The sequence below is a fragment of the Xanthomarina sp. GH4-25 genome, assembly GCF_045363175.1.
In the GTDB taxonomy this organism is placed as follows: domain Bacteria; phylum Bacteroidota; class Bacteroidia; order Flavobacteriales; family Flavobacteriaceae; genus Xanthomarina.
On the sequence record NZ_JBJFLO010000004.1, the window covers coordinates 1 to 230,686 of the forward strand.

Here is a 230,686-nt window from a genome sequence, read left to right on the forward strand (position 1 = left end):
ATGTAACCATTACCTTTTGTTGCATTCCTTACCATAATTTTTTCGCCACCACAGCTAATAATTATAATAAAAAGTAAGGGTAGAAATTTTTTTTTCATTGATTTGGTCAAATGTTTTACAACGGTAAGTGTAAAGTGAGTTGCGTTTTTAGTAATCTGATTTTGCATTTACTACTAAACTTTAAAACTGGTAGTTATGAGCATTTTCAGAAGATTTAAGCAATTCATTTTACACAATGTTGGTAGGCGTTTTTCTTTTTTTTATCCTAAGTTTCATTCAGGCAATCACGTAAGCGCAGACCTTTACTCGCTTTACACATGGAATATACTTCCAAAGGAGTTTTTTGATGATGTCGAAAACAGTAAATACATGAGCGATGTTACACAGTCAATATATGTTTTAGGGGAGGTATTCAAGAAAGTAGCTGATGAGAAAGGATATTTTGAGCGAAATGCTGACTTGTTTTCTGATTTGTTTCATGCTCCAAAATCGTCTGAAGCTTAACAACGTATTCAGCGTGTCCTGTGAGTACCATTTTACCGCCAATTGCGTCGTGTATTGCTTTCGTACGTTTTAAATATTCTTCGTGTTCATTTAGCAATTTCTTTAAGTCTGCTCTTTCATTTAGTTTAGCCTTTAACTCGTCTGATAATTCATACCCGTCTTCTTCTGACTGGTTATAATCTTTAAGTCGCCTGTCTAAGTCGGACTGAATTATAGAAATATCCTTATCACTCTTTATTTCACAAACCTTGTCACCCTTACTATAATAGAACTTAAACGAAATATCACTTTCAAAACTCTGCTTATTAGCGAGTTCTTTAATTATCAGTTTTACGTAGTCAAGTGAGTGGTCGAATCGTAAATCAGAGTCGTTTATTATTTCCATGTCTTATTTTTTAATGCCTACCAACAATTGGATAAAGACAATTGTCTATATCCATCTTATAACGCTAAGATAGTAAATCTTTAATTTCCATGAACGATCTATTTGCTACATGAGTATATATTTCTGTTGTTTTAGTAGAACTATGTCCAAGCAAAAGTTGAATATGTCTAATGTCAGTACCGTTTTCTAATAAATGAGTTGCAAAACTGTGTCTTAACATGTGTGGTGTCACTCTTTTAAAAATACCTGCTTTTTTTGCGGCTACAGAAATGATGTTTAAAACGCTGGTAACACTATATTTATCTCCTTTTTGACCTTCAAAAAGATATTTACGAGGTCTATATTCTTTATAATATTGTTGAAGGTCTTTTAAAATACTTGGGCTTAATACAGAGATTCGGTCTTTATTTCCTTTAGCATTCTTAATTTTTACAACCATTCTTTTACTGTCTATATCAGTAATATTCAGGTTCAATAACTCACTCCTTCGAAGTCCAGATGAATAGAGTAAACCTACAATACATCTGTGTTTAATGTTATTGGTGTTATTAATAATTTTTATAATCTCTTCTTTAGATAAAACTTCTGGCAATTGTTTTACTTTTCTTGGTCTTTCAATGGAATAAAACCTATTTGGCATTCCATGAACAATTTCGTAAAAGAATTTTATACTATTAACTGCTAAATTTACATAAGAATTCGATTTCCCTTCCTGTATGAGCTTTTGCAAATATTTTCTAACGTCTATTTCATTTAGAGTGATTGGTTCTTCGTCATAATAATAATTAATATAAGCCTCAAAACATGCCACGTAGTTACGAACTGTGTTTTCAGAATACCTTTTAAGTTCAAGCTTTAATAAGTATTCTTCAGGACAAGGTTTAAAACCTTTTTTTGGTTTTCTGTTTCTATAACGTTCCATATTAAGTTCAGGATTATCTGCATTTATTATTTTTTCGGAAAAGAAATAATTGCCATTTACCCAAGCAACGCCATAAAACGTTTTAAAAATTAAATCTAGATTGCTTTTATTATTTGAAACGTAGAACATTGCAAATTCCTTACTCCAAGAAACATTTGGTAAGGTGTCGACTAAAGCCTCTATAACCTTATTCGTATTATATTGAAGTCCAATACATTTTTTTTGGTCGATTAGTAAATGCTTTAAAGTGATACTTTTCTGTAGTTCCATGTTTTTTTTCTAAATTTAAATGAAACAAATGATTTAATCGTATCTTATTCGAATAGGATACGTATAAAATACGCTTAATTTTAAAGCTTATGAGACTTCAAAAAGAATGTTTGTATTGTAATAAGCAATTAGTAGGTAGAACCGATAAGAAATTTTGTGACCCACAATGTAAAAGTGGTTATCATTACCAGCAAGCAAAAGAACAACCAGAACGGTTTTATAATAAAGTTGACAATCAATTGAGGCTAAACCGTAAAATTTTAAAGGAATATAATAAAGGAGGTAAGGTAACAGTAAGAGCAGAAGTTCTAAAAGCCAAAGGATTTAACCCTAATTTTTTCACACATTATTGGAAAAACAATAAAAGTGATGTTTACTTGTTTGCATATGAGTATGGATTTCTCAAAAGAGAAGAGCATCATATAGAAAAATACATACTTATAAAATGGCAAGATTATATGGGAAATTAGTTATTTCCATTTATGTCTAGAAGTTTATTTTCTGACATACGCCAAATGTCTGGAGATATTTTTCTTAATGTTTCCAAAAACAAATCTGGATTATTATCCTGCAACAATCTAATTTCGTTTGTTAAGGTTTTTTTTAAGTCTTTATTAAACTTCTTAAGTGTTTTAGCTTTTCGGTTTTGTATTTGTTTTGGGGATAAATTTTCCTTTTATAAAATTGGAAAGACAAAGTTAGGAGATGTCTGAATATTTGAATAATAGCTTAATATTTCCTTTACTGGTTTAAGAATTTTAATACTATAACGTTTCTCGAATTGATTAACTGTGAAATCAACACCATCACTTTTAAAATCATCAATAATTGCCGAAGCCTTACTTTTAAATTTAACTAAAAGCACATTTCTTTGTATATAGTTATTATGATTTTTTTAAACTCAGACCTAAGGTCATTCCATTCATTATCTTGACAGGAAAATCCTAAAGAAATAATTTTCTTTCTTCTATCTTTTGTAACACGAAGAGCAATAGGAGATGAATTATCTCTTAATCGCTAAGCTCTCTTAATTATACTTACAGTTGCCATAAATTAATTTTGGGTCGAACATAGGTCGAACAAAAGAGCTTATTCCTTATTATAAAAATGTGTGGCATCTTTTAAAAGCATGTTTAAATCGATTCTCTCTTTATTAATGCGAGTAGCATCCCAACTTAAATATTTAGTACAATCTTTTATTATTGCTTCTTTAAATTTTGAAATACTTGAAATATTAAAATACAACCTCCCTGTACGTCTTACAAAAAAATCAGCCAAACTATTGACCATTTCATGGTGTATGCCATACCATAATTCAGATCTTATTAATCGTAGTTCCGCATTTTTATTTCTAAAATCAGGCATTTTTTTTAATATCACATCTGCTTGTTTGCCATAAGTTGATGTTAAATACCAAGAAAAATAAGCATCTTCAATGCCCACTTTCTTAAGCTTTTGCTGCAATTTTTTTTGATAAGATTTTATTTCTTTCGAGGAAACTATGGTTGGAGTTGTAAGTGCAATTTTTTCAGTGTAAGACTCTTTAAATTTAGATGCTTGCTTTGTTGTCATTGTTTTAATGACTGTATCAATAACACGATGCGCCATTTTTCTATAACCCGTTAATTTTCCCCCAGCAATAGAAATTAGCCCACTATTGGAAATAAATATTTCATCTTTTCTAGATAATTCGGAAGGATCTTTTTCATCTTCATGAATTAAAGGTCTCAATCCTGCCCAATTAGATTCTACATCAGCTTTTGTTAATTGTACTTTTGGAAAGGCTTCGTTTACAGCATCAATTAAATATGTTGCATCTGCTTTAGTAGCAACTACATGTTCTAAATCGCCAAAATAATCTGTGTCTGTCGTGCCAACATAGGTTACACGTCCTCTAGGTATTGCAAAAATCATACGACCATCAGATACATCGAAATAGATGGATTGCTTCAAAGGGAATTTTTCAAAAGGAAACACTAGATGAACCCCTTTTGTAAGATGCAAATGCTTGTTGTTTCTGGAAGCATCTTTTTCGCGTAACACATCTACCCAAGGACCAGTTGCTGAAACAAAATTCCTGGAACTTATGTTTATTATTTCATCTGAATTTAGATCGATACATGCGATACTTTTAATTCGTTTTTTGGTATTATAAACGAACGTTTGCATCTCACAATAATTTAGAATTGTTGCTCCAAATTCAGCTGCTTTTTTTAGAAGTTCTATAGTAAGACGTGCATCGTCTGTTCTGTATTCAGAATAATAACCACTACCAAGAATAGTCTTGGTGTCCAATAAAGGTTCTTTTTCTAAAGTCTCTCTTTTGTTTAGCATTTTCCTTCTATCGTCACCTTCAACACTTGCTAATAAATCGTATACTTTTAATCCTATAGAAGTCATCATTTTTCCATAAGTACCACCTTCTACAAGTGGTAAAAGCATTTTTTCTGGAATGACTAAATGTGGTGCTAGCTTATGTACTATGGCACGTTCTCTTCCAGATTCTTTGACCAAACCAATTTCCAATTGTTTTAAATAACGCAAGCCACCATGAATCAATTTGGTGGATTTATTGCTAGTTCCTGAAGCAAAATCATTCTTTTCAATTAAACAGGTTTTCATACCACGAGACGCTGCATCTAATGCAATACCTGCACCAGTTACACCACCTCCTATAATAACTAGGTCGAATTTTTGGGAAGTAAGTGTTTTAATCTGATCTGCTCTATTAAGTATAGAAAAAGGTTTAATCTTCATTAAATGGTTAAGTTTCATTAATTGTTTTGGTTCTTTTTATAGCATCTAACCAACCTGTATATTTTTCCGTTCTAGTTTTTACATCCATTTTTGGTGTAAATATTTGGTCCACTTCCCGAATAGATGCTATGTCTTGTTTTGTCCAGACACCAGCTTTTAATCCAGCAAGCATGGCGGCTCCTAAAGCAGTAATTTCTATCATTTTTGGTCTATCAACAGGTACATTTAAAAGGTCTGATTGAAATTGCATCAGGTAATTGTTAGCACTTGCTCCACCATCGACTTTTAAAGCGTTAAGAGGTTTTCCACTATCTTCTTCCATAGCCTTTATAACATCTTTGGTTTGGTACGCTAATGATTCTAGTGTGGCCTTAATAATTTCGTTTTTACCAATATCTAGCGTAATACCATAAATGGCGCCTTTAGCGTTTGCATCCCAGTAAGGAGCTCCAAGTCCAGAGAAAGCAGGAACTACATATAAATCTTTTAATGGTGGAATGCTATTGCAAATGTACTCGGTGTCTTTTGCTTCTTCAATTAACAACATTTTATCACGCAACCATTGTATGGACGCGCCACCTATAAAAATACTGCCTTCTAAAGCATAGTTTTTTGTTTGGTCTGGTAAGCTACAAGCTAGGGTTGTGATTAATCCATTTTTAGAGGATACATAATCTTTTCCATTATTTAAAAGTAAAAAACATCCTGTGCCATAAGTGTTTTTTGCTATGCCTTCTATAGATCCTCCTTGCCCAAATAAAGCAGCTTGCTGGTCTCCAGAAACACCACAAATGGGAATATTTGTATCTTGATATGCTACATATCCAAAATCGGAGGATGAGGTTTTTACTTCAGGCAACATCGATTTTGGAATATCTAAGGCTGTAAGTAAAGTATCGTCCCATTTCAAGTCTTTTATGTTGTACAACATAGTTCGAGACGCATTGGTATGATCTGTATAATGGTTTTTCCCATTAGTGAATTTATAAATCAACCAACTATCAATAGTTCCAAACAGAAGCTTTCCAGCGTCGGCTTTGTCTCTTGCATCTTTCACATGATCTAAAATCCACTTTAATTTGGTGCCAGAAAAATAGGCATCAATGACCAGTCCTGTATGCTCACGAACATAGGTGCCTAAGCCATCATTTTTTAAGGTCTTACAAATATCTTTGGTACGATTATCTAACCAAACAATAGCGTTGTAAACAGGCTCTCCTGTATCTTTATCCCAAACCACAGTTGTTTCTCTCTGATTTGTAATCCCAATAGCAGCAATATCTTTTGGGTGAATTCCAGTTTCATTTAGAACCTTTTTGAACGTTTCTTTTTGATCCAGATAGATTTGATTTGGGTCATGCTCTACCCAACCAGATTCTGGATAGTATTGTGTTAATTCTTTTTGAGAAATTCCCTGGATAACACCTTGCATATCAAAAATGATGGTCCTTGTGCTTGTGGTACCTTGATCGAAAGCAATGACATATTTTTTGTTCATATAGTTTCTTTTGAAAATACCTAGTAGTTTTGATTACTGAAAAGGTTAAAACATAAAGAACTGAAAATATTTTCAAAATAGTAAGTTTTCAAAGAAAACTATTTTTAAATCTATTCAATGTATTGTTCTGTGTTATGAGTGCTTATTATCAAAAAAGATTTGTAATTTGTCTCCGATTTAAACATTCAGATTATGGCTAAGAAAGCAGATCAAACAGCATCTTTTATGGTTCGATTTAACCAAATTATTTTTGAAGAAGATGGTGAGTCTAAGGTGCAATGGCGAGGAAAAGTATCGCATGTACAAGGAGGAGATGATAAAAGTTTTTCAGATTTTAAAGATGCCGTCGTTTTTATTCAAGAAAAACTGGGAGATTTAACCATGGAAGCTACTAAAGATAAATCGCCAGAAATACAAGATTCCCTACTTAGAAAGAGTTTTTCATTATGGAAAACAATGGCTAAAGAAGGTCCTAAAGTCATTATGGAAACCATTAAAGACCCTAGAAAACAAGTGGCAAATCTCCAAGATCAAATAAGTTATTTAGGAGAGGATTTAAAAGATAAAGTACAAATTGACCAATGGCGAAATGCATCTAGGTCGGATTTTAATACGATTAAAGAGTCCATTAGCTCTTTGGCAGATGAAATAAAAAAACTAAACGCTAAAGTAGATGCCATGAGTAAACCAGTTAAAGCAACAAAAACAACTCGTACTACTAAAAAGAAGTAAGCCCTAAATGAATCATCCAAAAGATAAACTGCAAGAATTAAAACAGTTTCAGGAAGAAGCGAGTATTCGTATTCAAACCTTGGGGCAGTTTCATTTGTGGCGAAACAATGAGAAAGTCGATTCAAAGCAATGGGGAAGAGATAAAACCATACAATTATTACAGTATTTAATTTCTAATAGGCAACGGCATGCACTTCATAAAGAAAAAATCATGGATCATCTTTGGGAAGAAGGTAACGATCGGGATTTTAAAGTTGCCATGCATGGTGTGAATAAAGTATTAGAACCTGAAAGACTATCAAGAACAGAACCTAGTTTTGTAATTAGACAAGGTGTGAGTTATCAGTTAGATTTGAACAAAGTTTGGATTGATGCTGAGGCTTTAGAACAATATATTATTATTGGAAATGAAGCTCTAGGAGAAGACCAAGCCATTTCTAAACAAGCTTATAAATCCGCTATTACTTTATATCAAGGTGTGTATTTGCCTAATCGTATTTTTGAAGATTGGTCGTCTGAAGAACGAGAAAAAATACAAGTCCTCATATTAGGAGCTTATGTTATTCTTGCAGAAATTCTACTTCAAGAAAACCCGTTAGAAAGTATCCGGCTAGCGCAATGTGCTATTGCTATTGATAACACTTGGGAAGACGCTTATAGGTTACAAATGCAAGCTTATATTATAAAAGGCAATAGGCCACAAGCCATAAAAGCCTATCAAAAATGTGCCGATGTTTTAGATCAAGAATATGGTATCGATCCACTTCCTGCTACTAAAAATCTACTTCAAGAGATTGAAAATATTTCATAATATTTAGCCTCAATTTTCAGCTTCAATTTATTTTGCAACTCATTTGTAACTGCTTGATTGTACGTTTGCACTATAAATTTAGAAACAACACTTGAACACAATTATATTATGGCAACAAAAACTAAAAAAACGCAAGCAACACTTATAGATACAACTGCAAAGAAAGTATTAGGATTAACAGTTAAAGCAAATGATCTAGCCTTAAACACAACCGAAAAGGTAGCCTTAAAATCTATTGAGTTAACTGAAAAAAGCTTAGGATTCTCTAATAAAGTTTTGAAAAAAGGTTTAAAAGCTTCAGCTAAAAATCAAGATATTGTATTTAATACTTTAGATACAGTAAAAGGAAAAGTAGTAAAATTTATTCCAAAATTTAAGTAATTTTTAAAAATTAAAGGGACTCGTACTCAAGTGCAACTCATTTGTAACTCACTGATTGTATGTTTGTACCAGAATTAAAATTATAATACAATAACAACAATATATTATGGCAACTAAAACAAAAAAAGCAACAAAAAAAGGTACGAAGCCAAGTGTTGCAAAAAAAGTAAATACAAGTTTAATCAATGCATCTATGGCTGCAATTAGTACAACTGTAGAAAATGGTGAGAAATGGCAAAAATTAGCATCTAAGTTAATTAAGAAATCTGAAAAAGTAAGAGAGCAACAAATCAATATGGTTTTTGATACAGCCGAAACTGTTAAAGGTCAGTTTGTAACAGGAACAGATAGAATGAAAGTTTTGGTAGGTTACGATGCTGAATTAGTTGAAAAAGCTAAAAACATGGCAATTAACAATCCTGTAAGCAAAAAAGTAGTTGGAATAGTAGAAGATATTACAGAAAAAGTATCTGAAAACCCAATGGTTCAAAAAGCCGAAAAGACTACAGAAGATATTAAAACTAAAGGAATCGCAAAATTTAATGAATTAAAAGCAGATGTATTAGAGCAAGCTTCAAAAATCATTCATAAAGGTGAAGCTATAATCGAAGATGCTAAAACTACGCCAAAAGCTAAGGTGGTAGTAAAAAAAGCCCCTAAAAAAACAGCAGTAAAGAAAACAGTAACAACAAAATCTAAAGCAACTAAAGTAGTAGCAAAGGCAGCGCCAAAAAAAGCTGTTGCTAAGAAAGCAACAACTTCTAAGGTTGCTAAAAAAGCGACTCCAAAAGCAAAAACTACTGTAGCAAAAAAAACAACAGCAGTAAAAGCAACTAAAGCCGCTAAAGCAACTGTAGCTCCTAAAGCAACTACAGCTAAAACTGAAACTGTAGCTAAAGTAGCTGAGGTAAAAGCTGATGTAGTAAAATAATTAGATTTAACGTATAATATAATTTAATATGGGTACAAAAAAAACAATGCTAGATTCGCCAAAGAAAATGGCAATTAAAGCTCTAGATAAAACAAAAAGCACATTAAAATCTGCAAATGGTTATGCGCTTCATACAACAGAAGAAGTTGTTACAGAAGGCATCGTAGTTGCAGAACAATGGCAAACAGTTGCTAACATTGCATTAAAAGATAGTTTAAAGCTAGCAGCAACACAACAAGAGATTGTTTTTGACACCTTAACAGGAATAAAAAAACATGTATTGCTAAGTAAAAAAAGGTTTACGAAGCTTATAGCGTAGTAAAAGTTTTTTGATTATTATTAAGTTGGTTAGTTGAACCAAGCTACATTGTAGCTTGGTTTTTTTATTTTGTACTTATTAAGTTTAAGCCAAAACGTTTTGTATTTTAGGACAAATATTTTGAAAGTGACAAAGAAAAAAAACATATCAGCTTCAGAAATTATAACGTTTTATATGGATTACGTGATAGAACATCATGGTAAACCAGAGTCTATTGAAGACTTTTCTCAACTTCACCATTTTGACGATTCCATATTTTACACACATTTTACGTCGTTTAAAGATTTAGAGAAAACAATTTTTAATGCTCTTTTTGAAAATTCGTTAGTCATCTTAAAACAAAGTCCAGAATATCCGAGTTTTGGCAAGAAGGATAAATTATTGAGTCTGTATTATACGTTTTTTGAAAACCTTTCGCTGAATCGAGAGTATATAGAAATGACTTTAAAAGGCTTTGAAAACCAACTAAAAGCACTTGCTGTTTTTTCAAAATTAAAGCGTAGTTTCTCTGCTTTTATTGATGAATTAGATTTAGACACTTTTAATTTAAATGTAGATAGTATTGAAACTATTCAAAAAAAAACCATTAAAGAATCTGCATGGATACAGCTTTTATTAACCATGAAATTTTGGCTAGATGATACTTCTGAAGCTTTTGAAAAAACAGATATTTTTATTGAAAAATCTTTAAATACAAGTTTCGAATTACTAGACACTAAGACCTTGCATAATATTATAGATCTGGCAAAGTTTTTATATAATGAGAAAGTGAAATAACAGTTATGAAAACACTAAAAAACATACCAATTTCTAAAATACAACGGGCTTCTAAACTTGTGCAAACAGGAGCAAAAGTTGGTGTGAATTATTTAAAATATTATGGCGATAAAATGGTGAATCCGGAAACAGATGCCAAAGGTAGATTGGACGAATCTAATGCCACAGATATTTACGATAGCTTAAAAGATTTAAAAGGCTCAGCTTTAAAATTAGCGCAAATGCTAAGCATGGAAAAAAATATTTTACCCCAAGCTTATGTAGAAAAATTTTCATTATCGCAATTTTCTGTACCACCATTATCTGCTCCATTGGTAATCAAGACATTTAAAAAATCTTTTGGTAAATTCCCAAATGAGATATTTGACACGTTTCATTCCGAAGCAAAAAATGCAGCTAGTATAGGGCAGGTACATCGTGCAAGTCTTAATGGAAAACAACTGGCAGTAAAAATTCAATACCCAGGTGTTGCCGACAGTATTTTATCAGATTTGGCCATGGTTAAACCCATTGCTATGAAAATGTTCAATATTAAAGGCGAACATTCTGATGTGTATTTTAAAGAGGTTGAAAGCAAGTTACTAGAAGAGACAAATTACATTCTTGAGATTGAACAAAGCCAAGAAGTTGTTGCGTCTTGTTCGCATATTCCTAATTTGTTATTTCCAACCTATTATGCAGATTTAAGTTCTGAACAAATTATAACTATGGATTGGATGGAGGGTATTCATCTTTCAGAATTTTCAAAAATAAATACAAATCAAGAGCTGGCAAATACTTTAGGACAAGTATTATGGGATTTTTATTTGTATCAAATCCATGTCCTTAAAAAAGTACATGCAGATCCGCATCCAGGAAATTTTTTAGTATCTGAACAAGGGCAATTAATTGCACTAGATTTTGGTTGCATGAAAATTATTCCTGAAGATTTTTACGAACCTTATTTCGAATTGTTTGATATAAATGTTTTAGATGATTCTAAATTGTTTCACCATAAATTATTAGAATTAGAAATCTTAAGGGAAGACGATACGAAAGAAGAAATCGCATTTTTTACTCATATGTTTCATGATGTTTTAAGTTTTTTTACACAACCTTTTCGTGAAGAAACATTCGATTTTTCAGATCCAGATTTTTTTGAAAAAATAGCAGCCATAGGCGAACGTTATTTTAAAAGTACTAGAACAAGTAACATGAATGCCAATCGAGGTTCTCGACATTTTATCTATATGAACAGAACGTTTTTTGGTTTATTTAATTTGATGTTCGATTTACAAGCTAAGAATATAAAAATAGAGAATTATAAACTCTTATAAATAGGTGTTTTAAACGAGATTGTTTCACAGTAAATTTAAAATACTATGCACGCATAGTATTTATAGAAATGTTGTATCTTGCGAAAGCTTGAAAAAGGAGACCTATGTTTTGAAAAAAATGATTATTTTTCAAAAGAAAGATGAAAAGCACCAAGTATTAAAAGAACAGATTAACACAATCAATTAATGGCAAAGAAAATAGATTTAAAGGATATTGTTCAGGATGCATTTGACGCTTCAATCCAACAGATTTCAGGCTACGATGCGGCCTTTTTATATGCAGAATCTCCTACGAGTCCTATGCATGTTGCTACTTTGAACATTGTAGAAGGCTCCTTGAAATTTGAAGACTTTAAAGAAATTATTGCATCAAAACTTCATTTAATTCCAAAATTTAGACAACGGTTACTTAGTGTGCCAATGAATTTGGATTACCCGTATTGGGTAGACGATCCAAATTTCGATTTAGACTTGCATTTAAATCGCATGAAATTACCAGATCCTTCAAACTGGAAAACATTAAGAGATTTAACGTCTACCTTATTTAGCTCGCCTTTAGATTTACGAAGACCTTTATGGTCGGTTCATTTTATAGAAGGCATAGACGAAATAGCACAAGTGCCAAAAGGCTCTGTTGCTATTGTTACTAAAGTCCATCATGTAATGATTGATGGAAGTTCTGGTGTTGGCCTCTTAGGAGTTTTATATGATAATGATGCAGACGGGAAACAAAAAAAGCGTTCTAAGCCAAAAGCGTTTAATCCAGAGCCATTACCAGATGAGTTAAGCTTATTACTGAAAAGTGGTTATGGTTTTTTAAAGAATCCCTTTAAAATTCCAAAGACAGTAAGTGAAACCGTTTATAGTTTTATAAAAAGTAAAGCTGCTAGCAAATTAAGTATTCAAAAAGAATTTAGTTCAACAAAATTTCCTGTACCAATAACTATTTTTAACGGATCAATATCTGCAAAAAGAACTTGGGGAACTGCTATTTTATCTTTCGACCGTATTAACTCACTTAGAAAAGTTGTTGGAGGAAGTATTAACGATATTATTCTTGTAATTTGTGCAGGAGCTATTCGTCGTTATTTAGCTGAAAAAGAAAAATTGCCTTTACATCCTTTGGTGGCAAATGTGCCCATTTCAATTAGAACAGAAAATAGTTCAGAATTGAATAATCAAATTGCTAATATGATGATTCAGTTAGCAACACATATCGAAGACCCTTTAGAACGATTAGAATATATCCAGGAACAAACCATGTTAGGGAAATCGAGACACAATACTTTGGGAGCAAAAACCTTAGCTAAAATGGCAGATGTTGTACCTTTTGGTTTAGCAAATTTAGCAGCTGGTTTATATAGTAAATACAACATTAAAGATTTGCACAGACCACCTTTTAATGTCACCATAACCAACGTACCAGGACCAAGAGGCTTATTGTATTTAAATGGTCATAAAGTGGTTTCTATTTTTGGTTTAACCCCTGTTGTAGATGGTTTCGGTCTAATAATTGCAGCTTTTAGTTATAATGGTCAAGTAAGTATAACCACAACATCAGATGCTAAAACAATGCCAGATGCAGATGTGTTTTCAAGATATATTAGAGAATCTGCAAACGAGTTAGAAGAGGTCATTAATAATCTTGGTAAAAGTAAAACGTCCAAGAAAGCAGTAACAAAAATTAAAAGTAAAAGCACACTCTTTTTTACAGCCTTAAAAAAATACTTAAAAGCCAATCAAAAAGACCTTAAAGGTTATAAAGGAATTTATCAAATTCAAGTAGGTTTAGGAGATACAACTGTTGGTTGGGAAATAGATTTAACAAAAGATACTGCAACAGTTAAGAAAAAGAAAAACTTAAATCCAAAACTATTGGTAGAAATTGAAGACGAAAATCTATATGCATTATATAAAGGCAAGTTGTTAATCGACGAATTAAAAATTCAAGGACGAATAAAAATAACAGGGACTGCAGCAAGTAAAACAAAATTCATAAAATTACTGACAGCATTTATAGAACGATAAAGAATGCACTATAAAACACACATATTAAAATCTACAGATGGCGAATCCATTTGTTATTATAAATGGGATGCTAACCCAAACAAACCTTTTAAAGGTTTAGTACAAATTGCACATGGATTAGGAGAGCACGCTGGCAGATACGATAATATGGCACACCTTTTACAAGCTGAAGGCTATTCGGTTTACGCCAACGACCATCGAGCTCATGGTAAAACAGCCGAAATAAAACAGTTATTTGGATATTATGATGGCAAAGAATATTTTGATGATTGTGTGGAAGATATGCATTTGTTGTCTGAACTGATGAAGTCTGAACATCCAAAATCAAAATTTATTTTGTTTGGACATAGTATGGGGTCTCTTTTTAGCCGAAAGTATGTCACTAAATATGGAAAAGAATTAGATGCATTAATCTTATCTGGAACAGCAAGTTTTATAAAAGGTTTAGGGAATATTGGTCTAGTTACAGCAACCACAGTTACGGCTTTTCGTGGAAGATCTCGAGGGAATGAATTTTTAAAATCTTTCTTTTTTGGCGAATTCAATAAAAAATTTAAACCCAATAGAACAAAATTCGATTGGATAAGTAGCGATGAAAAGCAAGTAGATCTTTATGCTGAAGACCCTTACCGAATCGAAGATTTTTCACTTGGAGTGTTTTTAGATATTATCAAGAATTCTAAAAAGTTGAACAAGCCCGAAGCCTTTGCTGCCACACCACAAGATTTACCAATCCTCATGTTTTCAGGAGATAAAGATCCAGTTGGTGAAATGGGTAAAGGTGTTAAACGTGTTGCAAAGCAATATGAAAATCAAGGGATGAATGATTTTACATTTAATTTATATGAAGGAGGAAGACACGAAATGTTAAACGAAACGAATGCTGAATCTGTTAAACAAGAGATTATAAGTTGGTTAAATGCACGTACAAAAGGTTAAAAAAACATGGAAGAAACTCAAATTTTATATCGAATTTTCTCGCGTTTAGCAGTTGCTTTAGGTGTTTTAAATGGCTTGACATTAAAAGAGGCTAAAAAACTGGTACGTCAACAAATAAAAGACCACCCATTTGAAAAAGAAATAAAAGTGCTTATAAATGCCGTTGATAAAGATGAACACGAAAACATAGAACAACTTTTAGATAAAACTATTTTAGTTTGCGAAGAATTAGGCTCGAATCGTAATTATATAACCTTAGAAACTATTTTAGAACAAATTGCAGCAACTATCTCTAACGGACACAATCAAGAGGAATATAAATACACTAATTCTATTGTTGAACGTTTTAAAAAGGAGATTACGCTTATTAATAAAAAAATTCCATTGCCACCATTGTTTAATATGTTTATGGAAACAAGATCATTATTAGAGTGGTCTTCTATTTATTGTTTTTATCCATTTATTCCAAAACGTATTAAAGGTAACGGAAAACCTGTATTGTTAATTCCGCCTTATTTAGGAGATGATTTCTCAACTTCATTTGTTAGAAAATACCTTCAATCCTTGGGGTTTACAACCTATAAATGGGAGCTTGGTTTTAATATGGTAAAAGCGCATTATATTCCAAGATTAGAAGAGAAATTACACGACATTTATCAACAACATCAAGAAAAAGTAAGTATCGTAGGTTGGAGTGGTGGAGGTATTTTTGCTAAAATAATTGCAAACAGACATCCAGATCAGGTGGAGCAAATTTTAACGATTGGCTCTCCTATTTGGGGAGTTATGGATATGAAAACACCTGTTTATGGTTTGCTAGAATTCTTTAGAGGAAAATCTTTAAAAGAACGTAACGAACGATTTTTAGCAGAACTAGAACCCATTCCAAATGTTCCAGTAACTTGTATTTACACTAAAACCGATGGTCTAGTACCATGGAAACACTGTGTTGAAGCTGCAACTTCTAGAAAGAACATAAAAAATATTGAAGTATTTGGAAGTCATTCAGGCATGGGAGCCAATGTAAGTGTCTTATTAGTCACAGCCAATATGTTGAGTGCCAATATACAAGGTAAAAAAATAAGAGATGTGGGTTCCAATATTGAACGTTTTTTGTATCCAAATTTTTGGAATAAAGCACGTAAAGCTTTCAAAACAAAAAAGCCAATTGTACAAGTTATAAAATAACAAACTATGGATCAGATTATTGATCATCATAAATTTCAGGAAGCTTTAAAGCAAATTGCTATTGAGCAAGATATGGATCTTGATCAAGTTAAAAAGCAAGGCGCTAATTGCATTAAGGAGCTGTATGCACAACAGCATCCTATGGCAAAATTAGTATCTGTAAAAAGTTTTGACTATATCTTGTCTAGAGCTTATAGCGATAAGATTGACGTAGACCCTAAAGGCATAAAAAAACTCATGAAACTCATGCAGAAAAACTCTGTAGCGTTTATCATGACACATAAAACTTATTTAGACACTTTAGTGCTTATTTCAACATTAGCACGATATGGAATGCCAATTCCATATTCATTTGGAGGCAGTAATTTGGCGTTTCCAGGATTAAAACAAATAGGAAATAATGCAGGACTTATTTTTATTCGTCGCAGTTTTAAAGACGATTTAATTTACAAAGCAGCTTTACGTCATTACATTTCTACCATCATAGATAAAGGCGATCACCTTACCTGGAATATTGAAGGGACACGTTCTAGAACCGGAAAAATTATCTACCCTAAAATGGGGATCTTAAAATATATTAAAGAAGGCGAATTACAAAGTGCTAGAGCAATAAAGTATGTGCCTGTTTCTATTGTTTACGATTTGATTCCGGATGTTAAGGAAATGACAGAAGAAGGGAAAGGACAAGAAAAAAAGTCTGAGAATGTTAAAGAAGCACTTAGCTACATTAGAAAATTAGGGAACGATTATGGTCGTGCTGCTATTCGTTTTGGAGAACCTGTTGCATTAGAAGAAGACCAGCAAGCAATTATTCCAGATATGGAAGAAGATAGTTATGCAGATAAAAACACATTACCACGTTTTGCTTTTGAGCTCATTCATAAAGCAAACGCCATTACGCCAGTAACCACAGTTTCATTGGTTTGCCATACATTACTTAATGATTTTGCCTTAACAAAAAAAGAGATTGAGTTTAAGGTAAATAAATTAATGACCTACATTGGTCAAAAACAAGAAGATGTACTTATAGATCGTGGTAATAAGATTGGTGTTACCATTCAAAAAGCCTTAAACTTATTGCAAGGAGCGCGAATAGTTCAAAAAAGTAGAGCAGGTCAACGTGCACAATACAGCTTAGTTTCAACAGAATATTTGCCAGCTACCTATTATGCTAATATGGCTTCAGGCCATTTATACCACCAGGCTTTTATTGAAATGGCTTTGGTAAAAATAAAAGACGATACCTCTGCTAATCGAATCACCAATTTTTGGGAGGAGATTATGAGGCTTCGTAATTTATTCAAATTCGAATTTTTCTACACCAATAAACCGAAGTTTAGTAGTGAAATTGAAGCAGAATTATTACGATTTGATGCTAATTGGAGAACTGTTTTAGCAGATCCAAAAGGAGATATTTCTGCCCTGTTAAAAAAACAAGATTTGTTTGTTTCTAGAGCCATACTATTATCTTATTTAGAAGCAGATAAAGTCGTTTGTCACACCCTAAATAGTTGGGATACAGATGATGATTTTTCAGACAAAAAATTCATTGAATTAGCTATGTTTAAAGGAAAAGAGCTGCATTGGCAATCTAAAATAACTCGTTTAGATAGTGTCTCTAAACCCTTTTTAATTAATGCCCTTCGTTTTGCTAAAAATGCAAATTTAGTTCCACTGGAAAAAAACTTAGATTATAATGGATTAGAGAACTGGAAAAATCAACTAGAGGATTTATCTGAGCGTTTATTCTATTTAAAACAAATTGAAATTGTTCAAGACAAAAAAAGTATTAAAGAACAATCAATAGAGCAAGTCGTTGTTCCAGATTCTGGCGTGGATGAAATTCATCAGGATGAAATTGTCGAAGAAGGACCACATATCACAGCCTTTTTTGATATGGACAGAACATTAATCAATGATTTTTCTGCAAAAAAATTCATGACAACACGCTTGTTTAGCGGAAAAACAACAGCAAAAGAATATCTTACACAATTTGCAACAGCTTTAATATTTGCAGCAGGAAATAGAGATTTTGAAGTGCTTACTAAAATAGCAGCACTCGGTGTAAAAGGTATTGCCGAATCGGCATTTTCTGAATTAGGAGAACAAGTTTTTGAAGATTTTTTAGAAGAAACCATCTATCCAGAATCTCGCGAATTAATTGAGAAACACTTAGCCAAAGGACATAAAGTGGTTATTATTTCAGCAGCCACCACCTATCAAATTGAACCTATTGCAAAAGCCTTAGGAATTAAAGATATTTATGCTACGGAAATGGAATTACGAAACGGCAAATTTACAGGTCGTGTTTCCGAAATGTGTTGGGGAGAAGGAAAAGCAAGAGCAGCAAGAAAATTTGCAAAGAAGAATCAGACAGATTTATCGAAAAGTTATTTTTATACGGACAGTATTGAAGATTTACCCCTACTTAAAATTGTAGGAAATCCAGTAGCTACAAATCCAGATCAGAGATTATCTCAAATGGCCTTCGAAAATAATTGGCCAATTTTAAGATTTGAAGAACCTGTAGGAAAACCGGTAGTTAATGGTTTTAGAACGGCATTGGCTGCTGCTAGTATATATCCTTCAGCAGTAAAAGGATTACTAAAAGGAGCTATGACGCTATCTAAACAAGAAGCTGCAAACACAACATTTTCTAGTATTGGAGATTTAGGATCTAAAATGGCAGGTTTAGAAATCGCTGTAAAAGGAAAACACAATTTAGAAGAAATAAGACCAGCCGTTTTTTGTTTTAATCACCAAAGTGCTGCAGACTTCTTTATTGTTATGAAATTAATTCGCCACGATTTTACAGGTATTGCAAAAAAAGAATTGGAACGAACGCCAGTTGGACCTATTTTTAAAGCTTTAGGAGCTATTTATGTCGATCGTGCCAATAAAGAGAAAGCCATTGAAGCGATGCAACCTGCAGTCGATGCTTTAAAGAGTGGTGTTTCTGTAGCCATTGCTCCTGAAGGTACAAGAAGTGGGAGTAAAGAACTGGGTTCCTTTAAGAAAGGAGCTTTTCATTTAGCCATGCAAGCGGGTGTACCTATAATTCCAATAGTAATAAAGAATGCCTATATGGCCATGCCAAAAGGAACAAATTTATTTAAACCAACTCATATTGAAGTGGTCGTTCTTGATCCTGTAGACACATCCCTTTGGAAACTAAAACACATTAATAAACATATTGAAGATGTTAGGAATTTATACTTAAACGAATTAGATAATTAATCTTTAAAACATCCTTAATCTTTTTTGATAATAAAGAACATGAACTGGATGTTACATATGACAAGTTAAAAACTCAAAAATTAAGCGCATGAAATTAAATGTAGGAATACTTGGTGGTGGATCTTGGGGAACAACTGTAGCCTCCTTGACTGCAAAAAACAATCATACAATTTTATGGGCTAGAAATGAAAAGACAGTTCAGGAAATAAACGAAGAACATACAAATTCTAAATATTTACCAGGGGCCAAATTAAATAGGAACTTAATAGCGTCAAGCTCAATTGAAGAAACAGTAAAGCACGCAGATGTGATTGTTATGGGAGTTCCTTCACAACACTTCCGAGATGTTTTAAAAGATGCAAAACCACACATTAGACCTTGGGTTCCCATTGTTAGTTTATCTAAAGGGTTGGAATTAGATACTAAAATGCGCATGACTCAGATAATTGCTCAAGAACTTCCTGGTCATCCAGCAGGTGTATTAACGGGACCAAACTTAGCAAAGGAAATCCACTCAGGTCAAGCTGCAGCTGCAGTTATTGCTATGGTAGATAAAACCATAGCCAAACAATTACAACAAGTATTTAGCACAGGTTTATTTAGAGTATATACTAATAATGATGTTATAGGTTGCGAGCTTGGAGGTGCATTAAAAAACATCATGGCCATTGCCACTGGCATGGGAGATGGAGCAAATGCTGGAGATAATACAAGAGCTGCATTAATAACTAGAGGTTTATCTGAATTAACCCGATTAGGAACAGCCATGGGAGGGAAAAGAAGAACCTTTTCTGGACTTGCAGGTATGGGTGATTTAGTAGCAACTTGTTCCAGCTCTAAAAGTAGAAATCACCATGTAGGATTTGAAATTGGACGAGGTAAAAGTTTGGAACAAATTATAAAAGAAATGAATGAAGTTGCTGAAGGTGTGAAAACCGCTAAAGTAGTCATGGAATTAGCTAAAGATTATAAGGTAGATATGCCAATATCTAGAGAAGTTTATAAAGTACTTTATGAGGGAAATACTGTAAATGATGCCTTTAGAGGTTTGCTTAAAATTGAAAGTGGCTCTGAAAAGGAACCAGGATAGATTTTAAATATTATAAATCTCCAGACAAAACATGATTTAAATTATTCTAGTAACTAAAGAAGAAATACTAAAACGGATTAATTTTCGTTTAAATATTACTTTTAATTTTTTATAAAAACAGATTAAAAATTAATATTAAACAACATAACTATTAATTTAGTGATATAAACGAATATATACACTGTTATAAATCAAAAAACATATATTTGATTAAAATTCAATGTAAGTAAATAATCCAAAATAAATGCATTTAATCGAAGAATTTTGCATTTCATGGATAATTTTTGTTGTTTTTATTTTGAATAGTCGCTTTTTTTTATACATTTACAACCAAATGAAGATACAAAATAAAAAAATGGTTGCCTCAATCTTATTTGTATTAATAAGTTTTGTATGTGTTGCCCAAAGCACACCTCCACCTCCAATGCCACCACCACCACCAGGACTACCTGTAGATGGAGGAATTGCAATAGGTCTGTTTGTAGGGATTTTTATAGGTGTAAAAAAATTATTAAAGCGTTAATTTAAACGCATCAATCGCGTTACATATTTGCCAATAACATCAAATTCTAAGTTTACTTTTGTGCCAATTTTAAAACTTTTAAAGTTTGTATGCTCATAAGTATAAGGAATAATAGCCACACTAAACATATCTTTTTTAGAATCAACTACAGTAAGGCTGACTCCATTTACAGTTATAGATCCTTTTTCAATAGTAATGTTGTTTAGATTAGAATCATATTGAAAAGTATATTTCCAACTACCTTCTTCGTTTTGAATATTTTTACAAATAGCTGTTTGGTCTACATGTCCTTGGACAATATGTCCATCCAATCTGTCTCCAAGTTTCATAGCACGCTCTAAATTCACAGAATCAGAAACCTTTAAGTCACTTAAATTTGTTTTGATTAGTGTTTCTTCAATGGCTGTTACAGTATATTGATTACCAGAAATATTAACGACAGTTAAACATACACCATTATGTGCTACGCTTTGATCTATTTTTAACTCATTTGTAAAATTACAAGCGATAGTTATGTGAAGATTATTGAGTTCTTTTTTTAAATCTTTTACTTCGCCAACACTTTCAATGATTCCTGTAAACATATATGTCGAATATTTGGTTAAATTTGCAGGTGTAAAATTACAAACAAAAGTTATCTTATTTAATGAAGAACGAAGAAAATATAATTGTAGGAATATCTATAGGAGACTTAAATGGTATTGGTGGAGAAGTGGTTTTAAAAACTTTCGAAGATGTAAGAATGTTAGAATTTTGTACACCTGTAATTTTTGCATCGGTTAAAACCATTAGCTTTTTAAACAAACATTTTGATTTTAAATTAAACTTTAATGGCATCAACAATTTCAATCAAATAATTCTAGGGAAGTTAAATGTATTCAATGTTTGGAACGACAAATTCAATATAGAATTTGGAAAAGAAGATCCTGTAATTGGCGAATATGCAATTAAATCTTTACAAGCAGCAACTAAAGCTTTAAAAGAAAACAAGATAGATGTATTGGTAACTGCTCCTATAAATAAGCATAACATACAATCTGAAGTATTTAAATTTCCAGGCCATACAGATTATTTAGCCCAAGAGCTTGAAGGAACAAGTTTAATGTTTATGGTGTCTGATGATTTAAGAGTAGGTCTATTAACAGATCATGTACCAGTCAAGGATATTTCGAGTCATATAACTAAAGAGTTAATTAAAGACAAATTAAACATCATTTACCAATCTCTTGAAAGAGATTTTAAAATAAGAAGACCCAAAGTCGCCGTTTTAGGAATTAATCCTCACACTGGAGACAATGGCGTTATTGGAAGTGAAGACGACGATATTTTAAGACCAACGTTAACTGAAATTAGAGATAAAGGTAGGTTAGTTTATGGCCCATATGCTGCAGATAGTTTTTTTGGTACTAAAAATTACAAGAATTTCGATGCTATTATTGCTTCATATCACGATCAAGGATTAATTCCATTTAAAACACTTGCCTTTGGAAAAGGAGTTAATTTTACAGCTGGATTAAACAAAATAAGAACCTCTCCAGACCATGGAACAGCCTTTGAAATTGCAGGAAAAGGCGAAGCAGATGAATGCTCATTTAAAGAGGCTGTTTTTACAGCCATACAGATATTCAAAAATAGAAATGAACATGAAAAACTGAACAAAAATCCCTTAAAAACCAGACCAAAAAAGATATAAACAAAAAATGTTTACAAGTTGTTTTATCTAAAGAATATTTTATTATATTTGCATGCTCAAATTAGATGTGATAATGAAGCTATTGAAAGAGTTTACAATTCCCTTTGTAGGATTAAAACTAGGAAAGCATCATTTTGAATATCAAATTGATAATGCGTTCTTTGAACATTTTGAGTATGAAGAATTTAACGATGCTTCTGTTAAGGTAGATTTAGTTTTAGAGAAAAAAACTACCTTACTTGAATTAGATTTTGATATTTCAGGAACCATTAACATCAATTGCGATGTAACAAATGAAGCTTACAATCAAGACATTTCAAACCAATTTAATTTAGTTGTTAATTTTGGTGAAGAATTTAATGATGAAGAAATTGATATATTAATTCTACCACATGGTGAATATGAATTAAATATTCAACAATATATTTATGAGTTAATTGTTCTTTCTGTACCAACCAAAAGGATTCATCCTGGCGTTGAAGATGGAACATTAGATTCAGACATACTTAAAAAATTAGAAGAATTAAGCCCAAAGCTTAAAGAAAACAAAGAAACTGAAGAGGAAACAGATCCTCGTTGGAATACATTAAAGAAACTATTAACGGATAAATAAACATAAAAAATGGCACATCCTAAAAGAAAAATCTCGAAACAAAGAAGAGATAAAAGAAGAACACATTATAAAGCAACAGCACCTCAAATTGCTACGTGTCCTACAACAGGAGAAGCACACTTATACCATAGAGCTCATTGGCACGAAGGTAAATTATACTATAGAGGACAAGTTCTTATAGATAACTCAGAAGTTGAAGAAAATTTAGCATAAGTATTATGCACGCATATAATAAAACGCTCACTTGTGAGCGTTTTTTTTGTTTTAAATTTTTATAGAAGTGAAAAACGACTTAATTTGCATTAAATTAGACCAAAATGAATTGCTTTTTATACATTTCATGATTATTTGATTCAATTCGCAATAATTTTGAGTCAAATTAACTTTAAATATTATGAGTAAAATCTCAGCAGCAATTACAGCTGTAGGTGGCTATGTTCCAGATTATGTATTAACTAATAAAATGTTAGAAGACATGGTTGATACAAATGATGAGTGGATAACTACAAGAACAGGAATTAAAGAAAGAAGAATTCTTAAAGAAGAAGGTCAAGGCACTTCTTATTTAGCCATTAAAGCGGCTCAAAACCTTATTGATAAAAGTGGTATCAACCCTAAAGATATTGAGTTAGTTATTGTTGCAACTGCAACTCCAGACATGAAAGCGGCATCTACATCAGCATATACAGCTACTAAAATTGGGGCAACTAATGCTTTTTCATTCGATTTAGAAGCTGCCTGTTCTAGTTTTTTATACGGCATGTCTGTAGCAGCTAGATATATCGAGTCTGGTAAATACAAGAAAGTTCTATTAATAGGAGCAGATAAAAACTCATCCATGATAAATTACGAAGATAGAGCAACCTGTATCATCTTTGGCGACGGTGGTGGTGCTGTGTTATTTGAACCTAACGAAGAAGACCTTGGTTTGCAGGATGAATTTTTAAGAAGCGATGGTTCGGGAAGAGAATTTTTACAAGCAACTTATGGTGGTTCTTCCTACCCTTCAACACCTGAGGCCATTAAAGACCATAAACATCAAGTTTTTCAAGATGGTAAAACAGTCTTTAAAAATGCTGTTTTTAACATGGCAGATGTGGCTGTAAAAATATTAGATAGAAATAACTTAACAACTAAAGATGTATCTTGGTTGGTTGCACATCAAGCTAACAAACGCATTATTGATGCAACGGCTAATAGAATAGAATTAGAGGAAGAAAAAGTGATGATGAATATTGAAAAATATGGTAATACCACATCAGCAACTCTTCCTTTATTATTAAACGATTACGAATCCCAACTAAAAAAAGGAGACAATTTAATTTTTGCTGCCTTTGGTGGTGGATTTACTTGGGGCTCTATTTATTTAAAATGGGCTTATAACTCCTAACTAACTACTAAATTAAATTTAATATCTAAAATTATGGATTTAAAGGACATTCAAAACTTAATTAAATTTGTTGCTAAATCTGGAGCAAGTGAAGTTAAATTAGAAACAGAAGATGTAAAAATCACTATCAAAACAGGAAGTGATGACAAACAAGAAACAACAACCTATGTACAGCAAATTCCTGTCGGCGCACCAGTAGCTCAAGCTCCAGCACCTGCAGCACAACCTACAGCTGAAGCTCCTCAAGCTGCACCTAGTGCAGATGAAGACTCTAAATACATAACAATAAAATCTCCTATTATTGGAACCTTATATCGTAAACCCTCACCAGACAAACCAGTTTTTGTTGAAGTAGGTCAAACAATTAAAGAAGGAGATGTTTTATGTATCATTGAAGCCATGAAACTATTTAATGAAATAGAATCTGAAGTTTCAGGAAAAGTCGTGAAAGTACTTGTAGACGATTCATCACCTGTAGAATTCGATCAGCCATTATTTTTAGTTGATCCATCATAATCTAAAGTTTAAAGTTTAAAATTTAAAGTTCAAAGTTTTTTTAACTAGAGAACTATAAACCAATAAACGAATAAACGAATAAACTCAATAGAATTATGTTTAAAAAAATATTAGTTGCCAATAGAGGCGAAATAGCACTGCGCGTTATTAGAACCTGTAAAGAAATGGGTATTAAAACAGTGGCAGTATATTCTACTGCAGATGCAGAAAGCTTGCCTGTTAAGTTTGCAGATGAAGCAGTATGTATTGGACCACCACCAAGTAACTTGTCGTATTTAAAAATGTCTAATGTTATTGCAGCTGCAGAAATTACTAATGCAGACGCCATACATCCTGGTTATGGATTCTTATCAGAAAATGCTAAATTTTCTAAAATTTGCGAAGAACATAAAATAAAATTCATTGGAGCATCAGCTGAAATGATTAATCGAATGGGAGACAAAGCTTCAGCAAAAGCGACTATGAAAGAAGCTGGAGTTCCTTGTGTTCCTGGAAGCGATGGTATTATTGAAAGTTTTGAAGAATGCGAAAAAATAGCTAAAGAAACTGGTTATCCTGTCATGCTTAAAGCAACTGCAGGAGGTGGTGGAAAAGGCATGAGAGCTGTTTGGAAGCCAGAAAAATTAAAAGAAGCTTGGGATTCTGCAAGACAAGAATCTAAAGCAGCCTTTGGAAACGACGATATGTACATGGAAAAACTCATTGAAGAGCCTAGACATATCGAAATACAAATTGTTGGAGACTCAAAAGGAAAAGCTTGTCACCTTTCTGAAAGAGATTGTTCTATTCAAAGAAGACATCAAAAACTAACAGAAGAAGTACCATCGCCATTTATGACAACAGCTTTGCGTAAAAAAATGGGAGATGCTGCCGTAAAAGCTGCAGAATATATAAAATACGAAGGTGCTGGAACCGTTGAATTTCTTGTAGATAAACACAGAAATTTCTACTTCATGGAAATGAATACACGTATTCAAGTAGAGCACCCAATAACCGAACAAGTTATCGATTTCGATTTAATTCGCGAACAAATTCTCGTAGCAGCAGGTGTACCAATTTCAGGTAAAAACTACACGCCAAATTTACATTCTATTGAATGTAGAATTAATGCTGAAGATCCTTTTAACGACTTTAGACCTTCTCCAGGAAAAATAACAACATTACACGCTCCTGGAGGTCATGGTATTCGTTTAGACACCCATGTGTATGCTGGATATGTTATTCCACCGCATTATGATTCCATGATAGCGAAGTTAATTACAACGGCTCAAACACGTGAGGAAGCTATTAATAAAATGAAACGTGCTTTGGATGAATTCGTAATTGAAGGTATTAAAACAACCATTCCATTTCATAGACAATTAATGGAACATCCAGATTATTTAGCAGGAAACTATACCACGAAATTTATGGAAGATTTTGTGATAGAAAAACCAACTGAAGATTAAAAATTTAAACTCCGAATTAATATTCGGAGTTTTTTTATAGTCGAAAAGACGCTTCAATTAAAGTAATAATTTGTGGTACTTCATCAATTTGAAACTGAAGCATAAAGTTATAAGTATCATCTTCATTTTTAGTAATTTCTAATTGCCCCTTAGTTACCTTATAATATCCTGTTTGTCCTCTACAGAAACACAATCTAGCAAACAATACTTTAACAGTGCTTAAATCATCATTAATTAGCTGTATTGATTGCATATTTTGAGGAAGCTCAACATATATTAGTTCACTATAATGTCCATCTTGTGTGTTTTCAATTTCATCTCTTTGATACTCGAACTTTATAACATGAGATATTCCTTCTTCTAAAACGGGGTAAAGTGCTCCAAAGTCATCCTGCTTTATTTGTAAAGATTTATTTTTAAGGACTTCAAAAGAACATTTTCCATCACTTGGACAGTCAGAATTAATTGTTTCTAATTGCGAGTTTAAATTTCTTTCTTTACTAGATTTACAAGAAGTTATAGCTAATAACAAAAACAATGTGTTAAATAAGTAGGCTTTTATCATGTTTTGATAAAGTAGTTAGTGAATTTTAATATTTTAATTTTGGTGTATTAGAATTATCAAATTACCTTTAAACTCTTAAAATAAAACTTTTTATTATGAAAAAAAAATACTTTAGAAATGTTTTCATGTTTTTAATAACCATGATGATTTCTATTTGTGCATTTGCACAAAAACAATCTTCAATTTGGAATGAAATAAGTTCAAATCAAATAGATTCAAAGAAGGTGCAGTTTTACAAGCAAATTCCTCAAAAATCTACATTATTTAATGTAAATGTAAATGAGTTGTCAAATATTCTTATCAATTCACCTAAAAGCGAATCTTACGACAAAACATCGAATGTAGTTGTACAACTTCCAAATGCCGATGGTGATTTTGAATCCTTCAGAATTAGTGAAATTTCAATTATGGAACCAAGCTTAGCTGTTCAATTTCCTGAAATTAAAACCTATGTTGGTGTAGGTATCGAAAATCCTGCTGCGATGCTTCGTTTAACGATAACGCCTCAAAAAGGATTGAGTGGTATGATTTTATCTGAAAAGAAAACCATTTTTATTGAACCATATTCTAATGATTTAAAAACATACATCACTTTTGTAAACTCAGAAGGGGATATTAATTATGATAACTTTCTTTGCGAAACTGAATCTGTACTAGAAAAAAGTGGTATTTCTGATGAGGAATACAGAGCTCTTAGAAATGCAGATGATGGCAAATTAAGAACGTATAGACTGGCTTTAGCTTGTACAGGCGAATATGCACAGTATCATGGAGGAACTGTTGGAAGTGTTATGGCAGCCATGACTACTACAATGAATCGTGTAAATGGTGTATATGTTCGTGACTTAGGTTTGACAATGACGATGGTAGATAATACATCTATTATATTTTTTAACGCTAGTACAGACCCTTATACAAATAATAATGGAGGAGCCATGTTGGGCCAAAATCAAACAACTTGCGATACAAATATTGGTTCTGCGAATTACGATATTGGACATGTATTTAGCACTGGTGGTGGTGGAGTAGCTTATTTAAACTCTCCATGTACTGGTATAAAAGCTGGAGGTGTTACTGGTTCGCCAGCACCTGTAGGTGATGCTTTCGATATTGATTATGTAGCACATGAAATGGGACATCAGTTTGGTGGAAACCATACTCAAAACAATAGCTGTAATAGATCGTCTGTATCTGTTGAGCCTGGAAGTGCTTCGACTATAATGGGTTATGCAGGTATTTGTGCTCCAAATGTGCAAAATAATAGTGATGATTATTTTCATGGTGAAAATATTAAAGAAATGTGGATAAACATTTCAGCAGGAGCTAGTAGTGCCTGTGGAACTGTTACTTCTAGTGGAAATACAGCACCAACAGCAGATGCAGGATTAGATTATTCTATACCTCCTTCAACTGCGTTTAAACTTACTGGAGTTGGAACAGATGCCGATGCAGGAAACGGATTAACGTATACGTGGGAACAAAACGATACAACGCCAGCACCAATGCCACCACAACCAACAAATACAGGTGGACCAACTTTTAGATCTTTAGATCCAAAACCTGTTCCTGTTAGATATTTTCCTGACTTTAATACCGTTTTAGCTGGTTCTTTAGCATCAACATGGGAAGTTATTCCTTCAGTTGCTAGAACTATGGGCTTTGTATTTACAGTAAGAGACAATGCACCAACTGCAGGTAACACTATGTCCGATGAGATGACTGTTACTGTAGAAAATGTAACTCCATTTACGGTTGCTACGCCACCAACATGGACATCAGGTGGTACAGAAACAGTAACTTGGGTTGCTGGACAAACGGCTAATGCAGCAATTAATTGCCAAACAGTAAATATATTATTCTCTTCAGATGGTGGTGCAAACTTTAGCACAACATTAGCCACTGGAGTACCTAATACTGGATCAGCATCTATTACAGTTCCAAGTATTGGATCTAATAACAATGCTCGAATCTTAGTAGAAGCTGCAGATAATATTTTTTACGCTATTTCAGATGTGTTTTCAGTATCTACTAATGGTGCAGATTTCAATATAAGTAATGCAACTGGAGGTCAATCGGCTTGTAATATAGATGGTGTAAGTTACGATTTTATATACGTAACATCTGGTGGTTTTTCTGAAACAGCAACATTCTCAGCTGCTGTTGTGCCTGCAATACCTAGTGCAGATTTCACTTTTACACCTTCAACCTTGGACTCAGATGGGACATTTATATTAGACGTTACTGGTCTTATTGGTGTAACACCTGGAGATTATACTATTACAGTTACTGCAACCACTCCATCGACTGTTAAAACAGCTACAGCTGCTCTTACCATTACTGATGGTTTATGTGCTTCTGCTGCAACTAATCCTGATGATGATAGAATTACCAGAGTTATATTTAATACGATTAATAATGTGACTTTAGCACCAAGTGCCGATGATCCTTATCAAGATTTTACAGCAATTTCTACAGATGTTGAAAGAAACTCAAGTCATGAACTTACAGTACATGTTAATACTAATGGTGATTTTCCGTATGTTATAAGTGCTTGGGTTGATTGGAATCAAAATTGCGTTTTTGAAGCGAACGAGAAATATAATTTAGGAACAGCATTAAATGTTATTGATGTAGCTACTACAGATTCTCCTTATACTATAATGGTACCTGTTGATGCAGTTTTAGGAACTACTACTATGAGAATCATTATGAAAAATGAACAATTAGCTAACATTGATAGTCTTGTACCTTGCGACACTGCTTTTTGGGGACAAGTAGAAGATTACTCTGTAAATGTTTTATCTGAATTAAGTATTGGAGAATTTGATGTAAACTCAATTAGTGTTTATCCAAACCCTTCACAAGGAGAACTTAATATTAAATTAAACAACACAGACGATATTAATATCTCTATGTTTGATATTAGAGGTAGACGTGTTTACAATCAATTTAGTAATAGCAAAACATTAGTAAGAACATTAGATGTTAGTTCTTTTGCTTCAGGAATGTATTTGTTAAATATTGAAAGAAACGGAAGTAAAGTGACTAAAAAAATTATTATTGATTAGTCCTTTTTCTAAATTTTATAAAAACTCCGAAAGCAATTTCGGAGTTTTTTTATGTTTTAAAAGTTCAAATAATTAGAGTATTTTCGTTTTATGAATTTATCCTATTGGGAAATAAAATCGTGGCTAACCAATATCGATTATACCATAGTTGGTAGCGGTATTGTAGGCCTAAATTGTGCTTTACAACTTAAACAACGTTTTCCAAAAGCTCATATTTTAATTTTAGAAAAAGGCATGTTACCACAAGGTGCAAGTACTAAAAATGCTGGTTTTGCTTGTTTTGGAAGTTTAAGTGAAATCTTAGAAGACTTAGAATGGCATTCAGAAGATGAGGTTCTAAATCTGGTAAAAAAACGCTTGGATGGTTTGTTACTTTTAAGACAAACTTTAACAGATCAAGTCATTTCCTATCAACAATTAGGAGGTTACGAGTTGTTTACAAAAGAAGACTCGAAACTTTTTGAAACTTGTTTATCGAAAAGAGATTCGGTTAATAAATTGATGAAGCCTCTTTTTAAAGAAGATGTTTTTCAGCTAAAAGCAAATACCTTCAACTTTAAAAACATTCAAGAAACCTATCTGTTTAATCCGTTTGAAGGACAAATAGACACCGGAAAAATGATGGAGTCTTTACTTCAAAAGGTACAATCAAAAGACATAAAAATATTGAATAACATTTTGGTTGAAAGTTATATTGATCAAGCAAATGGAGTTCAGGTAAAAACCAATCGTTTAGAGTTTAAAACCAAAAATATCATCTTTACAACCAATGGGTTTGCTTCGCAGCATATTCCTGAAAAGGTGAAGCCTGCAAGAGCACAAGTGCTTATTACTAAACCTATAAAAAACCTACATATTAAAGGCACATTTCATTTAGATAAAGGTTATTATTATTTTAGAAATATAGATGATCGCATTTTATTTGGAGGAGGCAGAAATCTCGATTTTAAAGGAGAAGAAACCACCCAATTTGCACAAACAGAACTCATTCAAAACAAACTTAGAGACCTATTAAAAACGACTGTACTACCAGAAACCTTTTTTGAAATAGATTATAGTTGGTCTGGTATAATGGGAGTTGGTTCAACCAAAAACCCTATTGTAAAACAATTGTCAAACCATGTGTATTGTGGTGTGAGACTAGGAGGCATGGGAGTAGCAATTGGGAGTTTAATTGGTAGAGACATCGTAGATTTAATCGAATAAGATGATTAAAAAATTCTTCAAATTTATTTTCAAATTCATCCTTTGGTTGTTTGTATTATCAATAGCTATGGTGTTTTTGTATAAATGGGTTCCTGTTCCAGTAACACCATTGATGATCATAAGAAGTGTCGAGAATTTTCAAAAGGATAAACCATTTGTATGGAATCATGATTGGGTTTCTATAGATCAAATTTCTAAAAATCTACAATTAGCAGTCATCTGTAGCGAGGATCAGAATTTCTTAAACCATAATGGATTTGATGTTAAGGCTATTGAAAAAGCCTATCAAGACAATAAAAAAGGAAAGAACATTAAAGGGGCAAGTACCATTAGCCAGCAAACAGCTAAAAATGTGTTTTTATGGCCACAGCGTAGTTGGTTTAGAAAAGGCTTGGAAGTGTATTTTACGTTTTTAATAGAGAGCATTTGGAGTAAGGAACGCATCATGGAAGTATATTTAAACAGTATAGAAATGGGTCCTGGTATCTATGGTGCCGAAGCTGCTGCCATATATTGGTATAAAAAACCAGCTTCAAAGCTATCGCAATATGAAGCTGCTTCCATTGCAGCTATTTTGCCAAGTCCATTAACGTACAAGGCCAAACCGGCAACCAATTATATAGAACGACGAAAGATTTGGATAGTTAAGCAAATGGGATATTTTGGACCTTTAGATTTTGGAAAATATGAGTAGTAAATCAGATATCAAACAAAATCTACACAATGCCTGTTTTCAGTTTATAGAAAACAGATTATTAACGATCCAAAAATCCATCAACGAAATTCAAGAATCTCTAACCTCTGAAACTAAAAGTAGTGCAGGAGACAAACATGAAACAGGACGTGCCATGTTGCAATTGGAGCGCGAAAAATCAGGAAATCAATTGGCCGAAATTATGAAAGTAAAAGAAGCCTTTTCAAAAATTGATATTTCAAAATCTTTATCAACAATCGGTTTGGGAAGTCTTGTTTTTACCAATCAGTCCAATTATTTTATTGCCATTAGTGCTGGAGAAATAACAGTAAACAAACAGCAGTTTTTTTGTGTTTCACCCAATACACCTATAGGAAAATTGGTGATAGGGAAACAAATTAACGATGTAGTAAAATTTAGAGAGCAAGAGTTTAAAATTAGTGCTATTTTTTAATTAACTTTTTTACAACAACCACATCATTAATATTTTGAATTTGAACAAGATACATTCCTGCTGCCAAGGATTCAACATTCAAAGATTGCGTGTTTTTTGCAGACAACACCTTTTGCCCAAGTTGATTAAAAACAGTAATAGATTTAATGGCATCTATTCCTTTGAACAAGATAATGTCTCGTGCTGGGTTTGGATATATGATAAAACGGTTTTCTTCAAATGTATTTACTGAAAGTGTTGAAGTGTTAGTTAGTAGCCATGATTCTGGCTCACTTGTAATAGCAGTTCTTCCTGTTAGTAATATATCAAACATACCATCATTATTATAATCGTATAGATCTACAGTACCATTTGAGAGACTGATTGGATTTCCATTTTGATTATTTAGGATAAACTCATCTCCAAAGAATTTAAAATCGTCAGAGCCAAAATAGATTTTTGTTACTACTGTATTATCTAAAAGTTTTCCTAATACTACAGCATCTATATAACCATCATTATTAAAATCTTCATATTCTGTTTCTCCATAATAGGTATTTGGTAATCCTGTATAAGCAGTATCATAAGATTGAAAATTGAGATTTCCCAGGTTCTTATAAAGCATTACTCCAGAATCATCAGTGTCGTTTGGTCCAGTAACTGAAATATCATTCAATCCATCGTTATCCAAATCAGTAATAGCTACATGAACACGACTTGGCGTATTTTCCAAAACAAAGGCTTGTGTAAACACGCCATTTCCTTCGTTTTCAAAAACCGCATCAACATCACCAATAACTACCAAATGTTTTCTTCCACTCGTATCAAAATAGCCTGATTTATAATATCCTCCATTTGCTTGGGGAATATTTGATGGAGGAGAAGCGGAAGAAAAAGTACCATCGCCATTATTTAATATCAAGCCTACATCTGGAGTTTGTCCAGTATATGGATAGCCACTAAACAAAAAATCTTCGTAACCATCGTCGTTTATATCAATAGCTGTAATGGTTGCGTTGGTATAGCCTACATCTAGACTTGAATAGACTTCAGAAAAATTGGCATTGCCATCCATAAGCGCACGAAATATTTTTAACTCTTGAAATAAGGTAACAAAGGCTATGTATACATAATTACCTTCATAAAAAAAAGCTGAACGAGGCGCTTCAGATTCTAAATAAAAATTATGTTTTACTATCCAATTCAAATTGTCATCTTGACCAAGTAGTCTAACAGCACCATTTGGTGCCCCACTAGATGTCTCTCCACCAATTAAAATCGCTTGCTCATTTGTTGAAGTATCAATAGTTATCCAATCTCCACAGCCATACATAGCTGGAGGTAAGTCAGTTGCAGAAAAGTTTATTTGTGAATTAGCAGTAAATGATAGCATTATAATTACGAAATGTAAAGCGGTTTTCATATTAGAATGATTTATAAGCTTTTATAGGGAGGAATAAACAATATAGAAAATTTCTAATGAAAATGAAAAGATTATAGTATCATTTAATTTAGAATAGAAAGATAAACCAGAGTATGGAAATTCAATATATGTGAACTTATAAAAAACACATTTTCACCATCCAAATCAGCCTCAATTAAATAATAATGTCCTTTAAAATAGCATTGTTTCACAATAACTTCTAAATCAGATTTTTCAACCACATGGAGTTGATGTGCATAAATAATCTTTTTATTTATCACATTAAATTCCCCAAAAAACGAAGCGATTAAAGGTGTTTCTGGATTCTTATATAAATGTTCAGGCGTATTGTTAGCTTCTATTTTATGGTTGTTTAAAACAAGCATTCTATCTGCATATGGCAATACATCTTCCTTATCGTGCGAAGCCACAATACAAGTAATGTTATTTGCTTTTAAATAATTGAACAAACTTCGTCTTAAACTCTGTTTTTTAAAATTGTCTATGTGACTAAAAGGTTCGTCCAACAATAAAATTTCTGGCTCATTGGCTAAAGCTCTTGCTAAAGCCACACGTTGTTTTTGTCCGCCACTTAAAAGTTTGACTTTAGTGTTGGCAAATGGAGTGAGTTCTACAATTTCCAAAAGTTCTTTTATTCGGGCTTGTTTTTCTTCTGGATAGAAATTAGACAGGTGTTTCCCTATGTTTTCGGCTACAGTAATAAAAGGCATTAAATCGAATTCCTGGGCTACGTATTTCATAAAGTCGTATCCAACAACTAAGTTGTGTTTTGGCCCAAGAATTTCGATGTCTTTCCAAAATATATGACCTTTGTTTGCGTCTAATTCTCCATAAATTAATTTTAACAAGGTGCTTTTTCCAGAACCACTTTCGCCAATAATAGATACATGTTCTCCAGATTCTACAGAAAAACTAATGTCTTGTAAAACAGGATTTTTTTGATATTTAAAAGAGATGTTTTTTACTTGTAGCATATAACAAAAATAACATAAAAAAGAGGTCGTCTAAAAATTACTTTCTAGACGACCTCTTTAAAAAATTAATTTGATTCTATAAATCAAATTTAATGCCTTGCGCTAAAGGCAACTCATCTGAATAGTTTATAGTATTTGTTTGTCTTCTCATGTATACTTTCCAAGCATCAGATCCAGACTCACGTCCTCCACCAGTTTCTTTTTCACCACCAAATGCACCGCCAATTTCAGCACCTGAAGTTCCTATATTTACGTTAGCAATACCACAATCAGATCCAGCATAAGATAAAAACTTCTCAGCTTCTTTAAGTTCATTTGTCATAATGGCTGAAGATAATCCTTGAGCAACACCATTTTGTTTATCAATCGCATTTTCTACCTCTCCAGAATATTTCATTAAATATAAAATTGGAGCAAAGGTTTCGTGTTGTACAATTTCGAAATGATTTTCAGCTTCTATAATTGCTGGTTTTACGTAGCATCCACTTTCATAACCTTCACCTTCTAAGACACCACCTTCTACTAGTACGTTTCCACCTTCAGCTTTTGCTTTTTCAATAGCAGCTAAATACGTGTTTACAGAATCCTTGTCGATTAATGGTCCAATATGATTTTTTTCATCTAACGGATTTCCAATTGTTAATTGTCCATAAGCACCAACAATAGCATCACGTACTTTATCGTAAACAGATTCATGAATAATTAATCGTCTAGTTGATGTACAACGTTGCCCACAAGTTCCTACAGCACCAAATACAGCACCAGGAACTACCACTTTTAAATCGGCAGTTGGTGTGATAATAATAGCATTGTTACCACCTAATTCCAATAACGATTTTCCAAAACGTTCAGCAACAGTTTTTCCAACAATGCGTCCCATTCTTGTAGATCCAGTTGCAGAAACTAAAGCAACTCTTGAATCGGTTGTTATCATTTCACCTACTTTGTAATCGCCATTGACGATACAAGAAATACCTTCTGGTAAGTTGTTTTCTTTTAAAATTTCAGCGATAATATTCTGACAAGCAATTGTACATAAAGGTGCTTTTTCAGAACCTTTCCAAACACACACATCGCCACAAATCCATGCTAAAGCTGTGTTCCAAGCCCAAACTGCTACTGGAAAGTTGAAAGCTGAAATAATACCAACAACACCTATTGGGTGCCATTGTTCTCTCATCACGTGTCCAGGTCGTTCAGAAGGGATGGTTTGCCCGTTTAACTGTCTTGATAATCCAACAGCAAAATCGCAGATGTCAATCATTTCTTGAACCTCTCCGTATCCTTCTTGTAAAGATTTCCCCATTTCATAAGACACTAATTTCCCTAATGGTTCTTTTAAGTCTCTTAATTTATTTCCAAACTGACGTACAATTTCACCACGTTGAGGTGCTGGCATATTTCTCCAAGTTAAGAATGCTGAAGTTGCAGCAGTCATCACTTTTTCATAGTCATCCTTTGTAGTTGTTTTAACTTTACCAATTAATTTCCCATCTACTGGAGAATAACTCTCTATAATGTCTCCATTTGAAAAGTTGTTTGAACCTGTAGAAGTTCCTTCATTTATATCTTTAACTCCAAGTTGTTTTAGAGCTTCTGTAATTCCGAAATCGGTAGCAATGGCTTCCATATTTACTTGTTTTTTTACTGATTATTAAATTTACATGCAAAGATAGCAATAAAAAGTCGTTTTAACTTGAGATGGCTTTTCTAAATAATGTAACTTTAAGCCTCTTATTTAATATATAAAATGATGAAAAAAGGAATCTATTTTTTGTGTGTATTCTTAGCAATTATTAGTTGTAAAAATGAAGATGAACTTAAAGCTTTATCCAATAGTAGACAGGTAGCAAAAGATACGTTGGCTATTTCAAAAGATAAAATTGCTATTAAAACTAATGAATTCGCCATTGTAATTCATGGTGGAGCAGGCACTATTTTAAGAGAAAATATGTCTGCCGAAGATGAAGCTGCATATAAATTAAAATTGGAAGAAGCCATACGTGTTGGTTATAATATTTTAAAAAATGGTGGATCTAGTTTAGATGCTGTTGAAAAAACAATAAATATCATGGAAGATTCGCCATTATTTAATGCTGGGAAAGGAGCTGTTTTTACCAATGCAGGAGCCAACGAATTGGATGCATCTATTATGGACGGAAAAACGTTAAATGCAGGAGCATCAGCAGGAACTAGAACCGTTAAAAATCCTATCAATTTAGCGAAAGCTGTCATGGATAATTCGCCACATGTGATGCTTTCTGGTAAAGGTGCAGAAACGTTTGCTAAAGAACAAGGATTAGAGATTGTAGATACGAGTTACTTTTATACTGAAAGCAGAATGAAATCTTTAGAACGTGTAAAAAATTATGAAAAAAAGAAGAAAGCAGATGCAAAAACAGCTTTTTATGATGCAACAATCAAAAACTCAAAATTTGGAACCGTTGGTTGTGCTGCTTTAGATAAAAACGGAAATTTAGCAGCAGGAACTTCAACTGGAGGAATGACTAACAAAAAATGGGGTCGTATTGGCGATGCACCAATTATTGGAGCAGGAACGTATGCAAACAATAATACATGTGCCGTTTCAAGTACGGGTTGGGGAGAGTTTTTTATTCGTGCTATGGTGGCTCATGATATTTCTGCTCTTATGGATTATAAAGGTTTGACGTTAAAAGAAGCGGCTCAAGAAGTCATTCAGAAAAAAGTGCCAGAACTTGGAGGAGATGGAGGTATTATTGCAGTCGATAAAAACGGGAATATGGTTATGGAGTTCAATACGTCTGGAATGTATCGAGCAACCATGAATGATAAAGGTGAACTTTATATTGGCATTTACAATGACTAAAATAACACCTTATTATGCTGTGATTTTCACCTCGATTCAAAATGAAAATACTGAAGGATATTCTGAAATGGCAGAAAAAATGGAAACATTAGCCAAGTCTCAAGATGGGTTTTTAGGAATAGAATCTGCCAGAGACCAAATAGGAATTACCGTAAGTTATTGGGAAAGCCTAGACGCAATAAAAAACTGGAAACAACATTCCGAACACCTTTTAGCACAACAAAAGGGAAGAACCCAATGGTATAATTGGTATCATGTAAGAATTTGTAAGGTAGAACGTGAATACGATTTTAAATCAACGTAATGAATAGCCTTTTGCAACCCACCATGGATGTATTTCAATCTCTAACCTACCAGCTTTAACCATTGGATCTAAATGGGCTAAACTATCAGCCATTTTTAATGTTGGTACGTTGTAAACTGTTATGCCACGAATATCTCCATCGTCTCCAAAAGGACCAATTAAATCGGCAAAACCTGCTTCGTACATACGCCCTAAGTGAGCCAGATGTGCTTCCTGTAATTCAGCTGCCTCTTCTTCGTTTTGATTTCTTATCGGACCACTTTTTAAAAATGCCATAAAGTATTGTTGCATTAAAACCGTGTCTTGTGTTTTTGTATCGACATAATCGAAAACCTGATAGCCTTTTGCAGTTAATTCTTCTTTTAGCTCTTTTGTTGTTTTCTCAACTTCTATGGGTATAATTTCTTCAACAATGGTGTCTGTTACTTTTTCAATAGGTTCCATTGGAATCGCCTTTTTGTCTTGCTTACATGCAATAAGAGCCATAAAACAGAAAAGGATTAAAATAAGATTTTTTGTAGTTTTCATTTTACCAAGATTTAAAGGGTTGTTTACTTAATTGTGAATTATAATATTTGATGTTTCCGGTTACTTCTTCACCTAGCCAGGTAGGTTTTGTAAATATTTCGGTAGGATGATTTAGTTCTATTTCTGCAATAATGAGCCCTTGGTTTTCACCAAAAAATTCATCGACTTCAATGATGTGATTTCCTGATTTTACCAGATGTCTAATTTTTTCAATCATGCCTTTTTCACATAATTCAAAAAGTGCTTCTGCATCAGTCTTTAAAATTTCTTTCTCCCATTCAAATCTCGATAAACCATCTTTAGAAGAAACCCCTTTTACAGTTAAAAAACCTAGTTCGTTTGTAAGTCTTACCCGGACGGTTCTCTCTTTTTCTGAATTTAAAAAACCTTGTTTGATGTGTATTTGTTTAAAAGCTTCAGTTTTAAAATCGTTATTTTTCACTAAAAACTTACGTTCTATTTCAATCATATTTCTTTTCTACTATTTTTTTAATCTCGTCTGATAGAATTCTACCAGATGGATGGGAGCTATTGGCTAGAATAACCATGCTTTTTACAATGGTAATTGGATGAATGGACTTGTACTTGGAAAACGAACCGAATAATAACGGATTAATAAGTTTCATTAAGTGCTTGGCTAAAGATTCTCCTAATCTTTTTTCGTTCCTGTCTCCTCCTATTAATGACGGTTGAAGTATATAGGTGTTTTTTATATGTTCTGCTAAAACAGCTTCTTCCATTTTGCCTTTGGTCCGATTATAAAACACCTTACTTTTTTTGTCTGCACCCAGAGCTGAAATAACAATAAATGTTTGAATGTTATTCTCCTTACAAAGCTGTGCAGCCATTACCGGAATGCCATAATCTATTTGAAGGTACTGTTCTTCGTTTGGAGTTTTAGACTTTGTCGTTCCAATACAGCAAAAAACCTCATCTGCAATAAAGGCATTTTTATACGATGACAAATCGAAAAGGTCTATTAAGTGTTCTTCAATTTTATCATGCTTTAAACCACAAGATGTTCTTGAAAAGAGCTTGATTTTTTGGTATCTGTTATCAATAAGAAGTTCTTCTAATAACAAACCTCCAGTTAATCCAGTAGCTCCTAAAATGATTGCTGTTTTACCCATTTTGATATGTCATTTTTGATAAAGATATTATAAATTTACATGATGTCAGACAATTTACCAATTCGAAAAATTATTCACGTGGATATGGATGCCTTTTATGCATCTGTAGAACAAATGGATCATCCGGAACTTAAAGGTAAACCCATTGCTGTTGGTGGTGGAGGAACAAGAGGTGTTGTAAGTGCTGCAAGTTATGAAGCTAGAAAATTTGGAGTAAGATCTGCTTTAAGTGGTGCACAGGCAAGACGAAACTGTCCTGAACTTATTTTTGTGAAACCACGTTTTGACAGATATCATGAAATCTCTAAACAGATTCGGAAAATATTTCACGAATATACAGATTTAGTCGAACCACTTTCTTTAGATGAAGCTTACCTAGATGTTACTGAAAACAAAAAAGGAAATCCAAGCGCCAGCATGCTTGCCAAAGAAATTAGAGAGCGCATTTTTAAGGAAGTAGGTTTGACGGCTTCGGCTGGAATTTCAATTAATAAATTTGTAGCTAAAGTAGCTAGCGACTACAACAAGCCCAACGGACAAAAAACAGTCAATCCTGAAGAAGTTGTTCCTTTTTTAGAAGCTTTAGATATTCGAAAGTTTTATGGAGTAGGGAAAGTGACTGCTGAAAAAATGTATCAGTTAGGTATCTTTACTGGAAAGGATTTAAAATCTAAAACCCTAGAATATTTAGACAGTAATTTTGGTAAATCTGGGAGGTTCTATTATTACATTGTTCGTGGCATTCATACCTCTGAAGTCAAGCCACAAAGAACCAGAAAATCGTTAGCAGCAGAGCGCACTTTCAGTGAAAATTTATCGAGTGAAATCTTCATGCTCGAAAAATTAGACCATATAGCTAAAGAAGTTTCAAAACGATTAATAAAAAGTAAAGTTTCTGGAAAAACAGTGACTTTAAAAATTAAGTATAGCGATTTCACACTTCAAACAAGAAGTAAGACTTTGCCTTATTTTATAAGTGATAAAGACATTATTCTTGAAACAGCAAAAAACCTGTTGTATCAAGAAAAACTTAACAACTCTGTGAGGCTTCTAGGAATCTCCATGTCTAATTTAAATACTGAAAAAAAAGCAACATCTAAAGTTCCAAAAAACCAAGAAGTCAGCGTGCAATTGCAGTTTGATTTTTAAACTAATTATTTAGCCTGCAACCAATTTTCCCTATTTGCTTTCTGTTTTTTGTCTAAAGGTGTTTTATCTGATTCAATTAAAGAAATGGTGTAAGACGTATCTGCTTGAAGTGTTAAAGAAGTGGTTTTGGTTTCTCCAAAACGTTCAAAAACTACCTCAACGCTGTCGTTTACTTTAAAGGATGTAAGAAGCTCGTTTAAATCTATATCTTCATTAATTTCAGTAGCACCAACTTTTATTAGTTTATCACCTTTTTGAAGTCCAGCATTATATGCTGTAGAACTATTTTTAGGATTGTTCATTAATTTCCCATGTCTTACATAAACGCCTAAAACTACTTTAGAAGGATCTGTACTCAAAACAACACCAACGGTTTTAAATAAATGCTTGAAATCTGGCATCTCACTTTTATATATATAGTTGTTAAAGAAATGGTTTCCAAAGTCTTTTCCAGCATACACATTTAAAGTTTCATTTAAGTTTCCAACCGTATAGTAGCTTTGGGTTTTTCCATAAGTCATCCAGACAAGTTTCATGTAGTCGTCCAGATTTAAGCCTTTTTCCCTTAAAGATAAATCTAAAGCCAAGCCTAACATACTTCCATAAGAATAATAAGAAATAAAGGTATTTTCTCTATTGGTTTCATCAACAGATTTGGCTGCATCAACAAAAGGAGCCTGGTAACTCATTTCAATCGGATTGAAATAATCACGACCTGGAGAATTCCACACATAATTAAAAGTTCCTGTCAAACCTGTAATGTATTTTGATTCTGAAATCACACCAGCACGACACAGCGTTAAATCGTCGTAATAGCTTGTAAAGCCTTCAGCAAACCACAGTTCACCACTCATGTTGGCCTCTTCAAAATTAAAAGGCTCTAAACTTTTCGGACGAATACGTTCTACATTCCAACAGTGAAAAAACTCATGAGAAACTGTTCCAATATTTTGATCAATACCACCTTTTGCCAAACTTCTCGTGCTCACCACATAGGTAGAATTTCTATGCTCCATACCATCGCCACTGGCATTTGGCATATAGCAAGCAAGAAAGGTATATTCGCCATAATCGTATTTTGGTAATTCACCAAAAACAGCTTTTTGTTGAAGCACGACTTTTTTAATGTTTTCAAAATAAGCATCTAAATCTGCTTCAGAAGCTGCATCGTCGTGAAGCACTAATCTAATTGTTTGACCATCTACTTGAAAAGAACGAGTTTTATAATTGGCAATTTCAGTTGGGCTATCCATAAAATACTGCAAGTTTTCAGCATAGTAGGTGTTGCCATCTAAGTGTTTTAATTGTGTCGCTACTTTCCAATTTAAATGGTCTTGAATATCAAATGTCACTTCCATTTCGTTTTCAGATAACTCAGGAACATACATAAACGTAGCTGGCATGTTTAAATGCGCATGCGTTTCGTCTACTTGGGCATAGGTACCATCGCCATGATTTGCAAACAAGGTATAACTTACTTGAATAGTTCCATCGTGACCAGAAACATTCCAAGCATACGGATTGGGACGCGTGGTTTTTAATACGTTCCCTTTACTATCGGTAACTTTTACGTTGTACACGTTTTTTGCAAATTCGTGTATGGCGTAACGTCCAGGAGACGACCGACTCATTCTAAATGTTACTTCATCAGATTTTAAATCTGTAAATGTGGCTTGAATAGTAGCTTCGTGATGAACAGCATTTTCAAATGAAATAATATATTTTGAAGCTACTTGAGCATTAACAATATATGTAAAAAGGAAAATGAAAAGAGATAATTGAAACTTCTGCATGAAAATAAATTTTAGGCTCTAAGATAATGTTTTTAGTGTTTTATTGTTGATTAAAACAAAACTCATTAGTTATATTTGATATATGAATAATGAGAACATTATTATTTCTGAAAGCAATAGACCTTATTGGCAATTAATTATTGCGGCAGCATTGTTCACTTTGAGCTTAGCTTTTATTGTCATGTTAATACAAAATATAGATTTAGAGAATAAAGGCAAGAGATTAGCAGGAAGCATTGAATTAATTTTAATATTGTTTTTATTAGGAACAACATTTTGCTCGCAAAAAAAAGTATACTTAGATTTAAAAAAGTCAAAAATAAAAGCATCTTATGAGGTTGGTCCAATAAAAATTGGGAGATGGCGACAAATAATAAACCCAGAATATGTATCTGTGTTTCTTAGACCGAAATCAGATGGTAGCACTGTGTTTGAAGTGAACCTTTGGTATGAAAGAGTAAAACATATAGAGCTTTATGAAAAGGATAATTACATGGATGCTTTTAAAATAGGCTATAATATTTCTGAAAAACTGAATATAGATTTATTAGATGCAACTGTTCCAAATGAAAGCAAATGGATTGATAAAAACGAATGGAAAAGCAAAATGAATGAACAATTTTCCTAAAAAACTTCAAGAAAAAATCAACCAGCGTAAAGCACAAAATATGTTACGTCAATTAGGCACAGAACATGATTTGATTGATTTTTCATCTAATGATTACCTTGGGTTTTCAAAATCGAAACTCATTTTCGACATGACCCATCATTATTTAGACGCAAATAGTTTGTCTAGGAATGGCGCTACAGGTTCACGTTTATTATCTGGAAATTATGAGTTGTATCAAGAAGTTGAAGACACTTTATGTGCTTTCCATCACTCGGAATCTGCATTAATATTTAATTCAGGTTACAATGCTAATTTAGGATTTTTTGCTTCGGTTCCTCAACGAGGCGATGTTGTTTTGTACGACGAATATATTCATGCATCTATAAGAGATGGTATTACCATGAGCCATGCAAAATCTTATAAATTTAAGCATAATGATTTAGATCATCTGGATGAGATGTTGAAACGAGTTCAGCATGACGAATCTGAAATTTATATCGTAACAGAATCGGTGTTTTCCATGGATGGCGATTCTCCAGATTTAGTATCATTAATTGAAATTAGCAAAGCATTCAAGGCACATTTAATCATCGATGAAGCACATGCCATAGGTGTTTTAGGAAAAAATGGTGTCGGGTTGCTTCAAGAATTAGGAATAGAAAACGATGTTTTTGCAAGAATCATCACTTTTGGAAAAGCTCTTGGAAGTCATGGAGCTGCTATTTTAGGAAGTAAAGCACTTACCCAATATTTAGTGAATTTTGCACGTTCGTTTATTTACACAACTGCGCTTCCTCCACATGCTTTAATGACTATCAAATCTGTTTATATTGAACTTCCAAAAACACATGAAATTTCAAAATTAAAAAAGAATATTTCTATATTTAAAATGGAAATCAATAAAAATAAGCTTCAAAACGCTTTTATTGAAAGCCATTCGGCTATTCAATGTTGTTTGATTAGAGGTAACGAGAACGTTAAAGCCATATCCAATCAGCTTATAAAAAAAGGATTTGATGTCAAACCTATTTTATCTCCAACAGTTTCTGAAGGCAAAGAGCGTTTACGTTTTTGTTTGCACAGTTTTAATTCTGAAAGAGAAATAAAAGAAGTGATCCAGTTATTAGCAACACTTTTAGCCATATGACAGAAACTTTTAAAACCATTGCTAGATTTCAGTATTCTTCCGAAGCACAAATAATTAAAGGTCGTTTGGAAGCTGAGGGGATTGAAGTGTTTCTTTCCGATAATTTAACCATCGATACAGATCCATTAGTGAGTAATGCTATTGGAGGCGTGAAGCTAAAAGTATTGTCACATCAAAGTGAAGATGCTAAAGAAATATTAGAATCTATTAGAAAATATTCTATGGACGACGAAGGGAATTCTATAAGCTGTCCGAATTGTCACAACGAAAAAATAGAACTCTTTTCAACGATTAAAGATGCCAAATCATTAATATGGTTTATTTTTGGAGTCTTGTTTTCAGGACTTCCATTTTATACAAGACACAAGTATCGATGTGAAACCTGCCAAACCGAATTCGATTTAAAATGAAACTCGTTGTTCACACTTTCAACACCCAAAGAAATGATTCGTTGGGAGTTCCATGTGGACGATAACAAATAATAATTTAAACAGATGAAAACCTATTTTGTAACAGGAATTTCCACAGAAGTTGGAAAAACCATCACTTCAGCAATATTAGTAGAAGCGTTACAAGCCGATTATTGGAAACCCATTCAAGCTGGAGAATTAGATAATTCCGATACACAAAAAGTAAAACGATTAATATCTAATAAAAAGAGTAAGTTTCACCCTAATAGCTATGCATTAAAGACACCTATGAGTCCACATGCAGCAGCAGAAATCGATGCTGTTACTATTAATGTAAAAGATATTAAAGCACCAAAAACCAAGAACCATTTAGTTATTGAAGGCGCTGGTGGTTTGTTGGTTCCAGTCAATCAGAATCAAACAATTTTAGATATTATAATACCAGAATATCATGTAATTGTTGTTTCTAGACATTATTTAGGAAGTATCAATCACACGCTTTTAACGGTTAATTTATTAAAAGAAAAAGGGTTTCAAGTGTCCATTATTTTCAGTGGAAAAGAACATGAAACAACCGAAGATATTATTATAAAAATGACGAAAGTTCCAATTATTGGACGTATAGATGAAGAGCCTTATTTCGATAAAAATGTAATTTTGGAATATGCAGAACTGTTTAAAGACAAGTTATGAGTTTAAAAGAAAGAGATAAAAAACACTTATGGCATCCTTTAACGCAACACAAATTGCATCCAGAAGCCATTGCCATTACAAAAGCTAAAGGTTGTGTGTTAATAGACGAAGATGGCAACCAATATATAGATGCTATTGCGTCGTGGTACACTTGCATGTATGGGCATTGTAATGATTTTATTACCAATCGAGTTTCTGCTCAAATGCAGCAATTGGATCAGGTGGTTTTTAGTGGATTTACACATGAACCAGCTGTGAAATTATCGGAGGCTTTAATCCAGATTCTTCCTAAAAACCAAAATAAAATATTTTTTAGTGATAACGGTTCAACCTCTGTCGAAATAGGCATTAAAATGGCTTTACAATTTCATTTTAATCAAGGCAGAAAACGCAACACCTTAATTGCTTTCGAAGATGGGTTTCATGGCGATACTTTTGGAGCCATGAGTGTGTCTGGATTGTCTGTTTATAATGGTCCTTTTGCCGATTTCTTTTTAGACGTGAAACGTATTCCAACACCAAATGGAACGAATCATGAAGCCATTTTAAAAACATTACAAGACATTGTAGAAACGCATGAGGTAGCAGGTTTTGTATACGAACCTTTGGTACAAGGAGCAGCTGCTATGAAAATGCACGATGCAGAAGGCTTAGAGGGTATCTTGAAATTTTGTAAAGAAAACAACATCATAACGGTTGCCGATGAAGTGATGACTGGTTTTGGTAAAACCGGAAAACACTTTGCTTCAGATTATATGGAAACCAAACCAGACATTATGTGCTTAAGTAAAGCCTTAACAGCAGGATTAATGCCAATGGCAATTACTTCTTGTTCGCAAGACATATATGATGCTTTTTATAGCGACGACATGGGAAAAGGCTTGTTTCACGGACACACCTATTCTGCAAACCCTATAGCATGTACAGCTGCTTTAGCAGGCATAGAATTGTTGCTATCGGAAGAAATTCAGAATAATATGCTTCGAATCAAAGCATCACACGAAGCGTTTGATTTAAGAATCAAGAATCACCCAAAAGTGAAATCTACCCGACAATTAGGAATTATTTTCGCTTTAGATTTAAATACCGAAATGGCTCGATATGGAAATTTAAGAGACATGCTGTTTAAATTCTTTATGACTCAAGGTGTTTTTCTTCGTCCATTAGGGAGTACCATATACATTCAAGCGCCTTATGTAATTTCAAATTCGCAATTAGAAAAAGTCTATCAAACCATTGAAGAAGCCTTATCAATAGTTTAAATTTGTAAGGTTAGTATAAAATAAAACATCAAAATATCAATAAAAAATGAGATGCTGAAACAAGTTCAGCATGACAATAAAATGATTCAACCCATTTCCATTACTAGCCTATCAAGCCTGTCTCCTTTAGGAAAAACCCCTGAAGACATTTGGCAAGCTTATAAAAATCAAGATCATTATTTTTCAATAAAACATGAAAATCTAGTGGCTGAAATTCCAAAAGAAGCAAAATTGGAAATCAACAAACTAAGAGCTTCAGACACAAAATATAAAGCTTTAGATGAAACGGTTCTATTTGCCATTTACTCTTCAAGACAAGCAGTAAAACAAGCTGGTTGGAAAGCAACGGATAACTTTGGGATAAACATTGGGTCCTCTCGTGGGGCAACTAAGCTTTTTGAAAGACATTACGAATTTTTTCTTAAAAAAGATAAAGTCAAACCTTTAAGTTCCCCTACCACAACTCTTGGGAATATTTCGTCTTGGGTAGCTCACGATTTACAAACCCAAGGTCCAGAAATTTCTCATTCGATTACTTGTTCCACAGCTTTGCATGCTTTATTAAATGGAATTGCTTGGATAAATTCTGGCATGTGCCATAAATTTTTAGTTGGTGGAAGTGAAGCACCATTAACAGCATTTACAATTGCTCAAATGCAAGCACTAAAAATCTATTGTCATTCAGAGCAAAGCGAAATGTCTTACCCTTGTCGTGCTTTAGATTTAAATAAAGACAAAAACACGATGATTCTAGGAGAAGCTGCTTCTATGGCATGTTTGGAACAAGGCGAAAAACCAAATGCTTTAGCAAAAATTATTGGCGTTGGTTATGCCACCGAAATCTTGGAACACAATGCGTCTTTATCAACAGATGCCATTTGTTTTCAACGCTCCATGAAACTGGCATTAGGAGATTTAAATCCAAACGAAATAGATGTTATTGTAACCCACACACCTGGAACGATAAAAGGAGATATTGCAGAAGTCAATGCTATTAATAAGGTGTTTGGGGAGAACCATCCAGCATTAACAACAAACAAATGGAAGTTAGGTCATAGCTTAGGTTCTAGTGGTATGTTGAATATAGAAATGGCTATTTTTATGCTGCAACATCAAGAGCTTATTCCGGTGCCTTTTATAAAACAAGAAACGCCTAAAAAAATAAAAAACATTTTAGTGAATGCTGTTGGATTTGGTGGTAATGCCGTTTCTATTTTATTAACGAAATAGTTATATTTACTTTATAAAAAGAGATATATGAGATTTTTACTATTACTTCTGTGCTTCCCAATCTTAAGTTTTTCACAAGTAGACCCCAATATTTACGAAAAATTTGAATCTAAGTTTTATGAAATTGATGGTTATAAAATTAACGTTGAGGTTTTAGGTGAAGGCGATCCTATTTTCTTTTTACCTGGAGGACCAGGAAATTCACACGATTATATGCAAGGGAATTTTGGTCAATATTACAAATCTAATACCGTTGTTTTTTTCGATTTCTTAGGAAGAGGAAAAAGCGATGATGCCAAAGATGTTTCAGAGTATTCCGTAGAAAACGATGTGGAACTTATTGAAAAACTTCGACAGGTATTGGGCTATAATAAAATTTCGCTTGTTGGTCATTCTTACGGAACTGTTCCAGCGCAAGCCTACGCTATAAAATATCCCGAACACCTTGATAAAATGGTGCTAATTAACGGCTTTCATTCTGGTGTTATGTGGCAGGCCAATTGCGATAGCTACAACCATTATGCAAAAACCCATTTTCCTGAAAAATGGAAACAAGTAGATTCCCTTCGTGCTTTAGGATATGTGTCTAGCCAAGAACCTTTAAAAACGGTTTATGGTAATTTTCCAACCAAATACATCTATTACCACAATACAAGTTTAAAGCAAAATGTGCCAAAAGAAAAATTCAGAGGTTGGGCAGGAGATGTGTATGAAACAATTATTGGTAGGGATGGCGATTTTGATGTGTCTGGAAGTATGATTAATCAGGATTACAGACAGCAACTAAAAGACATCAAAGCTAAAACATTAATTGTTGCTGGTCGTTATGATGGTGTTTCAACTCCTGAGTTTGCTGTGCAATATAAAACGTTTATGCCTCAAGCTCAGTTTGAAATGTTTGAACAAAGTGGACACAACCCCTATCTAGAAGAGCCTGAAAAATTTTATACAATTTTTGAGACGTTTTTCAATATAAAATAAGTTATTTTTGAACCTTACTTGAAACCAAAAGCATGAGTGAAATAAGACACAATTGGACCAAAGAACAAATTTTAGAAATCTATAACAAACCCATGATGGAGTTGCTTTACGAGGCAGCAACCATTCATAGGTTACATCACGATCCTAATGTGGTTCAGGTGTCTACCTTACTTTCAATAAAAACTGGAGGTTGTTCGGAAGATTGTGGCTACTGTCCTCAAGCAGCCCGATATCATACCAATGTGGAAGGCAACGATTTAATGACAGTACATCAAGTAAAGGCACAAGCTTTACGTGCCAAAGAAACTGGAAGTTCTCGCGTTTGTATGGGAGCAGCCTGGAGAAATGTGAAAGACGGCGAAGAATTCGATCAGGTTTTAGAAATGGTTAGAACCATTAATAAACTGGATATGGAAGTGTGTTGTACCTTAGGAATGGTAACCGAAAATCAAGCGAAACGTTTAGCTGAAGCTGGTCTTTATGCATACAATCATAACTTAGATTCATCAGAAGAATATTATAAAGAAGTGATTTCAACTCGTGGATACCAAGACAGATTAGACACGATTGACAATGTGCGTAAAACCAATGTCACAGTTTGTTCTGGAGGCATTATTGGCATGGGTGAAAATGTGTCAGACAGAGCAGGCATGTTAGTGGCTTTATCTACCTTAAATCCTCAGCCAGAATCGACACCAATTAATGCGTTGGTTGCTGTTGAAGGCACGCCTTTAGAAGACGAAAAACCTGTTGAAATTTGGGACATGATTCGTATGGTTGCAACTACCAGAATCGTGATGCCTGAAACTCAAGTTCGTTTAAGTGCAGGAAGAACACAAATGAGTCGCGAAGGTCAAGCCATGTGCTTTTTTGCAGGAGCAAATTCAATTTTTGCAGGCGATAAATTATTAACGACACCAAATCCAGATGTCAACGAAGACATGAAAATGTTTGAATTGTTAGGGATGAATCCTCAAAAACCTTTCACCAAAAAAGTACAACCACAAACAGTAGAAGCATCAGAATCTGAATATCAGGCTTTAGGAGAAAAGCCTAGATGGACCAGACCAGAACATAAAATTGAACGAAACGAAGCTGCCAAAGAAAAAGCTAAAACCTTGAAATAGGTGACGCTTAACTATTTTTAACCTCTTAAATATTAGATGTTGAAATTAAATCTTCAGGATATTCCACGTGTTAAATCAATCTCTAAACAAGATTTTATAAAACACTACTATAAACCACAAAAGCCTGTGGTTGTTGAACAATTTATTGAAGATTGGCCAGCTTTTTCCAAATGGACTTTAGACTATTTTAAAGAGATTGCAGGAGAAAAGATGGTTTCACTTTACGACGACAGACCTGTTTCTTATAGCGATGGCTTTAACGAGGCTCATGCAGAAATGCCTTTAAAAGACTATATCCACTTGCTTCAAAACGGTTCTACAAAATACCGTATTTTTCTTTGGAATATTCTAAAGGAAGTTCCAGAACTTCAAAACGATTATAAGTATCCAGATTTGGGTTTAAAACTTTTAAAAAAATTACCCATGTTGTTTTTTGGAGGTAAAGACTCTTATACCTTTATGCATTACGACATTGATTTAGCAAATATTTTTCATTTTCATTTTGAAGGTGAAAAAGAAGTGATTCTTTTCGACCAAAACCAAAGTAAGTATTTGTATAAAATCCCACATGCTTTAATAACACGTGAGGATATTGATTTTTCTAATCCAGATGTTGTAAAATGGCCAGCATTAAAACAGGCAAAAGGCTTTAAAACACAGTTAAATCATGGAGATATGTTATATATGCCTGAAGGTTATTGGCATTATATGAAATATAAAACAACAGGTTTCTCGTTAAGCCTGAGAGCCATTCCTAAAAATCCAATTCATTTAAGCAAAGCCGTTTATAATCTTTTAATCATGAGACATTTTGATAATGCAATGAGACGCATACAAGGACAAAAATGGATTGATTGGAAGAATGAGAGAGCTATTAAAAAAACGACCAATAATTTGATTACTTAATCCTATCTTTGCATAAAATTTAAAAAAAATGATAAAAAGAATAATGATGGTTACATGTATGCTTACAGCGTACTTAGTAAACGGACAAGCCTTTAGTGGTAAAGGTGACCAGAAATTTCAAGTTGGTGCTAACTTTCAATCGCATGCAACAGGAATTAACATGAGTTATGATTATGGATTAGGGGAAAACATCTCTATTGGGGTGAGTTCTAGTTACGCATTGGGGATTTCTAACGAACTTCAAGATGGTGTAAAAGATCCATTTGGAAATACAATTGTTAAGAAAGCAGGTTTCGATGACCGTTTTGACTTAAAAGCACGTTTTAATGCTAATATTGGAAATGTTATAAACATTGACGAAAATTTCGATTTGTATCCAGGCTTAGATTTTAGTTTGAAGAACTTTGGAGGTCACCTTGGGGCTCGTTATTTTTTCACCACTGGATTTGGGTTGTATACAGAAGCGCAATTTCCTATAGCAAAATATAAAGACAATTTAACACCTGCACAAGAAATTAATAATCAGTTTTCTGTTAATTTAGGAGCTGTGTTTAATTTATAATCAAGCAGATTAATAATTAAAATAAAAAAGCCTTTCATGTTTTTGAAAGGCTTTTTTTATGTAATAAGCTCATATTCTTTACTATAGAATTAGAGTCTTAATAGTTCTCTAAAATAAAAATAACTTTTCATTTGTATTTCATCGAAAAACTATGCATTTCATAATAATTAGGAATCTAGTTTTCTATATTGTAGTTAATTGAATTCCCAAATTTAATAACCTACTTATGAAAACAAAACTACCCAACACGCTAATTGTTAGCGCTTTATGTTTTGTGCTTTTTGGTTTTAGCACGAAAGAGCCTGTTAATCAGACACATGAAAAAAACAAGTTAGAATTTGATTCTTACCCCCTAAACATCTCAGGTTTTGAATATGTTGATGGCTCAGGGCCTTCAGATGTTCAGTCGTTTCAAATTATTGATTTACTTGCACTTCTTAGGCCATATACTATAACGGCCTCTGCAGAATTCGAAGTGTCATTAGACCCTAATACCAACTTTACCAACACGTTGATTATTCCTAATACCATTATCGACTTAGGCCCTGTGGACGTCTATATTAGATTGAAGGGAGGATTGACTGTTGAAGAACACTCAGGAACAATACATATTTTCGCTCCAGATCCAGCAGACCTTAAACAATTATTTAGTTTAGAAATCGATGAAAATATTGATGTAGATGGTCGAGTATTAAGAAATGAAACCGTTTGGGATGGAACTTCCTGGAGTCACGGTACCCCTTATATCGAAACGATAGTAAGACTTTCAGATGATTTTTCAACCCTAACGGATGGAGATTTATCAGCATGGAGTTTGAATATCGATGCTGGAAAAACGCTAACTGTAAATAATAACACCTTTGTAAAGGTTAAAACAGATGTATCACTAGATGGTCAAATAATTGTAGAAACACAAGGGGCTTTTGTTCAAGAGGAAGATTCTGGCACATTTACTGTAAACCCTGGAGGGTCTTCAACAGTTAAAAAAACAACATCTACATTGGCCAATTGGTTTGATTATACGTACTGGAGCTCTCCAGTAAGTGGTACAACTGCAAGTCAGGCCTTTGTGAATTCTAACAGAAAATATTGGTTTAATGCCCAGAATTATTTAGATGTTTTAATGGAAACCGATAATGGAAATGAATATGTTCCTGGCCATGATGATGTTGATGATAATGGAGACGATTGGACAAATTTAAATGGAGCTGATGTTTTACTTCCAGGAGTTGGTTATGCTGCCACCCAGTCTCCTTCTGGTTTTGAATCTGGAACCGCTTATAATTATAATTTTGATGGCCCATTTAATACTGGAACTATTGCAGCACCTATTTATTACAATGGCGATAATGGCGATAGCGATTGGAATTTTATTGGCAATCCGTATCCTTGCGCTATTGATATAGACGCTTTTTTTGCAGTAAACAGCTCGGTAGTAGCTGGGTCTATTTATTTATGGTCTCATGCTTCTTTGCCTGATGCTGAAAACAATGGTAATGAAGTTTATAATTTTAATAGCGACGATTATGCAATTATCAATTATTTCAGTGGGGAATTAGCAGGAGGAAGAACAGTTATTCCAAATAGATCGATTCCATCTGGACAAGGGTTCTTTGTTCAAGGTTTTACAAACGATGACGTGGTATTTAATAATAGTATGCGTATTGCAGACAATACAAGTAATTCTCAGTTTTTTAGAACTGGAAACATAGCCAATAAACTGTGGTTAAGTTTAACCTCGGATAATGGCGTATTTAATCAAGTACTAGTTGCCTATTTAGATGGCGCAACAAATGGATATGATGGGCTTTCTTATGATACACCTAGAAATTTATCTTCAGATTCAGCAGCTATTATTTATACTCTTATAGACAATGTGGACGAAAAAATATTTGCTATTCAAGGAAAAGCTGAAAGCAGTTTAAACTTGGAAGAAGTCATTCCAATTGGTTTTTTCACATCTATAAACGAGGCTACCTTATATACATTTACTGTTGCGCAGTTTGAAGGAGAGTTTTTAAATACAAATACCATATATTTAAAAGACAATTATCAAAATCTAACCCATAATCTTACAAATTCAGATTATGTTTTTACCTCTCCGGTAGGGAAATTTGAGGACCGTTTTGAACTTGTTTTTCAAGCAAGTACCTTGTCTGTAAATACGGATACTTTAGAAAATAATATCACTATTATAGCCCTTGGTAACAATGAGTTTACATTTAAATCAACAAATTCAAAACCGGTAAAAACAGTTGGCATTTACGATATTCAAGGACGTAAAATTTATTCTTTAGAAGGGTTTGAAAAATCGAAAACTTACAATTTACCAGCATTAAGTAAAACCACTTATGTGGCAAAATTAATCTTAGAAGACGAGACGATTGTCACTAAAAAAATGACCAATCGTTTATAAGACCTAATCTAATACCTCTTAATAAAAACGCACCAATTAGGTGCGTTTTTATTTTATAAGCTCATGTACTTTGTCGTACACTAAATGACTTTCCCAGCCTCTGTAAAGTAAATAATCTGCTAGTTTTTTCTTCTTTTTTAAAGGGTTGGTTTCTCTAATGCTTTCAGCCTTTTTTTCAGCTAAGGCATGAAAGGTGCTTAAATAGTCGGCCTCTGAAATCTCTTTAAAAGCTTCTAGTCTGTTAAAACGGCTAATCTCTCGTTTTTTTAATTCCAATTCCAAACGTCTTTTCCCCCATTTCTTGACTCGAAACTTGCCACGAACATAAGTTTTTGCAAAACGCGTTTCGTTTAAAAAATCGTGTTCCAACAAATGCACCACAACCACATCTATAGCTTCTGGAATCATACGCATGCCTTGAAGTTTCTTAACCACTTCCTTATGGCAGCGTTCTTGGTAGGCGCAGTAGTTTTCAAGTCGCCGTTTGGCTTCTTCAACCGTGTAAGTTTTAATCGATTTCATGGCTACAAGATAGTAACAATATGTTAACAACTAACAGATTGTAACACATGGAATTATCTATAATTTGTGTTATATTTGTCTGCTTGTTTTGTCAGGCGTTAAAAATATTTTCCCTTATGATTAAAAAATACTCCCTCGTATTAGCGGCTTTTTTGTGCTTTGTTTTGTCTGGTTTTGCGCAGATAATTAATGGTGATTTAGAATCATGGACAGGTTCTACACCAGATGGTTGGACAACGATAGATAGCGGCATCACTACTTCTGAAGAAACAACGATTATTCATGGAGGAAGTTCTTCAGCAAGTATAAATGTTACAACAGGCACACAAGGCAGCACTGATTTCAGACAAACAGTTTCTCTTATCATTGGACATAATTATACTGCCTCTGTTTGGGTTCGACATACAGAAGGAGGTATGCGAGCGCGTCTTTATGTAAATGACAATTATGAAGTTTATTCTGATGGAAATATTACGGGTAGTTGGCAGGAAATAACAATTCCTTTTACTGCTTCATCTACAAGTGCAGAATTTGGATTACGATTTTATGATATGGCAGGTTTTGATGGAGCGGAAATTGTTTACGTTGATGATTATACACTTACTGATAATTCAGTCCCAACTGGCCCAACAGTTACTTACGATGGTAATGGCAACACAGGTGGATCTGTGCCAACCGATGGGAATAATCCATATACGTCTGGAGATACGGTTACCGTTTTAGGTAACACAGGCTCATTAACCAATACATGTAGTACATTCAACAACTGGCATACTACTGCTGATGGAGTTAGCGGTACTTCTTATAGTGCAGGAAACACTTTTACAATTACAGCAAGTACAACATTATATGCACAGTGGACATCCACAGGTAATACAGTAACTTTTGATAGTAATGGCGGTACAGGTACAATGACATCGCAAATAGATTGTACTTCTGCAAACCTAACTAACAATACATATACATATACAGGCTTTACTTTCAATAGTTGGAATACAGCTGCAAATGGTAGTGGTACAACATATGCAGATGGAGCTTCATATGATTTTTCTGCCGATATAACTTTATATGCGCAATGGGATGTTTATGTTGGGCCTTGTTTGGGTGAAGAGAGTTTTGAATCTGGGCAACCTGCTGGTTGGTCTAATACTGGCTCTTATTTCAATGGAGGTGACGCTAATTCTGGATCAAATAAAGCTGGAATGAATGATGTAGGAGATTGGATACAATTACCAGACATAGATAATCCAACATCTCTACAATATTATGCTAGATTGAGTAGTTCTCCTTCTTCAACAAATAGTGTAAAAATACAATACTATAATGGTATATCATGGGTTGATATTGTAGAACATACTGCTACTTCCACAAGTTATTCTTTATTTACTGCAGATTTAAGTAGTCTAACTGCTTTAACAAATGTTGAGTTAAGAATTTATCGTTCGGCCGACAATAGATCTCACTATATTGATGATGTTAGTGTTTTTTGCGGTACACCAACCCCATCACCAGAAATTGATTTAAAACAAGGAGCAACAAGCTACGCAACAACTACAGTAGCAGCAGGCAGTGATACTTATGATTTTGGAAACCATTTAATAGGTACAGATACAGACATTCAATTTACAATTGAAAACACAGGTGATGCTGATTTAACATTAAGTGCTCCTGTTATTTCGGGTACAGGATTTAGTTTACAAACGGGATTAAGCTTAGCAACTGTTCCTAGTCCTTCTGGAACTTCAACATTTACAGTGCGATTTTCGCCAAATGCGTTAGGAGGTTTTTCTGGTACGATAAGTATTGCGAATAATGATGACGATGAAAATCCATATGTTATTAATATTGTTGGTAATGGAACAAATAGTAACCTATCAACTATTGTAGACAACACCAATTACAGTACAACCACACCTGAATTTAATAGTAATATTGAGTACATTAATTTTATAGATGGTTCAGCAACAGCTACTGGTAAATTTATTCCTATGAAGTTTCAAATACGTGATGGTAATGGTTCAGATACGGATGCTTTAGGGACAATTTTAACAGATATTAGATTTTCCGTTGAAGATTTATCTAGTAGCAATCAGCTTAACATGATAAAAACGGCTATCCTTACTGGAACTGGAGGAGCTGTAATAGCGACAGCTACTAAAGTAGGTAATGAATTGGTTTTTTCAGGTATGAGTGGCACTTCTGTTACAGCTGATGATAATGATATTAAGAACTTACACTTGCGTGTCTCATTAGATGAAACACAAGTAATTGATAATACAAAACTAGTATTTAAAGTAACGTCGGCTACAGCAGATGCTAGTGGTTCGTCTTTTGCAGCAGCAGATGCTAGTGGCGCAGAAACTGATACAGGAAGCAACAACAGAAACCGTTTAAATGTGACGGCAGATAGGCTACGTTTTAATATACAACCAACAGATCAAAACATAAACACAAATTTAAATACGTTTACAGTTCAAGCAGAAGATGTTCATGGACTTATAGATTTAGATACGTCTAATTCAGTGACGCTTACAACGTCTGGAACTGGAATGACAGCATCAAACCCTTATGCACTTACAAATGGTGTTTTGTCTATTTCCAATGTGCAGTTTAATTCAGTACAAGGTCCAATAACATTAACAGCTACAACAACAGGCCTGACTTTTGATAATGATGATATCTCATCACCATTTCATATCACCAATTTACCTTTATCTAATGGTGATTACCGGACAAACCCAGCTTTTACAAATGCCATATTTTTTAATTCAACAAGTGCTTCAGGCGGCGTTTTACCTTGGCAAGTTTGGAATGGAAGTGCTTGGCAAGATGTTCCTCACGTATCAGGATCTTTAAATGCACCTGAAAATTTAGCAACAAAACCAGATAGAATTTATGTAATAAGTGGTAGTTACATAGATATTGCTGGTGGTGACGCTTATAACAATATTATAGTTGATTTGCCTTCTCAAAATACAGTAATAGGTTCTTATAGTAGCACACCTGGTGTTACAATAAACCCTGGAAAAACCTTCAATTTAATTTCTGGAATTTTTGATCTTGGTGGTGTTTTTGATTTAGAAGCAAATGCTTCTTTAAGAATTCGGACAGGTGCTGAAATAGATATATCAAGTAGTTCTTTTGAGTTTTTAAGAGCTGCAACTTCTACGTGGGAAGTAGAAAATGAGGCTTTTGTTTTTATCAATAGCTATATTCCAAACGCTTGGACAGGAACAGAAATATTTCATGAAGAATCATATTTCGAGGTTACAGATTGGGATGAGAATAACGATGAACATTTGTTTCAATCTAATGAAATATCTCCATTTACATTTTCTGGTTATAATGGGTTATTTGGAAATCTATATCTAACCTTTACTTCCTTAAATAATAATTGGAATGATGTATTACCAATAGGAACTTATAATTTAACACATGGCGATTTTGAAGTATCAAATAATAGTGGAGAAAACATTAATTTAATTTTTGGAGGTAGTGTAAATGTTACCATTGGTAATAATATGACGATTTCAGGAGACGATAATGTACAATTTCAATCTGGAGCTGGGACAAGTTCTTTAACTGTTAAAAATAATTTTATTAAAAATAACAATAATGAATTTAGTCTACATGCACATACTTCAGACACTGCAACCTTAAATGTTGACGGTAATTTAATTATAAATGATGGATTCTTTTATATGACAAAAACTAGTGCTGGAGCTGCAACTTCAGTTATTAATCTTAAAGGTAATCTAACATTAGTATCTGGGGCATACTTAACAAACTCTAATAGCTCTGGCTACACCAATGATTCCTTTAATTTTAATGGAGATGGTAGCATTCAAACTATAGATGCAGTAGTTCATAATTCTAATGATTTTATGAGACTACGCTTTTTTGTTAAACCTTCAGCATATGTTCAATTTATTAATCAAGATGTACGGTTAGGAACAAATTCTGTATTTACAGTTGAAGATAATGGAACTTTAGATTTTGGTTTTAATGGTGTTACAGCTTTAAACCTTACGATTGCTGGAAGTAATACAGGCTCAGTATTCAGTTCAGAACAAGGTAGCACCTTAATAATAACATCTCCTAATGGTATAAACCAATCAGGTTATACGGGGAATGTGCAAACACTACCTTCTGGAAGAACCTTTAACCAAACGGCTACATTTTATTATGTTGGTAAAGAAAACCAGGTTACTGGAAACGCTTTGACTACTGGTTCAACAGAAAAATTAGTATATGTAAATTTGTTAGATAATACAACTACTTTAAGTCTTACGAATGATATTGGAATTTCCGATGATATTACATTGGATCCTTTAGGTGGAAAATTAGAAATTCAACAAGGGACTGTTATTGGCTCAAATTCTGGAGATTTTTATGGTAGTGGAAGATTGGTTATGACAGATGGAGAATACCGAATAAGTACTATTACTGCAGATCCTTTAGCAGATTTTTTACCTCGATTGGGTAGTACAATAGGAAACCCAGGGCTAGGTGGCTATAGTAATTACTCCCTCACCGGAGGAATAGTTCATTTAAATGGTACAGGACTAGATAACACTCAAATTTTATCTGGAGTGCCAAATTACGTGAATTTATCATTTAGTGGTTCGAATACTTTAGCAGAATTGCCTCCTTTACCTCCTGGAATTCCAACCTATAAAGGTATAAGCAGTGGAACTAATGTTTCAAACAATATTACCATTTTTGAAGATGCCATTGTAGATATAAAAAATTGGTCTTTAGGTGGCCCAGGAACCAATTTAATTATGGCAGATCAATCTAGGTTTATAATGGCAGGTGCCAGTAGCACTAAACCTGACGCTGCTAGTCCAGGAACCTATTCTTTAGGAGCAAATACAACTATTGAATTTAATAATAATATTGGAGGGTTACAGAATATCAGACTAACAGGACCTGTTCCATCATATGCAAACATAGTTGTTTCTGGCTCTAACGTAGGAACAAATGTGCCAGGTACTGGAGCAAATTCATTTTTACAATTCCAAGCAGGTGGTTCGTTTACTGTAACTCCAACAGGAACATTTAAACAATCTAATATCGCTGGTTTTTCTGGGGGAACAAATACTGCTTTGCACAACAATAATAACCCCACAATTACTTTGTATGATGGCTCAAATATTGAGTATACTGGAGCAGATCAAATAATAACAGCGCTTACTACAAATGCGCTGCCAACAAACGATTATTATGCGAATCTAACTATTTCTGGTACAGGCACTAAAACATTAGGACATACTACAGATGTTTTTGTTGGTGAAGATTTACATGTTAATTCAAGTAGGTTATTAGTTGACGAAAACGAAGCGATTACGGTAGACGAGAGCGTGAATGTTAATGCAAGTGCTACCTTTGACATCCTTGATTCTGGAAGTTTAGTTCAAGTAAATGACGGAAGTGTAAACACTGGAAACATTAGCATGCTTCGTGATGCGAATATTAAAAGATTAGATTATGTGTATTGGTCATCCCCAATAAGTAGTTATAACGTGAATAGCATCTCTCCTGGATCTCCAACAAACCGTATTTATAAATGGGATCCAGTATATAGCAATACCAATGGGACTTTAGGGAATTGGGTGCCAGCTGCTGGCGAAACTATGCAAGAAGGTGTGGGTTATATTGTTAGAGGACCAGACACTTATACAGATACAGCTGCTAATTATACAGCCACATTCAATAATGGTACTCCGTTTAATGGCGTTGTTCCAGTAACGGTTCAAAGAGGTAACCTCACTGGAGAAGACGACCAATGGAATTTGGTTGGAAACCCATATCCTTCGGCAGTTGATGTGTTTGCCTTTTTAGATCATCCAGCTAATGCTGTTTTAGATGGTTTTGTTAACTTTTGGACCCATGGAGATAATCCTTCTACATCTGTTACATCTCCTTATTATGATAATTTTGGGTCTAATTATACGGCAACAGATTACATTTCGTACAATAAAACAGGAGCAGGAAATGCGCCAGGGAATATATCTATTGCTGCTGGACAGAGTTTTATGGTAAATCTATCGGATACTTCTCCTTTAAATAGCCATCAAATTGAATTTAATAATAGCATGAGAAATAAGGCATATGATAACTCACAATTTTATAGAACAACACAATCAGAGAATGCGTCTGTTGAAAGACATAGAATTTGGTTGGATTTAGTCTCAGAAACTCAAGGAACCAATAGAATATTAGTGGGTTATATTGAAGATGCTACCATGGAAAGAGACAGACTGTACGATGCTATTACCTCTGTTACTTCTGAACAACAATTATATACATTAATAGATGAAACTCCATTTGTTATACAAGGCCGTGCTTTGCCATTTAATGATACAGATGTTGTTCCGTTAGGAGTGAATATTGTAGCACAAGGAGATTACCATATAGCCATTGCATTTATAGATGGCTTGTTTGAAACGGATAATCAATTCATTTATTTAAAAGATAACGAACTTGGCTTTATTCATAATTTAAGCGAAGCTCCATATTCTTTCACTTCTGAAGTTGGAGAATTTAACGACCGTTTTGAAATAGTCTTTAGAGACTCGTTCCTTTCAATTAATGAAGAAGAACTTTCAGGAAGTAATGTGAGTATTATAGAACTTCAAAATGGCGATGTTCAATTTACAGTTCCAAGTCAATTTGAGATAAAATCTGTAGAGATAATTGATATGTTAGGAAGAACTATTTACAACTTAAAAGGAAACAGTTCTTCAGAAACGTATAATCTTTCAAATTTAAGTCAAGCGACTTATGTTGCTAAAATAACCTTATCTAATGGACAAGTTATTAGTAAAAAAGCTGTCAAACGAAAGTAAAAAGTAACACCATAAAAAGGCCACTACAGTTTATCTAAAGTGGCTTTTTTATTTTAAGATATAAAATTTTACAAACTATAAATTAAGGAGATAATTAAGTTTCTTCCTGGAGAAGCTATCCCAGACGAATAGGTTTTATAACCTTGGTCTGAAATATTTTCTAAACTAGCTGTAATAGTTGCAGACTCTGTTATTTGGTATTGAGTTCGTAAATTCAAGGTGTACCAGGAAGGTGCATATGGATTACCATTATTATCCAGAGCATACATATAATCTTTGCCTTGCTCTGAAGGCGCTAATTGATAAAAAGACAATTCACTGTTGTATTCTGCAAAAGCATCTATTAAAAATCGTTCGTTTTGCCATATAAAATGTGTGTTTCCAAAATTAGGAGCTACGTGTCTTACAGGTACTTCAGCCCCTTGTGTATCTTCTTCTGTTCCACCAGTAACATTGTATTGAGAAGTTAATCTAAATTGTTTTGAAAGGTTTAATCTCATGCCAACCTCAAAGCCATAAATATCCGCCTTAGAGGCATTTTGAATGGCTTGCACGTTACTTAATTCATCATTGTAAATAATTTCAGTTTCACCATTTAAATGATAATCTTTTCTTACTAAAGCATTTTCTAAATACGTATAGTAAGTTGCTAAATCGATTAGTAAAACATTATCAAAATTTAAAGTTAATCCCAATTCTGCACCATAAGCATATTCTGCTTTTAAATCTGGATTAGGCACGACAACCGAACCTGGCTCCGAATCAAATACTTTACCAATATCGTCAATGTTTGGTGCTCTAAAAGCAGTTGATAGATTTAATTTCCACTGAATGATATCGTTAGGTAACCAACTAATTCCTGCAGATCCTGTTAAGGCTCCAAAATTTAAATGAGTTTTATTAAAAGGTAAATGAAGATATTGGTTGTTTTCGGTAAAATTGGCTTGTATAAAAACATGATTATATCGTAAACCAGTTTGAAGTATGAAATTTTCGCTAGGCTTAAATTTCAAATTAGTATAAGCAGCTAGAGATTGCCAATTAGAACCATTTGGATATCTTGAAACAGTAGCTGTTGTTTCGTTAGTTTCAATGTTTAGAGCTTCTCCAGTAGATGATACCTTATTATAAATGTATTCAGCTCCATAAAATAATTCTGTTTTAGGGGATAATAATTTTTCAAAATCGGCATTAAATGAAAACGCATTTACAGCTTCTTTTTTAATGTCTTTTAGGGTCGATTGATAGTCTCTATCGTTTCTACTTTCCTTAAAATTTTGAAAGGCTATTGTGGTTTGTACTTTATCGTATAAATTCGAACGACTGCTTAATTTAGTCATTTGAAAATTGGACATAAACCATTGTTGAGGACCATAATACCATTCGGCAGAACGCAGCTCATCACCTCGATATCTAATAAGTCTATCGTATCTTGAATAGTCTGAAGTTGTGGTATAAAACAAGCCTAAATCGAAGCTTAAATTCTCCTGTGGCTCAAACCGTACTCTTTGTAAAAGGTTAATCTGATTGTAGCCTGTAGGTATTTGAATTTTAGGATTAGAATTTGAGACTATTTGATCCTGACCATTTTTTGTCACCACATATTCTGGTCTTAAATAATCGTTTGGACCATGACTCCCCATACGTAAATCATCAAAATCTGAATAGCTTACACTACTTAAGAATGCCCATTTTCTTAAACCGAAATTTAAATCCAAATGCGCAGTTTTTTCATTATTAGCAGTCGCATATCTAGCAACCGTATTAGCTTTAAAATAGGTTTTTTTAGAATAAGACAATTGAGGTTTTTTTGTATAGAAACTCATAACACCACCTATAGCATCGCTGCCATAAACTACAGAACCAGCTCCTAAAGTAATTTCTGTATTTTGAATAGTAAATGGATCTATTGAAATGACGTTTTGAAGGTTTCCACTTCTAAAAATAGCATTATTCATTCTAACACCATCTACATTTATTAATAGCCTGTTTGTTGAAAAGCCTCTAATCATAGGGCTTCCTCCACCAAGTTGACTTTTCTGGATGTAGACATTTCCGGTACTTTCTAACAAATCGGCACTTGTTTGTGGGTTTACAAGTTGAATTTTTTTAGCATCAATACTAATTATTTTTTGAGGGATATCTCTTTTGCTTTGTTCAAATTTTGAAGCCGAAATAACCACTTCGTCAAGCCCTTCAATTTTTACTTCTAATAAAACAATATGATTGTTTTCTAGTATAGAAGACTTCGTTGTTTTGATTTTTATATGAAGTAAATGCTCAAAATAGATAGCTTCGGATTCTGAAAAAAGATCTAATGAAGCTTTACCATCGAAATTTGAGATGGTCGATTTGGTTTTAGAATGGTTGTATATAGTAACTCCAGGTATGGGTTGTCTTGATTCTTGTTCTAAAATTTGAATTTCTTGAGCATGAAGAGTTACAGCAAAAAAAATCCAAATGAAAAATGTTAAACGACATTTCATTTTGGTTGGTTAAATGGCTATGTATTAAATATTTGATTAAAAATCTGCATAGATTGAGGTTTTTTAAACTCATCTAAATGCAATTCAAAATAGACAAGCATCATTTTTAAAAAAGATTGTCTTTGTTTTGAGTTTATTTTTATTGAATGTAATGTATCAAAATTTGTGCCTAACAGGCGCTTAAGAAGAACTATATTTTCACCTGAAACACTATAGATATTTGTTTTGGTTTCTTCAAATCTTCCTTCACTTAAATTAAAATAGACTTCCTGTTTTTTAGCCATTTCTGGATAAAACCCTAAATGTTTGGTGAGTTTTAATAAAAAAAGTAAATGAAAATTTGCGTAGTCGTTGTTAGTATCAAGCCATTGAAGGGTTGTTTCTAGATAGGTAAATAAATGCTGATTAGCTTCTTCTTCCTTTAGAGTACTAGTTAGTATTTCTGCTAAAAAGAACACAATGGAATTTTTAATGACATGCGTTTGTAAACTACTATATAAATAATTAGTTCTAGCTTCCTTAATGTCTTGTAAAGACCTGTTTTGTTTGTGTAAGGTGACTAGTTGTAATTGAGATAATAATTGAAAATGGGCAGATTTTGACGACCCTTTTTTTGAATTAGAGACATGTCTTAAAATATAACTAACAAGACCAAATCTTTGAGTATAACATTTAACGATAAGATCGTTATCTCTATATTTAATTTTAGATAAAACAATGGCATTTGTGTTTGCTAACATTATCTCACCACCATTAATTTGATAACTTTAGTTTCGAAAGTTTCTAAATCGTTTAACATAACTAAATATACTCCAGAAGCTACCGTATTGTTTCCTAAATTTTTACCATTCCAATAAGCAGTCCCTCCATCAATTTCTAGGTTATATCCTTTAAAACGTGAATTTGTATTTGATTGTGCTTCAGCAACAAGGTTTCCGGCAATATCTGTAATCTTAATATTCATATCCTCTGTGATGCCCCTTATTGTAACTTTCTTATTATTTATGTCAAATGTAGGCCTTACGGGATTAGGGAATATATAGGCGTTTTCTAAAGTTACTTCGGTTTGTGAGCTTCCAGACCCATAAGAAACAAGCCCTTTATCTGTAGCGATATATATAACACCATTAGCTTGGTCAATGGCAACATCAATCACATCATTAGAAGGCAATGGAGAATTATCTTTTGTAAAATGATAAATGGTTTCTTGACCGTCTGAAGAAAAATAAAAAAGTCCTGCACCAATAGTTGCAATCCATTTGTTGTTTGAACCATCTACTTCAATATCTGAAACATAAGTTTGAAACAGAAGCTCTTTTGGCACACCATCGTCTAATATAATTATGGAACTGACTTCAATAGGGTTATCTGAGAAAAATTCTGCAGTATTGTATAAAACTCTTAGACCTTTAATGGTTCCTATCCAGATTTGATTTCTTTTATCTACCGCTAAAGAAGATACAAATGAAGTAGGCATGTTTTGTTCTTCGGTACTTAAATTTCTTAGAGGGGTACTACTATTATTATTAAAACCAATTAATCCATAGTTATATCCACCAATCCATTTGTTTCCATTATTGTCTATTTCAATATCACTATAACCCCATTCGCCATCTAAGGCATCTGGAATTAAATCTGTAAAATCATAACTTTCCCATTGATCTGAATTCGGGTCGTAAGAGACTAATGGTTTTGCTACTCTACCAGTCATAGTCCATAATACGCCACTTGTGTCGAAAGTAGAAGCGCTAACTCGAACATTGCTTGAAGTTGGAGACAAAGAACTTAATTCACTATTAGTATCGTTATATAAAATAGTAGGAAAATCATTATTAACCTCTAATAACCCATCCACAAAAGAACTAATAAACACTTGTTGATTATTAAAAGGGTTGACAGCAATTTTATTTAAGTTTCGAGCACCAAGAACACTATCGAAAGGTATGTTATTCCATGTTTCTTCTGCAAGGTGACTATACCCAAGACTCTTACTAGGAGAAGGACTATACGTTAACGAGTAATCTCCATAAGTAACCCAAAGGTTGTTAGGAATTGTTTGGATTGCAAAAGGACTGTTTAATAAAGGGCCATCTGGATGGATTTCTGTAACATCGGTTTGGTCTTGGTAAGCTACTTTTAAAAGACCAAAATTTTCGGTGCCAATATATACATAAACATCATCGATTGTCGAGGTCGTAAATTTTGTAGGATAATCAATAGGGGTCTGAACAACAGCTACTTCTGTAAAGGAGCTATCAAATAAATACGATTCGAGTTCTGTAGTTACTAATAAATGGTTGTCTGTTTCTCTAAAATCTAAAATAGGATCAGGGATTGTTGTTATTAGGGTAAGGCTAGTGTTAATCACTTCATACACTTTTCTGTTTGATCTTATTATATATACCCTATCATCTTGAGTAGATTCAACTCCTATATAATTTCCAGAACCAACTATGGGGTTCCATTCTTGGTAATCTATTAAATCTGGACTAGTTATAAGGGCTCTTTTTACACCACCACTATTATAACAAGCTGCATAAATATAATCTCCTGCTACTGTAGTTTGTTTAACTATTAATTGCGAACCTCCATTACCAATATAATAGGTGTCGCCAAATTCAAGCCTTGACATATCGTAAACTGAGATGCCATAATCTGTTGAGATATAAACAAACTCGTTGTATTCTTCAAAATGATTGATGTTTTTATTACTAGGAGGAATAGTGGGTTTGTCTAAGATATCTACAACAGTTAATATATTATCATTATCGTCTATAACAATTTCTATAAGACCATTCGCATAGCCAATAAGTAACATACCATAAGCCTCACTATAATGAATGGTAGAAATTTCTTCACCAGACAACCCGTTAATGGTTGTAATAGTCTCCATTTCTGCTGTGATTAAATCATAAGTATAAATGGCATTTTCTGCAGCAACGTATATTTTATCATTTCCCTTCGAAACATCTTTTACATTTAAATAAGAAAAATATCCTTTCCAAAGAGCAGAATAATCTTGAGCAATTGTGCTCAAGGAAGAAAATATAACAAACAATAAGAAGATTATTTTTTTCATACAAATTTTTAACCTTTTCAAATATATCTATATATAACGAGTTTTATAAATAAAACATATAATTTGAATAAAAAAAAGCCCCCAAAAGGAAGCTTTTTTAGTTTTCTACACAATAATTTATACTACGCCTTGACCTAACATTGCATCAGCTACTTTAACAAATCCTGCAATATTAGCCCCTTTTACATAATCTATATAGCCATCTTCTTGAGTTCCGTATGTAACACAAGATTCATGAATATTGTCCATTATTTGTTTTAATTTAGCGTCTACCTCATCACGAGTCCAATTGAGTCTTAGAGAATTCTGACTCATTTCTAAACCTGAAGTTGCAACTCCACCAGCATTAGCTGCTTTTCCTGGGGAGAACATTACTTTTGCCTCTTGAAAAGCAGTTATAGCATCTGGAGTCGTTGGCATGTTTGCTCCTTCTGCAACAACTTTTACATGGTTATTAATTAGTATTCTAGCTTCTTCATCATTTAATTCGTTTTGAGTTGCACATGGTAAAGCAATATCACAAGCTACACTCCATGGTCTTGAACCTTTGTGAAAGGTTGCTGAAGGATAGGTATTAACATATTCGCTTATTCTTCCCCTTTTAACGTTTTTAATATCTTGTACAACAGCTAATTTTTCTGCATCTATACCGTCAGCATCATGAATGTATCCAGAAGAATCCGATAGTGTCACCACTTTAGCACCAAGTTCTGTTGCTTTTTCACATGCATATTGAGCGACGTTTCCAGATCCAGAAATAACTACCGTTTTTCCATTGAAAGAGTCGTTTTTAGTAGCTAACATATTTTGAGCAAAATAGACACAACCATAGCCTGTTGCTTCTGGTCTAATTAAGGAACCTCCAAAAGAAATACCTTTTCCGGTTAAAACTCCAGTAAACTCATTCCTAAGTCTTTTATATTGTCCAAACATATAGCCAACTTCTCTTCCTCCAACTCCAATATCTCCGGCTGGTACATCCGTATTTGGGCCTATATGACGGAATAATTCTGTCATAAAAGATTGACAAAAACGCATAACCTCAACATCACTTTTTCCTTTAGGGTCAAAATCACTTCCACCTTTCCCACCACCCATAGGTAATGTTGTAAGCGAGTTCTTAAATACTTGCTCGAAACCTAAAAATTTTAAAATACTTAAATTAACAGATGGATGAAAACGTAAACCACCTTTATAAGGTCCAATAGCAGAATTAAACTCTACACGAAACCCTCTATTTACTTGTGTTTTTCCTTGATCGTCAACCCACGGAACCCTAAAAATAATTGTGCGTTCTGGTTCAACCATACGTTCTAACAACATTTTGTCTTGATATTTAGGATTTGCTTCAATAAATGGAATTACAGTTTCTGCGACTTCATGAACAGCTTGTAAAAATTCTGGTTCATGGCCATTCTTCTCTATTACAAGGTTTAAAAAGGCGTCTATTTTATTTTTCATTGAAATATATTTTAATAGTATTGAGCTATTTTATGAATTGAAAGACAAATATACATTAACTTTAAAAATTTATTATTATTTTTTTATTTTTCGCGATGTCTGTTGAATAATAAATTATTAGATTTAGCAGTTATATTAATAGAATTATCAAAAAAATGCATTTAATCGGTTTTTTTTGGTAGTTTGTCGAGTTTTTATATATTTGTTTAACGATATTCTCTAATTATCGAAAGATATTATGTTCAATTTGAAACAGTTATTCGTAATTACATTCCTACTTATTGGAAGTCAAATGGGTTTTTCTCAACTTGGATTTTCTCATGAGATTGGTGCTATAGTTGGACCAGTACAGTTCCGTTCTGATTATGGTCAAAGCCAAAACGAACAAACAAACTTTGGAAACACAGGAATTGGTATAGGTATAGTACATTATATAAACTTCGCCTATCGTGCAGATTGTAACTGCTATTCAACAGATACATATTTTAACGATCATTTTAAATTACGAAGTGAAATCTCTTGGAATAAAACGAAATTAGATCATCATGGAGAATGGGTTTCAGCAGATAAAACTAGTGCTAATGCTGATAAATTAAGGGCTCATACTGGTGAAGCACAGAATTTTGATATTGGTATGCAGATAGAATACTTTCCGTTAAGTATTCGCTCTTTTCAAGCTTTTTCTTACCGTTTTGCACCTTTTGTTAGTTTAGGAGTTCATTATACAGCATACAACCCTAAGTCTGAATCAACTTATGGAAATGTATTAAATGAGAATAATATTTATTCTTATTGGTATGCAGATGAAACTTATTTACCAGCAGTACCTCTTGGCGAACAAAGAGAATACCCAATTAACTTAGATTCTGGAAGCACATGGTCTGTTGTTGCCAGTGTTGGTGTAAGATATAAATTAACTGCTTTATCAGATCTCATGTTAGACTTAAGATGGCAATATTTTGGAAACGATTGGATAGATGGATTTAATCATCAACTTGATTCTAATAAAAACAACGACTGGTTACTTTGGTTAAATTTTGGATATATTTATTATCTAGATTAATATTTTAAAACAAAAACATATAAAAAAAACCAAGACCTATTCTTGGTTTTTTTTATGTACTTAATTGATGGCTTGATTTAAATCTTCAATTAAATCTTCTTTATCTTCTATTCCAACACTTAATCTAATTAGTGAATCCAAGAGACCTGTTTTTTCTCGTTCTTCTTTTGGAATACTCGCATGCGTCATGCTTGCTGGATGACCAGCTAAAGATTCAACTCCTCCTAAAGATTCGGCAAGGGTAAAGACTTTTAACCTTTCAACTATTTTTATTGCTTCTTTATAATTATTCCCTTTGGTAGTAAATGAAACCATACCTCCAAAATCTGCCATTTGTTCTTTGGCTATTTTGTGATTCGGATGATTTTCTAAACCAGGCCAAAAAACGTTTTCTATTTTAGGGTGTTTTGACAGGTATTGGGCAACTGCTTTTGCATTTTCGCAATGACGCTGCATTCTAACATGAAGTGTTTTAATACCTCTTAATACTAAAAAACTATCTTGTGGCCCACAAATAGCTCCACTTGCATTTTGAATAAAGTATAATTTATCTGCAAGCTCTCTATCTTTTACAATTAAAGCTCCCATAACTACATCGCTATGTCCACCAAGATATTTTGTTGCAGAATGCATTACAATATCTGCACCTAAATCTAATGGTAGTTGTAGATAAGGAGTGGCAAACGTATTGTCTACTGCTAAAAGTAATTGGTGTTTTTTTGAAATCTTTGCACAGGCTTTAATATCAATAACATTCAATAAAGGATTTGTTGGTGTTTCAACCCAAATAAGTTTGGTGTTTTTATTAATATAAGTTTCAATATTTTCAGCATCTTTCATACTAATAAAATGAAACTTAATACCAAATTTCTTATAAATAGAGGTGAATAGCCTATAAGACCCACCATATAAATCGTTAGTAGATATAACTTCATCACCAGGTTCTAAAAGTTTTAAAACGGCATCTATGGCAGCTAATCCCGAACCAAAAGCTAATCCATGTGTACCATTTTCTATGCTTGCAAAGGCATTTTCTAAAGCGTTTCTTGTTGGATTATTTGTTCTTGAATATTCATAGCCTTTATGTCCTCCAGGTGTAGATTGTGCGTAAGTTGTAGTCTGATAAATAGGAGGCATAACAGCTCCATAAGCTGGGTCGAGTTTTTGACCTCCATGAATTGTTTTGGTGTTGAATTTCATATGCTTAATTTTTTGAATAAAGTTACAGTTTAATTCGGGCTATTCAAATGCAATAATTATCTTTAACATGAACTTAATTCAAAAGCTTCATGCGATTTAAATTTTTAGCTTACATATTAATCATTTCTTTATTCTCGCAAACGTGTCAGGAAGAAAAACCTCTTGAATTTAAAGAAAGAAATATAACAACAGAAACAAACAACATTGTTGAAATTAATATTCCTGAAGCCTTTGGCAACGAAGAAGCTTCAAGGATTATCAATAATAGAATAAATCAAACCATTAAATCTTCTCTAAATTCTAATACCGAAACCGACCCTTCCTCATTAACGGTATCTGAAGCTATTGACTATTTAAATAACGAATATCTTAGATTTAAAGCAGATTTCCCTGAAAGCGCTATGGAATGGGATGCACAGATTGATGGTGAAGTCATGTATCAATCTGATGAAATTGTTTCCATAGCCATTACCTCTTACATGAATACTGGAGGTGCTCATGGAAGCCTAAATATTTCTTTTTTAAATTTTAATGCTTATACTGGAAAACCTTTGAAAAACGAAGAATTATTTCAAGACTATTTAAGTTTTACAGAAATTGCTAAAGATTATTATATTGAAGAAATAGCAGATAAAAAAGAATTGTATTTTGAACCAGATAATTTTAAATTACCTGAAAATATAGGCTTTAACGATGAAGGAGTTATTTTACTTTACAACACCTACGAAATTGCGCCATACGCTTCTGGAATAACAGAAATAAACATTCCTTGGGAGGTTTTACAAAGTTCATTAAACTTTTTATAAAGATTTTTTTAAAGCTAAAATATATCCTAAATGAATCCCTTCATGGAAGTTATTAAAGTCAATTGCTTCATCAACATTTGTTAAAGTGCTTTTTGTAGTTACAGTATATTCGTTATAAGATTGAAAGACGTTGTTGTTATAATCTTCTTTAGTTTTTTCAATAGTAGAAAACAACAAGCCTTTAATCAAATCTACTTCAGCATAAGTAACATCTCTTTCTGGCTTGGTTCCTTTTCGGTACATATCGACAATCTCTTGAGATAAAAGCATGGGAACTCCAGATAAATTATAAACCAATAATTGTTGTGTTACTATTGTATGTGCAATGTTCCAAATAATGTTATTACTAAAGCCTTTTGGCACTTTATTAAGCTCTTCTAAAGTGAAAGATTCTAAAAACGATTTTAATAAAGTTCGGTTTTTTATGGTTATATCGAAAGCCCAATCCATGATTTTAAATTTTATTTAAAAGTAATTATTTTTCAATAAAAATGGGCGTTCTTTGTATAAAGAAATGAAGTATTAAATAAATACGACTTACTTAATCGAGTCTTTGATGAAAAAAGTATATTACTTAAAAACCTGTAATACCTGTTTGCGTATTTTAAAAGAGATTAATCTGCCTTCAGATTTTATTTTACAAGACATTAAAACTGAAGAGATAACTGTTAAACAACTAGAAGAAATGAAGCAGTTAGCAGGATCTTATGAAGCGCTTTTTAGTAAACGTGCAAAACTCTATAAAGAAATGGATTTAAAAAACCAATCTTTAAAAGAAGCAGATTACAAACAATATATTTTGGAGCATTATACGTTTTTAAGCAGACCAGTAATTATTTTCAACAATCACATATTCGTAGGAAATTCTAAAAAAACGACTCAATTAGCCAATCAAACAATTCATGGATAAAACCCGAATTTTTGCCTTGATTGGTGTGTTTTTAGTTCAAGTAATTTACGGGTTTACTTTTACATTTGCTAACGATGTTATTGACGAAGGTTATATTAAACCATTCGGTTTTATTTTTATTCGAGTTCTTGGAGCTGCAATTCTATTCTGGGTCTTAAGCTTGTTTACTCCAAAGCAAAAAATTGCACCAAAAGATTTTATCATTTTATTTTTTGCATCCATATTTGGAATAGCCTTAAATATGCTTACTTTCTTTAAAGGTTTAGAACATACAACACCTATTCATGCTTCAGTTATTATGACCGTTGTACCAATTGTGGTACTTGTTTTATCAGCTTTTTTTTTAAAAGAAAGAATTACAGGTTTAAAAATTGTTGGTATCCTTCTTGGTTTTTCTGGCGCCATTGTTCTATCGGTTTATGGTAAATCGGCACAAGCCGGAGATAACATTTTACTTGGAAATTTATTGGTTTTTATAAACGCTGTGTCATATAGTATTTACTTAATAATCATTAAAAAATTAACTAATAAATACCACCCACTGGCCTTTATAAAGTGGTTGTTTTTATTTGGATTTCTATTAGTCTTACCTTTTGGATATGGAGAATTTTCAGAAGTTGTATGGTCTTCATTTACGCCTTATATTGTATTTGCTGTATTTTTTGTTGTGGTAGGAGCTACTTTTTTTACTTATCTATTAAATCCTATTGCTTTAAGGCATTTAAAGGCATCAACAGTAAGCACGTTTTTATATATTCAACCTGTAGTTGCAAGTATTTTTGCATTATTAATGGGAAGTGACACCATGAATATGATTAAAATAATTGCAGCTTCTTTAATATTTACAGGTGTTTATTTAGTTACAAAAAATGCCAAATTAACTCGTTAAATGAACCGGTTTTTTTCCAGAAACTCTAGTGTCCTCTTTTGTAAGTATTTTATAAGAATCTGTTTTAGGAAAGGTCTCTTGATGTGCTAACAACTCTTTTGGCAATCCAGTTAATTTTCTTGTAGAAAAGTCTATCCAAGCACCAAGCATTTCGCAATGTGCTATGTTTTCGCCTTTTTCATTATAAAAATTATGATCGAATTTAAAAAACTTACCATCTTCACTGGTACCAGAAACCTCAAGACTTACAGTTAATAGTTGACCTAAAAAAGCCTCCTTAAAATAATACATATGCTCATAAAAAACCACAGGGCTAATATTGAATGTTACTAAGGTTTTCATATCAAACCCTTTTTCAATAAAGAAAGTCATTCGCGTATGACTCATAAAATTTGTATAAGCACTATTGGCTAAATGTCTATTTGCATCCACATCACTCCATCTAATTTCAAACTGCTTGGTGTACATTTTTAATTATTTTAAGCGCAAAACTACACATTTTTTTATCTATGCATATTAAAATTAGTGTTTTCTAAGCCCTTATATTTAACTACCTTTGCAGAATAAGAATATAATTTTATGATACACTCAATGACAGGTTACGGTAAATCTGTTTTGCAATTACCAACCAAGAAAATAACGATTGAAATAAAATCGTTAAACAGCAAAAACCTAGATTTAAATGCAAGAATGCCTTCAATCTACAGGGAAAAGGAATTGAGTTTAAGAAAACTAATCGGCAAAGAATTAGAACGTGGAAAAATAGATTTTTCAATTTATGTTGAAATGACAGGTGAAGAAACGACCACTCAATTAAACAAAAGTGTTGTTAAGCAATACATGAAACAATTGAAAGAGGTTGTAGATGGCGATGACACAGAGCTTTTAAAAATGGCTGTTCGATTTCCAGACGCTTTAAATACCGAACGCGACGATATAGATGAAGATGAATGGGATGTTATTTTAAACGAAGTAAAAGTTGCTTTAAAAAACATTGATACCTATAGATTAGACGAAGGAAAAGCTTTAGAAACTGACTTTAAATATAGATTAAATAATATTGAAAATTTACTGGGTCAAGTTATAGCTATGGATCCAGAACGTATTGAAGGCGTTAGAGAGCGTTTGCGTAAAGGTGTTGAAGAGTTAAAAGAAAAGGTTGACGAAAATAGATTTGAGCAAGAGCTGATGTTTTATATTGAGAAATTCGATATAACTGAAGAAAAAGTACGTTTAAAAAATCATTTAGATTATTTCAATGCTGCCTTAAGTTCAGACGATTCTAATGGAAAAAAATTAGGCTTTATTGGTCAGGAAATGGGAAGAGAAATAAATACCATTGGTTCTAAAAGTAATTTTGCACCTATGCAAAAATTAGTCGTTCAAATGAAAGACGAACTAGAGAAAATAAAAGAACAATTACTAAATGTACTTTAGTTAATTATATTAAAAATGTTAGGTCGAAGAAGTTCGAAACCTATTTTCAAATTATAATTAAGTGACAAATACCAACTCAAATAACGGGAAGCTTATTGTATTTTCTGCACCATCAGGATCTGGAAAAACAACCATTGTAAAGCACCTATTAAGACAAGAAAAATTAAATTTAGAATTCTCTATTTCAGCAACTTCAAGAGAAAAACGAGGCGAAGAAATAGATGCTAAAGATTATTATTTTTTATCAGCTACAGAGTTTAAAAGCAAAATAAAAAACGATGAGTTTTTAGAATGGGAAGAAGTCTATCGCGATAATTTTTATGGCACTTTAAAAACCGAAGTAGAACGTATTTGGGCAAAAGGCAAACATGTTATTTTCGATATTGATGTGTCTGGAGGTTTGCGTATTAAAAGAAAATATCCAAACGAAACATTAGCCGTTTTTGTAAAACCACCAAGTATTGACGAACTTAAAATACGTTTAAAAAAGCGACAAACAGAAAGTGCAGATAAAATTAATATGCGTATTGCAAAAGCATCTGCTGAGCTTGCTACAGCACCATTATTTGATGTGATTATTGAAAACGATAATCTAGAAAAAGCCCTTAAAGAAGCCGAAACATTAGTTGGTAATTTTGTCGATGAGAAAAAATAAATTATGAAGATAGGTCTCTATTTTGGTTCTTTTAATCCTATTCATATTGGACATCTAGTTATTGCTAACCACATGGTAGAACACAGTAACTTAGATAAAGTTTGGTTTGTAGTAACACCACATAATCCGTTTAAAAAGAAAAGCTCCTTGCTTGATAATAACCAGCGTTTAGAGATGGTTTATCGAGCCACTAAAGATTATGATACATTAAATCCAAGTGATATAGAGTTTAATTTATCCCAACCAAATTATACGATAAATACCCTAGTTTATTTAGAAGAAAAATATCCAAATTACGAGTTTTGTCTTATTATGGGAGAAGACAATTTAAAGAGTTTCCATAAGTGGAAAAACTACGAACTTATTTTAGAAAATCACGATATTTATGTCTATCCACGTTTATCTGAAGGGAAGGTAGAAACACAGTTCGATGGACATAAAAAAATACATTCTGTTAAGGCGCCAATTATGGAACTGTCTTCAACTTTTATAAGAAATTCTATAAAAGAAGGTAAGAACGTCAAGCCCATGTTACCAGAACATGTATGGGACTATCTGGATGAAATGAATTTTTATAAATAAAAAAACGCCAACTGAAAAGTTGGCGTTTTTGTTTATATTAAATTTCGATATTTAATCTAATGCAGGAATACGTAATACTTGACCAGGATAAATTAAATCTGGATTTTTAAGCATAGGTTTATTCGCTTCAAAAATCACTGGATACTTCATCGCATTTCCATAGAAATTTTTAGCAATCTTCCCTAAAGTATCTCCACTTACAACGGTATGAAATTGCGCTTCTGGCTCTGGATTCTCAACCGTCATTTGGTCATCAACCGTTGCAATTCCGTTAGAATTTCCTATTACTAAAACTACTTTTTCTTTAGTCGCTTGATCGTAAGCTGCTCCAGAAACAGTTGCCTGATCGTCTGAAATATGAATGTTTAAGTTTTCAACTTCTAGTTGTAAATCGTTAATTGTTTCTTTTAAGTTATTAGCTGCTGCTGTTTCACGTTTAAGTTTTGCTGCTGCTGCATCTGCTGATTTCTCTGCAGCTTCTTCTGCTGTTGTTTTTCCTATTCCAAAAACTTTAGCTCCTGCATCTTTAATAAATGAAAATAATCCCATAATCTGTTGTTTTTAAGTGTTTTTTAATAATTATATAAAGTTCAATAAATTCTTTTTAAAATCCTATTTATTAGGCTATAAACCTGTTAAAAAAAGAAACTGTATGGTGTTTTTAATTACCAAACAGTTTCTTTACCAATTAACTAACTTAACTAACCAAATCTATATTTATATTCTAGAGCTTTCTCTAGTGTTTTCTTTTCTTTCGCTTTTAAATTTACGCATCTTAGGCGCTTTGGTTTTTTTCCCTTCAGCAGTTTTTAAGTACTGTATGTAGCCTCTACCAGAAAACTCGTAGGTGGTGCCAGAAGAGGTGTGAAACAATCTTACCAGAGCATCATTAACAACACTTAGTTCAAAAAATTCGCTTCCATAAGAATCGTAATTTAGGCTTAAGGTTTTTAAATACATGTTTCCTGGTATGTTATTTACACCATAAACACCTGTGTAATCCCAGTAAATATTATCTGGATTATTTATGCCAACATCTTGTGAGCTTCTAAATTCCGAATCGTTTCCACCAGCTAAGAATTGTAAATAATTCTCGTTATCAAATTCATTAATATCTCCTGCTGCGCTGGTATAAGTCTTTTCCCAAGCTTCATATTCCTGTAAGAAATAATGAATGTTGTCGTAAAAAATATAATCGTAATCAAAATTAGCACGTTGATAGCCTTTTAAAAAATAAGAGGTATTGTTATATGGATTGTATAATTCGATGGTATTGGTGTTTATTTGATACACATCAAATGTTTCAAAACCGTCAATAACATGATTGACATCTAAAATAGTATCATACGCATCGTAATTTCCAACAGGAATTCCAAATCCATTACCTTGACTACCAAAACCAACTAAATTATTGTTTGCAAATAAGGTCCCATTTCTAAACGAGATTGTAAAAGCCATTTGTAAAAATGGTGTTTCGCCATAACCAATAGTTTCATTAATGTCCACATACCATAACTCATAAGAGTTTAATAATTGATTTAATGAAATTGAAGGTTCTGGATTGTAATTGTCTATATAAACCTCATCTGTATAACAAGATGTAAAAAGTGTTGCAATTAGTGCAAATCCTAAAAGTAGTTTTAACGTTTTCATAAGCCTTCATTTTTGAGTTACTGTTTGTATGAATTCAAAACACGTGCCAAAAATTTAGAGGCTTTCATTTTAAACAACTTAAAAGAGTCAAATTTTATGTATTTTTGATGTTTGTAATTTTAAGAATAGATATGGAGAAGCCATTAAAATATGCTGTTTTTGGTTCAGGAAGTTGGGCAACTGCTATTGTAAAAATGTTGTGCGAAAATTTAGATGAAGTAGGTTGGTATATGCGAAGCGCGTACACCAAAGAGCATTTAATAAAGGAGCAACACAACCCAAGCTATTTAAGTTCTGTAGAATTTAAAATAGAGCAGCTAAAGTTAAGTAACGATATTAATGAGATAGCTACTTATGCCGATGTGTTGATTTTTGTTATTCCTTCTGCTTTTATGTATTCTGAATTAGAAAAACTAACCGTTAATGTTTTAAATAAAACCATAGTGTCTGCCGTAAAAGGGATTATTCCAGAGTCAGGTTTATTGGTTGGCGAGCATTTTCATGATATTTATAACATTCCGTTTGAAAATATTGCAGTAATTGCTGGACCTTGCCATGCCGAAGAAGTAGCGTTGGAGCGTTTATCTTACTTAACGATTTCTTGTGCAGATGCTAAAAAGGCACAACAAATAGCCGATAAATTATCGAGTAACTATATTAAAACAAAAATTAGCGACGACGTTATAGGAGTTGAATACGCCGTGATGCTAAAAAATATTTATGCCATCGCTGCTGGAATAGCTCATGGTTTGGGATATGGAGATAATTTCCAGAGTGTGTTAATGAGCAATGCCATTCGTGAAATGAAACGTTTTATAAAGAAAACCCATAAAATGAAACGCAACATTAATAACTCGGCTTATTTAGGCGATTTATTAGTAACTGGTTACTCTGTTTTTTCTAGAAACCGTATGTTTGGAAACATGATAGGAAAAGGCTACACCGTGAAGTCTGCACAAATGGAAATGAGCATGATTGCTGAAGGCTATTATGCCACCAAAAGCGCATTTTTAATTAATGAAAAAAATAAAAAGAAAACACGCCTGCCTATAATTAATGCTGTTTACGATATTTTATATCAAGGTAAAGACCCTAAAATAACTTTTAAAAAGTTGACGGATAAGTTGGATTAACCCACTTGACTTTATTATAAAAAATACAAACTTCGTTTACAGCTAATATAAAATATTAAAACGATTTCATATTATTACGTAAACGAAATTACAACAACAAAAGCCCTTTTTATTACTATTAAAATTCTAGACTGATTTGTTTGACTTTATAAAAAATATAAGACGAACATTGTTTTTACAAGCTGTTAGAGTCGTATATTTGATATATATAACAAGTGCTAAACTTGTTTAAAACACATCATAACGTTAGCAACCATTAAAAACAGATAAACTAAAAAATAGACAAATGGAAAAAAGCTGGATTATTGGTATAGCCATCTTAGTTTTTTTAGTAATCACTTTTCTTTATTGGAAGCTGACTCATGGTTATGCTGAAAAAGAATACGGCAAAAAGATGTGGAAACAATGGGGAACGAGAACCTATTATTGGACGGGAGCCATATTTATTAGTGGTGGACTTACCATTATAACCATGTTTCTTTTAAAATGGGGACAAATATTAACTTTTTAGAAGTTAATTAACTCTTTAACTACTTCACCAAAACTCCTTTTGCTTCCATTAATGGAATGTCTTGCAAAGCTTTTAAATTAATTGTGTTTTTTCTAAACAAGAAGGTTTTATCATACATGGTATTTCCTTCAAAAAAAGTCACTTTAAACGTGTTGTTTAATGCAAATAAATCTTCTTGCATGAGCTCTATTTTTGCATAGCTCTTTTTAGGAAGCACATCGAGTTTTTTTCGAAATGTTGAGGTGGTCTTTTCTTCAGAATAGCCACTGGTTACAATAAGTACCATCTCTAAATCAACATCCTTATTGTTAATAATATAGGCATTCCAATCTTGGGTTTTATAGATGTCGTTGTATTCGTTTACAACGGCTACATAAACGTTTTCTACTTTTGGAATGATGATGTCTTTTTTCATAGGTTGTTATTTAAAAATACAGATTGCAATAGTCTTTCTTTGTAATGCCTCGCAAACTATAAACTATAAAGTGATTTAACAATTCTTTGTTGGAATGTATATCAAAAAGATTATTGCTTTTAAAGGCTATTTCTTCAAAACGCTTAAAATATATATCGCAAAACAGATCTAGATTGACTTCGTCTAAAAGCAGACCGTTTTTTTGAGCTATTACCAAAAGGTTATAAACCCTAACTTTTACAAAATTGTCTCGAAAGTCATCAAATACTTTATTGGATGCAGGATAATATTTTTTCAATCCAAAAATAAAAGAGGGTTTAAAATATTTTAAACGGTCAAAAGCTCTATCATACATTAAAATAATGCTGGTAATAGGGTCTTTTTCATCTTGTAACAATTGCTCTAAAGTTTGGTTGTACTCATCAATTATATACTGAATACAAGAAGTTACCAAATCTTCTTTGCTCAAAAAGTGTTTGTAAAGTGTTTTTTTAGAAATACCCAACAAAGCAGCAAGCTCGTCCATAGTGAACCGCTTACTGCCAAATTGTGTAAATTTCTCGGCTGCGAACGCAATTATTTGTTCTTTGCCAATCATAAAACTAACTTAACTAACACTATCTTTTTATTTCCAACCTCCACCAAGGGCTTTGTATAAATTAACTACAGAAAGCAATTGTTCTAATTTGGTATCAATACTGTTTAATTCGGCAGCTAATTCATTTTGTCTCACGGTTAGTAAATCTAAATAGGTTGCATAACCATTATTTAATAATTCTTCAGAGTTAGCTTCAGCACGTCTTAAAGCTTCTACTTCATTTCTTCTGTAAATAAATTTTTCTGTTTCGGCATCATAAGTATAAAGTGCTTCCGAAACTTCTTTTCCAGCTTCTAACAAGGTTCTTTTAAAGCTTAAAAGTGCTTGTTCTTGTTGAGCTTGAGAGACTTCGTGTTGTGTTCTTACTTTTCTTTGATTAAAAATAGGCTGTGTTAAACCACCAACTAAATTAGCAAATAAAGAGTTGGCATTAAACCAATTTTGAAACTCCAAACTTTGAAAACCTCCAGATGCACTTAAGGTTAAAGATGGATAGAAATTTGTTAAAGCTACGTTTGTTAATTCAAACGATTGAATAAAATCGTATTCAGCAGCCATAACATCTGGTCTGTTTCTTAATAACAAATATGGCACACCAAGTTTCATGTCTGTAGTAATTTCTTGGGTTTCTAAAACACCTCTTTCGTAATTTTGAGGCTGCTTTGCCAATAAAATACTAAGTGTGTTTTCTGCTCTAAAAATCTCTCTTTCAATATCTATTTGAATGGCTCTTGCATTATTGTATTGCGCAATATTTTGATCTACTGCAACCTGTGTTTCCTGTCCAGCATCTTTAAGTGCTTGAATAGTAGTGACACTGTTTTCTCTAGTTTCAACCGTTTGTTTTGTTATTTTTAATTGCGCATCTAAGGCTAACAATCTGTAATAAGTTGTTGCAATACTTTCAATAAGTTTGGTTTTAACAGCTTGATGTGCAGCCACACTTTTTAAGTAACTAGCTTGAAATGCTCTTTTATTACTTCGTATTTTACCCCAAATATCTGCTTCCCAAGAGAGATTGGCTACCATTTCATACTGCTCTAAAGAACCACTAAAGAAACTCCCAAACTGACTGTTTTTAGACAATTCTTGATGCGTAACCGTCGCTCCACCATTTAATGTTGGTAAATAACCAGCATTACCCTGTTTCATATAAGCTTCACCAGCAATAATTTGTTGTAAAGCTATTCTAATATCAATATTGTTTTCTAAGCCTTCTTCAATATATTGCACTAAATAAGGATCTGTAAAAACTTCTTTCCAGGACACATCAGCCATAGACAAACTATCTGTTGGCAAATTATCTGTTCTGTAAAGGTTTTCGGTTTCATCTTCTAAATCTGGTCGTTCATAATTTTTTGAAACAATACAACTTTGTAAGGTAAACAACGTAAATACAAGAATACCTCCTCTAAAAAATAAACGTTTATTTAAAACTGTTTTCATAATAATTTATTCTTGATTTTTCTGATTAACGGCTTCTGGAACTCCTGTTACTTTTTCTTGTAACCATTGAAAAACTACAAATAAAACAGGAATAACAAACACACCAATAATGGTTCCAATTAGTAAACCACCAACAGCACCTGTTCCAATGGAATTGTTTCCAGCTGCACCAACACCTCTAGCAATTACTAATGGAGTTAATCCTAAAATAAAGGCAAAAGAAGTCATTAAAATAGGTCTTAAACGTACTTTGGCACCATCGATAGCAGCTTCTACTAAGGACAAGCCATGATGTCGTCTTTGAACGGCAAACTCTACAATTAATATGGCATTCTTAGCCAAAAGACCAATAAGCATAATTAAAGCAATTTGGAAATAAATATTATTTTCCAAACCTGTAAAATAGGTTGTAGCATAAGCACCAGCAACACCAATAGGTAATGAGAAAATAATAGAAAGTGGTAATAGGTAACTTTCGTATTGTGCAGAAAGTAAGAAATACACAAACAGGATACTAATTAAAAATATAATGGTTGATTGTCCTGCTGAAGCAATTTCTTCACGAGTAATTCCTGAATAAGCTACTTGATAGCCTTCTGGTAAACTTGTTTCTGCCAACTCATTAATTGTTTTAATAGCATCTCCAGAACTAAATCCAGGTGTTGCCGCACCATTTACAGTAACCGCATTAAATAAGTTGAATCTGTTTACGGTTTGTGGTCCATATACACGATTGAAAGAAACGTATTGTGAAATAGGCGTCATCTCGCCACTTGGTGTTTTAACCATCATGCTGTTTAAGCTAGCCTCGTCTGTTCTATCTTCTGGTAAGGTTTGAATAAACACACGGAATTGTTTACCAAAACGGCTAAAATCGGCTACATAATTTCCACCAATATACCCTTGTAATGCTGATAAAATAGCGCTTGTTGAAACCCCAGCTTCTTTAGCTCTTTCCACATTGATATTTAATTCCAATTGTGGGAAATTGGTGCTAAAGGAATTAGAAGCATAAGCAATCTCGGGTTGTTGATTTAATAGTCTTACAAAATCGGTTGCTGTGGCATCTAACTCTGTTAAAGGTCTGGCGCTTCTATCTAATAAACGCATTTCAAAACCATCTGCACTACCAAAACCTGGTACACTTGGAGGTGTGAAAAAGATAATATTCGCATCAGGAATCATGGCAGCTTTTTGAAATAATTGTCCAATAATACCGTTAACAGATTCTGCTTCAGTATCCCTTTCGTCCCAAGAATCAAGTATAATAAAGCCCATTGCGTTAGAGCTTCCTTCTCCAGAGAAAAAGTTTCTACCACTAATAAATGAAGCCCCTTGAATCCCTTCAATGTCTTTAATCATCTCGTATAAGTTATTATTAACTTGATACGAACGATCTTGTGAAGCACCGGGAGGTAATTCGGCATTCATAAAAATAACACCTCTATCTTCTGAAGGTACAAATCCTGTAGGAATGACTTTATTGGCTGCAATAATTCCAAAAACGCTTACACCTAAAATAGCAAGCGTAACCCATTTATGTTTTATTAAAAAACCTAAAGATTTTGTGTACTTTTCTGTAGTTGCATTAAACGCTGTGTTAAACGCTGCATAGAAACGTTGTAATAACGATTTCTTTTTATGTTCATGCTCGTTATGTGGTTTTAAGAAAATAGCACATAATGCTGGTGTTAAGGTTAAAGCGTTTAAGGCTGAAATAAAAATGGCAATCATTAAAGTGACTCCAAACTGCTCGTAAAACACACCTGAAGGTCCTTTGATAAATGTAATAGGGATAAACACTGCCATCATAACCAAAGTAATAGACACAATGGCTCCACTAATTTCACTCATGGCCGAAATTGATGCTTTTTTGGCATCTTTATAACCTCCTTCCAATTTGGCATGCACGGCTTCTACCACTACAATAGCATCATCGACCACAATACCAATGGCGAGAATTAATGCGAATAGCGTTAATAAGTTGATAGAGTAGCCTAGCACATTTAAGAAAAAGAAGGTACCAATAATGGATACTGGAACTGCAATAGCAGGAATAAGCGTAGATTTAAAATCTTGTAAAAAGATAAAGACTACAATAAAAACCAGTAAAAAAGCTTCTAATAAGGTATGTAATACTTTTTCTATGGAAGCTGTTAAGAATTTATTGGTATCATAATTTACCAAATAATCTACACCTTCTGGGAAATCTTTTTTAAGTTCATCTAATTTGGTATAGATGTTTTCAATAATTTCTTGTGCATTAGAACCTGGTGTTTGAAAGACTCCAAAGTTAACAGCTGGATTTCCTTTCGTTCTGGAAACCGATGAATATGAAAAGGCATCTAACTCGACTGTTGCAACATCTTTAACACGTAAAAATTGTCCATCACCAAGCGCTTTTATTACGATATCTTCATAATCTTTGGCTTCTTTATAACGACCTTTATATTTAATAACATATTCAAAAGCTTCTCCACTATTTTGACCTAAAGATCCGGCAGCTGCTTCTAAACTTTGTTCGTTTATAGCCTGTGTAACATCTCTTGGTTCAATTTTATATGCGGCCATTTTATCTGGATCTAACCACACACGCATGGAGTAATCTTTAGCACCAAAAACATTAACTGCACCAACACCATTGATACGTTGTAATTCTGGTTTGATGTTAATGTTTAAATAGTTTTGAATAAAAGTATCATCATATTCTGGGTTTGTGGAATAGATAGCTGCATATAATAAGGCAGAGTTTTGTTGTTTTTGAGTAACAACACCAGCACGAATAACTTCGGAGGGTAACAGCGCATTTGCTCTCGCGACTCTATTTTGTACGTTTACTGCTGCTATATCTGCATCATAACCTTGTTCAAAAAACACTTGAATGGAAGCACTCCCAGAATTACTTGCTGTTGAAGTAATATAAGTCATTCCTTCAACACCATTAATTTGTTCTTCTATAGGAACAATAACACTCTCCAAAATAGTTTCGGCATTAGCTCCAGGATACGAGGCGTTAACTTGTACTGTTGGTGGCGCAATATCTGGATATTGTGTCACTGGTAATTGTGTGAGACCTAATACACCTAAGATAACTATGATTATGGATATTACTGTAGATAATACAGGTCTTTCAATAAATTTTTGTAACATAATAAGGCTTATTTAAAAATAGTCTCGAAAGAATTTATAATACTATCCATTGATTTTTCAATAGGCTTAATTTTGCTTCCAGAACTTACTTTATTTAGTCCTTTTGCTAAAATAGTTTCACCAACTTCGATGCCTTTTTCAATAATGTATAAACGATTGGCATCTTTTAAAATCGTAATAGGTTTATCTATTAAAGAATCGCCTATAACTTTATAAACAAAGACTTTTCCTTGTCTTTCAAATGTTGACTCTGCAGGAATAACCATAACGTCTTCAAAAGTTCTAGGTACAAGTATAGTTCCGCTACTACCATTTCTAAGTAAACCTTTTTTATTATCAAATTTTGCTCTAAATGTGATGGTTCCAGTTTGGGTATTAATATCACCAGTTATGGTTTCAATTTTCCCAGAGTCTTCAAATAGTTCTCCGTTTGCAAGTCGTAATTTAACTTCTGGAAATTTTTCTATTTTTTCTTTGGCTGTTTCGCCTTTAGCTTCTTCCATAAAAGTGATAAACTCTTTCTCATTCATTGAAAAATAAGCGTAAACCTCATCAATTGAAGACACATTTGTTAACGGCTGTTGATCTTGAGCACTTACTAAAGCTCCCTTTCTATAATTAATAGAACCTACAACACCATCTACGGGACTTTTTATATTTGCATAATCAATATTAGCCGCTACACTGTTATATGCACTTTGAGCTTGAGCTAGTTTAGCATTTGCTGTTTCTAGTTGTACATTACTTATAATGTTTTTTTCTACTAAAGGTTTTAATTTATCTACCTCAACTTGAGCTGCGTTTACATTGGCTTTTGCAGCATTGGCATCCTGACTTAAAGATTGTGTTTCCAACCTAAATAAAGATTGTCCTTGCTTAACAACCTGCCCTTCTGTAACTAGTACTTCTTTAATATATCCAGATACTTTTGGACGTACTTGACTGTTTACTTTTCCTTCAATACTTGTTGGAAAATTTTTATGAGTTGTGACATCTTGTTTAACAACTTTTACAACAGGATAAGGTAAAATAGGTGCTGCTTTTTGCTCTTCTTGTTTATTTCCACAGCTAAATAGGAATATAATCATAGCACAAGAGGCTAAAATATTATAAGTGTTTTTTTTCATATTAAGGTTTCGTTTGTAGTTTCATAGCTGCCACTTTCTCTTTTAATTGAGTCATAGATGCCATAGCTAAATTTAAAAAATTTATATAGTTTTCGTGATAGGTTAAATCGAATTGTAAATCGTTTGTAGTAGTCTCTAAACTATTAATCTGAAGTTTGTAATCGGTCATTTCTTCATGTAGCTCTTTTTCCGATTCCCACTCTAATATCATGTGATCGATACTTTGCATTAACGTATCTGAATTTATCACAAAATATTTTTTACGATCTCCTGTTTTAGTGAAATATGTAATTTTATTTAAATCTTGTAAATGATTAAGATGTGTTGAAATAGTGCTTTTACTAGCACATAGAATGCTAACCATTTCTTCGAAAGTGGTCCCTTTTTTACCTGTAAGGATAATATAAGACAGAATACGAGCTGCCACAGGAGCTAACTGTTCCCTGTTTTCTAAGTGCACCCCAAGCTTTTCAACTAAGCTCATTTTCTGTTTGCAGATGTTTTCTTTCATTTTATTTAATCTGAATTCTATTTATTTTAATAGAATTTGTGCAAATATAAATATTTAGTTCGGTTTGAACCGAACTAAACGAAGTTAAAAGATTGTTAAATAAAAAAGCCGATGAAATTCATCGGCTTTTTTATTATAAAAGTACTTTTTATAAAGCAGATTTAAACTGCTCTAAGAAACGCACATCGTTTTCGCTTAGTAATCTAATATCGTTTATTTGATGTAATAACATAGCTATTCTATCTATTCCTACACCAAAAGCAAAGCCTGTATATTCTTTAGGATCAATTTTGCAGTTTTCTAATACGTTTGGATCTACCATTCCACAACCGCCTATTTCTAACCAACCTGTTCCTTTAGTAATCTTGTAATCGGATTCGGTTTCAAGTCCCCAATACACATCTATTTCTGCACTTGGTTCTGTAAATGGAAAATATGAAGGACGCAATCTTATTTTTGATTTCCCAAACATTTCAGTTGTGAAATACTGTAAGGTTTGTTTTAGGTCTGCAAAACTCACGTCTTTATCAATGTACAAACCTTCTACTTGATGGAAAAAACAATGAGAACGAGCAGAAATAGCTTCGTTTCGATAGACTCTTCCAGGAGAAATAGTTCTTATTGGTGGTTTGTTGTTTTCCATATAACGTACTTGTACCGAACTGGTATGTGTACGTAATAAAATATCTGGATTGGTTTGTATAAAAAACGTATCCTGCATATCTCTTGCCGGATGATATTCTGGTAAATTTAAGGCAGTAAAATTATGCCAATCGTCTTCAATTTCTGGACCTTCACTTACATTAAAACCTATACGAGAGAAGATATCAATGATTTGGTTTTTTACGATAGATATTGGATGTCTGGCACCAATTTCAATAGGCTCTCCTGGACGAGATAAATCGCCATAAACCCCTTTAACCTCCTCTTTACTTTCCAGTTCTTCCTTTAAGGAAGCAACTTTATCTTCTGCTGTTTTTTTAAGGGCATTAATAACCTGTCCAAATTCTTTTTTCTGGTCGTTAGCTACATTTTTAAACTCTTTAAAATAGTCGTTAAGGAGTCCTTTTTTCCCTAAATATTTAATTCGGAAAGCTTCAACGTCTTCTTTAGATTTTGCTTGGAAAACTTCGGCTTCAGCAATTAATTCTTTAATCTTATCTATCATGATATCTTTGAAAATGAGGGCAAATTTAGTGAATTATGATGAAAAGTAAATTCCTATTACACATAAAACCTGAGTTTAGTCAATATATTTAGTTTCCATAAAATAGCTTACAATAGCTTCTTTCATTAAAACGCTTTGCTCTCCTGCTTTTAAAGGTGGTAATTGTTCTTTAGTTGTATAATGTGGCCAACCTTCGTCGTCAAAAAAATCAAATTCATAATACCCATAAGGCTCTAAAAGTCTACAAATGGCTATATGCATGAGGTCTAATTTATGATCTTTCTTAAATTTTCTATCTAATTGACCCAATTCTTGAACACCTATCAAATAGATGATTGCATCTAAATCTAAGGTGTCTCCATCTGCAAATTGATTGGATAGTTTAATGACAACTTGTTCCCAACGTTGTTTTAATTGTTCGTCTCTAGACATATTCACTTCCTGTAAAAACAGGAGTATTTTGGTTTAACTTAAAATATATTGTGCAAAGTTAAGTTATATTTAAACAAATAAATAATTTCCCTAAAGGGTTAAATTCTTTATTTTAGTTCCCGAAACAAGTTTTTTAAAATACGTTTTAACGGAATTCTCGATAAGAATATTGAGAAATATTTTCTAATTACTATTTATGGGTGTTATTGATATTGTTTTATTAGGCTTTTTATTACTTGGTCTGGTACGTGGGTTTTTAAAAGGTTTTTTTGTTGAAGTTGCTTCATTAGTTGCTTTAATTGCTGGAATTTATGGAGCCATTCATTTTAGTTATTATGCTGCAGAATTTCTTATGGAGAAAGTTGATTGGGACGAAAAAACCATTAATGTTGCAGCTTTTTCCATCACTTTTGTAGTGATTGTTTTAGTTATTTCTTTGGCTGGAAAAGCATTAACTAAGCTGGCAGATTTTGCAGCATTAGGGATTTTAAATAAACTTTTAGGAGCTTTGTTTGGGGTTTTAAAAATAGCATTGATTTTAAGTGTGCTCCTTAATATCTTTGATAAATTGAATACAACCATTACATTTCTAGAAGAAGAACATACAGAAAATGCCATACTTTATGAACCTGTAAAATCTATTGTACCATTAATTTTCCCGTTTGTAATAAAGGCTGAAGAACATGAGTTAAAGAAAGAAACAGAAACACAAGGAGAAATCTAATAGCAATCCATTTTTAATTGTTGGTTGCTTTGGTAAAAACGTAATGGTTTGTTATTAAAGTTTGAGCAAATATGCTCTAAAACACTCAAGACACCTTTTTGCATGGCTAAAGATCCACAAACCATGATGACTCCTTTATTTTGAAGCGTTTCTGCTATAAATTGTGCATCTTTAAATAACATGTCCTGTACATAGTTTTTGTCTGCTTCTTGCGAATAGGCTAACTGTAATTTTTTTAATTTATTTTCTGAAACATACTCTTGAACTTGTTCTTTATAGAGATTAAAAGATTCTATTGTTCTTAAACCAAAATATAAATGGGTTTCTATATGCTTTTTGTTTTCATGTAACATGCCTAAAAACGGACCTATTCCAGTTCCATTAGCAACCATGATAACGCGAGAGGCTTTTTTAGGGAAATAAAACGAGCTGTTCTTAATAATTCTAGCTTTAAAATTTGTTTGTAACTTCAGGTTGTTCAAGAAGTTGGACCCCAAACCACGATCAAAATATTTTACACTTAGTTGAATATTTCCGTTAATTTTGCCAATAGAGTATAACCGTTCACGATAGTCTTTATTGGGGTAGACGGCTAGTAAATCTCCAGATTTAAAACGAAGGGTTTTTTTAGGTTTCAAGTTTATTAAAAATGTGTTATCTGGATTCTTAGCAACATCTGTTCTATTTATAACTTTTAATTTATTAGATAGTTTTGGTTTTACAACTAATGTTTCTTTTGGAATTTGTATTTGCAATCCTGCTTTTTTACTCCATTGTTGTACCCATTGATCAAAGGCTTCAACAGATTTGTCGTTAATAGTAAATGGCGCCAAAGTTTGTTTGAAATAATTGGTTAATGCTTGGTCCACATTAAAAGCAAACTGGCAAAAATCAGGATAAGATAACGACCCAAAACCTACAACCGAAAAAGAGATGTTTTGCGTTTGCGTATTTTCTTTAAGTAGCTTTAAAAATTTATTAGCATTAGTTGGGGCTTCACCTTGACCATAAGTAGCAGTAAGAACAATAATATGTTCTGCTGTTCTATAAGTAGAATAACTATTAAGCTCTGAAATAAAAACGGTTTCTCCAGCCTGAATGATCTGTTTGTATAAGCCATTCGCAAAAGGAATGGTGCTTCCGTTTTCTGAACCAACAAGAATAATATATTTTGCTTGATCTTTCTGGAATTTATTTTTGAGTTTTGTTTTTCTGCGTTTCAAGGTCATGGCAAAACCTGAGTAAATAAAAAATAGAATATTTACACTTGCAATGGCTAAAATAAGTGACCATAAAATACTGCCTTTTCCTGTATGAAGATTTAAACTTAAATTTGAGAAAAAACTGACTAAAGGATAATCGATTTCACTTAAAACGTCTCCTGTATATTGGTTTACAATTAGTTCTTTATCTTTTAATGCAATGGTGAAATAATCTTCAACATCTTCTGAAAAAGGGAATTCTACGGACTTAACTTGAGATAGTAGAATGTTTTTGAAAGCCACAAAATCTTTAGTGTTAATTTTTGGTGTTTCTTGTATGGTATTAAAATCTATAACATGAGATGTTTTGAATTCTGGTAGCAGATTAAATTTTTCTACCGATAAATAAACACCAGTTATTGTTATAATAATTATTGGAATTAAAGATAAGCGTCCAAGAACCACATGCCAATATTGATTGAAATTTTCATTGACAATTTTTGAAAATACTTTTTTAAAACTGCCTTGACGTTTAATAATTAATACAGAACCTGAAACTGCAATTAAGAATAATAACAGAGAAGATAGGCCAACAAAAAAACGTCCGACACCTTTTAAAAATAACGATCTGTGTAAATTGGTTGTAAATTGAAAAAACCTGGAAGGCTCTATTTTATTTCCAATAAAAGCCCCAGTTTTTGGATTAAAATAGCCATTTAAACTGTTCCCTTCGTTGGTAATTACTGAAGCAGATACAAACTGGTTGACATCGATATCTAAATGAATTATTTCCGGATAGTTTTCTTTTAATACGTGGATTGTTTCTGCTAAGGTTATGGTATTAAAATCGGCTGTTTTGTATGGTTGGATTTGTTCAGCAATAGGTTGAAATGCCAAAATAAATCCAGTTATAGATGCTAATAGAATAAAAACAAAAGAAGATACAGCCAATGCAAGATGACTGTATCTCCATATTGAAATGGTCATGTTTTATTAAATTTTATTCAGTACAAAACTAATACATCTTGCAGGTTATTAATTTTAGTTAGGCATCATGCGTACATAACGTATAAAGCCAGTTCCTTCATTTTTACTTTTAACAGTTTCTGAAGTTAATGGAAACTCCACATCTTTTGTGTAATATTCTTGATCTTCAACAGCCGTTTCAAAGCGTATGCTATAACCAGCATCAATTTTAGAATCTTCAATATCTATTACACTAATAGTTCTGGTTCCTCCTGCAATGGTTGCTCCAGTAATGGCGTCTAAATTGTTGCGTTTTTTACCGTAGAATTTCCACCAATCGGAAATATCATGATACCACTCTTCATCATCTCCTTGTACATAAAGTGTTTTTTCGTATTCGCCATTTGGATTGATTAATGATACAACCACATAAGCAGCTTCCCCAGTATAATTCGTCATTTGAATCATGCATTTATATTTTGTAGATTCAGAAAATGTGGTAAAAGATACAAGTCCTAAAGTAAGGATGCTTAAAAGTAATAGTTGTTTTATTTTCATTTGTTAAAATAATTATTAGGTTACATAAAAACAAAACCTACAAGATGTTTTACGAATACTTGTAGGTTTATTTAATTAACTACTTCAAAAAATCTATTGATATATTATTCGTTTTTAAAATTTCATTTTCAGAGGCTAAATCGAAAGCAGTTTCTTCAAATTCTGTAACTTCATTTAATTTGGCTCCTTTGGAAACTAAATATTTTAAAATGTCGGTGTTTTTTGCATTCATTGCAGCTAAATGCAATGCTGTATTACCTTCTTTATTTTTAGCATTTATATCTACTTTGTCATTAGGAACCCATTGAATTAAATCTAAGTTGTTTTTTTCAACAGCTAAATGGTATAAGGTATTTCCGTTAGTTTGATTGGATGTTAGATCTAGTCCATGAGATTTTAATAAAGAGGCTTTTAATTCAAAATCTTTTATTTTTTCAGAATTGAAAGAATGGATTAAATAATAAGCTAAATTATTTCCATTGGCATCTAATACTGAGACATTTGCTTTCTTTTCAATTAATAGTTCAACTATTTTATTGGAGTTATTTTCAACGGCTAAGGTTAATGCTGATTCTCCCTTTTTATTTACCAGATTAATATCATCTACTTGCTTTAATAGTAAAGTAATGACATCTACGTTATTTCTACTCGAAGCATTTAAAAAGGTGTGTTTCCATCTTTATCTGTTTGGTTTACATTATTTTCTTTTGAAATAAAATAATTTATAATGTCTAAATCTTGACTTCTAGAAGCAACAATATGTAAAGGCGTTATTTCATCTTTATTTTTAGTGTTTGGGTTTAAACCAACAGATTCTAAAAATTGATAAAATTCTAGACCATTTGTGTTATTTCTGGTGCCATAAGCTGCAAATATAAATGCATTGTCTGTACCTTTAATGCCTTTGTTTATTAGTTGCTTAAGCATGTTTATATTCCCGGTTTTAGAAACATAATTAAAAATGTTATTCCCCTCAGCATCTTCACTTTTTATATCAAGTCCTTTAGAAATAAAATATTCTGTAAGCTTAAAATCTGTATCAAAAGGGGCTGCTAGTAGTAGGGCATTGGCTCCATTTGGCGTCAGATCCTTTTTAAGGTTAGCGCCATTAGCTAGACATAGATCATATACTTTGGTGTTTTGTTGGCCTGAACCAGCTGCAAAGTTTAAGATGGTATTGCCTTTGTCGTCTGTAAGATCTGTTTTTGCTCCTTTCTTTAAAAGGAACTTCATGAATTCTACATTCCCTTTATAGGCAGCCCAGAAGATGTATGTTCTTCCGTCGTGAGTTAGTTTATTGACATCATTTCCTGGTTTAGATTGGATGTATTGTAAGGTGCTAATAGGTGCATCTTGTAAAATTGCATAAACAACTGCATCGAAATTGTTGCTATTTGCCTGAGCTATATCATATCCTTGATTAATTTTTGAATCAATATTTTCTATAGTTGGATTTGAATCCCAGAAATCACGTTTTAAAAAAACATTTTCTTGGGCAATTGATTGGACCCCTAATATTAATGATAAAGCGACTGTTAATTGTTTAAAATATAACATGGTTTTATGATTTTACGAAAGCGTCAATGACAGGATTAATATCTTCGGCAGTTTTATAATTTTCGTCGTCTAACAGGTATTTAAACAGGACTTTATTGTCTACTTTATCTTCAAGAATTAAATCGGTATCTCTTGCAAAAACTTCATCCCATTTTGCTCTTACCAAGGCCCATTTTTCTTGATTTACTTTCCAATAATTTTGTCCTGCTTCACATCGGCTATCATCTACTTTTACATAGGTATTATACCCTTTTTCTTGAGCTAAGACTACATCTTCTTTCCCTGTTTCACGAACCACTTTATCATTATCTTGTTCATGTAACCAACCGTAATTTGTAATCTCATGTCTATTTCGTCTTACAGTAACATTATAATCGCTACGTGTGGTATATTCACGTCTAGGTAATGGAGCAGATGTTTCGTCTTCCCAATAACTTTTTCCATCGATATGAACCCAGGATGCTGAGCCTTCGTAACGAGGACTATCGTCTACTTGAAATACTTTTTGTGTCCATTGTCCTTTTACTTTATCTTTTGGCAGGTTTACAAAAGACCATTTATTATCATGGTCATAAACATAAAGTTTGGTGTTTTCAAACTGCCAGTCTTGTCTCCAATGTTTCACGATATGCGGACTCTCTGGTCTACCAACAATTAATATATGCTGCATAGATATTTTGTCTGTATCATCCTGAATTAATTTCACCCATTCTAAACCTTTATCATGTTTTGTTTTTGATTCTATATATGTTGAATCTCCCGAATATTCGAAAGTTTCTGCAAAATTAAAAGTAACCTCATAACAGCCACACATATCTTTAATGGCTTTTTCGTCTTGTTCTTTTTTGTTTTGAGCTGTAGCAATAGTCGTGGTTGCTAAAAGGGCTAATAGGGCTAATTGTTTCATTATTAATTGATTGTTTTAATGTTTTAAAAAAATATTAAATTTTCCTATTCTTATTTAGACTGATTTAAAATAAGATTTTATATTTGCAGCAAATTTAAATAAGAATGAGTCTAAATAAAAATAATATCTTCATTTATTTTTCACTTTTTTTAAGTCCAATGGTTTTTTCTCAAGAAATTGAAGCAGATTCTACAAGAACCCAAGAACTTAATGAAGTAGTAATTACTGGGCAGTATAATCCACAGTCAATAAAAAAATCTGTTCATAATGTCATTGTAATAGATAGAAAGCAAATTGAAAGCCAAGCTGCAAATAATTTAGCAGATTTATTAAACTTCAATTTAAATTTGACCATTATTCCAAATGCCCAAACAGGAAAATCTCAAATTTCATTTTTTGGATTAGACTCTCAATATTTTAATATTCTAGTAGATAATATTCCATTGGTTAGTGATAATGGTTTGGGAAACAACATCGATTTAACACAAGTCAATCTTGATGACATTGAGCGCATAGAAATTGTTGAAGGTGCTATGGGAGTTGAATATGGAGCGAATGCTGTTTCTGGTGTGATTAATATTATTACCAAAAAAACTATTGATACTGATTGGGAAATTCAAGCTTCGGTTCAAGAAGAGACTGTAGGTGATGAATATGCTTGGTTTGATGAAGGACGACATATTCAAGCTATAAATGTTTCTCATAATCTCAGTGAAAACTGGTATGCTAGAGTTGGGTTTAATAGGAACCAATTTGCTGGTTTTTTAGGAAACAAACAGGGTAAAAATTATTATAACAATGATGGTCTAAGAGGGTATGAATGGTTACCAAAAGCACAGATTAACACCAATGCCCTTTTAAATTATAACAAAGATAGCTTTAAACTAAACTATAGATTTGATTATTTTAATGAAGTCTTAGACTATTATGATGCAACGGTTAGACCCAATATAGATGTTGCCAATCAAACATCCAACCCTTCTTCGACCGATAAAATTTATACAACCAATAGGTTTGTAAACAACATAAACATTTCAGGAGCTTTAAATTCCGGGATTAACTATAAAGCTTCTTTTTCTTACCAACAGCAAGAACGAAATTTAAATAGGTTTAATTATTATATTTTAAGTGGAGACAAAACAAATGAAACCGATGAAACATACCAATCTACTAAAGTCTTTTTCTCAAATGGCTCAGTAAACAATTTAATTAAAAACGATTATTTTAATTTTCAATTAGGGTACGAAACAAAATATATTAAAGGTTTCGATACTCAGGCTTCTGGAGACTATACGCAATTCGATAAAACACAATCTCAATATAATCTAGCAGCCTATGCTTCAGCAGAATATCAGTTTTCTGAAAAATTTTCTGTTAGACCTGGATTAAGATTTGAATATAACTCACAATTTCAATCCAAACTTATGGGTTCATTAAGCGCTAGATATTTAATGTCTCGTGGTTTTGAACTTCGTGCCAATTTTGGTACTTCTTACCGTACACCTAATTTTGAAGAACTATATTACTATTTTGTAGACTCCAATCATGATGTTCGAGGCAATGAAAATTTAAATCCGGAAAATGGTTTTACAACATTCGTAAATTTAAAAAAACGGAGTTGGTTTGATGATATCTCTTTATTGAATGAAATAAAGTTCAGTTACATTTCATTAGAAGATAAAATTGACTTAGCTATAATAAACACTAGCCCACTTCAATATCAGTATATAAATATAGACAGTTATAAACTTTGGGGACTTACTTTAGATAATTCTATCCAATCCAGTAATTGGACCTTTAATTTGGGCGCTACTCTGCAAGGAGTTTCTAGAGATTTAGGTAACGAAGCAAATGCAAACGATAACTTTTTATATGCTTTTCAAATAAATTCCAGCGCTACTTATCACCTAAAAAAATGGAATACTTTTTTTACGGTACTTTATAAATACAATGGCGAACAAGAAAGCTATGTCAGTACTGGTACAGATACTAATGGCGATACTGTTTTTACAAAAGAAACATTGGATGCTTATAGCTGGTTGGATGCCTCTGTTAAAAAAGATTTTTTTAAAGAAGCTTTTCAAGTAACCCTTGGGGCTAGAAATTTACTAGATATTACTTCAGTTTCTATCCAAAACGCAAATGCTACAGGGGGGACACATGCTAGTAACAACAACAATTTGTCCTTAGGGTATGGACGATCATTCTACATAAAACTATTATATAATCTAAATTTTTAAAATCACTAATTATGACAAACAAATTTTTATCAATCCTTTTCGGAATTTTATTAATAACTACCTTTAGTTGTAGTAACGACGACGATTCATCTTCAGGGCCAATCAGTGTTATTGTTGAAGGCGCATCAGTAACACCTGAAGTTGGAGGGCCAAACCAACAAAACCAAGTATATATCGATTTAAGCACAAATACTTCAACCAAAGTTGTAAGAGATTCTTGGGATTTAGGGTTTTATTCTGGATCAGAATTTAGAGTGGTAATAAATGGATCTATAGCAATGGCAGTAGCAGAACTTTCAACTACCGATATAGATGCAGTTGATTCTAATGATACAGAAGTTTTAAATTTACAACCAGAAGTTGCTGTAGGAACTTTTAACAATAGTAATTTAGCCTACGTAGATGCTTTTGATGGAAATATTTTAGAAACTGCCATAAACGAAATATCTGATATTGATTCTGAAAACAAAGTTTATTTACTGAACCTTGGGAAAGAAGTTGGAACTGAAACACCAGCGAATGGAAGTGTTGATTTGGGAGAAATAAAAAGAGGTTGGATGAAAATACGAGTTTTAAAAGATGGGGATAGCTATGTTTTACAATATGCCGATTTGGATGACACAACACATCAAGAAATAACCATCTCTAAAAGCATAGGATTTAATTTTACCTTCTTTAGTTTTAATACTGGAGCAGAAGTAAATGTAGAGCCTAATAAATTATTATGGGATTTGAACTTTACGGTTTTCACTGATGAGGTTTTTGCTGGACCAGATAGTTATGGAGCTTATTTCTATGGAGATTTTGTTTCTAATAATACGAAAGGGAATGTAGGTGTTTATAAGATTGATACAACAGTGAATACAGAATTATCCTATGATAATTTCACTTTAGCTAATGTTGTTGATGCGAATCTTATTTATAATGATCAAAGAATTATAGGAAGTAGTTGGAGAAATGGTGGAGGACCTGGTTCTCAACCGTCTTTAAAAGACAATGTTTTTTATGTTGTTAATGATACAGATGGAAACCTTTATAAGTTGAAATTTTTAGCTCTAACAAATAATGAAGGAGAACGTGGACATCCTGAATTTGTATACAGCTTATTGCAATAGGTTTTATAAAAACAAAAAAAAGCCACTTTTAAAGTGGCTTTTTTTATTTAATCTAAGTGATAAATTTCTTGAATATCCTCTAAATATTTTGCGAGGTTGATTTTCAAATCAATTAATTTTCCGGTATGAATATCGAATACCCAACCGTGTACCTCTAAACCTCTATCTCGAACAGCTTTTTGTACTGCAGCTGTTTTAATTAAGTTTACACACTGTTCCTGAACATTAAGTTCCACAAGTCTATCGTAACGTTTGTCTTCATCTTCAATAGCATTTAATTCTTTTCTATGAATTCTGTATACGTCACGAATATTACGTAGCCACGGATTTAGAATTCCTAAATCTGCCGACTGCATTGCAGCTTTTACACCACCACAGGCATAATGGCCACAAACAATAACATGTTTTACTTTTAAGTGATCTACTGCATAGTTTATTACCGACATGACATTCAAATCAATACTGATAACCATGTTAGCAATATTTCGGTGAACAAAGACTTCTCCAGGAGCAGCTCCCATGAGTTCTTCGGCAGTCACACGACTATCAGAACAACCTATGTATAAAAGTTCTGGACTTTGTCCATTTCCTAATTCATTAAAATAATTTGGATCGACATCTAATTTATTCTGTATCCATTCTTTATTATTTTCGAAAACTGTTTTTAAATTCATAATTTGTGTTTTAATGGTTGTCTTTTACATTTAGTTTTATCCATTGTGTGCATTCTTTAAATGTATTAAAGATATGCTCTTTAGGAATTAAATCTGGAATTATATCAATACGCTCCATCATATATTCTGGTTGCTTTAATAAGCCTACAAACAAAACGGTAATCTTATTTTTATTTAGTCCATGAAGTACATCTTCCATGGCATATAGACCTGACTGATCCATATACTGCATGCGTCCTAAACGAATAACAACTGTTTTAGCGGTTGAAGGAATTTGATATGATAAATTTTGGAAATCGCTAGTTGAACCAAAAAATAAAGGTCCTTTAAGATGTTTAATAAACACTTCTTCTTTTAATTTTTCAGGAAAATCTGCTTCATCCTCCCAAGCCTTTTCTTTAGCTAGAGCTTTAACATCACTTCGTTCTGCTGTTAAATCACCTATTTTTTTCATAAACATTAAAGAGGCAATTACCAAACCAATTCCAACGGCATAAACTAAGTTCCAGAAGGTAGAGAGCAGTAAAACGACTATCATGATTAAGACTTCAGAACTCAACTTAAGCGGTCCTATTTTTATATCTTTTGGCATTGAAGGAATGGCTTTTAGTCCTTTATAATCCATAACTCCAATTCCAACAGTAATTAATATTCCAGCTAAAACAGCAGCTGGTATTTGAGATGCAACAGGACCTAATGCTAAAAGAATAACAAGCAATAACACACCTGCTATCATTCCAGATAACCTAGTTTTACCTCCAGCATTAATATTCACAACCGTTCTAATAGTTGCTCCTGCTCCTGGCAAGCCTCCAAAAAGCGCTGCGATACTATTCCCTATACCTTGACCTATAAGCTCTTTGTTGGAGTTGTGTTTTGTTTTGGTAACATTATCTGCAACAACACTTGTTAATAACGAGTCAATAGATCCTAATAATGCTAAAGTAAATGCAGTAAAGAAATATGGCATTAAATTTCCAAAATTAAACTCTGTAAAGATTCCCATATTAATCATAGGAAAACCACTAGGAATTTGTTCAATAGGCCTATAATCTAAACCAAACCCAATGGCTATTCCAGAGACTACTACTAAAGCTACCAAGGTGCTTGGAATGGCAGTGGTTATTCGTTTAAAACCATAAATTAATATAATAGTTCCTAGTGCTAAAAGTAACTCTAACCAGTTAATGTTTTGTAAAGCTCTTGGAATTGCTTTTAAAGAACCCAATGCTCCAGAAGCTGAATTTGCAGCTAATATAGACGCTTCACTTTCCATTTCTGCTAGAGTTATTTTTCCTGCTCTATTTACGGTTTCCTTAAAATTTTCAAGCACAAGAATACCTTCTCCTGCTTCATCTTTTAAGATATCATTTAAAAGCATTTCTTCGGCATGGGGCATGTGTTGTTTAATTAATTCTTGATCTTCTCCTGGGTAATATCCTACCAAAGGAAGGATTTGAGTAATGATAATAATAAGCCCAATGGCTGTCATAAATCCTGAAACTACAGGATAGGGAATGTATTTTATATATTTTCCGAAGCCAAAAATTCCTAAACCAATTTGCATTAGTCCGGCTAAAATAAATACAGCTAAAATTATAGGAAGCGACTTAGTAACATCGCCTTCATGTATCGCTAATAATCCAGCTATTAGCACCATACTTACAGCTGTCATTGGTGCTGTTGGCCCAGAAATTTGTGTATTGGTTCCACCAAAAAGGGCCGCAAAGAAACTTAAGAAGATGGCTCCGTAAAGTCCAGCACTAGGACCTAATCCTGATGATACTCCAAAAGCTAAAGCTAAAGGTAATGCTACAATTCCTGCAGTTATACCACCAAAGGCATCGCCTTTAAGATTTGAAAAAAAGTTTTTCATAAATTTTAATATATATTAAATCGATTTAAAAATAATCAACAGTTACTTGTGTAATGTTTTAATAACTAAGTAATTAAATCAATTCTGGTGGTGGATAAAAATTATCAAGAGCTAAAGTTTTGTAATTTTCTCTGTAGTAATTGTATCTATTTCTTTTTGTCGATTCTAGTAAAACATCCAAGTTTGGATTGTTTGTAAACAAGTTAACATCTAACTTTTTAGAAACTTCATTTTGAGAATTTTCCTCTTCGTTTATACTATAAAAAATAGAGATATCAATAGACTTGTCAATAACATTTATCACCAAAGGTGCTGTTATAAACAACATAAATAAACATGTAAAAAAAATGGAAATTGTAGTTTTATTCATCCAATTCTATTCATATAGAAATGCAAATATACAATGCAATTTTTTTATTTTAGTTAAATAATTTTTAAAGTGCTTTAATATCCTGATTCAAAATCCATCCTGTTTTACCATCTGAAAGCTTGATTTTCTTCCAGTTGTTAACGGTATCTATTATTTGAACTTTGGTGCCCTCGTGAAGAATAAAGGCTTCTGTGCTACGTAAATTAGGTTCACTTTTTATTTGACTTTCTTGAACAAACACTATTGCAGGTTGATCTTTTTTATCTAAGTTATATTTGTGGAAAGCAAATGCCAATGTTATACAGGTAAGTCCGATACACACCATACTACTAACAAAAGATAAACGTTTTCTAGTAGTTGAATAAGCAAAATAATAAAGCAGAAAAAGAATTACAAATAAGAAAATAAAAAAAACGGATACTTTGGCCCACGTATCAAAGCTTAATTTATTAGTTAGGTTTTTAATATAATTAGAAAGTCCAATTTCTGGAACAGAACCAATAGCGTCAATTGTCATGTTGCGGGCAAACGCTGCATTATTTTTAATCTCTTTATCGTTAGGAGCAAGCTGTAATGCTTTTTCGTAATAATATATACTTGGCGCTATATGATTTAATTTATAATGCGCATTTGCTAGATTAAAATACAACTCGGCAGAATGTTCACCATTTTCTAAAATGGTTTCATATTTTAATATGGCTTGTTCAAAATCTCCTTCATTATAAAGTGCGTTTCCTTGTTCAAACCAAGAGGTGTTTTGTGCAAAAGCAGAAAAACTCAATAAAAACGCAAATATGTAAATTAAATTTTTCATTTAAATTGTTTGTCTATAGCTGTTATTGTTCGAGCAGATTTCTCATAATCTTGTTGCATTTCCACATTTGTAATAGGTGTATATCGAGCCAATTCACAATTTTGTAAAATCTCTACGAATTCTAATACAACACTTTTTTCAACATGTTTACTTTTTAATAAATTTTCAATTTTGTCTTTAGATAAATCGCTAGTTTCTAGATTTAACTTGGCTTTTAAATAATTATGCAATGCTTTTTCTAGAGAGACATAAAAGGCTTCTTTTTTGCCTAATGCTTTTTTAGCTTCACTTAAATAACGCTTAGCCAATTTGTCGGCTTTTCTAATTTTATTTCCAACTACATCTGCATCTCGATCTTGTTTTTTCTTTCTAATAACAATGGCTAACGGAATGGCTAAAAGAGGTAATAACAAGCCTGTCCAAAAACCTGTTGATTTAAAAAAATGATTGGGCTTAATAGCTGTTAAACTAGTGTTTGTCTTTATATAAGCAAATTGATTATTATTAACAACAACAGGTTGTTTTCCATTTTCTGCAGATGCAATATTATTATCTGAAGCGGTTGTATTTGTTGGACCATCTAGGACATTGATTACTATTTCTCCAGACGAAATACGTTTATATGTTTTTGTTTTTAAATCGAAATATGAAAATGTAATACTTGGAATTGGATACTTTCCTTTATATTGTGGAACAATGGTATAAGCATCTGAAATACCACCTTGCATCCCATTTAAATTTGTGGATATATTTTCAGTATGTTCCGGCTCGTAAACTTCTAAGGAGCTAGGTAAGGTTAGTTTTGGAAGTTCAAATAATTTGAGGTTTCCATTTCCTTTTACTTCAACTCTTGCTTGTAATGATTCTGAAGCATTTAATTCAGATTTAGACGTTATAACATTAAACTCAAAGTCACCAACAGCTCCAGTAAAATCTGCTGGTTTTCCTGCTTGAGGTAATTCTTTTACATGAATGGTTCTGCTTCCAGCAGAAATGGTTTTATGACCTTGGGTCATTAGTCTACCACCAAAAATATCTCTTCTGTTTGTTGGAACTTCAATAGTCACATCTAAACTTAACGGTTCGATGTCGAGCTTACCAGTTTTTTGAGGATATAATACGGTTTTACGTAAAATAACAAATCTATAATCTTCTCCTTTATAGGTTCCGTTTTGAACTTTTAAATTTTTGATATCGATATTCTGACTCCAAAAATCATTATATCTTGGATTGTCTTTTTCTCTCCAATTACTGACGCCTGTATCTGGAGATACATAAAGTTTGTAAACAACAGTAATAGCTTCATTTAAGTAAGGGTTTGTGTTGGATACTTCAGCAACTAAATGAATATTATCATCAGCAATGGTTTCTGGGCTATTCTGTGCGTTTGGATTATTTACAGCAGCTGTAACAACGACAGTTAATGGAGATGTTTTATAAATTTCGCCATCAATTTCTATGGTTGCTTGTTTAATACTAAAGGAGCCTCTTTTTTTTGGAGATAAAAAATAGCTGTATGTTTTTTTATAGGAACGTTTTCCATTCACCCAAGATGTACTCACGGCTTGGTTTGGTCCACCAATAACTGTAAAATTCTGAAAATCTGGAGGATTAAAATTATCTCCATCTTTATTCATTTCAAAATCGACTCGTAACCTTTCGTTTACACCTAGTTTTTTCTTGCTTACTTTTACTTCAAAAGATACTTGAGCACTAGCAAGACTAGTTGTTAGTACGATTAGAATTAATGATATGTGTTTTATTAGTTTCATTTTAAGTTTCTAGATAATAATTCCCAGATAAAGGTTACCAATCTTTTTCTGTTTGAATTTTTTCTCCTTTTTGTTTTTCAGCATTCATTTTTTCTTGAACTTTTTGTTCTTGATTATTCATGGCTTCTAACAAATTTTTCACTTGTTGCGGAGATAATTGACCAGGTTGTGGCTGGGGTTTTTGTTGCTCATCTCCTTTACCCTGATCTTGCTTATCGTCTTTTGGCTTTCCTTCATCATCTTTTTGATCTTCTCCGTCTTTTTTATCTTGATCGCCTTTGTCTTTTTGGTCTTCTTTGTTATCTCCTTCTTCTTTGTCTTGTTGATCTTGGTTGTCTTTGTTTTCGTCTTGATTCTGATCTTGATTTTGATCTTTGTTCTGATCGTCTTTACTATCGTCTTGCTGATCTTGATTGTCTTTTTGATCTTCGACACATTTTTTTGCTAAAGCCAAATTATAACGAGTCTCATCGTCTTGTGGATTATTTCTTAAAGCGTTTTTGTAAGCATCTACAGCTTCTTGACACTTATTTTCTTTCATTAATATATTTCCGATATTATGAAAAGCTTTATGTTTTTCTTCTTTTGAAGTGGCGCTTTTGGTAGCCTGTTGTAATCTATATAGTGCTTCATTATAACTGCCTTCATTGTAATATGAAGTTCCTAAATTGTAGGCTCCTGCAACAGTTGTAGGTTGTTTTGAAATGGCTTTTCTATAGGCCATCTCTGCTGAAACAAAATCGTCGTTAACGGCTAATTCATTGCCTTCATACACATAATTATTCGCTTTTTTTAATGCGTTTAACTGTTCTTTTTCTTTGTCTTTATCTTGAGCAAAGCTTGTAACAGAAATAATAGTGAATATGAATATAAGTAATTGTTTCATTTTTATTATTGACCTTTTTAGTCTTGTATTTAAGCAATCTCAAATATATAAAAGACTTGTATGACTGATAGTTAAAGGTTTTATAAAATTTGACTTTATAAACTAGAGGAGTTTGATGCTATTAAAAATTTTCGTTAAATAAATTTAGTTTTTTTAACCAAGCCGTTTTTCGTTCCAATAAAAAGATATCCAAGAATAAAAACGCGATTGCAAACACCAGAAACCATTGAAACTGATCTTTAAAATCGGCAAATTGTTTGGCTTCAAATTCTTTTTTATCCATTTTATTTAGGATGTCTCTAATGCTTTCTACAACTTCGTTTGTATTGCTTCCATTTATATAGGCACCATTAGCCCCTTTTGCAATAGCTTTAAGTGTTTCTTCATCTAAACGCGTTATTACGGTTTCACCATTGTTATCTTTTTTATAATTTAAAACAATGCCATTTTTTTTAATTGGAATTGGTCCTCCCTTAGTATTTCCAACTCCAATAGTAAAAATTCTTATACCTTCATCGCTAGCTTCTTTGGCTACTTTTTCAGCTTTTTCACTATGGTCTTCGCCATCTGAAAGAATGATTAAAACACGATTGGTTTGCTCGTCGTCGTCGTAATACGTTTTTGCTAATTCAATGGCTTCGTTAATAGCAGTTCCTTGAGACGATAGCATGTCTGTATTCATGTTTTGTAAAAACATTTTTGCCGATGCATAATCTGTTGTAATAGGTAATTGTGGAAAGGCTTTTCCTGCATAAGCAATAATTCCAACCCGGTCACTTGCTAGGTTATTGATTATTTGAGTGACTAGTTGTTTTGATTTTTCTAATCTGTTTGGCGCAATATCTTCAGCTAGCATACTTTTAGACACATCTACTGCAAAAACAATATCGACACCTTCGCGTTTCACTGTCTCAAGCTTTGTTCCTACCTTTGGATTTACCAATGCGATGGCTAAAGACGCTATTGCTAAACTCAATACAATGAGTTTTAATACAGATTTAAAAAGAGATTGATTTGGACTTAGTTTTCTTAATAATTCTTTGTCTGCAAATTTATTTCTTGCATGGCGTTTCCATAGTTGAAGCACCAAAAAAAGTACCATTATTACAGGAATAACAGCTAAAACCCAAAACCATATTTTTTCTTCTAATTGATACATTTTATAAACTCTGTCTTTATACTGTGTTCTATTCTCTTAGCTTCTTCTTGAAATTTCTTTCTATTAGGAAATGACAAAAGCTTTATATAAAACTCCTGAAAATGGTAAACCTTAAGAGTAATTCAAAAAGTAAAAACATGCCAGCTAGTAACACTAGAGGTCTGTATTTCTCTTCGTAATTATAATATTTAAATTCTTCTATATCTGTTTTTTCAAGCTTGTTAATCTCTTCGTAAATTTCAGCGAGCTTTTTGTTATTTGTTGCTCTAAAATATTTCCCTCCAGTAACCTCGGCAATTTCTTTTAGTAAATCTTCATCTATTTCTACCTGTGCACGACCATATTGAAAATTTCCATTGGGTAAAAGAGCCATTGGTGTCAATGCCATTCCATTTGTTCCTAATCCAATGGTATATGTTTTAATACCATATTCAACGGCTAATTCGCTAGCAATTTTAGGGTCGATAAATCCAGAATTATTAACTCCATCTGTTAAAAGAATAATTATTTTACTTTTTGCTTTACTGTCTTTTAACCGGTTTACGGATGTGGCTAACCCCATTCCAATTGCTGTTCCTCCAGTAATAATTGTGTTGTATTTAATGCTTTCTAAAGAGCGTAATACTATGGCTTTATCGCTAGTAATAGGTGTTTTTGTGTAACTCTCTCCTGCGTATTCTACCAGTCCAATTCTATCGTTAGGTCGTTCTTTAATAAATTGTGCAGCAACTTGTTTTAACGCTTCTAATCTGTTAGGTTTTAAATCTTTTGCTAACATACTTGCCGATACATCTATGGCCATAACAATATCGATACCTCGGGTTGTTTTGGTTTTTGTGGACACATCTACCGTTCTTGGTCTTGCTAAAGCTGTTATTAATAACCCTAAAACCAATAGACGTAAAACAAAAAGAGCATGTTTTAATTTTGGAAGAAATGAATTTCCAGTTTTAAACCCTTTAAGACTAGAGATTTTTAGTTCGGCTGTTTGTTTTTTAAATTTAAATAAATACCATACAACAGCTAGAGGAAGTAGTAAATACAACCAGAAATACTCCTTATTTAAAAATTCAATGCCTTCAAACATTATTGTGCTGCTTTTTTAAGTTCAATAGAACTAATTATTCTTTCCGAAATACGATTCGTATAGGTGTCATCCATGTCCCAAGTAATCATGATTTGTTGCAATACTTCAGAAGAATCTGAAATAAACTGAAGCAATACATAATGTCTTTCATGATACTTATCTGAATTTAAAACGGGTACTTTTAAAGTTCCAAATGTTTTTAAGCCTTCTGCACCATTTGGTGTAGCAAATTTTTCTTGCTTCACAAAAATATCTACAATGCCTTCTTTTTCTAGTTTAGAAATACTTTCTTCAGCAATTACAATTGGATCAATTTTTTCTTTCTCTTCACCTTCGGCTTGTTTTGGAAAAGTTGTTGTGCTTAATGAAATATATAATTCATCTTGAATAGTTCCATAGTTGAACGCTGTTGTTTGTATTTGTGAGCTTATATCTTTTGGAGCTGAAGGGTTATTTCTCTTTAAAACTTTAGGTGTAGAAATTTCAATTGGAGGCACTCCATATTCACTTCTTACCCAGTCTCCTTCAAGTAGTTCTTTACTGTCATGACCAATTAGTGTGTCTTTAACATAAGTGAAGCCATATTTCAAACCAAAACCAATAAAAATAGCTATTAGTAACCCTAGAATAGCAACACCAGTAATAAGCTTCTTTCTGCGTTTCTTTTTTCGGGCCTGTGCTTCTTTATATTGTTGGTTTAGAAGTTTTTCTTCTTCTGTTGGTTCTGGTAATGCTTCTTTAACGTTATCAATTTCTAAATCGATGGTATTCCTATCTAATTTAGCTAATTCTATATCTGGAGCAGATTTAGCAAATTTCACCAAATCGGCACGTTTTAAAATGCTTTCTAAATTCTTAATATCCTCTTTAGAAATATCTATTTGATTACCATCTTTTAGTAGGTTTAATCTGTAGATTAGCTCATCTGTTGTGCTTTCTAGAGCACGATTGTACACTTTCTCGTCTAAGTATTTTCTAATAATGAAGGTTAATTCTGAATAGTACTCTTTTAACTCTGAATGTTCTAAATAATGACTTTCATCCAGGTGTTTTAATGCTAATTTGGCTCTTTCATAAGGAGGTAGTAAAGCTATTTCTTCTTCTTTAGTCAATGGTTTTTTACGCCAAACAAACCAATAGATTAAACCACCAACAATACTAACTACTGCTAAAATAATTAGGAGAGTTTTCCACCAATTACTTGCGCTTTTTTCTACACTAATAATGGGCTTAATATCGTACAAGCCTTGTTTAGTGGTATCTATAGCTATGTTGTTTACAAAGACTTTTAAAGAGTCTGTAAAAAATGTTTTATCTCCAATTAGAATTTTTTGTCTTGGAATGGTGTAGTTACCAGAATCGAATTGTGTTAAACCATATTTTTTAATAAGTTTAAACTTGGCATCTTTTTTTGTGGTATCTATTTTGTAAGATTCAATCATTTCTAGAGGAGAAAATGTTTGACCTTCAGGAAAAACGACTAAGTCTGTTGTATCTGTTTCAATTTCTATTCTATAAGTTATTTGTTCTCCTATTTTTATTTTGGTAGAGTCTATAGACGAAGCTAATTGCTGAGAAAAACTGATAGAAGAAAATAGGCAAAAGAAAAAAGACAGTAACATACTGCTCTTAAAAATTGTCTTATGGTTTAATTCGTAATTCATTTATCCTCTTTGTTTAAAATAGCCTAGTAATTTTTTAACGTAACTTTCATCTACACGACAGTCAATACTTCCTGCTCCAGATTTTGTAAAACTATCTTTAAAGTAAGCCACTTTATCGTTATAAAACTTGCTATAATTACGTCTTACAGATTTAGAAGATGTATTAACCAGCATATACTCACCAGTTTCTGCATCTTGCATTTGAACCATTCCAAGGTTTGGAATTTCGGCTTCGTGTTTATCATAAATTCGAATACCAGTTACATCGTGACGGTTTGAGGCAATTTTAAGCGTTTGTTTATAATCGTCGGCAATAAAATCACTCAACATAAATACAATGGCCTTTTTCTTCATGACATTCGATAAGAACTTTAAAGCTTCAGCAATATTTGTTTGTTTGCTTTTTGGATTAAACTCAATAAGTTCTCGAATAATTCGGAGCACATGAGAGCGTCCTTTTTTAGGTGGAATGTATAATTCAATCTCATCTGAAAATAGAATCAACCCAATCTTATCATTATTTTGAGTGGCAGAAAATGCTAGAGTAGCGGCTATTTCAGTTACAATTTCATTTTTAAATTGCGTTTCAGTACCAAACAATTCTGAGCCTGAAACATCTGCCATAAGCATCATGGTTAATTCGCGTTCTTCTTCAAATACTTTTATGTGTGGTTCGTTGTATCGAGCAGTTACATTCCAATCGATGTTTCTAACGTCGTCTCCATATTGATACTGTCTTACTTCAGAAAAAGTCATACCACGACCTTTGAAGGTGGAATGATACTCACCTCCAAAAATATGATCAGACAAACGACGTGTCTTAATCTCTATTTTTCGTACTTTTTTTAATAATTCTTTAGTATCCATCTATTCAGTAAACAGTTTTCAGTCGCAGTATTCAGTTATCAATAAACCGTCAATTTTTCTTTTAAGTATTCAATTATGAGTAAGCAACTGCTAACTGTAATTGAATACTTAAAACTCTTTTTATGGTACTTCAATCTCGTTTACAATTTTGTTGATGATATCTTCGGAAGTGATATTTTCTGCTTCAGCTTCGTAAGTAATTCCAATTCTATGTCTTAAGACATCGTGAACAATGGCCCGAACATCTTCTGGAATAACATAGCCACGACGCTTAATAAACGCATAACATTTTGCTGCTGTTGCTAGATTGATGCTTCCACGTGGCGATGCACCAAACGAAATTAACGGTTTTAAATCGGCAAGTTTATATCTTTCTGGATAACGTGTAGCAAATACGATATCAAGAATGTATTTTTCTATTTTTTCATCCATATAAACTTCTCTAACAGCTTTTTGGGCATTTAGAATTTGTTGTACGGAAATAACTGGATTTACTTTTTCGAATGCGCCTTTTAAATTTGCTCTTACAATTAATTGTTCGTCTTCCATTTTAGGGTAGTCGATGACTGTTTTAAGCATAAAACGGTCCACTTGAGCTTCTGGTAACGGATAGGTTCCTTCTTGCTCTACTGGATTCATGGTAGCCATAACTAAGAATGGTTTATCCAGAATAAAAGTCTCGTCCCCAATGGTTACTTGTTTTTCCTGCATGGCTTCCAGTAAAGCAGATTGTACTTTAGCTGGCGCTCGGTTAATCTCATCTGCTAAGACAAAATTTGCAAATATGGGTCCTTTTTTTATTGTAAAATCGTTTTGCTTCATGTTGTAGATTAAGGTTCCAACAACATCGGCAGGAAGTAAATCTGGTGTAAATTGAATTCTGCTAAAGCTTCCATCCACAGCCTGAGAAAGTGTGTTAATAGCTAATGTTTTTGCAAGTCCAGGAACACCTTCTAATAATATATGTCCTTGTCCTAGTAATCCAATAAGTAATCTTTCGACCATGTGTTTTTGACCAACAATTACTTTATTCATTTCTAATGTAAGTAAATCTACAAAAGCACTTTCTTTTTCAATCTTCTCGTTAATTGATTTAATATCAATTGTACTAGTATCTTCCATCATTTTTTAATTTTTAAAACACACAAATATGGTATCCTTATTTGAGCTCTGCAAATTGTTAAAATTTTTGCTGTTTTGTTGTTAATAATTGGTTAAAAATTAACAAGTTTAGATAACTTTAAGACTATTATCTTTTATAGTTTTAAAGTTTCGTTAAAAAGAGATCTCTTAAAACAACAATATATATAATTTTTCTATGAAAAAAATAGCTTTAATTACAGGAGCAACAAGTGGTATAGGACGAGCAACAGCTCATGAATTTGCCAATCATGGAATTCATTTAATTTTATGTGGAAGACGACAAGAACGGCTGGAAACCATTCAAAAAGCTTTAAAGAAACAAACAGATGTTCATATTTTAAATTTTGACATTAGAAGTAAAGTAGAAACTCTATCTGCAATTGCTTCTCTTCCAAAGCCTTTTAAAAATATCGATATTTTAATTAACAATGCTGGAAATGCACATGGACTTGACCCAATACAAACTGGAAATACAGACGATTGGGATGCCATGATGGATATAAATGTAAAAGGATTACTTTATGTAAGTAAAGCTGTAATTCCACAAATGATAGAACGCAAAACAGGACATGTTATTAATATAGGTTCTTCGGCAGGAAAAGAAGTGTATCCTAAAGGAAATGTGTATTGCGCTAGCAAACATGCCGTTTTAGCTATTACTGAAGGCATGCGAATAGATTTAAACGATTTTGGAATAAAAGTGTGTGCCATTAATCCTGGTTTGGTTGAAACCGAATTCTCTCAGGTACGTTTTAAAGGTGATGCCATTGCAGATAATGTTTATAAAGGTTATAAAGCTTTACAGCCTCAAGACATAGCAGAAATTATATATTTTGCTATTACGCGTCCTCCACATGTAAATATTGCAGATTTATTAGTGTTTCCAACAGCTCAAGCTTCGTCTACTATTGTTAAAAAGAATTTCTAAATTAAAAGATTCTGCCTTTGCAGGAAATTATCATGATTAATAAACGCCTACTTATTAAAAACCTATTAGCTCATAATGATGAGAATAGTTTTTATGATAAAAAGCGAAAAATTGATATCAGCCAAAAAGAAGGAAAAGCAAAGTTTTTAAAACATGTATGTGCACTTTCAAATAGTAATCCTAAAAACAATTCATACATCGTCATTGGAGTAGAAGATGAAGACAACAACATTGTTGGAGTCGATTTTTTTGATGACAGTAAAATCCAAAATTTGATTAATGCGTATTTAACACATCCACCTATTGTTCAATACGAAAATATTCCGTTTCCACATTTACCAGAAGATAAGGTTGTTGGTTTAGTAACCATTAGATCAATTGAAAAAATTACATCTCTTCGAAAAAATATTTGGAAATATTATGGAGGTTCTGTCTTTTTTAGAGATGGAAGCATGAGTATGCCAAAAGTGTTTGATATTGAAATTAAAGATGTTAATTCTGAAATAGTTTCAGCCATTGAAAATCATTCACAAAATAATATGGAACATACTCTTGACGGTGTTTTCGACTTTTTAAATACAAGAAAAGATTTCAATCCAAAATATAAAGTGTTTAAAGAGTATTTTGTACTGTGCTGGTCAGGACTTAAAAAGGTTGTAAAAGACGAAGTATTTTATTCTAGAGTGGACATTAAATTAATAAACGAGCAAGTACGTTTATTTTATTCTACACTTGATGAGGTTTCGATTTCTTTTGATGAAGATTCTTTTAAAATTATTGAATTTGTGAATCTAGGACTTCAAAATTCTTATAAATATTATCCCTTAGAAGAAACGGTTATTCATTTTTCTAATAACGTCAATTATCTTATTGAAACAACTTTAATTTTTGAAGCACCACAGTTTGATAAAAAAGTCCTTCATCATATTTATAATGCCAATAATGCGATTTTAGAAAAGCTAAAAAAAGGATTAACACTAAATAAAAATGAAACAGAAGATCTAAAAAATCTTCCCGCCACCTATCTTATTTGTTATTTAAATCTGTTTCATGAAGCCATAGATAAACTTCATGAAGCAAAACCTTTTTTAAAAGATTATAGTGAAGAAATTTACAAGCTTTACAAAGAATCGATTCGGATTTTGAGAAAAGTGAAGTATAGTTAAAAGACATTTATACGCATATCACTACCAACTGTACAATAAACGTTACCAATCGTCACATAATTTTTTAAGGTGTTTACTTTTTTAATATTTTTGTGTTGCTATTAATCAATTATCATTATAACCTTGTTTCTTAAGCACTACTTGTGTTTGAGAGCAAGGTTTTATATAAAGTCTAATTGATTAAAAGATTGATTTAACACAACATTATCTTCTACGTGAAGCCATTGCTTTAAAACCGTTGCATAAACATTTCTAAAGTCTATTTCAAATTTAACATCTCCATTATCATCTAAATCTTCTAAACTGCCCATTTCATTGTAAACTCCGGGTTTTTTTAAATTTCCGCCTATGATAAAAAGAGTGTTTGCAGAACCATGATCTGTTCCATTCCCACGATTTTGTTTAACACGACGACCAAATTCAGAAAAAGTTAAAATTAACGTGTCGTTGAATGTGTTTTTAGATTGCAAATCTTTTACAAAAGCATCAATGCCATCTGCATACGTTTTTAAATGTCTTTTATGAACGTTCATCTGATTTACATGTGTATCGAAACCATTTAGTGAAGCATAAAAAACTCTAGTTTTTAACCCTGAATTTATAAATTGGGCAGTGGTTCTTAACTGTTTTGAAAACCCATTATTAGGATAATTTTGAGAAGGAGTAACCGTTTTGCTAGTTTCAAAAATATACTTAGCAGAATTCTCCGTGTCTATCATGGTTTTGTATAAATACCCTAGATTATGTTCGCTTAAATGCGACTCTTCATAATGTTCTACAACTTTTTTTAAATAAGGGTCTTGCGTTGTTTTGTATAAAGTATTTGGGCTTTTAACAGCCATACCATTTTGAACTTCTCCTTTTAAAGCTAAAGAAAGACTTTCGTCTATCTCGATTGCCGCATAGGGATTCTGATTGAAGTTGTCTAAATATCTACCGATCCATCCACTTTGTAAATACTGATTGGAATGACTTGCCGTTTGCCAAATATCTGTAGCTCTAAAATGCGATCTGTTAGGGTTTGGATAACCTACATTATTAATTATGGAAACATATCCTTGGTCGTATAGTTTTTTTAAAGGAAGCAAACTGGAATGTAAGCCTAATTCATTGTTTAAGTTTATTAAGTTTTCTTTTTTTATACCAATGGTTGGCCTTGCTTTATAATAAACATCGTTTCTAAAAGGAATAAGCGTATTCAAGCCATCGTTACCACCTGAAAGCTGAATGATAACTAAGCGTTTATAACCTGTTTTAGAAGTAATAACATCACTAAAAGCTTTAACAAAGCTTGGTACAAAAAACAAGCTACTAGCTAATGATGAGTTTTTTATAAATTTTCTTCTATCCATTTTTAACACATTTGATATTCTGGCAAAGACATAAGTTGAACACAATAGTCTCGTTTGCTTTTTTTACTTAAGCTATTTAAATAATCTTTGGTGTTTTGGTTGATAGGGCATTGCAATAAATAATTAGGCAATGCTTCTATGTCAATATTTTGATAGTTTTTATTGAAAACTTCCCAATTTGCTGACGCTTTTGCAACGTTTTCTCCTTTCCTGTTTTCGTAATATTTTTTGTAAGTATCATGAAATTCGCCTTTTTCTTTAGTAGAAATTTTTCCGTCTGATACTAAAAATGAAGGTAGTTTTAAACGCGTCATCATGGTATTACTATCAATCCAACTTTTTCCACCTTTCCAACCAGCGACATTTGGTGGATATAAAAGCATTTGTCCTAACATTCTTTGAATGCTAAGTAACTGTTTTGTATCCTTAAAAGTTAAGGGAATTGTTTGAGAAATGCCAGCTATTAGCTCGACAGGCGATTTTATTTTATTACCAATATGTCCTGGATTATAAAACCAATCTTGAGAAAACATAAATAGTAAAACAGGTTCAATTTGATAATTTGGAAAGAAAACGTTCGTCATCTCTTCTATATGGTCTTCATTTATAGCATCATTTACAAAGTAGCGATATAGCTTAGTACAAATAAACCTAGCACATTGTTTTTTTTCAAATATTAAATCAATAATGTCATCTCCATCATAATGTCCTGCTTTTCCAAAAACGTATTTAAAGTCATCATTATGGTTCTCTTCCTTAAAAATAAAATTCCCTTCAAAATCATAATCATATCCTGTAAAAGCTTTTGTAATTTCTTTAATGTCTTCTTCAGAATAATTACCAACACCTAAAGTAAATAACTCTAAAAGCTCTCTTGCAAAATTTTCATTAGGTTTTCCTTTTTTATTTTGTTTCAAATCAAGATAAGTAATCATTGAAGGTTCTTTAGAAATGGCTTTTACAAAATCTTTAAAATTTCCAAGAGCATAATAACGAAGTGTGTTGTTATATTTTTGAATATATAAGATAAATCTGTCTTGACACGAAAAATGATTTGCCCAGAATAAGGTCATCTTTTCACGAAGTATTTCTTTAGAATTGGAAATTTTATGAATCCAAGCACGATTAAGTTCTTTAATCAATAATTTGCTTTTTTCAATATAGGCTCTATGTATTTTGTTTGTTTTATTAAACTCATTAAAGGTGAGTGTGTCAAATTCTGCAGTGTTTATTAATAACGGATTAAAGTTTTTTGATTGATTCAAAAGATCAGACACAATCTCTTCTCTACGTTTTGTAGAAAGTTCTTCAAGTAGATTTGGTTGAATACCAAAACCTGCCCGAGAATATAAATGTTGTATGTGGTTCTTAGTCATAAATCCGTATTATGTAATTTACAAAGTATATTTATAAATACGCAAAAACCTTTCCAAATAGGTTATATCAAAAAAAAAGTCACTCTAAAAAGTGACTTTTATAATTCATAATTCAAATTATTTTTTAATAAACTTTTTATTAATTATTTTACCTTTTTCTTCCAATCTAACAAAGTACACACCAGTTTTAAGTTGCGATACATTTATAGAATTATTTAGAAGTTTAGAACTAAAAATTTTCTTTCCAGTAATATCGAATACAGTTGCTACTTTATTTGAAATATCTGTTGAGGTTGTAAAATTAAGTACATTTTCAGTTGGGTTAGGATACATAACGAGGTCTGAAAGTGTTTCGTCTTTAATAGAAATTGTTTGGCCTTCAATAAATGTATGAAGCATATTTATATTAGGGTTTAGAAAATTATCTACAACTCCAGACGGCCAGTAAATAACTAGATTATTAATTTCGGTATCTGTACCTAATCCAAAATGAACGTTTAACGAACTCATATATTCAAAACCTTCACCACTTCTTACATCTCTAATTTGTGTTCCAGAATCTGTATGAATTTCAATTCTTGCTCCAATGCCATTATAATTACTTTGAACTCCTTGCGTACGAATCATGATGTAGTTGTTTCCGTTTCCACCATTATTTTTATAAAGGCTCCCATTAAAAACATCTAAAAAGCCGTCTCCATCAACATCTCCAATAGCACCACTTGGTGGCATATCTGTTGAAACTACTGTAAAAGAATTGTCTCCATTATTTAGTAATATTCTACCATTAGATAGTATGTCTACATAGCCATCATTATTAAAATCTCCAGGAGCATTTTCAATTCCAAAAGGAGCACCACTAACATTTGCAGAAGCAGTAGCATCGGTAAATGTACCATCACCATTATTTAACATGTATTTATGCGAACCATCTGAATTTGAACTTGCTCCAACATACACATCCATATCTCCATCATTATCAAAATCTGCCCATGCAGAGGACCATGTTTGAACTGGATCTGCAAGATTTGCACTTGTAGCTACATTTACAAAAACGCCATTTCCATCATTTCGCCATAATTCGTTAATTTTATGGGTTACGTTACCACCACGACACTTGGCTATAAACATGTCAATATCTCTATCGTTATCGTAATCAATCCAAACAGTACCATAATTCCCGCCATTTGGATGCATTCCTATGCCATTTGGAACAACAGCTGAAGCTCCTTGATAGAAGTCTAAATTATCTAAATTATCAGTTCCATCATTAATAAAATATACATTTGGTTGTGTATCATGACAAACAAAAGCATCTAAATCTCCATCGTTATTAATATCTACAAAATTAGAACGTTGAGAAAATACATAAGAGCTAGATTGACTAGATTGTATGTACGATGTTCCAGTGTCGTTAGCCTTTACAATAGAAACGCCGTTTGTAGCTCCATATAATAAATCGTTATACCCATTACCATCTATATCTCCAGCAGCAATACTCCATCCTGGTCCATAACTTGTTCCAGCCGCATAATAAGTGTAATTAAAACCACCTCCGGTTTGATGGTTCATGCTGATTCCTGAAGAAGTTGCTGCAATTAAATCGTCCAAACCATCATTATTCATGTCTACAACAGCGTAGCTAGTTCCACTCATGGAAATATTATTGTCAAGAATAAAAACAAAATCTCCAGGATTAGGTGGAGCCTCGTTTGTAGTAAAGGTAATTGAAACCCATTCGCTAAAACCATCACTAAGACAATTTGCTCTAACGTAAGCTTTATAATTTGTATTTGGAGTTAAACCAGTTACTGGATATGGATTGTTTAAAACTGTGCCTGTTCCAGAACTAGGCGGAGTAGTACTAGCTAACTGTACAACAATTTGCCAAGAGGTTTCATTGTGTCCAGCTTGCCAACTTAGGTTCGCAGAGTTATGAGTAATGCTACTTACATTTAAGTTAGAAACCTGTAAACAAGCAGGTGGTGTTGAAGAGGTAATTGTAGGTGATGCATAGCACATACCCCAACCATAAGAACCATTATCATTATAATAAATTCGGTATCTAAAGCCGGTTAATTGTGTGCTTGTGAAAGAGGCAATATTTAGATCGGTACTGCTAAATGGATCAAAACTAGCTGAACAAAAATCGACATGTGGTGTTGCTGAAGTATCTTCACTAAATGGAGTGCCCCAATTTATCCAACTACCAGCATCAGCATCCCAATATTGAAGGGTAATAGTTTCATTAGTGTAAACATCAAGGACATAAGTTGAATTTACTTTTAGTGTTGTTTCTCCAGCATTAAAAGCGTTTGTTAGATTAATTATTGGAGATTGAACTGCAACATGATTAATAGATCCAGAACCACCTTGATCATCATCAAAAGAAAAATGTGTAGATGAATCGGTTGGATCTCCAGTAAATATTAATGGATCTGCATCAAAAGATCCAGCTAGAGTCCAATTGGTATTGGGCCAACTAGCAGGTTGATTTAATACTTGTGCTATCGAGTAAAAGCTACTAAATAGAAAAGCTAATAGGAAAATAATTTTTTTCATGGTTTTGGGTGTTAATTGCATTGTGTTGTTAATGAGTTAATCCACTCTTTAATTAATAGAACGCCTTCTTCATGTTTAAGTGTTCTCCCTAAAAGTGGCATTCTTTCGGATTCTACAACTGAATTCATTCTATAATATAAAACTGATCTACCAAAAGATCCAGGGTTGACAATATGTGTTAATCCTGCTCCAACAATTTCGGTATCTGGTTCTACGCAAATTCCTAAATTTACAGGATTGGCTGTAGATTCAAAATCAAACCTGATAGGTCTGTATGCGCAATGTGCTTCTTCAGAATGGCAATGTGCACAATTAATATCTAGATATGATCTAGCTCTTAAATTTAATGATTGTGAGGTATCATCCCAACTAGGTAAAGTTTCGATATCGGCTGGGTAGGTGTCTTCTAAATAACCCATTTCAGACCACCTTTGAAGTTGGTTTTTAGTTCCGGTATCATAATTGTAAAGTTTATTAAGATTTCTAGGTTTCGGACCAATAGGTATTGAAACATCTCCTGTTTTATGACAAGTATGGCATTCGGCTCCAGAGGGGACTCTATAATTAACACTGTTTGTAGTACTGTTTTCATCCCATTGAATGTAAACATCTCTACCGTTTAAATCGAAATCAGCTTCATTTTGATCTTCATTCCAGATGTATTCTGCAAAAACCCAACCTTCAGGTTTTTTAATCATTAATCGAGTTTCTATAATTTGAGTATTTTGGTTTGGGAGGACATTTTCAAAATAAAAATTCTTTATTAAAATGGTGCCTATTGGGAAATTTAAAATTTCACCATCGCTGAGATATCTTGCACTTACATTACTTGGCATCCATATAAATCTTTTTTTAAGAGCGTAATCTGAAAATAGAGGAGAACTAAGCTCAAAAGGTAAAACGCCATAAACAGGACTTAAATTTTTAAGTTCCCCTTCAAAAAAATTATATTCTGATAACGTTTGATAAGGAACTTCATCAATATTAAAGTTTACAGGTGATGTTTGTTCTGGTTGATGTGTTGGGTTTGGAATATAGTCATCATCTGCTGCACAAGAATAAAATCCAAGACAAGTTAAGATAATAGAAAATAGGGAAAAGTATTTTTTAATCATTTACCAACAAAATAGCGTGTAATTTACATAAAATACAATTATTTAGCAATAAATAGATTATAAGTATATAAATTTATATGAACTTCTTAAAAATTGATAAAGCAATTCATCTAAATATCCGAGTTTAAATTAGTCTGTTTTTTACTAAATATTCAGCTATTTGAACGGTATTTGTGGCAGCACCTTTTCTTAAATTATCACTTACAATCCATAAGTTTAAGGTGTTTGGTTGTGATTCGTCTCTTCTAATTCTTCCTACAAAAACATCGTCTTTTCCATGAGCATAAATTGGCATGGGATACATATTAACATCTACATTGTCTTGCACTACAACACCAGCAGTATTGCTTAAAAGTTGACGAATATCAGACACAACAAAATCATTTTTAAATTCTACATTCACAGCTTCACTATGTCCTCCGGAAGTAGGGATTCGTACTGCAGTGGCTGTGATAGAAATGGTTTTATCGTCTAGAATTTTTTGCGTTTCACGAACCAATTTCATTTCTTCTTTAGTGTAACCATTCTCTTCAAAGACATCACAATGTGGCAACGCATTTTTATGAATTGGATACGGATAAGCCATTTCGCCCTTTACACCTGCAAGTTCATTTTCCAATTGTTTTATGGCTTTTACACCAGTTCCGGAAATGGATTGATAGGTAGAAACTACAATTCGCTTAATTTTATATTTTTTATGTAAAGGTGCTAATGCCATGACCATTTGTATGGTCGAGCAATTTGGGTTGGCAATAATTTTATCTAATTTCGTTAGTGAATTGGCATTAATTTCTGGAACTACCAATTTCTTGTCTAAATCCATTCGCCATGCTGATGAGTTATCTATAACAGTCGTTCCAATTTCTGCAAATTTTGGAGCCCATTCTATAGAGGTTTCGCCTCCTGCTGAAAACAAGGCAATATCTGGCTTCATAGAAACTGCTGTCGCTAGAGATACTACTTTGTAATCCTTGTTTTTATAAGAAATTATTTTACCAACAGATTTTTCGGAGGCAACTGGAATTAATTCAGTTAATGGAAAATTTCGTTCTTTTAGGACTTCTAACATGACTTCTCCAACCATTCCTGTGACTCCAACTACTGCAACTTTCATAGAAAAATATTTATAAGACAAATTTATAAATTAAATCATGTAGTCATTCTAAAAAAAGCATAAAAAAACAGCTTCCATTGGAAGCTGTTTTTTTAATCTAATAAAATTTTAAATCTATTTTTTTAAGGCGTCTCTAATTTCTTTTAAAAGATCATTATCTGAAGGCCCTGCAGGTGCTTCTGGTGCTGGCTCTTCTTTTTTCTTCATTTTATTAACGCCTTTTACAACCATAAACATCACAAAAGCGACAATAATAAAATCTATAACATTAGTTAAGAATGTTCCGTATTCTAAATAAACTTCTCCTATCATTTCTCCGGCATCGTTTAATGTTCCATCTTGTAATTTGTATTTTAAATCTTTAAAGTCTGCATTGAATATCAACCCAATTAAAGGAGACACTATACCTCCTGTAAAAGCAGTTACTACTTCCTTAAATGCAGCTCCCATGACAAAACCAACGGCAATGTCAATCAAATTGCCTTTCATGGCAAATTCTTTAAATTCTTTTAACATAATTAGTGTTTTTAATAGTTAGTGTAAGTGACTAATTTAAATAAAAAAAATAGAAAAGAAAACTATTTAATTATCAATCGTTTAATACGTTGCGAAATAGCTGTAATTATTTCGTACGAAATGGTGTTGGCACTTTGTGCAAAATGAGATGCATTAGGTTGCTTGCCAAAAACAATCACTTCATCACCTTCTTGACAATCAATATCTGTCACGTTAACCATTATCATGTCCATACATACATTACCTACTATATATGCTGGTTTTCCATTTATGGTTACAAAACCTTTGCCATTTCCATATTGCCTGCCTATACCATCTGCATGACCAATAGGTATGGTTGCTGTACGCATAAATTTGTCACTTTTAAAAGCTCTATTATATCCAACAGTTTCTCCTTTTTCAATGGTGTGTATTTGAGAAATAACAGATTTTAAAGTAGCAATTGGCCTAAAATGTTTATTTTCTTTTTCTGAATTTCCAAAACCATAAATTCCTATGCCACTTCTAACCATGTCTAAATGGGCTTCTGGAAAATTTAATATTCCAGACGTATTACATAAATGAAGCATTGGTTTATAACCAACAGTTTCTATAAATTTTTCAGAGATAGAATGAAAAGATTGTATTTGATTTAAAGTGAATTCTTTTTCGTTTAAATCTTCACTTGCTGCTAAATGAGAGAATATCGATGTTACTTTTACCGATGTTGATTGAAGTAGTTTTTCATGAATCGTTAGAATATCAGTCTCATTAAAACCTAATCTATTTAAACCTGTATTAAACTTAATATGAATGGGATAATTTTTCTGGTTCTCTAAAGTAGCAGCCTCAAGAAATGAGTTAAAACTTTTAAAATTGTACAAGCTTGGTTCAAGGCAGCGCTCAATAAGGGTTTTGTAATTTATGGGTTGTGGGTGTAAGACTAGAATAGGTTTTGTAATGCCAGCATCTCTTAAAGCGACCCCTTCATTTGTATAAGCTACTGCAAAATAATCTACTTCAAAATTTTGTAAATAGTTAGCTATTTCTTGAGCATCACTGCCATAAGCATAAGCTTTAACAACAACTAATAATTTGGTGTTTTTAGTGATTCTGGATTTAAGATATTCAAAATTATGTTGGAGCGCTTTTAAGTCTATTTCAAGGACTGTTTCTTGAGTTTTAGGCATGCTATTTATCAGATTTTGAAGAGATTTCTTCGGCATCATTCACTTTCATATTTCTCACTTTATCACGCATCATCGCTTTATAATATGCAGCCCGACTTAATGGTTCGTATTCATCTACTTCACCTAGTAAAACCAAATTGTCGTTTTTAGATAACCTGTAACTGTATTGGGCTAAATTTCCAGTTCGGGTGCAAATAGCATGAACTTTAGTAACATACTCTGCAGTTGCCATTAAATTTGGCATAGGGCCAAATGGATTCCCTTTAAAATCCATATCCAATCCAGCAACAATAACACGAACGCCTTTATTTGCCAAATCATTACAAACTCGAACAATCTCATCGTCGAAAAATTGAGCTTCATCAATTCCAACGACATCGCAACCATCGGCTAGAATAGGAATGTTTGCTGCTGCAGGAACAGGAGTTGAACGAATTTCGTTAGAGTCGTGAGACACAACCATATCTTCGTCGTATCTAGTATCGATTGCTGGTTTAAAAATCTCCACTTTTTGCCTTGCAAATTGTGCACGTTTAAGCCTACGAATCAATTCTTCGGTTTTTCCAGAGAACATGGAACCACAGATTACTTCTATCCAACCAAATTGTTCTTTATGATTTACTGTATTTTCGAGAAACATTTTGTAATTTTAACACTAAAACAAAGCGAAATTTCGTTTTGTATAAAGGTGGCGTAAATTTATTAAAAATAAAAAGCATAAAATAGATTAAATTTTAAAAGTTATGAAGAAGAAACTTGAAGCAGAATTAATGAGTATTGCTCATAGAATTTTAAAATTAAAAGGAAAAGATAATATTGATAAAATGCACCAAGAAGTTGCTGCACTTTACGAAAAATTAACGGTTTTAAAATTTGCTAAAGAGAATTTTGAAGATGATATTCCTACGATTGGTAACGATTCTTCATTTTTTGATATGTTAGATGTGGCATTTAATAACAAAGTGAGTGATAACATAGAGTTTGAAGACAGAACCTATGTCAATTTAGACGATAGAGAGCATGATGAAATCATGGAACCTGCTATAGAAAAAATTAAAGATATGGTAGCCCAAATGCCAATTGAAGCGCAGCATGTAGATACCATTTTTGAAAAAGCGATTCCAAAAAAACAATACCATAAAAACGATTTAGAAGAAATAACAGCAGGTTTTGAAGAAATCCCAGAGTTTGAACCTGTAACAAATGGTAATAAAAATAACGACGCAAAAAAGTCTTTAAACGATAAACTTAAAAGTGGCGGTCTTAATATTGGATTAAACGATAAACTAGCGTTTATTAAACATTTATTCGATGGAAAAGCTACCGATTACGATCGTGTTCTTTCACAAATTAATACTAGTAGTTCTTTTAATGAAGCCGAGAATCTTATTCAAAATGTGGTGAAACCAGATTATAATAACTGGAAAGGCAAAGAAGAATTCGAAATACGTTTTATGGAAATTCTAGAAAGTAAATTTAATTAATGAGTAAACTTTATATTGTTCCTACTCCCATTGGAAATTTAAAAGACATGACTTTTAGAGCTGTTGAGGTTTTAAAGGACGTCGATTTAATTCTAGCTGAAGACACAAGAACTTCCGGGAAATTGTTAAAACATTTTGAGATTTCCACACCATCGCAATCCCACCACATGCATAACGAGCATAAAACAGTTGAAGGGTTGATTAATAAAATTAAAAGCGGTGTCACAATTGCATTAATTAGTGATGCAGGAACACCAGCCATTTCAGATCCTGGGTTTTTACTTACTAGAGCTTGTATTGAAAATAATATAGAAGTAGATTGCCTTCCTGGAGCCACAGCCTTTGTTCCAGCTTTAGTGAATAGTGGTTTACCAAACGATAAATTTGTATTCGAAGGTTTTTTACCAGTTAAAAAAGGCAGACAAACCAGATTGTTATTGCTAGCTGAAGAAACCAGAACCATTATCTTTTACGAAAGCCCTCACAAACTCATTAAAACACTCACGCATTTTTGCGAGTATTTTGGTGAAGATAGACCAGTTTCTGTCTCTCGCGAATTAACTAAACTCTACGAAGAAACCATTCGAGGAACTGTTAAAGAAGTCCTTAAACACTATACCAACAAACCACCAAAAGGAGAGATTGTGATAATTGTTGGAGGAAAACCTTGAAAAGGATAATTAATTATTGTCATTCTTAACAAAGTGAAGAATCTGTTAAAAGATATTAGGCAATGCACTATTTGCAAAGAACATTTACCTCTTGGTCCAAGACCTATTGTGTCTGCACATCCAGAAGCTAAAATAATTATTATTGGTCAGGCTCCAGGTACAAGTGTGCATAAAACGGGAATTCCCTGGAATGACCCTAGTGGTCGACAATTAAGAAACTGGCTCAATGTCTCTGAAGAAATTTTTTACGATGAAACCAAAATAGCTTTAGTGCCAATGGGGTTTTGTTACCCAGGAAAAGGCAAGAGTGGCGATTTACCTCCAAGACCAGAATGTGCTCCACAATGGCATCAAAAATTATTAGACCAAATGCCTAACTTGGAATTAGTTATTCTTATTGGCATGTACTCACAAAAATATTATTTAAAAGAAAAAGCAAAACGAACTTTAACTGAGACTGTAGCCGAATACAAAACCTATTTGCCAAAATATTTGCCGTTACCACATCCAAGCCCTCGAAATAGGTTTTGGTTATCTAAGAATCCTTGGTTTGTGAAGGAGGTTATTCCTGAGTTAAAACGAGCAGTGAAAACTATCCTGAACCAGTAATAGGATTATATATGATTTTTAAAATTGATTCTATTTTTTCAGTTTGAAAGATTACTAAATAAATAGTAGCAATAAGCACAGGTAGTACTGTTGAATACACTAAAAATTTTAAACACATCAATGTGTATTTCCCTTTTATATTTATATTAAAAAGTCCCATATATTTCAATTTTTTGATAAAATATTGCAGGCGTTTTGTTCGAACTGTGACACGACTGCCACAAAAATAAATAGCCTTTCTAAATTTTGTTAAGACATGAAATCATTTGCCTTAGAATGTTTATCAAAACAAATGTATTGTTTAAAAGTATTTAGAAATGTTCTAAATAATGATATTGAAAGAAGTATCCCAATCATTTATTAAAAACAATCTATTATTAACAATAAAAAAACCTCACTATCTCTAGTAAGGTTTTTATCTAATTTATCTAAAAGCGAAGCGCTCTAAAAATCTAACAATCTAGATTCCTGCCTTCACAAGAATGAGAATACTAATATTGCGATCCATCGTGTTTTCCAACATTGTAACCATGCTTTCCCAAGTATTTATTACCACTTTCTACAGCACCTTCTTCAATACTTGTTCCCATGCTGTCGTTCCATCTGTTTAAGTAGCCAAATAAAGAAATAACACCTAGCATTTCTACAATTTCTCCTTCATTCCAATGTTCGTACAAACGTTTTTTAATATCAGCATTCACGTCGTTTGGCACCTGACTTGCAGCCAAACTGAAATCTAATGCAGCACGTTCGGCTTCGTTAAAAGCTGGATGTGTTCGGTATTCCCAAATATTATCTAGTTGTTCTTGCTCTGCTCCATAACGTTCGGCAGCACGAATGGCATGTGCTTGACAATATCTGCAACCAGTAGAATTACTAGAAACCCAAGCAATCATACGCTTTAAAGCAGAAGTGACTCTACCTTCATTAGCCATTACGGCCTTATTCAAATTAATAAAAGCTTTAGAAATAGCTGGTCTTCGTTGCATGGTTAAAACCGAATTCGGACAAAATCCAAGCGTTTCATTAAAGAATTCTGCTAATTCCTTGGTTTCTAAATCATGATCGGCTGATAATGGTGTTACTAATGGCATAGTCTAAATTTTATTGGTATTTTTGATTAAAAGAGTACTTAAAGTGTGCTAAAGTTATAAGTATTTAAAGTTTTAAACAACAACTTTAAGTATTTTAGACATACATAACTTAAAACTATAAAAATGACTAATAAAGTAACAACACATTGGAAAGGCAATTTACAATTTGAATCGGACAACCCCAACGGAAAAACCGTCCTAATGGATACCAGTCCAGAACATGGAGGTCATAGTTCAGGCCTGAGCCCGAAAGCCATGATGCTTTCTGCACTTGCTGGATGTTCTGGTTTAGATGTGGTGTCAGTGTTAGACAAAATGAAGGTGAAGGTTTCAGATTTCAGAATGGATACTTATGGCGAATTAACCGAAGAACATCCAAAATATTATCATACGGTTTCCGTAGAATATCATTTTTATGGCGAAAACTTAGATGAAAAAAAGATTAAAAAAGCCGTCGATTTATCCGTTGAAAAATATTGTGGTGTTATGGAAATGTTTCGCAAATTTTCAACTGTAAAGACCTCTATACATTATCATAACAAGTAATAATTGTCATGCTGGGCTTGTCGAAGCATCTCAATGCGAAATTATACACTACTTTCAAAGTGGCTTAAATGTTAAAAAACATGCGTTGGACCATTAAATCAAAACCAGAAGCTGAAAAATTAACAGCCTTAAAAAATGCCCTTCAAGTAGATGAGGTTGTGGCTACTTTGTTGTTGCAACGTGGTATTGAAACTTATGAAGAGGCTAAAGCATTTTTTAGGCCAAATTTAGAGCAATTGCACGATCCTTATTTAATGAAAGATATGGATCAAGCTGTTGAACGCATCCAACTGGCTTTGGCAAATAATGAAAACATTCTAGTTTTTGGCGATTATGATGTAGATGGAACGTCTTCGGTGGCCTTAATGTCAACTTACCTTAAAACAAGGACAGAGCAAGTTGCCACTTATATTCCTGATAGATATGATGAAGGTTATGGGGTCTCCATAAGAGGCATCGACTTCGCTCACGACAACGATTTTTCGCTTATTATCGCTTTAGATTGTGGTGTCAAAGCTATCGATAAAGTAGCATATGCTAAAGAAAAAGGGATTGATTTTATTATTTGCGATCATCATAGACCTGGAACAAACCTTCCAGATGCCATTGCTATTTTAGATCCTAAACGAGACGATTGCAACTATCCGTTCAAAGAACTTTGTGGATGTGGCGTAGGTTTTAAACTTATTCAAGCTTTAGCTTTAAATGAAGGAAAATCAGTTGATGAATTAACCGAATATTTGGATTTGGTTGCCACAGCCATTGGAGCAGATATTGTTCCTATTGTTGGAGAGAACAGGGTTTTGGCTTATTTGGGACTACAAGTAATCAACACCAATCCACGACCAGGAATTAAAGCCATCATCAATCAGGTTAAAAAAGAGGAACTTACTATTACCGACGTTGTTTTTATTGTCGCTCCAAGAATCAATGCTGCTGGACGCATGAAACATGGAAATTATGCCGTGACCTTATTAAGTGAAACGGATTACGATTTAGCCGAACAATATGCGGAAGAAATTGAAGCATTTAACACTGATAGACGTGAAGCCGATCAACGCATTACAGACGAAGCGCTTAAACAAATAGAAATCAACCAAGAACATGAAGGTTTTACAACCGTTGTATATCATGAAACCTGGCACAAAGGTGTTATTGGAATTGTGGCTTCAAGGCTAATAGAAACTTATTACAGACCCACTTTAGTGTTTACTAAAAGTGGTGATAAATTAGCTGCTTCGGCTCGTTCGGTTTCAGGATTTGATGTGTATAATGCTTTGGAAGCTTGTAGCGAACATATTGAGCAGTTTGGAGGCCATAAATATGCAGCAGGACTAACACTTAAGGAAGAAAATTACGAAGTTTTCAAACAAGCTTTTGAAGATGAAGTCTCGCGAACTATTGATAAACATTTACTAGTTCCAGAAATTAAAATAGACTTTAAAATAAACCTACAACAAATTGATAATAAGTTATGGCGTATTTTATGCCAGTTTGCGCCTTTTGGCCCAGGAAATATGACACCTATTTTTATGTCTGAAAATCTTAGAGATACAGGTTATGGTAAATGTGTCGGCGAAGATGATAAACATTTACGAATAACGGTTACACAAACAGGCGTAGAAAAATTAGTTTGCATAGGCTTTAATTTAGGAGACAAGTTAAGTCTAATTAAAAACAAAAAGCCTTTTAAAGCTGTTTATTCTATAGATGAAAATCACTGGCAAGGCAACACCTCACTTCAATTAAAATTGAGAGATCTTAAAGAATAAGAAAAGAGTATTTAGATTTCTGTCAAAAATTAAAATAAAAGATATTTCTAATATACATTTGTGCAAAATACTAAATAGCCTTTTTAGATTGCAACATCTAATAAAGGATTGGATATTATGAAAAATCCCAACAAAAAAGATCCTTACGCAGCTTTACGAATTAAAGAATTCAATATTTTTTTATTATTGCGTTTTGCTTTGGTTTTTGCATGGTCTATGCAATTTATAATTATAGAATGGCAAGTATACAGTATAACTAAAGACCCTTTGTCTTTAGGGATTATTGGACTTATGGAGATTGTTCCAGCTTTGTCTATGGCCTTATTTGCTGGACATATTGTGGACCAAAAAGAAAAACGAAATTTGTTAGCTATATGTATTTCGTTCTTTTCATTAATAAGCTTAGGTCTTTTTCTACTAACATGGCCAAAAATTGTTCAAGACTGGTCAACGAATTCGGTGTTATATTGTATATATGCCTTGGTGTTTTTTGGTGGATTTATTCGTGCCTTTTTCGGACCCACCATTTTTTCATTAATTGCGTTAATTGTTCCTAAGAAAATTTATCCAAATGCCGCTACTTGGAGTAGTTCAACATGGCAAATGGCATCCGTTTTAGGACCAGCAACGGCTGGTGTTTTAATTAGCATTATTGGTGTGCATTGGTCTTTATGTTTTGTATTTGGTTTGGTTATGTTTTCATTAATCACGTTATCGCAAATAAAAAAGAAACCTATATTAAACCCTAAAATTGGAGAACCTGTTATGCAAAGCTTAAAAGAAGGTATCCGATTTGTGTTTAAAACCAAAGCCATTTTAGGAGCTATTACTTTAGATATGGTTGCTGTACTTTTTGGAGGAGCGGTTGCCTTACTACCAATATTTGCACAAGATATTTTAAAAGTTGGAAGTGAAGGATTTGGGGTTTTACGTGCTGCTCCTGCTGTAGGCGCTTTTTTAACCATGTTGGCAACGGCGTATCTTCCAATAAGCAAAAATGCTGGAATGAAATTACTTGCAGCTATTTTCGGTTTTGGAGTTTGTATTATTGTATTTGGGTTGTCGTCTATTTTCTGGATTTCGGTTGTGGCATTATTTTTTAGTGGTGTAACAGATGGTGTTTCCATGGTTATTAGACAAACCATTTTACAAATTAAAACACCAGACCACATGAGAGGTCGTGTATCTTCGGTAAACTCTATGTTTGTTGGATCATCCAACGAGCTTGGTGCTTTTGAAAGTGGCGTGACAGCCAAACTTATGGGAACTGTGACTGCTGTAGTTTTTGGAGGAACCATGACATTAATAACTGTAATTACTACAGGAATTGTGTCTCCTTCGTTTAGAAAATTAGATTTGAGAAAAGATATTGAGGAACATGAGAAGGGTTAATAATTATTTATATTTGAAAAATAATAGAATTATGAGAAGACTAGTGCTTTTTTTATTTGTTTTTACGATTATAAACTCTTGTAGCGAAGATGATTCTGAAGTTATCATTGACGACTCCATAATTGAATCTAATTGTGGTGGAACGTTTGAAGGAGATGTTTTATTAACATCTCAAGAGGAAGTTGATGCTTTTGGCGCTTTATGTTATGCTAAAATTGAGGGTTCTTTAGAAATTGAGGGTTCTGATATAGTTGATTTAACTAGTTTAAACTTTTTGAATCATGTTAGCGAAAACGTAAGAATTGAATTTAATGAAGCTTTAACAACATTATCAGGTTTAGGAGCTTTAACAACAGTTGGTGGAGATTGTTATATATCAAGAAACACTTTATTGGTGTCTCTCGAGGAATTGAATCATCTTGAGTCAGTTGGAGGAAGATTATATATAGGTTTCACCCCTTTATTAACAACATTTACAGGGTTGGAAAACTTAGAATCTATTGGCGGCTTAGGAATCGTTCAAAATGAAAGCTTGGAATCTTTAAGCGCATTCGTCAATATTTCTTCATTAAGCTCCATATTTATTTCTGATAACGATTCTTTGGTTAGTTTAGAAGGTTTAGAAAATATTGAAACCATTTTATATGACTTAGTAATAAAAGGCAATACATCTTTAAATAATATAGCGCATTTAGAAAACTTAGTTTCCATTCAAGGAGATATTAGAATTTATGCTAATGGTTCTTTAAATTCTTTAAATGGGTTGGAAAATGTTTCGTCTTTTAGTGGTAATATTTCAATTTATGAAAATTATGCTTTAAATAACATCCAAGGGCTTCAAAGTATAAGTGGTGAAGTTAATAGGTTGGAAATATACCAGAATGGAAATTTAGAAACATTAAATGGTTTAGAGAATATAACAACTGTAAATGAAAATTTAAGAATAGATGTAAATTCAAATCTTAACAGTATAACAGCTTTAGCAAATTTAAATTATGTTGGAGCTATAAGTATATCTAATAATTATAGCTTAACAAGTTTAAATGGATTAGAGAATATAAATACAGTTCACGGTGATTTAAATATTAGTGTAAACTCTGATTTGGATTCTATTTCGGCCTTGGTAAATATTACATTAATTGGAGGAAGTTTAAATATTTATAATAATAGCTCATTAACTTCTTTAAATGGTCTTGAAAGTTTAACTCGTGTTGAGGGTGGAGTTTTTATTGGTGGAAACAATAACTTTACAAGTTTAAATGGACTAGATAATATTCAAGTTATTTTGGGAGATTTAGAAATATTTGGCCATAATACATTAACTTCTTTGGATGGTCTTGAAAGTTTGGAGTCTGTCAACAATGTTTTTATTGGTATAAATGTAAACAACACTTATTATGGTAATTTGAATTTATCTAATTTCTGTGCCTTAACAAACCTTTTTAATACTGGAAATTACAATGATGTAAATATTGCTAATAATGCGTATAATCCAACAGTTCAGGATATTTTAGATGGAAATTGTAGTCAATAAAATAGACTAATACTCCTTCAACTCCATAACGTCACCATCAAAAACACCATAAGTATAATAACTAATCCAATCGCCAAGATTAATGTATTTAGAGTTTTCGTTTAAGTCAATATTTAAAGGCAAATGTCTGTGTCCGAACACGTAATAATCTCTGTGTTTCTCTTCTTGCTTTTTTTTGCAATATTGCACCAGCCATTCGTTGTCTTCGCCTAAAAACTTCGCATCTTCATCTCCAGAAATCAGTTTGTTTTTTACAGACATGTATTGAGCCAGTTTCACACCTAAATCTGGATGCAACCAACGAAACAACCATTTACTAAACGGATTAGTAAACACTTTTTTCATGCGTTTATAACCTTTGTCACCAGGGCCTAAACCATCTCCATGACCAATTAAAAACGTCTTATTGTTAAAATTAAATTCTTTGGGTTTGTGATATACTGGAATGTTTAGTTCTTCTTCAAAATAGCCATTCATCCAAAGATCATGATTCCCAACAAAGTAGTAAATAGGAATTCCCGAATCACTAATTTCTGCAAGTTTCCCAAGAGTTCTAGTAAACCCTTTTGGGACAACAGTTTTATATTCAAACCAAAAATCGAAGAGATCACCAATTAAAAAAATAGCTGCTGCATCTTGTTTAACTTCATCCAACCAAGCCACAAATTTCTTTTCACGAGGACGTGACTGTTCTTGTGTTGGAGCTCCAAGATGATTATCAGAAGCGAAATAAATTTTTTTTCCTTTGGGAATATTCATGAAGTAAATATAAATAAAATAGCCACGAATTCACGAATGATTATTTGTAAAAGCGCTTTAACTGAAAACTGTGACTGTTAACTAATTATCAGAAGCATACCATTCAGCAAAACTTGTATCTGTTTCTTGTAGTCTTAGAGAAAATAAAGAAATATGGTTTGGTAATTGTCTTTTAATTTTTACAGCAAAATCAATCACCATCATTTCACTGGTTGGTTGATAGTCTACTAAAAGCACACTATGTCCTCTAATTTCAAGTTCTTTAGCCAACTCCACATGTGGTGTGTTTTTATTAAAAACGGTTGCATGATCAAAAACATCTACAATTTCGTTTTTTACTATTTTTTTAAGATCACCAAAGTCTATAACCATTCCAAACTTGACATTGTTTGTGTCCGAAACTGGAGTGCCGATTACGGTAACAGATAATTTATAACTATGTCCATGGACATTTTTACATTTCCCATCGTAGCCATAAAGCGCATGACCAGTTTCAAAAGAAAATTGTTTTGTAATTCTTATTTTACTCATTGTAAACGTTATTATGAGTGCAAAGATAATCGTTTTGTTAAACCAATCTGATTTTAGACTACATTTGCGCGCTTTTAAATAAATGGAGCATATTAATGAGTCAGCTTTTTGAAGAAATTGCTTTTGTTGAAAACCCTCAATACGAGCGTATTATTGAGGATATTTTAGCAAGACAATACAGCGTTGTTGAAGATTTTTTTACAGATGAAGAGGTTTTGGTTTTAAGACAGTCTTTAATAGAAAAACATGAAGAAGATGCTTTTAAAAAAGCAGCTATTGGAAATCGTGTCAACGAAATTATTGTAAAATCGATTCGTGGAGATGTTATTTTATGGATTGACGAGATGAAAGCAAATGAAGCTGAAATGATTTTTTTTAACAAGATTAACAGTTTGGTAAGCTATCTTAACAAAACCTGTTTTTTAGGGATATTACATAAAGAGTTTCATTATGCATTATATCCTGAAGGCACGTTTTATAAAAGACATATAGATACCTTTCAAAATGATGATAGACGTAAGCTGTCTATTGTTTGCTATTTAAATGAAGCTGGTTGGATACCAGAAAATGGTGGTGAACTGGTATTGTATTTAGATGAAAACGGTAAAGAAACAGAAAAAGTGATTTATCCGTTTCCTGGACGTTTGGTTGTTTTTGAAAGCCAAGTTATAGAACACGAAGTGAAACCTGTAAAAACAGAAAGAATGAGTATTACAGGTTGGTTAAAAACACGCTAGTTTACCTTTTTTTTCTACGATTATACACGTAAATAATAATTAATACGACTGCTAAAACTAGAAACAATCCGTTTCCACTTAAAAAATTTAAAAAATCCATATTATTCGTTATTTGATTTGTTTTTGTTGTATCTAAAAATAGCGTAAGCAATAATAACAAGTGTTACAAAAGGCAGCAAGCTTCCAATAAACACACCTATTTCATAAGAGTTATCTGGAGCATTATTAATTTTTTCGTTGATATCTACTTTTTGAAGTAAGCTTATTATAGAAAACATTATTTTATTTTTTTGTTAAAGTTAATGGTTTTGGGAAAGTGGTAAAAATTCTTTTCTAAATTTTATAATTAATGGGAAACCTCTAGCTATTATCCAACATGTAAAGGCTGTAAAAATAGCATACAATTTTAAATCTAAAGAGTCTAACCAAAATAAAATTGGAACAAACACTAGGAGGGTAGAAAGTAATAATAAATTCCTTAAATCCTTCATTTTACCTAGCCCTTTAAACATGCCATCGAAAATAAAGGCTATAGCACATAAAGGTTGCATGGCTAGAACCATCCAAAATATGTTATAAAACTCTTTTAAAACATCTGGTTCCTTAGTAAAAATTGTTCCTATAGAATAGTAAAACAAACTACCAAGGGCAGCCAAAACGATACCTAATGTAACACCATAACGAATAAGTTTATTGCTTAACTCTATAAGCTTGTTATATTCTTTACCTCCTAATAATTTTCCTGATAAAATATTTCCAGCACTAGCATACCCATCCACAACAAAAGCGCCTAAAAACCATAAATTAATAGCAATGGTATATGCCGCTATGTATTGTTTTCCATAACTAGTTGAAAAAGCACTTGCAAAATAAAGAGTGACATTCAAGGCTAAAGTTCTAACAAACAAGTTGAGAATCATTACCGTAAAACGTTTCATTTCTTTATTAAAAGGAAGGGTTAATTTTAAAGAAATTGGAGTTTTTTTTAGTAAATAATAAGCAGATAATATAGCCATTAAAAGTTGCGCAATAACACTTGCATAGGCAGCCCCCTGTATATGCATGGCAGGAATATAACCCTCAACGCCATACACTAAAATAACGTCAAACACAATGTTTGAAACAGCTCCAGCAATAGCGATTATCATGGGGTAATAGGTGTTCTGCAAACCTCTAAAAGTTCCAAATACAGCAATAGTAAATAAGGTAAATGGGAAACCAAATACACGAATTTTATAATATGAAACACTGTATTCTAAGATTACATGAGACGCATTATAAAGCTTGAATATTTGTTCTGCAAAAGGGTAGGTTACTAAAATTATTAAAATACTTAAAGAGGTAATAATAAAGATGGCTTGGGCTGGTAAATTTTTAACTTTATCTAAATTATTGGCTCCAACATATTGTGAAACAATAGATGAAATAGCACTTCTTGTTTGCCCTAGCACCCAAATAAGCATGGAAATAAAAGCGCCTACAATTCCTACAGCTGCTAAGGACTCTGTGGCGTTAAAATCCACATTACCAACAATAGCTGTGTCAGTTAATGATAATATAGGCTCAGATACTCCAGCAATTAATGCAGGAATGGCTAACTTATTAATATGTTTTAAACTTATATTTGTGCTCACAAGATTAATTCATAGCAGTAAAAAGGATGCTTACTTTGCAATGGAAAATAAATGTCTCCCAAACGTTTATAATTGCGAAGCTCATAAAATGTTTGATTCCGTTTATTTTGCGAAAAGGTATCTAATCTAATGGATTTATAATCATTGTTTTTTGCAAATGCTTCAGCAAAATCCATAAGTATTTGTGCATACCCTTTCCCTTGTTGATTTGGATGAACAGCTAATCTATGAATATAGATGTTATTTTTATTAGGAGTTAACCAATTAATAGGAATGTATTCTTCATCCATAAAAGTTGAAATAACAATACACCCAATGATGTTTGATTCATTTTCTAAGACATATAATTCGTTTCTTAGAATATCGTTATTAAAAGCTAACTTGCTTGGATAGTGTTCATTCCATTGAAAAACACCTTTATCTATCATAAATGCAGCACAAGCTTTCGTTATTTGCAAAATGCAATCAATATCCTTATAAGTAGCTTTCCGAATCAATTTTAATGTTTACTTTTGCATAAATTATACTGCAAATTTAGTTTTTAATTATTGATTATGAAGAATATTTTAGTTCCAGTAGGGTCATCTAAAAATGCTGCAAGCCATTTACAATATGCTGTAGATTTTGCTAAAGCCTTTGGTGCAAGATTATATGTTGTACAAATATATAATGTCTATACCAAAGCAGGAACCATGATTAAAATCGATCATATATTAGAACGTGAAAGTTTAGAGTTTTTAAAATCTCATGTTGCTAAAGTAGATACTAAAGGTGTAGAAATAAGTATAAAAACTTATAAGGGGAAGTTGGTAGACACTTTAGAACTAATAGCTAAATCTTTAGACATAGATTTAATTATGTTGGAACCTAGAACTAATTCTATAAAAGAAGAGGTTTATTTGGGGAAAACATCTGGTAAAATTATTAAGCAAACCAATATTCCAGCGCTTATTGTGCCAGAAGGTTATACATATAGACCTATTATTTATATCTTAATGGCTTTAAAGTCGGCCATCATTAAAAATGAAGAAGCTTTAAAACCATTAATTGCTATTAAAAATCACTATAAATCTATTGTGAATTTATTATTAGTTAAAACACCTTTTCATAACGAAGGTGATTTTGAGATTGACGATCATCTTTCTAGTATTGTTACAAATACAACCTACTCTGAAAATGCAACTACTTTTCAAGGCGTTTTAGAACATTATAAGGAAAACGATCCAGAGTTATTATGTGTTGTAAGACGAAAACGAGGTTTTTTTACGAAGCTTTGGGAAAATAATACCATATTGAAAAAGGATTTTCAAAGCTCTACTTTACCAGTTTTAGTTTTAAGTGGATTAAAATAAAACAATTTGGGGGATTAGCTCAGTTGGCTAGAGCGCTACGCTGGCAGCGTAGAGGCCATCGGTTCGAATCCGATATTCTCCACAAATAATAAACGTCTTTATAACAAATAAAGGCGTTTTTTATTTTATAAAATGGATGCTTTTTTCAACAACTTGTTTCAATTTTTTAGGCAATATTTTGTCTTCCCAAGGATGTTTCGAATCGAACACATGATTGGTGTTTTCAATAAGAACTAAAACACTATTTGGATTCCATTGATGTAATAATTTCGCTTCATTAAAAGATATTGATGTGTCTGAATCTCCATGAATTATCAAATGTGGGATTTTGACTTTTTTTGTAGCTATCTCTAAATTTAAACGAGTTTCATTGGCTTTAAAGTCTTTATAAAATTGATAATTATGAGGCATTTGTTGTTTGGTTCTTCTGTTTAAAACATACTTTACACCATCTTTCTTCCATTGTTCTAAATTTCCTATGGTTGCTGTTCTTTTAGCAAAATCGCAAACACTAGCCCAGGTTATTAATGATGTGATTCTTGCATCTTCTGAAGCTTTGATGGTTGCAATTCCACCTCCACGTGAATGCCCAATGAGTGAGATGTTGTTTTTATTGATTTCATTGACAAAAGGGTTGTTTTTTGATAGTAAATAATTTAATAAATCATCAATATCTTTTAGCTCTTTCGAATAATTATTTTCTGCAAAAGCTTCTAAATCCGGAAAATCAATGGGAGTTTCAACAGTACCTCCATTATGGGAAAAGTTGAATTTCACAAAAAAGAAATTTTCATTTTTAAAAGCATCTGCTACTAAACTCCAGCTCCCCCAATCTTTAAATCCTTTATATCCATGACAAAATATTACTAATGGCTTTGGATTACCGGTTTTATTATATAAAGTATCCCAAACAATTGGTTTTTGGTTTTCTCTATATAAAACAAGGTTCTTTTCTGACATTAAATGGTTTTTTCAATAAAAGACATATCTTGATTGCAGATTTCAAGGATTAGGTTTTTCAATTCGATTTCGAACGACTGTAAGGTTTCTTCAGAAATTTGAGTGATTTTATTTTTATCGTAAACACTTTCCTTTTTAGTGAATTTTAAAAATCCTGCACTCAGGTTTTTGAACGAAATAATACCTGCTTCTAAAGGAAGATTAACCTTCCCCTCTTTAACCATGGCGTAAGCATATGTTAAAACTTGAAAAGACTTGCTAAACTTATCATAATCTGTTGTAATGTCCTCCCAATGAATAAGAGACACCTTGCTGCTATCAACTTTTCCGGTTTTATAGTCAATAATTCTTGTAGTGCCATTATATTGATCAACTCTATCAACTTTTCCGGTTAGATAGATAGGGAAATCTATGGTGTCTAACTTAAGCTTTACTTTATTTTCACTTTCAATTGCAATAATTTTTATTTCATTTCCTTTTTTTAAATCTTCAATTTCTAAGTTTAAAAAATTATTTAAATATCTTTTTGCTATTTCAAAAACAATTAAATTTTTACCTTTTGTAATATCACCTTCTTTATAAAGGTCTTTAAAATGATGATTAACCCGTTCATCTATTTCTTTCTTCATACCTTTTAAAATATCAATAGAGAGGTATGTACCTTGAAGGGGTTTGTATAAATCTTCTAGAGAATTGTGTATTACAGTACCTAATGTATTTGTAGCGATATTTTCTTCAACTTCTTCGTATTCTGTAATTTTTAATATTTTTTGATTGTAAAAATCTATGGGGTTCCTAATATAATTAGTTAATGAAGACGGAGAGAAGCCTTTTAAAGCTATTTCTTTTAATCTATTTATTACACTTTCATCTTTTTTTATTTGCAAAAGTTCTTTTTTGGAACTCATTACTTTTGGTAGTACGATATTTTGAGAAATATTATGGGCAGCTTCTAATTCTAACTGTGTAATAAACCTACTTTTTTCGCCTCCATTTAGTACATCTGTCTCTGTATTATATAGAATGTAGATGTTTTTAGCACGTTGTAACAATCGATAAAAATGATAAGCATAAATGGCATCTTTCTCTTTAAAAGTTGGAAGATTATACTGTAATTTGACATCGAAAGGAATAAACGAATTATGATTTTTACCTAAAGGAAGAACACCTTCATTAACAGATGAGATTATAACTGTTTCAAAATCTAATACTCTCGACTCGAGCATTCCCATAACTTGGAGACCTTGTAACGGCTCTCCCTTAAAATCTAGAGTCTCAGTGCTTAATAGGTTTTTGTATACTTCAAATAATGTATTGCTGTTTTTTAAGTGAACATAATTTGAGTTTAACCTAGTAAGCTCGTTAAATAGTTCATTAAATCTAAATAGATATTCTAAAGACAAAATATTTCTCTGTTTGTCAGTATCTAGATAATTCTTTATTTTTAAAATTAGTTTTTTTGTTTGTTTTAATGCTATTTCTGCGCTGTTTTCCCAGCTTGAAAACAACAGAGTCATTATATCTTCAGAGGGTGATGAGAGTGTTTTAAGTTGCTCTAAATTTAGATACACTAAATTGTTTGTTTGAATGGTTTTAATTATATCAGAAACCTTATTATTTTGAAATAGACAATTGATATTTTGATGTGATAAGATGCTAATAACGTCTTTATAGTAAAATGATTTGTTAGTTGTTTTATGTAAATCAAATATTTTTTCAAATAAGGATGCTAAAGGAACAGAATTGAGTGGAAGTCCCATGGTAATGTTTAAGGCGTCGATGGATGAAGGCAAAGAGTTTAAAACAGGCATTAATAAGGCTTCATCACCTAAAACAATAGCTGTATTGTTTAAATTTTTCTGATTGATATTTAAACCTTTTAAAATAGTTCCTATCTGCTTTGCTTGGCCTATGTTTTTTGGAACACCAAATATGGATATGTTTTTTGGTTTCGAATAATTTGTAGTAAGCCATTTAAATGGATTTGATTTAAAATAAGACCAGTTTTCACGATAATCCCTGATAAACATGGCTGCATCATGAATTGGATTTTTAAAGAATGTATCTTCTAAATCCCAATATATTTCAGCAATACCATTCTGAAGTAGTTCCTGGATGATGGTTTCTTCAGCGGTATTTAATGCATTAAATCCTAGGAAAATAACTTTTTTATCTGGATTAGTTTGAATATATGTCTCAATATTTGCTACAGCTTCTTTATAAATTAATCCTTGATAGCCTATGTTTTTAGACATCAAGTGCTCAGTTAAATGTGTGTAATACTCAAAAAGCTTATTCCAAAAGGATAAGTATTTTTTAACTAAATCTGTTTGATTTTCTTGTTTTGACCAATGATTAATTTTTTGAATGTCAAACAAGTATTCAAATATTTGTTTAGGAGGTATAAGGTATCTATCAATTTCGTTAAAATCTTGTAGAATTATTTGTGCCCATTTAGCAAACACTTCAAAACTATCTTGGTCTGCTGATTTTGTTAATTCAAGATATACGCTATAAAATTCGAATAATAGTTCTGTATTGGATATAGGATTTAATTGAGAAAGTTCTCTTGTAAAATCTTCAATACTTAATATTTGTGGAGAAAATATAGTTTCTTTAGAAACATTTTTTATTTCATGTTTTAGAAAAACACCGGCTCTTTTACTTGGAAGAACAAACGTAAGGTTAGAAATGTCTTCATTTTTCTCTTGTAGTTCTAATAATACCTCGTAAATAAATGTTACCATGTTATAAAAATAAAAAACGCTCCGAAATTTCGGAGCGTTTTTAAAACTATTTTTTATGTGTTAATTAACTTAGTTTTTTAAGTTAATTTCTACTCTTCTGTTGTTAGCTCTACCAGCTCTAGTTTTGTTAGAATCTATAGGTCTAGATTCTCCAAATCCTTCGTGAGAAAGTCTGCTAGATGCAACTCCATTAGAAATTAAGTAATTCATAACTGAACTAGCTCTTTCTTTAGATAATTTCATGTTAAGGGCATCGCTACCTACACTATCAGTATGACCTTCGATGTTAAACTTAGCATTAGGATATTCATTTAAGATATCAACAATGTTTTGTAAAACAGCAGCAGACTGATCTTTAATAGTTGCTTTTCCAGTATCGAATAAGATCGTTTTAGCATAAGCATTTAAAGCTTTCTTAACTGCCTCAGTTACTTCTGGACAACCGTTGTTAGCAACAGTTCCAACTACGTCTGGACATAAATCATCTTTATCAGCTACACCATCACCATCTCTATCTGGCCAAGGACAACCATTGTTTGCAGCAGGACCTGCTTCGTTTGGACATTTGTCATCTTTATCAGCAATTCCATCGCCATCAGCATCTGGACAACCATTTAAAGCTTTAAGACCAGCAACTGTAGGACAATCGTCTAAGTTATCTGGAATACCATCACCATCAGAATCAGGACATCCGTTAAACTCAGCTAAACCAGCTTCGTTTGGACAGTCGTCTTTACTATCTTCAATACCATCACCATCAGAATCAGGACATCCGTTAAATTCAGCTAAACCAGCAACTTCTGGACAAGCATCATCTTTATCGTAGATTCCATCACCATCAGTGTCTTTTCCACCAAATTTAAATGTTAAACCTGCATAATGTTGGAAGTGTGTAGATAAGTAATCTTCAAAGGCATGTTTGTAAGTACTTTGTAGAGTTACACCAATGTTTTCTGATAACCATAAATTAAGACCAACAGATCCATTTAAAGTACCAGCTCCAATTTTGTCTACCCAAGTGTAACCACCACCTACTCCTAAGAAAGGCTCTACAACTTTAGAGTTTATCAATTTTGCAAAACTATACTTTACAGTTCCATCTAATCCGTAGTAAGATAAATCGTTTACGTCAGCGTCTCCCCAACTTTCGATTCTGTTGATAGATCCAGTTACTCCAAAAGAGAAACCATTACTAAAATACTTTGAAGCTGTTAGACTTGACAAAGAAGGTAAAATGTTCCAATGGTCACGAGCATTAAAATACTCATCAAAGTAATCTCCAAGTGGAGCATCTTCACCTGTTGGATAGAAATCAACGGCGTTTACTCCAAGACTTAAAGCCCATGGATTGTTTTCATCTTGTGCATTAATGCTGCTATAACTTAACATAAGCAACATTGCGAACAATAATCTGCTAAGATTTTTCATATTCAAAAATTTAATTTTTAAGTGTTAATTGTAAGCAAAAGTAAGTTGTTAAATATTATTAACAAAGACAAATATAGAAAAATATTGAATATTTTACCTAAAATCTGCATGATTGTCTAAAAAAATTAGATAATTCCTAGTTCCTTCCCGACTTTTATGAAGGAATTTACCGCTTTATCTATATGAGTTTTTTCGTGTGCAGCAGAAAGTTGCACTCTAATTCGAGCTTTTTCTTTTGGAACTACAGGAAAAAAGAAACCTATTACATAAATTCCTTCTTTTAAAAGTTGGCTCGCCATTGTTTGAGCTAATTTGGCATCATATAACATAACTGGAACTATAGCCGAGTCTCCATCTATAATATCGAAACCTGCTTCTTTCATCCCTTTTTTAAAATATTTAGCATTCCATTCTAATTTATCTCTTAAAGAAGTGTTGTTTTTTAACATATCAAACACTTTTATAGAAGCGCCTACAATTGCTGGTGCTAATGAGTTAGAAAATAAATAAGGTCTTGATCGTTGACGTAAAATTTCAATTATTTCTTTTTTTCCAGTTGTATATCCACCCATGGCACCTCCAAGGGCTTTTCCAAGAGTTCCAGTGATAATATCGATTCTGTTTAAAACGCCTTTTTCTTCTAGTGTTCCAATACCAGTTTCACCTATAAAACCTGTTGCATGGCATTCATCAATCATAACTAAAGCATCATATTTGTCTGCCAAATCGCAAATTTTATCTAATGGCGCTACTAGGCCATCCATTGAAAATACACCGTCTGTAACTATTATTTTAAAACGAGCCCCATTTTTATTTGCTTCAATGAGTTGTTTTTCTAAATCTGCCATATCATTATTTTGATATCGGTATCTTGCAGCTTTACACAATCTAACCCCATCAATAATAGATGCGTGATTTAAAGAATCTGAAATAATGGCATCTTCGGCACCAAATAAAGGTTCAAATACACCTCCATTAGCATCAAAGGCTGCAGCATATAAAATAGTGTCTTCGGTATTATAGAACTCTGCAATTTTTTGTTCTAATTCTTTATGTATATCTTGAGTTCCACAGATAAATCTAACAGACGACATGCCAAAACCATGGGTGTCCATAATGTCTTTTGCTGCTTGAATAACTTCTGGATGAGATGATAGTCCTAAATAATTATTAGCACAAAAATTTAAAACTTTCTCGCCTGTGTTTAGGGTTATTTCAGCTCCTTGAGCCGATGTAATAATACGTTCTGATTTAAACAGACCATTATCTTTAATCTCTTGAATTTCGTTTTCTAAATGTTCTTTTATTTTTCCGTACATGAGTTTGATGATTTTTACAAATTTAAAATTCTTTTATTTGAATTCCTTCATTAATATAAACAAGTATCTTTTTTATGGTTTTTATATGCATTTCTAGAAGAATGTTTTCGTATTTTATTAGTTGATTAATATGCTTTTGATCTTCATTGCCTGTTTTGTAATCAATAATCACTGCTTGGTTGTTTGTGTCCAAAATCAATCTGTCTAAACGCACTATTTCTCCAGATTTCGATATAATATCTCTTTCATTATAGATGGTTAGATTATCCGTAAAATACGCTGTCAAATCTGGATGGGTTACTATTTGAAATGCTACTTCTTTTAAAAGGGGAGCTTGCTCTTTAGTTATCAAATTTGAATTTGTAAATTCTTCAATAACAAAATCGATATCTGTTTTTGTTTTAATTTGAGACATGATATTATGAATGAGATTCCCTTTTTCTATGGCTTCTTTCTGAAGTGTATCCCATAAATATCCCGAATTGGTTACTATTTTAATGTTGTGTTCGTGTTTAGGTGTAGAAATAAATTCTTTTTGTTCTAAAGTAAGACTTGAAACAGATTTTTTTTCTGAACTCTTCTCTGGTTTTCCAAATGTGTATTTTGATTGATTATTGTCCCAAAGGTGTAACTGATTTAAATAATTGATAAAAAAACCTGAATATGTTTTACTGTTTATCTCTCCTTTATTATTAATATCCTTTTTAGAAATAATATATAATTGCTCAACAGCTCTTGTTAGTGCCACATATAAGATATTTATGTTATCTAATTCAAGATTTGAACGTCGTCTATTGTAAATCTCGTTGCCAATTTCTCCAAAATTTTCAAAATCGCCAGAGTAGTTTAAAAGCGTATGTGTGAAACCTTGAAAATTTTCAGGGTTTAATGGAAACCATTCTTTTGGTTCCACTTCTTTATAGATATCTAAATCGGCATATGGAAAAATTACAATTGGAAATTCTAATCCTTTGGACTTATGAATGGTCATTATTTGAACAGCTTCTTGCCCAGGAGGAGAAACAATACTTAATTTATCTTTCTTTTTATCGTAGTAATTAATAAATCCGGCTAAATCTGGTTGGTTTTTTTGCGAATATTCAAACACTAAATCTAATAGGTATTGAACGTAAGCATTAGAAGTTTTAACTAAATTGAAAGATCTAACTACAGTTTCAGCTAATTCATATAAAGATAATTGTAATAAGTTATTATAATTAATATGGATGTCGAAAATATTCAAAGAAGTAAATAATTCCTCTAAATTTAGATTGATGTGTTTTTCTAAAAAAGGATGTTTCTCTTTAATATGAAGAGATGTCGTCAAATAATTTAGAACCTGAATTTTTACTTCGTCGTTTTTAGGTTGTAACAAAAGTTTTAGAAAATGGATAATAAATTCAACTTCCGGAGCATTTTTTAATAATAAGGTTTCAGAAGAAATAAGTGGAATGTTATGCTCGTTTAAGTAATTGGCAACTGCAACACCTTGTTTGTTTTTTCTAACTAAAATACAAATGTCGCTTAAGGCAAATCCGTTTTGCAAACAAGATGTAATGGTTTCAAGTGTTTTTTCAGTATATATAGCATCTGTATTATCTTCTTTACTTATTTCAAGAAAATCTAGACTTACAAATCCTTCTAGATTTTTTGTAACTTCTTGATGGGCATTGTGGTAGATGTTTTGATGACTTTCTGCATTAAAAACAGTATTGGCTAGATGATTAAAAAAACCATTATTGAAAGTTAAAATCTCTTTAAAGCTTCTGTAATTTTGTGGCAGATTAACAATTCTCTTTTCTATGTGGAACGGATTGGCGTCGTTGAATAAATCTATAAATTGTTCAGCTTTTCCTCCACGCCATCTATAAATTGCCTGTTTGGCATCTCCAACAATCATTAAAGATCCTATTTCGTTATTTAAATTCTCTTGAGATAACTTATTGTCTATTAAAGGAATTAAATTTTCCCATTGTAAAACTGATGTGTCTTGGAATTCATCTATAAAATAATGACTGAATTTCTCGCCCAAACGTTCGTAAATAAAAGGCGTAGGTTGGTCTTTTATTTCGTTGCTTATCATGTTGTTAAATTCAGATATAAGCACTTTATTCTGTTCTTCTTTTAAAACAGTTAATTCCTTATTTATAGCACTTAACACAGAAAGAGGTGTCATGTTTCTATAACAGGCTTTTAAAAATTTGTAATTGAAAACAAGGTGTTTCGTTTCATAAAAGTTGCTTGCTATTTCAGGTTGAATATCTTCAATTACTGAAGCAATATCTTGTGTAACACGCTTTGGATATAGAGTTTTATTTTCAATATCTTCTTGCCATTTTGAAGTAAAACTAACCGACAGATTTAAATTAGATAATTTTTCAAAATGTTTTGGCAAGTAACTTCCCGAAAAATCATCAAATTGTAAACCGGCTTCTTCAGCTAAGATTAGAATGGCACTTGCTTTCTCTTTTAATGTTTTTTCAGTTTGCGAAATTTCTTGTTTTAAAAAAGTTTTAAAAGTTTTAAAATCTTCAAGAGTTTTAGTTTTTAGTGCATCAATAAAAGGAATGTCATTTTCATTTATAAGCAGTTTAGACATTTTATTAAAATCGAAAGAAACATCCCAGCTTTTATCGTCGTCTGCTTTTTCAAGAGCAAAATCAACTAATATTTTGGTTAATTCTTTTTCTGTTCCAGCTTTTGCAATTAACCTATCTACGGCTTCAGCTAAAAGTGTTTCTTGATCTAGCTCGACTTCAAAATTTAAAGGTAATTTTAAGTCGTAAGCAAAAGTTCTTATAATTCTATGTGTAAAACCATCAATGGTTGAGATGTCAAAAAAACCGTAATTAAAAACAATGGTATTTAATAAGGTTTTAGATTTTAGATGAATAACTTCAGGATCTTTATTCAAATCCTCGCAAATTATACGAAACATATCGGTTGGGTTTTCTAGAATAGATTTCGAAGAAAAAGATTTTAAAGTATCAATAATACGTTCTTTCATCTCGCTAGCTGCTTTATTGGTAAAAGTAATAGCAAGGATGTGTTTGAATTTGTCGTTAAAAGGCGATTCTAAAATAATTTTTAAGTATTCTTTTACAAGTGTAAATGTTTTGCCACTTCCTGCAGAAGCATTATAAACTAGAAAAGAACTCTTATTATCCATAAAGTTAAATTTTACACAAGATAAAAACTATCGATGATTTGATAGGTATTTATTATTTTTAATTGGTATGATTTATCCGTAAATTTGAAAGAATTAAATTATTAACTTAAAAAACAAAAGATTATGGCTTTCGAATTACCGAAATTAAAATATGCATACGATGCACTTGAACCAAATATAGATGCTCGTACAATGGAAATACATCATTCTAAGCACCACCAAGGTTATACAAATAATTTAAACAATGCTATAGCAGGTACAGATTTAGAAGGAAAAACGATAGAAAATATCCTTATTAATTTAGATATGGATAATAAAGCTGTTAGAAATAACGGAGGTGGCTTTTATAATCATTCTTTGTTTTGGGAAGTAATGAATCCAGAAGGGAAAGGTTATTTATCTGGAGAGTTAAAAGACGCTATCGAAGCTGCTTACGGTACTGTAGATGCTTTTAAAGAGACCTTTAGTAAAGCAGCTGCAACACAATTTGGATCAGGTTGGGCTTGGCTTTGTGTGCATAAAGGTGGTAAAGTTGAAGTTTGTTCTTCACCTAATCAAGATAATCCATTAATGCCAGGAGTAGGTTGTGGAGGAACACCAATATTAGGATTAGATGTCTGGGAACATGCATATTATTTAAACTATCAAAACAGACGTCCAGATTATATTAATGCTTTTTTTAATGTAATTAACTGGAATGAAGTTGAAAGACGTTATGCTGAAGCTAAATAAAACTCTTAGTGCCATTTAGGTCTAAAAATCTAGTAAGGTTGAATTTAATTCCTTCAAAGATTTAATTTGGAGGATTTAAATAATGAATTGATATAAGCGAATCTGAAAAGATTCGCTTTTTTTTTTTAAAATTCAGATGAAAAAAACACACAACCTTTTCAATAGTAAGATAGTTTCAAAAATTAACAGATGGAATTCCGACCTTGGGGATTTAAAATGAAAAAAGGTGAACGAGAGTTCACCTTTTTTGCCCCAAATCTACCATAAACTTAACCTACTTATGTTATGGTGATTCAAATATATGATTGTATTCTAAGAAAAGTGAGAATTATTAGATAAACGGCTTATATATTAGTCTAAAAGTGTAATTAATAAAGAATTAGATAGAAACAAGAATAATAACCTTGTGTAATTGTTGAAGAAATTCTTAATTTTTATGGTGTAAAATAAAAAAAGGCGAACGAAAGTTCACCTTTTTTTGCCCCAAATCTACCATGAACTTAACCTACTTATGTTATGGTGAAACTAATGTAGTTTTATTTTTTTTAAACTTTTATATATTTCAGATGAAATGCATATATTTCAGATAAAAGTATGTTTTTGTTAGATAAAGCGTTATAAATTAACAACTTATCTAGTAAGCTCTTTCTTTGTTTCCTTCGTAAAAATTGATAAAAGCTCTATTTACTACGCGATTTCCTCCGACAGTTGGATAGTTTCCTGTAAAATACCAATCACCTAAATTTTTAGGACAGGCTTTATGTAAATTTTCTACAGGCTGAAAAATAGTTACCACTTCAGCCTTTACAGATTTATCAGAAATTAACTCGGCTATCTTACTAGAGATGGCTTCTGCAGAAAATTGAGAATATAAGTCTTTTACAAAATTTCTAACGTCTTTGTCTTCCAGTTCTACTTGAGCTTTACATTTTTCATAAACCTCTTGAACTAAATGATATTTGTTATTTTCCTCTAGCAATTCTAACATGGCTCTAAAGGCAATTAAATCTTCTAGTCTAGCCATATCTATTCCATAGCAATCAGGATATCGTATCTGAGGTGCAGAAGAAACCACGACTATTTTTTTAGGATGTAATCGATCCATCATTTTAATAATACTCATTTTAAGTGTGGTTCCTCTTACAATACTATCATCTATAATAACCAAATTGTCTGTTGGTTTAATAACTCCATAAGTGACATCGTAAACGTGAGCCACTAAATCGTCGCGACTACTGTCTTCTGTTATAAATGTTCTTAATTTAACATCTTTAATGGCTATTTTTTCAATTCGTGGACGTTCTGAAAGAATTTGTGTAACTCTTTCAGCAGAAAGCTTGCCGTTTCCATCTAAAATAGCTTGTGTTTTTTTCTTATTAAGGTGTTCTTCAACAGTTTCAATCATTCCAAAAAATGAGGTTTCTGCTGTGTTTGGGATGTAGGAAAACACCGAATTTTTAGTGTCATTATCAATAGCTTCTAAAACTTTTGGCATTAATAACTTTCCTAAGGTTTTACGTTCTTGGTAAATTTCAGCATCACTTCCTCTTGAAAAATAAATGCGCTCAAAAGAGCAGGCTTTACGCTCAAGAGGCTCAATAATTTTCTTAATACATACTTCCCCAGATTTTTTTGTAATTATGGCGTGGCCAGGTTCTAATTCTTCGACATCTTCAAAGGGCACATTAAATACGGTTTGAATAACGGGTCTTTCAGATGCGATAACAACAACTTCATCATCTTTATAATAATAAACAGGTCTAATTCCTGCTGGGTCTCTTAAAACAAAAGCATCTCCATGTCCTAAAAGTCCAGCCATGGCATAACCTCCATCCCAATTTTTTGATGAGCGTTTCAATATTTTTGCAACATTAAGTCGTTCGGCTATTAAAGGAGAGCATTCATTTTTACTATAACCTTCCTTTTTTAGTTGTTTGTATTTTTTAGCTACTGCATCATCTAAAAAATGACCAATTTTTTCCATAATAGTAATGGTATCTGCCATTTCTTTTGGATGTTGCCCAATTCTAACTAACTCATCAAATAACTCATTAACATTTGTCATGTTAAAGTTTCCGGCAAGAATAAGATTTCTGTGCATCCAATTGTTTTGTCTTAAAAAAGGATGGACGTTTTCTACACTATTTTTGCCAAAGGTGCCATACCTAACATGTCCAAGAAGGACTTCGCCAATATATGGAAGGTGTTTTTTTTGAAGCGCTACATCTTCCTTGTATTCGGGATGTTCCTGCATTTCTTTATTAATCCTGTCGTTTATCTGAGCAAAAATATCCTGAATAGGTTGCTGCGCAATAGAACGTACACGACTAATATAACGATCTCCGGGATTCGTATCTAATTTAATACTAGCAAACCCAGCACCATCTTGACCACGATTGTGCTGTTTTTCCATCATTAAATACATTTTGTTCACTCCGTAAAATGCACTCCCATACTTTTCCTTATAAAACTCAAGAGGTTTTAAAAGTCTAATTTGTGCAATACCACATTCGTGTTTTAAAGCGTCACTCATTGTTAGTTTTGTTGTAATTGTTGTTTTAATCAAAAAACGCGCTCAATTACGAGCGCGTTAGTTTATGTTAATTCGATATCGAATTGGGTTAAGTTTTTAAATTCTTGTAAACGTTGATGCACTTCTTTGCTTTTTAAGTTAATCATGCGTTCGGTCCCAAATTTTTCTACACAAAAAGATGCCAATGTAGAACCATAAATAACTGCATTTTTCATGTTTTCAAAAGAGATGTCTCCAGTTTTTGCTAAATATCCTGCAAACCCACCTGCAAATGTGTCTCCTGCTCCTGTAGGATCGAAAACTTCTTTTAAAGGTAAAGCTGGAGCATAAAAAACATTGTCTTCATGAAACAGTAATGCACCATGTTCCCCCTTTTTAATTACCACATATTTAGGGCCCATTTCATGAATTTTTTGAGCAGCAACAACTAAAGAGTATTCTCCAGTTAGTTGCCTAGCTTCTTCATCATTAATGGTTATAACATCAATACGTTTTATAACGTTATGCAAATCTTCAAGCGCACAATCCATCCAGAAATTCATAGTGTCTAGAATAGCAAGTTTCGGTTTGCTTTCCATCTGGTCTAATACACTTAGTTGGACAATAGGGTGTAAGTTTCCTAGCATCACCACTTCGGCATTTTTAAAATCTGATGGAACTACTGGATTAAAATCTGCTAAAACATTTAATTCTGTAGCTAGTGTATCTCGTGTATTCATATCGTTGTGATACTTTCCACTCCAAAAAAACGTTTTTCCTTCTTTTATAATTTCAACACCAGAAATATCGATGTTTTTGTTTGAAAGTAAATCTAAATATTCTTGAGGAAAATCTCCTCCAACAATTGAAACTACTGATGCATCTACGTTAAATTGTGAAGCTGCTAAACCAATATAGGTGGCTGCTCCTCCAAGAATTTTATCTGTTTTTCCAAAAGGTGTTTCAATAGCATCAAAAGCTACGGTTCCTACTATTACTAATTTGCTCATGTTGAGGTTTGAAAATTTGGTGCAAATATAAGGTATTTAGATACGAATACAAGAATGATTTTTTTAAATAAATAATCACTTTCTACCAAAATCTGCTGGAATTTCTCCCCAAGCTTTGGTTTCCCATTTTACAATAGTTGTTTTATAATTGTTTGTTTTAAGCCAGTTTACGGCTCTTTCCACCAATTCAAACAAGGCTTTATTTTTTTCGTTACGTTCTAATTTGGTGTTACAAGTTTTCTTTTTTACCCAGCTGATAGCAGTTTTAGAGTCTGTATAAATCAGTCGGTCGCTTTTGTGTTGTTTTAAAAAAGCCAAACCATGTACAATGGCTAAAAACTCTCCTATATTATTAGTGCCTTCATTAAAGGGACCTTGTATAAAAAGTTGTTTTTTTGTTTTAGTATCCACGCCTCTATATTCCATTTTACCAGGATTGCCACTTGATGCAGCATCCACAGAAATGGAGTTGTAGTTTGGTTGTCCTATTTTTTTGAGTTGTGCTTCTGAAAGTCCTGAAGAGAACTTTTTAGATTTTCCAATATAATCTTTATAGTTGCCATTTAAAGCTTTTTTTGCAGCATCAAAAGTTTCAAAAGATTTGTATTGAGCACCTTCAAAATTTTTAATTTGTGCTTTACAATCGTCCCAAGATTCGAAAACTCCTGTGTGATGACCTTTCCAGACTGTATAATATTTTTTTTTCTTTTTGCTCATCTTTAGTACCCACGAAAGTGGGTGTCTTATTTCTTATCAATTAGAAGGATAGCGAAGAGTCTTTTTATTTATGGCGTGGATATTCTTCAGTCTTGTCTACTTCTAAAGGGCACAAGTTAATTATTTAATAATTTTTCAACCACTTTTGGAAAATGCTCCATTTCTAATTCATGAATTTTTGCTGCTACATCTTCGGCTGAATCATTAATATGTACATCACATTTAGCTTGAAAAACAACAGCACCTTCATCATAATGTTCATTAACATAATGTATGGTTATGCCTGTTTCAACCTCTTTATTAGCCACAATAGCTTCGTGCACATAACTTCCATACATGCCTTTTCCACCATATTTCGGTAATAAAGCTGGATGAATATTTATCACCTTATTAGGAAATTCATTTAAGATAAAACCTGGAAATTTCCATAAAAAGCCTGCTAACACAATTAAATCTGGGTTATTGGCTTTTAAGATATTTAGCACATCGTCTGTTTCAGAAAAAGCTATTTTATTGAAAGACAAAGCGCTTACTTTTAGGATTTTAGCACGATCTAAAACTTTGGCACGAGGATTGTTAGTTAACACTTGAATAACAGACGCATGATTTCTGTTTTTAAAATAAGAGATTAAATTTTCAGCATTCGTTCCGCTTCCGGAAGCAAAAATTACAATACGTTTCATCTATTTATAATAATATATCTAACATTGTTAAGATGTAGATTGGTGAAATAGTGTTCAAATTTAAGGGAATGTTTGTTAATATGAATGATACTTGTTTTATTTACAAAATAAATTGTTTGATTATTTGAACAAAAAAAGATTAAATATTAACAATTAGCGCGTAAAATTAAAATACTTCAGGGTTATTTAGTAAATTACACACACATTTTTAAACTAAAGGTGTGTTTTAAAAATAAAGTTTTTTATTTTTGCCAACTAATTAAAACTTAAAATTAAAAGATTATGTCAGACATTGCATCAAGAGTAAAAGCGATTATCGTAGACAAATTAGGTGTTGATGAAAACGAAGTTGTAACTGAAGCTAGCTTCACAAACGATTTAGGAGCAGATTCATTAGACACTGTAGAATTAATCATGGAATTCGAAAAAGAATTTGATATCCAAATTCCAGACGATCAAGCAGAAAATATTGCTACAGTTGGTCAAGCTATCTCTTATATAGAAGCAGCAAAATAATTCACCCAAATTTATGGAATTAAAGCGAGTTGTAATTACTGGTTTAGGAGCACTAACACCTATAGGCAATACCAAAGACGAATATTGGGAGGCACTATTAAGTGGAAAAAGTGGTGCTGCCCCTATTACCTATTTTGATACTGAAAAGTTCAAAACGAAATTCGCTTGTGAATTAAAAAACTTTAACGCGACCGATTTTCTTGATAGGAAAGAAGCACGTAAAATGGATCGATTTACGCAGTATGCTATGGTGGCTTCCGATGAAGCCATTGCAGACTCTAAATTAGATTTAGATGCTATAAACAAATTAAGAGTAGGTGTTATTTGGGGAGCAGGAATTGGAGGATTGGAAACATTTCAAGACGAAGTTTTAAACTTCGCTGCAGGAGATGGAACACCAAGATTTAATCCGTTCTTTATCCCAAAAATGATTGCAGATATAGCTCCAGGAAACATTTCCATTAAACATGGTTTTATGGGCCCTAACTATACAACTGTATCTGCTTGTGCCTCATCAGCAAACGCTATGATTGATGCTCTAAACTATATACGTTTAGGACATTGTGATGTAGTTGTAACTGGTGGAAGTGAAGCAGCTGTAACTATTGCTGGAATGGGTGGATTTAATGCCATGCATGCCTTATCAACAAGAAATGAAAGCCCAGAAACAGCCTCAAGACCTTTTGATGCAACCAGAGATGGATTTGTATTAGGTGAAGGTGCTGGAGCTATTATCCTTGAAGATTATGAACACGCAAAAGCAAGAGGGGCAAAAATATATGCTGAAGTTCTTGGAGGAGGTCTCTCTTCCGATGCTTACCATATGACTGCGCCACATCCAGAAGGAAGAGGTGTTATTGCTGTAATGAAAAATTGTTTAGAAAATGCTGGTGTAAAACCTGAAGAAGTTGATCATATCAACACACATGGCACCTCAACACCTCTAGGAGATGTTGCAGAATTGAAAGCCATTTCTGAAGTGTTTGGAGACCACGCAAAACACATTAATATCAACTCAACAAAATCTATGACTGGACATTTGTTAGGAGCTGCAGGAGCTATAGAATCTATTGCTGCTATATTAGCTATGGAACACGGTATTGTTCCTCCTACCATTAACCATGAGTTTGTTGATGAAAATATTGATCCTGAACTTAATTTAACATTAAACAAAGCACAAAAACGTAATGTTAAAGTAGCCATGAGTAATACCTTTGGTTTTGGAGGACACAATGCTTGTGTATTATTCAAAAAATTAGATTAAACTAACGAATGAAAAACATTCGAAACATATTAAATTCCCGTTCTAAAAATGACGGGAATTTTTTTGTGTCTATTAATAAGATTCTGGGATTTAAACCTAAGTCTTTAAAGATTTATAAAACGGCATTTACGCATCGTTCTATGAATATTAAAGATAGTCATGGACATACCGTGAATTACGAAAGGTTAGAGTTTTTAGGAGATGCTACACTAGGCGCAGTTATTGCATCTCATTTATATTTAGAAGTGCCAAGTGGAGACGAAGGCTACCTTACCAAAATGCGTTCTAAAATTGTTAGTCGTGAGCATTTAAATGAGCTTGGAAAAGAATTAAACTTAATAAGTCTAGTTGAAAGTAAAATCCCTAAAGGGCAGTTTGGAGATAATATTCATGGCAATCTTTTTGAAGCATTAGTAGGAGCCATTTTTCTCGATAAAGGCTATAAATATTGTGAAAAATTTATCTATAAAAAAGTAATTATCCCTTATGTTGATATTGAAACCTTAGAGGGTAAAGTTATTAGTTATAAAAGCTTGCTTATAGAATGGTGCCAGAAAGAAAAGAAAACATTCGATTACAATGTGTACGAAGATACAGGTAACGACGATGTTAGACATTTTTCGGTAAAACTTTCAATCGACGATAAAGTGGTTGCAAAAGCCAGAGCAACTTCAAAAAAGAAAGCCGAAGAAAAAGCTTCCAAACGCGCTTTTTTTGTCTTTCAAAAACAAATATCTAAAGATTTCTAGATATTTTCTTCGAAGTAGAATATTATAATTAGGATACTGTTAAGATTAAATAAAACGTCATATTAATAAAAAGGTATGTCTTATCTTTACAAATCAATGTGAGCTATGGCAATTAAAAAACTTAGTTTAGAAGATTTTTTTGATGAAGCAGATTTTACGCTTATCGGCATCCATACGTCTATCGAAGATTACAGACTTGCTTATTTATTAAACGCAAAGTTAAATTTAAACCTTAAACGAAGGAAAAAAGATCTAGATTTTAAAGATACCTCTCAATTTTCAATATTTGAATGGGAAGACCAAAGACAACTTAATACATGGAATTTGGTTTCTAACATGTGTAAAATTGAGACCGATAATCTAGTTATTGAAAATAATCTATTTAATAACACTCGTAAAGTATCTGAAATAGTTTATTTACTTCCAGAATTTAAAAAAGTAAATTATATAGTAAAGATTAGCGACGATCAATTAAGTTCTAAAAAACACCAAAGAATTGTAAGTCAAATTCAAGAGATAACACATATTGTTGCAGCTTATCAGATAGATATAGACCAACTTAAATCAAAAAACAATTTAATTTTTAATTAATGTTAAAAAGGAAAAAAACGAAAATTGTAGCAACTTTAGGGCCTGCTACAAGTACGAAAGACATATTAAAAGGCATGCTAGATGAAGGTGTTAATGTGTTTAGAATAAATTTTTCTCATGCAGACTACAAAGATGTAAAAGAGCGTATTAAAATGATACGCGAATTAAACGACGAGTTTGATTATAATGCTGCTATTCTAGCCGATCTACAAGGGCCAAAACTTCGAGTAGGAACTATGAAAGGCGAGGTTTTTGTAAATGAAGGCGATGAAATTGTTTTTGCAACAGGGAAACGTTTTGAAGGAACTAAAGAACGCGTTTATATGACTTACGACAAGTTTCCACAAGACGCAAAACCTGGGGAACGCATTTTATTAGATGATGGAAAATTAATTTTTGAAGTTGTCTCTACCGATAAAAAAAGCGAAGTAATAGCTAGGGTTATTCAAGGAGGTCCTTTACGCTCAAAAAAAGGAGTTAATTTACCAAACACAAATATTTCGCAACCTGCACTTACAGAAAAAGATATTGAAGATGCCATATTTGCAATCGATCAAAAAGTAGATTGGATGGCTTTATCTTTTGTAAGACATGCTGAAGATTTAATGCAACTTGAAGAACTAATTAAAACGCATAGCGATCATAAAATTCCTATTATTGCTAAAATTGAAAAACCAGAAGCTGTCGAAAACATTGATAAAATTGTTGCTTATTGCGATGGTTTAATGGTAGCTCGTGGCGATTTAGGTGTTGAAATTCCAGCTGAAGAAGTGCCTCTAATTCAAAAACAACTAGTTTTAAGAGCAAAACAGGCTAGAATTCCAGTTATAATTGCCACACAAATGATGGAAACCATGATTTCCAGTTTAACACCAACACGTGCCGAAGTAAACGATGTCGCCAATTCCGTTATGGATGGAGCAGATGCTGTTATGTTATCTGGCGAAACTTCGGTAGGGAGTTATCCTGTTCAAGTTATTAGACAAATGTCTAATATTATTAAGAGTGTTGAAGATTCTTCTTTAATAAAAGTACCACAAATACCACCACATATTCGTACTAAAAGATACATTACCAAATCCATTTGTTATCATGCTGCAAACATGGCTAATGAAATTGATGCTAAAGCTATTTCTACATTAACGAATAGTGGTTATACAGCTTTTCAAATATCTGCATGGAGACCAAGTGCACATATTTTAGTGTTTACTTCTAACAAGCGCATATTAACACAATTAAGTTTGCTTTGGGGAGTTAAAGCGTTCTATTACGATAAGTTTGTAAGCACAGACGAAACAATTGAAGATGTGAATGCTATAGCCTGTAAAAAAGGATACTTAGATGCAGGAGATATGTTAATTAGTTTAGCAGCTATGCCAATTCAGGCTAAAGGGATGGTAAATACCTTGCGAGTAACAGAAATTACTAGCTGTAACTTATAAATACAAAGAATGTTTAAAAATTGTTGAAATCCGTTAAAAATAAAATGGAATATTCAATACCTTTAAACCATGTATGCTCTTGTAGATTGTAATAATTTTTACGCCTCTTGCGAACGGGTTTTTAATCCTAATTTGCAAGATCAACCAGTTGCTATTTTAAGCAATAACGATGGTTGTGTTATTTCTATGAGCGATGAAGCTAAAGTTTTGAAACTTCCTTTTGGAGCACCGATATTTAAATGGGAGGCTTTTTGTAAAACGAATAACATAAAAGTGCAGTCATCAAATTACCCGTTGTATGGAGATATGAGTAATAGAGTGATGTCTATTTTACAACAATTTTCGCCTGATGTAGAAATCTATAGTATAGACGAAGCTTTTTTGCAATTTAAAGGCTTTGATGCCTATAATTTTAATGATTACGGAATACAAATTAGAAGGCGTATTTTAAAATGGACAGGCATTCCAACATCTGTAGGTGTAGCACCAACTAAAGCGCTTAGCAAAGTAGCCAATAAAGTAGCACGTAAATTTCCAGATAAAACCAAAGGCGTTTATGTGATTGATTCAGAAGAAAAACGCATCAAAGCACTTAAATGGTTGAAAATTGAAGATGTTTGGGGAATAGGTAGAGCTTTGTGCAAACGGTTACATCAAAAACAGATTCTTACAGCTTATCAATTTACACAACTTTCAGATGAATGGGTTATAAAAAACCTCTCTATAGTCGAATGGCGTTTAAAAAAAGATTTGGAAGGTATTTCAACCTTGCAATTAGAAGAAGTAGCCTCCAAAAAAGCCATTGCAACCACTAGAAGCTTCGAATATACGTTTTCAGATATCGATAATATTAAAGAGCGTGTGTCAACCTTTGCAACAAGTTGTGCCGAAAAACTACGAAAACAGCAAAGCAGCTGTCACATGATTTTGGTAACTTTAAGTAGCGATAGACATAAAAAGGATTTGCCACAACATCGTGCAAGCAAAATAATAAACTTACCTTACGCAACAGACTCTTCACTTATTATAAGTAATGAGGCTGTAAAAGCAGCAACAGTGATGTTTAAAAAAGGGATTAAGTACAAACGTGCTGGTGTTATTGTCATGGGTTTGGTACCAACACATAACCACCAATTAAATTTATTTTTACACGAAAATCCGAAACACAAACCTTTAATGAATACCATAGATAAGCTAAATGTTAAGTATGGCAATTATAAATTAAAATTAGCAAACCAAGATTTAAAACGTACTTGGAAAATGCGCCAGGAACGCTTGTCACCACGTTTTACAACCAATATTAATGACATTATAAAAGTGAAATAAACAGAACATGATACGACATATACATAAAACCCTAACTTTTTTTACACCCGATTTTTCAGAGCATTCTGGAGCTGCTTTTTTTGATGCAGGGATTTCGGCAGGATTTCCTTCTCCAGCTGAAGATTTTAAAGAAGAACGTCTTTCGTTAGACAACATTCTGGTAAAAAATAAACTTGCTACTTTTTATGCACGTGTTTCAGGTCAAAGTATGATAGATGCTGGACTGGATGATAACGATTTACTAGTAATCGATAGAAGCCTAGAGCCTGCACATAATAGAATTGCTGTTTGTTTTTTGGATGGCGAGTTTACCGTAAAACGCTTACGTGTTGAAAAAGATGGTGTTTGGTTGCAACCAGAAAATGCAAATTACGAACCCATCCAAATTACCGAAGAAAACGATTTTGTTATTTGGGGTATTGTTACCAATGTGATTAAAAAGGTATAACTTACAACAGCTAAAGAAAAACGACATACTTATGGTACATCTTTCTACACTAGATATCTCTCTCATTCTTATATTTTTCGCAATTACACTATTTATAGGAATCTATGTTTCCAAACAATCAGGAAAAAGCGCTTCAGAGTATTTTCTTTCCGGTAGAAATATGCCTTGGTGGCTGTTAGGTGTCTCAATGGTAGCAACAACTTTTTCTACAGACACTCCCAATTTGGTAACAGATATTGTAAGAACCAATGGGGTTTCAGGAAACTGGGTCTGGTGGGCTTTTTTGCTTACAGGATTGCTTACCGTTTTTGTGTATGCTAAGTTGTGGCGTAAATCGGAGGTTACTACAGATATTGAGTTTTACGAATTGCGTTATGGAGGAAAGCCAGCACGTTTTTTAAGAGCTTTTCGAGCCATATATCTAGGCATAATATTTAATATTTTGGCCATGTCTGCTGTTACTTTAGCAGCCATAAAAATTGGTGCTATTATGTTAGGCTTGCAACCCTGGGAAACCGTGATTTATGCTGGAACCATAACTGTTATTTTTAGTGCATTAGGTGGTTTTAAGGGCGTTGTTTACACAGACTTCATTTTATTTTTTACTGCTATGGCTGGAGCTTTAGGTGCTGCTTATTATTTAGTAGGTCTACCTGAAGTTGGTGGATTAGAAGCTATGCTGAAGCATGAAAACGTCGTAGACAAATTAAACATCCTACCAGATTTCAGTAATACGGAAGCACTTATTACTTTATTAATTATTCCTTTGGCTGTGCAATGGTGGAGTTCGTGGTATCCAGGAGCCGAACCAGGAGGAGGTGGGTATATTGCCCAACGTATGTTGGCTGCCAAAAATGAGAATCATGCTATAGGAGCCACTTTCTTTTTTAATATTATGCATTATGCGTTGCGTCCTTGGCCATGGATTATTGTAGCTTTAGCATCCTTAGTTGTGTTTCCCGATATTGCGAGTATACATGAAGCTTTTCCTTTAGTAGCTGAAGATAAATTAGGTCATGATTTAGCTTATTCTGCCATGTTAACCAAACTCCCAAGTGGGTTATTAGGTTTGGTTCTAGCATCTCTTGTGGCAGCCTATATGAGTACCATTTCGACACATTTAAATTGGGGAGCATCATATATAGTAAACGACTATTATAAACAGCAAATTAATCCAGAAGCATCTGAAAAACAATTGGTAGCTGTTGGTAGAATCGCAACTATTGTACTAATGGTTTGTAGTGCTTTATTAGCTTTAGTGCTTACAAATGCCCTACAGTTATTCGATATTATTTTAATGTTTGGAGCTGGTACAGGATTGATATTTATATTACGCTGGTTTTGGTGGCGCATCAATGCTTGGAGTGAAATTTCTGCCATGTTTGTTTCAGGAATTGTCTCTATACTTTTAAATTTTACGGAATTAGGAACTTATTTTTTTGGAACTGAAGGTCTTTTTCCTGCTTGGGCTAAATTTCCTACAGTAGTATTGGTAACAACAATTGTTTGGGTAGCAGTAACATTTTTAACTCAAGCCGAAAGTAAAACGGTTTTGCAAAAGTTTTATAAAAAAATTCAGCCAGGAGGTCCAGGTTGGCAAAAAATTGTCACAGAAGCTAGAAATGAAAATATTGAACTGGTAGATACAAAAGAGGGTTGGAGTGTACCTTCTGGAATTTTAGCGATGTTGGTTGGTTGCGCTTTAATTTACAGCGTAATGTTTGCTACTGGATATGTTATTTATGGCGAATACACCAATGCTTTATTACTCATTGGAGCAGCTATTATTTTTGGTATAATCCTAATAAAGCTTTGGAAAAAAATTAAAGTGACTATTTTATAAAACAAAAATGCCAAACTGTATGTTTGGCATTTTTGTTTTGAAAGTATGAATACGCTTTAGAATAATATTTTTCTATATTCTACATGGTTATTATTTAATGTAATTTTAAGTAATAACACGACATTCGATTTCTTGATGGCTTTTACTTCAAAGGCGTTCTTGTTTATTTCCTCTTCTTTAAATAATTGTCTTCCTAAAAGATCATAAACAACAATATGTTTTATTTGTTCTTTTTTAGATTCAATGTATAAATGGTCTAAACCTTTAATTGTAATTTCATTGGTTACAATTTCATTTTCCTGGATAGAAAGTGGGTTAGCAACCAAATTAATGTCATCTAAAGCGATGTCAGATTCATAACCAGGACCAGTAACCCCTCTAAATCTTATTTTGACTGTTTTTCCACTATACGCTGATAAATCTACCGTTGCAGTTAGCCAAGATGTACCTTGATTACCTGAAATTGCAGGAATAATATTTTCACTCCATGATCCATCAGAAAGTATATCGATATGGAGACTGCCCATTTCTGACCCATACATATGATATGCAAAATTTAAATCGTAGGTAAAATTAGCATCTAAAATCATACAAGAACTTTCTAAAATTCCAGTTTGGTTAAAACATGAAGATGCTTCTAAATAGATATAATTTCCAGTTGAGGTCCCTGGGTTATAGTCAACACTTGGTCCAGTATTTTGCGAAGGCGTACCATTTTCGTCTACTCTCCAATCAACATTATCGTTAACTCCATTTGTTAAATTCGTCCAAAAGCTAGAGGCTAAATTACAGGCTGTAGCACCACAATCCGTTGTGGTTGCGCATAAAACTTCTGCTTCAAAATCGATATTAAAATCTGTAGCTTGGGCTCCTGGTACAACACTAATAAAATCTACTTTTGTGTTTGTATTGTTGCCAATGGCATTACTAGCAGTTAATTCAACCGTATAGTCTCCAGAACTACTAAAGATAACTTCGGGATTTTGAGACGTAGAAGACGTACCATTGGTATAGGTAAAAGATCCAGGAGTAATTGTCCACGACCAAGAGGTAGGTGCAAAATCTGAATTATCCGTTAGTTTAAAATTACTACCAATACAACCTTGAGTGGTATTGACTTTAAAGCAAGCTGTTGGAGCCACATTGCCAGGATCCATTAAATCACTTTTCCATAAGCCTTGTCCATAGGTAGATGCAAAGAGTTTACTGTTACAATCCACTGTATTAGAATGAATCTCTAATTCTGTAATCTCTAAATTTGCCAAACCTGTATAAAAGGGCATCCAATCTGAAAGTGTATTATCTTTATAATATACACCAACATCCATTCCAACATACATAGCGTCTAGAGGACTTGCTGCATCAATAACAATTGTGTTTAAAGAGATATTTGGTAATGTTCCAGACACGTTTGTCCAACTATTTCCAGCATCTACAGATTCGTAAATATCATTCCCTAAAGCAATAAAGAGATGATTGTCGTCTGTTGGGTCTATTTCTATATCTTTTGGTACGGAAGAAGTAGGTAGGTTAGCTGTTAAATTTGTCCAACTTGGAGAAGCCGATAAGGCATTGTTAGAGTAATAAAACCTTCCAGATCCACTTCTTGAAGCATACATGGTATTACTATTTGAAGGAGCAATGGCTAAATCTACCATATTTGAAGTTCCTCCAAAATTTGAAATTTTTGTCCAAACAATAGAATTAGTTGCAGGAGTTTTAACATCATCCGATCTCCAAACATTATCAAACCCAGCAAACATTCTTGCTGGACTGTTTGGGTCTAAAGTATATGGTGTAACCCAACCACCTGTTTCATTAATGCCATTCGTGCCATTTTCTGCAATGGTTGAAAACGAAAACCCTCCATTGCTAGAACGTCTTATATCTCCATAATATAGTGCTCCATACATAAATAAGTCATCAGTTGGATCTATAATACATTCCATGCCATCTCCACCTATTTCGGTTGTAAAAATAGAATTTCTATTTATGGCAGTTCCGTTATCCTGATAACCGTTAATAACAAGATTTTCTGAAATTTGCGACACCCCAATTTTATAAACTTGCGCAATGGCTAATCCGCTACTTATATCATTCCAGTTAGCTCCATTATCTGAAGAAAAATAAACACCTCCATCATTTCCACTGTATACATCGTTGGTATGTGGTGAAAACTCAAAAGCATGCTGGTCTGCATGAACTCCATCAATCGTTCCAGTACTACCAACCCAATAGGTGTTTATATTCATGGTTGTACCACCATCGATAGACTTCCATATATTAACACCTCCAGTATAAATAATATTTGCATCTGTTGGATCTGCAGCAATAACTAAATCGTACCAAGCTTGACTACCACTACCTCCATTAGTGTCATACCCTAAAATGTTTGGAGTGGTTGTTCTAGTTAAAAAACTCACCCCACTATCTGTAGAACGATACACACCCATTAAACCACTGCTACTTCCTGCAATTAAATACACCCAATCAGGTTGATCTGCAGAAACAGCTAAAGCAATTCTTTGAGCACCACTTGGAACTCCGTTAAATACTTGAGAAAAAGATGCCCCACCATTCGTCGAAACTTCAACAGTCGTTCCTGAAGCATAAATAACATTAGAATCTCCTGGCTTAAAAGCAATATCTTTCATTGAGGAACTCGTTGAAGTATAGGTCCAATTTAATCCTGCATCTGTGCTTTTATAAATTCGGAAACCACTTGTTGCTGCTATTAAAACATCCGAATTGGTAGGATCCATTAATATTTCATAAACAGTTCTATTTCCCATTCCATTATTACTGCTGGTCCAAGTAAGACCTCCATCTGTACTTTTATAAACACCATAACCTGGCGCATCACCACCATCTCTATCTCCTGTTCCTAAATAAATGATATCTGGGTTGTTAGGGTTTATTACAATACTAGAAATCCCCAGACGAACTAATCCATTAGAATATTCGGTCCAAGTACTTCCATTATCGGTAGTTTTCCAAAAACCACCAGAAGGAGCACCAACAAAAATAGTGTTTGGATCCGTTGGGTGAAATACGATGCAATTTACACGACCATTTCCGTTTAATTGTCCGGTACCATTACTTGGTAAAGCTATTGGGCCAACTAGTTCCCAGTTCCCAGTATTGGTGGAATAACCCCTATTTAAAGTTTGTGAATTCTTATAGCGAGTCATTTCATTTAACACATGGCCTTCACTTGGAAAGTTGCCATTTTCATCTACACGTTGTTTCCAATAGTATTCCCATCTTTTAAATTGTTTAATACCTTTTCCTTTTGGTATTTTGTTCGTATTATCGATGGTTTTTTGGTAATATTTTTCAAAATCTTGTCGAATGTCATTGAAGTTAGCTTCTCTATCATACATCTTAGTTTGCCATTGTTCCTGACAAAAAGCTATAGATGTTATAAATAAAGAAAGTAAGAGTAAGGTTTTGCGCATGATTATTAAATTTGGTTGATACTTAAACAAATATGATATAAAAAAATAAACTCTGCAAATAGCAGAGTTTATATATATTTAATAAGGTATAGAGTTAATAGCTTAATCAGCTAGAATAATGACTTTGTTGTCTTTCATCTCAAGTGTACCAGATTGTATCTTTAGAGTTAAGATACTGTCGTCGTCATTATGAGGGTGAACTTCAGCATGTAATTCATCAAAAACCAAGTGGCTTTGAGTATGAGTATGAATTTTAATAGTTCCTTCTTTTAAAAGAGACACAATTGGAGCGTGACCTTTTAACATTTCAAATTCACCATTAACTCCAGGTACAACAACAGAATCTACTTCTGAACTAAACAATGTTGCTTCTGGTGATACAATTTCTAAATACATCTTTTAAATTTTATTTAAAAGCTTCCGAGCAAACGGAAGTCTCATTATAATTTAACTGATGCCGAAAATAAATTCAGCACTTGGTTTGGTTTATGCTTCTGCAAGCATTTTCTCTCCAGACTCTATAGCTTCTTCTATAGAACCTTTAAGGTTAAAGGCTGCTTCTGGAAGGTGGTCTAATTCCCCATCCATAATCATGTTAAACCCTTTAATAGTTTCTTTAATATCAACTAAAACCCCAGGAATACCAGTAAATTGTTCAGCTACGTGGAAAGGCTGAGATAAGAAACGTTGTACACGTCTTGCTCTACCTACGGCCATTTTATCTTCTTCAGATAATTCTTCCATTCCAAGAATAGCAATAATATCTTGTAATTCTTTATAACGTTGTAATAACTCTTTGACGCGTTGTGCACAATCGTAATGTTCAGCTCCTAAAATATCAGCAGTAAGAATTCTTGATGTAGAATCTAATGGATCTACCGCTGGGTAAATACCTAACTCAGCAATTTTACGAGACAATACTGTTGTTGCATCTAAGTGAGCAAAGGTTGTAGCAGGTGCAGGATCCGTTAAATCATCTGCAGGTACATAAACCGCTTGTACAGATGTAATAGAACCTCTTTTTGTTGAAGTAATACGTTCTTGCATCGCTCCCATTTCAGTTGCTAAAGTTGGTTGGTAACCAACAGCAGATGGCATACGACCAAGTAAAGCAGATACCTCAGAACCAGCTTGTGTAAAACGGAAAATATTATCTACGAAGAAAAGTACATCTTTTCCTTGTCCTTCTCCAGCACCATCACGGAAATATTCAGCGATAGTTAATCCTGAAAGAGCCACACGAGCACGAGCTCCAGGAGGCTCATTCATTTGTCCGAAAACGAAAGTAGCTTTAGAATCTTTCATCACAGATTTATCAACTTTAGATAAATCCCATCCTCCATCTTCCATAGAGTGCATGAAATCATCTCCATAACGGATAATTCCAGATTCTAACATTTCACGAAGTAAATCGTTTCCTTCACGAGTTCTTTCACCTACTCCTGCGAAAACAGAAAGTCCACCATGTCCTTTTGCAATATTGTTAATCAGCTCCTGAATCAATACAGTTTTACCAACACCAGCACCACCAAATAATCCAATTTTACCTCCTTTAGCATAAGGTTCAATTAAATCGATGACTTTAATTCCAGTAAATAAAACTTCGGTAGACGTTGATAAATCTTCAAATTTAGGTGCTTGTCTGTGAATAGGTAAACCAGCGTCACCAGCTTTAGATAAATTTCCTAATCCATCAATAGCGTCTCCAATAACATTAAATAAACGGCCATATACATCTTCACCAATTGGCATTTGTATTGGAGCTCCAGTTGCTTGAACTTCGGTTCCTCTACTTAAACCATCGGATGAATCCATAGCAATAGTACGTACAGTATCTTCACCAATGTGAGATTGTACTTCTAATACTAATAATGAACCATCAGGTCTTTTAATTTCTAATGAATCGTAAATTTTTGGAAGTTCAGTTCCTGCTTCGAATTCAACATCGATAACTGGTCCTACTATTTGTGCAACTTTACCTGTAACTTTAGACATTACTTATAATTTTATTAATTTTCTAAAAATTTAATATGAAAAACGACTTATACTAGTTAGTTGAATACAAGCGTTTTTTCGCGCTGCAAATATATGCCTTTTAATTTAAAAATAATAGCTATTTTTTTGCCTTTTTAAGGCATAAAAAAACGCCCTCTATTTGAAGGCGTTTTTTTGAATGTATAATTGAAAGTTTATCTAAAATTTTTCCCATAATTTGTAGGGTAGTTTCCACAGTCGTAAAAATTACCTGAAGCTTCGAAGTTAGAACCATAAGTAGCATCTATAGCTCTCATCATTTCATTAGCCATAACAGCATAGCCTCTAGAGGTTAAATGGATTCCATCTAAACTTACTAAACCTCCAGTAACCAAATCTGTTGTTAGTGTAAAATCTCCAGAATCAATACCACTTGTTGAAGCTTCTATTAAAATACTTTTGAAATCAACCAAGGCTAGACCTTTTGTTGAAGCAACAGATTCAATAGTAACATTATAAGCATCAGTAGCATTTCTTATAGCTAGTTGTTCTTGAGGTGTTAATGCCCATTTGTCTTCTAATGGAATTTGTGTTCCATATCCTTGTGGAATTAAAGTAGACAATGTTAATACAAATAAATCATCTGATGTTGATTGTCTGTAGCTAGGAATTCCATAAACGGTTAAATCTGTTAAATCTTCATCAATTAACACCATGGCATTAGTTTCAGACTCTTCAAATACAATTGTTCTAGCAGCAGCTTCATCAGCAGTTATAAGACCGTTTGCAAGAGCAAATTGTAAACCACCATTATATGTTGCATATCCAATATTTAATTGTTGCGCTGTTCCAGCACCTAATGGAATTGGGTTATAAGGTACTCTAGTAAAATGAGGTAAACTAGTAATATAAGGTACATTGGTAACAACTCCTTTGGCACCATTTAATATTAAAGCGTCAACAGCAGCATTAAAAGCTCCAGCAAACACCATTGGGTCTGTAATATCATTATTTCCATAAGTTGCAGGGTTAAAATTTCCTGTTTGGTCTACACCTGAACCACCTGAAGTAGCATAAGAAAGCACATCGTTTCCACCTATTTCAGATAGCGTAAAAAATGTTGGGCTTTGAGCTACAGCATCTCCCATCATTGAAGCCATTGGGTTAGATGCCATTCGACCAAAATATGGATTTGCAAAGCCATAGCCTTCAACACCTAAATGGAAACTCTTTGCGCCAGGTACTCCAATGTTGTTAAAAGAGCCACTTAAAACAGTTGTTGCTTCAGTAGTTGGAGTATCTTGTAATGGTGTTGGGCTTGAAGTACTAAGATCAAAATATAATCTTTGAGCAAAACTTCCATCAGGCATCTGCATGCCATTAAATAAAAGCCCACCAATATTATCACTCATTAGAGGTTGAGAAAAGTTGCCTCCACCTAACATGTCAAATTTCATAGATAATAAATTAGGAAAAGAATTTTCCTGTGAAGCTATAAATAGTGCATTATCTGTAAATCCAGCAGAAAAAGAAGCTCCTACAGCAACGTAATTAGAAAAATCGGCTTCACCTGCTACTAAAGGAGGTAAATTATCGTTCATTGAAGATGAAGAATCATCATCGTTATTACAAGCTGTAAAACCTAAAAGAACAGCTAGTAACCATATATATTTTGTTTTCATTTTCATTTTTTTATAAGTTATTAATTGTCCAAGAAGCATAATATATAGAACCAATGCTTCCAGTTCCTATTGCTGTATAATATTCTTGACCTAAAGCGTTAGATGCACCTATTTTAAAAGTTGATTTAATTTTTGGTACTCTATAGTTTATTTGTGCATCTAAAGTATGGTATGAAGGAATGTCTCCATCTCCAAATGTTGCTTCCCAATAGTAAGAATCGCTCCATTTCCATGCCACATTAAAGCCTAAGTTTTTAACCACTTCAGTATGACCAAATGCTAATTTTACTTTATGTTCTGGAGTGTTAAAACTAGTTCTGAAATCTGGATTAGCAGCTTGATCAAAATCTTGTTTTGTATAGGTATAACTTCCATCTAAATCGAAATCTCCTAATACTTTAACACCAACACCTATTGAGCCACCATAAGAATTAACATCTGCATCAGAATTTGTATATGTTTGGTATACTTGGTAATCTTCATTAGCAAGAGCAGCCAAAGACAAGGAATTATCTCCTACTGTTCCATAATATGGTGCTACAACGTTTTCATTTGAAATAAAATCTTTATACTTGTTATAGTATACACTTAAATCTACAGTAACTTTATTTAATTTTCCTCTATAACCTACTTCCACTGAAGTTACTTGTTCTGGTTTTACTAATTCTGGATTTCCTACTTTTAAATCTGCAGGGTTTTCTGTTTCAGCAAAAGTTTGAACTGAAGATGCTGAGTAAGAATTTTGGTAAGCAGCAACTCCTGTTTGTGTAATTACTGCATCTTGGCCATATACAACTTGACCAGTTGTACTTACATCAAAGTTTCTAGAGTATCTAGCTGGGTTGTCTGGAGCTCCACCAATTAATATAGCACGTCCTGCATCTAATCCAATAAATAAATCTTGTGTAGTTGGATTTCTAAATCCAGTTTGGAAAGATCCTCTAATGTTATGATTTCTATTAATTGTTAAACCTGCAGAAATTCTAGGAGATACAAAACCATCGAAAAATTCTGATTTATCGTAACGAGCAGAACCAGTAAGTTTTAATTCTAAATCATCACTTAATTCAAATTGTTTTTGTAGTTGTGTATAGATTCCATATTCAGAATAATTGATAGATCCATCGTAATCTGTGTAAATGGTACCAGAAGAATTAAGATCGTATTGTCTGTAAGAACCACCTGCTTGTATTTCGACAACATCCCAAAGGTGTGTAAAATTGTAATTAGCATCAGAATGGTAATATTTAGATGCATCTTGGAATTTAGATCCAGTAGTTAAATCTGGGTCATTAATACTTCTAGTGTATGCTTCATTAAAACCTGTTGATCCTGGTTCATAACGACCGTATTCTGCAGCAGCACGACCTATCGCATGTGCTTCATCATTTGTTGCTCCACCTAAGGTTGCTTGAAAATAATTACCTACATATTCACCAAAATAAGTTTCATCGTCTTTCCAGGCTCTGTTAATGTTAATTCCAGTAAACACCATATCGTAAGAATCTCCAGCTTTATCTGCAACTACATAACCTCTAACAAAGAAGTTGTCGTTTCTAAATTCTATTTTGTGTTGTTGTTGGAAAAAGTTATCGATATTATAACGGTTGGTTCCTTGGTAAATAGTAGATCCGGTACCTACTTTACCTACATAAGCAACTTCAAAATCGTTAGCCCAAGGACGGTAGTATAATCCCCAATCTGCTTTAATGCTTTCTGCATTATAATCGGTTAATACTTTTTCTTCATAACCTACTCTACTAACATCCACCGATGGAACTAAAGCTTCAGCTCCAGCAGGAAGAATGCCTTTGTCTATTAATTTAACAGCAACTTCTCTAATATCGGTTGATACTTCATCTCCATAGATGTTATACCCATCATAACCTACACTAGCTCTAGTTGCTCCAGTACCTGGTTTCCCTTGGTAGTTATTAGCAACCCAGTCTGTTCCTTTTAACCATCCAAAGTTTACTTTAGCGGCAAATTTATCACTGAATTTTGCAGCAAAACGAACGCCTACATCTCTGTAAGTGTTATCCCCAGCTGCATCCTGAGAGGTAATACCTTGTTTGTAATACCCGCTGATACCTTGAACATCGAAAGGACTTTTACTTCTCATGAAAAGGATTCCATTAAAAGCATTTGCTCCATATAAAGCAGATGCTGCACCTGGCAGTAACTCAACACTCATCACATCAGTTTCAATCATACCTACTAAGTTTCCTATAGGGAAGTTTAAAGCAGGAGTCGAGTTATCCATACCATCTACTAATTGCATAAAACGCGTATTAGCAAAGGTGGCAAAACCTCTTGTGTTAATGGAGTTAAATGTTAAACTGTTAGAATTGACATCAACACCTTTTAAGTTTTCTAAACCGTTGTAAAAATCTGCAGAAGCCGTGTTTTTAATTTCTTTTAATCCAAAACGTTCAACAGTTACTGGCGATTCGAAAATTCTTTCAGGAGTTCTAGAAGCAGAAATAACTACTTCGTCTAAAGACGTTCCTTCTTTCAAGATAAAATTAGCGGTTTGATTATTCGCTGTAATTTCTTGAGATTCAGTACTAAAACCAATGTTGCTTGCCTGTAAAGTAAAAGGGGGCTCTTGGCTTACTGTTAAGTAGAAGTTTCCGTCAAAATCTGTGACGGTACCACTTGATGTACCCATTATGATAACGTTTGCTCCAGGAATTGGCTGACTGTTTTCGTCCGTAACAATTCCTGAAATTGTTGTTTGTGAATATGTTATTCCACAGATAAACAACAATAAAAGTGAAAAGATTGATTTCATTTTATAGTTTTAGTTAATTATTATTAGGCAATATATATAATATTATGAAAACTTTAAGAAGTTTTTTAGAAAATTATGCGCGCATAATAAATTTTTAACAAAAAAGACTGTTAAAAATTGTGGTATCATCAAAATATGTAGGTTTTGTTGAGAATACAAATTTTTACTGTGCAATCAGTCGCGTAATTTTTTATTCTATATTTGTTTGACTATAAATGTATTTATATGAAAATAATAAAGAAAATTGCTTTAGTAATCATTGCCCTTTTTTTATTAATGGTTTGGAGTGGGCTTGTAAGAAATGTTAGTTTAGGAGAACGAAGTTTAGGAATATTAACAGAGCCTGTTAAATCTTTTTCTGAAGTATTATCAAATATAAAAAAAACGTACACTTATATATTTAAAGCTCCAGATTATTATATTAAAACCAAAGATACAGACGCATTAAACATTAATAATTTAGATTATAATTTGTACGGATTATATTCTTACAGAAATGGTGATGCTTTTAAAATTGAGTTAAAAAACTTCAAAGATAATTCGATAAAACATGAATGGCAGGTTCCTGTAAGTAGATTATCTGAAGCCTACCAAGTAGATGGGAATGACAGATTATATCCTGCAACTCTCATGCAAAATTTTGATATTATTGTGTCTTGTAACGAAAGGCCAGGATTACTTAGAATGGATTCTAACTCTAAAGAAAAATGGTTTAATAATGATTTTATTTTTCATCATGCTATGAACTTAGATTCCTTAGGACATATGTGGATTCCAGCTGTAAAACATGAAAATGGCCTCATGGTACCAATGACAGTTTCGGTTGAAGGACATACCACTAATTATCGAGACGATTTAATAGTTCAGGTAGATGCAAACACAGGAAAAACGCTTTATAGTAAATCGCTAACAGAAATTTTTCTAGAAAATAATCTAGCACATTTAATAAATAAAAGTCCTTATGTTATTGACCCATTTCACCTAAACGATATTCAACCTGTTTTAGAAAGTACTGATTATTTTAAGGAAGGTGATTTGTTCTTAAGTTTTAGAAGTAATTCTCTTGTAGTTCAATTTAGACCCTTAACAAATAAAGTTATTAAAGTTATTGAAGGACCATTCACGTTTCAGCATGATATAGATATTATTTCTCCAAACTCTATTGCTATTTTAAATAATAATACCATAGTAACTCAAGTTAGTTATAATGAAATTGAATTTAAACCAACAAATCAGTCGATTGAGCGAAAAATAAACCATTCGAATGTACTTATTTATAACTTTGAGGAAGATGCTTATAGTTCTCTTTATGAGGCCCAATTTATAGAGCATGATATTTTTACTGGAGCAGAAGGTTTATATCGTTTGTTTCCTAATGGAGATTTGTTTTTTGAAGAACAAGGATCAGGAATATTATGGGTTATTAATCAATCTGGTGTCGTTTTAAAAGCCACGTTGAAAAGCGATATTGAAGGCTATCATTATTTACCTAATTGGACGACAACCTATTTAGATAGTGAGTTGGAATCTTTAAAATAAAAATTATGTCATTATACATTGGCCCTGGAATAGGACTTGGAACACTTTTAATTATTGTTTTTATTATATTATTAGTGATTTTTGCTTTTGGAATTGTTTTATGGATTCCTATAAAACAATTTTTTCGAAAAATATTTAGAAAAAAACAATGATTTACTACACACTTTTAGGTGTTTCTGGAATTATTTTTTCTAGTTTACTTATTTATTTTCGCAAACATTTTTTTGTTGCCTTAGAATCTACTTTAGGTTTATCTAATGCTGTATTATCTAAAGATGAAGAAACTGTCAAGCAAAAGAAACTAATAGTTGCGTTAAAAAGAATGTTAGCTTCTTTAGGTATTTCCATTGGCTTAATTTGTGTTATTATTATTTTGACCTGTATTCCGATTTATATTTTTAAGTTGATGAAGCGTGTAACTCTTCAAGATTTAGATTTAAGCTCTATTTGGTTTATAATTAGTTTTTCAATAGGAACAATTCTTCCTTTTTTAATTCATAGAAAAAAACCTACCGAAGATTATTCCGAAGTATCCATTCTTTTTCACAAGCTCATTTTAAACAATTACAACTTGTCTAAAATGTTGTTTTCTTTCGACCGTAGATTTAAAAAAGGGGAAAGAATACAAGACAAAGACACTTTTTTAATTGTTTCTGGTTTAGCTAGAGCTGGAACAACAAGTTTAACAGACCAACTGTTTAAAGCTGGAGCTTTTAGTTCTTTAGATTATTCGAATATGCCTTTATTGTTAGCACCTAATCTTTGGAAAAAAATGTACAATCCAAAAAAGGTAACTTTAAAAGAACGCAAACATGGTGACAAAATGTTATTTGGTCTAAACACAATTGAAGCACTCGAAGAATATTTTTTTAAAGTGTTTTTAAATGATGAATTTATTTCTGATTATTATTTAGAAAAGCACGAAATTAATGATGAGGTTTATAGTAACTATATTAAATACCAATCTTTAATCCGACAAGATAACAATGCAACATATCTTTCTAAAAATAATAATATTATTTTAAGATATGAATCGTTGCGTCAATATAATAAAGCGTTCAAAATTATTTTTTTATTTAGAAAGCCAGAAGAGCATGCCTATTCTCTATTGAATCAACATCAACGTTTTTCAGAATTTCAAAATGAAGATGAATTTATGCAAACCTATTTAAACTGGTTAGGACATCATGAATTTGGACAAAACCAGAAAGTCTTTAAATTTAGTGATGAAAAACCTGTCATTTCATACGATAAAAACACCTTAGATTACTGGTTATGTATTTGGCAAAACTATTACAGTTATCTGATGAATCTAGTTGATGATGACTATTTGCTAATTGAATATGAAGATTATTTAAATAAGCCAAAAGAGGTGTTACAATATATTGAAAACAGCATGAACATGTCTTTTGATTATTCGTACATAGAACCCTTTACAAATACAAGAAAAATAGACACATCCAATTGCGACCCAAAAATTTTGGAAACTACAGAGAGCATTTATCAAAAACTAAAACTTAAAAAACGTAAATTTTAATAAGCTATTCTACTGTAACAGATTTTGCTAGGTTTCTAGGTTGATCTACATTTTTTTCTAACATAACTGCTATATGGTAAGATAACAGTTGTAAAGGAATGGTCGTAAGTAAAGGCGATAAAGACTCTAACGATTCTGGTACCTCAATAACATAATCGGCTAATTTTTTCACGTTGACATCTCCTTCAGTAACTATTCCAATAATTTTACCTTGTCTTGCTTTTATTTCTTCAATATTACTAACTACTTTTTCATAATGCCCTTTTTTAGTTGCTATAACAACAACAGGCATGTTTTCGTCGATTAATGCAATTGGACCATGTTTCATTTCTGCAGCTGGATAACCTTCTGCATGTATATAAGAAATCTCTTTGAGTTTTAAAGCACCTTCAAGAGCAACTGGAAAATTATAACCTCTACCTAAGTATAAGAAGTTACGAGCATTCTTATATTTTGCGGCTATCATTTTTATATGCTCTTCAGATTTGAGCGCTTTTTCAACCTTCTCTGGAATTAATTCTAATTCTTGAAGATGATATCTATAATCCGAGTTCGAAATTTCTCCTTTTACTTTAGCTAATTTTAGGGCTATTAAAGTTAAAAGGGTAATTTGAGTTGTAAAGGCTTTAGTAGATGCCACTCCAATTTCAGGTCCAGCATGCGTATAAGCTCCAGCATGTGTTTCTCTAGCTATAGAAGAGCCAACTACGTTACAAACGCCAAAAACAAAAGCACCATGTGTTTTAGCTAATTTTATGGCAGCCAATGTATCTGCAGTTTCACCAGACTGTGAAATAGCAATAACCACATCTTTATTGGTAATTACTGGATTTCTATATCTAAACTCTGAAGCATACTCAACTTCAACAGGAATCCTTGCCATGTCTTCAAAAATATATTCTGCAACTAAACCTGCATGCCAAGATGTACCACAAGCTACGATGATAATTCTATTGGCATTAATAAATTTTTCAATATTATCATCGATACCAGCCATTCTAATGATGCCTTCTTTTACAAGCATTCTACCTCTATAGGTGTCTTTGATAGCGCTAGGCTGTTCGAAAATCTCTTTAAGCATAAAGTGATCGTAACCACCTTTTTCAATTTGCTCTAAATTCATTTGTAGTTCTTGAACATAAGGGTCTACTAACGAATCGTCTTTAATTTTTCTAATTTTTATTTCTTTGTTTGCCTTAATAATAGCCATTTCTTCATCTTCTAAATAAATGGCGTTTTTTGTATATTCTAAAAAAGGAGAGGCATCGCTAGCAATAAAAAACTCATTTTCTCCAACACCGACGGCTAAAGGGCTACCAAGTCTAGCAATAACTATTTCGTCTGGTTTGTTTTTATCAAAAACAGCAATGGCATAAGCACCTACAACTTGGTTTAAGGCAACTTGAACAGCTTTTCCTAATTTTACGTTTTCTTTTGATTTTACGTCTTCAATTAAATTGATTAAAACCTCGGTGTCTGTATCAGATTTAAATGTGTAACCTCTTTTAACAAGCTCTTTTTTAAGAGATTCGTAATTTTCAATAATTCCGTTATGGATAATTACTAAATCGCCAGAATTTGAATAATGTGGATGTGCATTCACGTCGTTTGGAACGCCATGAGTTGCCCAACGTGTATGACCAATACCTATGGAGCCATTTGTAGAAATTTCTTTATTAACTCTTTTTTCTAAGTCTGCAACTTTCCCTTTAGTTTTAGATACTTTAAGATTTTTTCCGTCAAATAATGCAATTCCTGCACTATCATAGCCACGATATTCTAATCTTTTAAGTCCTTCTATAATTATTGGGAAGGCATCACGATGTCCAATGTATCCTACAATTCCACACATAGTTTATTAATTATCTGGTTGTGTATATAATATTTCTAATTGAACTCTTTTATCTTCAGGAACATTTTGGTTGCTTCCGTGTAAAACAGTTCCTTTTTGAGATAAGACTGTGCCTGCAGGAATTCCTTCTAAAATGTCATCATTTAAAATAGTAGAATTACTAATTTCATTAATATTAGTTGTGAGATACAACCCTAATTGAAAATTAGTAGAGTCTCTTAGTAAAATATTATTTAAATGTTCAGTTAGTTTTATTTTATACTTTACGCCTTTACCACTAGCATCTTTTTCTAAGGCAGAAGAGTAGTTTAGTTTAGATTCTATAGGATCTGTTGTATTGGTTGTAGAATCGTAAAAATAATCAACAATTGGAATGTTGTTTTTTATATCGTATAAGAACACTCTATTTGGTTCTTGATTTTCATCTAACACATCTGTAACATCTTGGTCTACATAGAAAACCAAATTAGCTTCGTTAATTAATCGAGCAGGATTACCGTTATTATCTTTATAAAGCGCATTAAATTCGTCTAAAACAGCTGGATCTTCAAAAAGATTCACAACTGCTATAGATCCTTCGCCTCCTTTTAAATATAATTGTTGATCCCCATTTACTTTATCTGCTGTATCATTCAAGTTGTTTAATAGAGAAGTTGTTAAAGGGTCTGCCGTCATTGTACTAGCTCTATTGGCTCTAAAATTCATGATAAACTTGTTGTTTAAAACTAGTTCGCCATTCTCATCTTCATTATCATAATATATAGTTAAATTGGCGGCAGAACTATTAAAGTTAAGCAGGATAGCACTGCCTGCATTAGGATCAATAGGTTCAACTTTAAAATATAAGCCTCTAAAATAATCTTTAAAGTTATTTGGATTACTTAATTCTGGCATGCCTTCTTTGTCAAAAAACAAGGTTTTCCAATAGTCACCACCAGGGTTTTCTAGTTCTACATATAAACTTGGAGAAATTCTGTTTACTTCTATAGGAGTGCCTTGCTCATCATCTTCATAAATTATTTGTTCATTATTGCTAGGCTTAAAAGCCAAATCCTCATATAAAAGGGTTCCTAAATTACTATCGATTCCAAACTCATCATTATTAGAATAATAGTATTGTGGATCAACATCATCAGTAGCTGGATTGAAATCTCTTAGAAAATAATTAGATCTATAAATGGATAACTTTATTGGTGTGTTTCCATAAAGAGAATCTAGATCATAATACGTTTCATCTCCAGAGGTACTAGAAACTGATGAATAATAAGGAATGGTTAAATAAGCATGTTTAAACACTGGGTTTGTACCAAAACTTGGATTGTAGTTCCTCGGTACAACTTGGGTAATTATATTGTTGATTGTTCCTGCATAAATTTGGTCGTAATAAATACCCAAAAAATTTGAAGGAATATTATTAGTCTGAGTAGGTCTCACTCTTTTATTGTATGCTACAACTGCAAACTTGTCTTTATTAGTTTCGAAATTCTGAATTCCTTGAATATCACTATTTAAAGAATTATAATCATTCTCACAAGCAAGGACAGTACATAACGTAAGTGCTAAAATGCCTAAAAATTTAAAGGCTTTAATTTTTCTTTTCATAATTTAATTTGGACGATTATGGTTTAGCTTAAGACTTGGGTATTATAAAATTCGACATAAGCTTCACCAAATTCATCTTTTGATTTAAAATCTAGAACAGGTTTTTCGGATTTTTTTAAATGTTTGTTTAATTCTTCTGGAATCTCTTCCGAGCCTATAATTAAGGCATCAGAATGGTCGATTGCAATTTTCATTAAACTGTTATAGGTTGGTTTGTCTAGCTCTTTAATATAACTTTCATTAATATTATCAAACTTTACTTTGTTAATCATATCTTTATTTAACGTTCCTTCGAAACTTTGATTGTAAATAGACGTCACTATTTTACTTTCGTTAAATAAAGGTTCATCTTTATAATATTGTTTTAGGTATAATGGCAATAACGATGCCAACCAACCATGAACATGAATAATATCTGGAGACCAGTTTAATTTTTTAACTGTTTCAATAACGCCTTTTGCAAAGAAAATGGCACGTTCGTCATTATCTGGAAATAAATTTCCATCTTCATCAGTTAACGTAGCTTTTCTTTTAAAATATTCATCGTTATCTATAAAATAAACTTGAATACGTTCTTTAGGGATTGAGGCCACTTTAATGATTAAAGGCATGTCCAAATCATTAATAACTAAATTAATACCAGAGAGCCTAATTACTTCATGCAACTGATGTCTTCTCTCATTAATATTCCCATATCGTGGCATAAAAATTCGGATTTGCCCTCCTTGTTGATTTACCATTCTTGGCGCTTCGAACGACATAGAAGAAATTTCAGTTTCAGGTAAATATGGTACAACTTCAGATGATACGTATAATATCCTCTTATCTTTCATATACTTATTGCTTTTGGTAATTCAAAATAAAAAACACGCAAAAGTACAAAAATTTATGCAGATTCATTGTAAAATATTAAGTTTGCACGCGTTAATATTTTATTAAAGGTGAAGATTTTTACTGAAAAAACTCAAATTCAAAAAACCATCAAGCAAATCAAAACAAAAGATTTGTCTATTGGCTTTGTGCCAACAATGGGAGCTTTGCACCAAGGACATTTATCTTTAGTCGAGGAAGCCTTTAAAAATAACGATGTTGTTATTGTAAGTATTTTTGTAAATCCAACACAATTTGACAATAAAGAAGATCTTAAGAAATATCCAAGAACATTAGAAGCAGATACGCATTTATTAGCAAGTTTAAATAAAGATATTATTGTTTACGCACCAACTGTAATAGATATTTATGGCACAAATACCATTGCTGAACATTTTTCTTTTGACGGTTTAGAATTTGAAATGGAAGGTAAATTTAGAACAGGGCACTTTGATGGTGTTGGAACGATAGTTAAGCGCTTGTTTGAAATTGTAAAACCAGATTACGCTTATTTTGGTAAAAAAGATTTTCAGCAATTAACAATTATAAAAAAACTGGTTGAAAAGCACCAGATTCCTGTAACTATTGTTGGTTGCGATATATTTAGGGAAACCAATGGATTAGCCATGAGTTCTAGAAATGTAAGATTAAAGAAAGACTATAAGCAAGCAGCACCTTTTATATACAAAACATTAAAAGCTGCCAAGAAAAAGTTTGGCACAAAAAGTGCTAATAAAGTTATAGAATGGGTTGAGAATGAATTTTCTAAGCATAAATTATTAACATTAGAATATGTTATTATTGCTGATGAAGAAACATTAAAACCTGTTAAGAGAAAAACAAAAAATAAAACCTATCGTGCGTTTATTGCTGTGTATGCAGACGATATCAGATTAATTGATAATATCGCACTAAATTAATTACCTTTGCCACATGCAAATACAAGTTGTAAAATCTAAAATTCACAGAGTAAAATGTACAGGTGCAGACCTTAATTATATTGGTAGTATTACTATCGATGAAGATTTAATGGATGCCGCTAATATTATTCAAGGTGAAAAAGTTCAGATTGTAAATAACGACAATGGAGAACGTTTGGAAACTTATGTAATTCCAGGTCCAAGAGATAGTGGAGAAATTACACTAAATGGAGCAGCAGCCAGAAAAGTTGCTGTTGGAGATACGCTTATTCTAATTACCTATGCATTTATGGATCTTGAAGAGGCTAAAATATTCAAGCCATCTTTAGTGTTTCCAGACGAAGCAACCAATAGATTGATATAAAGATTGAATCCATTGATTAAAAAATATCTTAAAATCCTGCTCCCAATTTTATTGGGAGTTTTTTTAATATGGTATTCTTTATCGAAAGTTCCTTTAAACGAATTGCTTAATTATTTTAAGAATGCCAATTACGGCTGGATTTTATTAGGTATGTTTTGTGGACTATTAAGTCATTTGTCAAGGGCTTATAGATGGCAATTCCTACTAGAGCCTTTAGGGTGTAAAGTGAAATTAGGCAACAGTATTATGGCTGTTTTTTCAGCTTATTTAATAAATTATACCATCCCAAGAGCTGGTGAAGTTGCTAGAGCATCCATTTTAACAACCTATGAAGATGTTCCGTTTGAAAAAGGCTTTGGAACCATAGTTTCAGAGCGTATGGCAGATTTACTGGTAATGATAATTATTATATGCATCACACTTTTTATACAATTCGATTTTATCTATCAGTTTTTTGCTGAAAAATTTAATCCATTACATTTAGTTATTGGGTTATTTGCTGTTTCAGGTTTTCTGCTTCTTGGTTTTAAAGTTATTAAAACTAGTCAATCAGTCTTTGCAGTAAAAATAAAAACTTTTGTTTCTGGTCTATTAGAAGGTGTTTTAAGTATTTTTAAAATGAAAAAGAAATGGGCTTTTATTGGGCATACTATTTTTATATGGAGCATGTATATTGCCATGTTTTATGTAACATCTTTTTCATTAACCGAGTTAAATAGCATTCCTTTTGGGGCTATCTTAATAGGCTTCATTTCTGCTAGTTTTAGTATTGCAGCAACAAATGGTGGTATTGGGTCTTATCCAATTGCTGTGTATGCTGCCTTTTCACTTTTTGCTATTCCAGAGTCGCCAAGCATTGCGTTTGGCTGGATTGTCTGGACTTCGCAAACATTATTACTTGTCCTAGGAGGAGGCGTATCTTTAATGTTATTGCCAATTTTAAATAAGAATAGAAAAGAAGAAATTTGCAATAATAAAGATGAAGTTTAAATACCTATTATTTTAAATCTTATTGGTAATTTACTACCTTGCATGGCATCCTTAACCATGTTAAAATGAAAAAATACATCTACCTACTAGTCTTTTTTGTTTGTGTTCAATTTATAAAAGCACAAGTTATTTACGAACCGTTTAATTCTGCAAAATTAGCAGAAACGCGAGAAGTAAAAATTCAATTACCAAGAGGTTACGATGATCATCCTGATAAAAAATATCCCATAATTATGGTTTTTGATGGCGATTATATGTTTGAGGCAGTAGCTGGAAATGTCGATTATTATTCCTATTGGGACGACATGCCAGATGCTATTGTTGTAGGTGTTAATCAGATAGATACTAGAAATAATGATGTGTATTATTCAGAACAAAACTCGTTGCCTATTGAATCAGGTGCAGCTTTTTTCGAATTTATAGGTATGGAATTAATTCCTCATATAGAAAAAAATTATAGAACAGAAAGCTTTAGAGTAGCAATTGGACATGGAGAAACGGCTAATTTTATCAATTATTATTTATTAAAAGGTGATCCGTTATTCAAAGCTTACATAGCTATTAGCCCAGATTTAGCACCAGATATGACTGCCTACATTCCTGAAAAGCTTAGTAAATTTCAGACTAAAATATTTTATTATTTAGCAACTTCAGATAATGATGTTGCATCCATAAAAACCAATACAGAAGCTTTAAACACTGCCATTTCAGGAATAGACAACAAGAATATTCTTTATAATTTTAAAAAACTAGAAGAACCTTCACATTATTCTTTACCGGCTTATATCATTCCAGACGCATTGCAGAAAATCTTTTTTGTATATCAACCTATCAGTAAAAAGGAATATAAAGACACCATATTAAAACTGGAATCGTCTCCAGTAACTTATTTAGAAGAAAAGTATCAAACCATTCTGGATTTATTTGGTATTGATAAACAAATTCTTATTAACGATTTTAAAGCGATTGAAGCTGCTATTGAAAAAACGGAAAAGTATGCGTATTTTGAAGATCTGGGTAAAATTGCTAGAAAACAGTATCCTGAAACCATGTTAGGAAGCTATTATTTAGCTCGTTTTTATGAAGAAACTGGAGAACCAAAAAAAGCAATGAAAACCTATCAATCCGCTTATGTTTTAGAAGAAATTGGAGGTATTACAAAAGATTTAGTTTTGGAGAAAGCAGATGAAATTAAAGCAGATTTCGGTTATTAATTAAAGATTTCCGATGTCTCGGAAGGTAAACATGGCTAAAGTAAAAACAACTTTTTTTTGCCAAAATTGTGGCACACAATATTCTAAATGGCAAGGGCAATGTACGGCTTGCAAGGAGTGGAATACCATTACAGAGGAAGTGATTCAGAAAGCAGAAAAAAGCGATTGGAAATCGCCAACTTCAGCATCAAAAAGAGTTTCAAAACCTTTATTAATTAATGAGATTGACGCCTCTCAAGATGCTAGAATGGCAACAAGTGATCAAGAATTTAATCGCGTGCTTGGTGGTGGTATTGTTCCTGGTTCATTAATATTGTTGGGAGGCGAACCTGGTATTGGAAAAAGTACCTTATTACTTCAAATAGCTTTAAAATTACCTTATAAAACCTTATACGTTTCTGGTGAAGAAAGCCAGAAGCAAATAAAAATGCGTGCTGAACGCATCAATCCAAATAGTAGTAATTGTTACATTTTAACCGAAACAAAAACTCAAAACATTTTCAAGCAAATTGAGGATCTGGAACCAGACATCATTGTCATAGATTCTATTCAAACTTTACATAGCGATTATATTGAGTCTTCTTCAGGAAGCATTTCTCAAATAAAAGAGTGCACTACAGAACTAATAAAATTTGCAAAAGAAACTGCAACTCCAGTAATTCTAATTGGGCATATAACCAAAGATGGTAACATTGCAGGACCAAAAATTTTAGAACACATGGTCGATACGGTTTTACAATTTGAAGGCGACAGAAATCATGTGTTCCGAATTCTTAGAGCCAACAAAAACCGATTTGGATCGACTAACGAATTAGGTATTTACGAAATGCAAGGTTCAGGATTAAGGGAAGTATCAAACCCAAGTGAAATATTAATTTCCAAAAAAGACGATGAGCTTTCAGGAAATGCCGTAGCCGCAACTCTAGAAGGCATGCGTCCGTTAATGATAGAAGTGCAAGCCCTGGTTAGCACTGCTGTTTATGGAACGCCACAGCGTTCTGCCACAGGATTTAATGCCAAACGCTTGAACATGCTATTGGCTGTTTTAGAAAAAAGAGCTGGTTTTAGGTTGGGCGCAAAGGATGTCTTTTTGAATATTACAGGAGGTATTACGGTTGACGACCCAGCAATCGATTTAGCAGTCGTTGCAGCCATTTTATCATCGAATGAAGACGAAGCTTTACAAAAAGATGTTTGCTTTGCTGCAGAGGTTGGTTTATCTGGGGAAATCCGTCCAATACAGCGTGTGGAACAGCGTATTCTGGAAGCTGAAAAATTAGGGTTCTCAACCATATTTGTTTCTAAATACAATAAAATAGCCTTGAAAAATACGGTTATTAAAATTCAATTGATTTCTAAAATTGAGGATTTGGTAAACTTTATAGTTTAAAAACCTATAATTCAATGCCTATTTTCTTAAAAATCATTATTTTCGCAGGTCGAAAAGAATGAATGATACAATGAGTACAAAATTCCCTGAATATAAAGGACTTGACTTGCCAAATGTAGCGAATGAAATAAGCAACTATTGGCAAGAAAACAACATATTTGAAAAGAGCGTTACAACAAGAGAAGGTAATAAACCCTTTGTGTTTTTCGAAGGACCTCCTTCGGCAAATGGATTGCCAGGGGTTCACCATGTGTTAGCTCGTGCTATTAAAGATATTTTTCCTCGTTATAAAACCATGAAAGGATTCCAAGTAAAGCGTAAAGCTGGTTGGGATACACATGGATTACCCATTGAACTTGGTGTTGAAAAGGAATTAGGAATTACCAAAGAAGATATTGGTAAAACCATTTCTGTTGAAGATTACAATGCAGCTTGTAGAAAAGCTGTCATGAGATATACAGACGTTTGGAATGACCTTACCCAAAAAATGGGTTATTGGGTAGATATGGACGATCCATACATTACTTACGATCCTAAATACATGGAGTCTGTTTGGTGGTTGTTAAAGGAAATCTATAACAAAAGCTTGATGTATAAAGGCTACACCATTCAGCCTTATTCGCCAAAAGCAGGAACAGGATTGAGCTCGCATGAATTAAATCAGCCAGGAACCTATCAAGATGTTACTGACACTACAGTTGTTGCTCAATTTAAAGCCAATGAAGATTCACTTCCAGATTTTTTACAAAATGAAGGAACGATTTACTTTATGGCTTGGACCACAACGCCTTGGACACTGCCAAGTAATACAGCATTAACCGTTGGACCAAAAATTGATTATGTTTTAGTTGAAACGTACAATCAATATACGTTTGAGCCAATTAACGTTGTTTTAGCAAAGTCTTTAGTTAACAAACAGTTCGACGGAAAATTTAAGAAAGTAGAAACGAAACCAGAATTATTAGACTATAAATCTGGAGATAAAAAAATTCCGTTTTACGTTGTAAAAGAATTTAAAGGGAAAGATTTGGTAGGAATTACCTATGAACAATTGTTGCCTTACGCGTTACCAAACGATCATCCAGAAAATGCTTTTAGAATCATTTCAGGAGATTTCGTAACTACGGAAGATGGAACAGGAATTGTACATACTGCCCCAACTTTTGGAGCAGATGATGCCATGGTTGCTAAACAGGCAATGCCAGAAGTACCACCAATGTTAGTGAAAGACGAGAATGATAATCTTGTTCCATTGGTTGACTTACAAGGAAAATTCAGGCCAGAAATGGGTGAATATGCAGGTAAATATGTAAAGAATGAATATTATAACGATGGCGAAGCACCAGAACGTTCGGTAGATGTGGAACTTGCCATTAAATTAAAAGAAGAAAACAAAGCCTTTAAGGTTGAGAAATATAAACACAGTTATCCAAACTGCTGGAGAACAGATAAACCAATTTTATACTATCCATTAGATTCATGGTTTATTAAAGTAACTGATGTTAAGGAGAGAATGTTTGAGTTAAATGAAACCATCAATTGGAAACCAAAAGCAACAGGAACAGGTCGTTTTGGAAATTGGTTAGCCAATGCCAACGATTGGAACTTATCGCGTTCGCGTTATTGGGGAATTCCATTGCCAATCTGGAGAACTGAAGATGGGAAAGAAGAAATTTGCATTGGTTCTGTAGAAGAATTGAAAATTGAAATGGCTAAAGCTGTTGAGGCAGGAGTTCTTTCAAAAGATATTTTTGAAGATTTTGAAATTGGTAACAACTCCGAAGAAAACTATGCAACAATCGATTTGCATAAAAACATTGTAGATGAAATTGTTTTAGTGTCGAAGTCTGGACAACCCATGAAACGAGAAGCAGATTTAATTGACGTTTGGTTCGATTCTGGTTCTATGCCTTATGCACAGTGGCACTATCCGTTTGAAAATAAAGAATTAATTGATGAGAAAAATGCTTTTCCAGCTGATTTCATTGCAGAAGGTGTCGATCAAACTCGTGGCTGGTTCTATACCTTACATGCTATAGGAACTATGGTTTTCGACTCGGTTGCTTATAAAAATGTGGTTTCTAATGGTTTGGTTTTAGACAAAAACGGACAGAAAATGTCCAAACGTCTTGGGAATGCCACAGATCCTTTTGAGACTTTATCGACTTATGGAGCTGATGCTACTCGTTGGTATATGATAGCGAATGCCAATCCTTGGGACAATTTAAAATTTGATGTAGATGGCATTGAGGAAGTAAAACGTAAGTTCTTTGGAACCCTTTACAACACCTATTCCTTCTTTACTTTATATTCAAATCTGGATAATTTTAGTTATACTGAAACAGATATTCCATTAAACGAAAGACCTGAAATTGATAGATGGATTCTTTCAGAATTACATACTTTAATTCAGAAAGTAGATGCTTTTTATGCAGATTACGAGCCTACAAAAGCAGCCAGAGCTATTTCAGATTTCACACAAGATTACGTGAGTAACTGGTTTGTACGTTTAAGTAGAAGGCGTTTCTGGAAAGGCGATTACCAGCAAGATAAAATTTCAGCTTATCAAACGCTTTATACTTGTATGGAAACTATTGCTAAGTTAGGAGCACCCATAGCACCTTTCTTTATGGATAGGTTGTATTTGGATTTAAATTCAGTATCGAGAAAAGAGACTTTTGAAAGTGTACATTTAGCTGAATTTCCAACATTTAATGAAAGTTTTGTAGATAAGAGTTTAGAACGCAAAATGGAAGCAGCCCAAACAATATCTTCTTTGGTATTATCGTTAAGAGCTAAGGAGAAAATTAAAGTAAGACAACCACTACAAAAAATCATGATTCCTATAGATTCTAAACAACAAAAGGAAGAGATTCTAGCAGTTGCAGAATTAATCAAACATGAAGTAAACGTTAAGGAAATAGAGCTATTAGAAGATGCTTCAGATATCTTAGTTAAACAAATTAAACCTAATTTTAAAACTCTTGGACCACGATTTGGTAAGGATATGAAATTGATAGCTAATACAATTGTTGGTTTCACTTCAGAAGACATTAAAAAAATCGAGCAAAGTGGTGAAATGGAGGTTGTAATTAACGGAAAAAGTATTACTTTAGGGCTTGAAGATGTAGAGATAACATCACAAGATATTGAAGGTTGGTTGGTTGCTAACGAAGGTGCATTAACTGTAGCTTTAGATGTCACTATCTCTGAAGAATTACGAAAAGAAGGGATTGCACGAGAGCTCGTTAATCGTATTCAAAACTTACGTAAAGATTCAGGTTTTGAAGTAACAGATAGGATAGATGTACAACTTCAAAAAGATGATAAAATAGTGGATGCTGTACAAGCGAATATGATGTATATTAAAGCAGAAACTTTAACAGAAGAATTAGAAATTATTGATCAGATAAATAATGGTATAGAAGTTGTATTTGACGATGTAAATACGAGGTTATTTATTCAAAAACATTAAGAACATGGCAAACGAATTAAACATAAGGTATGCAGATAAGGATTTAGCAGAATTTAAAGTGTTAATCCAGGAGAAAATTGTAAAAGCACAACACGATTTAGATTTAATAAAAAGTGCTTACATGAACGATTTAAATAATGGTACAGACGATACGTCGCCTACTTTTAAAGCGTTTGAAGAGGGTAGCGAAACCATGAGTAAAGAAGCAAATTCGCAATTAGCTATTAGACAAGAAAAGTTTATTCGTGACTTAAAAAATGCACTTATTAGAATTGAAAACAAAACCTATGGTGTTTGTAGAGTAACTGGAAAACTAATAAACAAAGATCGTTTAAAGTTAGTGCCTCATGCCACATTGAGTATTGAAGCTAAAAACATGCAATAAACTCCTGATAATAAAGGAGCCCATTTTAATATACACGAACGCTTCAATTTTTTGAGGCGTTTTTTTATAGGTTTTGTTTAAACCAAAAGGTTTTAATTTTTAATATATGAAGCCATCTTTATACATTGTCTTTTTATTTTTTGTGTTTCAAATCCAAGCTCAAAAAACTACAAATAAATTTTTTTCTTCTGAAGGGGTTTCAACGATTAATATCGATGGGAGTTCTGTTTTTAAAATAACAATTAAGACAGCAAAAACTAAAGATATTTCAATAGAATCTTTTGTTGAAGGAGAAAACAGCGAGCATGTGGTTTTAGTAACGCATTTACAAAACAATCAATTACAGGTTTCAAGTGTTTATCAGCCGTTGTTTGTTGCAGATGATGATAAAAGGAGTGTTCATAAACTTATTTCCATCGAATTAACAATACTAATTCCTGAACATTTAAACATTATTATTACAAGCAACATTGCTTCGGTGTTTATAACGGGAAGCTATAATCAAGTGACTACAGAATTAATTAATGGTTCTTTTCAATCTAAAAATTTTCAAGGGAACCTTTTAGTAAATACCATTCATGGTGATATTCATGTAGCAACAAATCTGGTTACAGTTCAAGCCTCAAGTAAACATGGAGATGTAAAGCAAGAGGTTTTAACCCAAGGAAGTCGAGAAATCTTGTTAAATTCGATAAATGGGAATATTACTGTTACCAAAACTGAATAATATGCCTATTTTTGAAAAAAAAATCTACTATTAATATAAAATATTCCTCCCGAAAATCGGGATCGTGGGAAATAATATGACCATAAAAAAATCCATTCTCTTCATCATCCTTATTTTATTGATCGATCAAATAAGCAAAATCTACATTAAAACTCATTTTGTTATTGGCGAAGAGCTTCAGGTATTCTCGTGGTTTAAAATATATTTTGTAGAAAATGATGGTATGGCTTGGGGAACCAAGTTAAGCGATTTTATTTCCTTTATTTCAGATAGAACAGCCAAATTATCCTTGACTATTTTTAGAATTGTAGCCATTTTTGGGATTGGTTACTGGTTATTTGATTCTGTAAAAAAACAAAGTCCTAGGGTATTAATTTGGGCAATTGTTTTTATTTTTGCTGGCGCTTTAGGAAATATTTTGGACTCCGTTTTTTATGGTGTTTTGTTTAATGATAGTTTTGGGCAAGTGGCTTCGTTTTTACCAACGGAAGGAGGTTACGATACATTGCTACATGGGAAAGTTGTAGATATGCTCTATTTCCCTATTTGGAAAGGCTATTTACCTGATTGGTTGCCATTTTATGGAGGAGACTATTTTACCTTTTTTGAACCCGTTTTTAATGTAGCTGATGTGGCTATAAGTACAGGTTTTGGATTGCTTGTTTTCTTTAATAAAAAAGCGTTTACTGAAGATTAATTAAAACGAATAAACCTGCTTTGGCGTTACGCAATAATTTAAAGCCATATCGTTTTCAAATATATCTTCGATGTTGGTTTCTGCTTCAAAAAATGATAAACCAATTTTAATAGTTTCTGGTTTGCATTCAGCTAAAAATCTATCGTAAAAACCCTTACCATAACCAACACGATGTCCTTGTAAATCGAAAGCTAAAAGAGGCACAAAAACCACATCAATTTTTTGATTAGAAATCTCGATTCCATCTACAGGCTCTGGAATGTTATAGTTATTTTTTTTAATAACAGTTCCATCAGTTAAAAGAAAATGATCCATATTTCCAGTAGAAAAATCACTTTTAGAAATCACAATGTTTTTATCTTTTCCTGAAAGGATGTTTAAAATATAATCTGTATTTACTTCCTTGTGCTCTTCAATAGAAAGAAAAAGATGATAGAATGAAAAATCCCAAATAGATAAGGTTAAAAGCTGGTTAGCAATTTGTAAACTAAATTCTTCAATTGCTTCAGAATCTAATTCTTGACGTTTTAGCTTGTAAATTTTTCGTAATTCGGCTTTTAGCATCAAACTATTTTTTCAAATTTGTGGTGATATGAAACAACGCGTCACCTTGATAAACAATAGGAGATTCATTGACATTAATAATATATCCTGTATAATTTGCCTTAACAAAATGGTTAAACTTCCCATATGGATCTGTTATATTTCCAATAATATCTCCAGCATTTACTTTAGTGCTTATAGTTGCTGATGCTTTAAACATGCCAGAGTAATTAGCACGTTGCCACTTACCACCTGTTATAAAAAGAGGTTCTTTTTTGGGTGGAGACACTTTAAATTTTGATTGTAACATTCCAAAATGATGTAAAATTCTTTTGGCTCCATTAACACCTGTATTGGTTACATTATTGTCTATATGAAAAGATTTTCCACCTTCAAAAAGCAACATGGTCTTTCCTAGCTTATAGCTGGTATTACGAAAAGATTTTTTTAAATGTTTGGAATAAAAGACAAAAGGAGCTCCAAAAACATTAGCTAGCTCATTTAATTTAGGGTTGTTTTTCGCAATTCGTATTTGAGGTGCATTAAATCTTCCAGCTCCTCCAGTATGAAAATCTAGAATAAAATCGACATCGGTAACAATTTCTGTTGTTAGCTCGAAAGCCACACGACTAGCCAAAGAACCTTTTTTAATTCCTGGAAAAACACGATTTAAATCACGACCATCAGGAAACTCACGCTTTAAATTTATAAAACCAAAAACGTTAATAATTGGCATACAAATAATGGTTCCAGATTTCGGTTTATTAATACCTTTTGCAATAATCTGTCTTACAATTTCAACTCCATTTACTTCGTCACCATGAATGCCAGCAGTAAACAAAACTACAGGACCTGGTTTTTTAGATCTTTCAACAAAAACAGGTACATCGATGCTTGAGGACGTATGTAAATTTGCAACGCCAAAATTAAGCTCGCAACTTTCGCCAGCTTTAATTTTTTTACCTAGAATAGTGATGTATTCTTTATGTGCGTAAGTCATTTATTTATTTTTTTCAATATAAGTAATAATGGCTCTAGCAATATTTTTTCCAGTAGCACCTTCAATGCCTTCTAACCCTGGAGTGGAGTTTATTTCTAATAATAGTGGGCCACGTGCAGATTGTAACATGTCTACACCACAAACAGGAAGTTTTAAGGCTTTAGCTGCATTCATGGCTAATTTTAATTCGTCTGTACTTAGTTTAATAATATTAGCAGATCCACCACGATGTAAATTAGAACGAAACTCACCTTCCTTGCCTTGGCGTTTCATAGCTCCTACCACTTGTCCATCTACAACCAAAGCTCTTAAATCGGCTCCTTTTGCTTCTTTAATAAATTCTTGGACAATCACCCGAGCTTCTAATCCATTAAAGGCTTCAAGTACAGATTCTGCAGCATTTTTTGATTCAGCTAAAACGACTCCCAAACCTTGGGTACCTTCTAATAATTTAATAATTACCGGAACCCCTCCAACATGTTCTATAACTTCTTCAACATCTCTTGAATAATTAGTAAAAACTGTTTTGGGCATGCCAATTCCGGCTTTGCTTAAAAGCTGTAAGCTTTTTAGCTTGTCTCTAGAACGTAAAATAGCTCCAGAAGACACAATAGAAAACACTCCCATCATTTCAAATTGCCTTACAACAGCACAGCCATAAAAGGTTATTGATGCTCCAACCCTTGGAATAATGGCATCTACATAATCTAAATATCTATCTTTATAATATATGCTAGGCTTTTCTTTTTCAATAATAATGTCGCACTTTAAAGGATCGATAACTTCTACTTTATGGTTTCTTTTTCTCCCTTCTTCAATCAATCTCTGGGTTGAATATAAATGTGGGTTTCTAGATAAAATAACAATATTCATGTGTTTGTTTTTTATATTTAAAATTAGATGGATTGCTTTTTTTTAAATGACACATCCTGTTCATCGACATCTACAAGAAATTTTTTACTTAAAAATTGCCTACCAATTAAAACCGGAAATTTCATATCGTCTCTGGTACTTAGAGTTAAGTTAATCTTATATGTTTTGTCAAAAATGATAACTTCAGACTTAATTTTAAACCTATTTTCTTTGTAACCGTTACTACTTTTTACATCGGTTTTAGAGTAACTATCAAAAACGACCTGTTTGCCACTAAAATTTGGATGCCCCTTACTGTAAAAGGTACATTTTAGTTTTTCACCTTCAACAATGATTTCAGAACAATGTATGGCCGAAGTATAAGCTCCAGTATCTATTTTAGCATCAATATGAAATAAATCTAACTTCGGAAAGTCAATTTTATCAACTCTGCCTATAATTTGTTTTTCCATTTCAAAGTTTTAAAAAAGTGAAGCAAGTTAGTTAAATAGTATGTTGATGTAATTTATTTATTTATTTTTTTTTAAAATAATTTAAGACTGATTTTAAAACTAAAAAAATTAAAAGAATTACCTTTGGTAAAAGCTCTTAAAAAGCTATTTCATTCTAAAAACATACTTTTTAACATCTAAAAAGACCTAGTATTCGTTAATGAGCAAAACCTCGCTTGAAATACAATTGCAAACCTTACCAAGTGAGCCAGGGGTGTATCAATATTTTGATGCAGATGGGGTTATTCTATATGTTGGAAAAGCTAAAAATATAAAAAAAAGGGTTAGCTCTTACTTTACGAAGCAGCATGATTACGGAAAAACCAAAGTGCTTGTCAAAAAAATTGCCACCATCAAGCATATTGTGGTAAATACAGAAACGGATGCTCTTTTATTAGAAAATAATTTAATTAAAAAGTATCAGCCTCGATACAATGTACTTTTAAAAGACGACAAATCCTATCCGTGGATTTGTATTAAAAACGAACGTTTTCCTAGAGTGTTCTCTACCAGACGTGTTATAAAAGATGGAAGCGAATATTTTGGACCATATACCAGTATGAGAACCGTTAGTACCTTGCTGGATTTAATTCGAGGTTTGTATAAACTACGGACTTGTAAATACGATTTGTCTGAAGAAAAAATACAAGCTGGAAAATATAAAGTTTGTTTAGAGTATCATTTGGGAAACTGTAAAGGACCATGTGAAGATTTCCAAACCCTTGAAGATTATAATGAAGGAATTCACGCCATTAAAGAAATTTTAAAAGGAAACTTTAAAGACTCTTTATTGCAATTTAAGCAGCAAATGAAGCAACTTTCTGAAGCTATGCAGTTTGAAGAGGCTCAAATAATTAAAGAAAAAATTGAAGTATTAGAAAATTATCAAGCAAAATCGACCATTGTAAATCCAAAAATTAGCAATGTAGATGTGTTTTCAATTATAAGCGATGAAAGTTATGGGTATGTCAATTTTTTGCAATTGTCCTATGGTTCCATCATTCGTTCTCATACCTTGGAGATAAAGAAAAAACTTCAAGAGTCAGACAAGGATTTGTTAGAGCTAGCAATTATTGAATTAAGACAACGTTTTCATTCTAACTCGAAAGACATTTATGTACCATTTAAAATTAATTTGGGAGAAGAGATCAAAGTAGTTGTACCTCAATTAGGAGATAAAAAACATATTTTAGATTTATCTATTCGCAACGCAAAATACTATCGTTTAGAACAATTAAAGCAAGTGAAAATTGTAGATCCAGACAGACATGCCAATAGAATTATGGCGCAAATGAAAGCCGATTTACGCTTAACTAAAGAACCAAGGCATATAGAATGTTTCGATAACTCTAATATCCAAGGGACACATCCAGTGGCAGCTTGCGTCGTGTTTAAAAATGGGAAACCAAGTAAAAAAGAGTATCGTCATTTTAATATTAAAACAGTTGAAGGTCCAGACGATTTTGCCTCTATGGAAGAAGTGGTGTATAGACGTTATAAACGGCTGTTGGATGAAAAGCAATCGCTTCCGCAATTGATTATTATCGATGGAGGTAAAGGACAGCTTTCTTCTGCATTAAAAAGTTTGGATGCGTTACAATTACGCTCAAAAATTGCAGTCATCGGAATTGCGAAACGTTTGGAAGAATTATTTTATCCAGACGATCCAATTCCCTTATATTTAGATAAAAAAAGTGAAACTTTAAAAATCATTCAACAACTTAGAAACGAAGCCCACAGATTTGGGATTGAGCATCACAGAAATAAAAGAAGCAAAACAGCTTTAAACACAGAACTAGAAACCATTCCAGGTATTGGAGACAAAACTATAGTAGAGCTGTTAAAAACTTTTAAATCTGTAAAACGTATATCTAATGCAAAATTGGATGAGTTAGAAGATGTTGTTGGAATTTCAAGAGCTAATAAAATATATAATCACTATCACAATTCATGAAATACTTTTTTCTAATCATATTATTAGTTTATTCATTTAACACCTTCTCTCAAGAACAAAAACCTGACGATGTTAAAATAGGTTTGGTTTTAAGTGGAGGAGGCGCAAAAGGACTAGCTCACATTGGCGTGTTAAAAGTTATTGATAGCCTTGGAATTAAAATAGATTATGTTGCAGGAACAAGTATGGGAGCTATAATAGGCTCGCTTTATGCATCAGGTTATTCAGGAAAAGATATCGATTCTATTTTTAAAGATGTTAATTTCGATAAAATTATTAACGACGAATTACCACGAGCAGCAAAAACTTTTTATGAACGAGATAATTCAGAAAAATATGCATTTACTTTACCTTTTGAACATTTTAAAATAAAATTACCTTCAGCCTTATCTCGTGGTCAGAACATGCTTAGCTTGCTATCTAAATTAACCTTGCATGTTAGCGATGTAGATGACTTTAGTAAATTGCCCATCCCATTTTTTTGTATGGCTACTAATGTGGAAACTGGTCAAGCTGTCGTTCTGGATAAAGGCAGTTTACCATTAGCTATTACAGCAAGTGGCGCGTTCCCATCCTTATTTCAGCCTGTAACCATAGACAATCAAATATTGATAGATGGAGGAGTTGTAAACAATTACCCTATTGATGAATTAAAAGCAAAAGGCATGAATTTAATTATTGGTGTCGATGTTCAAGATGGTTTAGCAACTAGAGAAGAATTAATATCTGCTCCAGACATACTACTTCAAATTAATAATTACAGAACGATTAATGATATGAAGGAGAAATCTAAAAAAACAGATGTTTATATAAAACCAGACATATCAGATTATACCGTTATCTCTTTTAGTGATGGAAGAGCTATAATTTCAAATGGCGAAAAAGCTGCAGGTAAAAAAATAGATGCTTTAAAACATATTGCTTCAATGCAAACTCAAAAACCTGCAAAACATGTTCATATACAACCAGTAGACAGTATTAAAATTAACGAGATTTATATTGAAGGAAATGAAAAATATACAGACGCTTATATTTTAGGTAAACTAAAATTTAAACAGAGAGTTAAATTAAAATACAATCAATATGTTGATGGTGTAAACAACTTAGCAGCAACCAATAATTTTGAAAGTGTCATTAATCAATTAAAACCATCTGTAAGTAACGATGGATATGATATGTATCTAACCTTAAAAGAGAGTTCTATTACAACATTCTTCAAGCTTGGAGTTCATTATGACGATTTGTATAAAACGGCTGCTTTAGTAAATTTAACTAAGAGGCAATTATTATTTAAAAACGATGTGCTTTCTTTCGATTTTATAGTTGGAGATAATATTAGATATAATTTTGAATATTATATTGATAAAGGATTTTACTGGAGTATTGGTTTAAAATCTAATTATAACCAATTTAAAAAAGTCATTCCAGCAACAGGTTTATTAACAGATGAAGAATTAGAGACCATAAATGTGAACAAATTAGATGTGCAACTAAAAGACCTTACCAATCAGTTTTATTTGCAAACACTTTTCACCAAAGACTTGTCGTTAATTCTTGGTGCAGAGCATAAAAGACTTAAAATAACTTCAGAGACTGTTTTAACGGGAGACAACGAAAAAAGGACTGTTTTTGAAAACAGCGATTACTTAAGTTTGTATGGAAAGGTTAAATACGATTCTTACGATAATAAGTATTTTCCAAACGAAGGCATTTTTTTTGACAGCGACTTCCATTTGTATTTATATTCTTCAGATTTTAATAACAATTTTAATCAATTTTCAATTGCAAAAGCCACGATAGGTTATGCATATAGTTTTTCAGATAAATTTACTGCAAACATTACAACACAAGGAGGTTTTAATATTGGAGAGAATGATAATCCGTATTTAAACTTTGCACTTGGAGGTTATGGAAACGATTTTATAAATAATTTTGAATCGTTTTATGGTTACGATTTTATTTCCATTTCAGGAAATAGTTTTGTTAAAGGAGTTTTATCTTTAGATTACGAAATTTTTAAGAAAAACCATTTAAATATTGCAGCTAACTATTCTAATATAGCAGATAATATTTTTGATGATGGCGAGTGGATAACATCTCCAGACTATACAGGTTATGCTTTAGGGTATTCTATGGAAACTATTTTAGGACCTATAGAAATAAAGTATTCTTATTCTCCTGAAGCCGATCAAAGTATTTGGTATTTTAATCTCGGATTCTGGTTTTAGAGTGTTTTTTTTATAAAAACATATTGTAATAATTGATAAAATAAAATATCAGATAAATTTCCGATATTTGTAAAACTATGAAACCATTTTGGAAAAACTTATTAAGTCATCTTCAGTTTCTTCTTAAAAGAAACCCAGAATAGGTAGTCGTATTTGTCACTTCTACATTAGTAGAAATCTTATTAATTTTAGTACCTTAGTATTCAATTTGTTTTTAGAATGTTTTGAGTTTTTATGAAGTTGAAATTCCAACTCATAACTCATCACTTTTAATCTATAATTTTATAAAAAATGCCATTTTATCATAAACTAGGAAATATTCCTCCTAAAAGACATACACAGTTTAAAAAACCAGACGGAAGCCTTTATAGCGAACAATTATTTGGCACCATTGGATTTGATGGTATGTCTACAAATTCATATCACGAACAAAGGCCAACCCAAGTTAAAGCTATAAAAAAACAATATAGTGTGGCCCCAAAAATTGCTAAAGAAAATAGCATCCAATCGTATCGTTTAAGAGGCTTTCAGGTAAAACCAGAAAACGATTATTTAGAAAGCCGGAAAATAGTTCTTACCAATAGCGATTGCAGTATTATTCTTGCAGCACCAAAACAGTCTACAACTGATTACTTTTATAAAAACTCCGATGCAGATGAAATGATTTTCATTCATAAAGGCACTGGAAAATTACGGACACATTTAGGAAATCTAGATTTTAAATATGGCGACTATTTAATTGTGCCAAGAGGAACAATTTATAAAATGGATTTTGACTCAGAAGATAACAGACTTTTTATTGTAGAATCCAGAAGACCAATATATACACCAAAAAGATATAGAAATTGGTTTGGGCAATTATTAGAACATGCACCGTTTTGCGAAAGAGATCTTCGTCAACCACAAGAATTGGAAACCAACAACGAATCTGGAGAGTTTTTAATGAAAGTAAAGAAACAAGACGACATCTTCGAAATGGTTTATGCATCTCATCCGTTTGATGTTATAGGTTACGATGGATATAGTTATCCTTATGCCCTTTCAATTCACGATTTCGAACCTATAACGGGACGTATACATCAGCCACCTCCAGTGCATCAAACGTTTGAAACAGATGCCTTTGTAGTGTGTAGCTTTGTGCCAAGATTATACGATTATCATCCGTTGTCAATTCCTGCACCTTACAATCACAGTAATATTGATAGTGATGAGGTTTTATATTATGTGGATGGCGATTTTATGAGTAGAAACGATGTAGATGCAGGACATATATCTTTACATCCAGCAGGAATTCCACATGGTCCACACCCAGGAGCAGTAGAACGTAGTATTGGAAAAGTTAAAACAGACGAATTAGCAGTTATGGTGGATACGTTTAAACCATTAAAGATTACAGAAGAAGCATTAAAAATAGCAGACGAGGATTATTTTAAATCTTGGTTAGATCATTAAAATTATTGAAAAATGAGTAAAGAAATAAAATCAGTAGATTACGGATTAGAGAAAATATTTGAAGGAGCTCAAGATTTCCTTCCCTTATTAGGAACAGACTATGTGGAATTTTATGTTGGCAACGCCAAACAAGCAGCACATTTTTATAAAACAGCTTTTGGTTTTCAGTCCTATGCTTATAAAGGGTTAGAAACCGGGTCAAAAGATGAGGTTAGTTATGTGTTAAAACAAGATAAAATTAGACTGGTTTTAACAACGCCTTTAAACAGTAAATCACCAATTAACGATCATATTGTAAAACATGGAGATGGTGTTAAAATAGTTGCTTTATGGGTAGACGATGCTAGAAGTGCCTACGAAGAAACAACAAAGCGTGGTGCAAAATCATATATGGAGCCAAAAGTGGAAACTGACGAACATGGCGAAGTTGTTCGAGCTGGAATTTATACTTATGGAGAAACTGTTCACATGTTCGTTGAACGAAAAAACTACAAAGGAACCTTTATGCCTGGTTTTAAGGAGTGGAAATCAGATTATAATCCAAAACCTACTGGTTTGAAATATATAGACCATATGGTAGGAAATGTTGGATGGGGAGAAATGAACACGTGGGTGAAATGGTATGAAGATGTTATGGGATTTGTAAATTTCCTTTCGTTTGACGATAAACAAATTCATACAGAATATTCAGCCTTAATGAGTAAGGTAATGAGTAATGGGAACGGTAGAATCAAATTCCCTATTAACGAACCTGCAGAGGGGAAAAAGAGATCTCAAATTGAAGAATATTTGGATTTTTATGAAGGACCTGGCGTACAACATATAGCAGTTGCAACAGACGACATAATTAAAACTGTGGCAGATTTACGTTCTAGAGGAATTGAGTTTCTATCTACACCTCCAGAAGAGTATTACAATGCTGTTCCTGGAAGATTAGAAACTTATAGCCATGAATTGCGTGAAGACATTGAAACCCTAAAAAAATTAGGTATTATGATTGATGCCGACGAAGAAGGTTACCTGTTGCAAATTTTCACAAAACCTTTAGAAGATAGACCAACTCTTTTCTTCGAAATTATTCAAAGAATGGGAGCACGTGGTTTTGGTGCTGGGAATTTTAAAGCCCTTTTTGAATCTATTGAACGCGAACAAGAATTAAGAGGGACATTATAACAAATATTTAACTAAATATACAGCTAAAAACTCTATCCAAACTATGGATAGAGTTTTTTAGTTTTATACATTTGGAATGGTAATTGTAATATGGAAAGCAGACAATAAAAATGTATTCCATAAGTTACAGTTACAGATATTATAAAGTATGAAAAAATCACTTCTAATAATTTTAATAACCCTGTTTGTACAATCAGTTTTTTCTCAAAAGGAAAGTTCTTTTGATGTTGGCGAATGGTTTCGGTTTGAAATGAGTTATAGTGGGTTTTTAAAAGCAGGAGAAGCAACTCTTACAGTTAAAAACGCGACCTACAAAAATAAACCCGTATATCATGTTGTTGGTAAAGGCTGGACTACTGGTGCTATCAAATGGTTTTTTAAGGTGGAAGATAGATATGAAAGCTATTTTGATAAACAAAACATCATGCCATATAAGTTTATTCGAGATATAAACGAAGGTGGACACACAAAAAATATTGAAATCGATTTCGATCAGGTTAAACATAAAGCCTACGTAAATAACATCAAACACAACAAACAAAAGGTTTTCGATACTAAACCAAATATTCAGGACATGGTTTCCACCTTTTATTATTTAAGAGAAAACTTAGATATTCCAACCTTAAAAGAAGGAGATGAAGTTCATGTGGATATGTTTTTCGATGATGAAAATTATGGCTTTAAATTAAAATATTTAGGCAAAGAAACTATCGATACAGAATTTGGAAAAATTAGAGCATTAAAATTTAGACCATATGTAATGGCTGGAAGAGTTTTTAAAGAAGAAGAAAGCTTGACATTATGGGTTTCAAATGATAAAAATAAAGTACCTTTACGTATCCAAGCAGATCTAGCAGTTGGCTCTTTAAGAGCTGATTTAAATGCTTTTAAAGGATTAAAACACCCATTTAAAATAGTAGCAAAAAACTAATGGAATTAGACCAAGAATTAACCAATCAGCTTAAAGAAAAATTCGACGATATAGGACAAGATTTAGATGTTCATTTAAAAGGATTGTTATATAGCAAGCCCATAAATTATTGGGATTATATCCAGACAGATGCACTTTTAGACCTACAAACGCAACGTACTGTTTTGCCAGACGAAATGGTTTTTATTATGTATCATCAAATCAACGAATTGTTGTTTAAAATGATACTTTGGGAAATAGACCAAGTAGCCAAAACTGTCCATATTCAAGCTGATTTCTTTTCAACCAAATTAATGCGAGTTAGCAGATATTTTGATATGCTTACATCTTCTTTCGAGATTATGAGAGATGGCATGGATGTAGAACAATATAATAAATTTAGAAACACCCTTACACCAGCAAGTGGCTTCCAAAGTGCACAATACCGGAAAATTGAATTAGCGTCTACAGAACTTATCAATTTAATAGATAACAGATTTAGAGAAACCATTGATAGAAATACCTCTTTTGAACATGCTTTTAACCATTTGTATTGGCAAGCTGCTGGAAAAGACTATAAAACAGGCAAAAAAAGTTATTTATTAACAGTTTTTGAAGAACGATACAAAGATGAATTTATTAGATTTGCCAAATTCTATAATTCCAATAATTTGTGGACCAAGTTTAAAGAGCTACCACAGGAAGTTAAAGAAAATAAAGATTTAGTAAATGCCATGCGCCATTATGATTATACAGTAAACATAAAATGGGTTATGGCACATTATAACACAGCAAATCACTATTTAAATATTGGTGGTAAAACAGCTGAAGCAACAGGAGGAAGTGAATGGGTAAAATACATGCATCCAAAATATCAAAGAAGAATATTTTTTCCAGAACTATGGACCAAACAAGAATTACAAGATTGGGGAAAAGATGTCTAATAATTTTTGCAATTATTTTAGGATTAAATAGTTGTAAAGAAGATAAGCCCTTGATAATTGAAGAAGAAGAACTTGCTGTTGTTATACCAGAAGACATCTTCGAATTTGGTTTTAATCTAAACGATTTTTACGTAAAAAGAGATACCGTTAGGGCTGGAGACAGTTTTGGCGAAATTATGCAACGTCATAAAATTGGGTATCCTCAAATATTTCAAATAGCTGAAAAAGCTAGAGATAGCTTCGATATTAGAAAACTTCAAATAGGGAAACCCTATACTATTTTGTGTTCTAAAGACTCATTACAAGAGCCTAAATGTTTTATCTATCAGCCTAATAGAGAAGAGTATATTGTATTAAATTTTCAAGACTCAATACATGCGTATACAAGCAGAAAACCTATTAAATATGTTGAAAAAGAAGTGTCTGGCGTAATTTCTAGTAATATTTCCGAAACTCTAGACCAAAAAGGAATTAGTTTTATTTTAGCCTATAAAATGTCTGACATTTATGCTTGGACCATAGATTTTACAAGACTTCAAAAAGGAGATAGATTTAAAGTTATTTATACAGACAAATATATTGACGACACAATATATGCTGGAATAGACAATATTAAAGCGGCTGTTTTCGAACATAAGAATGAAGATTTCTATGCCTTCGAATTTGAAACAGATAGTGTTAAAGGCTTAAAAGATTACTTTAGCGAGGAAGCCAATAATTTACGTCGTGCGTTCTTAAAAGCCCCCGTGGAATATAAACGTATATCGTCTAGATACAACCTTAAAAGGCGTATTGCTTTATATGGTAATAAAATAAGACCACATAAAGGAACAGATTTTTCTGCTAGTGTTGGTACACCAATTCGAGCAACTGCTAACGGAACGGTTACAAAATCTGCATATACAAGAGGCAATGGTAATTATGTAAAAATAAGACATAATACAACCTATGAAACTCAATACCTCCATATGAAAAAACAAAATGTGAAGGTTGGTCAATATGTAAAACAAGGCGATGTTATTGGTTGGGTTGGAATGACTGGAAACACCTCTGGGCCTCATGTATGTTATCGATTCTGGAAAAACGGAAAGCAAGTCGATCCGTTTAGAGAAAAATTACCTGAAGCTGAGCCAATATCAAGTGTTTTGAAAGCAAAATACTTAGAATATATTGCCCCTTTAAAAGTTCAATTAGATACGATTAAATTTGAAGTTGAAACAGCACAACCTTCAGATAAGTTAATTACTCAGGTAAATTAATTTTATGAGCTTACCAAAGATTGATCCAACATCTACTGTTACCTGGAATAAACTTCAGGCGCACTTTCAATCTGTAAAAGAGATTCAAATGAAAGATTTATTTGCTCAGGATAAAGAACGAGCAAATAAATTAACGGTTCAATGGGAAGATTTCTATGTTGATTATTCTAAAAATAGATTAACCGAAGAAACCCTGTCTTTATTATATCAACTTGCAAAAGAAGTAAAATTAGATGAGGCTATTCAAAGCTTTTTTTCAGGAGAAATTATTAATGAAACTGAAAACCGAGCCGTTCTACATACTGCTTTAAGGGCAAATAAATCGGATCAAATATGTGTAGATGAAAAAGATATTATCCCTAATATTACTGAAGTTAAAAAACAAATAGAACGTTTTTCAGCTCAAATAATAAATGGTTCTAAAAAAGGATTTACAGGAAAAGCATTTACCGATGTTGTTAATATTGGTATTGGCGGTTCCGATTTGGGACCTTCTATGGTTGTTGGTTCACTTGAGTATTATAAAAATCACTTAAATACGCATTTCGTTAGTAATATTGATGGAGATCATGTAAACGAAATTATTAAAAAACTAAATCCAGAAACCACACTTTTTGTCATTGTTTCTAAAACATTTTCCACTCAAGAAACGTTAACGAATGCAAATACTATTAAAGATTGGTTTTTATCGAAAAACTCTAATGCAAATCAAGAAACAGTTTCAAAACACTTTGTAGCTGTCTCAACTAATATTGAAAAAGCAAAGAATTTTGGAATTGACGAATCTAATATTTTTCCTATCTGGGATTGGGTTGGAGGCAGATTTTCTCTTTGGAGTGCTGTTGGTTTGTCTATAAGTCTTTCTGTAGGTTTTGAGAATTTTACAAAGCTTCTATTAGGAGCTAATAAAATGGATGCGCATTTTAAATCTGAAGCATTCGATAAGAATATTCCCGTAATTTTAGCACTAATAAGTGTTTGGTATAATAATTTTTTTAATTCTGAAACCGAAGCTGTTATTCCTTATTCTCAATATTTAAATAGATTTTCAATCTATTTGCAACAGAGTTTTATGGAAAGTAATGGAAAAAGTGTGGATAGAAATGGAAAGCCTATTAGTTATCAAACAGGTTCGGTTATTTGGGGGCAACCAGGAACCAATTCGCAACATGCATTTTTTCAATTAATTCATCAAGGCACAAAACTAATTCCTGCCGACTTTATTGGTTTTACTGAAAGTTTACATGGAAACAACATCCATCAAGACAGGTTGATTTCTAACTTTATTGCACAAACAGAAGCGCTTTTAAATGGTAAAACAAAAGAAGACGTTTTAAAAGAATTAGAAGCACAGAGTTTGTCTTCCGAAGAAATAAAGAAGTTAATGTCTTTCAAAGTTTTTGAAGGAAACAAACCTACAAACACAATCTTCATTAAAAAATTAACACCAGAAAGCTTAGGGAAGCTTATTGCTATGTACGAACACAAAATATTTGTACAAGGTATTGTTTGGAATATTTTTAGCTTCGACCAGTTTGGAGTTGAGTTAGGTAAACAGTTGGCTGGAAAAATTTTAAAAGAAGTGAAAAATAACACTTTTGTCAATCATGATGCTTCTACCTTAAATTTGTTGCAGTATTATAAAAATTTAACATAAAACATGTTGAAAACCATGTTAATAGCTTTTTTTTTATTAAAGTAATAACAGTCCTTTTATTATATATCTTCATTGTGTTAAAAATCTTAACAATTACATAATAATTATCAATTAATTAAGTGTAATTTTGCAAAAAAATTAGGAACAAATCTTTTTAATACAATGAAAAAAATTACAAGATTATTATTTTTAGCAGGTGCTTTTATGTTTACTGCTTTTACAATGGCGCAGACCACTGTAACAGGAACAATTATGGATGCCGAAATGGCTGCACCTCTTCCAGGTGCTAACATCATTGAAAAAGGGACAACCAACGGAGTGTCTTCAGATTTCAATGGGTATTTTACTTTAATTACGGATTCTACTGAAGGAGAAGTTGAAATCTCTTATGTTGGTTTTGGTAAAGTATTAGTAAAATTTAGTGGTAATACGGACCTAGGAAATATTACACTTACTTCTGATAACTCTTTAGAAGAAGTTGTTATTATAGGTAGTGGTATTATCGATTTAGCAGAAGATAGAAAAACGCCTGTGGCTGTTTCTACTATTACGGCAAATCAAATTAGAGAAAAAGCTGGTAGCTCAGATTTACCAGAGGTTTTAAAATCAACGCCTTCTGTACAAAGTGTACAAGCTGGTGCTTTTGGTGATGGACAAATGTTTTTACGTGGTTTCGACCAAACGAATACAGCATTCTTATTAAATGGACAACCAATTAATGGAATGGAAGACGGTAAAATGTACTGGTCTAACTGGGCTGGTGTTTTAGACGTAGCAAACGCTGTTCAAGTACAACGTGGTTTAGGAGCTTCTAAGCTTGCTATTTCTTCAGTTGGTGGTACTGTAAACATTGTAACAAAAACTATTGACAGAAAAGAAGGTGGTTTTGTACAACAAATGGTAGGAAACGATAATTACATTAAATCAACGGCTTATTACTCAACAGGAGTAAACGAAAAAGGTTGGTCTTTAGGTGTTTTATTTGGACACTGGCAAGGTGATGGGTATGTAGATTATACACAAGGTCAAGGACAAACCTATTATATTTCTGTAGGTTACCAACCTAACGATAATCACGCCTTAAACTTTATGCTAACAGGTGCACCACAATGGCATGCAGTAGCTGGAGGTAATAAAATATCTACTTACTTAGATCCAGAAAAAAATGATGGAAGAGGTAGAAGATATAACGGTTGGAGTTTTACAGGAGTAGAAAGCCCAAACACTTTACATGGTGGTGTATATCCAGGAGGTAGAAACATTTACCACAAGCCAGTAGCTAACTTAAGTTGGGATTGGACGATTAATGAAAAGTCTGAGCTTTCTACCGTATTATATGGTTCTATGGGAAGAGGTAGTTTTGCTCAATCTATTGGATCTGTAGATTATGCTAGAGGTTCTAACAATAACCACGATTGGTATGGATTGGTTACTAACTACAACAACCAATTAACAGAAAACTTAAACTTTAATGTTGGTGCAGATGTACGTTTATATCATGGTTTTCACTTTAGAGATATTAGAGAATTTATTACTGTAGATTCAGTAAGTGCAAGTTCAGGTTACAGTGGTGGTGAAACATATTACTTAACTGAAGCAGGAGGGATTAACCCATGGAATGTATTCTTCAACCCAAATACAGACCATTCACAACGTTTTGGTTATGATTATGAAGAACAAATAAATTATGCTGGAATCTTTACACAATTAGAATATTCTAAAGATCAATTATCAGCTTTTTTCCAAGGAGCATTATCTAATCAATCTCACGTAAGAACAGAGTTTTTAAATACTTCAACTCCTGGCCAAGGAGAAGAGGGAGGTAAAATAAACAATGTTGGATTCAATTTGAAAGTTGGTGCTGCTTACGAAATTACTGACATGCACAAAGTATTTGTTAATGCTGGTTATTATTCTCGTCAGCCTTTCCATGATACCATGTATAAAGATGATAGAGGTAGTAATGAATTATTAGACCCAGAAGTTGAAAATGAAGAAATTACTGGATTTGAAGCTGGTTATCAATTTGGTGGTGAAAAAATTCAGGCAAATTTAAACCTATACCATACTACTTGGGGTAATAGAACGCTTATTGGAAGTAATGGAGAAGAAGGAGATGATTTTTTAAGTTATCAAACTTTTGGTGTGAAACAAGTACATATGGGAGTAGAGTTAGAAGTGTTTACACAACCATTAAACAATGTTAGGGTGAATGGTTTCCTTTCTTTAGGTGACTGGCAATTTAAGGACAATGCAACTCAAAGAACGTTTGATAATGATGGTGCCGAAGTAGGTGAAGGAATTGAAGTTGAAATCGATGGGTTTAATGTTGGTGGAGCTGCACAAGTGAATGCTGGTATTAATGCAAGTTGGGAATTTTTGCCAAGAGTAAGTGTCGATGGTGCTTGGAACTGGTATAACGATATGTATTCAACAGGATCTTTAACACAAGCTACTATTGGTTTGCCTTCTTATGACATGGTGGATGCTGGCTTCTCTTACAAAATGTTAGTAGGAAAAGACGATAGAAACTCGCTACAATTCAGAGTAAACGTTAACAACGTATTTGATGAGGTTTATTTAGAGTCTGTAAATGGAAACACTGCAGCATCTAGTAATCCAGAAGAAAACTACAAAGGTGTTAATACAAGTAATAATGGACGTTTTGGTTACGGAAGAACTTGGAATACAAGTATCCGTTTTAACTTCTAGTATTATTTAAAATGATATTTTATAAAAACCTCTTCATCACGAAGAGGTTTTTTTATGCGTTTTAATTACTACATTTGTGTTATAACAACAAAACAATCATAGATATGTATAACATGGTAAAAATACTTCACTCTTATTGGGCTTATTTGGTGCTTTTAATTTTAGTGTTAGCAGTAATTAATAGTATTATTAAACTGGTAGGTAAAAAAGAATATGGAGCCAAAGACTTTAGAATTGCTTTATTCACTTTAATTGTATCTCATATTCAATTATTATTAGGATTGATACTTTATTTTGTGTCACCAAGATTTAGTTTGTTTAGCGAATCTGGAATGGGAGAAATAATGAAAAATTCTGTAGATAGATTGTATTTAGTAGAACATCCACTGGTAAATATTATAGCAATTGTACTTATTACAATTGGGTATTCTAAGCATAAAAAGAAATTACTTTCTGAAGCAAAATTTAAAACCTTATCGATATTCTATACGTTGGCTTTAATCTTGTTTTTATCGAGAATTCCATGGAGTACTTGGTTAGCTTAAGCTAAATAAACACATAAAAAAAAACGACTCATTAGAGTCGTTTTTTTTATGTGTTATTATAGGGTTTATTCTACTTCCTTAATTACAAAAACATAAACAGGAAAGTGATCGCTAAAGCCATCTGTAAAACCGCCATCGGCAAAACTACGTAAAGGATACCCTTTCCATCGACCTCTCTTATTTACAAGGTAGTTTTTATTGTAAATTCCAGCCTTATAAAATCTCAAAGACGAGTAGTCTTTTTCAATTAATGGTTGCGTTACTAAAATTTGATCAAACAAACTCCAGCTGTCTCTATACGCATTAGAGCCTAAGCCCATTTTAAAGAAGCTTTCCATTGGATTGTAAATACCCTTTAGGCCAACATCTTCTTTGTCTTTTTCAGCCTTTAAAACGTCTTTAACACTTGCATTATTTGGGTTGTCGTTTAAATCTCCCATGATAAATATTTTAGCATAAGGATCGATAGTTTGTAATGAGTCTATAATTTTTTTGCTAAGTTTTGCAGCAGCTACACGTTTTGGTCTGCTTCTAGCTTCACCACCACTTCTAGAAGGCCAGTGATTAACAATTACATGAATCATCTCTCCTTCTAGCTTGCCACTTACCAATAATTGATCTCTCGTGTAAACACGCTCTCTCGAACTATCATCATAAATTACAAGTTCATGACTACTAGTATACAAAGGTGTAAATAATTTTTTCTGATAAAACATACCAACATCAATACCACGACGATCTGGAGAATCGTAATGAATAATCCCGTAATCTTTGTCAATTAATTGAGGATCGTTAGCAACATCCTCCATGACGCTTCTGTTTTCAACCTCAGAAACACCAATTATTGCAGGAGAGTTGTTTGCCACATCTGCTCCAATATCCGAAAGCACACGAGCCATGTTATGAACCTTCTTTTTGTAGACCGTTTCAATATCGCCTTTCATTTCCATGATAGGACTTGCTTCATCATTTTTAGTGGTATCGTTTATCGTATCAAATAAATTTTCTAAATTATAAAATGCAACAGTATGTATTTTAAAGGACTTTTTTTCTTGAGCATTTACGTTGATAAATGAAGCTATTAGAATAGCAATTACCCAGAATTTTAATTTTTTCATCTAATTAGATTGTTATGTTATTGTTATGTTAATACAAAACTTCTGCCAAAAGTAAATATTTATTATAAATAATGTAAATTTGCTCGCTTTAATTAATTATTAATTAATAAAATAAGAACTATTAACTATAAATTCAAGTATGAAAAAAAGTTTTTTTATTTTTCTATTCGGAATTTTTTCAACTGTTACAGCTGTCTCTCAGGAGACTGTTGTAAAGGGAAGTGTCACAGAAGCCATTTCTTTTGAACCAATTCCAAGTGTAACTGTTACTGTTGAAGGTACTGTACTATCAGTTGAAACTGACGCAAAAGGTGAGTTTCAATTTCTAGAACAAGTGCCATTAGGAGAACAAGTGCTACACATTTCTAAAAATGGGTTTGCTTCTAAGAGATACCCAATAGTAGTAAATGAAGGTCAAACGTTAAACATTACAGACATGACCTTAACTAAAGATGTTGCTGATGCCAATTTGTTTACAATTTCATTGTCTGACGATGAACTTGATAGCGACGATAGCGGTTTAGATAATATTTCTGGACTGTTACAATCTTCAATGGACTTGTTTCAACGTACAGCAGCTTTCGAGTTTAGCTCATCTTTCTTTAAAGTAAGAGGTTTAAATTCAGAAAATGGTTCTGTTTTAATTAACGGAATTGAAATGAACAAATTATATGATGGTAGACCACAATGGAGTGATTGGGGAGGTTTAAACGACGTTCTTAGAAATCAAGAATTAACCACAGGACTTAAACCTTCTAGTTATAACTTTGGTGGTATTTTAGGAACCACAAATATGATTGTTAGAGCGTCTCAATATAGAGAAGGTGGTCGTATTACCTACTCTTCATCTAACAGAAGCTATACCAATAGAGTTATGGGAAGTTATTCATCTGGTTTATTAGATGGAGGATGGGCTTTTACCATTATGGCAGGAAGACGTTGGGGTAATGAAGGCTATCAAGATGGTACTTTATACGATGCCAATTCATTCTTTGCTTCAGTTGAAAAGGTTATTAACGAAAAACATAGCTTAAACTTTACATCTATTTATACTCCAAACCGTAGAGGGAAATCTTCGCCAAACACACAAGAAGTATACGATTTAAAAGACATTAAATACAACGAATATTGGGGTTGGTTAGATGGTGAAAAGAAAAACTCACGTATCAAAGAAGTTGTAGAACCAATTTTAATGTTAAATCATTATTGGGATATAAGTAGTAAAACTAGCTTAAACACGAATATTGGTTACCAATTTGGTAAAATAGGAAACAGCCGTTTAGATTATGGTGGTGGAGGAAACCCAAGTCCAGCTTATTATCAATTATTACCTAGTTATTTTCTTGCAGATACTGATGGTCCAGATTATGCTGGAGCTTATATAGCTGAGCAGAATTTTATTAATGGAGGTCAAGTAGATTGGGAACGTATTTTAGATGCCAACCTTACTAATAATAATCCTGTAAATGGCGAAAAACCTGGTGCTTACGTCTTATACGAAGATAGAAGTGATGACACACAATTGTCTGTAAATTCTATTTTTAACACTGAGGTTAACGAGAATATTTTAGTTAATGCAGCATTTACCTATAAAAATTTAAAATCTGAAAACTTTGGAGAAATTATCGATTTATTAGGCTCAACTGTAGGTTATCTAAATGTTGATTCTTTTGATGGTTTTCAATACGATTACCAAAATCCAAACCGTTTAGTGAGTGAAGGTGATAAATACAGATATAACTACAACATTTTATCTGAAGTTGTTTCAGGTTATGCTCAAGCACAATTTAAATACAGCAAAGTAGATTTTTACCTGTCTGCTAGTTTAACAAATACCACATACCAAAGAGATGGGTTGTGGCAAAATGAAGGTTATATTAAAACAGATGATGCAGGAAATGTGTTAATAGATAATTCTTCGGGGAAAGGTGAAAAACTTTCTTTTACTGGAATTGGAGCAAAAGGTGGATTAACCTATAAAATTACAGGGAAACATTTAATAGATGTGAACGCTGGTTATATTACTCAAGCACCTTCTATAAGAAACACGTATTCTAATTCAAGAGAAAATAAGAGTGTAGTAGATAATATTACTGAAGAAAAAATAACCTCAGCAGATATCAGCTATATTTATAGATCTCCAATTGTTAAAGCAAAACTTACTGGCTTCTATTCTAAAATTGAAGATGCTAATGAAGTTTCATTTTACTATGCTGATGGTGTTACTAATGCTAGTGTAGTATTTAACGAAACTTCTGCTTTTGTTCAAGAAATTTTATACGGTATAGATAAGCAACATATTGGAGCAGAATTAGGAATACAAGCACAAGTAACACCAACTATTTTATTAAAAGGAGTTGCTTCTATAGGTCAATATACTTACTCAAATAATCCAAATTTATATTTAACTTCATCAAGTTTTAGTGAAAATGGAGAATTAGGAAGAACACCAACTTATACATCTAATTTAAAAGACTATAAAATTGCAGGTGGTCCTCAACAAGCCTATTCGGTTGGTTTTGAATATAGAGACCCAGATTATTGGTGGTTTGGAGCAACTGCAAATTTCTTCTCCAACACATACGTAGATGTTAGTCCGTTAACTAGAACTGAAAACTTCTATCTAGCTAGTGATGGTTTACCAATTAATAATTACGATGAAGATGTGGCAAATCAATTATTAAAGCAAGAAGAGTTTGATAGTTACATGGTTGTTAACCTGACAGGTGGAAAATCGTGGAAAATAGGAGATTATTATATTGGGTTCTTTGCAAGTATCAACAACTTATTAGACGAAGTCTATAAAACAGGTGGTTTTGAACAAGGAAGAAATGCTAATTACAATGAGTTATTAGCAGATAAAAGTAATGATAAACCTGTGTTCGGTTCAAAATATTGGTATGGACGTGGAACCACTTATTTTTTAAATGTTAACTTTAGATTCTAAAAAAGAAAAAGAAAAAATTAATTAAAAATTATTACTCATGAAAACAAATAAATTTTTAAAAATAGCTCTTGGTTTAATGGTGATTTTCACTGTTGCATCTTGTGTGCAAGACGACGATTATACGGTGCCAAGTAGTATGGGTGACGAAGAAAACACCAATTTAAATAATTTAATTGCTAATGGAACAGAAATTACCATGGCAGAACTTAAAGCGAAGTATCTTACAGAGCCAGATCCAGGAGACAATTCTGCTGTACTTATAGATTTAAACGACTATATAAAAGGGTATGTATCTTCGTCAGACAGAACTGGAAATTTTTTTAAAGAATTCTTTATTCAAGACAGTCCAACAAACCCAACAATTGCAATTAAGGTTTTAGTTAATGAAGTTGACACATACAATCAATTTAATTTTGGTAGAGAAGTATATGTTAGCTTAAAAGATCTTTATGTAGGTGAAGAGCGTATTGAAAATGGTGTTATCACTATTGGAGGTGGTACTGAAACCGACCAATATGGAACAACAGTAACAAGCTTAGGGAGAATTCAAACAAACTCTCATGTTTTTAGATCTCCAACTACAGAAGAAATGACTCCACTTAATCTTAGTTTTTCTGAAATTAATGGTGGTCTAGTTGGTGTATTTGTTCAGGTTGATAATGCAGAATTTGCAGATGATTTAAATGGAAAACGTTATTTCGATCCATCACAGGATTTCGATACTCATAGAACATTACAAGCATGCGCAGGCTTTGGATATTCAACGTTTCAGTTAGAAACAAGTAGTTTTTCAACTTTTAGAGATTATTTATTACCAACAGGTAATGGATCTATTGCTGCCGTAGTTAATAAAACCTATGATGGTTCAAGTCTTGTTTTAGCATTAAACTCTACAGATGATGTTGCTATGGAAGGAACTAGATGTACTCCTTTAAATATAGATGATTTCACCTTAGTTCTTGATGAAGATTTTCAAGCTGCTGTAAACAATACAAATTTTGATTTTCCAGGTTGGACTAATTTCTCTGAAGAGGGATCTCGTGTTTGGAGAGAAAAAACGTTTTCTGGAAATGGATATATAGAGTTTAGTACATTTGGTTCTGGAGATGCTGTAAATATCGCATGGACAGTAACACCTGGTATTGATATGTCAACACTAGATAATGCTTTTGTAAATTTTGAAGCTGCACAACATCACTTAGATTCTCCTGAAAACACTTTAGAAATTTTTATTTCTTCAGACTTTGATGGCTCAGATGTTTTAGGGGCTACTTGGGAACCAGTTTCAGCAAACCTACCAACGCAAGCAAATTCTTGGTATGAGTTTGTAAATTCTGGATTAATTGATATTTCAGATTATTCTGGAACAATATATTTAGCCTTTAAAGTTACAGGTTCTGGTACAGACGAAACTCTTGATGGTGCATACCAAATAGATAATTACAAAATTTTAGCTAACTAATATAGCTTTCTAATAAATATCTTAAAACCTGCTGACTTTTAGAGATTAGCAGGTTTTTTTAATTTTCATAATACAATACCTATGACACTTTTCGATTCCCTTTTTTTCAATGTGTTTAAACACTATAAAGATGCTAAAAGCAAAAAAGCGAATCAAATAGCTACTATTTATATATCCATATTGCAATGTGCTATTTTGTTTATGTTAGGTGTTTTTTTTGCTGGGTTCTTTAGGCAGATGCATATGGATACCATGTCTCCAGATAAAGCGTGGTTTTTGTTTGTATTGATAGCAGTTTTTATGTTTTTTAAAAACTGGATTCAATATGCAGGTAAAAAGCGAAAAGTGTTGAATGCTAAAATGCTTAAAAAGAAATCTCAAAATTATCCAATTTTTATGCTTTGGCTGCTACCTGTAGCTTGTGTTTTGTTGGGCTTAATTATTTGGCAGGCAGTTTAATACTTAGCGTAATATATACTGGAAAATGATCGCTATAACCTCCATGATATTTTTTGCCTACATAAGTTCTTAAAGGAGATCCTTTATATTTTCCATTGGATTTTTTAAGAAAATTAGCATCAAAAATATCTGCTTTTTCAAACTGAATATGACTGGTTTCCGATTCTAAGATGTTTTTAGTAAAAAAAATCTGATCGAAAACATTCCACTGTCTGTTATGGTTAGATGTTCCTCTACTATAGGTTCTAAGTGCTGTCATTGGGTTGACGAGTTGAAAGCCGTCAACTAAACGCTTGATGTTAAAACTTGAAGGGTCTTCATTAAAATCTCCCATAATAATAATTTTCGCATCAGAATCAGTGCTTTTTATTGTAGCAATAATATCACCTACTTTGTTTGATGCAGCCAAGCGTTTATGCTCAGTTTCTTTTTCACCTGCTCTTCTTGAAGACCAATGATTAATAATGACATGTATCTTGACACTATCTAAAAAACCAGTCACTAATAAAATGTCTCTTGTGTAATCTGGTTTTCCAGCATTATTATATAATTCAATAAAAAATGGCGAAGCAGTTTCAACTTTAAATACGGAAGCATTATAAAGAAGAGCGACATCTATTCCACGTTCATCTTTAGAGTCAAAATGGACATATTGATAATTAAAGGGATTTAAATGATTAGAGCTTATTAAATCTTTAATTACAGATTCATTCTCAACTTCGGCCAAACCTATTAATGCTGGGTGTTTATTTGTTTCCAGCATTCCTATTTTAGAAATTGCAAAGCCAATGTTATTTATTTTCCTTCCATAGCGTTTCGAAGTCCACCTTTTATCTGCAGTTGGTGTTAAATCGGAATCATTAGTGGTTTCACTATCATATATATCAAACAAGTTTTCAGTGTTGTAAAAAGCGACTGTTAGTAGGTTGTTATCATTTAGAGTTCCAGATAAATCTGTCATGAATCAAAATTAATTAAAACTATGTTAATATATAACTGTTAAAGACTCCAGGAGAAGTTGATACAAACAGTGATGTAGTCTTTTATCTTACTTCAAAAATATACAAATTAAACTGCTTACAATTATGTAACTTTGTACTTTATTTAGATTTATGATAGAGAAGAAAGATTTTGAATTAGAAAGAGCTGTTTTAATAGGGGTTGTCACTAAACAACAAGACGAAGCTAAATCTAAAGAGTATTTAGACGAATTGGCGTTTTTAACATATACTGCAGGAGGCGAAGTTATTAAACGCTTTACTCAGAAAATGGATATGCCTAACCCAAAAACATTTATTGGAACAGGTAAAATTGAAGATGTTCGGAAATTTATTAGCGAAAACGATATTGGAACTGCCATTTTCGATGACGAGTTATCTGCTGCTCAAGAAAGAAATATTAGTAAAATATTAGAATGTAAAGTTTTAGATAGAACCAACTTAATATTAGATATTTTTGCCCAAAGAGCACAAACCAGCTATGCTAGAACGCAAGTAGAACTAGCCCAATGCGAGTATTTATTACCGCGATTAAAAGGTATGTGGACGCATCTGGAACGTCAAAAAGGAGGTATTGGAATGCGTGGACCTGGTGAAACAGAAATTGAAACAGATAGACGTATTGTTAGAGACAAGATTTCACTCTTAAAAGATAAAATTAAAACCATCGACAAACAAATGGCTGTTCAGCGTGGGAATCGTGGTAAAATGGTTCGTGTGGCTCTAGTTGGTTATACTAACGTTGGGAAATCTACTTTAATGAACGTGATTAGTAAAAGTGATGTTTTTGCCGAAAACAAACTCTTTGCTACTTTAGATACAACCGTTAGAAAGGTGGTTATACAAAACTTGCCATTTTTATTAAGTGATACGGTTGGGTTTATTAGAAAGTTACCAACTCAATTAGTAGATAGTTTTAAAAGTACTTTAGATGAAGTTCGCGAAGCCGATTTATTACTACATATTGTTGATATTTCTCATCCTAATTTTGAACACCATATAGATTCTGTCAATAAAATTTTAGGTGAAATAGATAGTTCAGACAAACCAACCATCATGGTTTTTAATAAAATTGATGCCTACCATCCTGAACCTTTCGACGAAACCGATTTAATTGCAGAGAGATCAGAAGCACATTATACCTTACAGGAATGGAAAAAGACCTGGATGAATCGAGTTGGGGATAATGCCTTATTTATTTCGGCATTAAATAAAGAAAATATAGATGATTTTAAAAAACGGGTTTACGATGAGGTTCGAGAGATTCATGTTACTCGTTTTCCATATAACAACTTCTTATATCCAGATTATAACGAAGAAGAATAAAAAAAGCGCCAATTTTGGCGCTTTTTTTTTGGATCTATTTTATTAAAAACTCACATTCAAGCCCAAACCAAAAACCTCTCGAATTTGAAAGCCTTGGTAGGCATCATCATCATATACTGTTTGGAAAGTAAGATTTGTTGAAAATACGTCATTTATTTTCATAACGATATTCATGGTATAATCTATATCCATGTTTTTTGGTTTGTTTAAGTAATTAGAATAGAGGTTTAAGATGTTTTCCATGGATATGTTTTTCATAATATCAAACTTATAGTATCCACGTATATTCATACCAAATTCATATAGTAAAGACTTTCCAGGAGCTACACCATATGTTTCAACATCGTTACTAGACTCATAGAATACATTATCACCATCGTCGTCATTAATAGTGTAAATTTCACTTGTTATAAAGGTGAATTTAGAAGTTACAGGAGCTAAATTGACATTTAATTTATTGCTTTTTTTCCATAAAAAACCTGGTCCAAAACTCCAATAGGCTGGTTTAAAAAAACCAGATACAGGATAATCTTCATTGTCTCCAGGGAAATCGTCATTATAATCGTAACCATCACTAAATTGAGTTCTAAAATTCATGAAGAAAGAAAAGCTCCAATATTTTTTTTTCATGGCACGTCCAAGTACAGAGTTAAGTTCTAATCTATCGTCTGTTTTACGCATTCCATCATCATCGTTGATGGTTACCCCATAGCTAGCAAGAATTTTATTATCCCATAGCCAAGGCCCTTTTACATAATCGAAAGCATAATTAACACTTAGGTTTGCAGCAGCATTATTGTCGCCACCAGGTTGCCAGTTTGAAAATGCAGATTGGTTAATTAATAGTGTGATTTTACCCTCATGAGACCAGCCTTCTAATGAGTCTTTAGCTGTTTCTGAAGTTTGTCCATACATAAGGCTCACAGAGAAAATGAAACCAAAAAATAATAATATTTTTTTCATTGTGTCTTAATTTTTATGGTACTTAAAATCATTTTTTGAATACCGATTGTTTTTTAAATTAAAAAAACGTCTTTCTAGCTACGGTTGTAACCAAAAAGGCGTTTTTCAAAGCATCTGTTATGTTAGAAATTATAACTTAATCCAAATGTGGTATACACTTGAACATCGTTATCTACGTTTTCAAAATTAGGTTCAACTTCAGTTGCTGGATCCCATTGTCCAAACGCGTAATTAAGTGCTTCTTGTTTGCTGTCTCTTAAACCAATTTCAAAACCAAGACCAATCCCTTTCCAAACAGTATAACTTAAAGAGTTAATCCATGTCCAGTTAGATAAGTCGGAATCTTTATAACTCATAAAAGCCGAAAGATTTGAGTTAAATTTTAAACCACCAAATTCTCTGTTATAGTTAGCTACTACTTTAGCACCAAGAGACGATTCAAAAATGGCATCATTATCTGCAAATACAAAGTTGTAGTTTAATGGGTGTACTACAACAATTAAATTCTCGATTGGAGTCCAAGTAATACCAACACCAAGATCTAAATAACCAGGGTCGTTAAAGTTTTTAATAATAGTTGTTCTGTATTCTCCTAAGGTAGAAACAGCGATGCTTTTTGTTAATTTATAACCAAATAGAGAAGTGACACTAAACACATCACTAGATTCTCTAAAACTATCATCATCGTTTGGGTCATCTTTATCATCAAATTTAACCCAGCTTAAGTTGATATTTCCTGTATTGTACCAAAAATATTTCTCTCTGTCTAATTTTGCATGAGGATTTACTGTAATGGTAATGTTTCCTGCAGAATTGTTAGGAGAACCTTGACCATACCAGTTATTGAAATTTGAAAAACTAGCACCAATAGTACCAAAAGCACCAAATTTCCATCCTGGGAATTGATCTATTTGTTTCTGTAAATCATCTACTTGCCCTTGAAGAGCACTAATAGAATCTTTTTTTGCTGCTTGCTCAGCTTTTAATTCTTCTCTAGTTTGAGAAAAACCAGTTGAAATAGTAAAAACTAAAACAAGGATTGTGAGTAATTTTTTAGTCATTTTAAGGGTGTTTAAAGATTAATTAATTATTAAAAGTCTGCAAATATAAGGGTTAGCTCATATTTATCAAATAGAAAAGTCTAATAAGTAAATATAACTAAAAAATATAATAGTGTTAAATTTTTGGTTTTTTAAAAAGAGGGACAGAAGAGCATGCTTCCCCATACATAATAGATGTTGCTATTTGTTTTAGCTTTTCTGAAATCAATAAATAGGCATTTACTGGTACTGGTTTATTAGAACAGCCTTTAATAATAACTGGTTTGTTTTTAAAAGGTTCTAAATCTAATTGATTGATAATCTCTTGATAAATGGCAGATTCTAACATGTTAAGATCCCCAATTATGGTTTTTTTAGCAAAAGATTCTAATTCTAGGACAATTAACATGTAGGCCCAAGCTGGTACAATAGCATCTGTAGAGCATGTTAAAGCTACAAAGCTATTTTTGTACTGCGTCCAGTTGTGTTGCTTCACATGTTCTCTAAAATCCTTTTCACGCAATACAAACCCTTCAAAAAGCCAATCTTTTATGTCAAATATTATGCGCTTTCCTTCTGGATAGTAATCTTCTAAATCTAGGACAACTAATTTACTGCTCGCAACGCGATTTATGATTTCTTTTTCCAAGGTTAATTGTTTGTCGTTTTGACGTTAAATTGTAAAAATGATTACTGAACGTTTATTAAAGCATTCCAAGTTCTAGCTTGGCTTCCTCGCTCATTAATTCTTGCCCCCAAGGAGGATCGAATGTAATCTCAACAATGGCAGATTTTACCTCGTTTAACGATTTTACTTTTTCTTCAACCTCTAATGGTAAGGTCTCAGCTACTGGACAATTAGGAGTAGTAAGTGTCATTAAAATTTTCACATCGTAATCTTCGTTTACAAAAACGTCGTAGATTAAACCTAATTCGTAAATATCTACTGGAATCTCTGGATCGTAAATAGTTTTTAATACAGTGACTATTTTTTCGCCTAAAGCGTTTGTGTCTATGGTTGTTTTACTCATGATTCTAAAATTTATTGTTAAGCTATTTGTTGTAAAGTTGTTTTAAAACACAACAATCAACGAAATTAGTTTAATTGTGTTTGGTATGCAATGGCATACATTTTTAATTGTTTAATCATACTTACCAAACCGTTTGCACGTGTTGGCGATAAATGTTCTTTCAAACCAATGTCGTCTATAAAATCTGTATTTGCATTCATGATATCTTTTGGATGTTGGTTAGAAAACACACGAATTAAAATAGCTATAATACCTTTAGTTATAATAGCATCGCTATCTGCAGTAAAAACAATATTATTGTTTGTTAAATCTGCATGAACCCAGACTTTACTCTGACAACCTTTTATTAAGTTGTCGTCCGTTTTATATTTTTGGTCGATAAGAGGTAAGGTTTTACCTAAATCTATCATGTATTGATAGCGTTCTTCCCAATCGTCAAACATGGCAAACTCATCTATAATTTCGTTTTGAATTTCTTGAATGTTCACTTTAATTTATTTTATACAAAAATACAATAAGTATTACTCCTAATCAATTATTTACTGTTTTTCAGCTAATCCTAATAAGGATGTAACTAAGGAAGAAATGTACGTATTTGGTTCTCCATTGTCGAATTCTGGAGTTTGATATGTTTCTCCTTGATATGTAACTTTCAAGACAGCTATTGCTGCAGCATCTACAAATCTTTTCTCTGTTGGAGCTTTTAATGTTTTTAATTTTTCTAGGTCAATAGCTTCTACTTCTCTTATTAAAATGTTTATGTCTTCTTGAGAACAAGTTTTAATTACTGGAAAAGTTGTTCTGTCTTTTTGAATAGATAAGCTGCCATTTTCAAATATATAGTGATTGTAAAACCCTCTTGTTTGAGCAGTATATTCAATAACGTAATTGTTTTCAATCGCTATTTTATCTTCAAAATATTTTGTGGCTTTTAAAAGTTCTAGATCGTTATTTGATAAGATTAATTCTTGGTTTTCAAATCGGATGACATTCACCTGACTTAAAGCCTGTAACATTTTCTGTTCTATTGTGTTTTCTGAGCCTTTGCAAGCCATTCTTGTTGATGCTAAAGGTCCTAGAGTGATAGAATTTCCATCCAATTTATAATTTCCAGTAAATCTGTTACAACCAGAAAACCCAGAAACAGTTTTAGTTATATTATCAAATTGAAGGGTTAAATTATTTGAGGAAGCATCATTCTTTTCAATAGAAGTTACTTGATAAGTTCCAGGAATTTGAGCCATAATTTGATTGCTGTTTTCCATAGCTTTGGCATCTTTAGAATTTCCACAAGACATAAAAGTAAATAGGCTAAGTAAAATTGTCAAATATTTCATGGTGTTGTATTTTAATTTAGATAGAAGATACAAAAAGGAAGCCAAACTATTTTAAGTCAGCATCATTTTTGCTTTCTTCACACCTTCTACTAAAACATCGACTTCTTCTTTGGTGTTATAGAATGCAAAAGAAGCTCTAATTGTTCCAGGAATTTTAAAGTATGCCATAATAGGTTGAGCACAATGGTGACCTGTTCTAACAGCTATTCCTAATTTGTCAAGAATGGTTCCTACATCATATGGATGAATGCCTTCTAAATTAAAAGAAATAACAGAGGTCTTGTTTTTGGAAGTGCCATAAATTTTCAACCCTTCAATCTCTAATAATTTCTTAGTGGCATACTCTAAAAGCTCATATTCATAAGCTGCAATACTTTCGAAACCAATACCATTTAAATAATCTATAGCAGCCCCAAAAGCAATGCCACCACAAATATTGGGAGTTCCTGCTTCAAACTTATGAGGCAAGTCTGCATACGTTGTTTTTTCAAAAGTAACGTCTGCAATCATTTCGCCACCACCTTGATATGGTGGTAATTTGTTAAGCCAAGCTTCTTTTCCGTAAAGCATGCCAACACCTGTTGGACCACACATTTTATGAGCTGAAGCGACGTAGAAATCAACATCAAGTGCTTGTACATCTGGTTTTACATGAGGACAGGCTTGAGCACCATCAACTAAAACAGCAGCTCCAACTTGATGGGCTTTTTCAATAATTTCTTCTATAGGGTTAATAGTTCCTAAAGCATTTGAAATATGATTGACAAAAACTAATTTTGTGTTTTCTGAAAGTAAGTTATTGTATTCACCCATAACCAGTTCACCTGCATCATTCATAGGAATGACTTTCAAAGTAGCTCCAGTTTTTTCACATAACATTTGCCAAGGCACAATATTACTATGATGCTCTAGGGCTGAAACAATAATTTCATCCCCTTTTGTAAGTAAAGACCCAAAACCATGAGCCACTAAATTGATGCTTTCTGTTGTGCCAGACGTCATGATAATTTCATGTGCATGCTTGGCATTAAAATGTTTTTGGATTTTATGTCTGGCTTCTTCGTATTTGTCTGTTGCTTCCTGACTTAGAGTATGTACGCCTCTATGTATATTCGCATTATAGTTAGAGTAATAATCTACAATTACATCAATAACTTGTGTTGGAGTTTGGGATGTAGCTCCATTGTCTAAATACACTAAAGGTTTTCCGTTTACTTTTCTTGAAAGTATGGGGAAGTCTTTTCTTATTTTATCTATATTAAAATTATTTGATGAATTTACTTTCATTATAAATCAAATCCAATATTTACACCTAATTTGGTAGCAATAATTTTAGTAATTCGTTGTTTAATTTCTGGAATTTTAACCGAACTCAATACATTATTACTAAAAGCATACATTAACAATCCTTTGGCCTCTTTTTCAGGAATACCACGAGAACGCATGTAAAACATGGCACTCTCGTCTAATTGCCCAATAGTACATCCATGAGAGCATTTTACATCGTCTGCAAAAATTTCCAATTGAGGCTTCGTGTTTATAGATGCTTTGTCGCTTACTAAAATGTTGTTGTTTGATTGAAACGCATTTGTTTTTTGAGCTTCCTTATCTACAAGTACTTTTCCGTTGAAAACACCAGTTGAACTATCATCAAAAATACCTTTGTAATCTTGATGGCTTTCGCAATTTGGCTCTATATGATGCACTAATGTGTTATGATCCACATGCTGTTTCTTACCAATAATGGTAACTCCTTTTAATGTCGAATCGATGCGTTCGCCATTTTGATAAAAATTAAGATTGTTACGTGTTAATTTTCCACCAAATGAAAACGTATGAACCGAACAATGACTTTCTTGTTTTTGATTGATAAAGGTATTATCAATTAAAGAGGCATGTTCGTTATCGTTTTGAATCTTGTAGTAATCTACAATAGCACGTTTGTTTGCAAAAATTTCAGTAACACTATTAGTTAATACAGGATTGTCTGTTAAACTTTGGTGACGTTCTATAATTTGCACATGCGAATTTTCATTCACCACAATTAAATTTCGTGGTTGATTCATTAAAGCAGCTTCATTGCCTGTTGAAAAGTGAATGACTTGAATTGGTTTTTCAACAAGTTTGTTCTTTGGAATCTGTATATAAGCACCTTCTTGAGAGAAAGCGGTATTTAAAGAGTTTAAACTGTCTTTAGGAGCAATTTTATTGAAATAGTTTTCAATAATTAATCGGTATTTTGGTTTGTTTAAAGCAGCAGACATCAAACAAACATCTATACCATCGTGTGTGGTTTGAGATAGGTGTGAAGAATATTTCCCGTCGATAAAAACAATTTTGTAACTGTCTATTTCGTGGATAAAATACTTTTTAACATCGTTGTACTCTATGTTTTTCTCGTGTTTTGGAAACACGCTATAATCGTGTTTTAAAATACTATTTAAAGACGTGTATTTCCAAGCTTCTTCTTTTTTAGTAGGAAAACCTTGGTTTTCGAATATTTTTATAGCTTCAGTTCTAACATCGTGAATTGGTGAATCTAAATCCACATGGTTTTCAAATGCTAAAAAGGATGATATGAGTTTTTCTTTTAATTCCATTTTTTCAATGTTCAATGCTCTATTTCAAGCTTGTTCAATATGAAAGTCGATTTCTGTCAACGATTATTGTAAACTTTTTAAGCGTTTACTTCTTCTTTAATCCAGTCGTAGCCTTTCTCTTCTAGTTGATGTGCTAATTCTTTTCCTCCAGATTTTACAATCCTTCCGTCATATAAAACGTGAACAAAATCAGGGACAATATATTCTAATAAACGTTGGTAATGCGTAATAACTATTACAGCATTGTCTTTACTTTTTAGTTTATTAACACCGTTTGCAACAATACGTAAAGCATCAATATCTAAACCAGAATCTGTTTCGTCTAGAATGGCAAGTTTAGGCTCTAACATGGCCATTTGGAAAATTTCGTTTCTTTTTTTCTCTCCACCGGAAAACCCTTCGTTTAAAGAACGTGATAAAAATTTTCTGTCGATTTCTAAAAGTTCAGCTTTCTCACGAATCAGTTTCAACATGTCTTTTGCAGGCATTTCTTCAAGGCCTTTAGCTTTACGAGTTTCATTAATAGCTGTTTTCATGAAGTTAGTTACCGAAACACCAGGGATTTCAATTGGATATTGAAACGATAAAAAGACACCTTTATGTGCACGTTCTTCAGCAGCTAACTCATCAATATCTTCATTGTTAAGAAGAATCTCACCTTCTGTAACTTCGTATTCTTCTTTTCCAGCAATGACTGAAGCTAATGTGCTTTTTCCAGAACCATTAGGTCCCATAATAGCATGAACTTCACCAGGCTTAACCACTAAATTAATGCCTCTTAATATCGCTTTATCTTCAACACTTGCGTGTAGGTTTTTTATCTCTAACATATTATTTAATCTTTAGATACCTTTTAATAGGTGTCTGATATTTTTTTTGTTTATTAATTCTAGTAATGTAGGCTACTCTTGACCTCCTAATTTTACCACATCGTTTTTATTTGGATCTGGCTTGTTAACCTTAATTATTTCTATAATCTCAACTCTAAACGGCCATCCTTCTTCACCTTCTGGCTTTGGAATAATTTTACCTTTTACTTCTACAGGAACCATGTCTGTTGCTTCTAACTTGTATGGTTTTGCTTGATTATCTAATTCGTGCATTTTTTCATTAATAACAACACCGTAAACTTCTTGAGTTGTTTGAAGAACTGCAGCATCTGCATAATAAACAAACTCTCCTTTTAATAAAGTTAAACCGTCGTGTTGAAATGCTGCTTTACCATTTTCGGTTTCAACAGTCTCCGTTTTAGAATCATTTTTACAACTTATAAAAGTTGCAACAGTTAAGATTAAGATGAATACTTTTTTCATAATTAATTTTTAAACATTTTTATTAAATTCCTGGTCTAGTACCTCGATTATACTTGACCTAACATTTTTTATCCAACACTTCCTTCTAAAGAAATCTCTAATAGTTTTTGTGCTTCAATGGCAAATTCCATTGGAAGCTTATTTAAGACTTCTTTACTAAAACCATTTACAATTAGAGCAATGGCTTTTTCAGTATCGATACCACGTTGGTTACAATAGAAAATCTGATCTTCTCCAATTTTACTTGTTGTAGCTTCGTGTTCTATTATAGCTGATTTGTTTTTAGCTTCTATGTATGGGAACGTGTGTGCGCCACATTCGTTACCCATTAACAAACTATCACACTGCGAAAAATTACGTGCATTGTCTGCATTAGGACCTATTTTAACCAACCCTCTATATGAGTTTTGAGATTTACCTGCAGAGATACCTTTAGAAATAATGGTTGATTTGGTGTTTTTTCCCAAATGAATCATTTTAGTTCCTGTATCTGCTTGTTGAAAATTATTGGTGACTGCAATTGAGTAAAATTCGCCAACCGAATTATCTCCTTTTAAGATACAACTTGGGTATTTCCAGGTAATTGCTGATCCTGTTTCTACTTGTGTCCATGATATTTTAGCGTTTTTTTCGCAAATTCCACGTTTGGTTACAAAGTTGTAAACACCACCTTTTCCTTCGTCATTTCCTGGATACCAGTTTTGAACGGTTGAATATTTAATTTCGGCACCATCCATGGCAATAAGTTCTACAACAGCAGCATGTAACTGATTTTCGTCCCTACTTGGAGCAGTACATCCTTCTAAATAACTTACATAACTATCTTCGTCTGCAATTAATAACGTACGTTCGAATTGCCCTGTTCCTGCCTGGTTGATTCTGAAATAGGTTGATAATTCCATAGGGCAACGAACGCCTTTAGGGATGTAACAAAAACTACCATCACTAAAAACTGCAGAATTTAAAGCCGCATAAAAATTATCTTTTTGCGGAACTACAGTGCCAATATATTTTCTTACTAATTCAGGATGTTCTCTAATAGCTTCACTGATAGAACAAAAAATAATGCCTTTTTCGTTAAGGGATTTTTTGAATGTGGTTGCAACTGAAACGGAGTCAATAACGACATCCATGGCTACTCCAGTTAGTTTTTTTTGCTCGTCTATAGAGATACCTAGTTTCTTAAAGGTTTCTAATAATTCTGGATCCACTTGGTCAAGACTATCGTATTTAGGTTTGCTGTTTGGAGCAGAATAATAAGAAATAGCTTGAAAATCGGGTTTTACATAATCAACATTAGCCCATTCTGGTTCAATCATTTCTTTCCAAGCACGAAATGCTTCAAGTCGCCAAGCTGTCATCCATTCTGGTTCTTCCTTTTTAAGAGAGATGGCTTTAACAATCTCTTCGTTTAAGCCAACAGGAAACGTGTCTGATTCAATATCAGTATAAAAACCATATTCGTATTCTTTGGTTTTTAACTCTTCTCTTAAATCGTCTTCTGTATATTTAGTCATAGATTCTAATAATTTTTAAAAAGATTTCCTTTTTAGGAAAACGTTTCTGCCTCTTGGCAGATTTGGTAGTTTTTAAAGCGAAAATGATTCACCACAACCACAAGTTCTATTTGCATTGGGATTGTTAAATACAAAGCCAGCACCATTTAAACCTCCTGAATATTCAAGAGTTGTTCCAATAAGATATAAAAAGCTTTTTTTATCGACTATAATTTTAACCCCATTGTCTTCAAAAACCTTATCTTCTTCTTGTTGTTCTTTGTCAAATTTTAAATCGTAAGACAAACCAGAGCAACCACCGCTTTTCACGCCAACACGAATGTAGTCTGTAGTTGCGTTAAAACCATCTTCAGACATTAATTCGGTTACTTTTTTTTTGGCTGTTTCAGATACTTTAATCATAAATTAAATAGATTAATTCAATATGTTTATTAATATTCTATTAGCAAGGTTCAACCTTTTATAATCTTAACCACTTTTAAATAAAGTGGTTTTTATTAAGAAGGTTTCTAAATAGAAACGCAAAGATACAATATATGTCTTATTTTACCATGGAACCTAACATTATATTAGCATATAAGTCAATAGGTTTTAGTTATGGCATTTGGAAGTCTGGATTGTTAATAAATGAGGGGTCTGAAAGAGACAGTAAGAAGGCTTTAAGGTCTGATTTATCTTGAGGAGTTAAATGTACACCACCTTCGTCTACTTTCTTCATTAATGGGTCAATAGTTGGCGAATATACTAACCCTTCGCTATAATGATTTATGACTTCATCTAAAGTGTTAAATCTACCATCGTGCATAAAAGGAGCCGTAAAAGCTAAATTTCTAAGAGAAGGGGATTTGAATTTTCCATTATCAGCAGGGTCACCACTAACTTGTCCCAAACCAAGGTCTGAAAACGTGGCGTCTAAACCATTGTTGTGAAAGATGTTATCTGTCCATAGAGGGTTATTAGGATTGCCATGACAGTGGAAACAGTCGCCTCGATTTTCATCCATGAAGACATTTAAACCATTTTCTTCTTCGGGAGTTAATACTGCTTCGCCAAGTAAATAACGATCGAATTTAGAATTAGCAGAAATTAATGTTCTTTCAAATTGAGCAATGGCCTTAGTTGCTAATTCTTTAGTGATTGGTACATTACCAAACGCTTTACGGAATAACTCTGGGTATTCGGTACTCTCTTGAAGTCTTGAAACTACAACATTCCAAGTATTGTGCATCTCTATCGGGTTTGTAACAGGCTCTAGAGCTTGATGCTCTAAACTAAAGGCATGGCCATCCCAAAAAAATAATTCATCGTAATTCCAAGCCATATTGAATAAGGGCATGGAATTTCTATTTCCAGCTATGCCGTCGATGCCTATACTAAACTTTGCGTTATCTGTAAAAGCATTTTGTGGATTATGGCATGATGCACAAGCTTGAGAGTTATTGGCAGAAAGAATAGGGTCGAAAAATAATTTTTTACCAAGTGAAATACCATCAACAGTTTGAGGGTTATTTATTGGAATGACCGGAGGAATGATTAAATTTTCAAATAATTCGGGAATTTGCAACGGACTAGGCGTTGGCACATACATATCTGTATCGGCATCTGTAGGTTCGTTTGAACACGACAAACAAATACACAAAATGCTATAAACCAACCATTTTTTCATTACTCTTGAGTTATTTGACCTATAGAAAAAACGGAACCTACATTTTGTTGCATCATTTTTTGAGCATCGTAATTTGGCATTAATGATGTATTGTAGGTGTTTAAGTCCCATACTATTGGGTTTTTAAAGAATTCAGATAGATCCATTTTTATTTCAATAGAAGTATTAGGCTCTATTACAATTTCAGGAAAAAATTCAAAGCTCACAAAGTTTTGTTCAAAAACCCCATCACTAATTTTAGCTGTTCCATTGTGGTAATTAAAAGGGCTTGGAGCTGTTGTGTTGACATTGAACATACCATCAAACTGTAAAAAGTGATAACCTCCACCAAGCATTGTTGGCCAATTCCACGAGGCTGAGTTTAAATCAGGATAGGCACCATCGATATTATCTTCTTCATTGAAGCCGTAATTAAATTTTAAGGTGTAAAGTCCTGGATAAACAATGCCATCTGCAATAGTTGTGTTGAATGTAAAACTATCAGGATTAGACAAATCGATTAAATTATAACCAGTTAATGGAAAGCTATTGCCATTAGTATTTACTAATTCGAAATGAGATAACAAATAACGAATTTTTGAAATTGTTAATATTTCTCCATTGGCATTGGTGTATTGTGTGGTATTAAAGTCACTACTATTAACGTCGTTATCATCCCAATTATGAGAAAATGTAAATGTGACATCTGTAACTATTGGTTGTTGGCAACAGATTATTTCGTCATCATCATTCTTACATGAAATAATCACTAAACAAAAAACAACAAAGGTCATTATTTTTTTCATTTTCATTTTATTTTAATAATTAAGGCGTCTGAAAACCCTTTATTTTGGGTTAGATCTCCATCTGTACTTTCAGAGTCGCCAATTGCGATTATAGAATTATCATTTAATTCTGTGGCATCGTAAGCGTAATCAATGTTTGAACCACCAACTGATTTTTGCCAAATCAGCGAGCCTTCAGAATTTATTTTAAAGACCCAAGCATCATTTTGCCCTTGGTTTTTAGTTAAGTCGCCATCGGCACTTCTAGAGCTTCCAGCAATTAAGAACCCATCGTCTTGAGTTGTTTTTACAGAACGACTGACATCGAAACTACTACCGCCAAAGGATTTTTCCCAGAGGAGTTCTCCTGTTTCAGCAATTTTAATAACCCAAACATCGGCGCCACCTGAATTTTGAGACACATCTAAATCATTACTCCTTGTGTCTCCCACAATTAAAAAATTACCATCAGATGTAGCGACAATAGATCTGGCTTCATCAATTTGTGAGCCACCGTAATTTTTTTCCCAGAGGAGTTCTCCTGTTTCAGCAATTTTAATAACCCAAAAATCGTATCCTCCTAAGTTGTTAGAAATATCTACATCGTTACTATCTGAGGATCCAACAATGATATAGCCGTTATCTGAAGTTTGAACAACATCGTAAGGTGTATCTGTAAAAGATCCGCCATAATATTTGCTCCATTGTTTATTGCCACCAGCATCAAGCTTAATAGCCCAATAATCTCCGCCAGCATGTTTGTAATTATTCATTTTTGTGTCGCCATCGCCTCCGGAAGCAGTAACATCTAAAACGCCAACTAGAAGAAAACCATTGTCTGTAGTTTGAATCAATGACGTGCCATTATCTAAACCAGCATACCCAAAAGATGCTTCCCAAAGAATGTTTCCAGATGCATCTAATTTTGAAACCCAGTAATCCTGTTGTCCAGCATTAAATGAAATATCCTGGTCGTTACTATAAGTATATCCTAAAATGGCATAACCACCATCATGAGTCTGAATGATACTATTCCCTCTATCATCTGCCGAACCTCCATAGGTTTTAGACCATTGAAGTGTATTATAAGAATCGAATTTTAAAACCCAATAGTTGTAGCCTTCAAGAGGTTTATCTAAAATATCACCATCATTACTTTGTGTGTACCCTAATATGGCATAACCACCATCACTAGTTTTAGTAACAGATTGGGCTCTATCGTTTTTTGAACCACCATAAGTGGTAACAAATCCCATTGAATTTTGAGGTTCATCTGAAGATGTAGGGTTGTCATCTGAGTTACAACTACATAATGAAATAAAGAATTGTAGAAGTAGTATAGATGCTATGTGTCTATTAAATAACATGAAGTTACTTTTATTAAGTGCCACTTTTTCTAACAATAAATAGGCCTCTTTCAATATCGCTTACAATAATATTACCGCTTGGAAAATATGGATACACATTCCATGCGCCTTCGAAACTTGCATTGTTATTTTCGGGATGTGTATCGAAAAAACCAGTTTCATTCATAGTATTAGAGGAGATATTAGAAATATCAATGATTCTCAATCCTGCCGAATAATTAGAGAGGTAATAATCATTTCCTTTTACATATCCATTGTGGTCTATTGCAGCTGTTGGGCCATTATAATCCATGTGGACACTTGGGTTGTCTAAATCTGTGAAATCGAACACAAGTGTTCTGGTATTGTTTCCAAAGTTTTGTTCATCTAGCTCATCTCCTAATATAAAATAATTCATATCTTCTGTAAACCAACCTTGATGGACATAGCCAATATTGTTATAAGTTGCCGTTGCAATGGTTGTAGGGTTATTTTTATCCGTAACATTTGCTATTACAACTTCATTAGCATTAGACCCAATTAAAATTTCTTGTCCAGTATAATCAGGATCAGGGCCATTATACGTTACAACTTGAGCATCGTGAGAATATCCAGGAAAACTACCTTCGTTTACAGGGTTTGTTGGATTTTGAATATTAATAAATAAAGGGCCTCCAGAATTTACATTACTTCCAACAATATATGCATAACCAGAAGTTTCGTTAATTACAATGTTGTGTGCACTTCCAAATTCAGTAAAATGTGCATCAGCAGTAAATGTTTCGGGTGGATTTGCTACATTTCTTAATCTGGTTAAATCGAAAACTTGCATACCATGTCCAGCTGCTTCACTAACTATAAAAGCATAATTATTATAAGTCTTAACATCTCTCCACACATTGCCACTATGTCCAGGATTTGCACTTGCTAATTTACCAAGTAAAATAGGAGCTGTTGGATTTGTAATATCGACAAATGCAGTTCCATGTGTTGAACAAATAAGCGCATATTCTTTATTGGTTGTTGTGTCTGTCCATCCCCAAGAATCGTTTCCTTCTGCTCCTGGCTCGGCTAACTCGTCTAGTGGAATATAACCCATTAAATCGTAGTCGTTACAGGAGTATGGTCCAGCCATGCCATTTTCACATGGATATAATGGTGTTAAATTAAATACATCATCGCAAGCATCACCAATACCATCATTATCAGAATCTTCTTGTCCAGAATTTGCAACTAATGGACAGTTATCGTCGTCGTTTAATATGCCATCATCATCTAAATCATTATTAACAATGTCTTCACAAGCGTCACCAATTCCGTTATCGTTTAAATCTTCTTGATTCGGATTAAATATTTCTGGACAGTTGTCGGTTGCATCTGGAATGCCATCGTCATCCGTGTCAACAATAACTAAGGGGTCTACAGGCTCGTCATCGCAAGCCAGAAAGCAGGTTAAGATAACAAATCCAAATAAAAATATTTTTAAAAAATTCAATGTTTTTTTAAAGGTAAGCATTAGCAAGTTTTTATGTTAATAATTGAGATAGGGTATTGTGTTTAAACGCATTCATATAAATGAATATTGTTTAGTTATTATTTAAAACCTTCAGACTCATTTATAGTTGAGTATAGATTTATACCCACAAAAATAACAGAATAATGCAAAAAGGAGTTGTTTCCCTATCTAATTTTGTATTAAATGTATAATCTTTTGTAAAATTATGTACGGAATTATCAACTATTTATGCATGGACATATCATTAAGCTTCTTATTTTTGCATTATGATAGAAGATAAAAACCAGAGTAAAACTCCATTGAGTGAGTTAGGAGAATTCGGACTTATAGAGCATTTAACAAAAGACTTTAAGGTGAAGCATGACTCCACAATTAAAGGTGTTGGAGATGATGCTGCTGTTTTAGATTTAAATAACAATCAAGTAGTAGTTACTACAGATATGCTTGTAGAAGGAGTGCATTTTGATTTAAGTTATATGCCACTTAAGCACTTAGGTTATAAGGCTATTGTGGTTAATTTGTCTGATGTATTTGCAATGAATGCTCAGGCTACACAAGTAACAGTTTCTATAGCGGTTTCAAATAGGTTTCCTATGGAAGCTTTAGAAGCGCTTTATGATGGAATAAATACAGCAGCAAATATTTATAATATCGATGTTGTTGGAGGAGACACGACCTCTTCAACTACTGGATTAATTATTTCAGTTACAGCCATTGGTATTGTTGATGCTAAGGATGTTGTTTATAGAAGTGGCGCAAAACCAAACGATTTGTTAGTTGTTTCGGGAGATTTAGGTGCTGCTTATATGGGGTTACAGGTTTTAGAAAGAGAAAAAGAAGTTTTTAAAGTAAACCCGCAAAATCAACCAGATTTAGAGAACTACACATATATAATTGAAAGGCAATTAAAACCTGAAGCCAGAAAAGATATTATTAAGCTATTAAAGGAATTAGAGGTAAAACCAACTTCTATGATTGATATTAGCGATGGATTATCTTCTGAAATATTACACTTATGTAAGCAAAGTAATGTTGGCTGTGATTTGTATGAAAATAAAATTCCTTTAGACCCTCAGGTGATTTCTACCTGTGAAGAATTTAATATAGATAGTACAACGGTTGCCATAAATGGAGGTGAAGATTACGAATTGCTTTTTACAGTTTCTCAAGAAGATTTTGCAAAAATTAAAGGCAATCCTAATTTTACTGTCATTGGCTATATGAAAGAAGCTTCTGCAGGAATGCATTTAATAACAAGAGCAGAAACTAGTATTGCATTAAAAGCACAAGGCTGGAGTTCTTTTAGCAATTAGTAGTTAAATGCGCTTGTTTTTTCTTCTTTTTATTATGTATATAACTTAGAAGGAAGTTTATTTCTTTTTGTTTAGCTGTTAATGGAGAAAGAGTTCCATTACTATTTGTTGTCATTTGTTTTTTGCAGTGTAAACACTGAAATTCGTTGACATGATTGGTCACTTTTTTTGTTACTTTAAAATCGTGACCTACGAGGGAACAAATCAGATTTTTCATGGTTTTGCTATAATCAATTATTTTTCAGAAAATTAATATAACAAAATATAAATGAAACGTCGTGAAAGATGCTAATAAATAGACGAAACGAGTGATTTGTTCTTTAAACGCATCATTCGTCTGTTATAAAAATCTTCTAATAAATTGTTTATTTCCCGGTATTTAGGGGTGAGTTCTATAAGATTTCCGTTGCTATTTGTAGTTAATTCTTTTTTGCAACACTTGCAGGTGTATTCTTTAACGTGAGATGTTATCTTTTTGGAGACTTCATAATTGTGTCCAAAAAGATCGCAATAAACTTTAAGTAGGTTTCGGTTGTTGGTAGATTTGTTCATTTTCTTGGTGTTTGGGAAGACTAACTTAAATAAAAAAGCAATAACACAGCTAAAAAGCACTTATTTTTCGATGAAATGCATCAAGTTGTAGGTTAATTCTTTCGTATTTTCAATATGAGACATATGGCCGCCGGGAAACTCTATTATTTCAACATCAGAATTGATTAGCTTCTTTTTTATGATATCTACTTCAACTACAGGGTCTTTAGTTCCAATGATTATTAATTTTTTTGTAGGAAGGCTTTTAAAAAAATGTTCCTTATTTTTTCTAATTTTCATTCCTTCATTACAAGCCATGTATCCTTGTAAAGGTGTTTTTAAAGCTTGATTAATTCCGACTTCAATTTCTTTTTTAAATCGAATTTTACTTTCATTACTAAACAAATTGGTAAAAGACATTCTAACCATATTCTTGAAATTGGTTTTCACCATTTTGTTAGCTCTTGTTCTTAAAAGTTTTCGGTCTTCATCGTCTGCTTCAAATGTTGAATTCATTAAACATAAACCAATAATAGCATCTGGATTTTTTTCAGCAAAAGCTAAGGCCACATATCCTCCCATAGAGTGACCTATAAATACAGCTTGTTCAATTTTTAAAAAGGCCAAAACAGCTTCAATAGCTTCTGCCATAAGTTCCATACTGTGGATGTAGCCTAGACAGCCTGTTTTGCCATGCCCCAATAAATCTATGGAAATTGTTTGATGCTTTTTTATAATTTCTGGAATTAATGAATCCCACATGCTACTATTTTCAAGAAAACCATGAAGAAGTACTATGGCATCACCTTCTCCTTGCACATTGTAATTTATTTGAATGCCTTTATGCTCTAAAATCATATTTAAACTATCTTGCGCAAAGATATAAAGACTAGAAGGTTTATGAATAAAACAAAAGAAGTTCTTGTAACATCGTTTGCACTTTTCTCATTATTTTTTGGAGCAGGAAATTTAATTCTTCCACCATTTTTAGGATTCACTTCTGGAAACGATTGGTTTATTGTTACTATAGGTTTTGTAATTACAGCTGTATTAATTCCAATTTTAGGAATTTTAGCACATGCAAAACTACAAGGCACCATGTTCGATTTTGGAAAAAAAGTATCTCCTATTTTTAGTTCTGTTTATTGTTTTTTGGTTTACATAATTTCAATTTCCTTACCAGCGCCTAGAACAGCATCTGTAACTCATGAAATTGCTATAGCGCCATTTTTTAATTCAAGTGCCTTATTTACTAGTACCATTTATTTTGCTTTAGTATTTGTGTTTGTTATAAATCGTTCTAAAATTTTAAATGTTATAGGAAAATATTTAACGCCATTAATAGGGGTTATTTTACTTTCAATAATTTTTATTGGAATTATTACATCTCCAGTGGCAGTTAGTCAGACCTTTTTAGAAGCTCCTATTTTTAATGGAATTTTAGAAGGCTACCAAACATTTGATGCCATTGGTGCAATAGTTGTTGGAGCCGTTGTTGTAATTTCTTTAAAATTAAAAAGAGACGGTTCCTACCAAGCCAAAAGAGAATTATTAACAAAGTCTGCTTGGATTGCTGGAGCTGGATTACTGGTTATTTATGCTGGTTTAATTTTATGTGGATCTTTGTTTCAAACCGAATTCCCTAAGGGTGCTACAAGAATAGAAGTGTTATCAGGATTAAGCAGATTGACATTAGGACATATTGGATCTTTGTTTTTAAGTGTTTTGGTAGCTTTGGCATGTTTTACTACTGCTGTAGGAATTGTAACAGGAACTTCAGATTATATAAAAGGATTGTTTAACAATTCTAAAATAGCTTATATAGTAACAGCACTAATAGGTTGTATAATTGGAGTTGTCGTTGGGAGTTATCATGTTGGTTTTATTATTGAAGTTGCGTTACCAGCCCTAATGTTTATTTACCCAATAACCATTGTTCTAATTA

202 protein-coding genes, 1 tRNA gene and 1 pseudogene (1 of these 204 cut by a window edge) are annotated in these 230,686 nt (G+C 32.7%); 101 read left to right on the forward strand and 103 right to left on the reverse strand.

The features are described 5' to 3' along the window. Nucleotides 1-195: 195 nt before the first annotated feature. Complete coding sequence (locus tag ACI5KZ_RS06375; RefSeq protein WP_406847239.1) at nt 196-504, forward strand: hypothetical protein; 309 nt, start codon at nt 196-198, stop codon at nt 502-504. A gap of 449 nt (nt 505-953) precedes the next feature. Here the strand turns inward: ACI5KZ_RS06375 and xerA are convergent, their stop codons facing one another. Beyond that, complete coding sequence (gene xerA / locus ACI5KZ_RS06380) at nt 954-2,081, reverse strand: site-specific tyrosine recombinase/integron integrase (protein ID WP_109308148.1); 1,128 nt, start codon at nt 2,079-2,081, stop codon at nt 954-956. 89 nt (nt 2,082-2,170) lie between these two features. Between xerA and ACI5KZ_RS06385 the strand changes: the two genes are divergently transcribed. Continuing rightward, nucleotides 2,171-2,551 carry a hypothetical protein gene (locus tag ACI5KZ_RS06385; RefSeq protein ID WP_109308149.1) on the forward strand — a complete coding sequence of 127 codons (381 nt, stop codon included), beginning with the start codon at nt 2,171-2,173 and terminating at the stop codon, nt 2,549-2,551. Nucleotides 2,552-2,936: 385 nt separating this feature from the next. Here ACI5KZ_RS06385 and ACI5KZ_RS06390 read toward each other — a convergent pair. The 3 genes and pseudogenes from ACI5KZ_RS06390 to glpK all read right to left on the reverse strand — a co-directional run. Beyond that, nucleotides 2,937-3,080 (reverse strand): annotated as a pseudogene (locus tag ACI5KZ_RS06390) (hypothetical protein); the annotation flags it as partial. A 90-nt stretch (nt 3,081-3,170) separates the two neighbouring features. Then, nucleotides 3,171-4,838, reverse strand: coding sequence for an FAD-dependent oxidoreductase (locus tag ACI5KZ_RS06395; RefSeq protein WP_406847240.1), 1,668 nt, complete (start codon nt 4,836-4,838; stop codon nt 3,171-3,173). Nucleotides 4,839-4,845: 7 nt separating this feature from the next. After that, the gene (gene glpK / locus ACI5KZ_RS06400) at nt 4,846-6,336 is read right to left on the reverse strand and encodes a glycerol kinase GlpK (RefSeq protein ID WP_406847241.1); all 1,491 of its coding nucleotides are present in this window, start codon (nt 6,334-6,336) and stop codon (nt 4,846-4,848) included. Nucleotides 6,337-6,528: 192 nt separating this feature from the next. On the opposite strand from glpK, the gene ACI5KZ_RS06405 reads away from it, so the two are divergent. The 13 genes from ACI5KZ_RS06405 (at nt 6,529) to ACI5KZ_RS06465 (ending at nt 20,608) form a co-directional block, all read left to right on the forward strand. After that, the gene (locus ACI5KZ_RS06405) at nt 6,529-7,068 is read left to right on the forward strand and encodes a hypothetical protein (RefSeq protein ID WP_406847242.1); all 540 of its coding nucleotides are present in this window, start codon (nt 6,529-6,531) and stop codon (nt 7,066-7,068) included. A gap of 7 nt (nt 7,069-7,075) precedes the next feature. Continuing rightward, nucleotides 7,076-7,879 carry a BTAD domain-containing putative transcriptional regulator gene (locus ACI5KZ_RS06410; protein WP_406847243.1) on the forward strand — a complete coding sequence of 268 codons (804 nt, stop codon included), beginning with the start codon at nt 7,076-7,078 and terminating at the stop codon, nt 7,877-7,879. A 108-nt stretch (nt 7,880-7,987) separates the two neighbouring features. Continuing rightward, nucleotides 7,988-8,260, forward strand: coding sequence for a hypothetical protein (locus ACI5KZ_RS06415; protein WP_123808322.1), 273 nt, complete (start codon nt 7,988-7,990; stop codon nt 8,258-8,260). Nucleotides 8,261-8,366: 106 nt separating this feature from the next. Next, the gene (locus ACI5KZ_RS06420; protein WP_406847244.1) at nt 8,367-9,191 is read left to right on the forward strand and encodes a hypothetical protein; all 825 of its coding nucleotides are present in this window, start codon (nt 8,367-8,369) and stop codon (nt 9,189-9,191) included. A 28-nt stretch (nt 9,192-9,219) separates the two neighbouring features. Continuing rightward, entirely contained in the window at nt 9,220-9,510 is a 291-nt protein-coding gene (locus ACI5KZ_RS06425; RefSeq protein WP_109308157.1) for a hypothetical protein, read from the forward strand. Between the two features lie 126 nt (nt 9,511-9,636). Beyond that, nucleotides 9,637-10,287, forward strand: a complete 651-nt coding sequence (locus tag ACI5KZ_RS06430) for a TetR family transcriptional regulator C-terminal domain-containing protein (RefSeq protein WP_109308158.1) — start codon at nt 9,637-9,639, stop codon at nt 10,285-10,287. Between the two features lie 5 nt (nt 10,288-10,292). Next, the gene (locus ACI5KZ_RS06435) at nt 10,293-11,603 is read left to right on the forward strand and encodes an AarF/ABC1/UbiB kinase family protein (protein WP_109308159.1); all 1,311 of its coding nucleotides are present in this window, start codon (nt 10,293-10,295) and stop codon (nt 11,601-11,603) included. Between the two features lie 186 nt (nt 11,604-11,789). Further along, nucleotides 11,790-13,631, forward strand: coding sequence for a WS/DGAT/MGAT family O-acyltransferase (locus ACI5KZ_RS06440; protein WP_406847245.1), 1,842 nt, complete (start codon nt 11,790-11,792; stop codon nt 13,629-13,631). 3 nt (nt 13,632-13,634) lie between these two features. Further along, nucleotides 13,635-14,570 (forward strand): alpha/beta hydrolase, encoded by a 936-nt coding sequence (locus ACI5KZ_RS06445; RefSeq protein WP_406847246.1) that lies wholly within the window; start codon nt 13,635-13,637, stop codon nt 14,568-14,570. Nucleotides 14,571-14,576: 6 nt separating this feature from the next. Then, nucleotides 14,577-15,758: an alpha/beta hydrolase gene (locus ACI5KZ_RS06450; protein ID WP_406847247.1), complete on the forward strand. Its 1,182-nt coding sequence runs from the start codon at nt 14,577-14,579 to the stop codon at nt 15,756-15,758. 6 nt (nt 15,759-15,764) lie between these two features. Next, nucleotides 15,765-18,995, forward strand: coding sequence for an HAD-IB family hydrolase (locus tag ACI5KZ_RS06455; protein ID WP_406847248.1), 3,231 nt, complete (start codon nt 15,765-15,767; stop codon nt 18,993-18,995). An 88-nt stretch (nt 18,996-19,083) separates the two neighbouring features. After that, nucleotides 19,084-20,085 carry an NAD(P)H-dependent glycerol-3-phosphate dehydrogenase gene (locus ACI5KZ_RS06460; RefSeq protein ID WP_406847249.1) on the forward strand — a complete coding sequence of 334 codons (1,002 nt, stop codon included), beginning with the start codon at nt 19,084-19,086 and terminating at the stop codon, nt 20,083-20,085. Nucleotides 20,086-20,419: 334 nt separating this feature from the next. Then, nucleotides 20,420-20,608: a PID-CTERM protein-sorting domain-containing protein gene (locus ACI5KZ_RS06465; RefSeq protein ID WP_109308707.1), complete on the forward strand. Its 189-nt coding sequence runs from the start codon at nt 20,420-20,422 to the stop codon at nt 20,606-20,608. On the opposite strand, the gene ACI5KZ_RS06470 is transcribed toward ACI5KZ_RS06465, so the two are convergent. Continuing rightward, nucleotides 20,605-21,192, reverse strand: a complete 588-nt coding sequence (locus ACI5KZ_RS06470; protein ID WP_109308165.1) for a riboflavin synthase — start codon at nt 21,190-21,192, stop codon at nt 20,605-20,607. The two genes, ACI5KZ_RS06465 and ACI5KZ_RS06470, sit on opposite strands and share 4 nt — an antisense overlap. 62 nt (nt 21,193-21,254) lie before the next feature. Between ACI5KZ_RS06470 and pdxA the strand changes: the two genes are divergently transcribed. The 6 genes from pdxA (at nt 21,255) to accC (ending at nt 26,268) form a co-directional block, all read left to right on the forward strand. Beyond that, entirely contained in the window at nt 21,255-22,301 is a 1,047-nt protein-coding gene (gene pdxA, locus ACI5KZ_RS06475; RefSeq protein WP_406847250.1) for a 4-hydroxythreonine-4-phosphate dehydrogenase PdxA, read from the forward strand. Between the two features lie 73 nt (nt 22,302-22,374). Continuing rightward, nucleotides 22,375-22,914 carry a DUF177 domain-containing protein gene (locus ACI5KZ_RS06480; RefSeq protein ID WP_109308167.1) on the forward strand — a complete coding sequence of 180 codons (540 nt, stop codon included), beginning with the start codon at nt 22,375-22,377 and terminating at the stop codon, nt 22,912-22,914. A gap of 9 nt (nt 22,915-22,923) precedes the next feature. Beyond that, a complete protein-coding gene (gene rpmF / locus ACI5KZ_RS06485) occupies nt 22,924-23,127 on the forward strand; it encodes a 50S ribosomal protein L32 (RefSeq protein ID WP_109308168.1) in 204 nt (67 codons plus the stop codon). Nucleotides 23,128-23,308: 181 nt separating this feature from the next. Beyond that, a complete protein-coding gene (locus ACI5KZ_RS06490; RefSeq protein WP_109308169.1) occupies nt 23,309-24,304 on the forward strand; it encodes a beta-ketoacyl-ACP synthase III in 996 nt (331 codons plus the stop codon). Nucleotides 24,305-24,337: 33 nt separating this feature from the next. Beyond that, nucleotides 24,338-24,820: an acetyl-CoA carboxylase biotin carboxyl carrier protein gene (gene accB / locus ACI5KZ_RS06495; protein ID WP_109308170.1), complete on the forward strand. Its 483-nt coding sequence runs from the start codon at nt 24,338-24,340 to the stop codon at nt 24,818-24,820. A gap of 95 nt (nt 24,821-24,915) precedes the next feature. After that, nucleotides 24,916-26,268 (forward strand): acetyl-CoA carboxylase biotin carboxylase subunit, encoded by a 1,353-nt coding sequence (gene accC, locus ACI5KZ_RS06500; protein ID WP_109308171.1) that lies wholly within the window; start codon nt 24,916-24,918, stop codon nt 26,266-26,268. 34 nt (nt 26,269-26,302) lie between these two features. Here accC and ACI5KZ_RS06505 read toward each other — a convergent pair whose 3' ends face one another. Next, a complete protein-coding gene (locus ACI5KZ_RS06505; RefSeq protein WP_406847251.1) occupies nt 26,303-26,833 on the reverse strand; it encodes a hypothetical protein in 531 nt (176 codons plus the stop codon). 95 nt (nt 26,834-26,928) lie between these two features. Between ACI5KZ_RS06505 and ACI5KZ_RS06510 the strand changes: the two genes are divergently transcribed. The 4 genes from ACI5KZ_RS06510 to ACI5KZ_RS06525 all read left to right on the forward strand — a co-directional run bounded on the left by ACI5KZ_RS06510 (nt 26,929) and on the right by ACI5KZ_RS06525 (nt 32,255). Beyond that, the gene (locus ACI5KZ_RS06510; RefSeq protein WP_406847252.1) at nt 26,929-29,901 is read left to right on the forward strand and encodes a reprolysin-like metallopeptidase; all 2,973 of its coding nucleotides are present in this window, start codon (nt 26,929-26,931) and stop codon (nt 29,899-29,901) included. A 90-nt stretch (nt 29,902-29,991) separates the two neighbouring features. Then, nucleotides 29,992-31,107 (forward strand): NAD(P)/FAD-dependent oxidoreductase, encoded by a 1,116-nt coding sequence (locus ACI5KZ_RS06515; RefSeq protein WP_406847253.1) that lies wholly within the window; start codon nt 29,992-29,994, stop codon nt 31,105-31,107. Between the two features lies 1 nt (nt 31,108). Next, nucleotides 31,109-31,801 (forward strand): monofunctional biosynthetic peptidoglycan transglycosylase, encoded by a 693-nt coding sequence (gene mtgA / locus ACI5KZ_RS06520; RefSeq protein WP_406847254.1) that lies wholly within the window; start codon nt 31,109-31,111, stop codon nt 31,799-31,801. Then, a complete protein-coding gene (locus tag ACI5KZ_RS06525; protein ID WP_406847255.1) occupies nt 31,794-32,255 on the forward strand; it encodes a 3-oxoacyl-ACP synthase in 462 nt (153 codons plus the stop codon). Before mtgA ends, ACI5KZ_RS06525 begins: the two co-directional genes overlap by 8 nt. On the opposite strand, the gene ACI5KZ_RS06530 is transcribed toward ACI5KZ_RS06525, so the two are convergent. The 3 genes from ACI5KZ_RS06530 to ACI5KZ_RS06540 form a co-directional block, all read right to left on the reverse strand. Next, nucleotides 32,245-33,657 carry an FG-GAP-like repeat-containing protein gene (locus ACI5KZ_RS06530; protein ID WP_406847256.1) on the reverse strand — a complete coding sequence of 471 codons (1,413 nt, stop codon included), beginning with the start codon at nt 33,655-33,657 and terminating at the stop codon, nt 32,245-32,247. The two genes, ACI5KZ_RS06525 and ACI5KZ_RS06530, sit on opposite strands and share 11 nt — an antisense overlap. 83 nt (nt 33,658-33,740) lie before the next feature. After that, on the reverse strand, nt 33,741-34,652 hold the full coding sequence (locus ACI5KZ_RS06535) for an ABC transporter ATP-binding protein (RefSeq protein ID WP_406847257.1): 912 nt from the start codon (nt 34,650-34,652) through the stop codon (nt 33,741-33,743). Nucleotides 34,653-34,728: 76 nt separating this feature from the next. Further along, nucleotides 34,729-36,282, reverse strand: a complete 1,554-nt coding sequence (locus tag ACI5KZ_RS06540; RefSeq protein WP_109308183.1) for an aldehyde dehydrogenase family protein — start codon at nt 36,280-36,282, stop codon at nt 34,729-34,731. 123 nt (nt 36,283-36,405) lie between these two features. On the opposite strand from ACI5KZ_RS06540, the gene ACI5KZ_RS06545 reads away from it, so the two are divergent. Both ACI5KZ_RS06545 and ACI5KZ_RS06550 read left to right on the forward strand, forming a co-directional pair. Next, on the forward strand, nt 36,406-37,500 hold the full coding sequence (locus ACI5KZ_RS06545) for an isoaspartyl peptidase/L-asparaginase family protein (protein WP_109308184.1): 1,095 nt from the start codon (nt 36,406-36,408) through the stop codon (nt 37,498-37,500). Continuing rightward, nucleotides 37,493-37,804, forward strand: coding sequence for an antibiotic biosynthesis monooxygenase family protein (locus ACI5KZ_RS06550; protein WP_406847258.1), 312 nt, complete (start codon nt 37,493-37,495; stop codon nt 37,802-37,804). Before ACI5KZ_RS06545 ends, ACI5KZ_RS06550 begins: the two co-directional genes overlap by 8 nt. Here ACI5KZ_RS06550 and ACI5KZ_RS06555 read toward each other — a convergent pair. Genes ACI5KZ_RS06555 through ACI5KZ_RS06565 form a run of 3 tightly spaced genes read right to left on the reverse strand, consistent with a single transcriptional unit; the run spans nt 37,796 to nt 39,462 of the window. Further along, on the reverse strand, nt 37,796-38,332 hold the full coding sequence (locus ACI5KZ_RS06555; RefSeq protein ID WP_109308186.1) for a YciI family protein: 537 nt from the start codon (nt 38,330-38,332) through the stop codon (nt 37,796-37,798). The two genes, ACI5KZ_RS06550 and ACI5KZ_RS06555, sit on opposite strands and share 9 nt — an antisense overlap. 1 nt (nt 38,333) lies before the next feature. Next, entirely contained in the window at nt 38,334-38,801 is a 468-nt protein-coding gene (locus tag ACI5KZ_RS06560; protein WP_406847259.1) for a CYTH domain-containing protein, read from the reverse strand. Next, on the reverse strand, nt 38,794-39,462 hold the full coding sequence (locus ACI5KZ_RS06565) for an NAD(P)H-binding protein (protein ID WP_109308188.1): 669 nt from the start codon (nt 39,460-39,462) through the stop codon (nt 38,794-38,796). The genes ACI5KZ_RS06560 and ACI5KZ_RS06565 overlap by 8 nt, the downstream gene beginning before the upstream one ends. A 42-nt stretch (nt 39,463-39,504) precedes the next feature. On the opposite strand from ACI5KZ_RS06565, the gene dinB reads away from it, so the two are divergent. Then, nucleotides 39,505-40,611 carry a DNA polymerase IV gene (dinB, locus tag ACI5KZ_RS06570; protein WP_406847260.1) on the forward strand — a complete coding sequence of 369 codons (1,107 nt, stop codon included), beginning with the start codon at nt 39,505-39,507 and terminating at the stop codon, nt 40,609-40,611. A 5-nt stretch (nt 40,612-40,616) separates the two neighbouring features. On the opposite strand, the gene ACI5KZ_RS06575 is transcribed toward dinB, so the two are convergent. After that, nucleotides 40,617-42,404: a M61 family metallopeptidase gene (locus ACI5KZ_RS06575; protein ID WP_406847261.1), complete on the reverse strand. Its 1,788-nt coding sequence runs from the start codon at nt 42,402-42,404 to the stop codon at nt 40,617-40,619. 82 nt (nt 42,405-42,486) lie between these two features. Here ACI5KZ_RS06575 and ACI5KZ_RS06580 point away from each other — a divergent pair, with 82 nt between their 5' ends. The 11 genes from ACI5KZ_RS06580 to ACI5KZ_RS06630 all read left to right on the forward strand — a co-directional run bounded on the left by ACI5KZ_RS06580 (nt 42,487) and on the right by ACI5KZ_RS06630 (nt 53,748). After that, on the forward strand, nt 42,487-43,032 hold the full coding sequence (locus ACI5KZ_RS06580) for a hypothetical protein (protein ID WP_406847262.1): 546 nt from the start codon (nt 42,487-42,489) through the stop codon (nt 43,030-43,032). Then, nucleotides 43,016-44,161, forward strand: a complete 1,146-nt coding sequence (locus ACI5KZ_RS06585; RefSeq protein WP_406847263.1) for an aminotransferase class I/II-fold pyridoxal phosphate-dependent enzyme — start codon at nt 43,016-43,018, stop codon at nt 44,159-44,161. The genes ACI5KZ_RS06580 and ACI5KZ_RS06585 overlap by 17 nt, the downstream gene beginning before the upstream one ends. Further along, a complete protein-coding gene (locus ACI5KZ_RS06590; protein WP_406847264.1) occupies nt 44,158-44,571 on the forward strand; it encodes a putative signal transducing protein in 414 nt (137 codons plus the stop codon). The genes ACI5KZ_RS06585 and ACI5KZ_RS06590 overlap by 4 nt, the downstream gene beginning before the upstream one ends. 84 nt (nt 44,572-44,655) lie before the next feature. Further along, nucleotides 44,656-45,264, forward strand: a complete 609-nt coding sequence (gene bioD, locus ACI5KZ_RS06595; RefSeq protein WP_406847265.1) for a dethiobiotin synthase — start codon at nt 44,656-44,658, stop codon at nt 45,262-45,264. Further along, nucleotides 45,261-46,526 carry an adenosylmethionine--8-amino-7-oxononanoate transaminase gene (bioA, locus tag ACI5KZ_RS06600; protein WP_406847266.1) on the forward strand — a complete coding sequence of 422 codons (1,266 nt, stop codon included), beginning with the start codon at nt 45,261-45,263 and terminating at the stop codon, nt 46,524-46,526. Before bioD ends, bioA begins: the two co-directional genes overlap by 4 nt. An 81-nt stretch (nt 46,527-46,607) precedes the next feature. Beyond that, nucleotides 46,608-47,756 (forward strand): beta-ketoacyl synthase N-terminal-like domain-containing protein, encoded by a 1,149-nt coding sequence (locus tag ACI5KZ_RS06605; RefSeq protein ID WP_109308196.1) that lies wholly within the window; start codon nt 46,608-46,610, stop codon nt 47,754-47,756. Nucleotides 47,757-47,783: 27 nt separating this feature from the next. Then, entirely contained in the window at nt 47,784-48,737 is a 954-nt protein-coding gene (locus tag ACI5KZ_RS06610; RefSeq protein WP_406847267.1) for an alpha/beta fold hydrolase, read from the forward strand. 32 nt (nt 48,738-48,769) lie between these two features. Then, nucleotides 48,770-49,864, forward strand: coding sequence for a biotin synthase BioB (gene bioB / locus ACI5KZ_RS06615; RefSeq protein WP_109308198.1), 1,095 nt, complete (start codon nt 48,770-48,772; stop codon nt 49,862-49,864). Between the two features lie 36 nt (nt 49,865-49,900). Further along, on the forward strand, nt 49,901-50,770 hold the full coding sequence (locus ACI5KZ_RS06620; RefSeq protein ID WP_109308199.1) for a cupin-like domain-containing protein: 870 nt from the start codon (nt 49,901-49,903) through the stop codon (nt 50,768-50,770). Between the two features lie 28 nt (nt 50,771-50,798). Then, a complete protein-coding gene (locus ACI5KZ_RS06625; RefSeq protein WP_109308200.1) occupies nt 50,799-51,332 on the forward strand; it encodes a DUF6646 family protein in 534 nt (177 codons plus the stop codon). 226 nt (nt 51,333-51,558) lie between these two features. Next, nucleotides 51,559-53,748 carry a T9SS type A sorting domain-containing protein gene (locus tag ACI5KZ_RS06630; protein ID WP_406847268.1) on the forward strand — a complete coding sequence of 730 codons (2,190 nt, stop codon included), beginning with the start codon at nt 51,559-51,561 and terminating at the stop codon, nt 53,746-53,748. Between the two features lie 48 nt (nt 53,749-53,796). Here the strand turns inward: ACI5KZ_RS06630 and ACI5KZ_RS06635 are convergent, their stop codons facing one another. Then, on the reverse strand, nt 53,797-54,270 hold the full coding sequence (locus tag ACI5KZ_RS06635) for a regulatory protein RecX (protein WP_406847269.1): 474 nt from the start codon (nt 54,268-54,270) through the stop codon (nt 53,797-53,799). Nucleotides 54,271-54,386: 116 nt separating this feature from the next. Between ACI5KZ_RS06635 and ACI5KZ_RS06640 the strand changes: the two genes are divergently transcribed. Next, complete coding sequence (locus tag ACI5KZ_RS06640) at nt 54,387-61,121, forward strand: choice-of-anchor D domain-containing protein (protein WP_406847270.1); 6,735 nt, start codon at nt 54,387-54,389, stop codon at nt 61,119-61,121. Nucleotides 61,122-61,189: 68 nt separating this feature from the next. Here ACI5KZ_RS06640 and ACI5KZ_RS06645 read toward each other — a convergent pair whose 3' ends face one another. From ACI5KZ_RS06645 to gdhA, 4 genes are all read right to left on the reverse strand, one after another. Continuing rightward, nucleotides 61,190-63,607 (reverse strand): TonB-dependent receptor domain-containing protein, encoded by a 2,418-nt coding sequence (locus ACI5KZ_RS06645; protein ID WP_406847271.1) that lies wholly within the window; start codon nt 63,605-63,607, stop codon nt 61,190-61,192. A 17-nt stretch (nt 63,608-63,624) separates the two neighbouring features. Continuing rightward, the gene (gene recO / locus ACI5KZ_RS06650) at nt 63,625-64,347 is read right to left on the reverse strand and encodes a DNA repair protein RecO (RefSeq protein WP_109308205.1); all 723 of its coding nucleotides are present in this window, start codon (nt 64,345-64,347) and stop codon (nt 63,625-63,627) included. After that, the gene (locus tag ACI5KZ_RS06655) at nt 64,347-66,686 is read right to left on the reverse strand and encodes a two-component regulator propeller domain-containing protein (protein ID WP_406847272.1); all 2,340 of its coding nucleotides are present in this window, start codon (nt 66,684-66,686) and stop codon (nt 64,347-64,349) included. Before ACI5KZ_RS06655 ends, recO begins: the two co-directional genes overlap by 1 nt. Before the next feature lie 117 nt (nt 66,687-66,803). Further along, entirely contained in the window at nt 66,804-68,147 is a 1,344-nt protein-coding gene (gene gdhA / locus ACI5KZ_RS06660; protein WP_109308207.1) for an NADP-specific glutamate dehydrogenase, read from the reverse strand. A 238-nt stretch (nt 68,148-68,385) separates the two neighbouring features. Between gdhA and ACI5KZ_RS06665 the strand changes: the two genes are divergently transcribed. After that, the gene (locus tag ACI5KZ_RS06665; RefSeq protein ID WP_406847273.1) at nt 68,386-69,210 is read left to right on the forward strand and encodes a THC0290_0291 family protein; all 825 of its coding nucleotides are present in this window, start codon (nt 68,386-68,388) and stop codon (nt 69,208-69,210) included. Nucleotides 69,211-69,270: 60 nt separating this feature from the next. Here ACI5KZ_RS06665 and ACI5KZ_RS06670 read toward each other — a convergent pair whose 3' ends face one another. Then, nucleotides 69,271-70,428, reverse strand: a complete 1,158-nt coding sequence (locus ACI5KZ_RS06670; protein WP_406847375.1) for a cystathionine gamma-synthase — start codon at nt 70,426-70,428, stop codon at nt 69,271-69,273. 71 nt (nt 70,429-70,499) lie between these two features. On the opposite strand from ACI5KZ_RS06670, the gene ACI5KZ_RS06675 reads away from it, so the two are divergent. Then, nucleotides 70,500-71,216 carry a DUF3298 and DUF4163 domain-containing protein gene (locus ACI5KZ_RS06675; RefSeq protein WP_406847274.1) on the forward strand — a complete coding sequence of 239 codons (717 nt, stop codon included), beginning with the start codon at nt 70,500-70,502 and terminating at the stop codon, nt 71,214-71,216. Here ACI5KZ_RS06675 and ACI5KZ_RS06680 read toward each other — a convergent pair. Beyond that, on the reverse strand, nt 71,211-71,666 hold the full coding sequence (locus tag ACI5KZ_RS06680; protein WP_109308211.1) for a DinB family protein: 456 nt from the start codon (nt 71,664-71,666) through the stop codon (nt 71,211-71,213). The two genes, ACI5KZ_RS06675 and ACI5KZ_RS06680, sit on opposite strands and share 6 nt — an antisense overlap. A 106-nt stretch (nt 71,667-71,772) precedes the next feature. Here ACI5KZ_RS06680 and ACI5KZ_RS06685 point away from each other — a divergent pair, with 106 nt between their 5' ends. Together ACI5KZ_RS06685 and ACI5KZ_RS06690 are read left to right on the forward strand one after the other, a co-directional pair. Beyond that, nucleotides 71,773-72,126 carry an arsenate reductase family protein gene (locus ACI5KZ_RS06685; protein WP_109308212.1) on the forward strand — a complete coding sequence of 118 codons (354 nt, stop codon included), beginning with the start codon at nt 71,773-71,775 and terminating at the stop codon, nt 72,124-72,126. Further along, nucleotides 72,119-73,015 (forward strand): DMT family transporter, encoded by an 897-nt coding sequence (locus ACI5KZ_RS06690; RefSeq protein ID WP_109308213.1) that lies wholly within the window; start codon nt 72,119-72,121, stop codon nt 73,013-73,015. Before ACI5KZ_RS06685 ends, ACI5KZ_RS06690 begins: the two co-directional genes overlap by 8 nt. Here ACI5KZ_RS06690 and ACI5KZ_RS06695 read toward each other — a convergent pair. Further along, the gene (locus ACI5KZ_RS06695; RefSeq protein WP_109308214.1) at nt 73,004-73,483 is read right to left on the reverse strand and encodes a thioesterase family protein; all 480 of its coding nucleotides are present in this window, start codon (nt 73,481-73,483) and stop codon (nt 73,004-73,006) included. The two genes, ACI5KZ_RS06690 and ACI5KZ_RS06695, sit on opposite strands and share 12 nt — an antisense overlap. 111 nt (nt 73,484-73,594) lie before the next feature. Between ACI5KZ_RS06695 and ACI5KZ_RS06700 the strand changes: the two genes are divergently transcribed. The 3 genes from ACI5KZ_RS06700 (at nt 73,595) to nadD (ending at nt 75,689) form a co-directional block, all read left to right on the forward strand. Then, nucleotides 73,595-74,452, forward strand: a complete 858-nt coding sequence (locus ACI5KZ_RS06700) for a YicC/YloC family endoribonuclease (RefSeq protein WP_109308215.1) — start codon at nt 73,595-73,597, stop codon at nt 74,450-74,452. Nucleotides 74,453-74,513: 61 nt separating this feature from the next. Next, nucleotides 74,514-75,107, forward strand: a complete 594-nt coding sequence (gmk, locus tag ACI5KZ_RS06705; RefSeq protein WP_109308216.1) for a guanylate kinase — start codon at nt 74,514-74,516, stop codon at nt 75,105-75,107. 3 nt (nt 75,108-75,110) lie between these two features. Further along, a complete protein-coding gene (gene nadD / locus ACI5KZ_RS06710; protein ID WP_406847275.1) occupies nt 75,111-75,689 on the forward strand; it encodes a nicotinate (nicotinamide) nucleotide adenylyltransferase in 579 nt (192 codons plus the stop codon). Nucleotides 75,690-75,740: 51 nt separating this feature from the next. Here nadD and lysM read toward each other — a convergent pair whose 3' ends face one another. After that, nucleotides 75,741-76,238, reverse strand: coding sequence for a peptidoglycan-binding protein LysM (gene lysM, locus ACI5KZ_RS06715; protein WP_109308220.1), 498 nt, complete (start codon nt 76,236-76,238; stop codon nt 75,741-75,743). 168 nt (nt 76,239-76,406) lie between these two features. After that, a complete protein-coding gene (locus ACI5KZ_RS06720; RefSeq protein WP_406847276.1) occupies nt 76,407-77,342 on the reverse strand; it encodes a nicotinic acid mononucleotide adenyltransferase in 936 nt (311 codons plus the stop codon). Nucleotides 77,343-77,473: 131 nt separating this feature from the next. Between ACI5KZ_RS06720 and ACI5KZ_RS06725 the strand changes: the two genes are divergently transcribed. Together ACI5KZ_RS06725 and ACI5KZ_RS06730 are read left to right on the forward strand one after the other, a co-directional pair. Then, entirely contained in the window at nt 77,474-78,475 is a 1,002-nt protein-coding gene (locus ACI5KZ_RS06725) for an NAD(P)H-dependent glycerol-3-phosphate dehydrogenase (protein ID WP_406847376.1), read from the forward strand. A gap of 286 nt (nt 78,476-78,761) precedes the next feature. Then, a complete protein-coding gene (locus tag ACI5KZ_RS06730) occupies nt 78,762-78,986 on the forward strand; it encodes a hypothetical protein (RefSeq protein ID WP_109308222.1) in 225 nt (74 codons plus the stop codon). 19 nt (nt 78,987-79,005) lie between these two features. Here ACI5KZ_RS06730 and ACI5KZ_RS06735 read toward each other — a convergent pair whose 3' ends face one another. The 8 genes from ACI5KZ_RS06735 to ACI5KZ_RS06770 form a co-directional block, all read right to left on the reverse strand. Next, nucleotides 79,006-79,401, reverse strand: coding sequence for a hypothetical protein (locus ACI5KZ_RS06735; RefSeq protein WP_406847277.1), 396 nt, complete (start codon nt 79,399-79,401; stop codon nt 79,006-79,008). Nucleotides 79,402-79,411: 10 nt separating this feature from the next. After that, nucleotides 79,412-79,999, reverse strand: coding sequence for a TetR/AcrR family transcriptional regulator (locus ACI5KZ_RS06740; RefSeq protein WP_109308224.1), 588 nt, complete (start codon nt 79,997-79,999; stop codon nt 79,412-79,414). Between the two features lie 27 nt (nt 80,000-80,026). Beyond that, nucleotides 80,027-81,445, reverse strand: coding sequence for an efflux transporter outer membrane subunit (locus ACI5KZ_RS06745; protein WP_109308225.1), 1,419 nt, complete (start codon nt 81,443-81,445; stop codon nt 80,027-80,029). A 6-nt stretch (nt 81,446-81,451) separates the two neighbouring features. Further along, a complete protein-coding gene (locus ACI5KZ_RS06750) occupies nt 81,452-84,595 on the reverse strand; it encodes an efflux RND transporter permease subunit (protein ID WP_406847278.1) in 3,144 nt (1,047 codons plus the stop codon). Between the two features lie 8 nt (nt 84,596-84,603). Further along, nucleotides 84,604-85,722: an efflux RND transporter periplasmic adaptor subunit gene (locus tag ACI5KZ_RS06755; protein WP_165815781.1), complete on the reverse strand. Its 1,119-nt coding sequence runs from the start codon at nt 85,720-85,722 to the stop codon at nt 84,604-84,606. Between the two features lies 1 nt (nt 85,723). Next, the gene (locus ACI5KZ_RS06760) at nt 85,724-86,233 is read right to left on the reverse strand and encodes a GbsR/MarR family transcriptional regulator (RefSeq protein WP_109308227.1); all 510 of its coding nucleotides are present in this window, start codon (nt 86,231-86,233) and stop codon (nt 85,724-85,726) included. 148 nt (nt 86,234-86,381) lie between these two features. Continuing rightward, nucleotides 86,382-87,401: a phenylalanine--tRNA ligase subunit alpha gene (pheS, locus tag ACI5KZ_RS06765; RefSeq protein WP_109308228.1), complete on the reverse strand. Its 1,020-nt coding sequence runs from the start codon at nt 87,399-87,401 to the stop codon at nt 86,382-86,384. A 75-nt stretch (nt 87,402-87,476) separates the two neighbouring features. Beyond that, nucleotides 87,477-87,833 carry a hypothetical protein gene (locus ACI5KZ_RS06770; protein WP_109308229.1) on the reverse strand — a complete coding sequence of 119 codons (357 nt, stop codon included), beginning with the start codon at nt 87,831-87,833 and terminating at the stop codon, nt 87,477-87,479. A gap of 196 nt (nt 87,834-88,029) precedes the next feature. Here ACI5KZ_RS06770 and ACI5KZ_RS06775 point away from each other — a divergent pair, with 196 nt between their 5' ends. After that, entirely contained in the window at nt 88,030-88,557 is a 528-nt protein-coding gene (locus ACI5KZ_RS06775) for a CvpA family protein (RefSeq protein WP_109308230.1), read from the forward strand. Here the strand turns inward: ACI5KZ_RS06775 and ACI5KZ_RS06780 are convergent. The 5 genes from ACI5KZ_RS06780 to ACI5KZ_RS06800 all read right to left on the reverse strand — a co-directional run bounded on the left by ACI5KZ_RS06780 (nt 88,554) and on the right by ACI5KZ_RS06800 (nt 93,747). Beyond that, entirely contained in the window at nt 88,554-90,746 is a 2,193-nt protein-coding gene (locus ACI5KZ_RS06780; RefSeq protein WP_406847279.1) for a PepSY domain-containing protein, read from the reverse strand. The two genes, ACI5KZ_RS06775 and ACI5KZ_RS06780, sit on opposite strands and share 4 nt — an antisense overlap. 54 nt (nt 90,747-90,800) lie before the next feature. Beyond that, nucleotides 90,801-91,283: a DUF2271 domain-containing protein gene (locus ACI5KZ_RS06785; protein ID WP_109308232.1), complete on the reverse strand. Its 483-nt coding sequence runs from the start codon at nt 91,281-91,283 to the stop codon at nt 90,801-90,803. Nucleotides 91,284-91,362: 79 nt separating this feature from the next. After that, a complete protein-coding gene (locus ACI5KZ_RS06790) occupies nt 91,363-91,911 on the reverse strand; it encodes an ankyrin repeat domain-containing protein (RefSeq protein WP_406847377.1) in 549 nt (182 codons plus the stop codon). A gap of 29 nt (nt 91,912-91,940) precedes the next feature. Then, nucleotides 91,941-92,840 carry an ankyrin repeat domain-containing protein gene (locus ACI5KZ_RS06795; RefSeq protein WP_406847280.1) on the reverse strand — a complete coding sequence of 300 codons (900 nt, stop codon included), beginning with the start codon at nt 92,838-92,840 and terminating at the stop codon, nt 91,941-91,943. Nucleotides 92,841-92,844: 4 nt separating this feature from the next. Then, nucleotides 92,845-93,747: a DUF6607 family protein gene (locus ACI5KZ_RS06800; RefSeq protein ID WP_109308234.1), complete on the reverse strand. Its 903-nt coding sequence runs from the start codon at nt 93,745-93,747 to the stop codon at nt 92,845-92,847. 104 nt (nt 93,748-93,851) lie between these two features. Between ACI5KZ_RS06800 and ACI5KZ_RS06805 the strand changes: the two genes are divergently transcribed. Both ACI5KZ_RS06805 and ACI5KZ_RS06810 read left to right on the forward strand, forming a co-directional pair. Further along, nucleotides 93,852-95,987 carry a TonB-dependent receptor plug domain-containing protein gene (locus tag ACI5KZ_RS06805; protein ID WP_406847281.1) on the forward strand — a complete coding sequence of 712 codons (2,136 nt, stop codon included), beginning with the start codon at nt 93,852-93,854 and terminating at the stop codon, nt 95,985-95,987. 11 nt (nt 95,988-95,998) lie between these two features. Beyond that, on the forward strand, nt 95,999-97,102 hold the full coding sequence (locus tag ACI5KZ_RS06810) for an HmuY family protein (RefSeq protein ID WP_109308236.1): 1,104 nt from the start codon (nt 95,999-96,001) through the stop codon (nt 97,100-97,102). A gap of 47 nt (nt 97,103-97,149) precedes the next feature. On the opposite strand, the gene ACI5KZ_RS06815 is transcribed toward ACI5KZ_RS06810, so the two are convergent. From ACI5KZ_RS06815 to ACI5KZ_RS06865, 11 genes are all read right to left on the reverse strand, one after another. Continuing rightward, entirely contained in the window at nt 97,150-97,776 is a 627-nt protein-coding gene (locus tag ACI5KZ_RS06815) for a carbonic anhydrase (RefSeq protein WP_109308237.1), read from the reverse strand. A gap of 10 nt (nt 97,777-97,786) precedes the next feature. After that, nucleotides 97,787-99,652 (reverse strand): SulP family inorganic anion transporter, encoded by a 1,866-nt coding sequence (locus ACI5KZ_RS06820; protein ID WP_109308238.1) that lies wholly within the window; start codon nt 99,650-99,652, stop codon nt 97,787-97,789. A gap of 73 nt (nt 99,653-99,725) precedes the next feature. Continuing rightward, on the reverse strand, nt 99,726-100,022 hold the full coding sequence (locus ACI5KZ_RS06825) for a hypothetical protein (protein ID WP_109308239.1): 297 nt from the start codon (nt 100,020-100,022) through the stop codon (nt 99,726-99,728). Nucleotides 100,023-100,086: 64 nt separating this feature from the next. Beyond that, complete coding sequence (locus tag ACI5KZ_RS06830; RefSeq protein WP_406847282.1) at nt 100,087-100,836, reverse strand: tetratricopeptide repeat protein; 750 nt, start codon at nt 100,834-100,836, stop codon at nt 100,087-100,089. After that, entirely contained in the window at nt 100,833-102,608 is a 1,776-nt protein-coding gene (locus tag ACI5KZ_RS06835; protein WP_406847283.1) for a BatD family protein, read from the reverse strand. Before ACI5KZ_RS06835 ends, ACI5KZ_RS06830 begins: the two co-directional genes overlap by 4 nt. 34 nt (nt 102,609-102,642) lie before the next feature. Next, the gene (locus ACI5KZ_RS06840; RefSeq protein WP_406847284.1) at nt 102,643-103,494 is read right to left on the reverse strand and encodes a tetratricopeptide repeat protein; all 852 of its coding nucleotides are present in this window, start codon (nt 103,492-103,494) and stop codon (nt 102,643-102,645) included. Nucleotides 103,495-103,615: 121 nt separating this feature from the next. After that, nucleotides 103,616-104,653 carry a VWA domain-containing protein gene (locus ACI5KZ_RS06845; RefSeq protein ID WP_109308243.1) on the reverse strand — a complete coding sequence of 346 codons (1,038 nt, stop codon included), beginning with the start codon at nt 104,651-104,653 and terminating at the stop codon, nt 103,616-103,618. Between the two features lie 82 nt (nt 104,654-104,735). Next, nucleotides 104,736-105,740, reverse strand: a complete 1,005-nt coding sequence (locus tag ACI5KZ_RS06850; protein WP_109308244.1) for a VWA domain-containing protein — start codon at nt 105,738-105,740, stop codon at nt 104,736-104,738. Next, complete coding sequence (locus ACI5KZ_RS06855) at nt 105,740-107,404, reverse strand: hypothetical protein (protein ID WP_406847285.1); 1,665 nt, start codon at nt 107,402-107,404, stop codon at nt 105,740-105,742. Before ACI5KZ_RS06855 ends, ACI5KZ_RS06850 begins: the two co-directional genes overlap by 1 nt. Further along, nucleotides 107,405-108,271 (reverse strand): DUF58 domain-containing protein, encoded by an 867-nt coding sequence (locus ACI5KZ_RS06860; RefSeq protein WP_109308246.1) that lies wholly within the window; start codon nt 108,269-108,271, stop codon nt 107,405-107,407. A gap of 120 nt (nt 108,272-108,391) precedes the next feature. Beyond that, on the reverse strand, nt 108,392-109,393 hold the full coding sequence (locus ACI5KZ_RS06865; protein WP_109308247.1) for a MoxR family ATPase: 1,002 nt from the start codon (nt 109,391-109,393) through the stop codon (nt 108,392-108,394). A gap of 196 nt (nt 109,394-109,589) precedes the next feature. On the opposite strand from ACI5KZ_RS06865, the gene ACI5KZ_RS06870 reads away from it, so the two are divergent. Both ACI5KZ_RS06870 and ACI5KZ_RS06875 read left to right on the forward strand, forming a co-directional pair. Continuing rightward, nucleotides 109,590-110,342 (forward strand): SDR family NAD(P)-dependent oxidoreductase, encoded by a 753-nt coding sequence (locus ACI5KZ_RS06870; RefSeq protein ID WP_406847286.1) that lies wholly within the window; start codon nt 109,590-109,592, stop codon nt 110,340-110,342. A 32-nt stretch (nt 110,343-110,374) separates the two neighbouring features. Continuing rightward, nucleotides 110,375-111,508, forward strand: coding sequence for an ATP-binding protein (locus ACI5KZ_RS06875; RefSeq protein WP_109308249.1), 1,134 nt, complete (start codon nt 110,375-110,377; stop codon nt 111,506-111,508). 161 nt (nt 111,509-111,669) lie between these two features. Here ACI5KZ_RS06875 and ACI5KZ_RS06880 read toward each other — a convergent pair whose 3' ends face one another. The 8 genes from ACI5KZ_RS06880 to ACI5KZ_RS06915 all read right to left on the reverse strand — a co-directional run bounded on the left by ACI5KZ_RS06880 (nt 111,670) and on the right by ACI5KZ_RS06915 (nt 121,352). Continuing rightward, nucleotides 111,670-112,860, reverse strand: coding sequence for a DUF1501 domain-containing protein (locus ACI5KZ_RS06880; protein WP_406847287.1), 1,191 nt, complete (start codon nt 112,858-112,860; stop codon nt 111,670-111,672). A gap of 2 nt (nt 112,861-112,862) precedes the next feature. Further along, nucleotides 112,863-114,236: a DUF1800 family protein gene (locus tag ACI5KZ_RS06885; RefSeq protein ID WP_406847288.1), complete on the reverse strand. Its 1,374-nt coding sequence runs from the start codon at nt 114,234-114,236 to the stop codon at nt 112,863-112,865. Nucleotides 114,237-114,353: 117 nt separating this feature from the next. Further along, nucleotides 114,354-116,798, reverse strand: coding sequence for an FG-GAP-like repeat-containing protein (locus tag ACI5KZ_RS06890; RefSeq protein WP_109308710.1), 2,445 nt, complete (start codon nt 116,796-116,798; stop codon nt 114,354-114,356). Nucleotides 116,799-116,809: 11 nt separating this feature from the next. Further along, on the reverse strand, nt 116,810-117,913 hold the full coding sequence (locus ACI5KZ_RS06895; RefSeq protein ID WP_109308252.1) for a hypothetical protein: 1,104 nt from the start codon (nt 117,911-117,913) through the stop codon (nt 116,810-116,812). A 124-nt stretch (nt 117,914-118,037) separates the two neighbouring features. Further along, complete coding sequence (locus ACI5KZ_RS06900) at nt 118,038-119,027, reverse strand: aspartate-semialdehyde dehydrogenase (RefSeq protein WP_109308253.1); 990 nt, start codon at nt 119,025-119,027, stop codon at nt 118,038-118,040. 114 nt (nt 119,028-119,141) lie between these two features. After that, nucleotides 119,142-119,543: a large-conductance mechanosensitive channel protein MscL gene (gene mscL / locus ACI5KZ_RS06905; protein WP_109308254.1), complete on the reverse strand. Its 402-nt coding sequence runs from the start codon at nt 119,541-119,543 to the stop codon at nt 119,142-119,144. A gap of 62 nt (nt 119,544-119,605) precedes the next feature. Beyond that, nucleotides 119,606-120,712 (reverse strand): alanine racemase, encoded by a 1,107-nt coding sequence (alr, locus tag ACI5KZ_RS06910; protein WP_406847289.1) that lies wholly within the window; start codon nt 120,710-120,712, stop codon nt 119,606-119,608. 1 nt (nt 120,713) lies between these two features. Next, the gene (locus ACI5KZ_RS06915; RefSeq protein WP_109308256.1) at nt 120,714-121,352 is read right to left on the reverse strand and encodes a thymidine kinase; all 639 of its coding nucleotides are present in this window, start codon (nt 121,350-121,352) and stop codon (nt 120,714-120,716) included. Nucleotides 121,353-121,455: 103 nt separating this feature from the next. On the opposite strand from ACI5KZ_RS06915, the gene ACI5KZ_RS06920 reads away from it, so the two are divergent. Genes ACI5KZ_RS06920 through ACI5KZ_RS06930 form a run of 3 tightly spaced genes read left to right on the forward strand, consistent with a single transcriptional unit; the run spans nt 121,456 to nt 123,476 of the window. Next, on the forward strand, nt 121,456-122,196 hold the full coding sequence (locus ACI5KZ_RS06920) for a hypothetical protein (RefSeq protein WP_406847290.1): 741 nt from the start codon (nt 121,456-121,458) through the stop codon (nt 122,194-122,196). Further along, nucleotides 122,196-122,867, forward strand: a complete 672-nt coding sequence (gene rsmI, locus ACI5KZ_RS06925; protein ID WP_109308258.1) for a 16S rRNA (cytidine(1402)-2'-O)-methyltransferase — start codon at nt 122,196-122,198, stop codon at nt 122,865-122,867. The genes ACI5KZ_RS06920 and rsmI overlap by 1 nt, the downstream gene beginning before the upstream one ends. A 33-nt stretch (nt 122,868-122,900) precedes the next feature. Continuing rightward, the gene (locus ACI5KZ_RS06930) at nt 122,901-123,476 is read left to right on the forward strand and encodes a uracil-DNA glycosylase family protein (RefSeq protein ID WP_406847291.1); all 576 of its coding nucleotides are present in this window, start codon (nt 122,901-122,903) and stop codon (nt 123,474-123,476) included. A 491-nt stretch (nt 123,477-123,967) separates the two neighbouring features. On the opposite strand, the gene ACI5KZ_RS06935 is transcribed toward ACI5KZ_RS06930, so the two are convergent. Further along, nucleotides 123,968-124,570 (reverse strand): carboxymuconolactone decarboxylase family protein, encoded by a 603-nt coding sequence (locus ACI5KZ_RS06935; RefSeq protein WP_109308260.1) that lies wholly within the window; start codon nt 124,568-124,570, stop codon nt 123,968-123,970. A 123-nt stretch (nt 124,571-124,693) separates the two neighbouring features. Here ACI5KZ_RS06935 and ACI5KZ_RS06940 point away from each other — a divergent pair, with 123 nt between their 5' ends. The 4 genes from ACI5KZ_RS06940 (at nt 124,694) to ACI5KZ_RS06955 (ending at nt 129,814) form a co-directional block, all read left to right on the forward strand. After that, nucleotides 124,694-125,116 (forward strand): OsmC family protein, encoded by a 423-nt coding sequence (locus ACI5KZ_RS06940; protein WP_109308261.1) that lies wholly within the window; start codon nt 124,694-124,696, stop codon nt 125,114-125,116. An 80-nt stretch (nt 125,117-125,196) separates the two neighbouring features. Then, nucleotides 125,197-126,888, forward strand: coding sequence for a single-stranded-DNA-specific exonuclease RecJ (recJ, locus tag ACI5KZ_RS06945; protein WP_406847378.1), 1,692 nt, complete (start codon nt 125,197-125,199; stop codon nt 126,886-126,888). Nucleotides 126,889-127,005: 117 nt separating this feature from the next. Further along, the gene (locus tag ACI5KZ_RS06950) at nt 127,006-128,280 is read left to right on the forward strand and encodes an MFS transporter (RefSeq protein WP_406847292.1); all 1,275 of its coding nucleotides are present in this window, start codon (nt 127,006-127,008) and stop codon (nt 128,278-128,280) included. Nucleotides 128,281-128,311: 31 nt separating this feature from the next. Continuing rightward, entirely contained in the window at nt 128,312-129,814 is a 1,503-nt protein-coding gene (locus tag ACI5KZ_RS06955; protein ID WP_406847293.1) for a hypothetical protein, read from the forward strand. A 6-nt stretch (nt 129,815-129,820) separates the two neighbouring features. Here ACI5KZ_RS06955 and ACI5KZ_RS06960 read toward each other — a convergent pair whose 3' ends face one another. Both ACI5KZ_RS06960 and ACI5KZ_RS06965 read right to left on the reverse strand, forming a co-directional pair. Further along, a complete protein-coding gene (locus ACI5KZ_RS06960) occupies nt 129,821-130,573 on the reverse strand; it encodes a UDP-2,3-diacylglucosamine diphosphatase (RefSeq protein WP_406847294.1) in 753 nt (250 codons plus the stop codon). 81 nt (nt 130,574-130,654) lie between these two features. Continuing rightward, nucleotides 130,655-131,104 (reverse strand): 6-pyruvoyl trahydropterin synthase family protein, encoded by a 450-nt coding sequence (locus ACI5KZ_RS06965; protein ID WP_406847295.1) that lies wholly within the window; start codon nt 131,102-131,104, stop codon nt 130,655-130,657. Nucleotides 131,105-131,199: 95 nt separating this feature from the next. Between ACI5KZ_RS06965 and ACI5KZ_RS06970 the strand changes: the two genes are divergently transcribed. Beyond that, complete coding sequence (locus ACI5KZ_RS06970; RefSeq protein WP_406847296.1) at nt 131,200-131,841, forward strand: 2OG-Fe(II) oxygenase; 642 nt, start codon at nt 131,200-131,202, stop codon at nt 131,839-131,841. A gap of 101 nt (nt 131,842-131,942) precedes the next feature. On the opposite strand, the gene ACI5KZ_RS06975 is transcribed toward ACI5KZ_RS06970, so the two are convergent. Genes ACI5KZ_RS06975 through ACI5KZ_RS06985 form a run of 3 tightly spaced genes read right to left on the reverse strand, consistent with a single transcriptional unit; the run spans nt 131,943 to nt 133,972 of the window. After that, nucleotides 131,943-132,119 carry a hypothetical protein gene (locus tag ACI5KZ_RS06975; RefSeq protein WP_165815782.1) on the reverse strand — a complete coding sequence of 59 codons (177 nt, stop codon included), beginning with the start codon at nt 132,117-132,119 and terminating at the stop codon, nt 131,943-131,945. A gap of 21 nt (nt 132,120-132,140) precedes the next feature. Then, on the reverse strand, nt 132,141-133,475 hold the full coding sequence (locus ACI5KZ_RS06980) for an MATE family efflux transporter (RefSeq protein ID WP_406847297.1): 1,335 nt from the start codon (nt 133,473-133,475) through the stop codon (nt 132,141-132,143). Further along, nucleotides 133,472-133,972: a GNAT family N-acetyltransferase gene (locus ACI5KZ_RS06985; protein WP_109308267.1), complete on the reverse strand. Its 501-nt coding sequence runs from the start codon at nt 133,970-133,972 to the stop codon at nt 133,472-133,474. Before ACI5KZ_RS06985 ends, ACI5KZ_RS06980 begins: the two co-directional genes overlap by 4 nt. Before the next feature lie 57 nt (nt 133,973-134,029). On the opposite strand from ACI5KZ_RS06985, the gene ACI5KZ_RS06990 reads away from it, so the two are divergent. Together ACI5KZ_RS06990 and ACI5KZ_RS06995 are read left to right on the forward strand one after the other, a co-directional pair. After that, nucleotides 134,030-134,827 (forward strand): universal stress protein, encoded by a 798-nt coding sequence (locus ACI5KZ_RS06990; protein WP_109308268.1) that lies wholly within the window; start codon nt 134,030-134,032, stop codon nt 134,825-134,827. An 8-nt stretch (nt 134,828-134,835) separates the two neighbouring features. Further along, nucleotides 134,836-134,909 (forward strand) — tRNA-Ala (locus ACI5KZ_RS06995). 38 nt (nt 134,910-134,947) lie between these two features. Here the strand turns inward: ACI5KZ_RS06995 and ACI5KZ_RS07000 are convergent. The 5 genes from ACI5KZ_RS07000 to ACI5KZ_RS07020 form a co-directional block, all read right to left on the reverse strand. Beyond that, nucleotides 134,948-135,787, reverse strand: coding sequence for an alpha/beta hydrolase family protein (locus ACI5KZ_RS07000; RefSeq protein WP_406847298.1), 840 nt, complete (start codon nt 135,785-135,787; stop codon nt 134,948-134,950). Continuing rightward, nucleotides 135,787-138,534: a PD-(D/E)XK nuclease family protein gene (locus ACI5KZ_RS07005; protein ID WP_406847299.1), complete on the reverse strand. Its 2,748-nt coding sequence runs from the start codon at nt 138,532-138,534 to the stop codon at nt 135,787-135,789. Before ACI5KZ_RS07005 ends, ACI5KZ_RS07000 begins: the two co-directional genes overlap by 1 nt. Before the next feature lie 69 nt (nt 138,535-138,603). Then, nucleotides 138,604-139,962: an OmpA family protein gene (locus ACI5KZ_RS07010; RefSeq protein ID WP_406847300.1), complete on the reverse strand. Its 1,359-nt coding sequence runs from the start codon at nt 139,960-139,962 to the stop codon at nt 138,604-138,606. A gap of 125 nt (nt 139,963-140,087) precedes the next feature. Then, nucleotides 140,088-141,281, reverse strand: coding sequence for a glycine C-acetyltransferase (gene kbl, locus ACI5KZ_RS07015; RefSeq protein WP_109308272.1), 1,194 nt, complete (start codon nt 141,279-141,281; stop codon nt 140,088-140,090). 22 nt (nt 141,282-141,303) lie between these two features. Next, on the reverse strand, nt 141,304-144,450 hold the full coding sequence (locus ACI5KZ_RS07020; protein ID WP_406847301.1) for a UvrD-helicase domain-containing protein: 3,147 nt from the start codon (nt 144,448-144,450) through the stop codon (nt 141,304-141,306). Nucleotides 144,451-144,573: 123 nt separating this feature from the next. On the opposite strand from ACI5KZ_RS07020, the gene ACI5KZ_RS07025 reads away from it, so the two are divergent. Continuing rightward, nucleotides 144,574-145,182 (forward strand): superoxide dismutase, encoded by a 609-nt coding sequence (locus ACI5KZ_RS07025; RefSeq protein WP_109308274.1) that lies wholly within the window; start codon nt 144,574-144,576, stop codon nt 145,180-145,182. Between the two features lie 634 nt (nt 145,183-145,816). On the opposite strand, the gene ACI5KZ_RS07030 is transcribed toward ACI5KZ_RS07025, so the two are convergent. The 4 genes from ACI5KZ_RS07030 to ACI5KZ_RS07045 form a co-directional block, all read right to left on the reverse strand. Continuing rightward, complete coding sequence (locus ACI5KZ_RS07030; RefSeq protein WP_406847302.1) at nt 145,817-147,715, reverse strand: amidophosphoribosyltransferase; 1,899 nt, start codon at nt 147,713-147,715, stop codon at nt 145,817-145,819. Nucleotides 147,716-147,777: 62 nt separating this feature from the next. Next, on the reverse strand, nt 147,778-148,704 hold the full coding sequence (locus ACI5KZ_RS07035) for a PfkB family carbohydrate kinase (RefSeq protein WP_109308276.1): 927 nt from the start codon (nt 148,702-148,704) through the stop codon (nt 147,778-147,780). A 75-nt stretch (nt 148,705-148,779) separates the two neighbouring features. After that, nucleotides 148,780-149,421, reverse strand: coding sequence for a viroplasmin family protein (locus tag ACI5KZ_RS07040; protein WP_406847303.1), 642 nt, complete (start codon nt 149,419-149,421; stop codon nt 148,780-148,782). 116 nt (nt 149,422-149,537) lie between these two features. Then, a complete protein-coding gene (locus ACI5KZ_RS07045) occupies nt 149,538-150,104 on the reverse strand; it encodes a phosphoribosylglycinamide formyltransferase (protein ID WP_109308278.1) in 567 nt (188 codons plus the stop codon). Between the two features lie 282 nt (nt 150,105-150,386). Here ACI5KZ_RS07045 and ACI5KZ_RS07050 point away from each other — a divergent pair, with 282 nt between their 5' ends. The 8 genes from ACI5KZ_RS07050 (at nt 150,387) to ACI5KZ_RS07085 (ending at nt 158,283) form a co-directional block, all read left to right on the forward strand. Further along, nucleotides 150,387-150,620 (forward strand): acyl carrier protein, encoded by a 234-nt coding sequence (locus tag ACI5KZ_RS07050; RefSeq protein WP_007647141.1) that lies wholly within the window; start codon nt 150,387-150,389, stop codon nt 150,618-150,620. Between the two features lie 13 nt (nt 150,621-150,633). Further along, entirely contained in the window at nt 150,634-151,884 is a 1,251-nt protein-coding gene (gene fabF / locus ACI5KZ_RS07055) for a beta-ketoacyl-ACP synthase II (protein WP_109308279.1), read from the forward strand. 8 nt (nt 151,885-151,892) lie between these two features. Next, complete coding sequence (gene rnc, locus ACI5KZ_RS07060) at nt 151,893-152,633, forward strand: ribonuclease III (protein WP_109308280.1); 741 nt, start codon at nt 151,893-151,895, stop codon at nt 152,631-152,633. Nucleotides 152,634-152,738: 105 nt separating this feature from the next. After that, the gene (locus tag ACI5KZ_RS07065) at nt 152,739-153,224 is read left to right on the forward strand and encodes an IPExxxVDY family protein (RefSeq protein WP_109308281.1); all 486 of its coding nucleotides are present in this window, start codon (nt 152,739-152,741) and stop codon (nt 153,222-153,224) included. Next, complete coding sequence (gene pyk / locus ACI5KZ_RS07070) at nt 153,224-154,666, forward strand: pyruvate kinase (protein ID WP_109308282.1); 1,443 nt, start codon at nt 153,224-153,226, stop codon at nt 154,664-154,666. Before ACI5KZ_RS07065 ends, pyk begins: the two co-directional genes overlap by 1 nt. Before the next feature lie 69 nt (nt 154,667-154,735). Continuing rightward, nucleotides 154,736-155,992 (forward strand): Y-family DNA polymerase, encoded by a 1,257-nt coding sequence (locus tag ACI5KZ_RS07075; RefSeq protein ID WP_109308283.1) that lies wholly within the window; start codon nt 154,736-154,738, stop codon nt 155,990-155,992. Nucleotides 155,993-155,999: 7 nt separating this feature from the next. Beyond that, on the forward strand, nt 156,000-156,440 hold the full coding sequence (locus tag ACI5KZ_RS07080; RefSeq protein ID WP_109308284.1) for a LexA family transcriptional regulator: 441 nt from the start codon (nt 156,000-156,002) through the stop codon (nt 156,438-156,440). Nucleotides 156,441-156,471: 31 nt separating this feature from the next. Next, nucleotides 156,472-158,283, forward strand: coding sequence for a sodium:solute symporter family protein (locus ACI5KZ_RS07085; protein WP_109308285.1), 1,812 nt, complete (start codon nt 156,472-156,474; stop codon nt 158,281-158,283). 56 nt (nt 158,284-158,339) lie between these two features. Here ACI5KZ_RS07085 and ACI5KZ_RS07090 read toward each other — a convergent pair whose 3' ends face one another. The 5 genes from ACI5KZ_RS07090 to ACI5KZ_RS07110 form a co-directional block, all read right to left on the reverse strand. Next, on the reverse strand, nt 158,340-161,741 hold the full coding sequence (locus ACI5KZ_RS07090; protein WP_406847304.1) for a PKD domain-containing protein: 3,402 nt from the start codon (nt 161,739-161,741) through the stop codon (nt 158,340-158,342). 102 nt (nt 161,742-161,843) lie between these two features. Further along, complete coding sequence (locus ACI5KZ_RS07095) at nt 161,844-162,137, reverse strand: F0F1 ATP synthase subunit epsilon (protein ID WP_109308287.1); 294 nt, start codon at nt 162,135-162,137, stop codon at nt 161,844-161,846. Between the two features lie 90 nt (nt 162,138-162,227). After that, nucleotides 162,228-163,736, reverse strand: coding sequence for a F0F1 ATP synthase subunit beta (gene atpD, locus ACI5KZ_RS07100; protein ID WP_109308288.1), 1,509 nt, complete (start codon nt 163,734-163,736; stop codon nt 162,228-162,230). Between the two features lie 194 nt (nt 163,737-163,930). Next, nucleotides 163,931-165,397: a G-D-S-L family lipolytic protein gene (locus ACI5KZ_RS07105; protein ID WP_109308712.1), complete on the reverse strand. Its 1,467-nt coding sequence runs from the start codon at nt 165,395-165,397 to the stop codon at nt 163,931-163,933. Between the two features lie 10 nt (nt 165,398-165,407). Beyond that, nucleotides 165,408-168,191, reverse strand: a complete 2,784-nt coding sequence (locus ACI5KZ_RS07110) for a TonB-dependent receptor domain-containing protein (RefSeq protein ID WP_109308289.1) — start codon at nt 168,189-168,191, stop codon at nt 165,408-165,410. Between the two features lie 225 nt (nt 168,192-168,416). Here ACI5KZ_RS07110 and ACI5KZ_RS07115 point away from each other — a divergent pair, with 225 nt between their 5' ends. From ACI5KZ_RS07115 to ACI5KZ_RS07125, 3 genes are read left to right on the forward strand one after another with little or no spacing between them, the layout of a single operon-like run. Continuing rightward, complete coding sequence (locus ACI5KZ_RS07115) at nt 168,417-169,730, forward strand: arylsulfotransferase family protein (protein WP_406847305.1); 1,314 nt, start codon at nt 168,417-168,419, stop codon at nt 169,728-169,730. A gap of 5 nt (nt 169,731-169,735) precedes the next feature. Further along, nucleotides 169,736-169,882, forward strand: coding sequence for a hypothetical protein (locus ACI5KZ_RS07120; RefSeq protein ID WP_406847306.1), 147 nt, complete (start codon nt 169,736-169,738; stop codon nt 169,880-169,882). Further along, the gene (locus ACI5KZ_RS07125; protein WP_406847307.1) at nt 169,879-171,267 is read left to right on the forward strand and encodes a sulfotransferase family protein; all 1,389 of its coding nucleotides are present in this window, start codon (nt 169,879-169,881) and stop codon (nt 171,265-171,267) included. Before ACI5KZ_RS07120 ends, ACI5KZ_RS07125 begins: the two co-directional genes overlap by 4 nt. A 4-nt stretch (nt 171,268-171,271) precedes the next feature. On the opposite strand, the gene glmS is transcribed toward ACI5KZ_RS07125, so the two are convergent. From glmS to ACI5KZ_RS07140, 3 genes are read right to left on the reverse strand one after another with little or no spacing between them, the layout of a single operon-like run. After that, nucleotides 171,272-173,119 (reverse strand): glutamine--fructose-6-phosphate transaminase (isomerizing), encoded by a 1,848-nt coding sequence (gene glmS, locus ACI5KZ_RS07130; RefSeq protein ID WP_109308291.1) that lies wholly within the window; start codon nt 173,117-173,119, stop codon nt 171,272-171,274. A 6-nt stretch (nt 173,120-173,125) separates the two neighbouring features. Next, a complete protein-coding gene (locus tag ACI5KZ_RS07135; RefSeq protein WP_109308292.1) occupies nt 173,126-174,721 on the reverse strand; it encodes a DUF4270 domain-containing protein in 1,596 nt (531 codons plus the stop codon). A 23-nt stretch (nt 174,722-174,744) separates the two neighbouring features. Continuing rightward, nucleotides 174,745-175,554 carry a glycogen/starch synthase gene (locus ACI5KZ_RS07140; protein WP_109308293.1) on the reverse strand — a complete coding sequence of 270 codons (810 nt, stop codon included), beginning with the start codon at nt 175,552-175,554 and terminating at the stop codon, nt 174,745-174,747. A gap of 108 nt (nt 175,555-175,662) precedes the next feature. On the opposite strand from ACI5KZ_RS07140, the gene panC reads away from it, so the two are divergent. The 9 genes from panC to ACI5KZ_RS07185 all read left to right on the forward strand — a co-directional run bounded on the left by panC (nt 175,663) and on the right by ACI5KZ_RS07185 (nt 185,753). Beyond that, nucleotides 175,663-176,511, forward strand: coding sequence for a pantoate--beta-alanine ligase (panC, locus tag ACI5KZ_RS07145; protein WP_109308294.1), 849 nt, complete (start codon nt 175,663-175,665; stop codon nt 176,509-176,511). Nucleotides 176,512-176,524: 13 nt separating this feature from the next. Continuing rightward, on the forward strand, nt 176,525-176,875 hold the full coding sequence (gene panD, locus ACI5KZ_RS07150) for an aspartate 1-decarboxylase (protein WP_109308295.1): 351 nt from the start codon (nt 176,525-176,527) through the stop codon (nt 176,873-176,875). 3 nt (nt 176,876-176,878) lie between these two features. Continuing rightward, nucleotides 176,879-177,865, forward strand: coding sequence for a lysylphosphatidylglycerol synthase transmembrane domain-containing protein (locus ACI5KZ_RS07155; protein ID WP_109308296.1), 987 nt, complete (start codon nt 176,879-176,881; stop codon nt 177,863-177,865). 65 nt (nt 177,866-177,930) lie between these two features. Then, the gene (locus ACI5KZ_RS07160) at nt 177,931-179,079 is read left to right on the forward strand and encodes an alpha/beta hydrolase (protein ID WP_109308297.1); all 1,149 of its coding nucleotides are present in this window, start codon (nt 177,931-177,933) and stop codon (nt 179,077-179,079) included. 31 nt (nt 179,080-179,110) lie between these two features. Then, nucleotides 179,111-180,469 (forward strand): DNA repair protein RadA, encoded by a 1,359-nt coding sequence (gene radA / locus ACI5KZ_RS07165; RefSeq protein WP_406847308.1) that lies wholly within the window; start codon nt 179,111-179,113, stop codon nt 180,467-180,469. A 70-nt stretch (nt 180,470-180,539) separates the two neighbouring features. Continuing rightward, the gene (gene ileS / locus ACI5KZ_RS07170; protein ID WP_406847309.1) at nt 180,540-183,944 is read left to right on the forward strand and encodes an isoleucine--tRNA ligase; all 3,405 of its coding nucleotides are present in this window, start codon (nt 180,540-180,542) and stop codon (nt 183,942-183,944) included. Between the two features lie 4 nt (nt 183,945-183,948). Continuing rightward, nucleotides 183,949-184,329, forward strand: a complete 381-nt coding sequence (locus ACI5KZ_RS07175) for a TraR/DksA family transcriptional regulator (protein ID WP_406847310.1) — start codon at nt 183,949-183,951, stop codon at nt 184,327-184,329. Nucleotides 184,330-184,435: 106 nt separating this feature from the next. Beyond that, nucleotides 184,436-185,056 carry a hypothetical protein gene (locus ACI5KZ_RS07180; protein WP_406847311.1) on the forward strand — a complete coding sequence of 207 codons (621 nt, stop codon included), beginning with the start codon at nt 184,436-184,438 and terminating at the stop codon, nt 185,054-185,056. Nucleotides 185,057-185,132: 76 nt separating this feature from the next. Then, nucleotides 185,133-185,753, forward strand: a complete 621-nt coding sequence (locus ACI5KZ_RS07185; protein ID WP_109308716.1) for a lipoprotein signal peptidase — start codon at nt 185,133-185,135, stop codon at nt 185,751-185,753. Here the strand turns inward: ACI5KZ_RS07185 and ACI5KZ_RS07190 are convergent, their stop codons facing one another. The 4 genes from ACI5KZ_RS07190 to ACI5KZ_RS07205 are packed head-to-tail and all read right to left on the reverse strand — an operon-like array spanning nt 185,754 to nt 188,621. Continuing rightward, complete coding sequence (locus ACI5KZ_RS07190) at nt 185,754-186,317, reverse strand: 5-formyltetrahydrofolate cyclo-ligase (RefSeq protein ID WP_109308301.1); 564 nt, start codon at nt 186,315-186,317, stop codon at nt 185,754-185,756. Between the two features lie 4 nt (nt 186,318-186,321). Continuing rightward, nucleotides 186,322-187,296 (reverse strand): succinylglutamate desuccinylase/aspartoacylase family protein, encoded by a 975-nt coding sequence (locus ACI5KZ_RS07195; RefSeq protein ID WP_109308302.1) that lies wholly within the window; start codon nt 187,294-187,296, stop codon nt 186,322-186,324. Then, the gene (gene rimK, locus ACI5KZ_RS07200) at nt 187,297-188,169 is read right to left on the reverse strand and encodes a 30S ribosomal protein S6--L-glutamate ligase (protein WP_109308717.1); all 873 of its coding nucleotides are present in this window, start codon (nt 188,167-188,169) and stop codon (nt 187,297-187,299) included. It abuts the gene before it with no gap. 23 nt (nt 188,170-188,192) lie between these two features. Further along, a complete protein-coding gene (locus tag ACI5KZ_RS07205) occupies nt 188,193-188,621 on the reverse strand; it encodes an ATP-dependent zinc protease (protein WP_406847312.1) in 429 nt (142 codons plus the stop codon). Nucleotides 188,622-188,820: 199 nt separating this feature from the next. Here ACI5KZ_RS07205 and uvrC point away from each other — a divergent pair, with 199 nt between their 5' ends. From uvrC to ACI5KZ_RS07255, 10 genes are all read left to right on the forward strand, one after another. Beyond that, a complete protein-coding gene (gene uvrC / locus ACI5KZ_RS07210) occupies nt 188,821-190,614 on the forward strand; it encodes an excinuclease ABC subunit UvrC (protein ID WP_406847313.1) in 1,794 nt (597 codons plus the stop codon). After that, complete coding sequence (locus ACI5KZ_RS07215) at nt 190,611-192,842, forward strand: patatin-like phospholipase family protein (protein WP_109308305.1); 2,232 nt, start codon at nt 190,611-190,613, stop codon at nt 192,840-192,842. Before uvrC ends, ACI5KZ_RS07215 begins: the two co-directional genes overlap by 4 nt. Nucleotides 192,843-193,133: 291 nt before the next feature. Next, on the forward strand, nt 193,134-194,294 hold the full coding sequence (locus ACI5KZ_RS07220) for a homogentisate 1,2-dioxygenase (RefSeq protein WP_109308306.1): 1,161 nt from the start codon (nt 193,134-193,136) through the stop codon (nt 194,292-194,294). Nucleotides 194,295-194,306: 12 nt separating this feature from the next. Continuing rightward, nucleotides 194,307-195,467, forward strand: a complete 1,161-nt coding sequence (gene hppD / locus ACI5KZ_RS07225) for a 4-hydroxyphenylpyruvate dioxygenase (protein WP_109308307.1) — start codon at nt 194,307-194,309, stop codon at nt 195,465-195,467. Nucleotides 195,468-195,615: 148 nt separating this feature from the next. Then, complete coding sequence (locus ACI5KZ_RS07230; RefSeq protein ID WP_109308308.1) at nt 195,616-196,398, forward strand: DUF3108 domain-containing protein; 783 nt, start codon at nt 195,616-195,618, stop codon at nt 196,396-196,398. Next, entirely contained in the window at nt 196,398-197,321 is a 924-nt protein-coding gene (locus ACI5KZ_RS07235) for a tryptophan 2,3-dioxygenase family protein (RefSeq protein WP_406847314.1), read from the forward strand. Before ACI5KZ_RS07230 ends, ACI5KZ_RS07235 begins: the two co-directional genes overlap by 1 nt. Beyond that, complete coding sequence (locus tag ACI5KZ_RS07240; protein ID WP_406847315.1) at nt 197,279-198,580, forward strand: peptidoglycan DD-metalloendopeptidase family protein; 1,302 nt, start codon at nt 197,279-197,281, stop codon at nt 198,578-198,580. The genes ACI5KZ_RS07235 and ACI5KZ_RS07240 overlap by 43 nt, the downstream gene beginning before the upstream one ends. A gap of 4 nt (nt 198,581-198,584) precedes the next feature. Further along, nucleotides 198,585-200,237: a glucose-6-phosphate isomerase gene (pgi, locus tag ACI5KZ_RS07245; protein ID WP_406847316.1), complete on the forward strand. Its 1,653-nt coding sequence runs from the start codon at nt 198,585-198,587 to the stop codon at nt 200,235-200,237. 162 nt (nt 200,238-200,399) lie between these two features. Then, nucleotides 200,400-202,949: a TonB-dependent receptor gene (locus ACI5KZ_RS07250; protein WP_406847317.1), complete on the forward strand. Its 2,550-nt coding sequence runs from the start codon at nt 200,400-200,402 to the stop codon at nt 202,947-202,949. A gap of 104 nt (nt 202,950-203,053) precedes the next feature. Further along, entirely contained in the window at nt 203,054-203,494 is a 441-nt protein-coding gene (locus ACI5KZ_RS07255; RefSeq protein ID WP_406847318.1) for a hypothetical protein, read from the forward strand. Between the two features lie 65 nt (nt 203,495-203,559). On the opposite strand, the gene ACI5KZ_RS07260 is transcribed toward ACI5KZ_RS07255, so the two are convergent. Continuing rightward, the gene (locus tag ACI5KZ_RS07260; RefSeq protein WP_109308313.1) at nt 203,560-204,612 is read right to left on the reverse strand and encodes an endonuclease; all 1,053 of its coding nucleotides are present in this window, start codon (nt 204,610-204,612) and stop codon (nt 203,560-203,562) included. Between the two features lie 139 nt (nt 204,613-204,751). Here ACI5KZ_RS07260 and ACI5KZ_RS07265 point away from each other — a divergent pair, with 139 nt between their 5' ends. The 3 genes from ACI5KZ_RS07265 (at nt 204,752) to ACI5KZ_RS07275 (ending at nt 209,480) form a co-directional block, all read left to right on the forward strand. After that, entirely contained in the window at nt 204,752-207,559 is a 2,808-nt protein-coding gene (locus ACI5KZ_RS07265; RefSeq protein WP_109308314.1) for a TonB-dependent receptor, read from the forward strand. 37 nt (nt 207,560-207,596) lie between these two features. Then, entirely contained in the window at nt 207,597-209,021 is a 1,425-nt protein-coding gene (locus ACI5KZ_RS07270) for a DUF5689 domain-containing protein (RefSeq protein ID WP_406847319.1), read from the forward strand. Between the two features lie 81 nt (nt 209,022-209,102). Further along, complete coding sequence (locus ACI5KZ_RS07275; RefSeq protein WP_109308316.1) at nt 209,103-209,480, forward strand: hypothetical protein; 378 nt, start codon at nt 209,103-209,105, stop codon at nt 209,478-209,480. Here the strand turns inward: ACI5KZ_RS07275 and ACI5KZ_RS07280 are convergent. Continuing rightward, on the reverse strand, nt 209,461-210,441 hold the full coding sequence (locus ACI5KZ_RS07280) for an endonuclease (RefSeq protein ID WP_406847320.1): 981 nt from the start codon (nt 210,439-210,441) through the stop codon (nt 209,461-209,463). The genes ACI5KZ_RS07275 and ACI5KZ_RS07280 overlap by 20 nt on opposite strands. Before the next feature lie 151 nt (nt 210,442-210,592). Here ACI5KZ_RS07280 and hflX point away from each other — a divergent pair, with 151 nt between their 5' ends. Next, nucleotides 210,593-211,804 (forward strand): GTPase HflX, encoded by a 1,212-nt coding sequence (gene hflX, locus ACI5KZ_RS07285; protein ID WP_109308318.1) that lies wholly within the window; start codon nt 210,593-210,595, stop codon nt 211,802-211,804. 42 nt (nt 211,805-211,846) lie between these two features. Here the strand turns inward: hflX and ACI5KZ_RS07290 are convergent, their stop codons facing one another. The 16 genes from ACI5KZ_RS07290 to ACI5KZ_RS07365 all read right to left on the reverse strand — a co-directional run bounded on the left by ACI5KZ_RS07290 (nt 211,847) and on the right by ACI5KZ_RS07365 (nt 226,897). Then, nucleotides 211,847-212,767 (reverse strand): DUF3078 domain-containing protein, encoded by a 921-nt coding sequence (locus tag ACI5KZ_RS07290; protein WP_109308319.1) that lies wholly within the window; start codon nt 212,765-212,767, stop codon nt 211,847-211,849. Nucleotides 212,768-212,889: 122 nt separating this feature from the next. Further along, the gene (locus tag ACI5KZ_RS07295) at nt 212,890-213,828 is read right to left on the reverse strand and encodes a DUF3078 domain-containing protein (protein ID WP_406847321.1); all 939 of its coding nucleotides are present in this window, start codon (nt 213,826-213,828) and stop codon (nt 212,890-212,892) included. Between the two features lie 115 nt (nt 213,829-213,943). Continuing rightward, nucleotides 213,944-214,456 (reverse strand): DUF2480 family protein, encoded by a 513-nt coding sequence (locus ACI5KZ_RS07300; RefSeq protein WP_109308321.1) that lies wholly within the window; start codon nt 214,454-214,456, stop codon nt 213,944-213,946. 55 nt (nt 214,457-214,511) lie between these two features. Continuing rightward, complete coding sequence (locus ACI5KZ_RS07305) at nt 214,512-214,838, reverse strand: DUF59 domain-containing protein (RefSeq protein ID WP_109308322.1); 327 nt, start codon at nt 214,836-214,838, stop codon at nt 214,512-214,514. 65 nt (nt 214,839-214,903) lie between these two features. Next, the gene (locus ACI5KZ_RS07310) at nt 214,904-215,326 is read right to left on the reverse strand and encodes a SufE family protein (RefSeq protein WP_109308323.1); all 423 of its coding nucleotides are present in this window, start codon (nt 215,324-215,326) and stop codon (nt 214,904-214,906) included. A 51-nt stretch (nt 215,327-215,377) separates the two neighbouring features. Further along, complete coding sequence (locus ACI5KZ_RS07315; protein WP_109308324.1) at nt 215,378-216,175, reverse strand: META domain-containing protein; 798 nt, start codon at nt 216,173-216,175, stop codon at nt 215,378-215,380. 51 nt (nt 216,176-216,226) lie between these two features. After that, nucleotides 216,227-217,462 carry an aminotransferase class V-fold PLP-dependent enzyme gene (locus ACI5KZ_RS07320; RefSeq protein ID WP_406847322.1) on the reverse strand — a complete coding sequence of 412 codons (1,236 nt, stop codon included), beginning with the start codon at nt 217,460-217,462 and terminating at the stop codon, nt 216,227-216,229. After that, nucleotides 217,462-218,775, reverse strand: a complete 1,314-nt coding sequence (gene sufD / locus ACI5KZ_RS07325) for a Fe-S cluster assembly protein SufD (RefSeq protein ID WP_406847323.1) — start codon at nt 218,773-218,775, stop codon at nt 217,462-217,464. Before sufD ends, ACI5KZ_RS07320 begins: the two co-directional genes overlap by 1 nt. Nucleotides 218,776-218,852: 77 nt before the next feature. Further along, complete coding sequence (sufC, locus tag ACI5KZ_RS07330; protein ID WP_109308326.1) at nt 218,853-219,605, reverse strand: Fe-S cluster assembly ATPase SufC; 753 nt, start codon at nt 219,603-219,605, stop codon at nt 218,853-218,855. Nucleotides 219,606-219,677: 72 nt separating this feature from the next. Beyond that, on the reverse strand, nt 219,678-220,088 hold the full coding sequence (locus ACI5KZ_RS07335) for a hypothetical protein (RefSeq protein ID WP_109308327.1): 411 nt from the start codon (nt 220,086-220,088) through the stop codon (nt 219,678-219,680). 68 nt (nt 220,089-220,156) lie between these two features. Next, on the reverse strand, nt 220,157-221,605 hold the full coding sequence (sufB, locus tag ACI5KZ_RS07340) for a Fe-S cluster assembly protein SufB (protein ID WP_109308328.1): 1,449 nt from the start codon (nt 221,603-221,605) through the stop codon (nt 220,157-220,159). A gap of 72 nt (nt 221,606-221,677) precedes the next feature. Then, the gene (locus tag ACI5KZ_RS07345) at nt 221,678-222,007 is read right to left on the reverse strand and encodes an iron-sulfur cluster assembly accessory protein (protein WP_109308329.1); all 330 of its coding nucleotides are present in this window, start codon (nt 222,005-222,007) and stop codon (nt 221,678-221,680) included. Between the two features lie 193 nt (nt 222,008-222,200). Next, nucleotides 222,201-223,271 (reverse strand): cytochrome-c peroxidase, encoded by a 1,071-nt coding sequence (locus ACI5KZ_RS07350; RefSeq protein ID WP_109308330.1) that lies wholly within the window; start codon nt 223,269-223,271, stop codon nt 222,201-222,203. After that, nucleotides 223,271-224,056 carry an MbnP family protein gene (locus tag ACI5KZ_RS07355; protein ID WP_406847324.1) on the reverse strand — a complete coding sequence of 262 codons (786 nt, stop codon included), beginning with the start codon at nt 224,054-224,056 and terminating at the stop codon, nt 223,271-223,273. Before ACI5KZ_RS07355 ends, ACI5KZ_RS07350 begins: the two co-directional genes overlap by 1 nt. A 2-nt stretch (nt 224,057-224,058) precedes the next feature. After that, entirely contained in the window at nt 224,059-225,402 is a 1,344-nt protein-coding gene (locus tag ACI5KZ_RS07360) for a hypothetical protein (RefSeq protein ID WP_406847325.1), read from the reverse strand. A 13-nt stretch (nt 225,403-225,415) separates the two neighbouring features. After that, entirely contained in the window at nt 225,416-226,897 is a 1,482-nt protein-coding gene (locus tag ACI5KZ_RS07365; RefSeq protein WP_406847326.1) for a choice-of-anchor B family protein, read from the reverse strand. Between the two features lie 266 nt (nt 226,898-227,163). On the opposite strand from ACI5KZ_RS07365, the gene thiL reads away from it, so the two are divergent. Then, nucleotides 227,164-228,210: a thiamine-phosphate kinase gene (thiL, locus tag ACI5KZ_RS07370; RefSeq protein WP_109308333.1), complete on the forward strand. Its 1,047-nt coding sequence runs from the start codon at nt 227,164-227,166 to the stop codon at nt 228,208-228,210. Here the strand turns inward: thiL and ACI5KZ_RS07375 are convergent. The 3 genes from ACI5KZ_RS07375 to ACI5KZ_RS07385 form a co-directional block, all read right to left on the reverse strand. Further along, the gene (locus ACI5KZ_RS07375) at nt 228,200-228,427 is read right to left on the reverse strand and encodes a hypothetical protein (RefSeq protein ID WP_109308334.1); all 228 of its coding nucleotides are present in this window, start codon (nt 228,425-228,427) and stop codon (nt 228,200-228,202) included. The two genes, thiL and ACI5KZ_RS07375, sit on opposite strands and share 11 nt — an antisense overlap. A 71-nt stretch (nt 228,428-228,498) precedes the next feature. Continuing rightward, the gene (locus ACI5KZ_RS07380; RefSeq protein WP_109308335.1) at nt 228,499-228,762 is read right to left on the reverse strand and encodes a hypothetical protein; all 264 of its coding nucleotides are present in this window, start codon (nt 228,760-228,762) and stop codon (nt 228,499-228,501) included. 60 nt (nt 228,763-228,822) lie between these two features. After that, on the reverse strand, nt 228,823-229,599 hold the full coding sequence (locus tag ACI5KZ_RS07385; RefSeq protein WP_406847327.1) for an alpha/beta fold hydrolase: 777 nt from the start codon (nt 229,597-229,599) through the stop codon (nt 228,823-228,825). 42 nt (nt 229,600-229,641) lie between these two features. Here ACI5KZ_RS07385 and brnQ point away from each other — a divergent pair, with 42 nt between their 5' ends. Continuing rightward, a protein-coding gene (gene brnQ, locus ACI5KZ_RS07390; RefSeq protein ID WP_109308337.1) for a branched-chain amino acid transport system II carrier protein crosses the window boundary here: on the forward strand, nt 229,642-230,686 show its 5' portion. 236 nt of this gene lie beyond the right edge of the window; only the first 1,045 of its 1,281 coding nucleotides appear in the window; the start codon lies at nt 229,642-229,644; its stop codon lies off the right edge, out of view.

What these genes read in the sequence shown, in the direction of transcription:
- ACI5KZ_RS06375 (WP_406847239.1), top strand. Translation starts at nt 196, where the DNA reads ATGAGCATTTTCAGAAGATTTAAGCAATTCATTTTACACAATGTTGGT.
- xerA (WP_109308148.1), bottom strand. Translation starts at nt 2,081, where the DNA reads ATGGAACTACAGAAAAGTATCACTTTAAAGCATTTACTAATCGACCAA.
- ACI5KZ_RS06385 (WP_109308149.1), top strand. Translation starts at nt 2,171, where the DNA reads ATGAGACTTCAAAAAGAATGTTTGTATTGTAATAAGCAATTAGTAGGT.
- ACI5KZ_RS06395 (WP_406847240.1), bottom strand. Translation starts at nt 4,838, where the DNA reads ATGAAGATTAAACCTTTTTCTATACTTAATAGAGCAGATCAGATTAAA.
- glpK (WP_406847241.1), bottom strand. Translation starts at nt 6,336, where the DNA reads ATGAACAAAAAATATGTCATTGCTTTCGATCAAGGTACCACAAGCACA.
- ACI5KZ_RS06405 (WP_406847242.1), top strand. Translation starts at nt 6,529, where the DNA reads ATGGCTAAGAAAGCAGATCAAACAGCATCTTTTATGGTTCGATTTAAC.
- ACI5KZ_RS06410 (WP_406847243.1), top strand. Translation starts at nt 7,076, where the DNA reads ATGAATCATCCAAAAGATAAACTGCAAGAATTAAAACAGTTTCAGGAA.
- ACI5KZ_RS06415 (WP_123808322.1), top strand. Translation starts at nt 7,988, where the DNA reads ATGGCAACAAAAACTAAAAAAACGCAAGCAACACTTATAGATACAACT.
- ACI5KZ_RS06420 (WP_406847244.1), top strand. Translation starts at nt 8,367, where the DNA reads ATGGCAACTAAAACAAAAAAAGCAACAAAAAAAGGTACGAAGCCAAGT.
- ACI5KZ_RS06425 (WP_109308157.1), top strand. Translation starts at nt 9,220, where the DNA reads ATGGGTACAAAAAAAACAATGCTAGATTCGCCAAAGAAAATGGCAATT.
- ACI5KZ_RS06435 (WP_109308159.1), top strand. Translation starts at nt 10,293, where the DNA reads ATGAAAACACTAAAAAACATACCAATTTCTAAAATACAACGGGCTTCT.
- ACI5KZ_RS06440 (WP_406847245.1), top strand. Translation starts at nt 11,790, where the DNA reads ATGGCAAAGAAAATAGATTTAAAGGATATTGTTCAGGATGCATTTGAC.
- ACI5KZ_RS06445 (WP_406847246.1), top strand. Translation starts at nt 13,635, where the DNA reads ATGCACTATAAAACACACATATTAAAATCTACAGATGGCGAATCCATT.
- ACI5KZ_RS06450 (WP_406847247.1), top strand. Translation starts at nt 14,577, where the DNA reads ATGGAAGAAACTCAAATTTTATATCGAATTTTCTCGCGTTTAGCAGTT.
- ACI5KZ_RS06455 (WP_406847248.1), top strand. Translation starts at nt 15,765, where the DNA reads ATGGATCAGATTATTGATCATCATAAATTTCAGGAAGCTTTAAAGCAA.
- ACI5KZ_RS06460 (WP_406847249.1), top strand. Translation starts at nt 19,084, where the DNA reads ATGAAATTAAATGTAGGAATACTTGGTGGTGGATCTTGGGGAACAACT.
- ACI5KZ_RS06465 (WP_109308707.1), top strand. Translation starts at nt 20,420, where the DNA reads ATGAAGATACAAAATAAAAAAATGGTTGCCTCAATCTTATTTGTATTA.
- ACI5KZ_RS06470 (WP_109308165.1), bottom strand. Translation starts at nt 21,192, where the DNA reads ATGTTTACAGGAATCATTGAAAGTGTTGGCGAAGTAAAAGATTTAAAA.
- pdxA (WP_406847250.1), top strand. Translation starts at nt 21,255, where the DNA reads ATGAAGAACGAAGAAAATATAATTGTAGGAATATCTATAGGAGACTTA.
- ACI5KZ_RS06480 (WP_109308167.1), top strand. Translation starts at nt 22,375, where the DNA reads ATGAAGCTATTGAAAGAGTTTACAATTCCCTTTGTAGGATTAAAACTA.
- rpmF (WP_109308168.1), top strand. Translation starts at nt 22,924, where the DNA reads ATGGCACATCCTAAAAGAAAAATCTCGAAACAAAGAAGAGATAAAAGA.
- ACI5KZ_RS06490 (WP_109308169.1), top strand. Translation starts at nt 23,309, where the DNA reads ATGAGTAAAATCTCAGCAGCAATTACAGCTGTAGGTGGCTATGTTCCA.
- accB (WP_109308170.1), top strand. Translation starts at nt 24,338, where the DNA reads ATGGATTTAAAGGACATTCAAAACTTAATTAAATTTGTTGCTAAATCT.
- accC (WP_109308171.1), top strand. Translation starts at nt 24,916, where the DNA reads ATGTTTAAAAAAATATTAGTTGCCAATAGAGGCGAAATAGCACTGCGC.
- ACI5KZ_RS06505 (WP_406847251.1), bottom strand. Translation starts at nt 26,833, where the DNA reads ATGATAAAAGCCTACTTATTTAACACATTGTTTTTGTTATTAGCTATA.
- ACI5KZ_RS06510 (WP_406847252.1), top strand. Translation starts at nt 26,929, where the DNA reads ATGAAAAAAAAATACTTTAGAAATGTTTTCATGTTTTTAATAACCATG.
- ACI5KZ_RS06515 (WP_406847253.1), top strand. Translation starts at nt 29,992, where the DNA reads ATGAATTTATCCTATTGGGAAATAAAATCGTGGCTAACCAATATCGAT.
- mtgA (WP_406847254.1), top strand. Translation starts at nt 31,109, where the DNA reads ATGATTAAAAAATTCTTCAAATTTATTTTCAAATTCATCCTTTGGTTG.
- ACI5KZ_RS06525 (WP_406847255.1), top strand. Translation starts at nt 31,794, where the DNA reads ATGAGTAGTAAATCAGATATCAAACAAAATCTACACAATGCCTGTTTT.
- ACI5KZ_RS06530 (WP_406847256.1), bottom strand. Translation starts at nt 33,657, where the DNA reads ATGAAAACCGCTTTACATTTCGTAATTATAATGCTATCATTTACTGCT.
- ACI5KZ_RS06535 (WP_406847257.1), bottom strand. Translation starts at nt 34,652, where the DNA reads ATGCTACAAGTAAAAAACATCTCTTTTAAATATCAAAAAAATCCTGTT.
- ACI5KZ_RS06540 (WP_109308183.1), bottom strand. Translation starts at nt 36,282, where the DNA reads ATGGAAGCCATTGCTACCGATTTCGGAATTACAGAAGCTCTAAAACAA.
- ACI5KZ_RS06545 (WP_109308184.1), top strand. Translation starts at nt 36,406, where the DNA reads ATGAAAAAAGGAATCTATTTTTTGTGTGTATTCTTAGCAATTATTAGT.
- ACI5KZ_RS06550 (WP_406847258.1), top strand. Translation starts at nt 37,493, where the DNA reads ATGACTAAAATAACACCTTATTATGCTGTGATTTTCACCTCGATTCAA.
- ACI5KZ_RS06555 (WP_109308186.1), bottom strand. Translation starts at nt 38,332, where the DNA reads ATGAAAACTACAAAAAATCTTATTTTAATCCTTTTCTGTTTTATGGCT.
- ACI5KZ_RS06560 (WP_406847259.1), bottom strand. Translation starts at nt 38,801, where the DNA reads ATGATTGAAATAGAACGTAAGTTTTTAGTGAAAAATAACGATTTTAAA.
- ACI5KZ_RS06565 (WP_109308188.1), bottom strand. Translation starts at nt 39,462, where the DNA reads ATGGGTAAAACAGCAATCATTTTAGGAGCTACTGGATTAACTGGAGGT.
- dinB (WP_406847260.1), top strand. Translation starts at nt 39,505, where the DNA reads ATGTCAGACAATTTACCAATTCGAAAAATTATTCACGTGGATATGGAT.
- ACI5KZ_RS06575 (WP_406847261.1), bottom strand. Translation starts at nt 42,404, where the DNA reads ATGCAGAAGTTTCAATTATCTCTTTTCATTTTCCTTTTTACATATATT.
- ACI5KZ_RS06580 (WP_406847262.1), top strand. Translation starts at nt 42,487, where the DNA reads ATGAATAATGAGAACATTATTATTTCTGAAAGCAATAGACCTTATTGG.
- ACI5KZ_RS06585 (WP_406847263.1), top strand. Translation starts at nt 43,016, where the DNA reads ATGAACAATTTTCCTAAAAAACTTCAAGAAAAAATCAACCAGCGTAAA.
- ACI5KZ_RS06590 (WP_406847264.1), top strand. Translation starts at nt 44,158, where the DNA reads ATGACAGAAACTTTTAAAACCATTGCTAGATTTCAGTATTCTTCCGAA.
- bioD (WP_406847265.1), top strand. Translation starts at nt 44,656, where the DNA reads ATGAAAACCTATTTTGTAACAGGAATTTCCACAGAAGTTGGAAAAACC.
- bioA (WP_406847266.1), top strand. Translation starts at nt 45,261, where the DNA reads ATGAGTTTAAAAGAAAGAGATAAAAAACACTTATGGCATCCTTTAACG.
- ACI5KZ_RS06605 (WP_109308196.1), top strand. Translation starts at nt 46,608, where the DNA reads ATGATTCAACCCATTTCCATTACTAGCCTATCAAGCCTGTCTCCTTTA.
- ACI5KZ_RS06610 (WP_406847267.1), top strand. Translation starts at nt 47,784, where the DNA reads ATGAGATTTTTACTATTACTTCTGTGCTTCCCAATCTTAAGTTTTTCA.
- bioB (WP_109308198.1), top strand. Translation starts at nt 48,770, where the DNA reads ATGAGTGAAATAAGACACAATTGGACCAAAGAACAAATTTTAGAAATC.
- ACI5KZ_RS06620 (WP_109308199.1), top strand. Translation starts at nt 49,901, where the DNA reads ATGTTGAAATTAAATCTTCAGGATATTCCACGTGTTAAATCAATCTCT.
- ACI5KZ_RS06625 (WP_109308200.1), top strand. Translation starts at nt 50,799, where the DNA reads ATGATAAAAAGAATAATGATGGTTACATGTATGCTTACAGCGTACTTA.
- ACI5KZ_RS06630 (WP_406847268.1), top strand. Translation starts at nt 51,559, where the DNA reads ATGAAAACAAAACTACCCAACACGCTAATTGTTAGCGCTTTATGTTTT.
- ACI5KZ_RS06635 (WP_406847269.1), bottom strand. Translation starts at nt 54,270, where the DNA reads ATGAAATCGATTAAAACTTACACGGTTGAAGAAGCCAAACGGCGACTT.
- ACI5KZ_RS06640 (WP_406847270.1), top strand. Translation starts at nt 54,387, where the DNA reads ATGATTAAAAAATACTCCCTCGTATTAGCGGCTTTTTTGTGCTTTGTT.
- ACI5KZ_RS06645 (WP_406847271.1), bottom strand. Translation starts at nt 63,607, where the DNA reads ATGAAATGTCGTTTAACATTTTTCATTTGGATTTTTTTTGCTGTAACT.
- recO (WP_109308205.1), bottom strand. Translation starts at nt 64,347, where the DNA reads ATGTTAGCAAACACAAATGCCATTGTTTTATCTAAAATTAAATATAGA.
- ACI5KZ_RS06655 (WP_406847272.1), bottom strand. Translation starts at nt 66,686, where the DNA reads ATGAAAAAAATAATCTTCTTATTGTTTGTTATATTTTCTTCCTTGAGC.
- gdhA (WP_109308207.1), bottom strand. Translation starts at nt 68,147, where the DNA reads ATGAAAAATAAAATAGACGCCTTTTTAAACCTTGTAATAGAGAAGAAT.
- ACI5KZ_RS06665 (WP_406847273.1), top strand. Translation starts at nt 68,386, where the DNA reads ATGTTCAATTTGAAACAGTTATTCGTAATTACATTCCTACTTATTGGA.
- ACI5KZ_RS06675 (WP_406847274.1), top strand. Translation starts at nt 70,500, where the DNA reads ATGCGATTTAAATTTTTAGCTTACATATTAATCATTTCTTTATTCTCG.
- ACI5KZ_RS06680 (WP_109308211.1), bottom strand. Translation starts at nt 71,666, where the DNA reads ATGGATTGGGCTTTCGATATAACCATAAAAAACCGAACTTTATTAAAA.
- ACI5KZ_RS06685 (WP_109308212.1), top strand. Translation starts at nt 71,773, where the DNA reads ATGAAAAAAGTATATTACTTAAAAACCTGTAATACCTGTTTGCGTATT.
- ACI5KZ_RS06690 (WP_109308213.1), top strand. Translation starts at nt 72,119, where the DNA reads ATGGATAAAACCCGAATTTTTGCCTTGATTGGTGTGTTTTTAGTTCAA.
- ACI5KZ_RS06695 (WP_109308214.1), bottom strand. Translation starts at nt 73,483, where the DNA reads ATGTACACCAAGCAGTTTGAAATTAGATGGAGTGATGTGGATGCAAAT.
- ACI5KZ_RS06700 (WP_109308215.1), top strand. Translation starts at nt 73,595, where the DNA reads ATGATACACTCAATGACAGGTTACGGTAAATCTGTTTTGCAATTACCA.
- nadD (WP_406847275.1), top strand. Translation starts at nt 75,111, where the DNA reads ATGAAGATAGGTCTCTATTTTGGTTCTTTTAATCCTATTCATATTGGA.
- lysM (WP_109308220.1), bottom strand. Translation starts at nt 76,238, where the DNA reads ATGGGATTATTTTCATTTATTAAAGATGCAGGAGCTAAAGTTTTTGGA.
- ACI5KZ_RS06720 (WP_406847276.1), bottom strand. Translation starts at nt 77,342, where the DNA reads ATGAAAACGTTAAAACTACTTTTAGGATTTGCACTAATTGCAACACTT.
- ACI5KZ_RS06725 (WP_406847376.1), top strand. Translation starts at nt 77,474, where the DNA reads ATGGAGAAGCCATTAAAATATGCTGTTTTTGGTTCAGGAAGTTGGGCA.
- ACI5KZ_RS06730 (WP_109308222.1), top strand. Translation starts at nt 78,762, where the DNA reads ATGGAAAAAAGCTGGATTATTGGTATAGCCATCTTAGTTTTTTTAGTA.
- ACI5KZ_RS06735 (WP_406847277.1), bottom strand. Translation starts at nt 79,401, where the DNA reads ATGAAAAAAGACATCATCATTCCAAAAGTAGAAAACGTTTATGTAGCC.
- ACI5KZ_RS06740 (WP_109308224.1), bottom strand. Translation starts at nt 79,999, where the DNA reads ATGATTGGCAAAGAACAAATAATTGCGTTCGCAGCCGAGAAATTTACA.
- ACI5KZ_RS06745 (WP_109308225.1), bottom strand. Translation starts at nt 81,445, where the DNA reads ATGAAAACAGTTTTAAATAAACGTTTATTTTTTAGAGGAGGTATTCTT.
- ACI5KZ_RS06750 (WP_406847278.1), bottom strand. Translation starts at nt 84,595, where the DNA reads ATGTTACAAAAATTTATTGAAAGACCTGTATTATCTACAGTAATATCC.
- ACI5KZ_RS06755 (WP_165815781.1), bottom strand. Translation starts at nt 85,722, where the DNA reads ATGAAAAAAAACACTTATAATATTTTAGCCTCTTGTGCTATGATTATA.
- ACI5KZ_RS06760 (WP_109308227.1), bottom strand. Translation starts at nt 86,233, where the DNA reads ATGAAAGAAAACATCTGCAAACAGAAAATGAGCTTAGTTGAAAAGCTT.
- pheS (WP_109308228.1), bottom strand. Translation starts at nt 87,401, where the DNA reads ATGATAGATAAGATTAAAGAATTAATTGCTGAAGCCGAAGTTTTCCAA.
- ACI5KZ_RS06770 (WP_109308229.1), bottom strand. Translation starts at nt 87,833, where the DNA reads ATGTCTAGAGACGAACAATTAAAACAACGTTGGGAACAAGTTGTCATT.
- ACI5KZ_RS06775 (WP_109308230.1), top strand. Translation starts at nt 88,030, where the DNA reads ATGGGTGTTATTGATATTGTTTTATTAGGCTTTTTATTACTTGGTCTG.
- ACI5KZ_RS06780 (WP_406847279.1), bottom strand. Translation starts at nt 90,746, where the DNA reads ATGACCATTTCAATATGGAGATACAGTCATCTTGCATTGGCTGTATCT.
- ACI5KZ_RS06785 (WP_109308232.1), bottom strand. Translation starts at nt 91,283, where the DNA reads ATGAAAATAAAACAACTATTACTTTTAAGCATCCTTACTTTAGGACTT.
- ACI5KZ_RS06795 (WP_406847280.1), bottom strand. Translation starts at nt 92,840, where the DNA reads ATGTTATATTTTAAACAATTAACAGTCGCTTTATCATTAATATTAGGG.
- ACI5KZ_RS06800 (WP_109308234.1), bottom strand. Translation starts at nt 93,747, where the DNA reads ATGAAACAATTAGCCCTATTAGCCCTTTTAGCAACCACGACTATTGCT.
- ACI5KZ_RS06805 (WP_406847281.1), top strand. Translation starts at nt 93,852, where the DNA reads ATGAGTCTAAATAAAAATAATATCTTCATTTATTTTTCACTTTTTTTA.
- ACI5KZ_RS06810 (WP_109308236.1), top strand. Translation starts at nt 95,999, where the DNA reads ATGACAAACAAATTTTTATCAATCCTTTTCGGAATTTTATTAATAACT.
- ACI5KZ_RS06815 (WP_109308237.1), bottom strand. Translation starts at nt 97,776, where the DNA reads ATGAATTTAAAAACAGTTTTCGAAAATAATAAAGAATGGATACAGAAT.
- ACI5KZ_RS06820 (WP_109308238.1), bottom strand. Translation starts at nt 99,652, where the DNA reads ATGAAAAACTTTTTTTCAAATCTTAAAGGCGATGCCTTTGGTGGTATA.
- ACI5KZ_RS06825 (WP_109308239.1), bottom strand. Translation starts at nt 100,022, where the DNA reads ATGAATAAAACTACAATTTCCATTTTTTTTACATGTTTATTTATGTTG.
- ACI5KZ_RS06830 (WP_406847282.1), bottom strand. Translation starts at nt 100,836, where the DNA reads ATGAAAAATTTAATTTACATATTTGCGTTTTTATTGAGTTTTTCTGCT.
- ACI5KZ_RS06835 (WP_406847283.1), bottom strand. Translation starts at nt 102,608, where the DNA reads ATGAAACTAATAAAACACATATCATTAATTCTAATCGTACTAACAACT.
- ACI5KZ_RS06840 (WP_406847284.1), bottom strand. Translation starts at nt 103,494, where the DNA reads ATGAAACAATTACTTATATTCATATTCACTATTATTTCTGTTACAAGC.
- ACI5KZ_RS06845 (WP_109308243.1), bottom strand. Translation starts at nt 104,653, where the DNA reads ATGTATCAATTAGAAGAAAAAATATGGTTTTGGGTTTTAGCTGTTATT.
- ACI5KZ_RS06850 (WP_109308244.1), bottom strand. Translation starts at nt 105,740, where the DNA reads ATGTTTGAAGGCATTGAATTTTTAAATAAGGAGTATTTCTGGTTGTAT.
- ACI5KZ_RS06855 (WP_406847285.1), bottom strand. Translation starts at nt 107,404, where the DNA reads ATGAATTACGAATTAAACCATAAGACAATTTTTAAGAGCAGTATGTTA.
- ACI5KZ_RS06860 (WP_109308246.1), bottom strand. Translation starts at nt 108,271, where the DNA reads ATGGATACTAAAGAATTATTAAAAAAAGTACGAAAAATAGAGATTAAG.
- ACI5KZ_RS06865 (WP_109308247.1), bottom strand. Translation starts at nt 109,393, where the DNA reads ATGGAAGATACTAGTACAATTGATATTAAATCAATTAACGAGAAGATT.
- ACI5KZ_RS06870 (WP_406847286.1), top strand. Translation starts at nt 109,590, where the DNA reads ATGAAAAAAATAGCTTTAATTACAGGAGCAACAAGTGGTATAGGACGA.
- ACI5KZ_RS06875 (WP_109308249.1), top strand. Translation starts at nt 110,375, where the DNA reads ATGATTAATAAACGCCTACTTATTAAAAACCTATTAGCTCATAATGAT.
- ACI5KZ_RS06880 (WP_406847287.1), bottom strand. Translation starts at nt 112,860, where the DNA reads ATGGATAGAAGAAAATTTATAAAAAACTCATCATTAGCTAGTAGCTTG.
- ACI5KZ_RS06885 (WP_406847288.1), bottom strand. Translation starts at nt 114,236, where the DNA reads ATGACTAAGAACCACATACAACATTTATATTCTCGGGCAGGTTTTGGT.
- ACI5KZ_RS06890 (WP_109308710.1), bottom strand. Translation starts at nt 116,798, where the DNA reads ATGAAAAAAATTATTTTCCTATTAGCTTTTCTATTTAGTAGCTTTTAC.
- ACI5KZ_RS06895 (WP_109308252.1), bottom strand. Translation starts at nt 117,913, where the DNA reads ATGATTAAAAAATACTTTTCCCTATTTTCTATTATCTTAACTTGTCTT.
- ACI5KZ_RS06900 (WP_109308253.1), bottom strand. Translation starts at nt 119,027, where the DNA reads ATGAAAGTTGCAGTAGTTGGAGTCACAGGAATGGTTGGAGAAGTCATG.
- mscL (WP_109308254.1), bottom strand. Translation starts at nt 119,543, where the DNA reads ATGTTAAAAGAATTTAAAGAATTTGCCATGAAAGGCAATTTGATTGAC.
- alr (WP_406847289.1), bottom strand. Translation starts at nt 120,712, where the DNA reads ATGCCTAAAACTCAAGAAACAGTCCTTGAAATAGACTTAAAAGCGCTC.
- ACI5KZ_RS06915 (WP_109308256.1), bottom strand. Translation starts at nt 121,352, where the DNA reads ATGTTTCTCGAAAATACAGTAAATCATAAAGAACAATTTGGTTGGATA.
- ACI5KZ_RS06920 (WP_406847290.1), top strand. Translation starts at nt 121,456, where the DNA reads ATGAAGAAGAAACTTGAAGCAGAATTAATGAGTATTGCTCATAGAATT.
- rsmI (WP_109308258.1), top strand. Translation starts at nt 122,196, where the DNA reads ATGAGTAAACTTTATATTGTTCCTACTCCCATTGGAAATTTAAAAGAC.
- ACI5KZ_RS06935 (WP_109308260.1), bottom strand. Translation starts at nt 124,570, where the DNA reads ATGCCATTAGTAACACCATTATCAGCCGATCATGATTTAGAAACCAAG.
- ACI5KZ_RS06940 (WP_109308261.1), top strand. Translation starts at nt 124,694, where the DNA reads ATGACTAATAAAGTAACAACACATTGGAAAGGCAATTTACAATTTGAA.
- recJ (WP_406847378.1), top strand. Translation starts at nt 125,197, where the DNA reads ATGCGTTGGACCATTAAATCAAAACCAGAAGCTGAAAAATTAACAGCC.
- ACI5KZ_RS06950 (WP_406847292.1), top strand. Translation starts at nt 127,006, where the DNA reads ATGAAAAATCCCAACAAAAAAGATCCTTACGCAGCTTTACGAATTAAA.
- ACI5KZ_RS06955 (WP_406847293.1), top strand. Translation starts at nt 128,312, where the DNA reads ATGAGAAGACTAGTGCTTTTTTTATTTGTTTTTACGATTATAAACTCT.
- ACI5KZ_RS06960 (WP_406847294.1), bottom strand. Translation starts at nt 130,573, where the DNA reads ATGAATATTCCCAAAGGAAAAAAAATTTATTTCGCTTCTGATAATCAT.
- ACI5KZ_RS06965 (WP_406847295.1), bottom strand. Translation starts at nt 131,104, where the DNA reads ATGAGTAAAATAAGAATTACAAAACAATTTTCTTTTGAAACTGGTCAT.
- ACI5KZ_RS06970 (WP_406847296.1), top strand. Translation starts at nt 131,200, where the DNA reads ATGAGTCAGCTTTTTGAAGAAATTGCTTTTGTTGAAAACCCTCAATAC.
- ACI5KZ_RS06975 (WP_165815782.1), bottom strand. Translation starts at nt 132,119, where the DNA reads ATGTTTTCTATAATAAGCTTACTTCAAAAAGTAGATATCAACGAAAAA.
- ACI5KZ_RS06990 (WP_109308268.1), top strand. Translation starts at nt 134,030, where the DNA reads ATGAAGAATATTTTAGTTCCAGTAGGGTCATCTAAAAATGCTGCAAGC.
- ACI5KZ_RS07000 (WP_406847298.1), bottom strand. Translation starts at nt 135,787, where the DNA reads ATGTCAGAAAAGAACCTTGTTTTATATAGAGAAAACCAAAAACCAATT.
- ACI5KZ_RS07005 (WP_406847299.1), bottom strand. Translation starts at nt 138,534, where the DNA reads ATGGTAACATTTATTTACGAGGTATTATTAGAACTACAAGAGAAAAAT.
- ACI5KZ_RS07010 (WP_406847300.1), bottom strand. Translation starts at nt 139,962, where the DNA reads ATGAAAAATCTTAGCAGATTATTGTTCGCAATGTTGCTTATGTTAAGT.
- kbl (WP_109308272.1), bottom strand. Translation starts at nt 141,281, where the DNA reads ATGTACGGAAAAATAAAAGAACATTTAGAAAACGAAATTCAAGAGATT.
- ACI5KZ_RS07020 (WP_406847301.1), bottom strand. Translation starts at nt 144,450, where the DNA reads ATGGATAATAAGAGTTCTTTTCTAGTTTATAATGCTTCTGCAGGAAGT.
- ACI5KZ_RS07025 (WP_109308274.1), top strand. Translation starts at nt 144,574, where the DNA reads ATGGCTTTCGAATTACCGAAATTAAAATATGCATACGATGCACTTGAA.
- ACI5KZ_RS07030 (WP_406847302.1), bottom strand. Translation starts at nt 147,715, where the DNA reads ATGAGTGACGCTTTAAAACACGAATGTGGTATTGCACAAATTAGACTT.
- ACI5KZ_RS07035 (WP_109308276.1), bottom strand. Translation starts at nt 148,704, where the DNA reads ATGAGCAAATTAGTAATAGTAGGAACCGTAGCTTTTGATGCTATTGAA.
- ACI5KZ_RS07040 (WP_406847303.1), bottom strand. Translation starts at nt 149,421, where the DNA reads ATGAGCAAAAAGAAAAAAAAATATTATACAGTCTGGAAAGGTCATCAC.
- ACI5KZ_RS07045 (WP_109308278.1), bottom strand. Translation starts at nt 150,104, where the DNA reads ATGAAACGTATTGTAATTTTTGCTTCCGGAAGCGGAACGAATGCTGAA.
- ACI5KZ_RS07050 (WP_007647141.1), top strand. Translation starts at nt 150,387, where the DNA reads ATGTCAGACATTGCATCAAGAGTAAAAGCGATTATCGTAGACAAATTA.
- fabF (WP_109308279.1), top strand. Translation starts at nt 150,634, where the DNA reads ATGGAATTAAAGCGAGTTGTAATTACTGGTTTAGGAGCACTAACACCT.
- rnc (WP_109308280.1), top strand. Translation starts at nt 151,893, where the DNA reads ATGAAAAACATTCGAAACATATTAAATTCCCGTTCTAAAAATGACGGG.
- ACI5KZ_RS07065 (WP_109308281.1), top strand. Translation starts at nt 152,739, where the DNA reads ATGGCAATTAAAAAACTTAGTTTAGAAGATTTTTTTGATGAAGCAGAT.
- pyk (WP_109308282.1), top strand. Translation starts at nt 153,224, where the DNA reads ATGTTAAAAAGGAAAAAAACGAAAATTGTAGCAACTTTAGGGCCTGCT.
- ACI5KZ_RS07075 (WP_109308283.1), top strand. Translation starts at nt 154,736, where the DNA reads ATGTATGCTCTTGTAGATTGTAATAATTTTTACGCCTCTTGCGAACGG.
- ACI5KZ_RS07080 (WP_109308284.1), top strand. Translation starts at nt 156,000, where the DNA reads ATGATACGACATATACATAAAACCCTAACTTTTTTTACACCCGATTTT.
- ACI5KZ_RS07085 (WP_109308285.1), top strand. Translation starts at nt 156,472, where the DNA reads ATGGTACATCTTTCTACACTAGATATCTCTCTCATTCTTATATTTTTC.
- ACI5KZ_RS07090 (WP_406847304.1), bottom strand. Translation starts at nt 161,741, where the DNA reads ATGCGCAAAACCTTACTCTTACTTTCTTTATTTATAACATCTATAGCT.
- ACI5KZ_RS07095 (WP_109308287.1), bottom strand. Translation starts at nt 162,137, where the DNA reads ATGTATTTAGAAATTGTATCACCAGAAGCAACATTGTTTAGTTCAGAA.
- atpD (WP_109308288.1), bottom strand. Translation starts at nt 163,736, where the DNA reads ATGTCTAAAGTTACAGGTAAAGTTGCACAAATAGTAGGACCAGTTATC.
- ACI5KZ_RS07105 (WP_109308712.1), bottom strand. Translation starts at nt 165,397, where the DNA reads ATGAAAACAAAATATATATGGTTACTAGCTGTTCTTTTAGGTTTTACA.
- ACI5KZ_RS07110 (WP_109308289.1), bottom strand. Translation starts at nt 168,191, where the DNA reads ATGAAATCAATCTTTTCACTTTTATTGTTGTTTATCTGTGGAATAACA.
- ACI5KZ_RS07115 (WP_406847305.1), top strand. Translation starts at nt 168,417, where the DNA reads ATGAAAATAATAAAGAAAATTGCTTTAGTAATCATTGCCCTTTTTTTA.
- ACI5KZ_RS07120 (WP_406847306.1), top strand. Translation starts at nt 169,736, where the DNA reads ATGTCATTATACATTGGCCCTGGAATAGGACTTGGAACACTTTTAATT.
- ACI5KZ_RS07125 (WP_406847307.1), top strand. Translation starts at nt 169,879, where the DNA reads ATGATTTACTACACACTTTTAGGTGTTTCTGGAATTATTTTTTCTAGT.
- glmS (WP_109308291.1), bottom strand. Translation starts at nt 173,119, where the DNA reads ATGTGTGGAATTGTAGGATACATTGGACATCGTGATGCCTTCCCAATA.
- ACI5KZ_RS07135 (WP_109308292.1), bottom strand. Translation starts at nt 174,721, where the DNA reads ATGAAAAGAAAAATTAAAGCCTTTAAATTTTTAGGCATTTTAGCACTT.
- ACI5KZ_RS07140 (WP_109308293.1), bottom strand. Translation starts at nt 175,554, where the DNA reads ATGAAAGATAAGAGGATATTATACGTATCATCTGAAGTTGTACCATAT.
- panD (WP_109308295.1), top strand. Translation starts at nt 176,525, where the DNA reads ATGCAAATACAAGTTGTAAAATCTAAAATTCACAGAGTAAAATGTACA.
- ACI5KZ_RS07160 (WP_109308297.1), top strand. Translation starts at nt 177,931, where the DNA reads ATGAAAAAATACATCTACCTACTAGTCTTTTTTGTTTGTGTTCAATTT.
- radA (WP_406847308.1), top strand. Translation starts at nt 179,111, where the DNA reads ATGGCTAAAGTAAAAACAACTTTTTTTTGCCAAAATTGTGGCACACAA.
- ileS (WP_406847309.1), top strand. Translation starts at nt 180,540, where the DNA reads ATGAGTACAAAATTCCCTGAATATAAAGGACTTGACTTGCCAAATGTA.
- ACI5KZ_RS07175 (WP_406847310.1), top strand. Translation starts at nt 183,949, where the DNA reads ATGGCAAACGAATTAAACATAAGGTATGCAGATAAGGATTTAGCAGAA.
- ACI5KZ_RS07180 (WP_406847311.1), top strand. Translation starts at nt 184,436, where the DNA reads ATGAAGCCATCTTTATACATTGTCTTTTTATTTTTTGTGTTTCAAATC.
- ACI5KZ_RS07185 (WP_109308716.1), top strand. Translation starts at nt 185,133, where the DNA reads ATGACCATAAAAAAATCCATTCTCTTCATCATCCTTATTTTATTGATC.
- ACI5KZ_RS07190 (WP_109308301.1), bottom strand. Translation starts at nt 186,317, where the DNA reads ATGCTAAAAGCCGAATTACGAAAAATTTACAAGCTAAAACGTCAAGAA.
- ACI5KZ_RS07195 (WP_109308302.1), bottom strand. Translation starts at nt 187,296, where the DNA reads ATGACTTACGCACATAAAGAATACATCACTATTCTAGGTAAAAAAATT.
- rimK (WP_109308717.1), bottom strand. Translation starts at nt 188,169, where the DNA reads ATGAATATTGTTATTTTATCTAGAAACCCACATTTATATTCAACCCAG.
- ACI5KZ_RS07205 (WP_406847312.1), bottom strand. Translation starts at nt 188,621, where the DNA reads ATGGAAAAACAAATTATAGGCAGAGTTGATAAAATTGACTTTCCGAAG.
- uvrC (WP_406847313.1), top strand. Translation starts at nt 188,821, where the DNA reads ATGAGCAAAACCTCGCTTGAAATACAATTGCAAACCTTACCAAGTGAG.
- ACI5KZ_RS07215 (WP_109308305.1), top strand. Translation starts at nt 190,611, where the DNA reads ATGAAATACTTTTTTCTAATCATATTATTAGTTTATTCATTTAACACC.
- ACI5KZ_RS07220 (WP_109308306.1), top strand. Translation starts at nt 193,134, where the DNA reads ATGCCATTTTATCATAAACTAGGAAATATTCCTCCTAAAAGACATACA.
- hppD (WP_109308307.1), top strand. Translation starts at nt 194,307, where the DNA reads ATGAGTAAAGAAATAAAATCAGTAGATTACGGATTAGAGAAAATATTT.
- ACI5KZ_RS07230 (WP_109308308.1), top strand. Translation starts at nt 195,616, where the DNA reads ATGAAAAAATCACTTCTAATAATTTTAATAACCCTGTTTGTACAATCA.
- ACI5KZ_RS07235 (WP_406847314.1), top strand. Translation starts at nt 196,398, where the DNA reads ATGGAATTAGACCAAGAATTAACCAATCAGCTTAAAGAAAAATTCGAC.
- ACI5KZ_RS07240 (WP_406847315.1), top strand. Translation starts at nt 197,279, where the DNA reads ATGGACCAAACAAGAATTACAAGATTGGGGAAAAGATGTCTAATAATT.
- pgi (WP_406847316.1), top strand. Translation starts at nt 198,585, where the DNA reads ATGAGCTTACCAAAGATTGATCCAACATCTACTGTTACCTGGAATAAA.
- ACI5KZ_RS07250 (WP_406847317.1), top strand. Translation starts at nt 200,400, where the DNA reads ATGAAAAAAATTACAAGATTATTATTTTTAGCAGGTGCTTTTATGTTT.
- ACI5KZ_RS07255 (WP_406847318.1), top strand. Translation starts at nt 203,054, where the DNA reads ATGTATAACATGGTAAAAATACTTCACTCTTATTGGGCTTATTTGGTG.
- ACI5KZ_RS07260 (WP_109308313.1), bottom strand. Translation starts at nt 204,612, where the DNA reads ATGAAAAAATTAAAATTCTGGGTAATTGCTATTCTAATAGCTTCATTT.
- ACI5KZ_RS07265 (WP_109308314.1), top strand. Translation starts at nt 204,752, where the DNA reads ATGAAAAAAAGTTTTTTTATTTTTCTATTCGGAATTTTTTCAACTGTT.
- ACI5KZ_RS07270 (WP_406847319.1), top strand. Translation starts at nt 207,597, where the DNA reads ATGAAAACAAATAAATTTTTAAAAATAGCTCTTGGTTTAATGGTGATT.
- ACI5KZ_RS07275 (WP_109308316.1), top strand. Translation starts at nt 209,103, where the DNA reads ATGACACTTTTCGATTCCCTTTTTTTCAATGTGTTTAAACACTATAAA.
- ACI5KZ_RS07280 (WP_406847320.1), bottom strand. Translation starts at nt 210,441, where the DNA reads ATGACAGATTTATCTGGAACTCTAAATGATAACAACCTACTAACAGTC.
- hflX (WP_109308318.1), top strand. Translation starts at nt 210,593, where the DNA reads ATGATAGAGAAGAAAGATTTTGAATTAGAAAGAGCTGTTTTAATAGGG.
- ACI5KZ_RS07290 (WP_109308319.1), bottom strand. Translation starts at nt 212,767, where the DNA reads ATGAAAAAAATATTATTATTTTTTGGTTTCATTTTCTCTGTGAGCCTT.
- ACI5KZ_RS07295 (WP_406847321.1), bottom strand. Translation starts at nt 213,828, where the DNA reads ATGACTAAAAAATTACTCACAATCCTTGTTTTAGTTTTTACTATTTCA.
- ACI5KZ_RS07305 (WP_109308322.1), bottom strand. Translation starts at nt 214,838, where the DNA reads ATGAGTAAAACAACCATAGACACAAACGCTTTAGGCGAAAAAATAGTC.
- ACI5KZ_RS07315 (WP_109308324.1), bottom strand. Translation starts at nt 216,175, where the DNA reads ATGAAATATTTGACAATTTTACTTAGCCTATTTACTTTTATGTCTTGT.
- ACI5KZ_RS07320 (WP_406847322.1), bottom strand. Translation starts at nt 217,462, where the DNA reads ATGAAAGTAAATTCATCAAATAATTTTAATATAGATAAAATAAGAAAA.
- sufD (WP_406847323.1), bottom strand. Translation starts at nt 218,775, where the DNA reads ATGGAATTAAAAGAAAAACTCATATCATCCTTTTTAGCATTTGAAAAC.
- sufC (WP_109308326.1), bottom strand. Translation starts at nt 219,605, where the DNA reads ATGTTAGAGATAAAAAACCTACACGCAAGTGTTGAAGATAAAGCGATA.
- ACI5KZ_RS07335 (WP_109308327.1), bottom strand. Translation starts at nt 220,088, where the DNA reads ATGAAAAAAGTATTCATCTTAATCTTAACTGTTGCAACTTTTATAAGT.
- sufB (WP_109308328.1), bottom strand. Translation starts at nt 221,605, where the DNA reads ATGACTAAATATACAGAAGACGATTTAAGAGAAGAGTTAAAAACCAAA.
- ACI5KZ_RS07345 (WP_109308329.1), bottom strand. Translation starts at nt 222,007, where the DNA reads ATGATTAAAGTATCTGAAACAGCCAAAAAAAAAGTAACCGAATTAATG.
- ACI5KZ_RS07350 (WP_109308330.1), bottom strand. Translation starts at nt 223,271, where the DNA reads ATGAAAAAATGGTTGGTTTATAGCATTTTGTGTATTTGTTTGTCGTGT.
- ACI5KZ_RS07355 (WP_406847324.1), bottom strand. Translation starts at nt 224,056, where the DNA reads ATGAAAAAAATAATGACCTTTGTTGTTTTTTGTTTAGTGATTATTTCA.
- ACI5KZ_RS07360 (WP_406847325.1), bottom strand. Translation starts at nt 225,402, where the DNA reads ATGTTATTTAATAGACACATAGCATCTATACTACTTCTACAATTCTTT.
- ACI5KZ_RS07365 (WP_406847326.1), bottom strand. Translation starts at nt 226,897, where the DNA reads ATGCTTACCTTTAAAAAAACATTGAATTTTTTAAAAATATTTTTATTT.
- thiL (WP_109308333.1), top strand. Translation starts at nt 227,164, where the DNA reads ATGATAGAAGATAAAAACCAGAGTAAAACTCCATTGAGTGAGTTAGGA.
- ACI5KZ_RS07375 (WP_109308334.1), bottom strand. Translation starts at nt 228,427, where the DNA reads ATGAAAAATCTGATTTGTTCCCTCGTAGGTCACGATTTTAAAGTAACA.
- ACI5KZ_RS07380 (WP_109308335.1), bottom strand. Translation starts at nt 228,762, where the DNA reads ATGAACAAATCTACCAACAACCGAAACCTACTTAAAGTTTATTGCGAT.
- ACI5KZ_RS07385 (WP_406847327.1), bottom strand. Translation starts at nt 229,599, where the DNA reads ATGATTTTAGAGCATAAAGGCATTCAAATAAATTACAATGTGCAAGGA.